The organism is Amycolatopsis heterodermiae, assembly GCF_034929455.1.
GTDB lineage: Bacteria > Actinomycetota > Actinomycetes > Mycobacteriales > Pseudonocardiaceae > Amycolatopsis > Amycolatopsis heterodermiae.
In genome coordinates, this window is record NZ_JAYFSI010000005.1 from 112164 (window position 1) to 342849 (window position 230686).

Annotated in this window: 198 protein-coding genes and 3 pseudogenes (2 of these 201 only partly in view); 94 read left to right on the forward strand and 107 right to left on the reverse strand. The window is 71.6% G+C overall.

The window, feature by feature from the left end:
* Positions 1-624: the 3' portion of an alpha/beta fold hydrolase gene (locus VA596_RS22785; protein WP_323329866.1), read on the forward strand. The gene continues 645 nt to the left of window position 1, outside the view; the window shows 624 of its 1269 coding nt (coding positions 646-1269); its start codon lies off the left edge, out of view; it ends in the stop codon at positions 622-624.
* Positions 625-978: 354 nt separating this feature from the next.
* Here the strand turns inward: VA596_RS22785 and yjfF are convergent, their stop codons facing one another.
* The 5 genes from yjfF to VA596_RS22810 form a co-directional block, all read right to left on the reverse strand.
* Entirely contained in the window at positions 979-1962 is a 984-nt protein-coding gene (gene yjfF / locus VA596_RS22790) for a galactofuranose ABC transporter, permease protein YjfF (RefSeq protein WP_323329867.1), read from the reverse strand.
* Entirely contained in the window at positions 1959-3005 is a 1047-nt protein-coding gene (locus tag VA596_RS22795) for an ABC transporter permease (RefSeq protein WP_323329868.1), read from the reverse strand. The genes yjfF and VA596_RS22795 overlap by 4 nt, the downstream gene beginning before the upstream one ends.
* On the reverse strand, positions 3002-4516 hold the full coding sequence (locus tag VA596_RS22800) for a sugar ABC transporter ATP-binding protein (RefSeq protein ID WP_323329869.1): 1515 nt from the start codon (positions 4514-4516) through the stop codon (positions 3002-3004). Before VA596_RS22800 ends, VA596_RS22795 begins: the two co-directional genes overlap by 4 nt.
* Before the next feature lie 10 nt (positions 4517-4526).
* Entirely contained in the window at positions 4527-5507 is a 981-nt protein-coding gene (locus tag VA596_RS22805) for an ABC transporter substrate-binding protein (protein WP_323329870.1), read from the reverse strand.
* Positions 5508-5584: 77 nt separating this feature from the next.
* Entirely contained in the window at positions 5585-6628 is a 1044-nt protein-coding gene (locus VA596_RS22810; RefSeq protein ID WP_323329871.1) for a LacI family DNA-binding transcriptional regulator, read from the reverse strand.
* Positions 6629-7100: 472 nt separating this feature from the next.
* On the opposite strand from VA596_RS22810, the gene VA596_RS22815 reads away from it, so the two are divergent.
* The gene (locus VA596_RS22815; RefSeq protein ID WP_323329872.1) at positions 7101-8555 is read left to right on the forward strand and encodes a non-reducing end alpha-L-arabinofuranosidase family hydrolase; all 1455 of its coding nucleotides are present in this window, start codon (positions 7101-7103) and stop codon (positions 8553-8555) included.
* A 219-nt stretch (positions 8556-8774) separates the two neighbouring features.
* Positions 8775-8945 carry a hypothetical protein gene (locus tag VA596_RS22820; RefSeq protein WP_323329873.1) on the forward strand — a complete coding sequence of 57 codons (171 nt, stop codon included), beginning with the start codon at positions 8775-8777 and terminating at the stop codon, positions 8943-8945.
* A gap of 181 nt (positions 8946-9126) precedes the next feature.
* On the opposite strand, the gene VA596_RS22825 is transcribed toward VA596_RS22820, so the two are convergent.
* Positions 9127-10146, reverse strand: a complete 1020-nt coding sequence (locus VA596_RS22825; protein WP_323329874.1) for a LacI family DNA-binding transcriptional regulator — start codon at positions 10144-10146, stop codon at positions 9127-9129.
* Positions 10147-10461: 315 nt separating this feature from the next.
* Between VA596_RS22825 and VA596_RS22830 the strand changes: the two genes are divergently transcribed.
* Positions 10462-11886, forward strand: a complete 1425-nt coding sequence (locus VA596_RS22830; protein WP_323329875.1) for a glycoside hydrolase family 6 protein — start codon at positions 10462-10464, stop codon at positions 11884-11886.
* 218 nt (positions 11887-12104) lie between these two features.
* Here VA596_RS22830 and VA596_RS22835 read toward each other — a convergent pair whose 3' ends face one another.
* Positions 12105-13475, reverse strand: a complete 1371-nt coding sequence (locus VA596_RS22835; protein WP_323329876.1) for a DUF6351 family protein — start codon at positions 13473-13475, stop codon at positions 12105-12107.
* A 25-nt stretch (positions 13476-13500) separates the two neighbouring features.
* Positions 13501-14334 (reverse strand): transporter substrate-binding domain-containing protein, encoded by an 834-nt coding sequence (locus VA596_RS22840; protein ID WP_323329877.1) that lies wholly within the window; start codon positions 14332-14334, stop codon positions 13501-13503.
* 477 nt (positions 14335-14811) lie between these two features.
* Here VA596_RS22840 and VA596_RS22845 point away from each other — a divergent pair, with 477 nt between their 5' ends.
* From VA596_RS22845 to VA596_RS22865, 5 genes are all read left to right on the forward strand, one after another.
* On the forward strand, positions 14812-15384 hold the full coding sequence (locus VA596_RS22845) for a Clp protease N-terminal domain-containing protein (protein ID WP_323329878.1): 573 nt from the start codon (positions 14812-14814) through the stop codon (positions 15382-15384).
* Positions 15381-16316 carry a serine hydrolase domain-containing protein gene (locus VA596_RS22850; protein ID WP_323329879.1) on the forward strand — a complete coding sequence of 312 codons (936 nt, stop codon included), beginning with the start codon at positions 15381-15383 and terminating at the stop codon, positions 16314-16316. The genes VA596_RS22845 and VA596_RS22850 overlap by 4 nt, the downstream gene beginning before the upstream one ends.
* Before the next feature lie 85 nt (positions 16317-16401).
* Positions 16402-16692 carry a hypothetical protein gene (locus VA596_RS22855; RefSeq protein ID WP_323329880.1) on the forward strand — a complete coding sequence of 97 codons (291 nt, stop codon included), beginning with the start codon at positions 16402-16404 and terminating at the stop codon, positions 16690-16692.
* A 155-nt stretch (positions 16693-16847) separates the two neighbouring features.
* On the forward strand, positions 16848-17288 hold the full coding sequence (locus VA596_RS22860) for a hypothetical protein (RefSeq protein WP_323329881.1): 441 nt from the start codon (positions 16848-16850) through the stop codon (positions 17286-17288).
* Between the two features lie 69 nt (positions 17289-17357).
* A complete protein-coding gene (locus tag VA596_RS22865) occupies positions 17358-18335 on the forward strand; it encodes a GlxA family transcriptional regulator (protein ID WP_410171916.1) in 978 nt (325 codons plus the stop codon).
* Positions 18336-18453: 118 nt separating this feature from the next.
* On the opposite strand, the gene VA596_RS22870 is transcribed toward VA596_RS22865, so the two are convergent.
* Positions 18454-19527: a pentapeptide repeat-containing protein gene (locus tag VA596_RS22870; protein WP_323329882.1), complete on the reverse strand. Its 1074-nt coding sequence runs from the start codon at positions 19525-19527 to the stop codon at positions 18454-18456.
* 312 nt (positions 19528-19839) lie between these two features.
* Here VA596_RS22870 and fabG point away from each other — a divergent pair, with 312 nt between their 5' ends.
* The 7 genes from fabG to VA596_RS22905 all read left to right on the forward strand — a co-directional run bounded on the left by fabG (position 19840) and on the right by VA596_RS22905 (position 26766).
* The gene (fabG, locus tag VA596_RS22875; RefSeq protein ID WP_323329883.1) at positions 19840-20601 is read left to right on the forward strand and encodes a 3-oxoacyl-ACP reductase FabG; all 762 of its coding nucleotides are present in this window, start codon (positions 19840-19842) and stop codon (positions 20599-20601) included.
* Position 20602: 1 nt separating this feature from the next.
* Complete coding sequence (locus VA596_RS22880) at positions 20603-21055, forward strand: MaoC family dehydratase (RefSeq protein WP_323329884.1); 453 nt, start codon at positions 20603-20605, stop codon at positions 21053-21055.
* An 89-nt stretch (positions 21056-21144) separates the two neighbouring features.
* A complete protein-coding gene (locus VA596_RS22885) occupies positions 21145-22167 on the forward strand; it encodes a phosphotransferase family protein (protein ID WP_323329885.1) in 1023 nt (340 codons plus the stop codon).
* Entirely contained in the window at positions 22167-23390 is a 1224-nt protein-coding gene (locus VA596_RS22890; RefSeq protein ID WP_323329886.1) for an acyl-CoA dehydrogenase family protein, read from the forward strand. Before VA596_RS22885 ends, VA596_RS22890 begins: the two co-directional genes overlap by 1 nt.
* Entirely contained in the window at positions 23387-24571 is a 1185-nt protein-coding gene (locus VA596_RS22895) for an acyl-CoA dehydrogenase family protein (RefSeq protein ID WP_323329887.1), read from the forward strand. The genes VA596_RS22890 and VA596_RS22895 overlap by 4 nt, the downstream gene beginning before the upstream one ends.
* Positions 24568-25659: an acyl-CoA dehydrogenase family protein gene (locus VA596_RS22900; RefSeq protein ID WP_323329888.1), complete on the forward strand. Its 1092-nt coding sequence runs from the start codon at positions 24568-24570 to the stop codon at positions 25657-25659. Before VA596_RS22895 ends, VA596_RS22900 begins: the two co-directional genes overlap by 4 nt.
* A gap of 219 nt (positions 25660-25878) precedes the next feature.
* On the forward strand, positions 25879-26766 hold the full coding sequence (locus VA596_RS22905; RefSeq protein WP_323329889.1) for an alpha/beta fold hydrolase: 888 nt from the start codon (positions 25879-25881) through the stop codon (positions 26764-26766).
* 294 nt (positions 26767-27060) lie between these two features.
* Here the strand turns inward: VA596_RS22905 and VA596_RS22910 are convergent, their stop codons facing one another.
* The 3 genes from VA596_RS22910 to VA596_RS22920 are packed head-to-tail and all read right to left on the reverse strand — an operon-like array spanning position 27061 to position 30327.
* A complete protein-coding gene (locus VA596_RS22910; protein WP_323329890.1) occupies positions 27061-27684 on the reverse strand; it encodes a TetR/AcrR family transcriptional regulator in 624 nt (207 codons plus the stop codon).
* 43 nt (positions 27685-27727) lie between these two features.
* Positions 27728-28687, reverse strand: coding sequence for a phosphotriesterase family protein (locus VA596_RS22915; protein ID WP_323329891.1), 960 nt, complete (start codon positions 28685-28687; stop codon positions 27728-27730).
* Positions 28687-30327 carry an AMP-binding protein gene (locus VA596_RS22920; RefSeq protein ID WP_323329892.1) on the reverse strand — a complete coding sequence of 547 codons (1641 nt, stop codon included), beginning with the start codon at positions 30325-30327 and terminating at the stop codon, positions 28687-28689. The genes VA596_RS22915 and VA596_RS22920 overlap by 1 nt, the downstream gene beginning before the upstream one ends.
* Before the next feature lie 263 nt (positions 30328-30590).
* On the opposite strand from VA596_RS22920, the gene VA596_RS22925 reads away from it, so the two are divergent.
* Positions 30591-31373, forward strand: a complete 783-nt coding sequence (locus VA596_RS22925; protein WP_323329893.1) for a hypothetical protein — start codon at positions 30591-30593, stop codon at positions 31371-31373.
* Positions 31374-31417: 44 nt separating this feature from the next.
* Here the strand turns inward: VA596_RS22925 and VA596_RS22930 are convergent, their stop codons facing one another.
* Positions 31418-34474, reverse strand: coding sequence for a glycoside hydrolase family 2 TIM barrel-domain containing protein (locus VA596_RS22930; RefSeq protein ID WP_323329894.1), 3057 nt, complete (start codon positions 34472-34474; stop codon positions 31418-31420).
* Positions 34475-34621: 147 nt separating this feature from the next.
* Between VA596_RS22930 and VA596_RS22935 the strand changes: the two genes are divergently transcribed.
* The gene (locus VA596_RS22935; RefSeq protein WP_323329895.1) at positions 34622-35425 is read left to right on the forward strand and encodes an enoyl-CoA hydratase-related protein; all 804 of its coding nucleotides are present in this window, start codon (positions 34622-34624) and stop codon (positions 35423-35425) included.
* A 71-nt stretch (positions 35426-35496) separates the two neighbouring features.
* Here the strand turns inward: VA596_RS22935 and VA596_RS22940 are convergent, their stop codons facing one another.
* Positions 35497-38142: a lectin gene (locus VA596_RS22940; protein WP_323329896.1), complete on the reverse strand. Its 2646-nt coding sequence runs from the start codon at positions 38140-38142 to the stop codon at positions 35497-35499.
* Positions 38143-38351: 209 nt separating this feature from the next.
* Between VA596_RS22940 and VA596_RS22945 the strand changes: the two genes are divergently transcribed.
* Positions 38352-38870 carry a dihydrofolate reductase family protein gene (locus VA596_RS22945; protein WP_323329897.1) on the forward strand — a complete coding sequence of 173 codons (519 nt, stop codon included), beginning with the start codon at positions 38352-38354 and terminating at the stop codon, positions 38868-38870.
* Here VA596_RS22945 and VA596_RS22950 read toward each other — a convergent pair.
* From VA596_RS22950 to VA596_RS22970, 5 genes are all read right to left on the reverse strand, one after another.
* On the reverse strand, positions 38867-40414 hold the full coding sequence (locus tag VA596_RS22950) for an acyl-CoA carboxylase subunit beta (protein ID WP_323329898.1): 1548 nt from the start codon (positions 40412-40414) through the stop codon (positions 38867-38869). The genes VA596_RS22945 and VA596_RS22950 overlap by 4 nt on opposite strands.
* Entirely contained in the window at positions 40411-41181 is a 771-nt protein-coding gene (locus VA596_RS22955) for an SDR family oxidoreductase (protein WP_323329899.1), read from the reverse strand. The genes VA596_RS22950 and VA596_RS22955 overlap by 4 nt, the downstream gene beginning before the upstream one ends.
* Positions 41178-41930, reverse strand: coding sequence for an SDR family oxidoreductase (locus tag VA596_RS22960; protein WP_323329900.1), 753 nt, complete (start codon positions 41928-41930; stop codon positions 41178-41180). The genes VA596_RS22955 and VA596_RS22960 overlap by 4 nt, the downstream gene beginning before the upstream one ends.
* Before the next feature lie 110 nt (positions 41931-42040).
* Positions 42041-42340, reverse strand: a complete 300-nt coding sequence (locus VA596_RS22965; protein ID WP_323329901.1) for an EthD family reductase — start codon at positions 42338-42340, stop codon at positions 42041-42043.
* 73 nt (positions 42341-42413) lie between these two features.
* A complete protein-coding gene (locus VA596_RS22970; protein WP_323329902.1) occupies positions 42414-42962 on the reverse strand; it encodes a helix-turn-helix domain-containing protein in 549 nt (182 codons plus the stop codon).
* A 91-nt stretch (positions 42963-43053) separates the two neighbouring features.
* Here VA596_RS22970 and VA596_RS22975 point away from each other — a divergent pair, with 91 nt between their 5' ends.
* Both VA596_RS22975 and VA596_RS22980 read left to right on the forward strand, forming a co-directional pair.
* A complete protein-coding gene (locus VA596_RS22975) occupies positions 43054-43938 on the forward strand; it encodes an alpha/beta hydrolase family protein (RefSeq protein WP_323329903.1) in 885 nt (294 codons plus the stop codon).
* 47 nt (positions 43939-43985) lie between these two features.
* Positions 43986-44819, forward strand: coding sequence for a CPBP family intramembrane glutamic endopeptidase (locus VA596_RS22980; protein ID WP_323329904.1), 834 nt, complete (start codon positions 43986-43988; stop codon positions 44817-44819).
* Here the strand turns inward: VA596_RS22980 and VA596_RS22985 are convergent.
* From VA596_RS22985 to VA596_RS23005, 5 genes are all read right to left on the reverse strand, one after another.
* Entirely contained in the window at positions 44797-44970 is a 174-nt protein-coding gene (locus VA596_RS22985) for a hypothetical protein (RefSeq protein WP_323329905.1), read from the reverse strand. The genes VA596_RS22980 and VA596_RS22985 overlap by 23 nt on opposite strands.
* On the reverse strand, positions 44967-45734 hold the full coding sequence (locus VA596_RS22990; RefSeq protein WP_323329906.1) for a DUF899 domain-containing protein: 768 nt from the start codon (positions 45732-45734) through the stop codon (positions 44967-44969). Before VA596_RS22990 ends, VA596_RS22985 begins: the two co-directional genes overlap by 4 nt.
* A gap of 14 nt (positions 45735-45748) precedes the next feature.
* On the reverse strand, positions 45749-46501 hold the full coding sequence (locus tag VA596_RS22995; protein WP_323329907.1) for an isocitrate lyase/PEP mutase family protein: 753 nt from the start codon (positions 46499-46501) through the stop codon (positions 45749-45751).
* 22 nt (positions 46502-46523) lie between these two features.
* Positions 46524-47537: an RNA polymerase subunit sigma-70 gene (locus tag VA596_RS23000; RefSeq protein WP_323329908.1), complete on the reverse strand. Its 1014-nt coding sequence runs from the start codon at positions 47535-47537 to the stop codon at positions 46524-46526.
* 73 nt (positions 47538-47610) lie between these two features.
* Positions 47611-48594, reverse strand: a complete 984-nt coding sequence (locus VA596_RS23005; RefSeq protein WP_323329909.1) for a sigma-70 family RNA polymerase sigma factor — start codon at positions 48592-48594, stop codon at positions 47611-47613.
* Positions 48595-48716: 122 nt separating this feature from the next.
* On the opposite strand from VA596_RS23005, the gene VA596_RS23010 reads away from it, so the two are divergent.
* From VA596_RS23010 to VA596_RS23035, 6 genes are all read left to right on the forward strand, one after another.
* Positions 48717-49814: a ferredoxin reductase gene (locus tag VA596_RS23010; RefSeq protein ID WP_323329910.1), complete on the forward strand. Its 1098-nt coding sequence runs from the start codon at positions 48717-48719 to the stop codon at positions 49812-49814.
* 16 nt (positions 49815-49830) lie between these two features.
* A complete protein-coding gene (locus VA596_RS23015) occupies positions 49831-51114 on the forward strand; it encodes a fatty acid desaturase family protein (protein ID WP_323329911.1) in 1284 nt (427 codons plus the stop codon).
* A 152-nt stretch (positions 51115-51266) separates the two neighbouring features.
* Entirely contained in the window at positions 51267-54023 is a 2757-nt protein-coding gene (locus tag VA596_RS23020; protein WP_323329912.1) for a ricin-type beta-trefoil lectin domain protein, read from the forward strand.
* A gap of 252 nt (positions 54024-54275) precedes the next feature.
* Positions 54276-55880 (forward strand): beta-1,3-glucanase family protein, encoded by a 1605-nt coding sequence (locus VA596_RS23025; RefSeq protein WP_323329913.1) that lies wholly within the window; start codon positions 54276-54278, stop codon positions 55878-55880.
* 76 nt (positions 55881-55956) lie between these two features.
* Positions 55957-57183, forward strand: coding sequence for a pentapeptide repeat-containing protein (locus VA596_RS23030; RefSeq protein WP_323329914.1), 1227 nt, complete (start codon positions 55957-55959; stop codon positions 57181-57183).
* 63 nt (positions 57184-57246) lie between these two features.
* A complete protein-coding gene (locus VA596_RS23035; RefSeq protein ID WP_323329915.1) occupies positions 57247-58461 on the forward strand; it encodes a cytochrome P450 in 1215 nt (404 codons plus the stop codon).
* Between the two features lie 12 nt (positions 58462-58473).
* Here the strand turns inward: VA596_RS23035 and VA596_RS23040 are convergent, their stop codons facing one another.
* The 7 genes from VA596_RS23040 to VA596_RS23070 all read right to left on the reverse strand — a co-directional run bounded on the left by VA596_RS23040 (position 58474) and on the right by VA596_RS23070 (position 63749).
* Positions 58474-59733 (reverse strand): cytochrome P450, encoded by a 1260-nt coding sequence (locus VA596_RS23040; RefSeq protein ID WP_323329916.1) that lies wholly within the window; start codon positions 59731-59733, stop codon positions 58474-58476.
* Complete coding sequence (locus VA596_RS23045) at positions 59730-60341, reverse strand: GTP-binding protein (RefSeq protein ID WP_410171917.1); 612 nt, start codon at positions 60339-60341, stop codon at positions 59730-59732. The genes VA596_RS23040 and VA596_RS23045 overlap by 4 nt, the downstream gene beginning before the upstream one ends.
* The gene (locus VA596_RS23050; RefSeq protein ID WP_323329917.1) at positions 60322-60681 is read right to left on the reverse strand and encodes a DUF742 domain-containing protein; all 360 of its coding nucleotides are present in this window, start codon (positions 60679-60681) and stop codon (positions 60322-60324) included. Before VA596_RS23050 ends, VA596_RS23045 begins: the two co-directional genes overlap by 20 nt.
* Positions 60678-61097 (reverse strand): roadblock/LC7 domain-containing protein, encoded by a 420-nt coding sequence (locus VA596_RS23055; protein ID WP_323329918.1) that lies wholly within the window; start codon positions 61095-61097, stop codon positions 60678-60680. The genes VA596_RS23050 and VA596_RS23055 overlap by 4 nt, the downstream gene beginning before the upstream one ends.
* 75 nt (positions 61098-61172) lie before the next feature.
* Positions 61173-62498, reverse strand: coding sequence for a sensor histidine kinase (locus VA596_RS23060; protein ID WP_410171918.1), 1326 nt, complete (start codon positions 62496-62498; stop codon positions 61173-61175).
* A gap of 293 nt (positions 62499-62791) precedes the next feature.
* On the reverse strand, positions 62792-63529 hold the full coding sequence (locus VA596_RS23065) for an NAD(+)/NADH kinase (RefSeq protein ID WP_323329920.1): 738 nt from the start codon (positions 63527-63529) through the stop codon (positions 62792-62794).
* A 31-nt stretch (positions 63530-63560) separates the two neighbouring features.
* Entirely contained in the window at positions 63561-63749 is a 189-nt protein-coding gene (locus tag VA596_RS23070; protein WP_323329921.1) for a hypothetical protein, read from the reverse strand.
* A gap of 234 nt (positions 63750-63983) precedes the next feature.
* Between VA596_RS23070 and VA596_RS23075 the strand changes: the two genes are divergently transcribed.
* The 6 genes from VA596_RS23075 to VA596_RS23100 all read left to right on the forward strand — a co-directional run bounded on the left by VA596_RS23075 (position 63984) and on the right by VA596_RS23100 (position 77754).
* Entirely contained in the window at positions 63984-66707 is a 2724-nt protein-coding gene (locus VA596_RS23075; protein ID WP_323329922.1) for a glycosyl hydrolase family 95 catalytic domain-containing protein, read from the forward strand.
* 52 nt (positions 66708-66759) lie between these two features.
* On the forward strand, positions 66760-67833 hold the full coding sequence (locus VA596_RS23080; protein WP_323329923.1) for a LacI family DNA-binding transcriptional regulator: 1074 nt from the start codon (positions 66760-66762) through the stop codon (positions 67831-67833).
* A gap of 975 nt (positions 67834-68808) precedes the next feature.
* Positions 68809-72570, forward strand: coding sequence for a GH92 family glycosyl hydrolase (locus VA596_RS23085; RefSeq protein ID WP_323329924.1), 3762 nt, complete (start codon positions 68809-68811; stop codon positions 72568-72570).
* 17 nt (positions 72571-72587) lie between these two features.
* On the forward strand, positions 72588-73691 hold the full coding sequence (locus VA596_RS23090; protein WP_323329925.1) for a DUF5005 domain-containing protein: 1104 nt from the start codon (positions 72588-72590) through the stop codon (positions 73689-73691).
* 11 nt (positions 73692-73702) lie between these two features.
* Positions 73703-77296: a discoidin domain-containing protein gene (locus VA596_RS23095; RefSeq protein ID WP_323329926.1), complete on the forward strand. Its 3594-nt coding sequence runs from the start codon at positions 73703-73705 to the stop codon at positions 77294-77296.
* A gap of 17 nt (positions 77297-77313) precedes the next feature.
* Positions 77314-77754 (forward strand): hypothetical protein, encoded by a 441-nt coding sequence (locus tag VA596_RS23100; RefSeq protein ID WP_323329927.1) that lies wholly within the window; start codon positions 77314-77316, stop codon positions 77752-77754.
* Positions 77755-78127: 373 nt separating this feature from the next.
* On the opposite strand, the gene VA596_RS23105 is transcribed toward VA596_RS23100, so the two are convergent.
* Positions 78128-79018 carry a phosphotransferase gene (locus VA596_RS23105; protein ID WP_323329928.1) on the reverse strand — a complete coding sequence of 297 codons (891 nt, stop codon included), beginning with the start codon at positions 79016-79018 and terminating at the stop codon, positions 78128-78130.
* A gap of 107 nt (positions 79019-79125) precedes the next feature.
* On the opposite strand from VA596_RS23105, the gene VA596_RS23110 reads away from it, so the two are divergent.
* Positions 79126-80220 carry a glycoside hydrolase family 3 N-terminal domain-containing protein gene (locus VA596_RS23110; protein WP_323329929.1) on the forward strand — a complete coding sequence of 365 codons (1095 nt, stop codon included), beginning with the start codon at positions 79126-79128 and terminating at the stop codon, positions 80218-80220.
* Between the two features lie 18 nt (positions 80221-80238).
* On the opposite strand, the gene VA596_RS23115 is transcribed toward VA596_RS23110, so the two are convergent.
* Together VA596_RS23115 and VA596_RS23120 are read right to left on the reverse strand one after the other, a co-directional pair.
* Positions 80239-80733, reverse strand: a complete 495-nt coding sequence (locus VA596_RS23115; RefSeq protein WP_323329930.1) for a hypothetical protein — start codon at positions 80731-80733, stop codon at positions 80239-80241.
* Positions 80734-80847: 114 nt separating this feature from the next.
* A complete protein-coding gene (locus VA596_RS23120) occupies positions 80848-81327 on the reverse strand; it encodes a GNAT family N-acetyltransferase (RefSeq protein WP_323329931.1) in 480 nt (159 codons plus the stop codon).
* Between the two features lie 29 nt (positions 81328-81356).
* On the opposite strand from VA596_RS23120, the gene VA596_RS23125 reads away from it, so the two are divergent.
* The gene (locus VA596_RS23125; protein ID WP_323329932.1) at positions 81357-82004 is read left to right on the forward strand and encodes a phosphate signaling complex PhoU family protein; all 648 of its coding nucleotides are present in this window, start codon (positions 81357-81359) and stop codon (positions 82002-82004) included.
* A gap of 128 nt (positions 82005-82132) precedes the next feature.
* Here VA596_RS23125 and VA596_RS23130 read toward each other — a convergent pair whose 3' ends face one another.
* Positions 82133-83275, reverse strand: coding sequence for an acyl-CoA dehydrogenase family protein (locus VA596_RS23130; RefSeq protein ID WP_323329933.1), 1143 nt, complete (start codon positions 83273-83275; stop codon positions 82133-82135).
* 163 nt (positions 83276-83438) lie between these two features.
* Between VA596_RS23130 and VA596_RS23135 the strand changes: the two genes are divergently transcribed.
* The 13 genes from VA596_RS23135 to VA596_RS23195 all read left to right on the forward strand — a co-directional run bounded on the left by VA596_RS23135 (position 83439) and on the right by VA596_RS23195 (position 95661).
* Positions 83439-84548 (forward strand): LLM class flavin-dependent oxidoreductase, encoded by a 1110-nt coding sequence (locus tag VA596_RS23135; RefSeq protein ID WP_323329934.1) that lies wholly within the window; start codon positions 83439-83441, stop codon positions 84546-84548.
* Positions 84545-85195 carry an alpha/beta hydrolase gene (locus VA596_RS23140; RefSeq protein ID WP_323329935.1) on the forward strand — a complete coding sequence of 217 codons (651 nt, stop codon included), beginning with the start codon at positions 84545-84547 and terminating at the stop codon, positions 85193-85195. The genes VA596_RS23135 and VA596_RS23140 overlap by 4 nt, the downstream gene beginning before the upstream one ends.
* 8 nt (positions 85196-85203) lie before the next feature.
* Positions 85204-85626 carry an RrF2 family transcriptional regulator gene (locus tag VA596_RS23145; RefSeq protein WP_323329936.1) on the forward strand — a complete coding sequence of 141 codons (423 nt, stop codon included), beginning with the start codon at positions 85204-85206 and terminating at the stop codon, positions 85624-85626.
* Positions 85627-85636: 10 nt separating this feature from the next.
* Entirely contained in the window at positions 85637-86065 is a 429-nt protein-coding gene (locus VA596_RS23150) for a cupin domain-containing protein (RefSeq protein ID WP_323329937.1), read from the forward strand.
* A 3-nt stretch (positions 86066-86068) separates the two neighbouring features.
* Positions 86069-86770: a DsbA family oxidoreductase gene (locus VA596_RS23155; protein ID WP_323329938.1), complete on the forward strand. Its 702-nt coding sequence runs from the start codon at positions 86069-86071 to the stop codon at positions 86768-86770.
* 137 nt (positions 86771-86907) lie between these two features.
* Positions 86908-87879, forward strand: coding sequence for an ABC transporter substrate-binding protein (locus VA596_RS23160; RefSeq protein ID WP_323329939.1), 972 nt, complete (start codon positions 86908-86910; stop codon positions 87877-87879).
* Positions 87876-88706, forward strand: coding sequence for an ABC transporter permease subunit (locus VA596_RS23165; RefSeq protein WP_323329940.1), 831 nt, complete (start codon positions 87876-87878; stop codon positions 88704-88706). Before VA596_RS23160 ends, VA596_RS23165 begins: the two co-directional genes overlap by 4 nt.
* Before the next feature lie 9 nt (positions 88707-88715).
* Positions 88716-89684, forward strand: coding sequence for an aliphatic sulfonate ABC transporter substrate-binding protein (locus tag VA596_RS23170; protein WP_323329941.1), 969 nt, complete (start codon positions 88716-88718; stop codon positions 89682-89684).
* Positions 89681-90400 (forward strand): ABC transporter ATP-binding protein, encoded by a 720-nt coding sequence (locus tag VA596_RS23175; protein WP_323329942.1) that lies wholly within the window; start codon positions 89681-89683, stop codon positions 90398-90400. The genes VA596_RS23170 and VA596_RS23175 overlap by 4 nt, the downstream gene beginning before the upstream one ends.
* Positions 90397-91887: an FAD-binding protein gene (locus VA596_RS23180; protein WP_323329943.1), complete on the forward strand. Its 1491-nt coding sequence runs from the start codon at positions 90397-90399 to the stop codon at positions 91885-91887. The genes VA596_RS23175 and VA596_RS23180 overlap by 4 nt, the downstream gene beginning before the upstream one ends.
* Positions 91884-92381 (forward strand): ferredoxin family protein, encoded by a 498-nt coding sequence (locus VA596_RS23185; protein ID WP_323329944.1) that lies wholly within the window; start codon positions 91884-91886, stop codon positions 92379-92381. The genes VA596_RS23180 and VA596_RS23185 overlap by 4 nt, the downstream gene beginning before the upstream one ends.
* Entirely contained in the window at positions 92378-93439 is a 1062-nt protein-coding gene (locus tag VA596_RS23190; RefSeq protein WP_323329945.1) for an LLM class flavin-dependent oxidoreductase, read from the forward strand. The genes VA596_RS23185 and VA596_RS23190 overlap by 4 nt, the downstream gene beginning before the upstream one ends.
* Entirely contained in the window at positions 93436-95661 is a 2226-nt protein-coding gene (locus VA596_RS23195; protein WP_323329946.1) for a molybdopterin-dependent oxidoreductase, read from the forward strand. Before VA596_RS23190 ends, VA596_RS23195 begins: the two co-directional genes overlap by 4 nt.
* Positions 95662-95734: 73 nt before the next feature.
* On the opposite strand, the gene VA596_RS23200 is transcribed toward VA596_RS23195, so the two are convergent.
* Genes VA596_RS23200 through VA596_RS23230 form a run of 7 tightly spaced genes read right to left on the reverse strand, consistent with a single transcriptional unit; the run spans position 95735 to position 102868 of the window.
* On the reverse strand, positions 95735-96961 hold the full coding sequence (locus VA596_RS23200; protein WP_323329947.1) for a 2-hydroxyacyl-CoA dehydratase family protein: 1227 nt from the start codon (positions 96959-96961) through the stop codon (positions 95735-95737).
* Positions 96958-97971: a 2-hydroxyacyl-CoA dehydratase family protein gene (locus VA596_RS23205; protein ID WP_323329948.1), complete on the reverse strand. Its 1014-nt coding sequence runs from the start codon at positions 97969-97971 to the stop codon at positions 96958-96960. Before VA596_RS23205 ends, VA596_RS23200 begins: the two co-directional genes overlap by 4 nt.
* The gene (locus VA596_RS23210; protein WP_323329949.1) at positions 97968-99206 is read right to left on the reverse strand and encodes a CaiB/BaiF CoA transferase family protein; all 1239 of its coding nucleotides are present in this window, start codon (positions 99204-99206) and stop codon (positions 97968-97970) included. Before VA596_RS23210 ends, VA596_RS23205 begins: the two co-directional genes overlap by 4 nt.
* Positions 99203-100342, reverse strand: coding sequence for a CapA family protein (locus VA596_RS23215; protein ID WP_323329950.1), 1140 nt, complete (start codon positions 100340-100342; stop codon positions 99203-99205). Before VA596_RS23215 ends, VA596_RS23210 begins: the two co-directional genes overlap by 4 nt.
* Entirely contained in the window at positions 100339-101124 is a 786-nt protein-coding gene (locus VA596_RS23220; protein WP_323329951.1) for an amino acid ABC transporter ATP-binding protein, read from the reverse strand. The genes VA596_RS23215 and VA596_RS23220 overlap by 4 nt, the downstream gene beginning before the upstream one ends.
* Entirely contained in the window at positions 101121-101996 is an 876-nt protein-coding gene (locus tag VA596_RS23225; protein ID WP_323329952.1) for an amino acid ABC transporter permease, read from the reverse strand. The genes VA596_RS23220 and VA596_RS23225 overlap by 4 nt, the downstream gene beginning before the upstream one ends.
* A complete protein-coding gene (locus VA596_RS23230; protein ID WP_323329953.1) occupies positions 101993-102868 on the reverse strand; it encodes a transporter substrate-binding domain-containing protein in 876 nt (291 codons plus the stop codon). The genes VA596_RS23225 and VA596_RS23230 overlap by 4 nt, the downstream gene beginning before the upstream one ends.
* Before the next feature lie 250 nt (positions 102869-103118).
* On the opposite strand from VA596_RS23230, the gene VA596_RS23235 reads away from it, so the two are divergent.
* The 3 genes and pseudogenes from VA596_RS23235 to VA596_RS23245 form a co-directional block, all read left to right on the forward strand.
* Positions 103119-104111 carry a PaaX family transcriptional regulator gene (locus VA596_RS23235; protein WP_323329954.1) on the forward strand — a complete coding sequence of 331 codons (993 nt, stop codon included), beginning with the start codon at positions 103119-103121 and terminating at the stop codon, positions 104109-104111.
* Positions 104112-104187: 76 nt separating this feature from the next.
* Positions 104188-104325, forward strand: a complete 138-nt coding sequence (locus VA596_RS23240; RefSeq protein ID WP_323329955.1) for a hypothetical protein — start codon at positions 104188-104190, stop codon at positions 104323-104325.
* A 59-nt stretch (positions 104326-104384) separates the two neighbouring features.
* A pseudogene (locus tag VA596_RS23245) lies at positions 104385-105113 on the forward strand (aminoglycoside phosphotransferase family protein); the annotation flags it as partial.
* Positions 105114-105334: 221 nt separating this feature from the next.
* Here VA596_RS23245 and VA596_RS23250 read toward each other — a convergent pair.
* On the reverse strand, positions 105335-106210 hold the full coding sequence (locus tag VA596_RS23250; RefSeq protein ID WP_323329957.1) for an aldo/keto reductase family oxidoreductase: 876 nt from the start codon (positions 106208-106210) through the stop codon (positions 105335-105337).
* Positions 106211-106304: 94 nt separating this feature from the next.
* Here VA596_RS23250 and VA596_RS23255 point away from each other — a divergent pair.
* Positions 106305-107158 (forward strand): annotated as a pseudogene (locus VA596_RS23255) (LysR family transcriptional regulator).
* A 16-nt stretch (positions 107159-107174) separates the two neighbouring features.
* Here the strand turns inward: VA596_RS23255 and VA596_RS23260 are convergent.
* Complete coding sequence (locus VA596_RS23260) at positions 107175-107798, reverse strand: SGNH/GDSL hydrolase family protein (protein ID WP_323329959.1); 624 nt, start codon at positions 107796-107798, stop codon at positions 107175-107177.
* Positions 107799-107953: 155 nt separating this feature from the next.
* On the opposite strand from VA596_RS23260, the gene VA596_RS23265 reads away from it, so the two are divergent.
* Together VA596_RS23265 and VA596_RS23270 are read left to right on the forward strand one after the other, a co-directional pair.
* On the forward strand, positions 107954-108388 hold the full coding sequence (locus tag VA596_RS23265) for an ATP-binding protein (RefSeq protein ID WP_323329961.1): 435 nt from the start codon (positions 107954-107956) through the stop codon (positions 108386-108388).
* A 55-nt stretch (positions 108389-108443) separates the two neighbouring features.
* Entirely contained in the window at positions 108444-108929 is a 486-nt protein-coding gene (locus tag VA596_RS23270; protein ID WP_323329963.1) for a hypothetical protein, read from the forward strand.
* A gap of 18 nt (positions 108930-108947) precedes the next feature.
* Here the strand turns inward: VA596_RS23270 and VA596_RS23275 are convergent, their stop codons facing one another.
* Positions 108948-109637 (reverse strand): M15 family metallopeptidase, encoded by a 690-nt coding sequence (locus tag VA596_RS23275; protein ID WP_323329965.1) that lies wholly within the window; start codon positions 109635-109637, stop codon positions 108948-108950.
* 426 nt (positions 109638-110063) lie between these two features.
* Here VA596_RS23275 and VA596_RS23280 point away from each other — a divergent pair, with 426 nt between their 5' ends.
* A complete protein-coding gene (locus VA596_RS23280; protein ID WP_323329967.1) occupies positions 110064-111524 on the forward strand; it encodes an alpha/beta hydrolase in 1461 nt (486 codons plus the stop codon).
* Positions 111525-111569: 45 nt separating this feature from the next.
* On the opposite strand, the gene VA596_RS23285 is transcribed toward VA596_RS23280, so the two are convergent.
* Entirely contained in the window at positions 111570-112409 is an 840-nt protein-coding gene (locus tag VA596_RS23285) for an SCO6745 family protein (RefSeq protein WP_323329969.1), read from the reverse strand.
* Entirely contained in the window at positions 112406-112921 is a 516-nt protein-coding gene (locus VA596_RS23290; RefSeq protein ID WP_323329971.1) for a YbhB/YbcL family Raf kinase inhibitor-like protein, read from the reverse strand. Before VA596_RS23290 ends, VA596_RS23285 begins: the two co-directional genes overlap by 4 nt.
* A gap of 86 nt (positions 112922-113007) precedes the next feature.
* Between VA596_RS23290 and VA596_RS23295 the strand changes: the two genes are divergently transcribed.
* Positions 113008-113694 (forward strand): GntR family transcriptional regulator, encoded by a 687-nt coding sequence (locus VA596_RS23295; protein ID WP_323329973.1) that lies wholly within the window; start codon positions 113008-113010, stop codon positions 113692-113694.
* 22 nt (positions 113695-113716) lie between these two features.
* Here VA596_RS23295 and VA596_RS23300 read toward each other — a convergent pair whose 3' ends face one another.
* The gene (locus VA596_RS23300) at positions 113717-114136 is read right to left on the reverse strand and encodes a MarR family winged helix-turn-helix transcriptional regulator (protein WP_323329975.1); all 420 of its coding nucleotides are present in this window, start codon (positions 114134-114136) and stop codon (positions 113717-113719) included.
* A 56-nt stretch (positions 114137-114192) separates the two neighbouring features.
* On the opposite strand from VA596_RS23300, the gene VA596_RS23305 reads away from it, so the two are divergent.
* From VA596_RS23305 to VA596_RS23320, 4 genes are all read left to right on the forward strand, one after another.
* A complete protein-coding gene (locus VA596_RS23305) occupies positions 114193-114705 on the forward strand; it encodes a DUF6790 family protein (RefSeq protein WP_323329977.1) in 513 nt (170 codons plus the stop codon).
* An 11-nt stretch (positions 114706-114716) separates the two neighbouring features.
* Positions 114717-115337 (forward strand): TMEM175 family protein, encoded by a 621-nt coding sequence (locus tag VA596_RS23310; protein WP_323329980.1) that lies wholly within the window; start codon positions 114717-114719, stop codon positions 115335-115337.
* Positions 115338-115786: 449 nt separating this feature from the next.
* Complete coding sequence (locus VA596_RS23315) at positions 115787-116386, forward strand: TetR/AcrR family transcriptional regulator (RefSeq protein ID WP_323329982.1); 600 nt, start codon at positions 115787-115789, stop codon at positions 116384-116386.
* Positions 116387-116424: 38 nt separating this feature from the next.
* Entirely contained in the window at positions 116425-117324 is a 900-nt protein-coding gene (locus VA596_RS23320; RefSeq protein ID WP_323329984.1) for an NADP-dependent oxidoreductase, read from the forward strand.
* A gap of 49 nt (positions 117325-117373) precedes the next feature.
* Here the strand turns inward: VA596_RS23320 and VA596_RS23325 are convergent, their stop codons facing one another.
* Positions 117374-117730, reverse strand: coding sequence for a hypothetical protein (locus VA596_RS23325; protein WP_323329986.1), 357 nt, complete (start codon positions 117728-117730; stop codon positions 117374-117376).
* Between the two features lie 272 nt (positions 117731-118002).
* Here VA596_RS23325 and VA596_RS23330 point away from each other — a divergent pair, with 272 nt between their 5' ends.
* Positions 118003-118776 (forward strand): maleylpyruvate isomerase N-terminal domain-containing protein, encoded by a 774-nt coding sequence (locus VA596_RS23330; protein ID WP_323329988.1) that lies wholly within the window; start codon positions 118003-118005, stop codon positions 118774-118776.
* A gap of 172 nt (positions 118777-118948) precedes the next feature.
* Here the strand turns inward: VA596_RS23330 and VA596_RS23335 are convergent, their stop codons facing one another.
* From VA596_RS23335 to VA596_RS23350, 3 genes are read right to left on the reverse strand one after another with little or no spacing between them, the layout of a single operon-like run.
* A complete protein-coding gene (locus VA596_RS23335) occupies positions 118949-119812 on the reverse strand; it encodes a tetratricopeptide repeat protein (protein ID WP_458364015.1) in 864 nt (287 codons plus the stop codon).
* 13 nt (positions 119813-119825) lie between these two features.
* Positions 119826-121199 (reverse strand): AAA family ATPase, encoded by a 1374-nt coding sequence (locus VA596_RS23345; protein WP_323329992.1) that lies wholly within the window; start codon positions 121197-121199, stop codon positions 119826-119828.
* 11 nt (positions 121200-121210) lie between these two features.
* Complete coding sequence (locus VA596_RS23350) at positions 121211-121615, reverse strand: hypothetical protein (RefSeq protein ID WP_323329995.1); 405 nt, start codon at positions 121613-121615, stop codon at positions 121211-121213.
* A gap of 615 nt (positions 121616-122230) precedes the next feature.
* Between VA596_RS23350 and VA596_RS23355 the strand changes: the two genes are divergently transcribed.
* Together VA596_RS23355 and VA596_RS23360 are read left to right on the forward strand one after the other, a co-directional pair.
* Positions 122231-122803 carry a TetR/AcrR family transcriptional regulator gene (locus tag VA596_RS23355; protein ID WP_323329997.1) on the forward strand — a complete coding sequence of 191 codons (573 nt, stop codon included), beginning with the start codon at positions 122231-122233 and terminating at the stop codon, positions 122801-122803.
* A 77-nt stretch (positions 122804-122880) separates the two neighbouring features.
* Positions 122881-123657 carry an SDR family NAD(P)-dependent oxidoreductase gene (locus VA596_RS23360; RefSeq protein ID WP_323329999.1) on the forward strand — a complete coding sequence of 259 codons (777 nt, stop codon included), beginning with the start codon at positions 122881-122883 and terminating at the stop codon, positions 123655-123657.
* Between the two features lie 78 nt (positions 123658-123735).
* Here the strand turns inward: VA596_RS23360 and VA596_RS23365 are convergent, their stop codons facing one another.
* A complete protein-coding gene (locus VA596_RS23365) occupies positions 123736-124251 on the reverse strand; it encodes a hypothetical protein (protein WP_323330001.1) in 516 nt (171 codons plus the stop codon).
* Between the two features lie 356 nt (positions 124252-124607).
* Here VA596_RS23365 and VA596_RS23370 point away from each other — a divergent pair, with 356 nt between their 5' ends.
* The 3 genes from VA596_RS23370 (at position 124608) to VA596_RS23380 (ending at position 127728) form a co-directional block, all read left to right on the forward strand.
* Positions 124608-125537: an FAD/NAD(P)-binding protein gene (locus tag VA596_RS23370; protein WP_323330003.1), complete on the forward strand. Its 930-nt coding sequence runs from the start codon at positions 124608-124610 to the stop codon at positions 125535-125537.
* A 648-nt stretch (positions 125538-126185) separates the two neighbouring features.
* A complete protein-coding gene (locus VA596_RS23375) occupies positions 126186-126425 on the forward strand; it encodes a hypothetical protein (RefSeq protein ID WP_323330005.1) in 240 nt (79 codons plus the stop codon).
* Positions 126426-126480: 55 nt separating this feature from the next.
* Positions 126481-127728: a putative PEP-binding protein gene (locus VA596_RS23380; protein WP_323330007.1), complete on the forward strand. Its 1248-nt coding sequence runs from the start codon at positions 126481-126483 to the stop codon at positions 127726-127728.
* Between the two features lie 6 nt (positions 127729-127734).
* On the opposite strand, the gene VA596_RS23385 is transcribed toward VA596_RS23380, so the two are convergent.
* Genes VA596_RS23385 through VA596_RS23400 form a run of 4 tightly spaced genes read right to left on the reverse strand, consistent with a single transcriptional unit; the run spans position 127735 to position 131061 of the window.
* Positions 127735-128220, reverse strand: coding sequence for a hypothetical protein (locus VA596_RS23385; RefSeq protein WP_323330009.1), 486 nt, complete (start codon positions 128218-128220; stop codon positions 127735-127737).
* Positions 128217-129770: an FAD-dependent monooxygenase gene (locus tag VA596_RS23390; RefSeq protein WP_323330011.1), complete on the reverse strand. Its 1554-nt coding sequence runs from the start codon at positions 129768-129770 to the stop codon at positions 128217-128219. The genes VA596_RS23385 and VA596_RS23390 overlap by 4 nt, the downstream gene beginning before the upstream one ends.
* Entirely contained in the window at positions 129767-130201 is a 435-nt protein-coding gene (locus VA596_RS23395) for a DUF6640 family protein (protein WP_323330013.1), read from the reverse strand. Before VA596_RS23395 ends, VA596_RS23390 begins: the two co-directional genes overlap by 4 nt.
* Positions 130202-130224: 23 nt before the next feature.
* Positions 130225-131061 carry an NAD(P)H-binding protein gene (locus VA596_RS23400; protein ID WP_323330015.1) on the reverse strand — a complete coding sequence of 279 codons (837 nt, stop codon included), beginning with the start codon at positions 131059-131061 and terminating at the stop codon, positions 130225-130227.
* Positions 131062-131183: 122 nt separating this feature from the next.
* Between VA596_RS23400 and VA596_RS23405 the strand changes: the two genes are divergently transcribed.
* Positions 131184-132170 (forward strand): Lrp/AsnC family transcriptional regulator, encoded by a 987-nt coding sequence (locus VA596_RS23405; RefSeq protein ID WP_323330017.1) that lies wholly within the window; start codon positions 131184-131186, stop codon positions 132168-132170.
* Between the two features lie 142 nt (positions 132171-132312).
* Here VA596_RS23405 and VA596_RS23410 read toward each other — a convergent pair whose 3' ends face one another.
* Entirely contained in the window at positions 132313-134979 is a 2667-nt protein-coding gene (locus VA596_RS23410; RefSeq protein WP_323330019.1) for an ATP-binding protein, read from the reverse strand.
* A 326-nt stretch (positions 134980-135305) separates the two neighbouring features.
* On the opposite strand from VA596_RS23410, the gene VA596_RS23415 reads away from it, so the two are divergent.
* From VA596_RS23415 to VA596_RS23430, 4 genes are read left to right on the forward strand one after another with little or no spacing between them, the layout of a single operon-like run.
* Positions 135306-135821 (forward strand): YbaB/EbfC family nucleoid-associated protein, encoded by a 516-nt coding sequence (locus VA596_RS23415; RefSeq protein ID WP_323330021.1) that lies wholly within the window; start codon positions 135306-135308, stop codon positions 135819-135821.
* A 16-nt stretch (positions 135822-135837) separates the two neighbouring features.
* Positions 135838-136164, forward strand: coding sequence for a type VII secretion target (locus VA596_RS23420; protein WP_323330023.1), 327 nt, complete (start codon positions 135838-135840; stop codon positions 136162-136164).
* Positions 136161-140732: an RHS repeat-associated core domain-containing protein gene (locus VA596_RS23425; protein WP_323330025.1), complete on the forward strand. Its 4572-nt coding sequence runs from the start codon at positions 136161-136163 to the stop codon at positions 140730-140732. The genes VA596_RS23420 and VA596_RS23425 overlap by 4 nt, the downstream gene beginning before the upstream one ends.
* Positions 140733-140757: 25 nt before the next feature.
* Positions 140758-141507 (forward strand): hypothetical protein, encoded by a 750-nt coding sequence (locus VA596_RS23430; RefSeq protein ID WP_323330027.1) that lies wholly within the window; start codon positions 140758-140760, stop codon positions 141505-141507.
* Between the two features lie 85 nt (positions 141508-141592).
* Here VA596_RS23430 and VA596_RS23435 read toward each other — a convergent pair whose 3' ends face one another.
* Positions 141593-142267 carry a nitroreductase gene (locus tag VA596_RS23435; RefSeq protein ID WP_323330029.1) on the reverse strand — a complete coding sequence of 225 codons (675 nt, stop codon included), beginning with the start codon at positions 142265-142267 and terminating at the stop codon, positions 141593-141595.
* Positions 142268-142355: 88 nt separating this feature from the next.
* Here VA596_RS23435 and VA596_RS23440 point away from each other — a divergent pair, with 88 nt between their 5' ends.
* The 5 genes from VA596_RS23440 (at position 142356) to VA596_RS23460 (ending at position 148376) form a co-directional block, all read left to right on the forward strand.
* Entirely contained in the window at positions 142356-142946 is a 591-nt protein-coding gene (locus VA596_RS23440) for a TetR/AcrR family transcriptional regulator (protein WP_323330031.1), read from the forward strand.
* Positions 142947-143044: 98 nt separating this feature from the next.
* Positions 143045-143476, forward strand: coding sequence for a hypothetical protein (locus tag VA596_RS23445; RefSeq protein ID WP_323330033.1), 432 nt, complete (start codon positions 143045-143047; stop codon positions 143474-143476).
* Positions 143477-143524: 48 nt separating this feature from the next.
* Positions 143525-143704, forward strand: a complete 180-nt coding sequence (locus tag VA596_RS23450; RefSeq protein ID WP_323330035.1) for a hypothetical protein — start codon at positions 143525-143527, stop codon at positions 143702-143704.
* Positions 143704-144483 (forward strand): hypothetical protein, encoded by a 780-nt coding sequence (locus VA596_RS23455; protein WP_323330037.1) that lies wholly within the window; start codon positions 143704-143706, stop codon positions 144481-144483. The genes VA596_RS23450 and VA596_RS23455 overlap by 1 nt, the downstream gene beginning before the upstream one ends.
* A gap of 665 nt (positions 144484-145148) precedes the next feature.
* Positions 145149-148376, forward strand: a complete 3228-nt coding sequence (locus tag VA596_RS23460) for a S8 family serine peptidase (RefSeq protein ID WP_323330039.1) — start codon at positions 145149-145151, stop codon at positions 148374-148376.
* 43 nt (positions 148377-148419) lie between these two features.
* Here VA596_RS23460 and VA596_RS23465 read toward each other — a convergent pair whose 3' ends face one another.
* Positions 148420-148878: a MarR family winged helix-turn-helix transcriptional regulator gene (locus VA596_RS23465; protein ID WP_323330041.1), complete on the reverse strand. Its 459-nt coding sequence runs from the start codon at positions 148876-148878 to the stop codon at positions 148420-148422.
* 57 nt (positions 148879-148935) lie between these two features.
* Here VA596_RS23465 and VA596_RS23470 point away from each other — a divergent pair, with 57 nt between their 5' ends.
* Positions 148936-149868: an amidohydrolase family protein gene (locus tag VA596_RS23470; RefSeq protein ID WP_323330043.1), complete on the forward strand. Its 933-nt coding sequence runs from the start codon at positions 148936-148938 to the stop codon at positions 149866-149868.
* A 29-nt stretch (positions 149869-149897) separates the two neighbouring features.
* Positions 149898-150329 carry a nitroreductase family deazaflavin-dependent oxidoreductase gene (locus VA596_RS23475; RefSeq protein ID WP_323330045.1) on the forward strand — a complete coding sequence of 144 codons (432 nt, stop codon included), beginning with the start codon at positions 149898-149900 and terminating at the stop codon, positions 150327-150329.
* Positions 150330-150336: 7 nt separating this feature from the next.
* On the opposite strand, the gene VA596_RS23480 is transcribed toward VA596_RS23475, so the two are convergent.
* Positions 150337-150957: a TetR/AcrR family transcriptional regulator gene (locus VA596_RS23480; protein ID WP_323330047.1), complete on the reverse strand. Its 621-nt coding sequence runs from the start codon at positions 150955-150957 to the stop codon at positions 150337-150339.
* Positions 150958-151018: 61 nt separating this feature from the next.
* Here VA596_RS23480 and VA596_RS23485 point away from each other — a divergent pair, with 61 nt between their 5' ends.
* The 8 genes and pseudogenes from VA596_RS23485 to VA596_RS23520 all read left to right on the forward strand — a co-directional run.
* A complete protein-coding gene (locus VA596_RS23485; protein WP_323330049.1) occupies positions 151019-151291 on the forward strand; it encodes a hypothetical protein in 273 nt (90 codons plus the stop codon).
* A gap of 173 nt (positions 151292-151464) precedes the next feature.
* Complete coding sequence (locus tag VA596_RS23490) at positions 151465-155241, forward strand: non-ribosomal peptide synthetase (protein WP_323330051.1); 3777 nt, start codon at positions 151465-151467, stop codon at positions 155239-155241.
* On the forward strand, positions 155238-163922 hold the full coding sequence (locus VA596_RS23495; protein WP_323330052.1) for a non-ribosomal peptide synthetase: 8685 nt from the start codon (positions 155238-155240) through the stop codon (positions 163920-163922). Before VA596_RS23490 ends, VA596_RS23495 begins: the two co-directional genes overlap by 4 nt.
* Before the next feature lie 23 nt (positions 163923-163945).
* Positions 163946-164818 (forward strand): TauD/TfdA dioxygenase family protein, encoded by an 873-nt coding sequence (locus tag VA596_RS23500; RefSeq protein ID WP_323330054.1) that lies wholly within the window; start codon positions 163946-163948, stop codon positions 164816-164818.
* Between the two features lie 13 nt (positions 164819-164831).
* Positions 164832-166043, forward strand: coding sequence for a cytochrome P450 family protein (locus VA596_RS23505; protein WP_323330055.1), 1212 nt, complete (start codon positions 164832-164834; stop codon positions 166041-166043).
* The gene (locus tag VA596_RS23510; protein WP_323330057.1) at positions 166040-166726 is read left to right on the forward strand and encodes a glycosyltransferase family protein; all 687 of its coding nucleotides are present in this window, start codon (positions 166040-166042) and stop codon (positions 166724-166726) included. Before VA596_RS23505 ends, VA596_RS23510 begins: the two co-directional genes overlap by 4 nt.
* On the forward strand, positions 166723-168210 hold the full coding sequence (locus tag VA596_RS23515) for a serine hydrolase domain-containing protein (protein WP_323330059.1): 1488 nt from the start codon (positions 166723-166725) through the stop codon (positions 168208-168210). The genes VA596_RS23510 and VA596_RS23515 overlap by 4 nt, the downstream gene beginning before the upstream one ends.
* 14 nt (positions 168211-168224) lie before the next feature.
* Positions 168225-169421: pseudogene (locus VA596_RS23520) on the forward strand (glycosyltransferase); the annotation flags it as partial.
* A 348-nt stretch (positions 169422-169769) separates the two neighbouring features.
* Here the strand turns inward: VA596_RS23520 and VA596_RS23525 are convergent.
* Positions 169770-170822 carry a UbiA family prenyltransferase gene (locus tag VA596_RS23525; protein WP_323330061.1) on the reverse strand — a complete coding sequence of 351 codons (1053 nt, stop codon included), beginning with the start codon at positions 170820-170822 and terminating at the stop codon, positions 169770-169772.
* A 233-nt stretch (positions 170823-171055) separates the two neighbouring features.
* On the opposite strand from VA596_RS23525, the gene VA596_RS23530 reads away from it, so the two are divergent.
* The 3 genes from VA596_RS23530 to VA596_RS23540 are packed head-to-tail and all read left to right on the forward strand — an operon-like array spanning position 171056 to position 174454.
* Positions 171056-172234, forward strand: coding sequence for a cytochrome P450 (locus VA596_RS23530; RefSeq protein ID WP_323330063.1), 1179 nt, complete (start codon positions 171056-171058; stop codon positions 172232-172234).
* A gap of 17 nt (positions 172235-172251) precedes the next feature.
* A complete protein-coding gene (locus tag VA596_RS23535) occupies positions 172252-173607 on the forward strand; it encodes a cytochrome P450 (protein ID WP_323330065.1) in 1356 nt (451 codons plus the stop codon).
* 4 nt (positions 173608-173611) lie between these two features.
* Positions 173612-174454: a class I SAM-dependent methyltransferase gene (locus tag VA596_RS23540; RefSeq protein WP_323330067.1), complete on the forward strand. Its 843-nt coding sequence runs from the start codon at positions 173612-173614 to the stop codon at positions 174452-174454.
* Positions 174455-174484: 30 nt separating this feature from the next.
* Here the strand turns inward: VA596_RS23540 and VA596_RS23545 are convergent, their stop codons facing one another.
* Positions 174485-175390 carry an NAD-dependent epimerase/dehydratase family protein gene (locus tag VA596_RS23545; protein WP_323330069.1) on the reverse strand — a complete coding sequence of 302 codons (906 nt, stop codon included), beginning with the start codon at positions 175388-175390 and terminating at the stop codon, positions 174485-174487.
* Positions 175391-175640: 250 nt separating this feature from the next.
* Here VA596_RS23545 and VA596_RS23550 point away from each other — a divergent pair, with 250 nt between their 5' ends.
* Both VA596_RS23550 and VA596_RS23555 read left to right on the forward strand, forming a co-directional pair.
* Positions 175641-177002, forward strand: coding sequence for a class I SAM-dependent methyltransferase (locus VA596_RS23550; RefSeq protein WP_323330071.1), 1362 nt, complete (start codon positions 175641-175643; stop codon positions 177000-177002).
* A 52-nt stretch (positions 177003-177054) separates the two neighbouring features.
* Positions 177055-177990 carry an SAM-dependent methyltransferase gene (locus VA596_RS23555; RefSeq protein WP_323330073.1) on the forward strand — a complete coding sequence of 312 codons (936 nt, stop codon included), beginning with the start codon at positions 177055-177057 and terminating at the stop codon, positions 177988-177990.
* On the opposite strand, the gene VA596_RS23560 is transcribed toward VA596_RS23555, so the two are convergent.
* From VA596_RS23560 to VA596_RS23615, 12 genes are all read right to left on the reverse strand, one after another.
* Entirely contained in the window at positions 177978-179105 is a 1128-nt protein-coding gene (locus tag VA596_RS23560; RefSeq protein WP_323330075.1) for a polysaccharide pyruvyl transferase family protein, read from the reverse strand. The genes VA596_RS23555 and VA596_RS23560 overlap by 13 nt on opposite strands.
* Positions 179102-180409 (reverse strand): glycosyltransferase, encoded by a 1308-nt coding sequence (locus VA596_RS23565; protein ID WP_323330077.1) that lies wholly within the window; start codon positions 180407-180409, stop codon positions 179102-179104. Before VA596_RS23565 ends, VA596_RS23560 begins: the two co-directional genes overlap by 4 nt.
* A 3-nt stretch (positions 180410-180412) precedes the next feature.
* On the reverse strand, positions 180413-182320 hold the full coding sequence (locus VA596_RS23570) for a B12-binding domain-containing radical SAM protein (RefSeq protein ID WP_323330079.1): 1908 nt from the start codon (positions 182318-182320) through the stop codon (positions 180413-180415).
* Positions 182317-183453, reverse strand: a complete 1137-nt coding sequence (ispG, locus tag VA596_RS23575; protein ID WP_323330081.1) for a flavodoxin-dependent (E)-4-hydroxy-3-methylbut-2-enyl-diphosphate synthase — start codon at positions 183451-183453, stop codon at positions 182317-182319. The genes VA596_RS23570 and ispG overlap by 4 nt, the downstream gene beginning before the upstream one ends.
* Positions 183450-185684, reverse strand: coding sequence for a 1-deoxy-D-xylulose-5-phosphate synthase (locus VA596_RS23580; protein WP_323330083.1), 2235 nt, complete (start codon positions 185682-185684; stop codon positions 183450-183452). Before VA596_RS23580 ends, ispG begins: the two co-directional genes overlap by 4 nt.
* Before the next feature lie 5 nt (positions 185685-185689).
* Positions 185690-186730 (reverse strand): polyprenyl synthetase family protein, encoded by a 1041-nt coding sequence (locus VA596_RS23585; RefSeq protein WP_323330085.1) that lies wholly within the window; start codon positions 186728-186730, stop codon positions 185690-185692.
* A 38-nt stretch (positions 186731-186768) separates the two neighbouring features.
* Positions 186769-188706, reverse strand: coding sequence for a KedN5 family methylcobalamin-dependent radical SAM C-methyltransferase (locus tag VA596_RS23590; protein ID WP_323330087.1), 1938 nt, complete (start codon positions 188704-188706; stop codon positions 186769-186771).
* A 47-nt stretch (positions 188707-188753) separates the two neighbouring features.
* Positions 188754-189917 carry a cytochrome P450 gene (locus tag VA596_RS23595; RefSeq protein ID WP_323330089.1) on the reverse strand — a complete coding sequence of 388 codons (1164 nt, stop codon included), beginning with the start codon at positions 189915-189917 and terminating at the stop codon, positions 188754-188756.
* 10 nt (positions 189918-189927) lie between these two features.
* Positions 189928-190737, reverse strand: coding sequence for an alpha/beta fold hydrolase (locus VA596_RS23600; RefSeq protein WP_323330091.1), 810 nt, complete (start codon positions 190735-190737; stop codon positions 189928-189930).
* On the reverse strand, positions 190734-191768 hold the full coding sequence (locus VA596_RS23605) for an acyl-CoA dehydrogenase family protein (RefSeq protein ID WP_323330093.1): 1035 nt from the start codon (positions 191766-191768) through the stop codon (positions 190734-190736). Before VA596_RS23605 ends, VA596_RS23600 begins: the two co-directional genes overlap by 4 nt.
* A 38-nt stretch (positions 191769-191806) precedes the next feature.
* Positions 191807-192568: a methyltransferase gene (locus tag VA596_RS23610; RefSeq protein ID WP_323330095.1), complete on the reverse strand. Its 762-nt coding sequence runs from the start codon at positions 192566-192568 to the stop codon at positions 191807-191809.
* 147 nt (positions 192569-192715) lie between these two features.
* Entirely contained in the window at positions 192716-193909 is a 1194-nt protein-coding gene (locus tag VA596_RS23615; RefSeq protein WP_323330097.1) for an FAD-dependent oxidoreductase, read from the reverse strand.
* Between the two features lie 64 nt (positions 193910-193973).
* Between VA596_RS23615 and VA596_RS23620 the strand changes: the two genes are divergently transcribed.
* The gene (locus VA596_RS23620; protein ID WP_323330098.1) at positions 193974-194948 is read left to right on the forward strand and encodes a UbiA family prenyltransferase; all 975 of its coding nucleotides are present in this window, start codon (positions 193974-193976) and stop codon (positions 194946-194948) included.
* A gap of 7 nt (positions 194949-194955) precedes the next feature.
* On the opposite strand, the gene VA596_RS23625 is transcribed toward VA596_RS23620, so the two are convergent.
* The 10 genes from VA596_RS23625 to VA596_RS23670 are packed head-to-tail and all read right to left on the reverse strand — an operon-like array spanning position 194956 to position 206779.
* Positions 194956-195786: a phytanoyl-CoA dioxygenase family protein gene (locus VA596_RS23625; RefSeq protein WP_323330099.1), complete on the reverse strand. Its 831-nt coding sequence runs from the start codon at positions 195784-195786 to the stop codon at positions 194956-194958.
* A gap of 44 nt (positions 195787-195830) precedes the next feature.
* Positions 195831-197018: a cytochrome P450 gene (locus tag VA596_RS23630; RefSeq protein WP_323330101.1), complete on the reverse strand. Its 1188-nt coding sequence runs from the start codon at positions 197016-197018 to the stop codon at positions 195831-195833.
* A gap of 27 nt (positions 197019-197045) precedes the next feature.
* On the reverse strand, positions 197046-198206 hold the full coding sequence (locus VA596_RS23635) for a macrolide family glycosyltransferase (protein ID WP_323330103.1): 1161 nt from the start codon (positions 198204-198206) through the stop codon (positions 197046-197048).
* Positions 198206-199456 carry a cytochrome P450 gene (locus VA596_RS23640; protein WP_323330105.1) on the reverse strand — a complete coding sequence of 417 codons (1251 nt, stop codon included), beginning with the start codon at positions 199454-199456 and terminating at the stop codon, positions 198206-198208. The genes VA596_RS23635 and VA596_RS23640 overlap by 1 nt, the downstream gene beginning before the upstream one ends.
* The gene (locus VA596_RS23645; RefSeq protein WP_323330107.1) at positions 199453-200652 is read right to left on the reverse strand and encodes a cytochrome P450; all 1200 of its coding nucleotides are present in this window, start codon (positions 200650-200652) and stop codon (positions 199453-199455) included. The genes VA596_RS23640 and VA596_RS23645 overlap by 4 nt, the downstream gene beginning before the upstream one ends.
* An 8-nt stretch (positions 200653-200660) precedes the next feature.
* Positions 200661-201989 carry a cytochrome P450 gene (locus VA596_RS23650; protein ID WP_323330108.1) on the reverse strand — a complete coding sequence of 443 codons (1329 nt, stop codon included), beginning with the start codon at positions 201987-201989 and terminating at the stop codon, positions 200661-200663.
* On the reverse strand, positions 201986-203689 hold the full coding sequence (locus tag VA596_RS23655) for a prenyltransferase/squalene oxidase repeat-containing protein (RefSeq protein ID WP_323330109.1): 1704 nt from the start codon (positions 203687-203689) through the stop codon (positions 201986-201988). The genes VA596_RS23650 and VA596_RS23655 overlap by 4 nt, the downstream gene beginning before the upstream one ends.
* A gap of 50 nt (positions 203690-203739) precedes the next feature.
* A complete protein-coding gene (locus VA596_RS23660; protein ID WP_323330111.1) occupies positions 203740-204810 on the reverse strand; it encodes a class I SAM-dependent methyltransferase in 1071 nt (356 codons plus the stop codon).
* A gap of 54 nt (positions 204811-204864) precedes the next feature.
* Positions 204865-205905 (reverse strand): NAD-dependent epimerase/dehydratase family protein, encoded by a 1041-nt coding sequence (locus VA596_RS23665; protein ID WP_323330112.1) that lies wholly within the window; start codon positions 205903-205905, stop codon positions 204865-204867.
* Between the two features lie 4 nt (positions 205906-205909).
* Positions 205910-206779 (reverse strand): ParB/RepB/Spo0J family partition protein, encoded by an 870-nt coding sequence (locus tag VA596_RS23670; protein WP_323330114.1) that lies wholly within the window; start codon positions 206777-206779, stop codon positions 205910-205912.
* A gap of 306 nt (positions 206780-207085) precedes the next feature.
* Between VA596_RS23670 and VA596_RS23675 the strand changes: the two genes are divergently transcribed.
* A complete protein-coding gene (locus VA596_RS23675; RefSeq protein ID WP_323330115.1) occupies positions 207086-209944 on the forward strand; it encodes an AfsR/SARP family transcriptional regulator in 2859 nt (952 codons plus the stop codon).
* A gap of 10 nt (positions 209945-209954) precedes the next feature.
* Here the strand turns inward: VA596_RS23675 and VA596_RS23680 are convergent, their stop codons facing one another.
* From VA596_RS23680 to VA596_RS23695, 4 genes are all read right to left on the reverse strand, one after another.
* Positions 209955-210812, reverse strand: coding sequence for a thioesterase II family protein (locus VA596_RS23680; protein ID WP_323330117.1), 858 nt, complete (start codon positions 210810-210812; stop codon positions 209955-209957).
* Between the two features lie 109 nt (positions 210813-210921).
* Positions 210922-211737 (reverse strand): winged helix-turn-helix domain-containing protein, encoded by an 816-nt coding sequence (locus VA596_RS23685; protein ID WP_323330118.1) that lies wholly within the window; start codon positions 211735-211737, stop codon positions 210922-210924.
* Between the two features lie 395 nt (positions 211738-212132).
* Positions 212133-212321, reverse strand: a complete 189-nt coding sequence (locus tag VA596_RS23690) for a hypothetical protein (RefSeq protein ID WP_323330119.1) — start codon at positions 212319-212321, stop codon at positions 212133-212135.
* A gap of 57 nt (positions 212322-212378) precedes the next feature.
* Entirely contained in the window at positions 212379-213815 is a 1437-nt protein-coding gene (locus VA596_RS23695) for a DNA-binding protein (protein ID WP_323330121.1), read from the reverse strand.
* Between the two features lie 317 nt (positions 213816-214132).
* On the opposite strand from VA596_RS23695, the gene VA596_RS23700 reads away from it, so the two are divergent.
* Entirely contained in the window at positions 214133-215527 is a 1395-nt protein-coding gene (locus VA596_RS23700) for a DNA-binding protein (RefSeq protein ID WP_323330122.1), read from the forward strand.
* A 12-nt stretch (positions 215528-215539) separates the two neighbouring features.
* Here VA596_RS23700 and VA596_RS23705 read toward each other — a convergent pair whose 3' ends face one another.
* From VA596_RS23705 to VA596_RS23785, 18 genes are all read right to left on the reverse strand, one after another.
* Entirely contained in the window at positions 215540-215713 is a 174-nt protein-coding gene (locus VA596_RS23705; RefSeq protein WP_323330123.1) for a recombination activating protein 1, read from the reverse strand.
* 72 nt (positions 215714-215785) lie between these two features.
* On the reverse strand, positions 215786-217468 hold the full coding sequence (locus tag VA596_RS23710; RefSeq protein ID WP_323330124.1) for a PQQ-dependent dehydrogenase, methanol/ethanol family: 1683 nt from the start codon (positions 217466-217468) through the stop codon (positions 215786-215788).
* 15 nt (positions 217469-217483) lie between these two features.
* A complete protein-coding gene (locus VA596_RS23715) occupies positions 217484-217939 on the reverse strand; it encodes an MSMEG_3727 family PQQ-associated protein (protein WP_284740020.1) in 456 nt (151 codons plus the stop codon).
* Positions 217940-218076: 137 nt separating this feature from the next.
* Positions 218077-220293: a catalase/peroxidase HPI gene (gene katG / locus VA596_RS23720; RefSeq protein WP_323330126.1), complete on the reverse strand. Its 2217-nt coding sequence runs from the start codon at positions 220291-220293 to the stop codon at positions 218077-218079.
* Between the two features lie 17 nt (positions 220294-220310).
* Positions 220311-220859: a manganese efflux pump MntP gene (locus VA596_RS23725; protein WP_323330127.1), complete on the reverse strand. Its 549-nt coding sequence runs from the start codon at positions 220857-220859 to the stop codon at positions 220311-220313.
* An 89-nt stretch (positions 220860-220948) separates the two neighbouring features.
* A complete protein-coding gene (pqqA, locus tag VA596_RS50675; protein ID WP_395928041.1) occupies positions 220949-221023 on the reverse strand; it encodes a pyrroloquinoline quinone precursor peptide PqqA in 75 nt (24 codons plus the stop codon).
* A 121-nt stretch (positions 221024-221144) separates the two neighbouring features.
* Complete coding sequence (pqqE, locus tag VA596_RS23730; RefSeq protein ID WP_323330128.1) at positions 221145-222248, reverse strand: pyrroloquinoline quinone biosynthesis protein PqqE; 1104 nt, start codon at positions 222246-222248, stop codon at positions 221145-221147.
* Positions 222245-222520, reverse strand: a complete 276-nt coding sequence (gene pqqD, locus VA596_RS23735; protein WP_323330129.1) for a pyrroloquinoline quinone biosynthesis peptide chaperone PqqD — start codon at positions 222518-222520, stop codon at positions 222245-222247. The genes pqqE and pqqD overlap by 4 nt, the downstream gene beginning before the upstream one ends.
* The gene (pqqC, locus tag VA596_RS23740; protein ID WP_323330131.1) at positions 222520-223215 is read right to left on the reverse strand and encodes a pyrroloquinoline-quinone synthase PqqC; all 696 of its coding nucleotides are present in this window, start codon (positions 223213-223215) and stop codon (positions 222520-222522) included. The genes pqqD and pqqC overlap by 1 nt, the downstream gene beginning before the upstream one ends.
* The gene (gene pqqB, locus VA596_RS23745) at positions 223212-224105 is read right to left on the reverse strand and encodes a pyrroloquinoline quinone biosynthesis protein PqqB (protein WP_323330132.1); all 894 of its coding nucleotides are present in this window, start codon (positions 224103-224105) and stop codon (positions 223212-223214) included. Before pqqB ends, pqqC begins: the two co-directional genes overlap by 4 nt.
* A 101-nt stretch (positions 224106-224206) precedes the next feature.
* Positions 224207-224629: a YkvA family protein gene (locus tag VA596_RS23750; protein ID WP_323330134.1), complete on the reverse strand. Its 423-nt coding sequence runs from the start codon at positions 224627-224629 to the stop codon at positions 224207-224209.
* Positions 224626-225870, reverse strand: coding sequence for a Chromate resistance protein ChrB (locus tag VA596_RS23755; protein WP_323330136.1), 1245 nt, complete (start codon positions 225868-225870; stop codon positions 224626-224628). The genes VA596_RS23750 and VA596_RS23755 overlap by 4 nt, the downstream gene beginning before the upstream one ends.
* Positions 225871-225923: 53 nt before the next feature.
* Entirely contained in the window at positions 225924-227150 is a 1227-nt protein-coding gene (locus VA596_RS23760; protein WP_323330137.1) for an alpha/beta fold hydrolase, read from the reverse strand.
* The gene (locus VA596_RS23765; RefSeq protein WP_323330139.1) at positions 227147-227395 is read right to left on the reverse strand and encodes a hypothetical protein; all 249 of its coding nucleotides are present in this window, start codon (positions 227393-227395) and stop codon (positions 227147-227149) included. The genes VA596_RS23760 and VA596_RS23765 overlap by 4 nt, the downstream gene beginning before the upstream one ends.
* On the reverse strand, positions 227392-228021 hold the full coding sequence (locus VA596_RS23770) for a VOC family protein (protein WP_323330140.1): 630 nt from the start codon (positions 228019-228021) through the stop codon (positions 227392-227394). Before VA596_RS23770 ends, VA596_RS23765 begins: the two co-directional genes overlap by 4 nt.
* Positions 228022-228107: 86 nt before the next feature.
* Entirely contained in the window at positions 228108-228824 is a 717-nt protein-coding gene (locus VA596_RS23775; protein ID WP_323330142.1) for a TetR/AcrR family transcriptional regulator, read from the reverse strand.
* Positions 228821-229570, reverse strand: a complete 750-nt coding sequence (locus VA596_RS23780) for a maleate cis-trans isomerase family protein (RefSeq protein ID WP_323330143.1) — start codon at positions 229568-229570, stop codon at positions 228821-228823. The genes VA596_RS23775 and VA596_RS23780 overlap by 4 nt, the downstream gene beginning before the upstream one ends.
* Positions 229567-230686: the 3' portion of a (2,3-dihydroxybenzoyl)adenylate synthase gene (locus VA596_RS23785; RefSeq protein ID WP_323330144.1), read on the reverse strand. 539 nt of this gene lie beyond the right edge of the window; the window shows 1120 of its 1659 coding nt (coding positions 540-1659); its start codon lies off the right edge, out of view; it ends in the stop codon at positions 229567-229569. The genes VA596_RS23780 and VA596_RS23785 overlap by 4 nt, the downstream gene beginning before the upstream one ends.

The window sequence follows — 230686 nt, forward strand, 5'->3', positions numbered from 1 at the left end:
GGATCCCTGCTCACCGTCGAGGCCTTCCAGTCGCTCGGCATGGTGCTCGGCACGAGCGACGGCGCGGACGTGCTGCACTACCTGCTCGAAGACACCTGGGCCGGAACGGAGCTGTCCGACGGCTTCCTCGCCCGCACCGCGGCTTTCCTCAGCTACGCCCAGATGCCGTTGAAATCGCTCATGCTCGAACTCACCTACGCCCAGGGCAGCACCGGCGCGCCCAACTGGGCGGCACAGCGGGTGCGCGGCGAGTTTCCCCAGTTCGACGCGCGCAGGGCGGTGGCCGGGGACGACCCGGTGCTGTTCACCGGCGAGACGACCTACCCGTCCCTGTTCGACCAACCCTGTCTCACGCCCCTGCGCGAGACCGCCGAGGTGCTGTTCGCTCGCGTGGACTGGCCCGACCTCTACGACCCCCAGCGATTGGCCGCGAACGAGGTCCCCGTGGCCGCCGCCGTCTACCTCGACGACATGTACGTCGATGCCACCTACTCGCTGCAGACCGCCGAGACCATCAGGGGCCTGCGGCTGTGGGCGACCAACGAGCACGAGCACGACGGGCTTCGCGTCAGTGGCGGACGCGTCCTCGACCACCTGCTGCGAATGCTGCACGGCCAGATCTGAAGCGGAGCGCCAACCGGCTGAGAACCACCACCGGCCGGGATCCGCTGACGACATGTGGGGCAGCCTCCGCTCGTCGCTCACGATGACGCAGTCGGTCACGCTGGGGTAGCCGCTATCCGCGACTCGGGTGAGACCGAAAGATCTTGGCTGCATCCGAATCGCCGAGGCTGTTGAGAGCCAAGGCTTGGCGGTAGGCCGCGAGGCGGCCCAGCGCCTCGGACAGGTCCGGTTCCCCCAATGCACGGGAATGCCGTCGGGGGTGAACCAGGTCCGTTGCCGCAGTACCGTTCCTCGGCGGTGTTGTCCAGCTGGGCGGCCATCGCGCCCACCGCTGCCCGGGTTCTTCGGCAGCGCCTACCGGGTTCTGCGGGTGACGAGGCGTTGCAGGACGATGAAGACGAACAGGAGGGCTCCGGTGATGATCGAGGTCCACCACGAGTTGAGGGTGCCGTCGAAGGTGATCAGGGTCTGGATGATGCCCAGGACCATGATGCCGAGCACGGTGCCCAGCACGTAGCCGGAGCCGCCGGTCAGGATGGTGCCGCCGATGACCACCGCGGCGATGGCCGTCAGCTCCAGGCCGACCCCGTTGAGCGGGTCGCCGGACGACTTGTACAGCACCAGCAGCAGCCCGCCGAGCGCCGAGCAGAAACCGCTGATCGTGTACACCGCGATCTTCGTGCGGCCGGTCTTGAGACCCATCAGCATCGCGGACTGCGCGTTGCCGCCGATCGCGTAGACCGTGCGCCCGAACCGCGTGAACGCCAGCACGTACGCGGCGACGGCGACCACGACCAGGGCGGCGACGACGCTGATCGAGATGTGCAGTTCGCCGCCGAGGGGGATCTGTGTCTGGGCGAGCGTCGCGATCGTCGGGTTGTCGATCGAATACGCCTCCGTGCTGATCGTGTAACAGAGCCCCCGGGCGAAGAACATCCCGATCAGCGTCGCGATGAACGGCTGGATCTCGAAGAAGTGGACGAGCGTGCCCATCCCGGCGCCGAGCAGCGCGCCGAGCACCAGCACCACCGCGATCGCCGCGTACGCGGGCCAGCCGTGCCTCTGCATCAGGTCGCCGGAGACCACTGTGGACAGTGCGACCACGGACCCGACGGACAGGTCGATGCCGCCGGTGAGGATCACGAACGTCATCCCGACCGCGACCACGAGCAGGAAGGCGTTGTTGATGAACAGGTCGAGCACGACCTGCCCCGACCCGAACGCCTCGTAGCTCGACGCGCCGAAGACGTAGGCCCCGACGAGCAGCGCCATCGTGGCGAGGATCGGCAGGTGCCGTTGCTTCGGCCGGTAAGCGCGGACGCGGTCCAGGGTGGTCATGCCGTGACCTCCACCTTCTCCGGAGCGGACGCGGGGGCCGGGTGCCCGGCCGCGGGCGTCCGGCGCCGCCGCAGCTTGCGGCGGAACGCGGGTGACTGCAGCAGGCACACCGCGAGCACGACCACGGCCTTGAACAGCATGATCGCTTCAGGCGGGATGCCGAGGGCGTAGACGGTGGTGGTGAGCGTCTGGATGAGCAGCGCGCCGATCACCGCGCCACCCACGGAGAACCGGCCACCGGTCAGCTGCGTGCCGCCGACGACGACGGCGAGGATCGCGTCGAGCTCGATGAACAGCCCGGCGTGGTTGGCGTCGGCACTGTGCACGTTCGCGCTGATCATCAGCCCGGCGATGCCCGCGCACAGCGCGCAGAAGACGTAGACGAGCCAGATCAGCCGGGCCGAGCGGAGGCCGGCCAGGCGGCTGGCCTCCGGGTTGCCGCCGACGGCCTCGACGAGCAGGCCGAGCGCGGAGCGGCGGACCAGCAGCGACGCGAGCACGAACACGGCCAGCGCGACGAGGATCGCGCTCGGCAGGGTCAGCACGAAGCCGCTGCCGATCCATTCGTAGGGGCCGGAGTTGATCGTGATGATCTGCCCGCCGGAGATCAGCTGCGCGATCCCGCGCCCGGCGACCATCAGGATGAGCGTGGCGATGATCGGCTGGATGCCCAGCGCGGCGACGAGCCAGCCGTTCCACACCCCGAGCACCAGCGACAGGCCCAGCGCCAGCCCGACCGCCACGAGCGTCGCGCCCACACCGCCGGGGTGGCCGGCGATCCACAGGCAGGCCAGCGATCCGCTGATCGCGACGACCGCACCCACCGAGAGGTCGATGCCGCGGGTGGCGATGACGAGCGTCATGCCGATCGCGATGAGGATCAGCGGGGCGCCGTTCTTCAGGATGTCGACGAGGTTCCCGTAGAGGTGACCGTCGCGCAGTTCGATCGAGAAGAACGCCGGGCTCGCGACGAGGTCGCCCGCCAGCAGCGCCAGCAACGCCACCACGGGCCAGAAGAGCCGGTGTTTCGCCAAGCCGGTCATGCCTGCACCCCTTCGGCCATCGTGGCCATGACGTCGTCGGCGGTGAGCCCTCGGTTTTCCCGCTGTGCCACCACTTTCCGGTCGCGCAGCACCACGACGCGGTGGCTCAGCCGGAGCACCTCCTCCAATTCGGCGGAGATGTACACGACGGCCATCCCCTCGGCCGAGAGCTGGGTGACCAGCCGCTGGATCTCCGTCTTGGCGCCGATGTCGATGCCGCGGGTCGGCTCGTCGAGGACGAGCAACCGCGGCTCGAGGATGAGCCAGCGGGCCAGGAGCACCTTCTGCTGGTTGCCGCCGGAGAGGTTGCCGGCCAGGGCCTCGGGATCGGCGGGGCGGATGTCGAGCGTTTCGATGTACTTGCGCGCGATCTCGTCCTGGCGGCGGCGGGACAGCGGCCGCGCCCAGCCGCGCGAGGCCTGGAGCGCGAGGACGATGTTCTCCCGGACGGTCAGTTCCTCGACCAGGCCTTCGGTCTTGCGGTTCTCCGAGAGGAACGCGATCCGGTGGTCGAGCCCGGCTCGCGGGGTGCGCAGCGACGTGCCGTCACCGTCGATCTTCACGGCGCCGCTGTCGGCGTGGTCGGCGCCGAAGAGCAGCCGGGCGAGCTCGGTGCGCCCGGAGCCGAGCAGGCCGGCCAGCCCGACGACCTCCCCCACGTGGATGTCGAGCGTGAACGGCTCGATGCCGCCCTTGCGGCCGAGGCCTTCGGCGGACAGGAGCACCGGCGCGTCCGCGACCTCGGCCCGGGTGGGACCGGCCTCCTCCAGCGTTTCGAGGACGCGCAGCTCCTTGCCGATCATCTTGGTGACCAGTTCGACGGGCGTGATGTCCGTCGTGCGGTACTCACCGATCAGCTTTCCGTTGCGCAGCACGGTCATCCGGTCGGCGACGGCGAAGACCTGGTCGATGAAGTGGGACACGAACAGGATCGCCAGCCCCTGCGCGCGCAGGGACCGGACCACCGCCATCAGCTGCTCGACCTCGCCGGTGTCCAAACTGGACGTCGGCTCGTCGAGCACCAGGACCCGCGCCTCGACGTCGAGGGCGCGGGCGATCGCCACCAGCTGCTGGACGGCGATCGAACACGTGCTCAGCTCGGCCGAGACGTCCACGTGGACGTCCAGCCGCGCGAGGAGCTCCTCGGCACGCCGCCGCATCGGGCCCCACTGGATGCGGCCGAAGCGGCGGGGTTCCCGGCCGAGGCAGACGTTCTCCGCCACGGACAGGTTCGGGCAGAGGTTGACCTCCTGGTAGACCGTGCTGACGCCGGCCCGCTGGGCCTCGCCGGGGCCGCCGAACGCGACGGCGGCCCCGGCCAGGGTGATCGTGCCCGCGTCCACCCCGTACACCCCGGTCAGCACCTTGATCAGGGTGGACTTGCCGGCGCCGTTCTCGCCCATCAGCGCGTGGACTTCACCCGGGAAGAGCCGGAAGCCGACGTCGTCGAGCGCGGTGACACCGGGGAACACCTTGCGGATCCCGGTCATGGTGAGGATTTCGGCGGACATGCGGGACCCCTCAGTACTGGCGCTGCGGCAAAGCGGCCTTGGCCGACGCCTGGTCGAACTCGGTCTCCTGGGTCTCGATCCGCTCGGGCACCTGCTCCCCCGCGTTGACCTTCTTGACCAGGTCCATCAGCTGCGGGCCGAGCAGCGGGTTGCACTCGACGACGTGGTTGATCCTGCCGTCGGCCAGCGCCTGGAGGGCGTCCCGCACGCCGTCGACCGAGACGATCTTGATGTCCTTGCCCGGCACCTTGCCCGCCGCTTGGATCGCCTCGATGGCACCGAGGGCCATGTCGTCGTTGTGCGCGTAGAGCACGTCGATCTTCGGCTGGGACTTGAGGAACGCCTCCATGACCTCCTTGCCCTTCGCGCGGGTGAACTCTCCGGTCTGCGAGGCGACGATCTTGTACTTCGGGTCGGCGGCGATGACGTCCCCGAACCCCTTCTTGCGATCGTTGGCCGGGGCCGAGCCGGTGGTGCCCTGCAGCTCGACGATGTTCACCTGGCCGGTGGCGCTGCCGAACTCCTTGGTCAGCCACTCCCCCGCCTTCTTGCCCTCGGCGATGAAGTCCGAGCCGAGGAAGGTCTTGTAGAGCGTCTTGTCCGGTGAGTCGATCGCCCGGTCGGTGAGAATGACCGGGATCTTCGCCGTCTTCGCCTCCTTGAGCACGGTTTCCCAGCCCGACTCGACCACCGGCGAGAAGGCGATGACCTTGACCTTCTGCTGGATGTACGAGCGGATCGCGGCGATCTGGTTCTCCTGCTTCTGCTGCGCGTCGGAGAACTTGAGCTCGATTCCGGCGGTCTTGGCCGACTCCTGGATGGACTTGGTGTTCGCGGTCCGCCAGCCGCTCTCGGCGCCCACCTGGGCGAAGCCCAGCGTGATGGCCCCGCCGGTGGTTCCCGTGCCGCTGCCACCACCGCAGGCGGTGAGCAGGACCAGTCCGGCCGCCGCGGCCGCCGCGGCGGCCCATCGCTTCTTCAGCACGTTCACTCCTCGATCGACGGTGATCAACACTGTTAGCGCTAACTGTCCGGTCCTGGTTTCGGCCGGGTTCGCCGGTGGCGGTGCTACCGCGGCCCGGTGCTCTCGCGGACGATCAGTTCGGGCACGACCAAGGCGCGCGCACGCCGGTCGCCCCCCTCCATGTGCCCGGCCAGCAGGCCGAACGTGCGCCGGCCGACCTCGATGAAGTCTTGGCGCACCGTGGTGAGCGGCGGTGTGAAGTACGCGGACTCGGGCACGTCGTCGAAGCCCGCGACCCGGACGTCGCGCGGCACCGCGATGCCGGCTTCGGCGAACGCGCGCAGTACGCCGAGGGCCATCTGGTCGTTGCCGGCGAAGACCGCGTCCAGGTCTCGTTCCCCGGCGAGGGATCGCCCCGCTTCGTACCCGGAGCGCGAACTCCAGTCGCCGCGGACCACCCGCGGCACCGGAGCGCCGTGGCGTTCCAGGGTTTCCCGCCAGCCGAGCTCGCGGTCGCGGGCCTCCAACCAGTCCTCCGGCCCTGCGACGTGCCAGACGGTGCGGCGTCCCAGCGCCAGGAGGTGTTCGGTGGCGCGCCGGGCGCCGTCGCGCTGGTCGACGGCGATCACCGGGACGGTCGCGGCCTCCCCGCCGCCGACGGCGACGACCGGGAAATCCGCGGGCACGGCGTCCAGGGCCCGGGCCGCGGACACGTGCGGCGCGATGACGATGATGCCCTCGACGGCTTGGCGGCGGAGGCTCTCCACCGCGTCGGCGACCGACGACCGGCCGGGACGGCTGACGCTCGAGATCGTGATCACGTAACCGGCTTCACGGGCGGCGTTCTCGATGCCGAAAAGCGTGCTCGCCGGACCGTAGAGGTTGGATTCGAGCGCGACGACGCCGAGGGTGCCGGTCCGTCCGGTGACCAGCGCGCGGGCGGCGGAGTTCGGGCGGTAGCCCAGTTCCCCGATGGCGGCGAGGACGCGGGCGCGGGTCTCGGGGCGAACCGGGCCGGTCTCGTTGATCACCCGGGAAACGGTCATGTGGGAAACGCCTGCGACCTCGGCGACATCGGTCAGGCTGGGCTGCCGCGCGTCGGCGGCAGACGTCCGGACCGGGCCACCGGAGCGGGATCGTTCGGCCACCGGCGTCCCCTTCCTCGCGGGCCGATGTGGTCTCCGTCACTTTTCGGCGACGACGAGCAGCAAGTGTTAGCGGTAACACTTGCGTGGTCAAGCCCGGCTGGCATAACGGTCTCGTCACGCACCTCGCACCAGCTCTCCATCGATGAATTCGACGTCAACGGGCCCGGACTCCGGCGCGAATGCCGCGACAGCAGCCGACTGCACCCTGTTCCGTCCCCGAAAATGTAACTTTCACAAACCAGCTCTCCTCCGCGGACCGACGGCGGTGGCCTTGAGGTGGCACGACCACTCCAGCGGGCGTCCGGATCACCGGGGCGCCCGGACGCGTTGATTGACAACGCTTCTCTCGGAAGTTCACGCTGTCGCGGCGCGTGTTAGCGATAACAGTCTTGTCGCTCAGGAAACGCCGATCCGGACGCGCAACGGCGGGCGCATCCGGAACGGCCCGGGACCGGCTGGGAGAAAGGTCGTCATGAACAGAGGGAACATCAGTCGCAGGAGCAGATCCCGGATCGCCGCGCTCGCCGCCGTGGCGACGGTCGCGGCCACGGTCGTGGTCGCGGTGACCCTGGGAGCCGACGCGGCCTTGGCCGACGTCACCGGCGCCCTGCAGGGTGCCGGCTCGGGCCGGTGCCTGGACGTCTCGAACGCCAGCCAGGCCGACGGTGCCGCCCTGCAGATCTACGACTGCTCGGGCGGCGCGAACCAGCAGTGGACGTCGACGTCCGGCGGCCAGTTGACGGTGTACGGCAGCAAGTGCCTGGACGTGCCCGGCAGCGCGACCACCGCCGGTACCCGGGTGCAGACCTGGACCTGTCACGGCGGGGCCAACCAGCAGTGGCGGGTGAACTCCGACGGCACGATCGTCGCGGTGCAGTCCGGACTCTGCCTGGACGTCACCGGTGCCGGCACGGCCAACGCCACCGCCGTGCAGCTCTGGACGTGCACCGGCGGCGGCAACCAGAAGTGGACGGGCCTGTCGACCACGCCGACCACCACGACCACGACCGGCGGCGGCAGCAGCTGCTCCCTGCCCTCGACGTACCGCTGGACGTCCACGGGTGTCCTGGCGACGCCGCGGAACGGATGGGTCTCGCTCAAGGACTTCACCAACGTCGTCTACAACGGCAAGCACCTCGTCTACGCGTCGAACGTCTCGGGATCGACCTACGGCTCGATGGCCTTCAGTCCCTTCACGAACTGGTCCGACATGGCCTCGGCCGGCCAGAACGGGATGAACCAGGCCGCGGTGGCGCCCACGCTGTTCTACTTCGCGCCGAAGAACATCTGGGTGCTGGCGTACCAGTGGGGCGCTTGGCCCTTCATCTACCGCACGTCGAGCGACCCCACCAACCCCAACGGCTGGTCTTCGCCGCAACCGCTGTTCACCGGCAGCATCTCCGGCTCCGGCACCGGCCCGATCGACCAGACGCTGATCGCCGACGGGGCGAACATGTACCTGTTCTTCGCCGGTGACAACGGAAAGATCTACCGGGCGAGCATGCCGATCGGGAACTTCCCGGGCAGCTTCGGCTCGTCGTACACGACGGTCCTGAGCGACTCGACGAACAACCTGTTCGAGGCGGTCCAGGTCTACAAGGTCCAGGGCCAGAACCAGTACCTCATGATCGTCGAGGCGATCGGCGCGAACGGCCGCTACTTCCGCTCGTTCACGGCAAGCAGCCTGAGCGGCTCGTGGACCCCGCAAGCCACCAGCGAAAGCACCCCCTTCGCGGGCAAGGCCAACAGCGGCGCCGGCTGGACCAACGACATCAGCCACGGTGACCTGGTGCGCACCAACCCGGACCAGACCATGACCGTCGACCCCTGCAACCTGCAGCTCCTCTACCAGGGCAAGTCCCCCGGTGCCGGCGGCCCCTACGACCAGCTGCCGTGGCGGCCGGGTGTCCTGACGCTGCAGCGCTAGGCGATTCCTCCTGTCCGGCACCGTCTCCAGGAGGGTTTCGCCTTTGCTTGCGAAAGACTCCGAAGCACCATGCTCTCCTGGGCGGGAGCCCGGAAGGAGACCACGAATGACCTACGCGGCGCTGACCCAGGCGTGCGTGAACGTCGCGCGCTGCGTCGGCATCACCGTGTGGGGCAGCGGCAGTTGCGCCGCAATGCTTTCGGTTCGTGGACGGTCACCATGACCGTGCCGAGCCCTGCGAAGATCAGCGCCACCTGGCCCAGCAGCCAGGTCCTCGTGGCGAAACCCAACGGCAGCGGCTACAACTGGGGCGTCACCATCCAGCACAACGGAAACCGGAACTGGCCCGCCGTCAGCTGCAGCGCCTCCCGAGGCGCGGCCCCGGGGTGACTCGTTCGCGAAGCGCAGGTTCGCGAACGAGTCACCCCGGCGCGATGCTTTGGCACGATCAGGTCGCCGGTCCGGTCCCCTGCTGAGGCACAGCGTGCACCGGCCTGACTCCAGTCGTCACGAATCCTCCTTCGCGCACTACGGATCGCTCCGCAATGGACTGTTAGCGCTAACACACAAGTCACGCCGTCGCGCGCAGGACGAGCTTGGTGTCCAGCACGGCGCAGCGGGGTGCGGCCGAGCCGCCGAGCATGGCGAGCAGCTCGCCCGTCATCCGGGCACCCATTTCTTCGATCGGCTGGCGCACGGTGGTGAGCGGCGGATCGGTCCGGCGGCCGATCGGCAGGTCGTCGAACCCGATGACGGCCACGTCATCGGGCACCCGCCGGCCCGCACGGTGCAAGGCTCGCAGCGCGCCGACCGCCATCATGTCGGAGGCGGCGAAGATGGCGTCGACCTTCGGCCTGCGGTCCAGCAGGCGGGTGGTGGCGTGCTCGCCGGAGGCCTGGCCGAAGTCGCCGAACACCACCAGTCCGCGGTCACCGCGGCCCGCGCCCGTCACCGCCTGCCGGTAGCCGAGCAGCCGGTCCACGCCGGCGGTCATGTCCTGGGGTCCGGCGATGGTCGCCACGGTGCGCCGGCCCGCGTCGACGAGGCGCTGGGTGGCCCGCTGCGCACCACCCCGGTTGTCCACGTCGACGTACGACGAGCAGTCCCCTTCACGGACCGGGCGTCCGCCGAACACCACGGGGATGCCGAGCCAGTCCAGGTCGAGCGGGCGACGGCCGTGCATACCGACGACGAGGGCGCCGTCGACGTGGCCGCCGTCGAGGTACCGCACCACCGGGGCCTGGTAGTTCTCGGTCGCGGGCACGGTGAGCAGGACGAGTTGCAGGCCCGCCTCGGTCAGCTCCTTCCCGGCGCCGGCGGAAACGCGGGCGAAGTAGGGATCGGCGAACAGCCGCATCACCTCCTCGCACACGACCAGTGCGACCGAACCGGTGCGCCCCGCCGTCGCCCGGGCGGCTCTCTGCCGGGCGTAGCCCAGGGCCGACATCGCCGACTCCACCTGCTTGCGCGTTTTCGGCCGGACCCGGGGAAAGCCGTTGAGCACGCGGGACGCGGTGGCGGTGGACACCCCGGCCGCCCGGGCGACGTCGGCCAGGGTCGGACGGAGCTGGGGCAACTCGACGGACGGCACGTTCGCTCTCCCAAGACGTCGTTGTCTCTGCGGGGCTCGCTCGAGTCACCGACCGAACGGACAACTGCCAAGATAGGAGGCGATGGCGGCAAAGGCAATGCGCGGTGAAAATTACGCACCGGCAACGGATCCCTTTCACCACCGAAGCACGAGAATCCACAAAGGACCGCACCCGGCCGATCGCCAAGAGGATCTTGGACGCTGCACCGAAGGACTCCGGGGAACGAAAGGCTCTATCCCGCAGCCCGTCCGCCGGTTACAGTGCGTCTATGGGAGCGCTCCCAGTCGCCATCGCCGACGACGTTGTGAGGATTCATGAGAGCGACGAAACAGGTACGCGTTCCCCACGGACGCACCGCCCATCCGGCCACGCGAGACGACCGGCCGGCCGTGATGCCCGGCGGCCCCGGGAAGAGAAGCACGAGGTTCGCCGTCGCGGCCCTCGGCGCGACGCTCGTCGCCGGCGCCACCGCTCTCACGGTGGGTGGCAGCGCGCAGGCCGCGTCCTCGCCGTTCTACGTCGACCCGGGCACGAACGCGGCCCAGTGGGTCGCCGCCAACCCCGGCGACGCACGGACACCGATGATCCGGGACCGCATCGCCGCCACCCCGCAGGGAAGGTGGTTCACCACCACCAACACCTCGACCGTGCGCGCCGAGGTCGACGCCTACGTCGGCACCGCCGCGGCGGCGGGCAAGGTCCCGATCATGGTCGTCTACGACATCCCGAACCGTGACTGCGGTGGCGCCAGCGGTGGCGGCGCACCGTCCCACGACGCCTACCGGGCGTGGATCGACCAGGTGGCCGCCGGCATCGCGGGCCGGCCCGCGGCGATCGTGCTGGAGCCCGACGTGCTCGCGCTGATGTCGAACTGCCAGTCGGCCGACCAGCAGAACCAGACCACCGCCTCGGTGGCCTACGCGGGCAAGAAGCTCAAGTCCGGTTCGGCGCAGACGAAGGTTTACTTCGACATCGGCCACTCCGCGTGGCTGTCGCCCGCCGACGCCGCGTCGCGGGTGCGGGCCGCGGACATCTCGAACAGTGCCGACGGCGTCGCCACCAACGTCTCCAACTACCGGTCGACCGGTGACGAGGCGGGCTTCGCCAAAGCGGTGCTGAACGCGGTGGGCGACGCGCGGCTGCGCGCGGTGATCGACACGAGCCGCAACGGCAACGGGCCGCTGGGCAGCGAGTGGTGCGACCCCGCGGGACGGGCCATCGGCACGCCCAGCACCGACGCCACGGGTGACGCGCAGATCGCCGCGTACCTCTGGGTCAAGCCGCCGGGCGAAGCCGACGGCTGCCTGGCCGCGGCCGGGCAGTTCGTCCCGCAGCGGGCGTACGACCTGGCGGCCGCCGGTGCGCCGCCGGCCAGCACCACGACGGCGACCTCGACCACCCCGACGACTCCGACGACCCCGCCGGGCAACGGCTCTTGCCGGGTGACGCACCGGGTCGTCAGCTCGTGGCAGAACGGTTACACCGGCGAGGTGGTGATCGAGAACCGGGGGACGGCGGTCGACGGCTGGACGCTCACCTTCTCCGCGCCGGGAGTGACCGTCGGCCAGGGATGGAACGGGACCTGGACCGACACCGGTGACACCGTGCGAGTCGTGAACGCCTCGTGGAACGGCAAGCTCGGCACCGGTGGCACCGCGACCGTCGGCTACAACGCGGACTACAGCGGCGGCACCCCGCCCTTCCTGTCCCCCGCCCTGAACGGAGTGTCCTGCTCCTGAGCCCACTTTTGCCGGACGACCACGGCCCAGGCCAGGCCGTGGTCGTCCGGCGGCGAGCGGGATCGACCCGGCGCCGGGGACGGCGGTGCTCACCCGAAAACGCGCCGCTGGATCTCGCGGCGGTGGTCCTCCAGGGTGTTGTCCGGGTGGACCGCGGCGGCTTGCGCGCGGCGGCCAGGAGGAACTGGTTGTGGGACGCGGCCGCCTCGATGGCCGGATCAACGGCCGGCGGGGTACCGCCGGTTGAAGTACGGAGGCACATAGCTCAGGTAGCGCCCCGGGGTACCGTCCGCGGCGGCCGACAACTGGTTCATCGTCCGGGGTGTGGTGTCCGGCCAGTGCCCGGTCCGCAGCCGGGTGAGCATCCGGTCGACGGCCACTTGCTGTTCGCCGACGGTGTAGGTGCAGTGCCCGGCGGTCCGTACGTAGGTCTGCCGGAGCAGGGATTCGTTGCCCTCGCGGCGAACCAGAGCGCCGTACGACTGCTGCTGGGCCACGGTCGAGATCTGGTCGCCGGTGCCGTTGACCGTGAGCACCGGGATCCGCAGGTCGCCGGTGAACACGATGCCCCGCTCCAGGTAGCGGACGGCGGCGGGGTCGGCGGACACCCGGGGTGCGGCGGCGAGCCGGCCCAGGTCGGCGCGCAGGTCGAGCCCCGCGCGCTCGTACAGCCGCCGGACCGCGTTCTGCTGGCTCGGTTCGGCCGTCGTGAGCTGGCGTGCGTAGTCGACTCCCGTGTTCCACGACGGGTTCCCGCCCGCCAGCTGCTCGATCGCCCGGCGGCTGCTGACCGCCTGCCCGAGGTACGGCAGCGGCCCACCGGCGAGGGCCAGGAACATCCCTTGCTCGACGCCGTCGGCGTCGTGGCCGTCCGGGACCGGGGTCGTCGTGCCGTCGGCGGCCAGGCCCCAGCCCGGCAGCTGGCCGATCGCCGCCGCCAGGGCGATCCGCGCCCGGCCCGCCGCGGTCGCCTGAGCCGACGTCATCGCCGAAACCCACTGCTGCTGGAGGCCGGGGACGTCGGCGGGGATGCCGGTCACCGGGAGCGCGGTATCGCGGAACAGCAGGGTCTTCAGCGTGAAGACGGTGTCGAGCTTCTGGTTCCACTGCCCCACCGCGCCGCCGAGCCCGCCGCACATCGGGATCGCCGCGTCGAAGCGGCCGGGGTGCACCTGGGCCACGCCGGCGGCGACCATCCCGCCCATCGAACGGCCTTCGGCGATCGCGTACCGGGCGCGGCCGAACGCGGCTTCGAAGCGGCCGAGCGCGGCCGCCTGGTTGTCGATCGCCTGCGCGATGTTCCAGCCGGTGACCGTGCGCGTGGTGCCGCCCACCGCATAGCCGCGTCGCAGGAGGCTCGCGGTGAGCGCGCTCGAGAGCCCGCCCGCGGCGAAGTCGAGGTCCACCAGCACGGCGCCGTTCCACCGGTCCGGCTTGGCGAAGGCGTACGGCGTGCCGTCGGTCAGCTGCCCGTCGACGCACCTCGCCGCGTCCAGGCAGGGTGATCCGGGCTCCGCCGCCTGGGCGGTGGCGGGGAAGGCGGCGCCCACGACCACAGCCGCGGCCACCAAGGCGATTCTGGTACCCATGAACCACTCCTGTCGGTAGTTCGGTTTACTGCGGCGTGGCCGCGTTGAAGACCGGCTTCGCGACCGAGACCTGGTTGAGCCCCCAGCGGGACATGATCCCGACGTACGTGCCGTCCTCGAAAAGCTCTTCGAAGACCTTCTGCATGACCGGGCCCAGTTTCGAGGACTTCGGGACGTACAACGCCAGGTCGTCCTTGGACGCCCCCTGCGCTTCGGTCTGGGTGACGTACCTGGTCCCGCCCTGCTTCTGCGTCACGTCGATCGCCGCGGCTTCGGTCATGCCCGCGGCATCGGCGCGGCCCGAGCGGGTGGCCAGCAGCGTGGCGTCGGTGTCGTCGAGGCCGACGGTCTGGGTGGCCTGGTGCCTGCTCTGCGTGCAGAAGCGGGACAGCTTGTCCAGCTGCTCCTCCACGACGCTGGCGGTCACCACCGCGATGCGCTTGCCGCAGAGGTCTTCGACCCGCGAGATCCCCGCCGTCGAGTCGGTGGGGAACACGTAGGCCGTGCGAGTGGTCATCCAGGTGATCGTGTCGAACTGCTTCTCACGCTCGGCGGTGGCCTTGACCGGGCCGTTGAACGCGTCGTACCGGTTGCCCAGCATGCCCTGCAGCGCGGCCGGCAGCCCGGCGACGATCACGGTCTGCGTCCGGACGCCGAGCACCTGCCCGATCGCGGCCTGGAAGTCGGCGTCGATCCCGGTGACCGTCCCGTCCGGCGCGACCGTGCGGTAGGGCGGATGGGAGTCGCCGGCGAACCGGATCACCCCGGCGTCCTTGATCGCCTGCGGCAGCGCGTCGTGCAGGGACTGCACCACCGCGAGGTTCGTCGCGGTCGCCAGGCTCGGGGAACTGCTCCCCACCGTGCACCCGGTGGTGGCCAGCCCGAGGGCGGCGATCGCGAGGACCGTTCTTCGGCTTCTTCGGCTTCGTCGGCGAAGGGGTGATCGCATAGGGCGGCGTCCTCGGCGGTGATCGACTGTCGACTCGCATCCGGGGGCGAGACCCCGGACACAATAGGTTGCTGATGCGGCGGCGATCGTTGCATAATCTGTCGCCTTGTTCAACCCGCCGTCTCTCTGGCAAGGACATCAGCGAGAGCAATCCGGGCTCCGCTCTTCGCTTCGAGCGTGGAATGACTGCTGCTTTGGCAGCGATCGTGCACGGAACTGGACCAGACGAGGCCGTCGACATCGAAATGGCCGCCGGAACTCGTCGGCCTGGTCCTGCTCGACGGCATCGCCGAGCCCCGCGACCCCCTCCGGCACATCGCCACCGCGGAACGGATCGCCGGTGAACTCGACGTCCTCAGTGACGGCCTGGTCGGGTTCTTCGTGGAGATGGCACGCGCCGAGGGATGTTCGTGGGCCGACATCGGCGAGCCTCGCGGCCTCAGCCGCCAGGGTGCCCAACAGCGCTACGCGCCCCTCCTCGCGCGGCTGACCCTCGACGACCTCATCCGCACCGGCGTCCTGCAGCACTTCGACGACGCGGCCCTCGGCTGCCTCCGCCACGCCCAGACGCGCGCCGCGCAGCTCGGCCACGACACACTCGACAGCGGCGACCTCCTCCTCGCGGTCCTCGACGACCCGGCCGGGCTCGCCGGTACCGTCATCCGCGCGCTCGGCGCCGACCCGTCGGCCGTGCGTGCCGCCCTCGACCAGGAACCCGACGACGACCAGCCGACCGGCCGCAGCCGACCGGGGATCAGCCCGGACGCCCGCCGGGCGATCGACGGCGCGATCGCCGAGGCACACGGACAGGGCGTCGCGGTGGCCCACCTGTTCCTCGCGCTCCTGCGCGCGCCCGGCAGCCCCGGCGGCCAGGCCCTCACCGCGCACGGCGTCACCCGCCCAGCCGCGCTCGCCCACATCCTCGGCCTCGCCGGCCGCCCGGCACAGGACCCGGCATGATCGCCCTCCACCAGGTCGTCGACGCGCTCGAAGCCCTGCCGACCACGGCCTTCCTCGTGCTCGACCAGGGCCGCACCGTACTCGACCACGGCACGACGACCACGCCCGGTTTCCTGGCCTCGGCCCGCAAAAGCGTCCTGTCCGTCCTCTATGGACCCGCGGTCGCCGACGGCACCATCCGGCTCGACGCCACCCTCGACGAGCTCGGCATCGACGACATCGGCGGTCTCCTGCCGCAAGAACGCCGCGCCACCGTACGCGACCTGCTGACCTCGAGCTCCGGCGTCTACCACCCGGCGACGGCCGCCGCCGGGCCCGAGGACGACGCGCCGGCCCGGGGCACGCAACCGCCGGGCGCGCTGTTCCTCTACAACAACTGGGACTTCAACACCCTCGGCACGATCTTCGAGCGCTGCACCGGGAGGCCCGTCTTCGCCGCGCTGGCCGAAGACCTGGCGGCACCGCTCGGTTTCGAGGACTTCGACCCGGCTCGCCAACGGCTGCTAGGCCGCCCCGACGTCTCCGAGCACCTCGCGCACCACCTCTTCCTCTCCGCCCGCGACCTCGGCCGGCTCGGCACGATGCTGCTGCAGAACGGCCGGTGGAACGACCGGCAGGTCGTCCCCGCATCCTGGGTGGCCGAGAGCACCTCGGTCCAGGTCGACCGCGGCCCCGGCGTCCAGCTCGACTACGGCTACCTCTGGTGGCTCCCGCGAATCCTGGGCCGCGGCTCGTTCCTGGCGATCGGCAACTTCGGCCAGTACCTGCTCTGCGTCCCGCCCGGGCTGGTCATCGTGCACCAGCGGGCCGTCCCCGACGACACCGTCCTCGCCCGCACCCAGGGCACACCGGCACCGAACCCGATCGACTCCGTCAGCCCCGTGCAGTTCATGAAGCTGGTCCGGGCGGTGCAGGCAGCGCTGCGGTCCTGACCGCCCCCCTTACGACGTCCGCAACTGACGGATCGCGGGCACTGTCCGGCTGTTGTTCGTCTGAACGCATGGCACGCTGAGCAGTGTGAAAAGAGTCGATGAACTGGCCGCCTTGGTGGGGTGGACCGGAACGGCGTCAGCCGAGCTGAGCTGGCAACACGTCGCGGAACACCTGGGACTGCAGTTCCCAGCGGCCTATCGCGAATTGCTCGAAGTGTTCCCGGCCGGCGAACTCGTCGATGGCATCCGCGTGATCTCCCCGGTACAAGTCACTTCACCTCCGCCCGGAACATCGCCCCTCCAGCACGACGCCTTGTACTCGGATTGGGAAGAGGCTCCGAAAACCTTCCACCCAACCAGGTTCATGAGTGCCTAGCCGGCATAAGTCGACGTGGCGTCAACGTCGCGGGAAAGGGCTTTCACGGGCCCAGGACAGAATTCGCAGGATCGCGGACATCCGGTCACCGCCGGAGCCGTGACCGCGCGAAGGTTCCAGGTACGGCACTCAGCCACCGACCACGAGGAGTTCCCGTGAACCTGTCCTTCCGCGCCCTGCCCGCCGTCCTCGCCGCGGTGTTCCTGGCCGGCGTCTCCCAAGTCCCCGCGTCGGCCGCTCAGGCGACCTGCACGCCGTGCAACGGTTACCGCTACCAGGAACCCGGTACGACGGCCGTCTACCTGGTGATCGACGGTGTCCGGCACCACGTCCCCGACGAGGCGACCTACTTCCACCTGTGGCGGACCTGGGACGAAATCCTGCCCGGTGGCGCGAACATCACCCTCGGGGAGCCCCTGCTGTCCAACTCCTACCTCGGCCAGGACGGCTTTGCGCCCTACCGGGTGTACCTCGTCGGCCGCAGCAAGCGCTGGATCCCGGACCAGAAGACCTTCGACCAGTACTCCTTCGACGCGAACAAGATCCAGCGCCCGGCGAACATGCCCGGGCCGGGCCCGGACATCCCCGGACGGTGAACCACCACCCCTTCACCGCCGCACCGCGTAGTCTGGTCATGCGGCAGCGGCGGTGAGGGGGTCTCCGACGTGATCGAGGCACGGCGGGTGCTGGTGGTCGCCTACGACAACGCACAGATCCTGGACGTCGCCAATCCTTGTGCGGCCTTCGAGATCGCGAACCGGCACGGCGCGGGCCCGCCGTACCGGCTCGAACTCGCCACGCCGAAGGGCGATCAGGTGCGCAGCTCGGCCGGGATCGCGCTGTCGGGTGCCCGCCGGCTCGCCTCGCTCACCGGCCGCATCGACACCATGGTGGTCGTGGGCGGCTACGGGACCCGGGCCGCCATGACCGACGAGGGACTGCTGACGCAGCTGCAGCGGCTGGCTCCGCGCAGCAGGCGGATCGCCTCGGTGTGCACCGGCGCGTTCGTGCTCGCCGCGGCGGGGCTGCTCGACGGCCGCCGGGCCACCACGCACTGGAACTGGGGACAGCTGATGGCTTCGGTGTTCCCGGCCGTCACGGTGGACGTCGCGCCGCTCTACGTCCGCGACGGCAACGTCTACACATCCGCGGGCGTCACCAGCGCCCTGGACCTCTCCCTGGCGCTGATCGAGGAGGACCACGGGCCCACCCTGGCCCGCGACGTCGCCCGGGAGATGGTTGCCTACCTGCACCGGCCCGCCGACCAGGCGCAGATCAGCACGTTCCTGGCGCCACCGCCGGGCGACCGCGTCGTGCGCGACCTGACCGCCTACATCACCGCCCACCTCGCCGAGGATCTCAGCCCGCCGGCGCTCGCAGCCCGCGCCGGGATCACCACCCGGCACCTCACCCGGCTGTTCACCGGCCAACTGGGCGCCACCCCGGCTCGTGCCGTGCGGGCGACGCGAGCGGAGGCCGCCGCCCACCTGGTGCGCGGGAGCGAGCTGTCACTCGCGGCAGTGGCGCGGCGCTGCGGATTCCGCTCGGCCGAAACACTTCGCCAGGCGTTCCTCGGCCATTACGGCATGACCGGCGACCAGATTCGCCGGAGCACGGAGCTGCCCGAGGCGCTGGACCGGTAATCACGCCGAACCCCGCGCCGCGAAGGGCACGGCCGGTGCCCGATGCTCCGCGCCGAGTTCCGCTGCAGCCCGGAAGCTTGCCTGAAACCACCGGGGCCGTTGACCTCCGGTGGTCGCCTCACCACCATGCGCCCTTGGTCGAGGCATCGTGGCTGGCGCCGGTCGTGTTGGTGTACGAGTCGTGCTTGGCGCCGGTCAGGTCCACGCCGGTGAGCGTCACATCGCGCAGGTCGGCGCCGGTGAGGTCGGCATCGACCAGTTTCACCCTGGTGAGCTCGTTAGGACTGATCTTCGCGTCGGCCAGTCGCGCGCCGGTCAGGTCCGCGTCGACGAACCCGGCGAGGTATCCGGACAGGTCGGCTCCGTACAGGTTTGCGTTGGTCAGTACGACCTTGCTGAGCCCGATCAGGTTGCCATGGGCCTTCGGCAGGTCGGCATCGTGCATGTCCGATCCGAGGAAGGAGATGCCGCTCAGGTCCGCGCCGGCGGCTCGGATACCCGAGAGGCAGGTGTCACGCAGGTCGATCACGACCCGATCGGCCGAGTCCCTGATTTCACGCCTGGTGACCACGACGAAGGCGGCTTCAACGTCTGCTGGCGCCTTGGGGCACGGTGTCCCGGGATCGAGTCGAGGGCTGGTCGTGTGCATGAACGCGCTCAACACTTCGACGATGGAGCGTTGATCACGCGGTGAGTCGAGTGCGATGCGTTCGAGTGCGAAGATGCCTCCGACACGCACCCACAGGTGGTCCGGTCCAGGTGTGCCGAGCTGGTCGATGGCCTTGGTGTAGCGATCCGCGACCTGGCCTTGTTCGGTGACGTCGATTTGGTCGCGGGTGGCCCGCAGCGACTGCGCGGTGAACACCAGGGCCGCCAGAGCGGTGAACGCAGTGACCAGGGCGGTGACTCGCGTCCAGCGACCTTCGCCGTGTTGCGCCGGCTCGGCAGAGATCCGTTGTCGCCCACGCCGCAGGAGTACCAGGACGGCCACGAGAAGAGCCGCGCTCACGGCCGCGGGCCACCACCGGCCCAGCCAGCTCCAGGTGTCGGACCACGGAGGCAGCACCCCCGTCCGGGCAAGCGCCCAGAACAGCAAGGCCGCTGCTGCGACGGAAAGACCACTGGTCAGCGGACTCCACTTCGCCGCGCTCAACCATCGCCGACCTGGCCGATCGCCATCGGTGTCCGCCATGGTCGATACGTCGCGATTCGACCTCGGAACGCTACGGAGGTTGCATGCTCACGTTGCAGAGCGGGCTCCAGCCTCTGCACCGACGCCGACAGCGGCAGATCCCCCGGCAATGCCGACGCGGACAGGGCATCCGCGCTCACCACGCGAGTGGGTGTGACGTAGGCCACCGGGTGGGTTCGACCAGGCGGGAGGCCGGAAACCTGCGTACCTTGGCAGCGAAATAGCGGCCGCTGTCCGTAGCCGCCGTGACCGACCGCTTAGTAGGCTCGCGGGCGGTAAGCAACCCGCTTCTCAACGACGAGGAGGTCCCCCGTGACCGATTCCCCTTCCCGTGTTGCCGTGGTCACCGGTGCCGGCCGTGGCATCGGGGCCGCTGTCGCCGCCCGGCTGGCCGATGACGGCTTCGCCGTCGGGCTGCTCGACCTCGACGAGGCCGGGGTCAAGCAGGGCGCCGACGCCATCGTCGCCAAGGGTGGCAAGGCCGTCGGCGTGACGCTGGACGTCAGTGACGCCGACCAGGTCGACGCCGCCGTCGCGCGGGTGGCCGAGGAGCTCGGGGCGCCGACCGTGCTGATCAACAACGCCGGCATCACCCGCGACAACCTCATCTTCAAGATGACCGAGCAGGACTGGGACTCCGTGCTCGGCGTCCACCTCAAGGGCTCGTTCCTGATGACCCGCGCGGTGCAGAAGCACATGACCGCCGAGAAGTGGGGCCGGATCGTCAACCTGTCCAGCACCTCGGCGCTCGGCAACCGCGGCCAGGTCAACTACTCCGCGGCCAAGGCCGGCATGCAGGGCTTCACCAAGACCCTCGCGATCGAGCTGGGCAAGTTCAACGTCACGGCGAACGCCATCGCCCCCGGCTTCATCGCCACCGACATGACCGCGGCCACCGCCGAGCGGATCGGCATGTCGTTCGACGACTTCAAGGCGGCCGCCGCGTCGCAGATCCCGGTGCAGCGCGTCGGCACCCCGGACGACATCGCCAACCTGGCGTCGTTCCTGGTGAGCGACGGTGCCGGGTTCATCTCGGGCCAGGTCATCTACGTCGCCGGCGGACCGAAGGACTGACATGCGCGAATTCGAGAACCTCGACGCCTTCGCCGCCGCGGTCGGCGAGCACCTCGGGTACAGCGACTGGCACACGATCACCCAGGACCGGGTGAACAAGTTCGCCGACGCCACCGACGACCACCAGTGGATCCACGTCGACGAGGCGATGGCGGCCGCGGGCCCGTTCGGCACCACCATCGCCCACGGCTTCCTGACGCTCTCGCTGCTCTCGGCGTTCGGGCCGAAGATCTACAAGGTCAACGGCATCACGATGGGCATCAACTACGGCCTCAACAAGGTCCGCTTCCCGCAGCCGGTGAAGGTCGGCTCGAAGGTGCGCGCCGGGGCCGAGCTGGTGGAGATCACCGACATCGAGGGCGGCAAGCAGGCGGTGTCGCGGTGGACGGTCGAGATCGAGGGGGCGGCGAAGCCCGCGTGCGTCGCCGAATGGGTGACGCGCTTCCTCGCGTGACGCGCCCGGCCGAGCACCACTCGGCCGGGGCCGCTGTACCACATACCGACTGGTCGGTACCATCGCTGGAACCTGCTTGAGGAGGTTGCATGAGCACCGACCCACCGGGTCTCGACCTGGGCAAACTGCGCGCCCACCTGGACACGCGGCTCCCCGGGCTGGTCGCCGGGGAGCTGACCGCGGACGTCGTCGAGGGCGGCCGGTCGAACCTCACCTACGTGGTGGGCGACGGCCGGTCGCGCTGGGTGGTGCGCCGCCCGCCGCTCGGGCACGTGCTGCCCACCGCGCACGACATGACCCGCGAGTTCCGGGTGATCTCCGGCCTGCGCGACACCGCCGTGCCGGTGCCGGAGGCGCTGCTCCTCTGTGAAGACCCCGACGTCGTCGGCGCGAACTTCTACGTCATGAGCTTCGTCGAGGGCACCCCCTACCGGACCGCGGACGAGCTGGCCGCCCTCGGCGAGACCCGCACCCGGGCCATCGCCGACGCGCTGGTCGACACGCTCGTCGACCTGCACGCGGTCGACCCGGCCGCGGCCGGGCTGGGCGACTTCGGGCGCCCCGAAGGCTTCCTCGAGCGGCAGCTGCGGCGGTGGAAGAAGCAGCTCGACGCGTCCCTCAGCCGCGACCTGCCGGGCATCGAGGAATTGCACGACAGGCTGGCCGAAGCGGTGCCGACGTCCGGGAAGCCGTCGATCATCCACGGCGACTACCGGCTGGACAACGTCCTCGTGGACGGCGACGACAAGATCTCGGCGGTGCTCGACTGGGAGATGTCGACGCTGGGCGACCCGCTGACCGACCTCGCGCTGCTGGTGGCCTACGCCGAGCGGGACAAGGTGTCGCTGCAGTTCGTGTCGAACGCCAGCTCGGCACCGGGCTACCCGAGTACGGACGAGGTCGTCGCCCGCTACGCCGAACGCTCGGGCCGGGACGTCTCGCAGCTCAACTGGTACGTCAGCTTCGCCTTCTTCAAGCTGGCCGTGATCCTGGAAGGCATCTACTACCGCTACCAAAAGGGCCAGACGGTCGGGGCGGGCTTCGAAGGCGTCGGAGCCGGCGTCCCGCTGCTCATCTCGCACGGCAACGAGATTCTCAACGAGGAGAAGTAATGGACTTCGCGTTCGACGCCAAGACCGAGGAGCTGCGCGCGAAGCTCCTCGAGTTCATGGATTCCCACGTCTACCCGGCCGAGGCCGTGTTCGAGCAGCAACTGGCCGAGCGCGACGACCCGTGGGCGATGCCGCCGGTCGTCGAGGAGCTCAAGGCCGAGGCGCGCAAGCGCGGCCTGTGGAACTTCTTCCTCCCCGGTGACCACGGCGCGGGCCTGACGAACCTGCAGTACGCGCCGCTCGCCGAGATCACCGGCCGCAGCATCCGGCTGGCGCCGACCGCGGTCAACTGCGCGGCGCCCGACACCGGGAACATGGAAGTCCTGGCCATGTTCGGCAACGACGACCAGAAGAAGCAGTGGCTGGAACCGTTGCTGAACGGCGAGATCCGCTCCGCGTTCGCGATGACCGAGCCGGACGTCGCCTCCTCCGACGCCCGCAACATCGAGACGAGCATCCGCCGCGACGGCGACGAGTACGTGATCAACGGCCGCAAGTGGTACATCTCCGGCGCGATGAACCCCGCCTGCAGGATCTTCATCGTGATGGGCAAGACCGACACCGAAGCCGCGCCGCACAAGCAGCAGAGCATGATCCTGGTCCCCCGCGACGCGCCGGGCCTGACGGTCAAGCGCGGCATGCACGTCTTCGGCTACGACGACAGCGACCACGGCGGCCACGCCGAGGTGCTGTTCGAGGACGTCCGCGTGCCGGCCGAGAACCTCATCGCCGGTGAAGGCGACGGGTTCGCCATCGCCCAGGCGCGGCTCGGGCCGGGCCGGATCCACCACTGCATGCGCGCCATCGGGATGGCCGAGCGCGCGCTGGAGCTCATGTGCCGCCGCGCGATCTCGCGCGAGGCGTTCGGCAAGCCGATCGCCCAGCAGGGCGTGGTGCAGGACTGGATCGCCGAGTCCCGCGTGCGCATCGAGCAGCAGCGGCTGCTGGTGCTCAAGACGGCGTGGCTGATGGACACCGTCGGCAACCAGGGCGCGCACACCGAGATCCAGGCGATCAAGATCTCGACGCCGTCCGCGGTCGAGTGGATCCTGGACAAGGCCGTGCAGGTGCACGGCGCCGGGGGCGTCAGCCAGGACTTCCCGCTGGCCGCGATGTGGGCGGGCAACCGCACGCTGCGCCTGGCCGACGGGCCGGACGAGGTCCACAAGCGGTCCCTGGCCCGCCGTGAGCTGAAGAAGTACCTGTCGGAGGGCGCGAAGTGACTGTCACCGCCGAAGAACTGAAGGGCCAGGTCGCCGAGTTCCTGGCCGCGCACGACCCCAAGACCACCGACCGCATGGAGTTCCTGCGGGCCCGGTACGACGCCGGTCTCGCCTGGATCCACTTCCCCGCCGGGCTCGGCGGGCAGGACGCGCCGCGCGCGCTGCAGTCCGTTGTGGACGGTCTCTTCGCCGACGCGGGCGCACCGGACAACAACCCGCGCCGGATCGGCATCGGCCTCGGCATGGCCGCGCCGACGATCCTCGCGTTCGGCACGCCGGAGCAGCGCGAGCGCTTCCTGCGTCCACTGTGGACCGGTGACGAGGTGTGGTGCCAGCTGTTCAGCGAGCCGGGCGCCGGCTCCGACCTGGCCGCGCTGGGCACGCGCGCGGTGCGCGACGGCGACGACTGGATCGTCACCGGCCAGAAGGTGTGGACGTCGGGCGCGCACGAGTCGCAGTGGGCGATCCTGGTCACCCGCACCGACCCGGACGTGCCGAAGCACCAGGGCATGACGTACTTCATGTGCGACATGACCGCGCCGGGCGTCGAGGTCCGGCCGCTGCGGCAGATCACCGGCGAGGCCGAGTTCAACGAGGTGTTCCTGACCGAGGTCCGGATCCCGGACACGCAGCGCCTCGGCGCCGTCGGCGAGGGCTGGAAGGTCGCGCAGACGACGCTGATGAACGAGCGCGTCGCGATCGGCGGGCATGTCCAGCCGCGCGAGGGCGGGCTGGTCGGGATCGTCGCCAAGACCTGGCGTGAACGTCCTGAGCTGCGCACGCCGGAGCTGCGTGACCGCCTCGTGCAGCGCTGGGTAGAGGCGGAGTCGCTGCGGCTGGCCGGCACGCGGCTGCGTCAGCAGCTGACCGCGGGCGCACCCGGCCCGGAGGGCTCGGCCATGAAGGTCGCGTTCTCGGAGCTCAACCAGGCGCTCACCGGCCTGGAGGTCGAGCTGCTCGGCGAAGAGGGCCTGGCCTACGACGACTGGTCGTTCCGGCGACCGGCGATCGTCGACTTCACCGGCCGCGAGGCGGGGTACCGCTACCTGCGCGCCAAGGGGAACTCCATCGAGGGCGGCACCTCGGAGGTCCTGCGCAACATCATCGCCGAGCGCGTGCTGGGGCTCCCGTCGGAGCCGCGCGTCGACAAGGACGTCGCCTGGAAGGACCTCCCCCGATGACCGACCTGCTGTATTCCGACGTCGAGGAGGACCTGCGGGCTTCCGTCCGGGACCTGCTCAAGGACAAGGCCGACGCGGCTTCCCTGCTCGCGCGGATCGAGACGGCCGAGGGCTACGACCTGAAGCTGTGGCGCACCCTGGCCGCCGACCTCGGCGTCGCCGGGCTGGCGGTGCCGGAGGAGCGCGGCGGGCACGGCGCGTCGGCCCGGGAGGTCGCCGTCGTGGCCGAGGAGCTGGGCCGCAGCGTCGCGCCGGTGCCGTTCCTCGGCAGTGTGGTGCTGGCGACGACGGCGTTGCTGAACACCGACGACCGCGAGTACGTGGGCCGGCTGGCCGCGGGTTCGTCGATCGGGGCGCTGGCGGTTCCGCTGTCGACGACGCCGGGAGCGGGTTTCCCGTCGTCGGTGACCGCTTCCGGTGGGACGTTGACCGGGCGCGTGGGCACCGTCGCCGACGCGTCGGTGGCCGACCTGCTGGTCGTCCCGGCCGCCGGACCGGACGGGCCCGCGCTGTACGTCGTCGAGGCGTCGGCGGCGACGGTCACGGAACTGGTCTCCTTCGACCTGACGCGGCGCGTGGCCGACGTCGTGCTGGACGGCGCGGCGGCGGTGCTGGTGGCCTCGGGTGAGCAGGCCGCGGCCGCGCTGGAGCAGGCGCTGCTCACCGGGGCGGGAATCCTGGCCTCGGAGCAGACCGGGATCGCCGAGTGGGCGCTCACCGAGACCGTGCGCTACCTCAAGGGCCGGTACCAGTTCGGCCGGCCGGTCGGCGGGTTCCAGTCGCTCAAGCACCGGCTGGCGAACCTCTACACCGACCTCGTGCTGGCCCGCGCGACCGCGCGCAACGCGGCCGACGCGCTGGCGTCCGGCCTCGACGTGCCGATCGCGGTGTCGGTCGCCCAGGCCCGCAACGCGCCGATCGCGGTCAAGGCCACCGAGGAGGCCATCCAGCTGCACGGCGGCATCGGGATGACCTGGGAACACCCGGCGCACCTCTACCTGAAGCGCGCCAAGGCGGACGAGCTCGCCCTCGGCACCCCGGGACGGCACCGCGCCCGCCTGGCCGACCTGGTCGACCTGCCCGCCTGAGCACGCCCTTGGTCCGTGAAGGCCACCTTGAGGGACTCAGAGTCCCTCAAGGTGGCCTTCACGGACCTGCGGATTTCGTGAATAGGATTCATAATCCTTTCGTGTTTTCGCTCAGATGAGCGAAGATTTTGTGAGCCAGGCCACTACACGGGTAAAAGGGTGGCAAATGTGCCCTTCTTCCCATGGTTGTAACCCCTTTCACGTTCTAGCCTGGGCGCCATGGAATTCGCCGTCGCGCCGACGGAAGCCGGGATGCCCGGCACGCTGGAGGAAGTGACCGTCGCCGTCGGCGGCCACCACCACAGTGCGCTCGCGGCCGGGCCCGTGACCGGCGAATTCGTCCTGTTGCTGCACGGCTGGCCCGAGTTCGCCGACGCCTGGACCGAGCAGCTGCACGCCCTCGGCGAGGCCGGTTACCGCGCGCTGGCCGTCGACCAGCGCGGCTACGCCCGGGGGGCGCGCCCCGAGCGGGTCGAGGACTACGCCATCGACCTGCTGGTCGAGGACGCGCTCGCCTTCGCCGACAGCCAGGGCGCCGACCGGTTCCACCTGGTCGCGCGCGACTGGGGCAGCATGGTCGCCTGGACCCTGGCCACGACGCACCCGCACCGGCTGCGCTCGCTGACCGTGCTCGGCACGCCCCACCCGGCGGCGCTGCAGCAGGCCATCGCGATCGACGACGGGCAGGCCCACGACCTCGGTTACGTCCGTTTCTTCCGCCACGACGCCGGAAAAGCGGAGAAATTCCTGCTACGCGACGAGGCCGCACAACTACGCGCGGTTTACGACCGCCGAATACCGGTCGAAATCCTCGAACGCACCGTGGCACGCCTTTCGGAGCCGGGCGCGCTGACCGCCACGTTGAATTGGTACCGCGGCGCGACGAACGACGTTTACGACATCCCGGCCGGCCGCATTACGGTGCCGACGCTGTACCTCTGGGGCCGCGAGGACCCGTACCTCGGGCAGAGCGCCGCCGAGCTGACCGTCCACCACATCGACGCGGAGTACCGCTTCCAGATCATCGAGGGCGCGAGCCAGTGGATGGCGATGGAGACCCCGGACGAGGTCATCGCCCTGCTGCTGGACCACGTCCGCCGCCACTAGCCGGTCCGCGGACCAGCTCCGGAGCACGAGCGCGCGGGCAACCGACCTTCGCGGTGCGTTCGGCGCGATGAACACCTGGTCCGAGGTGGTTCCGGTGGTGAGGTCACCCCGCCCGCCCTCCCTCGGGTGACAGCGGGCACCCTCGATCCAGCCCACGCCGACGAGCCACGGGTGTGCCGGCGTGCCGACCTTCGTGGTGAGGCGCGCCGTGCGCTCGGCGGCGCGGTGGCCGTTGCCGCGCGCTCGGCTTCCACCGGATCGCCGGCGATAGGCCCCGGTCGGCAGCCAGGCGAGCTAGGCGGGCGGGCGCAGGGCGTCCAGCAGCAGGTCCGCGTAGTGGTCGCCGATCTGGCGGGCCGAGAGCGAGCCGCTGCGGTGGTACCAGGAGCCCAGGTGGTGCACCGAGCCGAAGTAGAAGTCGACGACGACGTCGGCCGGTTTGTCCATGCGGAACTCCCCCGATGCCTGGCCCTCCTCGACCAGGCCGCGGAAGCGCTCGTGGTACTTGCGGCGCTCGGCGCGGACCGCCTTCTGCTTGTCCGGGGACAGCTGGTGCATCGACTGCAGGAAGATCGTGTTGTCGTCCAGGTTGTCGATGCTGGAGACGACGACGTCCGACGCGGCCGCGGCCAGGCGTTCGCGCAGCGGCGCGCCCGAGGAGGCGACGCTCTCCAGCTGCCGGGTCTGCTCGCGCAGCACGCGGGCGTAGATCTCGTAGAGCAGGTCGTCCTTCGAGCCGAAGTAGTGGTACATCGCGCCCTTGGTGACGCCCGCGGCCTCGACGATCTCCTGGACGGACGTGCGGTCGAAGCCCTTCTTGGCGAAGAGCTTCGTGGCCTGCTCCAGCAGGCGCCGCGGCACGGCGGCCTGCTCGTCGCCGGCCGCCTCGCCCGGCTTGCGGGTGCTTGCGCGCGTCATGGCAAGGTCCCCCATCGTCGAGTTCGGACGCACAGGATATCGCTCACCCGAGGAACCGCCTCGGCACGTCGACCAGCATGGTCGTGATGTCCGTTTCGCTGACGCCCCGCTCGCGCAGGGCGGGCAGCACGTCCCGGGTGATGTGCAGGTAGTGCCAGTTCGGCGTGAGCACCGGCAGCTGGTCCGCGGGCAGCCAGTCGATGTAGCAGGACGCGTCGTGCGAGAGCACCATGCTGCCCGCGTAGCCGCGTTCGCACAGCGCCGCGACCGTGTTCACGCGCTCCTCGAACGGCAGCAGCAGGTCGAGCCCGAAGCGGTCCATGCCGAGGATCGAGCCGCGGTCGGCCAGCTCGGTGAGGTACCCGAGGTCGGTGGAGTCGCCGGAGTGCCCGATCAGCACGCGGCTCAGGTCGACGCCCTCCTCCGCGAAGATCGCCTGCTGCTCCAGCCCGCGCCGGCTGACGGCGTGGGTGTGCGTCATGATCGGCGTCCCGGTCGCGAGGTGCGCCTTCGCCACCGCGCGCAGCACGCGTTCGACCCCGGGGGTCACGCCCGGCTCGTCGGTGGCGCACTTGAGCAGCCCGGCCTTGACGCCGGTGCCGGCGATGCCGTCGCGGATGTCCCCGACGAACATCCCGACCAGCGGGTCCTCGCCCTGCAGCAGCGTGCCGGGGCCGCGGAAGTGCAGGTAGTGCGGCACGTCGTTGTAGGTGTAGAGCCCGGTGGCGACGACGACGTTGACGTCGACCTCGGCGGCGACGCGCTGCACCCGCGGGATGTAGCGGCCCAGCCCGATCACCGTCGGGTCGACGATCGTGTCGATCCCGGCGTCCTTCAGCTCCTTGAGCCGCCGGATCGCCTCGGGGACGTGCTCCTCCTCCCGGAACCCTTCGTGCTCCGGATAGTTCTCGGCGAACTCGGGGCTCAGCACGAAGAGGTGCTCGTGCATCAGCACCCGGCCCAGCGCTTCCGGCGCGATCGCGCCGCGGACCGTCTCGACCATCAGCCCCTCGCCCGCAGCTCGCGGCGCAGGATCTTGCCGCTGGTGGTCTTCGGCAGCTCGTCGAGCACCTCGATGGTGCGCGGGTACTTGTAGGCGGCCAGCCGTTCCTTGCACCAGGCCACCAGCTCCGCCGGATCGGCGGTCACGCCGGGCGCCGGGCTGACGTACGCCTTGACCGTCTCGCCGCGGTAGTCGTCGGCGATGCCGACCACGGCGGCCTCGCGGACCGCCGGGTGCGTGTAGAGGACGTCTTCGACCTCGCGCGGCCAGACCTTGAAGCCGGAGGCGTTGATCATGTCCTTCTTGCGGTCGACGACGTAGACCCAGCCGCGGTCGTCCATGAACCCGATGTCGCCGGTGAGCAGCCGCCCGCCGGGAATCGACTCGGCCGTCGCGTCCGGGCGGTTCCAGTAGCCGGACACGACCATCGGGCCTTCGACGGCGATCTCGCCCGCCTGGCCGAAGGGCAGCTCCTCGCCGTTCTCGCCGAGGATGCGGACGATCGTGTCGGGCACCGGCAGGCCGATCGAGATGGTGCCGGACTCCGGGTCGATCGGCGCTTCGAGGTCACCGGGGACGACCACGCAGCCGGCCGTGGTCTCGGTGAGGCCGTAGCCGTTGTGGATGTAGTGCCCGGTCTTCGCGCGGAAGGCCTCGACGACGGCGGGCGGCAGCGCGGCCCCGCCGGAGTAGAGCAGCGCGAACGACGCGAAGTGCTCGCGGCTGAAGGACGGGTGGGCCATCAGCGCCATGTAGGCCGTCGACGGCCCGACCGTGTACGACGGCTCGTGTTCGAGGAAGGCGTCGAGCACGACACCGGCCTCGAAGCGGTAGGCCAGCGCGAGCGTGCCCCCGATGTCGATCGCGGAGCCGACTTCGCAGACCATGCCGGTGATGTGGAACAGCGGCGCGAGCCCGAACAGCGTCGAGCCGGCGGGGAGACCGCTGAACGAGCCGAGCCCGGCGGCGTTGGTGCCGACGTTGCCGTGGGTGTTGGTGGCGCCCTTCGGGGTCCCGCTGGTGCCGGAGGTGTAACTGATGAGGGCGACGTCGTCGAGCGCGAACGCGGGCTCCGGCGGCTTCGGCCCGGGCGTCTCGGCGGCTTCGAGGAGTTCGGTGGCGCCCGGGGTGTCTTCCCGCGTGACCTTGCCGAGGACGCGCTCGTCGTTGCGGGTCTGGAACTCGAGTTCGCTGGTGGTGAGGGCGATGGGCAGTTCTTTGGCGGTCTCGCCGATGTAGGCGTTCCAGCCGCGCTGCGAGCAGACGATCGCCTTGACACCGGCGTCGGTGAGCACGTGGGTCAGCTCGCGCTCGCGGTACATCGGGTTGACCGGCACGACGATCCCGCCGGCCTTCCACGCGCCCAGCAGCGCGATGACGAACTGCGGGATGTTCTGCAGCACCAGGGCGAGCCGGTCGCCGCGCTCGAAGCCGTTCTGCGTGAGGTAACGGGCGACGCCGTCGGAGAGCTCGTCGAGCCGCCGGTAGGTGAGCCGGCCGTCGAAGTAGGCGATGGCGTCCCGGTCGGGCGCGTCGCCGACGGCCCGGCGGAACGTCTCGGGCAGCGTCGTCGCCTCGACCGGTGCCACGGGCCGTTCGCCGTAGCTCGCCAGCCACGGTTTCTCGTCGTACCAGCTCATCCAGTGACCTCCCTTGGACACCGACCGGTCGGTATGGCGACGCTAGGAGGCGGTGCCGGTCCCCGTCAAGACCCGGCTCGGCGCCGACGATTCCGGAATACGCAGAACTGCTGCGTCACCGAAGAACACGGACCACGGTTCGGCGTGGTTCAGATTTTCTTTTCCCCTCACTCCGCACTGGACAATCCCCTGGTCCAGAGGCCAAGATAGCGCCTGGCCGCGCATATGTTCACGCTAACGAATACGGAACATGGGAGCCATTCATGCCTGACAACGGTGGACGACACCGCATTTCCCGGCGCACGAAACTCGCGACGGCCGCACTGGGCCTCGCGCTCGCCGCCGGCGCCCTGGTGATCGCGACGACGGCCGGCCAGACCGGCCAGGCCAGCGCGGCGACCGCCCAGCAGATCAGCTGCCCCGACGTCGCCGGGCAGCTGCCCGCGATCCCCGCCCGGGCCCAGGCCGAGGTCCAGCGCAACCTCGCCCTGCTCGACACGCAGATCGCCGAGGCGAACAACCGGCTCGTCACCAGCGCCGGCCAGGGCGGCGCCAACTTCGTCCAGAACGCCATCCTCGGCCCGCTGAAGGACAAGCGGGCCAGCACGATCGACCGCATCGCGATCGCCATCGGCCGCGTCGCCGAGAAGCCCCAGGGCCTCGACGGGCTCGCGGCCTGCACCCTCGGCGGCCAGCCCGCCGCCACGACGACCGCGGCCGCACCGGCCTCCACGGAACCGAGCGCCGCGGAACCGGCGTCGGGCCGGATCACCTGCCCGGACGTCGAGAGTCGGCTCCCGGCGATCCCCGCCCAGGCCCAGGCCGAGGTCCAGCGCAACCTCGCCCTGCTGGACACCCAGATCGCCGAAGCCGACAACCGCCTGGTGACCAGCGCGGGCGAGGGTGGCGCGAACTTCGTCCAGAACGCCATCCTCGGGCCGCTGGAGGACAAGCGGATCGCCACGATCAACCGGATCGCGACGGCGATCGGCCGCAACGCCGACAAGCCCCAGGGCCTCGACGCGCTCGCACCCTGCAGCCTCTGACGCACCTCGTGAGTGGGAAACAGTGTTCTAACACTGTTTCCCACTCACGAGGCCTCGAGCGCGCTGATCCGCAGGAACCCCTGCGCCGTACCGGGTGTGTGGCTGGTCATCGTGAGCCGGACCTCGCCGGTGACGACGGCCGCGAACGTGACCGTCGCCTGGTCACCCGCCCACGTGAGCCGCGGGTCCCGCACCGGCTCGAGGCCCCGTGACGTCCGGCAGGCGACCTCGATGGTCGCCGGCCGCGCCAGGACGTCGGACACCACGAACCGCGCCGTGACCGTGCCGATCCGCCGGGGCGCGGGCCAGGTGAGCGACACCCAGTCCCCGGCCCGCGACCGGCTCACCGCGTTCAACGTCGCCGTCGCCTGCTTCAGGTAGTGGTTCGACCAGCCGGTGGCCGGGTCGCCGTCGAGCATCGCCGTGGGCAGCGTGTCCGGCGCGCCCGCGTAACTCGCGTCGGCCGATGGCCCAGCGGCGAGGCCATCGGCCGACTCCCGGGCCCGCGCACCCGGACCGTTGCGCTGCCCGGAACTCGTCCCCGGCAGCGCGATCTTCGCGGTCTTCAACCCCGGTGCGGACGCGGTGACGGTGACCGTCCCGCGCCCGGTCGCCGCGATCACGGCGACGGCCTGGCCGTGGAACGCCGGGATCGACGGACGCTGGTAGCTCTGGGCCAGCTCTTGCCGGCCGTTGTCCACCCCGGCGACGCGGCCCGGCCCGCGGACGGCGAACCGGAGCACCGGTTCGGCGCCGGGCACGACGGTTCCGCGTGCGTCCACGACGCTCGCCGTCACGAACGACATAGCGCCTTCGCCCCTGGGTTCGGCGGTCAGCGTGAGCGCGTGCGGCGGTCCGGCCGTGACGAGCTGGTCGCGGGCCACCTCCTGTCCGCCCGCGGTGGCGATCGCGGTCAGGGTGCCCGGCGCGAAGGGCACGGTCCAGGTCAGGTGCAGCTTGCCGGTGCTCCCGTTCGGGCTGGTGTAGCTGCCGGACGGGTCGTGCTTGTCGTCACCGGAGGGCTCGCTCGTCTCGAGGTACGGCCGTCCGTCCACAGTGGCCTTGTGGTCGAACTTCTTGACGCCCAGCGACTTCCCGTTGAGCACCAGCTCGACGGTGTCCACAGTGGAGTAGACCCAGACGGTGACCGGCTCGCCCGGGCGGTGGTTCGTCCAGTCCATCGGGAGCAGGTGGACCATCGGCCCGGTGGTCCACTGGCTGCGGAAGAGGTGGAAGGCGTCCTTCGGCAGGCCCGCGCTGTCGACCGCGCCGAAGAAGGACGTCTTGACCGGGAAGACGTCGTACGGCGTCGGCTCGCCGAGGTAGTCCTGCCCGGCCCAGAGGAACTGGCCCTGGCAGAACTTCCGGTCGCGGTCCTTCTTCAGCGAGTACTCCCCGCTGAAGGTCCACGAGGCCAGGTTGTTGTCGTAGGACGACGTCGACCGCTTGCCCGGTGTGTGGTTCTCCCCCGTGTTCAGGAGATCCGGGTCCTGGTACGCCCCGCGCGCCGAGGTCTCCGACGACGATTCGGACTCGAAGAAGAACTTGTCCGGATAGGTCGTGTGCAGGCCGTCGATCGACTGGGCGGTGTTGTAGTTGACGCCGAGGCCGTCGAGCTGCCGCAGGATGAGGTCCTGGGGCGAGCCGGGCGCGGGCACGCTGCGGTAGCGGTCGGAGCCCATGACGACCGGCCGGGTGGGGTCGATCGCCCGGACCGCGGCGATCAGCCCGGCGGCGATCTCCGGGCCGCCGGCCATCGAGGCGTCCGGGACCTCGTTGCCGATCGACCACAGCACGACCGCGGGCGAGTTCTTGGCCGCGTGAACCATCTCGGCGATGTCGCGCGCGCTCCACTCGTCGAAGTCGAGGTGGTAGTCGTAGGCGACCTTCCCGGTGCGCCAGCAGTCGAACGCCTCGACCATCAGGAGGATCCCGAGCCGTTCGCAGACGGTGACCAGCCCCGGCGCGGGCGGGTTGTGCGCGGTCCGCAGCGCGTTGACGCCCATCGCCCGCATCAGCCGCATCTGGCGCTCCAGCGCGGCGGGGTCGATCACCGCGCCGAGCGCACCCTGGCTCGCGTGGAGGTTGACGCCGCGCAGCTTCGTCGGGACGCCGTTGAGCGAGAACCCGTGGTCCGGGTGGAAGGCGAAGGAGCGGATGCCGAAGTCCGTCGTGGTCGTGTCGAGCACGCGCCCGGCCACGACGACGTCCGTGCGCAGGTGGTACAACGACGGCCGCTCGGTCGACCACAGCTGCGGGTCGCGGACCGGCAGCTCGGTGACGGCCCGGTGCGTCTGCCCGGCGGGCAGCGGGATGGTCGCCGAGCCGCGCGCGACCACGTGGCCCGCCGGGTCGGTGACCGTCGTGCGCACCTCCGCGGCCACCGCCCCGGCGGAGTCGTTGGCGACGTCGGTGGTGACCTGCACCGTGGAGACGTCCGGGGTCGTGACGAAGGTGCCGTGCCGGGCGACGTGCACCGGGTCGGTGACGACCAGGCGGACGTTGCGGTAGATGCCGCTGCCCGAGTACCAGCGGCTGCTCGGCAGGCGGTTGGTCGCGCGCACCGCGAGCACGTTCGGGGTGCGGCCGTCGGTGTGCAGCCGGCCGGTGAGGTCGAAGCTCCAGCCGGTGTAGGCGTACGGGTGCCGGCCGAGCAGCTCGCCGTTGAGGCGGACGTGCGCGTCCGAGTAGACGCCGTCGAACTCGACCGAGACGCGCCGGCCGGCGAGCGCGGGCGGCAGCGTGAACGTCTTCCGGTACCAGCCGAGGCCGCCGCGGAAGAAGCCGGACGCGCTGCTGGTGCCGCCGTGGTCGACGGGCGGAAGCTCGATGCTCCAGTCGTGCGGGACGTCGACGGCCTGCCAGGCCGAGTCGTCGAAGGCCGGGTCCGCGAAGTGGTCTTCGGGGCCGGTGACGTCGTCGGCGTTCACGAGGACGAACCGCCAGCCGGTGCCCAGGTCCGTGGCGCGGCCGGTGAGCGTCAGGCCCGGCCGGGAGAGCGCCTCGGCGGCCTGCGCGACGGGCGCGAGCGCCGTCGTCAGCGCGGCCACGCCGACCCCGCCGAGCACCTGCCGCCTGCTGGGACCCGGATCGTTCGGCATGGGCGTTCCTTCCCGGCGACGGTGCTCGGAGGCGCGGAAGCACTATGGCACAGGATTTTCCCGCCAGACAAAGGCTTCGATCATTTCGAACCGTGACAGCGGGCCAAGCGACCGCTTAGTATGGGTCCCGACCCCGAGGAGGCGGTTATGACCGAGTCCATTGTGGACGGCGTACGGTACGGACGGGACGGCGCGGTCGCCACCGTGACGTTCGACAAGCCCGAGCGCAGCAACGCGATGGACGTCCCGATGCAGGCCCGCTACGGCGCGGCGCTGCGGGAGGCGGACGCGGACCCCGAGGTGCGCGCGGTGGTCGTCACCGGCGCCGGACGGGCGTTCTGCCCCGGCGCCGACCTGGGGTTGCTCGACGGCATCGCCGCCGCCCCGCCCGCGGCGGGCGGCGGCCACGAGAACTTCCGCGACGTCCTGGCGGCGGCAACGGTGGGCGTCCCGGTGGTGGCGGCGATCAACGGCGGCTGCGCCGGCCTGGGTTTCGTGATCGCGTGCGCGGCGGACGTCCGCTTCGCGGCGGCGGGCGCCAAGTTCACCACGGCGTTCGCCCGGCGCGGCCTGATCGCCGAGTACGGCATCGCGAAGCTTCTGCCGGAGCTGGTCGGGCAGGGCCGGGCCCGCGACCTGCTGCTGTCCGGCCGCACGTTCACGGCGGAGCAGGCGCTGGACTACGGCCTGGTCCAGGAGATCGTCCCGCCTGGTGAGCTGTCGTTGCGGGCCCAGGCGTACGCGACGGAGCTGGCGACGTACAGCGCGCCGCGTTCGATGGCGGTGATGAAGCAGCAGTTCGCCCGGGAAGCGGCGCTGTCCTTGCAGGACTCGGCCCGCGAGGCAACGGCGCTGATGATCGACTCCTTCGGCCGCCCCGAGCTGGCCGAGGGGCTGGCCAGCTGGAACGAACGCCGTATCCCGAAGTTCCCGCCCCACCCGGCGGACTGAACGGTCCGTGAAGGCCACCTTGAGGGACTCTATGTCCCTCAAGGTGGCCTTCACGGACTTGGGCTACCGCGTCAGCCGCGGGTCCAGCTCTGGGCCGCGCTCTGGTTGCAGTCGTAGATCTGCAGCTGGGTCCCGTCCACCGTGGTGCTGTTCGGGTCGTCCAGGCACTTGCCCGACTGCGGGTTCACCAGCGCTCCCGCCGTGCCCGCCTGCCACTTCTGGGCGCCTGAACTGTTGCACTGCCACAGCTGGACCTTCGTGCCGTTGGCCGTGCCGCTGTTGCTGACGTCCAGGCAGCCGCCCTGGGCCTGCAGGGAACCGTCGGCTGCGGAGAACCACTTCTGCGCGCCGCTCGAGTTGCACGTGTACAGCTGGGCGTGCGTCCCGTTCGCCGTGCCGCTCGTGGCGACGTCCAGGCACTTGCCCGCGACGCCCGAAGACACCGGGCCGAGGTGCGGAAGCGTGCCGTCGTACGACGGCGGCGGGCTCGACGCCGCCCACCCGGTGTTCGCCGACGTCCCGAGCGTGAACGCGAGCGTGCCGCCCGCGGTGATGGCCGACGTCGGGGCGTATGCGTTGTTCCACGCCCCGCCGTTCCAGGTCGCGCTCTGGACGTACGGCGCGTTGTCCGCCGCCGCCGGGGCGTTGACCGTCAGGGTGTTGCCGCTCGGCAGGCTGACCACCGCCTGGGTGAACAGCGGGCTGCCCAGCGCGAGGTCGGCCGTCCCCGGGGTCATCGGGTAGAAGCCCAGCGCGGAGAAGACGTACCACGCGCTCATCGCGCCCAGGTCGTCGTTGCCGGCCAGGCCGCCGGGGGCGTCCGTCCAGATCTGGTCCTGCACCTGGCGCACGACCTTCTGCGTCTTGTACGGCTGCCCGACGTAGTCGTACTCCCACGGCAGCTCGAGGCTCGGCTCGTTGCCGAGGTCGGCCTGGCTGCCGCCGCTGCCGTGGAACCCGGCCAGCACGCTGTCGAGGTAGCTGATCAGCGACGCGTTGCCACCCCGCGCCGACGCGAGCCCGGCGACGTTGAACGGCACCATGCCGGTGTACTGCCACGACGTGCCCTCGACGAAGTTCGACCCGCTCGCCGGGTTGAACCCGCCGGTCCAGCCGCCGCCCGCGTCGCGCGGCTGCATGAACCCGCTGGCGGTGTTGAAGGTGTTCTTCCAGTTCTGCGCGCGGCCGGCGTAGAACTGCTGGTTCGCGGTGTCCCCCAGCGCCCCGGCGAACGCCGAGAGCGCGAAGTCCGCCGTGTCGTACTCCAGCTGCGTCGAGACCGGGCCGTAGAAGTTGCAGCACTGGTAGGTGCCGTTGGCCGGCAGGTAGCCCGGCGCGTTCGTGGCGTTGAGCCCCGGCCGGATGTTGTTGGCCGCGCTCGCCTCGTGCAGCATCGCCTGCAACGCCGCCGAGGTGTCGAAGTTCTTGGCACCGAAGGCGTAGTAGCTCGCGAGGATCGCCGTGCCGGGATCACCGACCATCACGTACGTCTCGCCGTTGTTCTGCGCCCACTTGGGCAGCCCGCCGCCCTGGGCGTAGTCGGCGATCATCGACTGCGCGATGTCACTGGTCTGCGTTGGCGCCACCAAGGCCGTCAACTGCGCTTGGGTTCGGTAGATGTCCCAGCCGGAGAAGTTGGCGTACTGCGCCGAGTGTCCACTCGCGACGGTGTGCACCTGGTTGTCGAACCCGATGTACTGGCCGTTGCTGTCGGAGAAGACGTTGGGGTGCAACAGGGAGTGGTACAGCGCGGTGTAGAAGACGCGCTGCTGCGCCGTCGTTCCGCCGGCCACCTGGATCTTGCCGAGCATCGCGTTCCACGCGTTGTGCGCGGCGGTGTGGGTGGCGTTGAAGTCGAACCCGGGGATGTCCGCGGCCCGGTTCGCGACGGCGTTGGCCACCGAGACGTACGAGACGCCGACCTTGGCCTGCACGGTCCGGTTGGTCGTCGTGTCGAAGCGGACGTACGAGCTGCCCGGGCCCGCGGCCGGGGCCGCCGGAGCCGCGGCGGCCTTCGAGGTGCCGTGCAGCTTGTCCGGCGAGGCCTTGGGCGTCACGGCCGGGGCCGCCGCCGTGCCGCTGGTGCTGAACGGCCGGTCGAAGACCAGGTCGAAGTAGAGCGTGTAGGTGAACCCGGCGCCGCAGAAGTGCCCGGACGTGACCGAACCGGACACCTCGGTCGGGCTGACCACGGTCCACGTCTGGTTCGACGTGCCGTTCTGGCTGCCGTTGAGCTTGAAGAGCAGGTTCGCCTGGGACGTCGACGGGAACGTGAACCGGCTGATCCCGGACCGCAGCGCGGTGGTCAGCTCGGTCTTGACACCGTTGTCGAGGCCCACGGAGTAGTAGCCCGCGTCGGCGGTTTCGTTCGCGTGGGAAAAGGAGTCCGTCGCGCCGGTGTTGACCGTGCCGACCGTCGGCAGAATGGGGACGTCACCGTCGGCACCACAGCCCGGACCGGACAAATGCGTCAAACTGAAACCGGTGATCGAGGAGTCCTTGTATTCGTACCCGCCGCCGTCCGGGCGGCTGGGCGTGTCGGGACTCCACTGCACCATGCCGAAGGGCACGTCGGCGCCGGGGAAGTCATCGGCGGCGTTGGACGTGCCGATGAAGGGGTTCACCACGGACGCGGGATCGGCGACCAGCGTCGCCGCGGAAGCGGAAAGGGGAATCAAGCCGGCCATGGCCAGCACGGAAGCGGCGGATAACCGCATGAGGGAACGCAAGACCATGTCACTTGTCCTTCGCCGTTGAGCACAAGTACTTGAGCTATGCGATTCGAAACGGTCCTCGCGGGCTGACACCGTTGTCAACGGTCCGTGGTGATCCTGTCGCGTTCCGGACACGACCGGGTGAAGCCGATGACTTTTCCGGCCGCCGCCGTCAGTACTGAAGTCCGCGAAACACCGCAAGGAGACACCCCATGGCGAAACTGCTCTACGGCTTCAGCATGTCCCTCGACGGCTTCCTCGCCGGCCCCGGCGGCGACATGTCGTGGCTGACCCCGTACCTGCGCCCCGACCCGGCCGTTGACGACCTGATCCCGCGGATCGGCGCGCTGCTGGTCGGGCGCCGCACGTTCGGCGGCGACGACCCCCACCGCGGCGACCCCGAGCGCGAGGGCAAGGCCTTCGGCGGCGGCTGGGAGGGCCCGCAGTTCGTGCTGACCCACCGCCCGGCGGCGCCGGTCCCGGACGTCACCTTCGTCGGCGACCTGCGAGAAGCCGTCGACGCGGCGAAGGCGGCCGCGGGTGACAAGTATGTCAACGTCCTCGGCGCCGACGTCGCCCGCCAGTGCCTCGAAGCCGGCCTGCTCGACGAGATCCTGGCGATGCCGGTCCCGGTCCTGCTCGGCGACGGGATCCGCATCTTCGACCACCCCGGCGGCAAGACCGTCCCGCTGGAACCCCTGGCGCCGAACTGGTTCCGGGTGGTCCGCTAGGGCCGCATGCCGAAGGAGGGGCGGCCCACCAGCTTCGGCAGCACGGCGTAGGCGTCGCCGACCCAGTCGCAGAGCCGGGCGCGGGTCTCGCGGGGGTCGATGACGTCCTCCACCGCGAAGCGCTCGGCCGTGCGGAACGGTGAGCGGACGGCGTCGAGGCGGGTGCGGATCTCCTCGATCCGCGCCTCGCGGTCGTCGGCCGCGTCGAGTTCGGCTCGGTAGGCCGCTTCGATGCCGCCTTCGACCGGCAGGGAACCCCAGTCGCCCGAAGGCCAGGCCCAGCGGCGGACCAGGCGGTGGCGGTTGGTCTGGCCCGCGCCGCCGACGCCGAACACGCGCCGGACGATCACCTCGGCCATCGGCACCCGCGCCTGGTAGACCGCGGTCACCGCGCGGGCGCCGTGGCGGATCGCGCCCGCGCGCTCGGCCGCCGCGCCGATCACCATGCCGGCCTGGTCCGTCAGCGACACCAGCGGCAGGTGGAACGTCTCGCAGAGGTCGACGAGCCGGGTCATGACGTCGGCGCCCTCGGGCGTCAGCGTCGCGCCGCGGTACGGGTCGGTGGCGAGCACGCCCACCGGATGTCCGTTGAGCCGTGCCAATCCCGCGTACGCCGAGCCGCCCGACACGGCGTAGTCGAACACCGAGCCCTCGTCGAAGACGCCCTCCAGCAGCGGCCGCAGCCGGTAGGGGTGCCGCCGGTTGCGCGGGACGAGCGAAAGCAGCGCCTCCTCACGCCGGTCCACCGGGTCCGAAGTGGACCCGACCGGCGGCAGTGAGTCCACAGAGGACGGCAGGTACGACAGGAACTGCTTCAGCACGGCGAAAGCTTCGGCCTCGGACGCCACGATCCGGTCCACCGCGCCGCTGCGCCGGTGCACCTCGGCACCGCCCAGTTCCTCCTTGGTGAGGTCCTCCCCCGTCGCGTGCTTCACGACCGGCGGCCCGGCGACGAACAGCTGCGCGACGTCCTCGACGAGCACGCACAGGTGCGACATGACCGCCCGCGCGGCACCCAGCCCGGCGACCGGGCCGAGGCACGCCGCGACGACCGGCACCGTGGACAGGTTGTCCACCACCAGGTCCCAGCCGGGGTTCACCGGGACGTAGGTGAACCCGTGCTGCTCCAGCATCTTGACGCTGCCGCCACCGCCGGTGCCCTCGATCAGCCGCACCATCGGCAGGCCCAGCTCGTTGGCCAGCCGCTCGGCGTAGACCTGCTTCTCCATGATCGCCGCGTCGGCCGCGCCGCCGCGCACGGTGAAGTCGTCGCCGCCGATCGCGACGCGGCGGCCGTCGAGCCGGGCGGTGCCGATGACGAAGTTGGCCGGGGTGAACGACTCCAGCTCGCCGTCCACATAGGACGCCGTCCCGGCCAGCGCGCCGATCTCGTCGAAGGTGCCGGGGTCGGCGAGCGCCGCGATGCGTTCGCGGACCGTCGAGCGCCCGGCCGCGTGCTGGCGGGCCACCTTCTCCGGCCCGCCCATCCGCTCGGCCAGCTCGCGCCGCCGCGCGATCTCGCCGACCTCCGGCTCCCAGCTCATGCGTCCCCGAGGGCCTGCTCGACCTTGCGCTGCAGCTTGTTCATGCCGCCGAGCCACCGGTCGGTGTCGGTGGCGCGCGCGGCGTAGTACCCGGCGACCTCTTCGTGCGGCAGCACCAGGAACCGCTTCTCCTCGATCGCCTTGAACAGCGCGTCCGCGACCTGCTCCGGCTCGATCGCCGACGCGCCCATCAGCAGCTGCCCGGCGGTGCCGGTGCTCTCCAGCATCGCCGTGCGCACGCCCTGCGGGCAGATCGCCTGGACGGTGAGGCCGCGGTGGCGATAGGTCGCCGACAGGTACTCGGCGAAGGCCAGCGCGCCGTGCTTGGTCACCGAGTACGGCGCCGAGCCGAGGCTGGTGAGCAGCCCGGCGGCGGAGACCGTCGCGATGAAGTGACCCTTGCCGCGTTCGAGCCACGCGGGCAGCAGCAGGTTGGCCGCGCGGACGTGCGCCATGACGTTGACGTCCCAGGTGCGCGCCCAGACCTCCTCGGGGCTTTCCGGGCCGCCGAAGGGCGCGATCCCGGCGTTGGCGCAGAAGACGTCGATCTCGCCGAGGGTCTCGCGGGCGCTCTCGACCAGCTTCGCGACGCCGTCGACGCTCGCGACGTCGCCGACGAACGCCGTCGCGCCGATCTCGGCCGCGACCTCGCCGACCTTGTCGCCGTCGAGGTCCGCCACGACGATCCGGGCGCCGTCCGCGGCGAAGCGGCGGGCCAGCGCGGCACCGATGCCGCCGCCCCCGCCGGTGATGACGACGCCGGTCACAGGCCACCGCCCAGGGTCACGCCGCCGTCGAGGACCATCGTCTGACCGGTGATCCAGCTCGCGTCGTCGGACAGCAGGAAGGCGACCGCGCCGGCGATGTCGGACGGCAGACCGAGGCGCTTCATCGGGTACGCCGAGGCGACCTCCTCCTCGCGGCCTTCGTACAGGGCGGTCGCGAACTTCGTCTTGACCACAGCCGGGGCGACGGCGTTGACCCGGATCTTCGGGCCCAGCTCGGCGCCGAGCTCGACGGTCAGCCGGATCAGCGCGGCCTTGCTCACGCCGTACATCCCGATGCCGGGCGAGGCACCGAGGCCGGCGACGGAGGCGACGTTGACGACGGCGCCGCCGTGCTCGCCCATCCACGCGTCGCGGGCGCGCTTGGTCCAGCCGAGCGGTGCGAGCACGTTGACCCCGAGGATCTTGGCCGCGGCACCCGGGTCGATGTCGAGCGTCGAGCCGTAGACGGGGTTGATGCCGGTGTTGTTGACCAGGTAGTCGAGCCGGCCGAAGGTCTCGATCGTCTTCGCGACGGCCTCGTCCTGGTGGTCGGTGTCGTCGGACTTGCCGGGGACGAACATCGCGACGTCCGGGCCGCCGAGGGAGTTGACGGCCTCTTCCAGGGCTTCGGGCTTGCGCGCGGTGATGCACACCTTGGCGCCGCGTTCGACGAGCGTCTTCGCGATGCCGAGGCCGATGCCCCGGCTGGCCCCGGTGACGATCGCGACGCGATCCTTGAACGAGTTCACGGCAGTGTGTCTCCTTCGGCGGTTGCCCGGAACATACTAAGCGGTCGGTTGTCGGTGCCATTATGCGCGATCCGCCCGCGTCCTCAAGACCGCGCGCGTCACACGCGGCGTCAGCTCAGCTCGTAGTGCACCAGCTGCGCGCCGCCGGTCGCGTAGTTGGCCACGTCCGCGGAGACCGCCTTGCCCTCCTCCGACCCCAGCGCGGCGGCCATGGCCTCGGCCGACTCGAAGTCGCCGTGGAAGACCGCGAAGTACGGGCTGGCGTCGCGCAGGCCCTCGACGTCGAAGGCGTGCTGCATCCGCACGAGGCCGGGGAGCTTCGCCGCCAGCGGCAGGTGGACGCGGGTGTAGTGGTCCTTGAAGTGCTCGGGGTCGGCGGGCGGCGGGTAGAGGACGGTGAGCCGGTGCACGGGCGGTCCTTTCGTCGAGGGAAGGCGGTCGCGACCGCCTCCAGGACAGTAGCGAGGGGCCCGGCCGCCGCGCTCAGTCAGCGGGCCCGGTACCCGCCTTCGGTTCGTCCGGCACGACGACGAGGCTGACGACCCGCCGGATGCGGCCCTCCCGGGCGTGGCCCATCCGCGAGACGACCGCCCGCTCGATCTCCTCGACCATCACGTCGAACTCGTCTTCGGTCAGCCACACCGCCGCCTGGCGGTAGACCACGCCGTCGGCGACCGGATCGGCGTCGTCGTGGGCGAGGTAGCGGTCGAAGTCCCCCATCAGCGACGCCGCGAACGTCGTGTACGCCCGCAGGTGCTGCTCCTTCGACATCGCCGCGCGCGCCGCGGGGTCGACCACGGCCTCCTCCTTGCGCACCCGGTAGCTGCGCTCGATCGTGCCGCGCACGCGCCGCTCCTCCGCCACCTCCAGCACGCCCGCCTCGGCCAGCACCGCGATCTGCCGGTACATCGTGGCCGGCGCGATGTCGGGGATGCGCTCCCGCAGCTGCGCGGTGGTCAGCGGGTCGGCGTCGAACAGCGCTTGCAGGATGCGCATCCGGACGGGGTGCAGGAGAAGTTCCGCGGTGGCCATGGACGAATGTTCTCACATGCGATACCTTTCTCGCCGTTGAGAATGTTTTCACGATCGAGAATGTTGGGGGAAGCCCGTGCGGGAAGTCGACATGACGGTGACCGGGGACGACGGCCTGCGGCTGGCCGGCACCCTGGCCCTGCCCGGCGGCCCCGGACCGCACCCGGCCGCCGTACTGCTGCACGGGTCCGGGCGGCTGGACCGCGACGGCAACACCGCCCGGCTCCGCGTGGACACCGGACCGGCACTGGCCGCCGCGCTCGCGGACGCCGGGATCGCCACGCTGCGCTACGACCGGCGCGGTGTCGGCGCCACCCCCGGCGACTGGCGCGCGACCGGGTTCACCGACAACCGCCGCGACGGCGCCGCCGCCGTGCGCGCCCTGGCCGGGCGTCCCGAGATCCGCGCGGACGCCGTCGCCGTGGTCGGGCACAGCGAAGGCGCCGTCCACGCCATGACTCTGGGCGCACGGCCGGACGTCGCCGCGGTGGTGTTGCTGGCCGGGTTCGCCCGTCCCGGCGAAGACGCCTTGCGCTGGCAGGCCGGGAACATCGTGCGCGAGCTACCGGGATTCGCACGGCCGGTCGTGCGGGCCGTCGCGAGGCGGCAGCTGGCCCGGATCAAGGCCGGGAGCACGCGCGTGGCCGGGCGGCGGCTGAACGCCCGATGGATGCGGGAGCTGCTCGCCCACGACCCGCGCGCGGACCTGGCGGCCGTCCGGGTCCCCGTCCTCGCCATCACCGGCGGCAAGGACCTCCAGACCGACGCCGCGGACCTGGCCGAGATCCGCCGGCTCGTGCCCGGCCAGGCCGAGATCCACCGGATCGACGACCTCACCCACCTGCTGCGCCGCGACCCCGGCGCCGCGTCGGTGCGCTCCTACCCGAAGCTGCTGCGCCGGCCGGTCGACCCCGGCCTGCTCACCCAGGTGTCCGGCTGGCTGGCTCACCAGCTGAAAGCCGCCGAACTGTCCTGACAAATTTCGCCTTGCCTCCACCCAATCTTCGAAAGAGAAGGAACCCAGTGACCACCACCTCCCCCGTCCGGCGGAAAACCGGCCTGCCGCTCTTCTGGGCCGTCACGTTCACGACGAGCTGGGCCTGCTGGCTCGTCGCGATCCTGCTCGGCGGATCGCCGCTGAGCTCGCCCACGGCGATCCCCTACCTGATCGGCGGGTTCGGCCCGGTCGTCGGCGCGATCGTGCTCCGCGTGCGCCGGGCCCGCCGCCACGAAGACGCCCCCGCGCACGCGGTGAGCTCCCGGCCGGGCGTGCGGTGGCTCTGGGTGGTGCCCCTGCTGGCGCTGGCCTCGGCCACCGTGGTGGCCGCCGCGTACCTCGCGGGCGCCCTCGGCGGGCCCGCGCCGAGCCTGACCGCGGGAAAGGACCTGATCGCGACCCTCGGCGGACCCGTGCCGTTCGTCGTCAGCATGCTGATCGGCGGCCCGCTGGCCGAGGAGCCCGGCTGGCGCGGCACGGCGTACCCGCGCCTGCGCGCGTCGATGGGCCGCCTCCAGGCCGGGCTGCTGCTGGGTGTCGTGTGGGCCGTCTGGCACCTGCCGCTGTTCTTCATCACCGGCACCGTCCAGTCGTCGTTCGGGCTGGTCAGCTGGAGCGGGCTGCTGTTCTGCCTCAGCGTCGTCCCGATGGCCCTGCTGACCTGCTACGCCTACGAACGAGCGGGCGTCGTGGCGTCGATCGCGGTCCACTTCGGCGTCAACACGACCGTCGCCCTGCTGACCGCCACCGCACCCATGACGCAGGCGCTCGTGCTGGCGGTGCAACTGGTCGTCGTGCTCGCGCTGCTCGGCCGCAGCCCGCGACCGGCCGCGGCGGTCACCCGGCCGGCCAGAGCATGACGACCATCGCCGCGGCCATGACCACGTGCGCCAGGTGGGAAACCCGTTCGGCGGCACGGGTTCCGGGGCGCAGGCCGCGGATCGCGAACCACGCCCCGGCGGCCGCCAGCGCGAGAACGAACACCCAGCCCAGCGAGGTCGACGCGATCATGCCGGCTCGCAGTGGCAGGAACTGCTCGTTTCCCGGCCGTAGGTGTCGTGGTACGGCCATTCGTTGACGTAACGCGGGCGGGGCATCGGGGTCAGGTCGAGGAGCTGGTAGGTGCTCATCAGGAACTCGGTGCCGCGCCCGTAGGTCGTGTACGTGTGGAAGACGGTGTCGCCGTCGCGGACGAAGACGCTGATCGCCTGTCCGTCCCCCTTGGTCACGAACGCGGTCTTCGGGCTGCGCGCCAACGTCTCCTCGTTCTTGTAGTTGAACTCGACGGGCGCGACGGATTCGTCGTTGGTGACGTGGAAGTCGAAGTTGAAGTCGCTGCCCGCCGAGGAGTACCACGGGATCGTCCAGCCCATCCGGGCCCGGAACGGCTCGATCTCGGCCAGGGGCGCGCGGGAGACGAGGGCGAACGTCGTGCCGGTGGCGTGCAGGTGGTCCAGCCGGCCGACGCTGTCGATGGTGAACGAACAGCTCGCGCACCCCTCGTCCGAGGCCTGGGCACCGCGGGCTCTGGCCGCCGCGTTGTTCCACATGAAGTGGTAGACGATCAGCTGGCTGCGGCCCTCGAAGAGGTCGACGAGCCGCACGGCGCCGGCCGGGCCGTCGAAGGTGTACTCCTCGTCGATCCGGACCATCGGCAGCGCGCGGCGCGACTCGGTCACCGCGTCCTGCGTGCGCATGGCCGCCTTCTCCCGCTCGAGCAGCTCCAGCCGGGCGGCCAGCCACTCGTCGCGGGAGACGATTTCGGGAAGGGTCATGGTCTTTCTCGCTTTCAGCGCAGTTCCTCGACGGCGGACTTCAGGCCGGCCAGCGCCGCGCGGTAGAACCGGGGCCCGTAGGACACCCGGGCCACGCCCAGCTCCCGGAGCGCGGCCAGGTCGAGCCGGTCGCCGGTGTTGCCGTTGACCGGGCCGGGCAGTTCCGCGACGAGGGTGGCGAGGTCGCGGCGCTCGCGGACACCGATCGGGTAGACGCAGTCGGCGCCGGCCTCCAGGTACAGGCGGCCCCGGCGGACCGTCTCCGCGACGCGGTCCGGCTCGGGGATCCCGCTGGCAGGCAGGAAAGCGTCGACGCGGGCGTTGACGACGAGCGGGACGCCGCGTTCCGTCGCGGCGGCGCGGACCTCCGCGAGCCACTCGGCGTGCGCGTCGGCGTCGGCGAGGCCGCTGGCGCGATGGTCGGTGTCCTCCAGGTTGCAGCCGGCCGCGCCGATCTCCAGCAACCGGTCCACCAGCTCCCCCGGCGCCAGGCCGTAACCGGCCTCGGCGTCCACCGTGACCGGGACCGGGACGGCCCGGGCGATCCGCCCGGCCGCCGCGAACATCTCCTGCCAGGGCGCGCCTTCGCCGTCGGGGTGGCCGAGCATCGCCGAGATGGCGGCGCTGGCCGTGGCGACCACGGGGAACCCCGCTTCGGCGACGATCACCGCGCTGGCGGCGTCCCACGCGTTGGGCAGCACCAGCATCGGGCCGCTGTGCAGCCCGCGGAGCTTTTCGGCGTGGGCCTTCAGGTCCGTCTCACTCATCGTTGGTCCTTTCGTCGGATGTTCAAGCGCGCAACGACCGTGGCAGGCCGAACGCGGGCAGCAGCGAGTTGTCGTGGAACCGGGTCAGCGCGGTGATCCGGGCCCCGGTCAGGGTCAGCACGAGCAGGCCGTGCGCGTGCAGGATCGGCGACGCCGGATCGCGGACGTAGTAGCCGAACGCCGGCTGGCCGTTGGCCCGGGTCGGGACCAGCACCCGCCGGCCGCCCTCGCGCAGCGCGACGGTCGCCAGGAAGTGCCCGACGGCCTCGGCGCCCCGGTACTCCAGCGGCAGCGGCGGCATGGTCAGCCACGCGTCGCCGGTCAGCATGGCCACGATCGCCGCGACGTCACCGGCTTCGAACGCGCGGGTGAACTCGGCCACGACCCGGCGCTCCTCCGGCGAGTCCGGCAGCGGGGTGCCCGCCCAGCCGGGATCCGGGGCCAGCGCGGCGCGGGCTCGTTTCAGCGCGCTGGTCACCGCGTTCTCCGTCGCGGCGAGGATGTCCGCGACCTCGGCGGCCCGGAAGCCCAGCACGTCCCGCAGGACGAGGACGGCCCGCTGCCGCGGCGGCAGGCGCTGCAGCGCGGCCAGGAACGCCAGGGACACCGACTCCCGGGCCTCGTACCGCGCCTCCGGCCCGGGTGCGTGGTCGGCGAGCCCGTCGAGCAGCACGTCGGGGTAGGGCTCCAGCCAGCTCGGCTCCGCCCGGCGGTGGGTCGGTTCGGGCAACGGGACCTCCGATCGGCGGGCCGCGTCGCCGTGCGGCCGGCGCTCGGCGTCGCGCAGCGCGTTGAGACAGCGATTGGTCGCGATCCGGTAGAGCCACGTCCGCACCGACGCGCCTTCCCGGTAGCCGCCGATCCCGCGCCACGCGGCGAGCAGCGTCTCCTGCAGCAGGTCCTCGGCGTCCTGCACCGAGCCGAGGATGCGATAGCAGTGCACCTGCAGCTCGCGGCGGTACGGCTCGACGAGCTCGCGGAACGCCTCCCCGTCCCCCGCCCGCGCCGACGCCAGCAGCTCCCCGGCCCCTCGCATGGTGTCCCCTTCCGTCGCTCTCGGAGATCTCTCGGAGATACAGACACCGCCCACGCCGGAAAGTGGTCGGCGGTCAGCCCGGAAGGACGCGGGGCAGCCCGAACGACGGGAGGACGTCGTTGTCGAAGCGGGTCAGGGCGCTGATCCGGTCGCCGGCGAGGGTGAGCACGAGCAGGCCCGCGCCGTGCCGTCGGCCGCTGTCCGGATCGCGCAGGTAGGTCCCGAACGCCGGCTGGCCGTTCGCCCGCGCCGGCACCAGGTCGTAGGCCCGGTGCCGGAGGATCCCGGCGTAGAAGCGGGCCACGTCGTCGCGGCCGTGGTACTCGAGCGGGATCGGCGGCATGGAGACGCGGACGTCGGCGGTGAGCAGCGCGACCAGCGCGTCGACGTCCCCGGCGGAGTAGGCCCGGACGAACTTCGCCACGAGGGCCTGCTCGGCCGGTGTGCCGGGCGCGGGTGGCGGTTCCTGCGGGCGGCGCCGCACGCCCGCCCGAGCGCGTCTGAGGGCGCTGGTGACCGATTCGACCGTCGAGCCGAGCATCTCGGCCACCTCGTCCGCGTGGTAGCCGAGCACCTCACGCAGGATGAGCACGGCGCGCTGCCGCGCGGGCAGGACCTGCAACGCCGTCACGAACGCCAGCGAGACGGCTTCGGCCTGCTCGTAGTGGGCCTCGGGGCCGACTTCGAGGCCGGCTTCGAGGAGGTGCTGGGGGTAGGGCTCCAGCCAGACGACCTCGCCGAGCCGGGATGGCGCGGGCGGCTCGAACCGCGGGACGTCCCACTCCTTGGCCGGGCGCCGGCTGGTCGAGCGGAGCACGTTGAGGCACCGGTTCGTGGCGATCCGGTAGAGCCAGGTGCGGACCGACGCGCGGCCCTCGAACCCGGCGAGGCCCTGCCACGCGGCCAGCAGCGTGTCCTGCACCGCGTCCTCGGCGTCCTGGAAGGACCCGAGCATGCGGTAGCAGTGCACGTGCAGCTCCCGCCGGTAGGGCTCGGTCAGCTCGCGGAACGCGCCGCCGTCCCCCGCCCGCGCCCTGGTGATCAGTTCGGTCGACACCCCTGCACCCTTCCACCCGACTCGTGTTCCGACGCCCGTACGGACACCGGCCGGGCCGGGAACTGGGCGCCGGGGCGTGGTTCAGGCTGCGAGTTGAGTGCACGCCTGTACACTCAACTGCCATGGCGGAAGTAGGGATGCGTCCTCCCGCGTCGCCGTTGCGGCGGCGGGCGTTGCGTGCGGTGCGGTGGCTGTTCACGCCGCTGCGGCCGGACGACTACCTCGAACTGATCAACCCCCTGTGGTCGACGCGGGAGCTGCGCGGCCGGGTCGAGCGCGTCGAGCCCGAACGGGGTGAGGCGGCCACCGTGCTGATCCGGCCGGGGTTCGACTGGGTCGGGCACCGGCCCGGCCAGTACGTGCGGCTCGGGGTGGTCATCAACGGCGTCCACCACTGGCGCGCGTACTCGCTGACCTCGAGCCCCGACCGCGCGGACGGGCTCATCTCGGTCACCCCCAAGAAGGTCGACGGCGGTGTCGTCTCGCCGTACCTGGTCGAGCGGGCGCGGCCCGGTGAGGTCGTGCGGCTCGGCGAGGTCGAAGGGGCCTTCACCCTGCCGGACCGGCTCGAGCGCGGCCTGCTGTTCGTCACCGCGGGCAGCGGGATCACGCCGGTGATGAGCATGCTGCGCCACCTGGATCCCGGGCCTGGCCTGCGTGACGTCGTCCACGTGCACTCGGCGCGGGAGGAGGACGGCGTCACCTTCGGCGACGAACTGGCCGCGCTCGAGAAGCGGCACGAGGGTTTCCGCCTCGAGCTGCGCATCACCGGCCGCGACGGCCGGCTCACCCCGGCCGACCTGGACACCCTGTGCCCGGACTGGCGCGACCGGGACACCTACGCCTGCGGCCCCGGCGAGCTGCTCGACGCGCTGCAGGCGCACTGGAAGCGCCACGGCGACGTCGATCGGCTGCACCACGAGCGGTTCCAGCCGATCGTCGGCGGGGACGCCGCCGAAGGGTCCGGGGGCACCGTGCGGTTCGCGCACCGCAACGTCGAGGCGGACTGCCCGCCCGGCACGCCGATCCTGGCCGCCGGCGAAAAGGCGGGGGTCGACATGCCCTTCGGATGCCGGGTCGGGGTCTGCCACACGTGCGTGCTGCCGATCCGGGACGGCCGGATCCGCGACCTGCGCACCAACGTCGTCACACAGATGAACAACGAGATCGTGCGCACATGTGTGCACGGGGCCGAAGGCCCGGTCACGGTCGAACTCTGAGCGAGGAAAGGAACTCATGCCCACGCAGAACACCCTGTCCCCGGAAGCCGCCCACCCGTTCGCGCACCTGAGCGCGGACCAGCTCGACGAGCTCGCCCGCGAGTTCGACGCCATCCACGACCAGGTCCGCGCCGACCTGGGCGAGCGCGACCGCAGCTACATCAAGGGCGTCATCAAGCTGCACCGCCAGATCGCGGTGGCCGGCCGCGCGCTGCTGCTCGGCTCCCGGTCCAAGCCGGCGTGGCTGGCGGGCACCGGCTGCCTGGCGTTCGCGAAGATCCTGGAGAACATGGAGATCGGGCACAACGTGCTGCACGGTCAGTGGGACTGGATGAACGACCCGTACATCCATTCGTCCACATGGGACTGGGACACCGCTTCGACGGCGGCCGCGTGGAAGCACTCCCACAACTTCATCCACCACACGTACACGAACATCCGGGGCAAGGACAAGGACCTCGGGTACGAGATCATGCGCATCGACCCGCACCAGAAGTGGCACCCGGCGTACCTCGCGCAGCCGTTGTACAACCTGCTGCTGATGGCCTTCTTCGAATGGGGCGTCGCCGTCCACGACCTCGACGTCGAGGCCATCCGCGCGGGCGAGAAGCCGATGAAGGACGTGTGGCACGACATCAAGGGGATCTCGGGCAAGGCGCGCGACCAGATCCTGAAGGACTACGTCGGCTGGCCGCTCGTGAGCGCGCTCGCCGCCACGGCCGTGGGGCGGCTCGTGAAGCCCGAACCCCGGTCGCGGCTGCGGGTCCTGGCGGACCGGGCCGGCGGCCGGCGCCGGAAGGGCGCGGTGCGCGCCCAGCTCGAGGCGATCCGCGAGGAGGGCGGCGGCACGTTCGCCGCGACGTTCTGGGCGAACTTCACCGCGAACATCATCCGCAACCTCTGGGCGCACTCGATCATCTTCTGCGGCCACTTCCCCGACCAGACCTACACGTTCGGCCAGGAGGAGGTGCGGGACGAGACCCGCGGCGGCTGGTACGTCCGGCAGCTCGTCGGCGCGGCGAACATCACCGGCTCCCCGTTCTTCCACCTGATGAGCGGGAACCTCGGTTACCAGGTCGAGCACCACCTCTTCCCGGACATGCCCAGCAGCCGCTACGCCGAGATCGCGCCGCAGGTCCGGGAGATCTGCCGCCGCTACGGCCTGCCGTACAACACCGGGCCGCTGTCCCGGCAGCTCGGCACCGTGCACCGCACGATCCTGCGGCTCGCCTTCCCCGGCGGGAAGGCCCGCCCGAAGCCCGGCCCGTACCAGGGCGACGCGGTGGAGCGCGCCGCCTGAGGACGGCGCCGATCGGCGCAAACCGTTGCGCCCGAGGACAAGACCGATAACCGGACAGCTTCGCCGGCGTTCCTTGACTTCCCGCCCGTTCGGGACTTCGCTGGAACGAAGGCGATCGACAACGTTGTCACCTTGTCCGAAGGAGCACCCCCATGTTCCGCCGGTTCCTCCTCTTGGCCCTGTCCGCCTTGCTGACCACGACGACCCTGGTGGTGACCGCGACGCCCGCCGGCGCGGCCACCACCATCGCCGTCAACGGCGGCAGCACCGGGCGCACCTTCGACGGTGTCGGCGCGATCAGCGGCGGTGGCGGCAACTCCCGCCTGCTGATCGACTACCCGCCCACCCAGCGGGCGCAGATCCTCGACTACCTGTTCAAGCCCGGTTACGGCGCCGCCGTGCAGCTGCTGAAGCTGGAGATCGGCGGCGACGCGAACTCCACCGACGGCGCCGAACCGAGCCACCAGCACGTGCGCGGCGAGATCAACTGCAACGCCGGGTACGAGTTCTGGCTCGGTGAACAGGCCGTCGCCCGCAACCCGGGGATCAAGCTCGTCGCGCTGCCCTGGGCCGCGCCCGGCTGGATCGGCGGCGGGAACTTCTGGTCCCAGGACATGATCGACTACGACATCTCCTGGCTGGACTGCGCGAAGCAGCACGGCCTGACGATCTCCTACCTCGGCGGCTGGAACGAACGCGGCCACGACAAGACCTGGTACAAGAACCTGCGCGCGGCGCTGAACTCCCGCGGCTACGGCGCCATCCAGATCGTCGGCGACGACAGCAGCTGGAACACCGCCGACGACATGCTGTCCGACAGCGGGTTCAACGCCGCCGTCGGCGTCGTCGGCTCGCACTACCCGTGCGGCTACCTCTCGGACGCGACGACGTGCGGGTCGTCCGCCAACGCCGTCGCGACCGGGAAACCCTTGTGGGCCAGCGAATTCGGCTCGCAGGACTTCAACACCGGTTCGGCCGCCTACATCCGCACCATCACCCGGGGCTACCTCGACGGGCAGATGACCGGGTTCATGAACTGGCCGCTGGTGGCCGCGCTGTACTCGAACCTGCCCTACAGCACGGTGGCGCTGGCGACCGCGAACACCCCGTGGTCCGGCACGTACGCGCTCGGGAAGAACCTGTGGGCCAACGCGCAGGTCGCCCAGTTCACCCAGCCCGGCTGGAAGTTCCTCACCGGCTCGGCCAGCGGCTACCTGGGCGGCAACCGCGCGAACGGCAGCTACATCTCCCTGAAACCCGCCACCGGCACCGACTACTCGACGATCTACGAGACCACCGGCGCGACGGCCGCCCAGACCGTGAACGTCACGGCGTCCGGCGGGCTGAACACCGGCACCGTGCATGTCTGGTCCACCGACCTGGGCTCGTCGAACCCCGCCGACTACTTCGTGAAGCAGGCCGACGTCACCCCGGCGTCCGGGACGTATTCCCTGACCCTGCAACCGAACCGGATCTACACGGTCACCACGACCACCGGCCAGGGCAAGGGCACCGCGACCAGTCCCCCGGCCGGGAACCTGGGCCTGCCCTACTCCGACAACTTCGACGGCTACAGCACGCACAGCGCGGCGAAGTACTTCTCCGACATGCAGGGCTCGTTCGAGGTACGACCGTGCACCGCCGGCCGCGGCGGGCAGTGCCTGCAGCAGGTCGCGCCCGTCCGGCCGATCAACTGGCAGGACGACAGCGACGCCTTCACCCTCGCCGGCGATCCACAGTGGAGCAACTACACCGTCGGCACCGACGTCGACATGCAGCAGGCCGGTACCGTGACCCTGCTCGGCCGGGCCAACACCCAGAACCGCCCGCAGAGCCACCAGGCCGCCTACCAGCTGCGGATCGCCGACACCGGTGCGTGGTCCATAGCGAAGAACAGCAGCGGCGGCGTGCTCACCACCCTCGCGTCCGGCTCCCACACGGCGCTGGGCCTGAACACCTGGCACAACGTCAAGCTCGGCTTCAGCGGCAACCAGATCACCGCGACCCTCGACGGCGCCACGCTCGGCAGCGTCACCGACACATCGTTCACCACCGGCCTCGCCGGCGTCGGTGTCGTGGGGTACCAGACGAACCTCTTCGACAACTTCTCCGTCACCCCGAACGCGGACGGCAACTACGGCGGCATCCTCAAGGGCCAGGAGTCCGGGCTGTGCGCCGACGTCCCGGCCGCGAGCCAGGCGAACAGCACCGCCGTCGCGCTGTGGGACTGCACCGGCGGCGCCAACCAGAGCTGGACCGCGACCCCGGCGCACCAGCTGACGGTCTACGGCACCAAGTGCCTGGACGCCCGCAACAGCGGCACGGCCGACGGAACCGTCGTCCAGATCTACGACTGCAACGGCAGCGGCGCCCAGCAGTGGACCGTCAACGCCGACGGCTCGGTCGTCAACACCGGGTCGGGCAAGTGCCTCGACGCGACCGGGCACGGCACGGCCCCCGGCACCGCGCTGGTGCTGTGGGGCTGCAACGGCGGTGCGAACCAGAAGTGGGCGCGCGCCGAGACCGCCGGCATCCTGAAGGCCCAGGAGTCGGGCAAGTGCGCCGACGTCCCGGCGGCGAACCAGGCCAACGGCACCGTCCCGGCGCTGTGGGACTGCAACAACGGCACCAACCAGACCTGGACGTCCACCACGAGCAACCAGCTCAAGGTCTTCGACACCAAGTGCCTCGAGACCGCCGGCGGCGGCACGGCCGACGGCACCGCGGTCCAGATCTACGACTGCACCGGCGCCCCCACCCAGCAGTGGCGGGTGCAGAGCGGCGGCGCGGTCGTCAACGCGGGGTCCGGCAAGTGCCTCGACGTGACCGGCCACGGCACCACCAACGGCACCCCGTTCGTCATCTGGACCTGCACCGGAGCCGCGAACCAGCGGTGGTCGCGGGGCTGAGGGCGGTCGCCGGGGCAACGCGGCTGCACGACTGACTCTCATATACGTCTAGACCATTGACCCACTGAGCGGCACAGGCTTACCGTCGGCTTCTGCTCCCTCGACGATCTTCGGCCCGTGAAACCCCGTTCGGCCCGCTCCAGAGTTCCGAGGTGTCCGCGCCCCTCGTGATGGTTGCGCGCTGACGACGTTGTCACGTCCAGCCTTCGGGATTCGAACCGGAGCCACCCACCCTGGACAAAGGAGTCGCCGGTGCGCACTCGAAGAAAACTGACCGCGATCATCGCCGCCCTCGCGGCGGTCGCGGCGCTGGCCGTGTCCGGCGGGGCCTCGCCCGCCGCCGCGTCCGGCCCCGCGCTGCTGCCCCTGTCCGTCACCAACAACACGGGCCGCGCGGACGCCGTCTACCTGTACGTGCTCGGGGTCAACCTGAACACCGGCCGGCTCGGCTACGTCAACGCCGGCGGCACCTTCACCCCGTGGAGCGGCGGCGGCAACCCCCCGACCCCGGCGCCCGACGTCTCCATCGCCGGCCCCGGCAACGGCGGCAGCACGACGATCCAGATCCCCCGCTACATCTCCGGGCGCGTCTACTTCTCCCTCGGGCAGCGCCTGAACTTCTACCTCACGCCGGACGGCCTCGTCCAGCCCGCGCCGTGGGCCGGGGGTGACTCGAACCGCGACATCCTCTTCGACTGGAGCGAGTTCACCTACAACGACGCCGGCCTGTGGCTGAACAGCTCGCAGGTGGACATGTTCGCCGTCCCGCACACGGTGAGCGTCACGACGAGCTCCGGTGCCGTGAACTCGACCGGCACCCTGGTGGCCAACGGGCGTGACAACGTCATCAACGGCATCAAGGGCCAGTCCGGCTGGGGCGGTTCCGTCTACACCCGCTCGGACGGCACCGTGCTGCGCGTGCTGGCGCCGGGCAAGGCGGCCGACGCAGGCCAGCTCAGCACCACCTACCTCGACCCGTACATCAACTCCGCCTGGAACGCCTACACCGGCAAGACGCTGACCGTCGTCCCGTTCGGCGACCAGCCGAACACCAAGTACTTCGGCCGGACGTCGGGCAACGTCATGAACTTCACCAACACCGCCGGCCAGCAGGTAGCTTCCTTCACCAAGCCGTCCTCGGCCAACGTCTGGGGCTGTGACGGCGCGCTGGCCGCCCCGAACGACCAGGTCGTCGGCCCGATCTCCCGCACGCTGTGCGCCGCGCTCAACCGCGGCACGCTGGGCACGATCGACACCCAGCCGAGCACCAACGCCGGCGACTTCTACAAGAGCAACCCCACCAACCAGTACGCGCGGCTGATCCACGCGAACATGGCCGACGGCAAGGCCTACGCGTTCGCCTTCGACGACGTCGGCAACTTCGAGTCGCTGGTGAACGACGGCAGCCCCCGCTCCGCGGGCATCACGCTGAACAGCTTCACCGGCGGTGGCGGCACGACCCCGCCGCCGACGTCGGGCAACCGCGTCATCAGCGACTGGAACGGCAAGTGCATCGACGTGCCGTCCCAGAACTTCGCCGACGGCGTGCCCCTGCAGACCTACGGCTGCAACAACACCATCGCCCAGGACTGGACGTTCACCGGCGGCACGCTGCGCACGCAGAACAACATGTGCATGGACGTCGCCTGGGGCTCCACGGCGAACGGGGCGGTCATCCAGATCGCCACGTGCAGCGGCAACGCGGCCCAGCAGTTCGTCCTGTCCGGAGCGGGCGACCTGGTCAACCCGCAGGCGAACAAGTGCGTCGACATCTCGGGCTGGAACGGCAACGACAAGGCACCCCTGGTCCTGTGGGACTGCACCGGCGGCGCGAACCAGAAGTGGCACCGCGGCTGATCCACCGGGCTTGGTGAAGAGGGGACCGCGAGTGCGGTCCCCTCTTCGCTGTCTTCCGCTGTGACAGAGTCGTGTTGTGCGCACACACGATGAGAACGAGCACCCCGAACGGCTGGACAGGGTCCTCACCACCCGCGCGATCGTGATCGCCGGGCTGGTCGTGGTGGTCCTCTCGATCAGCACGCTCTGGCTGCTGCTGGTGCTGTTCGGCACCGGCACCCCGGCCGACCAGGCGCGGCTGGACGTGTTCCGGGCGACCGGCAACGTGGTGCTCGGTGCCGGCGGGGCCGTGGCGCTGCTCCTGGCCGCCCGCCGGCAACGGCTGGGCGAGCTGGACCTCCGCCGCAAGGAAGCCGAACTGGCGCAGCGGGACCACGCGCAGGACCACGTCGAGCAGGTGGCCGCGGACAACCGGGCACACCAGCTGCGCCTCGCGGACGACGCGGCCGTCGACGCGGTGGAACGCCGGATCACCGAGCTGTACACCAAGGCGGCCGACCAGTTGGGGTCGGAGAAGGCGCCGATCCGGCTCGCCGGTCTCTACGCGCTCGAACGGCTCGCGCAGAACACCCCCGGCCAGCGGCAGACGATCGTCAATCTCCTGTGCGCGTACTTGCGTCTGCCGTACACCCTCCCGGACGGCGCTCACCGGCCACCGTGGTCATCGCTTCGGTCGCCCGAACCAGGTCAAAGCACTGCAAGCGAGGCCGGGGATCCCGCGAACGAACAAGAACTCGAAGTCCGCCAAACCGCGCAACGCGTCTTGGCCGACCACCTCTTCCCCGGCGACGATCCCCGGGTCGAGCGCGCCGAGTACTGGCCGGGCATCACCCTCAACCTCACCGGCGCGCTGCTGTGCCACTTCGACTTCCGGGGCTGCCGGATGGGCAACGCCCGGTTCGGCGGGGCGAGGTTCGCCGGCTGGACCCGCTTCCAGGACGTCCGGTTCGACGGCTACGCCGTCTTCGGCGGCGCGATCTTCGACAGGACCGCGAACTTCACCAGGACGCGGTTCCACGGCTCGGCCCTGTTCCGTGGCGCGCGGTTCCGCAACGGCGCGATGTTCGACGGTGCCGAGTTCAGCGGCGACGCGCTGTTCGGCGGGGTTCGCACCGTCGACGGCGCGGCCAGTCCTGATGGCGCCGTCTTCGGCGGCCTCGTGTCCTTCGCTGGAGCGACCTTCGGACAGGGTGTCGTGCTCGAGCACGCCCAGGTGACGAGTGACACCGACGGGCACGTGTGGCCGCCGGGCCGGAAATTGTCCGCCGAGGGGTCACCGCGGACCGTTGTCGCCGATTCGTAGGTCTTTCGCCATGGCAACTATCCCCGATAGCCTGTCTGCTCGACCGCCGAGCAAAGGAGTCTCGTGACTTCAGCAGGGCACGCACCGGACATTCTGTCTCCGGAGTTCGCCGCCGATCCGTACACCGCTTACGACGTCATGCTCGAGCATTCTCCGGTGATCTGGCACGAAGGAATGCAGAGCTACATCATCTCGCGTTACGACGATGTCTCCCGCGCCTTCAAGGAAAGCGCCTTCACCACCGAAAACTACGGCTGGCAACTGGAACCGGTGCACGGCCGGACCATCCTGCAGATGAGCGGCCGCGAGCACTCGATCCGCCGCGCGCTGGTGGCGCCCGCGTTCCGGGGCAACGAGCTGGAGCAGAAGTTCCGCCCGGTGATCGAACGGAACTCACGACAGCTCATCGACGTCTTCCGCGGGCGCGGGTCGGCGGATCTCGTCACGGACTACGCGCGGCATTTCCCGATCAACGTCATCGTCGACATGCTGGGCCTGGACCAGAGCGACCACGCCCGGTTCCAGCGCTGGTACAGCGCGATCATCGCCTTCCTCGGCAACCTCAGCCAGGACGAAGCCGTCACCGCGGCCGGCTTGCAGACTCACGACGAGCTTGCCGCGTACATGATCCCGGTCATCCGCGAACGCCGCGAAAACCCGGGCGACGACCTGCTTTCCGCGCTCTGCGCCACCGAGGTCGACGGCACCACGATGAGCGACGAGGACATCAAGGCCTTCGTCAGCCTGCTGCTGGCCGCCGGCGGCGAGACCACCGACAAGGCGATCGCCAGCCTGTTCCGGAACCTCCTGGAGAACCCCGAGCAGCTCGACGCCGTGCGCGCGGACCGCAGCCTGATCCCGAAGGCGTTCGCGGAAACCCTGCGTCACACCCCGCCGGTGCACATGATCATGCGCCAGCCCTCGGAAGCCGTCGAAATCGCCGGCGAGACGATTCCCGCCGGCAGCACGGTCACCTGCCTGATCGGGGCCGCGAACCGCGATCCGCGCCGTTTCGCGAACCCGGGTGCGTTCGACATCTTCCGCACGGATCTCCCTACGGAGACGGCGTTTTCGGCGGCGGCGAGCCACCTTTCCTTCGCGCTGGGCCGCCACTTCTGCGTCGGCGCGCTGCTGGCGAAGACGGAGATCGAGGTCGGCGTCAACCAGCTGCTCGACGCCATGCCGGACCTGCGCCTGGCCGAGGGCGCGGTCCCGGGCGAACAAGGGGTGTTCACCCGGGGACCGGCGTCCCTGCCGGTGACGTTCACCCCGGCGTAGCCACCCGAGCGGTCACCACGGCCCCGGTCCCGCGACGTGGACCGGGGTGAAGACCACCGGCAGGCTCTCCAGCCCGCGCATCCACACCGACGGCCGCCACACCAGGTTTTCCGCCGGGACGGCCAGTTCCAGGTCCGGGAGCCGGTCCAGCAGCACCTCGACGGTGGTGCGGGCGATGACCTCGGCCACCTCCGGCGCCGGGTACGGGCAGCCGTGCTCGCCGTGGCCGAACGACATGTGCGCGTGGTTGCCCAGGGCACCGGCCGCCGCGTCGGGACGGGCGTGCGGGTCGGCGTTCCCGGCCGCCAGGCCGAGCACCACCAGGTCACCCTGCCGCACGCGGACGCCGCTGAGCACGGTGTCGCGGGTCGCGAAGCGGCCGATGAAGTTCTGGGTGGGCGTGTCGTGCCACAGCACCTCGTTGAGGGCCTGGCCGACACTCCCCCGGCCGCCCGACAGCGTCATCGCGAACCGGCTGTCGGTCAGCATCAGCCGGATGGTGTTGCCGATCCAGCTCGCCGTCGGCTGCTGGGCCGCGGCCGTCACCACGAGCAGGTCCTGGACGACCTCGTCGTCGGTCAGGTTCGCCGGGTGCTGCATCATCGCGGTGGGCACGTCCGCGCCCGGCTGTTCGCGCTTGGCCGCCACCAGCCGCGCCATGGCCTCCTGCACCCGGACGTAGGCCGGCAGCGCCTCGGGGCCGACGTCCAGGGACAGCGCGACGTCCCGCACCAGCGCGGGCGCCTCCGAGTCGGGCATGCCGTACATCTTCGCGAGCGCGAGCAGCGGCGCCTGCTGGGAGAACTGCGCGATCAAGTCGGCTTCGCCGCTGCCCGCGAACTCGTCGACCAGCCGGTCCGCGATGCGCTCGCAGTGCGCGCTGAGGTCGAACTGGTCGACCGCCGACAGCGCGTCCCCGATCGCGCCGGCCCGCCGCCGGTGCTCCGCGGCCTCGGTGAACATCACCGACGGGTTGTGCATGACGTACGGCAGCAGGGGCCAGTCCTCCGGGACGTTGCCCCACTGGTTCCAGCGGCGGGTGTCGCGGGCGAACAGCTGCGAGTCCTGGCACACCTGGTGGATCTCGCGGTAGCCGGTCAGCAGCCAGGCGGGGATGTCGCCGTCGAGCAGGACGGGGACCACGCCGCCGTACTGCCGCCGGATCCGGGCGTAGAGCGCGGCGGGATCCTTCTGGAACTCGGGTCCGTACAACCGGACCCGGTCCGCGGCGGGGATCGTCTCCGCCGGGGTGCTGGTCTGGAAACCGGTCACGATGATGCGCCCTCCCGGACTGTGGACAGGGTGTAGAGGTGGTCGACGAGCGAGATCAGCACCTGCTTGGACGAGTCCCGGTCGCGGGCGTCGCAGTCGACGAGCGGCACCTCGTCGGACAGGTCGAGCGCGGCGCGGACGTCGTCGAGGCTGTGCTTCGGCGGGCCGAAGTTGTTGCGGGCCACGATGAACGGCGTCCCGTGGTGCTCGAGCCGGTCGATCGCGTACCAGGACTCGGCCAGCCGCCGGGCGTCCACCAGGACGACGGCGCCGAGGGTGCCGGCGAAGAGGCTGTCCCAGAGGAACCAGAACCGCTCCTGGCCGGGGGCGCCGAACAGGTAGAGCACCAGCTGCTCGTCGAGGCTGATCCGGCCGAAGTCGAACGCCACCGTGGTGGTCGTCTTGCCCTGCACGCCCCGGGTGCTGTCGACGCCGACCCCGGCCTGGGTCATCGTCTCTTCGGTGCTCAGGGGCCGGATTTCGCTGACCGACCGGACCATCGTCGTCTTCCCGACGCCGAAGCCGCCGACGATGACGATTTTCAGGCCGTCGGTCGCCGTCTCGGCGAGAGGGAGCCGTTCGTCGTGTTCAGAGATTGCGGAGTCCAACGAGCACCTTCTTGAGGAATTCCGAGTCGGAGGTCCGTCCCGCGGCCTGCGCCGAAGACGGGTGTCGGGCGGACACCTTGCCCGTGGCCAGCAGGTCCGCGAGCAGGATCTTGATCACGCTCACCGGCAGGGCCAGGTACGACGACAGCTCTACGACGGACGTCGGCCGCGCGGCGATTTCGAGGATCCGGACGTGCTCGGACTGCATGCCCGCCGACGGCAGCGACTCCCGGACGATCAGCGTCACGAGATCGAGGTCGATGTCGTCGGCACTGCTGCGCCCGCCCGTGACCGTGTAGAGCCGGTCCGGGTCCTCCCCGTCGAGCGCCGAGCGGGTCACGAAGCCGGGTTGTCGGCCGCCATGAAGCGCGGCGGGGCGGTGAAGACCGAGCCGATCTGCTCCACCAGCTCGTCCATGTTGTGCCCGATCAGGCCGACGTCGGCGTCCTCGGTGGCGATGACCGCCAAGTGCGAACCGACCCCGGCTTCCACGATGAAGAGGATCCCGCCGTGGAACTCGGTCATCGAGTTGCGCACGCCGCCGGTGCCATCACCGAACTCGACCGACGCGCCGTGCGCCAGCGCCTGGACGCCGGCGGCGATCGCGGCCAGCTGGTCGGCGCGGTCGACGGTGAGCCCCTGGGTGTGGCAGAGCTTCAGGCCGTCGCGGGACAGCACGAGGGCGTGACAGGCGCCGGCCGTGTTGGCCACGAGGTTTTCGAGGAGCCATTCGAGGCTCTTGTCCGAATCAGTCATCGAATCCGGGGACCGGGCTGGCGGGTCCCCTCGCTCCAATCTGGCGGGGTGCGGGTGTACGGGCGGGGCGGCGGGTCACGCGTCTTCGCCGGTCTCCGCCGGCGAAGCGGCGTGACGGGACGGCGTGGCACCGCCGCTGCGCCGTTGCTGGAAGGCGCCGAACCGGGAACCGGAGTCACGCTCGGCCCGCGCGGGGCTCGGCGTGGGCGACGGCGGCCGGCGCGACGCGGCGGTCAGCGTCTGCCCGCGCGAGCGTTTCGGCAGTTCGGACGGCTCGGTCAGGTCGCCGGCGATCTCGTGGCTCGTGTCGGGTCCGGGCCACGCGACGGCCGCACTCGCGGCCGGCTGCGGCTCCGCGTCCGGCAGCGCTTCCGGCCGGGGCTGGGTGATCAGCTGCGTCGGGATGCGCATGACGACCCCGATCCCGCCGCGCGAGGACGGCCGGAAGAAGACGTGCAGCTGGTGCTTGCGCGCCAGGCTGCCCACGACCGCGAGCCCGAGCCGGGTCCCCGACATCGAGGTCAGGTCGAGCGGCCGGTCGAGCGCCACCGCCCGCTCGGCGCGGACGAGGGCCTGCGCCTTCATCCCGAGGCCGCCGTCCTCGATCGTGATGACTGCCCCATTGTGCAGATCCTCGACATAAACGTGCACTTCTTCCGACGGTGCCGAGAACTTCGTGGCATTGTCCATCAGTTCGGCGAGTGCGTGCATGACGTCTTCCGCGGCATAACCGACAACGGCCACCCCGCTCGCGGAATGCACCCTGACCCGCTGATAGGCGCCGATCCGGCCGAGCGCACCGCGCAGAATGCTCTCCATCCGGATCGGTTTCGTCCAGCGGCGGCCCGATCGCGCGCCGGTGAGCACCGCGATGCTGTCGGCCAGCCGGCCCGCCTGCGCGGTGCTGTGGTCCACCTTCAGCAGATCCCCGAGCATCGCGTCGGACGACCGGTTCTCCATTTCGCGCAGGTCGCCGAGGGTGCTGGTCGCCAGCGCCTGCAGCCGGCCCGCGGCGTTCGCGCAGGCGGCCGTCGCGGCGGCGCGGCGGCGTTCCCCGACGGCGATTTCGTCCACCAGGAGCCGCAAAACGCGCTGGTGGAGCTCGTCCGCGGGGCGCGGGACCTCGGCCAGCACGCTGTCCGCGGGCGCGCCACCGCGCAGCCGCCGGACCGCGTCGGGCACCGTCTGGTCGAGCAGCCGGGCCAGTTCACCGTCGCTGAACCGGACGAATTCCCGTGCCTGCCTGGCTTCGTCGAGCGCGGCCTGCGTCTGCCCGGCCGCCTGCGCGACCTGGTCGGTGCGGCGCAGCGCGAAGAACACGGCGACGCACGCGACGATCCCGGTGAACCCGCCCGCGATCGCGACGACAACCCCCTGACCACCGGAAACCGACAAGGACACCCAAGTCCAGATCGCGGCGGCGACGACAGCGGTGACCAGTACCCCGATAACGGCCCGGCCGACTGACTGGCGTTCTTCCCGATGCTGTGCGGGCGGTCGTTCCGACATCCGCTCCACTTCCTCGAGTCCGATTGGTGCCCGAACACTACTCGGTTTGCCGACGGAGATCACGAACAGGTTTCACTTCGTTCCCGGGCGCGTTCGGCCGTGATCCACATCGACGTCTTCGACGGCGTGGCGGATTTGCCCTTGCGCGGATTCGAATACCCGGGTTACCGCATTCCGCGTCCGGTTCAGTGCTCCGGCAGCTGACGGCGTTCGCGGAGACGGGCCAGATCCTCGCGCATGTCCGTGGGCAGCAGTTCGGCCATCTGCTCGGGCCGCAGCGGCAGATCGAGCAGGCTGAGCTTGACCCGGCTGCGCCGGGCGTGCCGGCCGGGATCCAGGCGGACGACCTGGGCCGCGTCCGGGCGCAGGGTCGCCGTCAGCGGGGTGGCGGGATCCAGCGGCCGCCACGCGTTCCCGTCGACGCGCAGCACCGGCGGGGCGCTGCGGGCCGCGCCACGCAACGTGACGACGTCGCGGGCGGGCAGCACGATCGAGCGGCTGACGCCCGACATCGACGCGACCGGCGTCACCGCGAGCACCTCCGCCGCCGGCGAGATCACCGGCCCGCCGGCCGCGTAGTTGTAGGCGGTGGAGCCGGTCGGGGTGCTCAGGATCAGCGCGTCACAGCGGTAGTAGCCGAACTGCGCGCCGTCGACCAGCAGGTCGACCTCGACCGTCGCCCCGGGCTCGGCCCCGCCGACGACGACGTCGTTGAACGCGACCGCGCTCGCGTCGCCCTCCTCCAGCGCAATTTCCAGAGCGACGCAGCTGTGCGGCTCGATTTCGAAGTCCCCGGCGTGCACCCGTTCGAGCGCGGCGGCGAGCTCGGGCGGCGCGATCTCGACCAGGAACCCGACGTTGCCGTAGTTCACCCCGAGCACCGGCACCGGCCGGTCGACGGCCAGCCGCATCGCGCCCAGCATCGTCCCGTCCCCGCCGAGGCTGGGCGCGGTGTCATCGGGCCGCGAACTCGGCGTCGGACACCACCGCCACCCCGGCCCCGACCTGCGCGGCATCGGTCTCGCGCACCACCAGCTCGACCCCGCGCCGCTCGGCGAACGAGACCAGCACGTCCACCGAGTCGCGCACCGGCTTCCGCGGGTGCGCCACTACGCCGACACGGGTGATCTCGGAAGCCGTCATGCCGATCATTCTGGCCGTCCGGCGGCGGAGCCGCTTCCCGGTCTGCGCGTCAAAGGTCCAGACATCGGTTCTTTACGTGGTGTCACGAGTCTGCTACAACTGCTTAACAGGGCTCTAGCAGGGATCCACGCCAGCCATCTCGCAGCCTTCACTCAAGATCTGATCTATTCATCAGATCTATGGTGGGCTAGTGAGGTGTCGTCCATCCGCCATCGAGGTCGGGGAGTGCCGCCCGTGCTGACGACGACCGTTCGACGCCTGTCCACCACCTTCGCCGTCGCCGCGCTGGCCGGGGCCGTGCTCACCGCGCCCGTGGCCGTCGCCGCGCCGGGCGACGCCGCGTTCTCCTCCTCGGCCGGCCGCCTCGACGTGGACTACGCCGGTTACCTGGCCAAACACGACATCGTCTACAACCGGCCGAACACCAACCCGGCCTACGGCCTGACCGTCGGCAACGGCCGCACCGGGGCAATGGCGTGGCAGCAGAACGGCCTGACCATGCAGGTGTCGAACGTCGACGCCTCGCAGCAGACCGCCTTCGGCGCCGGCCTGGTCAACCTGGCCACCACCCCGGCGATGGACTCCGGCTACAGCACCTACCAGCAGCGGCTGTCCCTCTACGACGGGACGCTGACCACGAAGTACGACAGCAACCGCACGGTGACCGTCATGGGCCAGCCCGGCTCCGAGGTCATGGGCATCCACGTCGACGACACCCGCGGCGGCGTGAGCGCCGTGACGCTGGAGCTGTCACTGTGGGACGTCGCGAATCTCGGCAACAGCGGCGACGTGCCGGACATCACCACCTGGCGCCAGGTGTCCAGCTACGCCGACGCGTCCGGCGCCGGGTTCAGCCGTGGCCAGACCGACGCGCAGAAGTTCGGCTACACCCTCGCGGCCACCGTCGAGGGCGCGAACTACAGCGCGTCAGTCGTCAACAACAGCCGCGTGCGCCTCACCATCACGCCCACCTCGAGCTACACCGTGTGGTTCACCGCCAGCACCCGGCTCAACGCACCCGGCAACAACTCCGTCACCCAGGCGAAGAACGCGCTCAGCGCGGTCAAGTCCGCCGGTTACCAGAGCACGTACACGGCGTACCGCAACTGGTGGCACAACTTCTGGAGCAAGTCCTTCGTCCAGTACGGCGGGCTCGGCGGCGACGCCGACTACCTCGAGAACGTCTACTACCTCTCGACGTACCTGATCGCCGCCGGCGGCTACGGCAACTACCCGTACCACTTCATCAACGGCGTCTTCCGCGCGACCGGCGACCAGACGAAGTGGAGCAACGCCTACTGGTACTGGAACCAGCGCGACGTCTACAACTCGTTCCTCGCCTCGAACCACGTCGACCTGATGAACACCTTCAACAACCTCTACAGCCGCAATTACGCCGCGCTGAAGTCGTATACGCAGACACGGTATGGCGTCGACGGGTTGTGGGTGCCGGAAACCATGGGCTGGGACGGCAACGCGCGCGGCACGGTGAACAGCGACTACACCAAGAACATCCTTTCCACCGGGTACGAAGCCGCGTACAACATGTACCTGCAGTACCGTTACACCAACGACGACAGCTATCTGCGCAACGTCGCCTACCCGTTCATCCGGGAGACGGCCAAGTTCTATTCGCGCATGCTTTCGGTCGACAGCAACGGCAAGTACTACATGGCCAACTCCAACGCGCACGAAACCTATTGGAACGTCCCGAACGCGATCACCGATCTCGCCGCCGTGCGCAGCATCTTCCCCATCGCGATCCAGGTTTCGCAACAGCTCGGCGCCGACGCGAGCCTGCGCCCCGAATGGCAGCGCGTCCTCGACAACCTCGTCGCCTACCCGCAGCAGAACGGCGCGTACCAGCCGCACCAGCTGCCGCTGTCCCAGACGCGCAACGGCGAGAACGTCGCGTCGGAGCTGATCTGGCCCTACAACGTGACCGGCATCGGGGCCGGCGACTACCAGACCGCGCTGAACACGTGGAACAGCCGGCCGTTCCCCTACGGCAACGTCTGGGCCAACGACGCCGTGCAGGCCGCGCGGCTCGGCCTCGGCGACCAGGCCTTCACCGGCATGAAGCGGATGCTGCAGCAGTACCAGAACTACCCGAACGGTTTCACCAGCAACACCAACGGTGTCTTCGAATACCACGGCGTCAACCTCTCCGCGATGAACGAGGCGCTGCTGCAGTCGTACAACGACAAGATCCGCGTCTTCCCGGCCGCGCCCGCGAACTCGTCGTTCGTCGGCAAGTTCACGCTGCTGGCGAAGAACGGCTTCCTCGTCAGCTCCGAGCGCGAGGCGAACGAGACGAAGTACGTCGGCCTGCGCAGCCAGTGGGGCGCCACCGCCCGCGTCGTCAACCCGTGGAGCGGGCAGCAGGTCCGGGTGCGGCGCACGTCGGACAACACGACCGTCCTGACCACCACGGCCGCGGAGTTCGAGTTCCCGACCGCCTCGGGCGCCACCTACGTCGTCGAACGCACCGCGAAGCCGCTGACGTCGTACGCGACGACGCGGCTGACCGGCAGCCCGAACCAGGGCGCGAAGGCGTTGAGCGGCACGGCGTCCACCCTCGGCCTCAACGCGAGCGGCGGTGGCCTCGTCAACGACACGGACGTCAGCTACGACGGCAACTGGTTCCCCACCACCAACCGCGGTTACGGCGACTACAACGACGACACCCACCACTCGACCGTCGTGGGCGCGACGGCGACCTACTCCTTCACCGGAACGGGTATCCAGTACCTCTCCGAACGCAACGGCGACATGGGCACGGTCGACGTCTACCTGGACAACGCGCTGCAGGCGACGGTCGACCTGCACGCCGACGGCGCCCGGCAGGTGCAGCAGGTGGTCTGGCAGAAGAGCGGCCTCGCCTCGGGGCAGCACACCTTCCGGATCGTCAACCGCAGCACGTCCGTCGGGATGATCGACGCCCTGCGCGTGACGTAGCGGGTGAATCCTGTTGCCGGGCAACGGTCCGGGCCTGAGGTAGGGTCCGGCCGTGACCCGAGCCCCGGATGCCGAGCGGCCGGCGGGCGGCCGGCGTGGACCGGCGCCCACCGGGCGGCCCACCATGCGCGACGTCGCGTCGGCCGCGTCGGTGAGCGTCAAGACGGTGTCGCGGGTGGTGCACAACTACCCGTTCATCAGCGACGACGTGCGTGGCCGCGTCCAGGCCGAGATCCGCAGGCTCGGGTTCCGGCCCAACAGCAACGCCGTCGGGCTGCGGCGGACCGACCGGCCCGCCGGCGGCATCGGCGTGCTCGCCGCGGACCTGGCCGACCCGTTCTACGCCGGGATGCTCAGCGCGATCGAACAGGTCGCCACGGCGCGGTCGTTCACCACCCTCGTCGCCAGCTCCGACGAGGATCCCGCGCGCGAACGCGGGCTGCTCGGTACGTTCGTCGAGCGCCGCCTCGACGGGCTGATCGTGGTGTCGGCCGACCGCCGTCACGACCACCTGCGCCCGGAACTGGACGTCGGCACGCGGATGGTGTTCGCCGACCGCCCGCCGCAGCGGCTGCCGGTGGACTGCGTGCTGGCCGCGCACGCCGAGGGCGCCGGGCAGGCCGTGACGCACCTGCTCGGGCAGGGCCACCGGGCGATCGCTTACGTGGGCCACTCCCCCGTGATCCACACGGCCCGCGAGCGACTGCGCGGCTTCCAGGCCGCGCTGGCCGAGGCGGGCCTGGAACCGCACGCGGTCCGCACGGACGCCGTCGACGCGGCGGCGGCCCACCGAGCCGCCGCCGAACTGCTGGCCACACCCGACGCCCCGACGGCGCTGTTCGCCGACAACCCCCGCCTGGTCGGCGGCGTGGCCCGGGCGATCGCCGAGTCCGCAGCGCCACGGACGGCACTGGTCGTGTTCGACGACTCGGAGCTGGCCCAGGTGCTGGGCGTGACGGTGGTGGCACAGGACCCCCGCGAGCTGGGAAGAAGGGCGGCGGAGCTGCTGTTCACCCGCCTCGACGGCGACCGGTCCCGCCCGCGGCGGGTGGTGCTGCCGACCACCCTGGTACCGCGCGGCTCCGGCGAGGGTTTCGGGGTCGCACTGCGCTCAGCCGGGCGCTGAGCCTGCCGCACTCATCCCGCGAGCCGCTCGGCGCCGCGCCCCGAGCTGCTGTTCGCCCGCCTCGACGGCGACCGCGCAGGTCCGGCGAAGGCCTCGGGGTCGCGCTTCGCTCGGCCGGGTGCTGAGCCCGCCCACCACACCCATCCCGCGAGCAGCTCGGCGCCGCGCCCCGAGCTGCTGTTCGCCCACCTCGACGGCGACCGCGCGGGGTCCGGCGAGGGCCTCGGGGTCGCGCTGCGCTCGGCCGGGTGCTGAGCCGCCCCGCCCACCACACTCATCACGCGCGGATCCGGCAAAGCCAAAGAGCTGCGCAACGCCCCACCTGGCACTGAGCTGCGGTTTGATACCCGCCACGATCACGGCAACCGCACTCGTCCCGCCGGATCCAGGCGAGGGCAGAGGAGCCGCATGGCGACCGCGCCCGAGCTGCCGCCGGCCCATGACCGCGGCGGTCGCCTGCGGGGCGCCTTCGACCCGTGGCCCCGCGCCGAACCGCGTCGCAACTGGTCACCAAGGCGCTGAGCCGCAGCTCGGCACCCGCCCCGCCCACCACACTCATCCTGCGAATCCCCAGAGCCACGCGGCGCCGCGCCTCGAGATGCCGCCCGCCCATGATCGCTGCGGGGCGCCTCCGGCCCGTGAACCCGCGCCGCAACTTGTCACCAAGGCGCTGAGCCGCGGCTCGGAATCCGCCCCCCACCACACTCATCCCGCGAACCCCCAGAGCCACGCGGCGCCGCACCCCGAGCTGCCGACGGCCCACGACCGCGGCGGTGCGGTGCCGGCGGGGGCGCCTCCCGCACCGAACCGCGTCATAACTGGTCACCCAGGCGCTCAGCCGGGCGGCAAAAGCCGCACCGGACCTTGGTTCTGTCCAGTTCTGGCCATTGACAACGCTGACAATGCCGTCCGAGACTGGGCCGCGTTGCCAACGTTGTCAATCTGCACGTCGGCCCGATCTCGAGGGAGCCCTCCGTGGCCGTCTTTCGTCGCCGTCTGGTTCCGTTCGCCGCCGTTCTCGCGATGGGCGCCGCGATGACGGCCGCGATGCCCGCCGGAGCGGCGCCGTCGTCTTTTCGGACCTCCTTCGAGGCCAACGACCCGGCGCCCACCTGGCAGAACACGGCCGAGACCGCGACCGGGGTGGTCCCGGGTGACGCGCTGCCGGGGGCCGTCACCCCCACCAACGTCACGGGGACCGGGAGCGCCGACCACGACCCCGCCAAGGCCGTCGACCACAACCCCGCCACCACCTGGCAGGTCCCCGCGAACCACGGCACCCTCACCGCGGACCTGACGGGCACCATCACCACCTACACCCTCACCGCGGCCGGCGACAGCCCCGCCCGTGACCCGCGCGCCTGGACCCTGCAGGGCTCCACCGACGGGACGCGCTGGCAGACCGTCGACGACCGGCGCGACCAGGACTTCACCCAGCGCGGCCAGACCCGTGTCTTCGCCGTCACCCACCCCGGCGCGTACCTGCATTACCGCCTCGACATCACCGCCAACCACGGCGACGGCACCCTCCAGCTCGCCGAGATCGCACTCGGAACGAAAACCGCGCCGGGCATGACGGCCGAGGTGGGTGACGGCCCCGCCGCCGGGCCGACCGTCAAGCCCCACCTCGGTTTCACCGGCACCCACTCGCTGCACTACGAGGGCTGGCAGCCCGGCGCCCGCGGCACCGCGACCGACAAGCTCTACGACGTCGACGTGCCCGTCCGCCGGAACACGCAACTGTCCTATGTGGTCTTCCCCGAGTTCACCGGCAACGACACCGCCTATCCGAGCACCTACGTCGCTCTCGACCTCGCGTTCACCGACGGGTCGCGGCTGAGCGGGCTGCCCGTCACCGACCAGAACGGCGTCCGCCTCACCGCCGGCGAACAGGGCACGGCGAAGACGCTCCACACCGGACAGTGGAACCAGGTCACCGCCGACCTCGGCGCGGTCGCGGCCGGCAAGACCGTCGACCGCGTGCTCTTGACCTGGGCCGGACCGGGCGTGCCCGCGCACTTCGCCGGCTGGGTCGACGACGTCGCGATCGCCGACGCTCCCGCCGGCTCGTGCGCCGACCGGCACCTGACCGACTGCGCCGTGACCACCCGCGGCACCAACTCCTCCGGCGACTACTCGCGCGGCGCCACCATCCCCGCCACCGCGCTGCCGCACGGCTTCAACTTCTGGTCGCCGGTCACCGACGCCTCCTCCACCGGCACGATCTACCAGTACCTGCGCGACAACACCCCCGCCGGGCGCCCCGCGATCCAGGCGTTCTCGGTCAGCCACGAGCCGAGCCCGTGGGTCGGCGACCACCAGACGTTCCAGGTCATGCCGTCCACTTCGGACAATCCCGCCACCGCGGACCGGGCCCAGCGCGCCCTGACCTTCAGTCACGACAAGGAATCCGCGCGGCCGGACCGCTACGGCGTCACCTTCGACAACGGCCTGAGCACCGAAATGACACCCACCGACCACGCCGCCGTCCTCCGGTTCACGTTCCCCGCGGGCGGCGACAGCCTGATCTTCGACAACGTCGACAACCGCGCGGCCGTCACCGTCGATCCCAATACAGGGATCGTCACCGGCTACTCCGACGTCAGCGGCTTCTGGGGCGCACCGCGGATGTTCGTCTACGCCACCTTCGACCGCCCGATGACGGCGTCCGGCCCCCTCACCGGCGGCAGCGGCACCGGCGCGTTCGCGGGCTTCTCCCTCGGCCACGACCGGACGCTGACCATGCGCGTGGCGACGTCGTTCCTGAGCGTCGACCAGGCGAAACACAACCTGGAGCTGGAGGTCGGCCACCGCGGCTTCGACCAGGTCCGCGCCGACGCGCAGCGGACGTGGGACCGGCAGCTCGGTGTGATCACCGTGGACGGCGCCACGCAGGACCAGCTCACGTCGCTGTACTCAAGCCTCTACCGGCTCAATCTCTACCCGAACGAGCTGGCCGAGAACACCGGCAGCGCCGCCAAGCCGGACTACCGCTACGCCAGTCCCTACTCCCCCAGCGCCGGGCCGAACACGCCGACGACCACCGGTTCCACGATCAAGGCCGGCCAGCCGTACGCCAACGAGGGCTTCTGGGACACCTACCGCAGCGCGTGGTCACTCAATTCGCTGCTCTACCCGAGCCAGACCGGCAAGATGATCGACGGCTTCGTCCAGCAGTACCGCGACGGCGGCTGGCTCGGCCAGTGGACCGCGCCGGGTTACCTCGGTTTCAGCGGCACCAGTTCGGACGTCGCGATCGCCGACGCCTACCTGCGCGGCGTCACGAACTTCGACGTCGCCTCGGCCTACGAGGCCGCGGTGAAGGACGCGATGGTGCCCTCGTCCGGGCTGACCGGACGCCCCGACGTGCCGCACACGACGTTCCTCGGTTACACGCCGTCCGACACGGGGTCGAGCGCGTCAGCGTCCTTAGAGGACTGGATCGCCGACTACGGCATCGCGCAGATGTCGCAGAAGCTTTACCAGACCAGTAAGCCGAGCGACCCGAAGCGCGACGAATACCTGACCAACTACCACTACTTCGCCGACCGTTCCGGCAACTACGAGAAGCTGTTCGAGCCGCAGACCGGGTTCTTCCAGCCGAAGACCGCCACCGGCGACTGGGCGCACGCGGCCGGGACGTACAACCCGCTGGACTGGAACGCGGGCGACTACACCGAAGGCAACGGCTGGACGTACGCGTTCTCCGTGCCGCAGGACGGCGCCGGCCTCGCCGCGCTCTACGGCGGCCGCGCGGGGCTCGCGACCAAGCTCGACCAGTTCTTCGCGACGCCGGAAACCGCGCAGTACGGCGGTGGCTGGGGCGGGCCGTACCACGAGATGTTCGAGGGCCGCGACGACCAGTTCGGCCAGTGGGCGTTCAACGACCAGCCCGCGATGCACGTGCCCTACATGTACGACTACATCGGGCAGCCGTCGAAGACCGCGGCACTCACCCGGGCGGCGCTCGCGCGCTCGTTCACCGGCAGCGCCATCGGCCAGGGTTACCCCGGCGACGAGGACAACGGCTCGATGTCGGCCTTCTACGTGATGAACGCCCTCGGCTTTTACCCGCTGCAGAGCGGATCGCCGACGTTCGCGGTCGGCTCGCCGCTCTACGACCGCGCGACGCTCCACCTGGAGAACGGCCGCACGCTGGTGATCGACGCCCACGGCAACTCCGCGCGCAACGTCTACGTCCAGGCGATGAGCGTCAACGGGCGCCCGACCAGCCACACCTGGCTGAGCCACGACGACCTCGCGCGCGGCGGCCGGATCGACTTCGTGATGGGGCCGCGGCCGTCGGCCTGGGGCACCGGGCCGCAGGATGCGCCGCCGTCCTCCACCGGCGACCCGCAACAGGACTTCACCGGGCCAGGTACGTCCACAGTGGACGACCTGGTGGACAACACGTCCGCCACCGTCGCCGATCTGCCCGCCACCGGCAGCGTCACCTTCACCCTGCCCGCCGCGCACCGGGTCGAGCAGTACACGGTGACTGCGGGAACGGCGGCCGGGAACAACCCGGCGGCGTGGACGCTGTCCGGTTCGGCCGACGGCACCCACTGGACCACGCTCGACCGGCGGCAGGCCCAGACCTTCCAATGGCGCCAAGAAACCCGGGTCTTCACGCCCACCCAGACCGGAACCTACAAGTACTTCAAGCTCGACCTCGCCGCCGCGCCCGGCGCGGCCAAGACGTCCGTCGCCGAAGTCGAACTGCTCGGTCACCGCTGACCACTTAAGGAGCGACCATGAAGTTCCGCCGCACTCTGGCCTTCTCCGCCGCCGTCACCGCGTCCCTGGCCCTCGCCGGGCCCGCCGCCGCGACAAACCGTCCCCTGAGGATTCTCGGCGCCACCGCCGATACAGCGCTCACCCAGCGGTGGCAGGACTTCGGCCGCCGCCCCGGCGTCGGCTGGGCCGCGGCCGACGGCACCTACTCGACGCGGCTGCCGTCCGGTTTGGACGTCTGGCTGTACAACGACACGTTCTTCGGGCCCGTGCGCGCCGACGACAGCCTGCCGGAGTCGTCGCCGTTCACGCACAACTCGGCCGTACTGTCCACACCGGACGCGAAGCACATCCTCACCACGATCGCGCCCGGCCCGCCGGGACACCCGAAGTCACTCGTCGGCCCGACGCCGAACAGCCCGGGCGAGCCGAACGACTACTGGTACTGGAACGGCGACGGCATCGTCGACGGCGGGAAGCTGCGGGTCATCGAGTTCGAGCAGGCGCCGACCGACGACCCGCCGCCGTTCAACTTCGCCTGGACCAAGACGAAACTCGCGACGCTCGACCCGTACACGTTCCGGCTGGAGAAGCTCACCGACGTCGCCTCGGTCGGCAATGTCCAGTGGGGCACCGAGCTGACGCGCGACGGCGCGTGGACCTACATCTACGGCGTCGAGGGCGAAGGCTTCACGAAGTACCTGCACGTCGCGCGCGCCCCGATCGGCCGGCTCGACGGGCCGTGGCAGTTCCGCACGGCGAACGGCTGGACGGCCGACCCGGCGGCGTCGGCGCGGCTGCTCGGCAACGTCGGCAGCTCCTTCGGCGTCACGCCGGTGGGCGGCGAGTACCTGCTCACGACGTTCGGCTCAGGCCTGGAGAGCACCATCCACGCCTACCACGCGAGCAGCCCCGTCGGGCCGTTCACCGGCGGCGAGACGATCTACACCGCGCCGGAAGCCGGAAACGGGCGCTACACCTACAACGTCGCGGCGCACCCCGAGATCAGCAAGCCCGGGGAGCTCGTCATCTCCTACAACACCAACAGCGAGAAGCTGGCCGACCTGTACGCGAACATCGACAACAACCGCCCGCGGTTCGTCGATCTCAAGCTCTCCCGATAGGAGCCCCGACCGTGAGCGGTCTGTCCCGTCGTACGTTCCTGCAGTCCAACGCCGTCCTGCTCGCCGCACTCGGGGTGCCGGCCGCGCTCCCCGCCGCGGCCGAGGCCCAGCCGGCGACCGATCTGGCCCGCTACCGGCCGGTGACGGTGTCCTCCACGGCGTACGCGCCGACGCCGGCCTGGTTCGCCGTCGACGGCCTGGCCGAAACCGGCGTGAAGGGCTCGGGCTGGCGCGCGGGGGCGGGTGATCCCCAGTGGATCGCCGTGGACCTGCAGGCCGCGTGCCGGATCGAGTCGGTGGTGCTGGTGTTCGAGGCGACCGCCGCGGACCCGGTGTTCACCCCGGCGTCCGGGATCAACCCGTTCCTGAACACCACCGGCTGGGAGGTGCTGTCCAGCTCCGCGGTCGCGTTCACCCTCGACGTCTCGGCGGACGGCCGCACCTGGCAGACGGTCCACACCGCCACGGACTCCCCCGGCGGCCGCGTCGAGATCGCCCTGCAGAAACCCGTCACGGCCCGCTGGGTGCGGCTCACCGCGAAGCAGCAGGCGAACGCGAACCCGTTGGGTGTCAACGCCTTCGAGGTGTACGGCCGGTCCGACCGCCCGCGGCCGGACGCCACCGGCTGGACCGACTGGGGACGGCACACCGGCCGCCCGCCCGCACTGGCTACGGCTGCGGATGGGACCGTAGCTTTGGAAACGGGCTGGACGCTGACCATGGACTCGCGGCTGCCCTCCGCCGACGGCGCCGCGCTCGCCCGCGCCGGTGTCGACACGTCGACTTGGCTGCCGGCGACCGTGCCCGGCACCGTGCACACGTCGCTGGTGGAGCAGGGCAAGTTGCCGGAGCCGACGTCCGGGTTCGGCAACATGCGCGCCCCGGAAGCGCTTTCGCGGCACAGCTGGTGGTACCGCCGCGAGTTCGCGCTGCCGCACGGGTTCGACGCCGGCCGCCGCGTCTGGCTGGAGTTCGACGGGATCGACCACCACGCCGAGGTCTGGGTCGACGGGACCACCGTCGGCTCCCTCACCCACCCGGTCGCGCGGGCCGCCTTCGACGTCACGAGCGCGTTGCGCGGGAAGGACGCGCACGCGCTGGCCGTGCGGATCGACCCGATGCCGCACCCGGGCAACCCCGGCGACAAGGGCCCCGACGGCGTCTCGACGTTGAACTCCAACGCCGAGCAGCAGGACCTGCCGGGCTACATCTCGATCAGCGGCTGGGACTGGATGCCCGGCGTCCGCGACCGCGGCGCGGGCATCTGGAACCACGTCCGGCTGCGTTCGACCGGCGACGCCGTGCTCGGCGAACCGCGCGTCGACACCCGGCTGCCGAACCTGCCGGACACCTCGGTCGCCGAGGTGACGCTGGTCGTGCCCGTGCGCAACGCCTCCTCGGTGGCCCGGACCGTGACGGTCGGCGCCGAGCTGGCGGGCGCCCGGGTGAGCCGTCGGGTGAACCTCGCGGCGGGCGCGTCTCTCGACGTCACGTTCGGCCCGGCCACCGATCCGGCGTTGCGGCTGCGGCGGCCGGAACTGTGGTGGCCCAACGGGTACGGCGACCCGAAACTGCACCCGCTGACCACCACGGTGAGCGTCGGCAACCAGGTCAGCGACCGCCGGACCGTCCAAGTGGGACTGCGGCAGTTCGGCTACACCGCGACCCAGCCGATCGTGATCGACCCGGCCACGAACCACTCCGCGCCCCAGACGGTGGAGTTCGACCGGACGACCGCGCGGTACCTGCGGATCCAGGGCGGGAAGCGCGCTACCGGCTACGGGATTTCCCTGTGGACACTGTCCGTTGTGGATGGTTCCGGGCCGGACCTGGCCCAGGGCAAGACCGCGACGGCGTCCTCTGAGGACAACGCGAACGACCAGGCCGGCAACGCCGTGGACGGCCGCGACGACACGCGCTGGTCGTCGGGTTACTCCGACAACCAGTGGATCCAGGTGGACCTGGGCGCGGCGGCTGCGTTCGACCACGTGGTGCTCACCTGGGAGACCGCGTACGCGCTGACGTTCACCGTGCAGGTCTCCGACGACGGCGCGACCTGGACCGACGTCAAGAAGGTCAGCAATTCCGGCACGCCGCTCCAGATCAGCGTCAACGGCGTGCGGGTGCTGGCCAAGGGCGGCAACTGGGGTTTCGACGAGCTGCTGCGCCGGGTGCTGCCCCACCGGATGGCCGACGCCGTCGCGCTGCACCGCGACATGAACTTCACGATGATCCGCAACTGGGTCGGGTCCAGCAACCGCGAGGAGTTCTTCGCCGCGTGTGACGAGAACGGCATCCTGGTGTGGAACGACTTCTGGGCCGGGGACGCGATCTTCCCGCCGGACAACGACGTCTTCCTCATCATCGCGACCGACACCGTCGTGCGGTACCGGCACCATCCGTCCATTGTGGTCTGGTGCGCCACGAACGAGAGCGACCCGCCCGCCGCGATGGACGCCGGGCTGCGGAAGATGCTCGCGGTGCAGCAACCGGAGCTGTGGTACCAGGGCAACTCGGCGGGTGGCGTCGTCACCGGGCACGGGCCGTACTCGTGGATCGACCCCGCGCGTTACTTCGACGGTGACACGTATTCCATCGGCAGCTACGGCTTCCACAGCGAGATCGGCCTGCCGACCGTGCCGGTCGCGGAGAGCATGCGGCGCCTCGCCGCCGACCAGCCGTCGTGGCCGATCGGCGACGTCTGGTTCCACCACGACTGGTGCACCCGCGGCGGCCAGAACCCGGACACCTACCGCGGCGCGATCGAGGACCGCTTCGGGCCGGGGACCTCGCTCGACGACTTCTGCGCGAAGGCCCAGCTCGTCAACTACGAGAGCATGCGGGCGATCTTCGAGGCCTACAACGCGGCGTTGTGGGACGACGCGTCGGGGGTGCTGCTGTGGATGTCGCACCCGGCGCACCACAGCACGGTCTGGCAGACCTACGACTACGACCTCGACACGAACGGCAGCTTCCACGGCGCGCGCAAGGGCTGTGAGCCGCTGCACGTGCAGGCGCGGCTGTCGGACTGGCAGGTGCACGCGGTCAACCAGACCGCGCGGAACCTCGACGGCGCCACGGTGCACGCCGAGCTGCTCGACCTGCGCGGACGCTCCCTCGGTACGCCGGTTTCCGCGCCGGTGTCGGTACCCGCGTCGTCGGTCAAGGCGGCTTTCGCCGTGCCGTTCACCGACGCGCTGCCCGCCCTGCACCTGCTGCGCCTGCGCTTGGTCGGGCGGGACGGCGCCGAGCTGTCCCGCAACGTCTACTGGCGCTACCGCACCCCCGCGGACGCCCGCGAGCTGACTCGCACTCCGGCCGACGTCTCCCTGCGGGTCGGCCCGATCCGGCGCGACGGCGACCGCAGCGAAGCCGTGGTGACGCTGCGCAACACCGGCCGCGTCGTCACCGCGGGCTCCCGCGTCTCGGCCCGAGACGCCCGCACCGACGAGCGGATACTTCCGTTGCGCTGCAGCGAGAACTACCTCTGGCTGCTCCCCGGCGAGACGGCCACGGTGACGGTTTCGTGGCCGTCCCACGCCCTCCCGTCGGGCCGCCCGCGATTCGTGGTGGAGGGGCTGAACGTGCCGCGCCGCACCAGCTGACCGCGGTACGGTGCCGTGTGCGCAGAAACCCGGTGGTGTTCGCGTTGTCGGTTTCGGTGCTGGTGAGCGGCTGCGGGGGCGAAACCCCGGCGCCGTCACCACCACCTGTGGCGACCACGACCGCGGTCACGTCGGCGGCACCGGCCACCACGAGCACCCCGAGCATGCCGGGCAAGTGCGGCTTCACGCTCAACCTGGGCACCGGCGCGGCCACCACCACCGGCGACCAGCCGCAGATCACCCACACCCAGGGCGGGCTGTTCGTCGCCTGCGCCGGCGGGCCGCTGCTGCAGCTGCGGGGCGACCGGGACACACCGGCGCTGGCCGTCGGCTTCGACGGCAAGCAGACCCGGCTGACCCAGGGCAACGCGGCGGTCGTCGGGCCCTACCGGTTCACCCTGCTGGAGCAGTCCGGCAACGGCGGCCGGCAGCTCGGATTCGAGCTGGCGAAGAGCTGATCAACCCCGCAGGACACGATCAAGTGCCGCGGGTCTTCAGTGCGGCTTGCCACCGGAAAACCCCGGTCCCCGTTCCGCCCCATCAGCACCAGGAACAAGCCCTTCAACACGGCCAAGCCGATCAGCCCCGCAAGACACGATCAAGAGCCACCCGGCCCACGAGTCCCCAAAGCGGCACCGCGAAGACCCCGATCCCCGTTCTCCCCCATCAGCATCAAGAACAAGCCCTTCAACACGGCCAAGCCGATCAGCCCCGCAAGACACGATCAAGAGCCACCCGGCCCACGAGTCCCCAAAGCGGCACCGCGAAGACCCCGATCCCCGTTCTCCCCCATGAACATCAGGAACAAGCCCTTCAACACGGCCAAGCCGATCAGCCCCGCAAGACACGATCAAGAACCACCCGGCCCACAGGTCCCCAATGCGGCTTACCACCAGGAAAACCCCGATCCCCGTTCTGCCCCATCAGCATCAAGAACAAGCTCTTCAACGCGGCCAGCCCGCGGGCGCGCCGGATCGTCGCCTCCTCCGCACGCGCGTACCTCGCGAAGAACCGCGCGGCCATGCCTTCGGGGAGCAGCACCCAGGCGGCGGCGAGGTCCCACGCCGGATCGCCGGCGAACAGGTCGCCGAAGTCGACGATGCCCGAGAGCGTTCCGTCCGAGACGACGACGTTCGCGGGGTGGAGGTCGCCGTGCACCCACACCGGCGGGCCCTCCCATGCCGGGGCCGCGACGGCGTCGTCCCAGACGGCCTGGACGTCGGCGGCGTCGCCGGGGGCGACGGCCTGGAGGAAGTTCTCGAAGCCGCCCGTGCAGTCCCGGGGATGGGCGCCGCGGTCCGTGGCGGCCGGCGCGTCGGCGGGCGCCGGCACGTGGAGCGCCCGGAGGAAGTCCGCCAGGGTGTCGGCCGCGTGGGTGCCGCGGCTGATCGAGCCGTGGTCGAGCGGCTCGCCGGGCACCCACGTCATCACGGTCCACAGCTTGGGGAACCGCTCGGACGGCGCGCCGGACCGCACCGGGGTCGGCACCGGGAGCGGCAGGAGCGGGGCCAGCACCGGCAGCCATCGCCGCTCCTTGAGCTGGAGCACCGGAGTGGGGTCCATGCGCTGCATCCGCACGGACAGCTCGTCGCCGAGCCGCCACATCTGGTTGCCCCAGCCGCCCGCCACCTCGCGGATGGCCAGCCCCGCGAGGTCCGGGTGCTGGTCCCGCAGCAGGTCGCGGACCAGATCCGCGGTGATCTCGAGCTCGGTGCCGGTCATGCCGAGACACAGTACCGAGGGCGGCTCCCACTCCCGGAATCGTCGGAAACTTTCCCTCCGTCACTCGAAAGAGTTACCGTGAGGGCCTCTGGAGGGAGCTTCACCCCATGACCCGTGTGACGCGCAGGAGTACTTTGCTGGCCCTGGTCGCCGTGACGGCGCTGGCGGGGTCCGCGGCCGCCGCCCCCGAGGCCGGCCTGACGCCCCGGCAGCTCGCCGGGCAGCGGGTGATCTACTCCTACCCCGGCCTCACCCCACCGGCCGCGCTCCTGCAGCGCATCCGCGCCGGTGAAGCGGCCGGCGTCATCTTCTTCGGCGAGAACATCCAGAGCAGCCAGCAGATCGCCGGGGTCGTGCAGCAGCTGCGCGCCGCGTCGGCGCAGAGCCCGGTGCCCTACCCGCTGCTCCTGATGACCGACCAGGAGGGCGGCCAGGTGCGCCGGCTGCCGGGTGAGCCCGCCCTGTCGGAGAAGCAGGTCGGGCAGGCGGCCGATCCGGTGGCCGCCGCGACCACCGCCGGCCGCGGCGCGGGCTACACGCTCGCCGCGGCCGGGATGAACGTCAACCTGGCGCCGGTGCTCGACGTCTACCGCCAGCCGGGCGACTTCATCGACCAGTACGGCCGGTCCTACAGCAACGACCCGGCCGTCGCCGGCCGCCTGGGCGCCGCGGACGTCACCGCGCAGCAGGCCACCGGCGTCGCGGCGACCGCCAAGCACTTCCCCGGCCTGGGCTCGGCCCCGGCGGGCGCGAACACCGACACGGCGCCGGTGACGCTGAACGTGCCCCTGGCCGAGCTGCGCGCGACGGACGAAGGACCGTACTCGTCGGCGATCCGGGCGCGGGTGAACCTCGTGATGCTGTCCTGGGCCGTCTACCCGGCGCTCGACGCCGCTCGCCCGGCCGGGCTCTCCCCCACCGTCATCCAGCAGGAACTGCGGCAGCGCAACGGTTTCGGCGGCATCACCATCACCGACGCGCTCGAGGCCCGCGCGCTGGCCTCCTACGGGAGCACCGGCAACCGCGCGGTGCTGGCGGCCGGCGCGGGATCGGACCTCGTCCTGGCCTCGGCCCGCGACGTCACCCAAGGCGACAACGCCGCCGACGCCCTCGCCACCGCACTGGGCAACGGCACCCTGTCCGCCGCGGACTTCACCGCCGCGGTCGACCGGGTCTCCGACCTGCGGAGCCAGCTGCACTGACCACCGACGTACAGGGCGTTATTCCGCGCTCCGGGCGCGCCAGGCCGCCTGCATCGACGCTTCGCGCCGGGCGAACTGGGCGTCGCGCCGCGCCTGCCACACCGACTGGGACACCATCCGGGTCACCAGGAGCTGGTCGGGCGCGTAGTCGGTCGCGGCGTCGGCCACCTCAAGCCCCGCCGCCGTCAGGATCTTCCGCATCGCCGCGGCCATCGCCTCGCCGATCGCGGACGTCAGCTGCCCGAACGCCGCACACTCCGCACCCTCCTGGTGCGGGTCTTCGGACCAGGCCTCCTCCAGCGCGTCGAGCAGGACCACGTGCTCGCACCAGCCGACCACGACACCCCGCAGATCCGGCACGTCGACCTTCACGACCGCGCCGGCGGCACCGATCGGCTCTTCCCCGGGCAACACGGGCAACCCCGCGGCGGCCAGCTCGGCCTGGACGACGTCGCGCAGGACCTCCAGCTGGAGCCGCAGATCCGGCTCCGGCCCGGCAGGTGTCTCCGTCATACCCGCCATCCTCACAGACATCCGGGGGTGACGGGCTCCGCGAGCACGTCCGGGGCGACCGCAGCCGGCCGACCAGCGCCGATGCCGATCAGCGGCAGGGCCCGGCAACGGTCTTCACGCGCCGAGGTCGATCCGGTACCGCAGCACGGTGCCCCGCTCGGTGAGGACTCCGCCGTGGTGCTCGATCGTCTTCCTCGACGCGGTGTTGCCGGGCGCGCAGACCAGCACCACCCGGTCCAGGCCGAGCGACCGCGCCTCGTCGAGCATCCGGCCCAGCGCCCACGTGCCGAGCCCGCGGCCGCGCGCGGCCGGCCTCAGGCCGTAGCCGATGTGGCCGGCCAGCCGCACGAGCTCGCCGGACCCGTGCCGGAGCGCGATTCCGCCGAGCACCACGTCGTCCTCGACGATCCACCGGTACCGCGTCCCGCCGTCGCCGGCCAGGCGCGCGACCCAGGCCGCGAAGCCGGCCGGCGAGCCGACGTCGTCCTCGGGCCGCAGCCCGAAGCCGTCCTCGTGGACGCCCGGCCCCCACTCCGCGTGCGCCTCGAGCCAGGCGTCACGCAGCCGCTCGGTGGGCGCAACCAGTTTCGGCATCCCCGGCCTCCTGCCGCTATTCTGCGCCGATGCGCGAAAGCTTTCACGGAGATCTGGCCCGGCTCGGCGAACAGCTGGGCGCGATGTGCGGTCTGGCCGCCGAGGCCATGAGGCGGGCGAACCGGGCGCTGCTGACCGCCGACCTGCAGCTGGCCGAGGAGGTCCTGACCGGCGACGACCAGCTCGACCGGGCCCGCGAGGCCTGTGAGGAGCAGGCCCAGTCGCTGCTCGCGCTGCAGGCGCCCGTCGCCGGGGACCTGCGCACCATCCTCGCCGCGGTCTACTGCGCGGAGAAGATCGAGCGCATGGGCGACCTCGCCGCGCACGTCGCCGACGCCGCCCGCTTCACCCACCCCGACCACGCCGTGCCCGCCGAGCTCGAAGGGGTGTTCACCGAACTGGGTGAGATCGGGGCGGGCATGGCCGACCGGGTGGGCGAGCTGATCCTCGGTGACGCCGAGGGCGGCCACGCCGAGCTCGACGAGACCGACCACGCCGTCGACGCCCTGCACGCCCGCGCGCTGGCCGCGATCACGAAGGACGACTGGGCGCACGGCGTCCAGGCGGCCAGCAACCTCGCCCTGCTCGCCCGCTTCCACGAGCGGTTCGCCGACCAGGCCGTCTCGGTGGCCAAACGGCTCGAATTCGCCGAAACCGGCCGGACGTCCACCACCTAGGAGTGGGGCGCGGGGCGAGGAACCACCGCCGCTCCTGGGCCGGCGGCAGGCGCTCCGGCCGAGAGGCCACGCGGTGACGGCCGCGCCGAACACCCGCGTCGCCGGGCTTTCCGCTCCACCCGCGCCGCTCAGCCCAGGATCGAGCGGCCCAGCCCGGTCAGCACCGCGTCGTCCTGCGGGGTGTGCACGCGGCTGCACAGCACGTCGCGGTAGTGCCGCTGCAGCGGGTTGCCGTGCGTCAGGCCGGGATTGCCCGCCAGCGCCACGGCCTGCTCGACCGCCTCGATGAGCAGCCGCGTGGCCAGCACCTTGGCCACCCCCGCGTGGGCGATCGCGTCCGCGTCGCCGTCGTCCACCCGGGCGGCGAGGCCGAAGAGGATCTCCTGGGCGCCGGTGATCCGCGCGGCGATCTCCCCCGCGCCGGTCTGGAACCGCGGCAGCGTCGACAGCGGCTTGCCCAGCCCGCTGGGGACGCGTTCGCGCAGGAACCCGGTCAGCCAGTCGAGGGCGTTGCGCGCGACGCCGAGGTACAACGCCGGGAGCGCCAAGGGAAACGTCAGCACCGGCGGTCGCTGGGTGTCCGGTGTGGACAGTCCGGCCGTGGCACCGGAAGGCACCGGGACGTCGGTGAAGATCACATCGTGGCTCGCGCTCGCCCGCAGGCCGAGGTGGTCCCACGTCGGCTCGATCGTGATGCCCGGGGCGTCCGCGCGGACCAGGAACCCGCCGACGCGCGGGTCGGGCTCGTCGGTGCGGGCCCAGACGACCATCCAGCGCAGGCCCACCGAGCCGGTCGAGTAGATCTTGCGGCCGGTCAGGCGCCAGCCGTCCGCGGTCCGGCGGGCGATCGTCGCGGGCAGGCCACCGCGGGTCGGTGAGCCGAGTTCGGGCTCCACGCGCAGCGCGTTGATCAGCACGGGCCGCTCGGCCGACTCCGCCAGCACCTCGCGGTAGACGTCGTCGGGCCACGACGGCGTGCTCGCCTGGCCGGCGTGGACGAACAGCGTCATCGCCGTGACCAGCGCGACCGACGGGTCGCCGCGGCCGAGTTCGGCGAGCAGGCGGGCCGTGTCGAGCACGCCCGCGCCCGGCCCGCCGTAACGCGGGTGCACGGTCGTCGTCAGCAAACCCGCCGCGTGCACCGATTCGACGCCTTCGTGCGGGAACGTCCCCGCACGATCGTGCTCGCCGGCGCGCGCGGCCAGCCCGGCGACGATCGACGGCAACGCGGCCGGGACGGGCGCGGGCACGGTGGCGACGCTCGTGGTCACGGGGTCCTCCGGAGGGGTCGGCTGCGGCGAGACGATAAGCCGACCGGCGCGGCGGGGACCAGAGGCGTCCAGCAAATGGACACCCGGAGGTGCCCAATTGACAGCGCGGGTGCTCGTGCCGTTCCCTGGCGCCTGCGTTTGTCTTGCGGCGAAAGGAAAGCAGATGCCCGTCGAGTTCGTCGGCATGATCGGCACCCGGGACGCGAGCGAGACCCGGCCGGCCCGGGGCCCGGTCATCGACCCCGGTTACGTCCGGCGGTTCGCCCGCGCCCACGAGGACGGCGGCTTCGACCGCGTGCTGATCGGGTACGGCGCGGGCTGGCCGGAGGGCCAGCAGGTGGCGGCCTACGCGGCCGCCCACACCGAGCGCCTCGGCCTGCTCATCGCCCACCGCCCGGGGTTCGTCGCGCCGACGCTGGCGGCGCGCGCGTTCGCCACCCTCGACCACTTCAGCGGCGGCCGCGTCGCCGTGCACACCATCACCGGCGGCAGCGACGTCGAGCAGGCCCGCGACGGCGACTACCTCGGCAAGGACGAGCGCTACGAGCGCACCGACGAGTACCTGGAGATCCTCAAGCGCTCCTGGACGTCGGGCGACGCGTTTTCCCACCACGGCAAGCACTACCGGCTCGACGACTACACCCCGCAGGTGCGGCCGCTGCAGAACCCGCGGATCCCGGTGTACTTCGGCGGTTCCTCGGAGGCCGCCTACCGGGTCGGCGGCAAGCACGCCGACGTCTTCGCGCTCTGGGGCGAACCGCTGGCCGAAACGGCCGAGCAGATCGCCGCCGTCCGCGCCGCGGCCAAGGCCGCCGGACGGCTCACGCTCCCCGGGATCAGCGTGTCGTTCCGCCCGATCCTCGGCCCCACCGAGGACCTCGCCTGGGAACGCGCGCAGCGGATCCTCGACACCATCACCGCGTCCGGCGCGGCGAAGGCGGCCCGCGAGTGGCGCGACGGCGGCCAGCCGACCAACGTCGGCAGCGTCCGGCTGCTGGCCGCGGCCGCGAAGGCCGACCGCCACGACCGTGCACTGTGGACACCCACGGCCACCGCGACCGGTGCCGCGGGCAACTCGACCGCGCTCGTGGGCACCCCCGAGACGGTGGCGCAGGCCCTGCTGGACTACGTCGACATCGGCGTCACCACGCTGCTCATCCGCGGCTACGACCCCCTCGACGACGCGATCGACTACGGCAGGCACCTGCTGCCGCTGGTCCGTTCGGAGCTCGCCCGCCGCGGGCGGAAGCCGGCCGCGGCGGCCGCCGTATGACCCTGGCCGAAGCGATCCGCTGGGCACCGGCCGAGGGCGTCCCGGTCCGCGGCACGGTCGTGCTGCTGCCCGGCCGCGGCGAGCACCCCGCCCTCTACGCCCGGCTCGGCACGCGGCTCGCGTTCGACGGCTACCGCGTCACCGTGCCGGAGGCCGATCTGCCGGTGAAGGTCTCGGCGGGCCCGGGTCCCGTGGTGCTGCTCGGCCACGACACGGGCGCCGTCCGGGCCCTGGCCCTCGCCGCGCACCTGCCGGTCGACGCGGTGATCGCCAGCGGGCTCCCGCTCGGCGGTTCCACCGGCTGGGACGACGAGCTGGACGCGCGGACCGCCTGCCCGGTCCACCGCGCCCTGCTCGACGCCGACGACCGGTTCGCCCGCGGCGAGCTGCACACACCCGTCACCGGTCCGCTCGCCGAGCCCGAGGTGCCCGTCCTGGTCCTGCACGGTGAGGCGGACAAGGTCGCCGGCCCGGACGCCGCCCGGGCGTACGCGGCGAAGCTGCCGAAAAGCCGGTTCGTGCTCGTCGGCGGCGGCCGGCACGACGTGCTCAACGACGTCGACCACCGCAGCGTCGCGGCCGAGATCGTCCAGTTCCTGGAATGGCGCCGCGCCGGAACGGGCACCCCGGCGCTGGTCCGGGGATGATGGCGGGCATGCGCATCTCGGCCAGGGCGGACTACGCGATCAGGGTCCTGCTGGAGCTCGCCGCGGACACCACGCGGCCGATCACCTGCGAGGCCGTCGCGTCCACCCAGGACATCCCGGCGCGGTTCATCAAGGCCGTGCTGCGCGACCTGCGCCAGGCCGGGCTGGTCCGCAGCCAGCGCGGCTGCGAGGGCGGCTACTGGCTGGCCAGGGACGCGGCGGAGATCACCGTGCGGGACGCCGTCGCCGCGGTCGACGGCGAGTTCCTGAGCGTCCGCGGCGAGCCCCGCCCGGCCCTGGCCTACCACGGCACGGCCGCCGGGCTCACGCCGTTCTGGTCCGGGCTCGAGTCCGGCCTAGCCGCCATCCTGCGCGCGACGACCATCGCCGACCTGCTCACCGACGCGGCCGCCGACCGCGTAGCCACCTGAAAGGACAGCCATGACCGACCTCTGGCACCAGCCGCTGCGCCACATCCGCGGCGCGGACCTCACCGGCGACACCAACCAGACCACCGGGATGACCCGCCTGGAAGCGGTCTCCGGCAAGACCGTCGGGTCACAGAAGGTCTGGATGGGCGAAACGCACGTCGCGCCGGAGACCAACTCCGGCGACCACCACCACGGCGAGGCCGAGACCGCCATCTACGTCAAGTCCGGCCACCCGGTGTTCGTCTTCGCCGACGGTGACGAGGAAATCCGGCTGGAGACCAGCCCCGGCGACTACATCTTCGTGCCGCCGTACGTGCCGCACCGCGAGGAGAACCCGACCGGCGAAGAGGCCGTCGTGATCATCGCGCGCAGCAGCCAGGAAGGCATCGTGGTCAACCTGCCGAGTCTCTGGTCCCCGGTCGACGTCCCCGCGGAGTGACCCGTGGTGCTCGAAGTCGTCGAGTACACCGACCCCGCCTGCCCGTGGGCGTGGGGTTCGGAGCCGAAGTTCCGCTGGCTGCGCGGAAAACTGCCCGGTGCCGAATGGCGCCGGGTGTTCGGCATCCTCTTCGACGACGACGAGGACCCGGCACCGGACCCGGCCGCCGAGGCGGCCTGGTACGCGAAGTTCATCGACGGCGTCACCGAGCACACCGGCGCCCCGAAGCCACCCCGTCTCGAGTGGGTCGCGCGGACGAGCTGGCCGGCTTCTCTGGCCGCGAAAGCCGCTGAGGCGCAAGGGGAAACCGTCGCCGACCTCGTCCTGAGCCGGCTGCGCGAGACGACGTTCGTGCACGGCACCCCGGCCGACGACACCGGCCGGGTGCTCGCCGCCGTCGAGGACGTCCCCGGCCTCGACCTCGCGGCGTTGCACACGGCCATGCTGAGCGACGAAGTCCGCCAGGCCGTCCGCGAAGACTGGCGGGAAACCCGGAACCCGTGCCCGGAGGTCCTCGACATCACCGCGCCCGGGCCGCACAGCGGCCGCGCGAAGCACCTCGAGCACCACGTCCGCTACGCCCTGCCGACGCTGACCTTCACCGGCCCCGGCGGCCGGTTCGTCGTGCCCGGCTGGCGTCCGCTGCGGGAGTACGCCGACGCCGTGCGCGCGGCCACCGGCGTCACACTCGACTGTCCACAGTAGATCCTTCCCGGTTCGTGGGAACCCGCCGGGGAGCGTTGACTCTCCCGGGCCGCTGGGCAGAATAGACACATACCGGTGACCATTTGGTCCGCGTCACCGGGTCTTCCTCCGGCGACACCGTTTTGGGGAGTTCCCGCATGCCTTCGAAACCCCGGCTCGCGCTGCTACTGCTGGCCGCCCTGCTCGGCCTCACCACGCTCACCGCGTGCGGATCGTCCACTTCGGACGCTTCGGGTGAGGTCGTGCTGCGCGTCGGCGACCAGACCGGCGCCACGCAGTCCCGGCTGAAGGCCGCCGGGCTGCTCGACAACCTGCCGTACAAGATCGAGTGGTCGCAGTTCGCCGCGGCCGTCAACCTGCACGAGGCCCTGCGCGCCGACGCGATCGACATCGGCGGCGCCAACGACTCCCCCACGGTCACCGCGATCGCCGGCGGCTCGAAGATCAAGGTGGCCGCGGCCTGGAGCAACGGCGGCAAGGGCACCTACATCCTGGTGCCCAAGGACAGCCCGATCCGCACACTCGCCGACCTCAAGGGCAAGCGGGTCTCGCCGACCACCCGCGGCAGCGTCGCGCACTACCTCGTCATCGGCGCGCTGAAGCAGGCCGGGCTGAGCGACAAGGACGTCACGCTCAACTTCCTCGCCCCGACCGAGGCGAACTCCGCCTTCGCGACCGGCAGCATCGACGCCTGGGCCACCTGGAGCGTCTACGCCGCCCGCGCCCGCGGCGAACTCGGCGCGCGCGTGCTGTCCGACGGCGCGGGCATCAACAGCGGGCTGAACGTCCTGTCCGCCACCGACACCGCGCTGGCCGATCCCCGCAAGCGGACCGCGATCCAGGACTTCGCGAGCCGCGTCGACAAGGGGTACGCCTGGTCGAAGGACAACCCCGGCGCGTTCGACAAGTGGTACGCGGGCTTCGCGCACCAGCCGATCGAGGTCGCCACCCAGGTCCGGCCGGACGAGACGACCTACCAGCGCATCCCGGTCGACGCCGCGCTCGCCGGCCAGCTGCAGAAGACGTACGACACCTGGGTCCAGCAGGGGCTTTTTCCCGGCGGCAAGGACTTGAGCAAGTACATCGACTCCGGGATCGATCCGCGGTGACGCGCGCCGTGGTCGTCCCGTCGACGTCGCTCCCGGCGAGCGCGCGGGCCCGGAGCCGGGGGTTCCCGTACCGCGCGGTGTCGTGGCTGACACCGGTTGCCGTGCTCGCGCTCTGGGAACTGCTGGCCCGCCTGGGGATTCTGCCCAAGCAGGTGCTCCCGGCGCCGAGCGGCGTCCTGGCCAAGGCCGGCGACCTGCTCGCCGACGGCGAACTGGTGACGAACCTGCTGGCCAGCCTGCAGCGCTCGGCCACCGGGTTCGCCATCGGGGCGAGCCTCGGCGTCGCGCTCGGGCTGCTCGTCGGACTGTCCAAAGTGGCCGAAGCGCTGCTCGACCGCAGCATCCAGATGGTGCGTGCGGTCCCGTTCCTGGCGATCCTGCCGCTGGTGATCGTCTGGTTCGGGATCGGCGAGGCCGGGAAGATCTTCCTGATCTCCCTGGGTTCCGCCGTGCCGTTGTACTTGACGACGGTGCTCGGCATCCGCCAGATCGACCCGAAGCTGCTGGAGATGACCGACGTCGTCGGCCTCGGCCGCGCGGCGCAGATCCGGTGGGTGGTCCTGCCGGGCGCGCTGCCCTCGATCCTGGGCGGGCTGCGGCTTTCGCTCACCGCGGCCTGGCTCGCGCTGGTCATCGCGGAGACCCTCGGCGCCGACGCCGGGCTCGGGTTCATGGCCACCAACGCCCGGGAGTTCCTGCAGACCGACGTGATCGTGCTCGTCGTGATCATCTACGCCGTGATCGGGATCCTCTGCGACCTCGTGACCCGGCTGCTCGAACGCCGCCTGCTGCGCTGGCACCCCACCTACGCCCGCCTGACCGCCTGAGGAACCGCCATGACACTCTCGCGACGCACCTTCCTGACCGCTGCCGGACTGGCCGCCGTGGCCGCTCCGCTCGCCGCGTGCGCCACCGGCTCGGCCGGCGGCGCCACCCAGGGCAAGGTCCGGCTGACCTACAGCACGATTTCGCTGCCCAAGGCCCGGGGCGTGCTGGAGAAGACGCTCAAGGACCAGGGCCTCACGGTCGAGTGGGTCGGGCCGTTCCCCAACCACGCGCCGACGCTGCAGGCCGTCGTCGGCGGCACCGCGGACTTCAGCTTCGGCGGCAGCACCACCCCGGCCGACCAGGCGATCCTCTCCGGCGCCGACCTCGTGTACGTCGCCTGGGCCGCGTCCACCCCGCGCACCACCGCGATCGTCGCCGGGGCCAACACCGGGATCCAGAAGGTGACGGACCTGGTCGGCAAGACCGTCGCGGTCAACAAGGCGGGCCTCGGCGAGTTCCTTCTCGTAGCGGCGCTGGAGAAGTACAAGGTGCCGCGCGAGTCCGTCAAGGTCACCTACCTCAACCCGCCCGAGGCGTCCGCCGCGTTCGGTGCCGGCAAGATCGACGCCTGGGCCATCTGGCAGGGCTTCCGCGAGATCGCCGAGGTGCAGTACGGCGCCAAGCCGATCTTCGTCGACGGCGACGAGCTGGACTTCCAGATCGACTTCACCAGCTACCTCGTCCGCCGCGAGTACGCCGAGCAGAACGCCGACACGATCCGCAAGGTGATCACGGCGTTCCAGGCCGACCAGGACTGGCAGAACCAGCACTACAAGGAGTCCCTCGACATCGGCAACGCCGTCTCGCACTACCCGCAGGCGGTGCTGGACAAGATGGCCGCGAAGAACGTCCAGACGAAACTGGCGCTCATCAACGACGACGGGATCGCGCAGCTGCAGCGCGGCGCCGACTGGCTGAGCCGGCGGAAGATCCTGAGCGGGCCGATCACCGTCGCCGACCACGCCGTCAAGCTGTGAGTACCGCCGTGCGCGTCCGCGCACTGACCAAGAGCTTCGGCGACCGGACCGTCCTCAAGGGACTCGATCTGGACATCGCGCCCGGTGAGTTCGTCGCGCTGATCGGCGAAAGCGGTTGCGGCAAGACGACGCTGCTGCGCTTGCTGGCCGGGCTCGACGAGCCCGACGGCGGCGACCTGGCCGCGCCGCCCGAGCGGATGGTGGTGTTCCAGGAGCACCGGCTGCTGCCGTGGCGGCCGGTGTGGCAGAACGTCGCGGTCGGCCTCCCCCGCGCCGGGGCGCGCGAGGCCGCGACCCGGGCGCTGGCCGAGGTCGGCCTGACCGGGCACGCCGACGCCTGGCCCGCGACGCTGTCCGGCGGCGAGGCCCAGCGCGTCGCGCTCGCCCGGGCGCTGGTCCGCGAGCCGCGCCTGCTGCTGCTCGACGAGCCGTTCGCCGCCCTCGACGCGCTCACCCGGATCAAGATGCACGCCCTGGTCCGGCGGCTGGTCGGCGTGCACCGCCCGGCCGTCCTGCTGGTCACCCACGACGTCGACGAGGCGATCCTGCTCGCCGACCGGGTCGTCGCGCTGCGCGAAGGCCGGCTCGCGGCCGAGCACCGGGTCGACTTCGACGGCGAACGCAACCGCCGCAACCCCGAGTTCGAGGAGCTGCGCTACCGGCTGCTCGCCGAACTCGGGGTCGCGGCCGACGCCGAGCTGGCGGAGTCGCGATGACCGCCGACCTCGAACTCGCCGCCGACGTGCTCGTCGTCGGCGGGGGTCTCGCCGCGACCTGGACCGCCTTGGCCGCGGCCCAGGCCGGCGGGACCGTCGTCCTGGCCGACAAGGGCTACTGCGGCACCAGCGGCGTCACCGCCACGGCCGGGGTGACGCACTGGTTCGTGCCCCCGGAGCGGCACGAAGAGGCGATCGCCGAACGGCATGCGCACGCCGGCGGGCTCGCGGATCCCGAACAGGCGCTGCGCGTCCTGCGCACCACGTGGGAGCGACTGCCCACATTGGACAGGTACTACCCGTTCCCGGTCCGCGACGGGCAGCCCGACCGGACCAACAACGTCCGCGGCCCGGAGTACCTGCGCGCGATGCGCGGGCTGATCCACCGGGCGGGCGTCCGGATCCTCGACCACCACCCGGCGCTGGAACTGCTGCTGCGCCCGGACGGCTCAGCGGGCGGCGCGGCCGGGGTGCGCCGTCAAGCCGGGGGCTCCTGGCGCGTCCGGGCGGGCGCGGTGGTGCTGGCGACGGGCGGGACGGCGTTCCGCTCGAACCTGCTCGGCTCACGCGGCAACACCGGCGACGGGCACCTGATGGCCGTCGAGGCCGGCGCGCGCCTGTCGGGCATGGAGTTCTCGAACTACTACACGCTCGCCCCGGCGTACTCGACGATGGCGCGCTCGATGTCGTACCTCTTCGGGACGTACACCGACGCCGACGGTGTCGAGATCGAGCTGCCGCCGGGCCCGGACCGCAACCGCGTCCTCGGCGCAGCGATGCTGCGCGGGCCCGTCTTCACCACGCTGGACCGGACGCCGTCCTGGGTGCGGGAGCGGATCCACCTGGTGCAGCCCAACTTCCTGCTGCCGTTCGCCCGGCGCGGCATCGACCCGTTCACCGAGCGGTTCGAGGTCACGCTGCTCGGCGAGGGCACGATCCGCGGCGTCGGCGGACTGGTCGTCACCGGCCCGGACTGCACCACCGACGTCCCCGGCCTGTTCGCCGCGGGCGACGTCGCGAGCCGGGTGCCGGTGGTCGGCGCGATCTCCGGCGGCGGCTCGCCGAACTCCGCGTGGGCGGTGTCCTCGGGCACCTGGGCCGGGCGCGCCGCGGTCCGGCACGCCCGTGCGGCGGGTCCGGCACCGCTGCGCGCGGCAGGCCGCGCGGGGATCCGCCCGAGCGGCCGGGCGTCCACCGTGGACACCGCCGGTGTCGTCGACGTCGTGCGCGAGGAGCTGAACGCGTACGGCAAGAACATGTTCCGCGACGAGCCCGGTCTCCAAGCCTCTTTGTCTACATTGGATTCCCTGTGGACGGTCGTCGACGGCGGCCTGACCGGGACCGGCCGCGATGCCGTCACGGCCCGCGAAACCGCGTCGCTGGTGGCCATGGGCCGCTGGGTCAAGGCGGCGGCCCTGCGCCGGCACGAGACCCGGGGCATGCACTGGCGCACCGACGACCCCGCCTGGAAGGAGGCCGTCGCGTGATCGAACTCGTGCTCGCCGACCGCTGCATCGCGTGTGACAAGTGCGTGCGGGTCTGCCCGACCGACGTCTTCGACGCCGTCCCGGACGCCCCGCCCGTCATCGCCCGCCAGGCCGACTGCCAGACGTGCTTCCTGTGCGAGCTGTACTGCCCGGTCGACGCGCTGTTCGTCGACCCCGACTGCCGCACCCCGGTGGCGGCCGACGAATCCGCGATCCGCGGCACCGACTGGCCCGCCCAGTACCGGCGTGACTCCGGCTGGGGCCGGGCGCGCCGCACCCACCCGAACGAGAGCTGGCGGATGGGCGACATCTTCGCCCTCGCCCGCACCCTGCTGACCGAGGACACCCCCGTGAGCGGGCCCACCGCCCAGCCCATGCGCCCCAATGTGGCGTTGGGTGCGTCCAACGCACCGAACGCCACATTGGGTGCGTCCAGCGCACCCAACGCCACATTGGGTGCGTCCACCACTCCGCCCAGCAAGGAGACCCCGTGAGCGTCGAATTCATCGGCTACGCCGCCGCCCGCCAGGCCAGTGAGATCGTCGCGCCGGAGGGGCCGGTCATCCAGCCCGGCTACCTGCGCGAGGTCGCCCGCGCCCACGAGGAAGCCGGGTTCGACCGCGTGCTGATCGCCCAGTCGGCGAGCAGCCCGGACGGCTTCGTGCTCGCCGACCAGGTGCTGGCCGCCACCGAGCGGCTCGGCGTGCTGCTCGCCCACCGGCCCGGGTTCGTCGCGCCCACCCAGGCGGCGCGCAAGTTCGCCACGCTCGACGCGTTCCACCCCGGCCGGGTCGCGCTGCACGTGATCACCGGCGGCGACGACGCCGATCAGGCCCGCGACGGCGACCTCACCGACAAGGCCACCCGCTACCGGCGCACGGACGACTTCCTGAGCGTCGTGCGCAAGACGTGGGACGCGGCCGAGCCGTTCGACCACGACGGCGAGTTCTACCAGGTCCGCGGCGCCCGCTCGGACGTCCGGCCGGACCGGATCCCGGTCTACTTCGGCGGCGCGTCGGCCGACGCCATCCGGGTCGGCGCGAAGCACGCCGACGTCTACGCCTTCTGGGGCGAGCCGCTCGCCGGGATCGCCCAGCGCATCGAGGAGGTCCGGGCCGCCGCCGCGCCGCACGGGCGCACCCCGGCCTTCAGCGTCAGCCTCCGCCCGATCCCGGCGGCGACCGAAGCCGAGGCCTGGGACCGGGCGCGCGACATCCTGCGGCTCACCCAGGACCGCGTGGGCGAGTTCAAGGGCGTCCGCGACTCCAGCGCCGCCGTCGGCTCGCAGCGGCTGCTGGAAGCCGCGGCGACCGGCGAGGTCCACGACGAGCGGCTGTGGACAGCAGTGGCGAAGACGACCGGCGCGGCCGGGAACTCCACCGCGCTGGTCGGCAGCTACGAGCAGGTCGCGGACTCGCTGCTGGACTACCTCCGGCTCGGCGTCGGCACGCTGCTGATCCGCGGGTTCTCGCCGCTGGCCGACGCCCGGGACTACGGCGCGCTCGTCCGGCTGGTCCGCGAGCGCGCCGGCGCGGCTACCGTCGGAGCATGAGGCCGAGCACGTCGCACTGGGGTGCGTTCTCCGCCGACGTCACCGGCGGCCGGCTGCGGGTGGTCCCGCACCCGGCCGACCCGGCGCCGTCGCCGCTGCTCGGGAACCTGGCCGCGGCGCTGGACCACCCGAGCCGCGTCGCCCGGCCAGCCGTCCGCCGCGGCTGGCTCGAGGACGGTCCCGGACCCGACGAACGGCGCGGCCGGGACGAGTTCGTCGAGGTGCCGTGGGACGAGGTCCTCGACCGGGTCGCCGCCGAGCTCGGGCGCGTCCGGGAGGAGCACGGCAACCAGGCGATCTTCGGCGGCTCGTACGGCTGGGCCAGCGCCGGGCGGTTCCACCACGCGCAGAGCCAGCTGCACCGGTTCCTCAACACGATCGGCGGCTACACCGGCTCCCGCAACAGCTACAGCAACGGGACGTCGTCGGTGCTGCTGCCGCACGTCGTGGGCGACGCGCACGCGGTGCTGCGGCAGGCGTCGACCTGGCCGACGATCGCCGAGCACACCGAGCTGATCGTGGCCTTCGGCGGCGTGCCGGAGAAGAACGTGTTCGTCACGCCCGGCGGCGTCACCGAGCACGGCACCCCCGGGCACCTCGCCCGGCTGCGGGCCCGGGTCGCGCTGGTGAGCCCGCTGCGCGACGACCTGCCGTCCACAGTGGACGCCCGGTGGTACCCGATCAGGCCCGCCACCGACACGGCGCTGATGATGGGGCTCGCGCACACGCTCGTCGCCGAAGGGCTGCACGATCGCGACTTCCTGGCCCGGTACTGCGCCGGGTACGCCGAGTTCGAGCGGTACCTGCTCGGCACCGGCAAGGACGCGCACTGGGCGAGCGGGATCACCGGCATCCCCGCCGCCGACATCGTCGCGCTGGCCCGGGAAATGGCCGCCCACCGAACCCTGGTCACGGTGACCTGGTCGTTACAGCGCACCGAACACGGCGAGCAGCCGGTGTGGGCGGGCATCACGCTGGCCGCGATGCTGGGCCAGATCGGCCTGCCCGGCGGCGGGTTCGGGCACGGTTACGGCTCGATGGGCGACGTCGGCGACACCGGCCCGGAGGTCCGGACGCCGTACCTGCCCCAGGGCGTCAACCCGGTCCGCGAGTTCATCCCGGTCGCCCGGATCGCCGACCTGCTGCTGCACCCCGGCGCGTCCTACGACTACGACGGCGAAGTCCGGCGGTACCCGGACATCCGGCTCGTCCACTGGGCGGGCGGCAACCCGTTCCACCACCACCAGGACCTCAACCGGCTGCGCCGCGCGTTCACCCGGCCGGACACGGTGGTGGTGCACGAGCCGTTCTGGACCGCGACGGCCCGGCACGCCGACGTCGTCCTGCCGGTCACGACGACGCTCGAACGCGAGGACCTCGGCTCCGGCCGCCGCGACACCCACCTGATCGCGATGCACCGGATCACCGAGCCGCGCGGCGAGAGCCGCGACGACCACACGATCTTCGCGGCTCTCGCCGAGCGGCTCGGCGTCGAAAAGGCGTTCACGGAAGGACGTTCGCCGCGGGAATGGCTGGAGCACCTCTACGAAGAGTGGCGCGTTTCCTCCGGTGCCCCGCCGTTCGCCGAGTTCTGGGCGGCGGGTGAGCTACGACTCCCACCGGGACCGACGCACCACACGCTGCTGGCGGACTTCCGCGCCGACCCGGACGTCCACCCGCTGAAGACCCCCAGCGGGCGGATCGAGATCACGTCGGCGGTCGTCGCCGGGTTCGGGTACGACGACTGTCCGGGCCACCCGGTCTGGTTGCCACCCAAGGAAACCGGCCCGTTGCGGCTGATCGCGAACCAGCCGCGCACCCGGCTGCACAGCCAGCTCGACGGCGGCGCCGTCAGCCGCGCGGGCAAGGTGGCGGGCCGCGAGGCGATCCGCCTCAACCCGGCCGACGCGGCGGCCCGGGGCATCGGCCCCGGCGACGTCGTCCGGGTGTTCAACGCGCGCGGCGCGTGCCTGGCGGGCGCGGTCCTCGACGACGCCGTGCGCCCCGGCGTCGCCCAGCTCCCGACCGGCGCCTGGTTCGATCCGGTCGACGACCACCCGGCGAGCCCGTTGTGCGCCCACGGCAACCCGAACGTGCTGACCGCGGACGTGCCGTCGTCGCGGCTGTCCCAGGGCTGCGCAGGCCAGCACGCAGCCGTGGACGTCGAGCGCTTCGACGGCCCGCTCCCCGAGGTCACCGCGCTGCGGCCGCCCCCGCTCTGACCCGGCGGAGGTTCAAGCGCCATCCCGGGTGCTCGGCGGCGACGACGCGTTCGCCGGGACCGCGGCCTCCTGGTCACCGCGTCAGGTCGTCGAGCCACGCGCTCATCCGCGTGGTCAGGTCGTCGCCGGTGCGGGCGTCGACGTTGTCCGCGTGCAGTTCCAGCACCGGGATGCCCGCGGCGCGCAGGGCACGGGTGGTGAAGTAGCTGCCGCGGGCGTCGTCGGAGACGAGGTGCACGACGCCGTCGACGCCGTGGTGCCGCGCTTCCTTGACGTACCACTCCGCCGACCACGGCGGGGTGTAGAGCTGGTCGCTGAACGCGGCGAAGCGGGCGGCGAGCGCGCGCAGCGGGTCGTCGCCGTAGCGCAGGTAGCCGTCGGCGGCGATGGCGAGGTACATCGACCAGACGAAGACCGCGCCGTGCGAGCGCTGGAACCGCTGGTAGAACTCGAGGTCGAACCACAGCCCGCGGCCGACCCACATCAGCCGCAGCCGCTCGTCCGGGCACACCGCGACGCCGGCGTCGACCCGGTCGCGGACCTCGTCGTGGAACGCCCGCGCCGCGTCGCGCGCCCACTCGGTGCCGCGGTGCCACTGGGGCACCATGACGCTCGGGATGCCGTCGGTGACGGCGATCGGGCACGGCCGGGCGGCGGCGATCAGGTCGCGGGTGCGGCGGTTCCACTCCTGCTGCTCGTTGACCAGGTCCAGCACCTCGCGGAACCGGGTCTCGGAGAACACCCGGCCGGTGGTCTGCTCCAGGAACCGGATCAGCCCGGTCAGCTCGCCGGTCAGCAGGTCCAGGCGATCGCTGCCGATCGCCTCCTCCCAGCGGTGCGGCATCAGCTCCCACCACCGCTCGGGCACGGCGTTCTCCGCCGCGCTCTCCAGCGGGTAGTACGTGACACCGGGCCGGGCGTCCCAGACGTCGAAGATCTTGCGGGAGGCGTCTCCGGTGGTCTCGCCGAGCACGATCGACGGCGTCGGCAGCCCGCCCCACGGCGCCTGAGCGGGGTCGTCCTCGAACGCGGACGCCAGCGAAGTGGCGCTGTACTGCTCGATGTAGTCGGGGTACCCGCGTTCGCGCAGCAGGCCGAGGTAGCGCTGGGTCTGGCGTTTCGCCGCGACGATCGAGGCCCACCACTGGTTGACGACGTAAGGGATCCCCATCGTGCGGAAGATCTCCTGCGGCGCGTCCGCGTTGACCAGCGCCAACGGCCCCTCCACCTCCCGCACCCGCGCGAACCACTCGCGCTGGTACGCCGTCGCGGTCGTCGCCGACGCCAGCCGGGCGGTCACGCCACCGCTCCCGCCGGGGCCAGGGCCGCCAGCGCTTCCGGCGTCAGCTCGCCGTACGGCTGGCGGTCCGCCAGCACCGCCCGCAGCCCGGTCGCGGCCCGCTGCTCCGGGAAGTCCCACGGCGGCGCGTCGTCGTGGACGCGGGCGTAGGACAACAGGACCTCCGCGTCACACGCCCGGGCGGCCGCGGCGGTGTGCGCCGCGCGCTGCCGGATGGACGCGCGCGGCGCGGCCGGGCCGTTGTGCTGGTACCGCTCGGCCAGCGCGAGTTCCGTCGGCGCCGCGCAGGTGCGGGCGAAGAGCAGCTCACCCCAGTCGTGGTCCTCTCCTACGACCAGGAAACCATTGCGCTCCAACGTTTCGTAGACCGACGGGTCGTCGTGGGAGCTGCCGGTGAGGAACAGCCTCGTCCCCTGGACCTCGGGTGAGTCGGCCGGCACCCGGTCGACGAGGGCGATGGCCTCGGTGACCGGCAGCCTGGTGGTCGCGGCGACCAGGCCGAGGAACTCGGTGCCGCTCAGCCGGTTCGCCCGGCGCAAAACAGCGCAGCGGCCGAGCGACCGCCGCAGCGTGTCGTGCGCGGTGATGGCCGCGGCGAGGTCGTCGTCGCCGATGGGCCGCCAGCGTCCGAGCCACTCGCGCAGCTGGGCGATCTTCGCGTGGACGTACCGGGTGGTCGTGTGGTGCGGCAGGTGCAGGACGTCCACCAGGCGCACCGGCGGCAGCCGCAGCTCCGGCTCGACCCGGTGCAGCTCCCGCAGCGCGTAGAACAGGCGCAGGGACGCTTCGCAGTCGCGGGAGACGACGATCGCTTCGAGCGGCCCGTAGTCCGCGGTGAGGATCCGCGTCAGGATCGACCGGGCGACCGGGTCGACGCCGCGGCCGAGGTAGCGGTCGCCCAGGGTGCTGTCCTCGCCCGGCTTCCCGGTCAGCCGCAGCGGCAGCAGGCCCGCCGCGGTGATCAGCTCGACCGGGACGTCGGCGCCGACGTACCCCACGGCCGCGCTCAAATCACGGCCTCGGCGACCAGCTCCGCCAGCTGCTGTTCGGTGTAGCCGAGCAGCTCGCGGTAGACGTGCTCGTTGTGCTCCCCCAGTCCCGGCGCAGGCCGGTCGAGGGAGACGCGGGCGCCGGAGAACCGGATCGGCACGCCGGTCCCGGCCAGGTCGGCCACCGCGCCGTGGCGCGGGTGCGTCAGCGGCACGACCTCCTCGCGGGCCAGGACCAACGGGTCGCGCACGGCGTCGCGCGGCTCGCGGACCTCGGCCGCGGGGACGCCCTCGGCGGTGAACGCCGCGAGGACGTCGGCCAGCGGCCGCACCCGGCACCACTCGCGGATGAGGTCGTGCAGCTCGTCGGCGGCCCGGACCCGCTGGTCGCGCGTCCGGTAGCGGTCGTCCTCGGCCAGGTCCGGGCGGCCGATCGCGCGGAGCACCCCGTGGGCGAACGCGTCGGTCGGCGCGCAGAGCGCGAGGTACCCATCCAAAGCCGGCAGGATCCCGAACGGCGCCAGCCGCGGCACCATCGACCCGGTGCGCTGCGGCAGGCCGACCGCGTCGAAGGCGTCGAACGGTTCGCACGCGACGAGCGAGGTCAGCGCACCGAGCATCGACACGTCCACCCGCTGCCCCTCGCCGGTGTGCTCGGCCTGCAGCAACGCCGAGACCGTGCCGACCACGGCGAACAGCGGCGCGAGCAGGTCGCCGATCGGCAGGCCGAACCGGACCGGGCCCTCGTCGGGCTCGCCGGCGGTCATCATCACGCCGCTCAGCGCCTGGATGATCGAGTCCATCGCCTTGCCCGACCCCGGACCGCCCTGGGCGCCGAACCCGCTGATGGAGGTGTAGACGAGCCGGGGGTTGATCTCCCGGACGCGCTCGTAGGAGATGCCGAGCCGCTCGGTGACGCCCGGGCTGTAGTTCTCCACCAGCACGTCGGCGTCGCGGACGAGGTCGGTGAACACCGCGCGGGAGCGCGGGTTCTTCAGATCGAGGGTGACGCTGAGCTTGTTGCGGCCGCGCAGCAGCATCGACACCGACAGGTCGTCGTCGTGGCGGCGGGCGAGGTTCAGCCCGTCGCGGCCGACGTAGGGCGCGTTGTTGCGCGACGAATCCCCGCCCGTGGCCGGGTTTTCGACCTTGATCACGGTCGCCCCGAGCCCGGCGAGCAGCAGCGTCGCGTACGGCCCGGCGAGCGCGGTCGTCAGGTCGACGACGGTGCGGCCGGCCAGCGGCTGGTCGGTCATGCGGAACCCCCTTCGGAAAGATCGACGAGCACTTCGCCGCCGCGGCTGGTGAACCGGCCGTTGAGACGCGCCCCGTGGGTGATGTCCTCGACGTACTTCGCCACGGCCTCGCCCTCCGGGGTGCCGCCGACCGGCACCGGACGGCCGTGGTCGTCGATCCGGCAAGGCACGAAGCCGGCTTCGTGCAGGCCCGTCTCGTCGAAGCGGCAGAAGGCGATGGCGGTGTTGCGGCTTTCCGGGTGGAACGGGAAGAACGGCATGTCCGGGTCGGGGGTGAAGCCGTAGAGCCGGGTCCGCCGTTCGGCCCACGCGCGGAGTTCGTCGGCCCCCGTGTCCGCGCCCGGGGTCAGCGCGTGGGTGACGGTGACGAAGTTGCCCAGCCCGTGGAAGATCGGCCGTCCTTTGTAGACCTCGATGCCGCGCATGATGTGCGGGTGGTGGGAGAACACGGCGTCGGCCCCGGCGTCGACGGCGGCCCGGGCGACCGGACTCTCGTACATCGCGACGACGACCGGGGTGTGCCCGACGCCCTTGTGCAGCGAGACGAGCACGACGTCGGCCTCCGCCCGCAGCCGGCGCACGTCGGCGGCCATCGCCTCCAGGCTGTCGGGATCGGCGAAGGTGTAGACCTTCGGCGGGCCGCCCGGGCTCGCGTGGTCGAGTTCGTAGTGGGTGAGCACGTGCACGTACGCGCACCCGGGCTTGCGGGACGTCGCCCAGGAGTCGCGCGGGCCGACGCAGTTGTAGGACAGGACACCGATCCGCAGGCCGCCCCGCTGCACGATCGCCGGGCGCCGGGCGCGCGCGAGGTCCGGCCCGGCACCGGCCGTCCGCAGGCCCGCCGCGCGGGAGTAGGCGATCGTGTCGGCCAGTCCCCCGTCACCGGCGTCGCAGATGTGGTTGCCCGCCAGGGTGACCACCGCGAAGCCCGCCTCGGCCACGGCCTTCAGCGCCGCGGGGTCCGCGGGCGGCGCGGGGACGTCGGTGCTGTGCTGGACCGCCGTGGTCGAATGCGGCACCTCGACGTGCCCGATCGCCAGGTCCATCCCCCGCAGCACCGGCGCGGCCGGGGCGAGGAAGAACTCCGGGTCCGGCTCGTCCAGGATGAGGTCGCCGACGGCGCCGACAGTGATCACGAAACACCCTCCCTTTCGGACAGATGGCGGGACAGGAAGGCCCGCAGCCGCTCGGTCCGCGGCCGGGTGAACAGCTCACCCGGCGGGCCCTCCTCGACGATCCGGCCCGCCTCCATGAACACGCACCGGTCGGCTGCCTCGCGGGCGAAGGCCATCTCGTGGGTGACCACCACCATCGTGGTGCCCGCCGCGGCGAGGGTCCGCAGCACGGCCAGGACCTCGTCGACCAGCTCCGGGTCGAGGGCGCTGGTCGGCTCGTCGAACAGCATGATCCGCGGCCGGACCAGCACGGCCCTGGCGATCGCGACCCGCTGCTGCTGCCCGCCCGAGAGCTGCCGCGGGTAGTGGTCCTCGCGGCCGGCCAGGCCGATGCGCTCCAGCAGTTCGCGCGCCTCACGCTCCACAGTGGACCGATCGCGCCCGTGCACGCGGATCGCCGCGTCGGTCACGTTGCGCAGCACGGTGAACTGCGGGAACAGGTTGAACTGCTGGAAGACCATGCTCATCCGGCGCCGCTGGGCGGCGATCCGCCGCTCGGTCAGCGGGCGCAGGCCGGCCGGCGAGCGCCGGTGACCCAGCAGCTCGCCGTCGAGGTACATCGCGCCGCCGTCGATCGGCTCCAGCTGGTGGGCGCAGCGGACGAGCGTCGACTTGCCCGAGCCCGACGGCCCGATGACCACGACGGTCTCGCCTTCGTGCACGTCGAGGCTGACCCCCGCCAGCGCGGTCACCGGCCCGAACCGCTTGCGGACGTCAGCGAGGTGCAGCACCGGCGCGGTCACCGGACGCTCCGGTGGCCGCGGGAGAACCGGCGCTCCAGCCGGCGTTGCCCGGCCGTCAGGACGGTGACCACGACCAGGTACCAGAAGCAGGCGACCAGCAGCATCGGCACGATCTCGTAGGTGCGGTTGTAGATCACCTGCACCGAGTGCAGCAGGTCCGACATCGCGATGACCGACACCAGCGCGGTGCCCTTGAGCACGTTGATGAACTGGCTGCCCGCGGGCGGGATGATGACGCGCATCGCCTGCGGCAGCACGATCCTCAGCAACGTCTGCGCCGGGGTGTAGCCCATCGCGCGGGCCGCGTCGCGCTGGCCGGAGTCGACCGAGTTCACACCGGCGCGGAAGATCTCCGCCAGGTAGGCCGACTCCACGAGCGACAGGCCGATGACCGCGGCGGTCAGCGGGGTGATGACGGAGTTGGCGTCCCACGTCCCGAAGACCGGCCCGAACGGGATGCCGAGCGACAGCTTCGGCAGCAGGTAGGCGAGGTTGAACCAGAAGATCAGCTGCACCAGCGGCGGGATGCCGCGGAACAGGCCCACCCACAGCGTCGCCACCCAGCGGGCGGGCCCGAACCCGCTCAGCTGCATGGCCGCGACCACGCCGCCCGCCAGCGAGCCGAGCACCATCGCCGCGACCGCGAGCAGCACGGTGGTGCCCAGGCCCGCCATGACGCTCTTCTCGAAGAGGTACTTCGCCACGACGTCCCACTGGAACCGGTCGTTGCGGACCAGGAAGACGACCAGCTGCGCGAGCAGCACCACCAGCACGAGCACGAACAGCCAGCGCAGCGGGCGGAAGCGGCCGCGCGCCGACGCGACGTCGTCGCGCGAAGCCGTCGTCTCCTCCACAGTGGACATCGCGGTCATTTCGCGGACGCCACGTCGAACAGCGGCTGCGGGACCGTGACGTCCTCGAGGCCCCACTGCTTCATGATCCGGGCGTAGGTGCCGTTGCGGAACAGCTCCTCGAAGGCCTTCTGCAGCACCGGGCCGAGCTTGCCGGCCTTCGGGGTGTAGAGCGCGAGGTTGTCCTTGGTGGCGCCCTGTTCCTCGGTCTGCGTGACGTACTCGTACTGCCCCTTCTGCTGGCTGGTGACGTCGATCGCGGCGGCCTGGGTCATCCCGGCGGCGTCGGCTCGGCCGGACTTGGCGGCCAGCAGGGTGGCGTTCGTGTCGTCGAGCCCCACGACCTGCACGACCGGGCGCTGCTTGCCCTGGCAGAAGGCGGACAGCTTGGCGAGCTGGTCCTCCACGACGCTGGCGGTGACCACCGCGACGCGCTTGCCGCACAGGTCGGCGGCCTGCTTGATCCCGGCGGCGGAGCCCTCGGGCACCACGTAGGCGGTGCGGGTGGTCATCCAGGTGACGGTGTCGAACTGCTTCTCACGCTCGGCCGTGGCCTTGACCGGCCCGTTGAAGGCCTCGTACCGGCCGCTGAGCATGCCCTGCAAGGCCGCCGGGAGGCCGCTGACGATGGTGGTTTCCGTGCGCACGCCCAGGAGCTGGCCGAGCGCCTGCTGGAAGTCGTGGTCGATGCCGGTGACGGTCTTGCCGTCCGGTCCGACCGTGCGGTACGGCGGGTGGGAGTCCCCGGCGAACCGGAGGACGCCGGAGTCCTTGACCGCCTGCGGCAGCTGGTCGTGCAGCGCCTGGTCGGCCGTCAGGGCGGCGGCCGTGGGCGCCGTGGCCGCGCCGTCGTCGACGGTGCACCCGGCCAGGACGAGTCCGGCGGCGGCCACGGCGAGCGAGCTTCGGCGCCATTGACGAAGTGAGGAACCCATGTCGTTGTCTTCCTGCGGAAGGGCCGTCCGGGGTGGGCGGCGCGGGAACCTGGAGCAAGATTGGTTGCTATTCGAGCGCCGATCGTCGCATGATGTGTCGCGTGATTCAACCCCTCGGCGCGCCCACCCGATCGGCACTGCCACCATGGACAGCGGCGGCGGACACCGGACGGCCGCCCGAACCGACCCCGGAAGAGGCAGGCGCGCGATGACAGCGACGTCCTCAGGGCCGCTGCCCCGCTCACAGCAGGGTGCCGAACCGCAGCTCCTGCTGACCTCCCTGCTCGGCGACTTCTGGTACTGGCGCGACGAGCACATCCCCTCGGCCGCGCTGGTGGAGCTGCTCGGCGAGTTCGACATCAGCCCGGCCAGCGCGCGGGCCGCGATCCGCCGCCTCGCCGCGCGCGGGCTGCTCACCGTGTCGCGCAGCGGGCGGACGACGGCGTACGGCATCCCCGCCCGTACGTCCGAGGTGATCATCGAGCGCACGCACCGGATGCTCACCTTCGGCACGACGGCGCCCGACTGGGACGGGCAGTGGACCGTCGTGACCTTCTCCGTGCCCGAACAGGACCGCGGCGTGCGCACGGCGCTGCGGTCACGGCTGCGGGTCCTGCGGTTCGCCGCCCTCTACGACGGCGTCTGGGTCAGCCCGCACGACCTGACCGGCCCCGCGCTCACCGCGCTGAGCGAACTCGACCTCCGCAGCGCGACGGTGTTCCGCGCCACCGAGGTCCCCGGCGACACGGGCAGCCCCGTCGCGGCCTTCGACCTCGAGCCGCTCGCGCGGGAGTACGAGGAGTTCGCCGACCGCTACGAACAGGTGCTCACCGGCCTCGACGCCGGCCTGATCAGCCCGGCGCAGGCGCTGCGCACCCGCACCGAGCTGCGCGTCGACTGGCGCCGGTTCCCGGAGACCGACCCCGACCTGCCCGCCGAGCTCCTCCCGGCCGGCTGGGCCCGCGACCGGGCCCAGAAGGTGTTCCTGCAGATCTACGACCGGCTCGGCCCGCTCGCCGAACTCCGGTTCCGGCAGGTGCTGGCCGCCACGGATCCCGCGCTGGCCGAGTTCGCCGCCCACCACGACTCGGCGAAGGTGGCGGCCTTGTTCGCCACCATGGGCGACCACCACCCGGCGGGCGACACCCCGTTCGAGCAGGCCGCCGAGGCCCGCAGGCTGGACGAGGCAAGACGTCAGTGATCCCCGTTGCGCGGGGGGGGTGTGAGCGCTCCGCCTGGAGCCGGCGGTAGGTCGTGCGGGTGCTATACCCGTTCGCGTGCGCGATGCCACCGTCCGAAGTGGCCGGTGCGGCCGCGACCCGGCGCTGCCCGCCCTCTACGTCCTGGCCGCCGTCGTGCTCCGGACCGGGTTCCCGCGAGAGCGGCCGACGACCGTGCTTGCCCGGGCGCGTTAGCCTGTGTCACTTGGGTTCGAGTCGGTGCTCACCGGGGGAAAGCGCGGGATGTGATGGCGATGTCCGAGCTGTCCGACGAGGTCCTGCGCTGGGTGGTCGGCGCGGTCGGAGGCGGCGTCCGGGTGGCCGCCGTCACCGGTTTGCGGGAGGGCGCGAACCCGTGGCTGGTGCGGTTCGACCCGGCCGGCCGGGTCGAGGCGGCCGTGCTGCGGCTCGGTGACCCGGCCGACCCCGACCACCGTCAGCGGTTCGCCACCGAGGTGGCGGCACTGCAGGTGGCCGGTGCGCACCGGCTGCCCGCCGCACGGCTGATCGCCACCGATCTCGACGGTGCCGCGACAGGCACCCTGGCCGTGCTGACCACGGTCCTGCCCGGGAACAGCCGGATCCCGCCGGTCGCCTCCGCCGGGCGGCTGCGCGGTCTGGGGGCTCTGGCCGCGGCTTTGCAAGCGGTGCCGTTGACACCGCGGGACGCGCTGCCGCTGCGGACCCGGTCGATAGCGGACATCGACTTCGCGGCCCAGCGTCGCGCGAAGGGCACCACCGCGCTGCTGGCGGCCGCCGACGACCACCTCGACCGGCTTCCCGTGCCCGCCGGCCGGAGCGTGTTCGTGCACGGCGACCTGTGGCACGGGAACACCCTCTGGTCGGGCGATCGCTGCACGGGCCTGGTCGACTGGGACTGCGCCGGTGCCGGAGCACCGGGCATCGACCTGAGCGGGGCACGCTTCGACGCGGCCCTGATGTTCGGGCTCCCCGCCGCCGACGAGGTGCTGCGGGGCTGGCAGCAGGCGACCGGGCACCGGCCGGACCAGCTCGCCTACTGGGACGTCGTGGCGACGTCCTGCACCCTGGCCGACATGGCGTTCTGCGTCCCGGTCATGCACGACCAGGGCCGGCCGGACCTCGACGCCGACGTTCTCGGGGAACGCCGGGACGCGTTCCTCCACGACGCGCTGGCCCGGCTCGACGACCACAAGCAACAGCCCGCCCGTCACCGGACAACGGCCTACCTCGAAGCGATCCCGTCCAGCTCGGCCAGGTCGTCACCGGACAGCCGGATTCCCGCGCCCGCGACGTTCTCGGCCAGGTGCGCCACCGACGAGGTGCCGGGGATGAGCAGGATGTTCGGCGATCGCTGCAGCAGCCAGGCCAACGCGACCGACATCGATGTCGTGCCCAGCCGCGACGCGACCGCCGACAGCGCCGAGGACTGCAGCGGGCTGAACCCGCCGAGCGGGAAGAACGGGACGTAGGCGACGCCCTGGCCGGCGAGTTCGTCGATCAGCTCGTCGTCGTGGCGGTGGGCGAGGTTGTACATGTTCTGCACGCACACGATCGGCGCGATCGCCCAGGCTTCTGCCACCTGCTCGGCCGTGGCGTTGGAGACGCCGAGGTGCCGGATCAGGCCCTGCTCCTGCAGCGCGACCAGCGTCTCGAACGCTTCGGCGAGCGACCCGGGCTGGGGACCCAGGGCGTTGCCGAGCCGGAGGTTGACCAGGTCGAGCCGGTCGAGGCCGAGGGTTTCCAGGTTCTCGTGGACGGCGCCGCGCAGGTCCTCGGGCCGCCGGGCCGGGGGCCAGCCACCCTGCTCGTCGCGGCGCGCGCCGACCTTGGTCACGACGTGCAGCGCCTCGGGGTAGGGGTGCAGCGCCTCGCGGATCAGCTCGTTGGTGACGCGCGGGCCGTAGGCGCCGGAGGTGTCGATGTGGGTGATGCCGAGGCCGGCGGCTTCGCGCAGGACGGCGAGCGCGCCGTCGCGGTCGGCGGGCGGGCCCATGACCCCGGGGCCGGCCAGCTGCATGGCGCCGTAGCCGAACCGGGTGACGGTCAGCTCGCCCAGGGACCAGGTGCCGCCGGGCAGTGCGGTCGAGGATGCGTTCATGCCGTGATGATCACCCGTGGCCCGAGGAGTCCGCCAACACCGATCCGGTGCTCTGTGATACTTGAGCGGTATCACCGGGAGCTACACTGGCGGCATGGACACCGTGGAGACCCGCGAGCTGCGGTACTTCGTCGCGGTCGCCGACGAGCTGCACTTCGGCCGGGCCGCCGAGCGCCTCGGCATCGCCCAGCCCCCGCTGTCCCGGGCGATCCAGCAGCTCGAGCGCCGCCTCGGCGTCACCCTGCTGGAACGCAACCGCCGCGGTGTCGCCCTGACCGGCGCGGGCGAGGTCCTGCTGCAGGAGGGCCGCGCGGCCCTCGACGCGACCGCCGCCGCCGTCCGCCGCACCCGCCGGGCCGGCGGTCGCGACGGGCCGCGCGACCGGGTGGTGCTGGCGGTGAAGGCCGGCGCGTTCCACGAGCTGCTCAACAAGCTCCTCGACGCCTACGCCGCCGAACCGGGCGCCGCCGCGATCGAAGTCCTGCCGAGCGGCATGTGCGAACAGGAGGGGATGTTGCGTGACGGCCGCGCCGACGTGGCGCTCATGCACACGCCGTTCAACTCCCTCGCCGGGTTCGACAGCGTCGAGATGATGACGGAGGGGCAGGTGGCGATCCTGCCCGCGAGCCACCCCCTGGCCCGGCGCAAAACGTTGTCCCTGGCCGACATCGCCGACGTCCCCGACCTTCCGCTCGCCCGCTGGCCCCGTGACGACGCCTACCCGCCGGCCCGGGTCCCGAGGTCAGCGACCAGACCCAGCTGGCCCAGCTGATCGCCCTCGGCCGCACCCTGGCGGTCTTCCCCGAGTCCGCCCGCACCTGGCTGTGGGACGAGCACGCCGCCGTCCCCGTGCGCGACGCTCCCCCGGTGACCACCCACATCGTCTGGCCGGCGCACAGCCGCTCCCGCGCCCTGGCCGGGCTGGTCCGGACGGCCTCGCGGCTCTGACCGTCGCTGGGGGGACTCATGCGGCGGGGCTGGCCACCATCGCGAGCACGTGCGGTGCAAGGGCGTCGGCGATCACGGCGTACCCGGCGGACGACGGGTGGAACCGATCAGGCGAGAACAGGGCGGGATCGGCGGCGAACCGGGCGGCGATCTCCGGGCCGGCGGCGGCCACGGAACCGCCGGCGCGGACGGCGGCTTCGGTCTGGGCGCGGGCGTACTGCCCGCTCGCCGCCGACACCAGCGCGCGGTACGGCGCGGGCACGCGCGAGACGATGCCGAGGTCCGGCGCCGGCACGACGAGGACCCGCACCCCGGCGCGGACCAGCCGGGCCACCGCGTCGTGCAGCTGCCGGGCGCCGATCGCGGGCGGTACGAACGAGGCCAGGTCGTTCGCGCCGATCACGATCAGCGCCAGCTCCGCCCCTTCGCGCAGCACGGCCCCGACCTGGCGTTCCAGGTCCGTCGAGCGGGCGCCGGGCACCGCGAAGCCGCGCAGGTGCACGACGTGGCCCGCGGTGAGCAGGTGCCGGGCGAGCCGCTCGCCGAGGCCGTCGGCCGGCCGGGACGCACCGACGCCGGCGGCCAGGGAGTCGCCGAGGAGGCAGAACCGGAGGGCGGGAGAAGAGCGTGGCGCGGTCATCACCCCGTACAACGCAGCTCCGGCGTCGTTGTTTCCGCCACCCGACAACCGCCCCGTTTCGGCCGTTTCGGGTTCAGGCTGCCCCGCGAAGGGTAGCCCGCGGCAGCACAGGCTCCCCGCACCCGACGTGGAGTTGTCGACCCAGGAGGCGTTCCATGTCGGCCGAACCCCGAACGGCACCGGACGACGGCCAGGTGCGCGTGGTCGCCCTGGAGGTCGCCGACGACCTCGACGAGCTGGCCTCGGTGCGGGCCTGGGCCTCCGGGGTGCTCCGGGACCTGCCCGGCGACCAGCGGCTCGACGTGCTCATGGTGGTCGAGGAACTGACGTCGAACGCCCTCCGGCACGGCGAACCGCCCCGGCAGATCCGGTTGCTGCGCAAACGCGGCTGGCTGTGCGTCGAGGTCGACGACACCTGCCTCGACCCCGCCTGCCCGCGTCCCCCGTCGGCCACCGGCGGGCACGGCCTCAAGCTGGTCACCGCGGTCACCACCGCGTGGGGACAACGGCAGCGCACCACCGGCAAGACGGTGTGGGCCGAAATCGACCTCACCCGGGCGCCCGGGACGAGCCCTCCCCCGATGCGGTGAACCATCCCGTCACGCCGCCGTTCCCGGGTACCCCACCCGAAACGAGGAGGCGATCATGACCGGCAACGAACTCACCGGGTTCCTGATCATCGGACTGATCATCGTGGTGGCGGACGGCCAGGTCCTCTACCGCAGCGGCCGCCGCTACCTGCGCGGCCCGGACGGCGACGAGGGCTCCGGGTCGATGGCGCGGATGGTGGTGACGGTCTTCCACCTCGTCGCCTTGGGCCTGCTGGCCCTGCTCTCGGTCATCGGTCCCGGCTGGTCGGGCTCGGCAGCCGCGCTCGTCGGCCGGATCGGCGTGTTCCTGCTCCTGCTGGCCGTGGCGCACGCCGCCACCCTTTCGGTGCTGGCCCGCCGCCGGCAGGACACCGTCGTGGAAACGCACCTCCACGACCGCGACCAGGCCGAGCTCCCCGCTCCGCGGCGGGCGGCGGCCGACGCCTCGTGGCAGCCGGCCGTCACCCCCGTCCCCGGACAGGGCGGACCGCACCCGCAGGTCAGCCCGGACCTCGGCGACCACGGCCCGTACCGGGCCTGACCGGCTCCGGCCGGATCGTCAGGGCTTCTCGAAGTGCTGGTAGTCGATCGGGGTGTCCCAGGAACCGCCCCAGGTCCAGCCGCGCGTGGTGAACGCCCGCTCGGTGGCGTCACCAGCGTGGATCATGCCCGGCACGGTCTGCGTGCGGTCCACGTACGGCGCGCCGTTGGGCGGATACACCGCGCCGCTACCGGAGATGTAGGGGTTCTGCACCGTGTTGATGTCGATGGCTCGCCCGTAGGAGTGGTTCGACCACGCGGTACCGCCGGTGATCGCCCGGCAGTTGAACGCCGAGCTGTTGTTCGCCGCCATCGACGCGTCGTCGTCGGAGTTGTACTTCTCCACGGTTTCCATCCGCTCGATGGGGAACCGTCCGAAGTAGAGGTCGGCGAAGGTCCGGGCGACCTCGACGGCGCGATCGGCGTTGACGACCAGCTCGCCCCGGTGCACCGCCCCGTCGAAGCCGAAGAAGTTCAGGCTCACCAAGCGCAACTGGTCGGGCCCGACCGGGCAGCCCTCGTGCCAGCTGGACCCGAGCCGCTCCGCGGTGACCGGTTTGATGACGGCGAGATAGGGCGGGAGGCCGTTGGCCGCGGGTGCGGAGATCTCCACGGGCGGGGCCGTGGTGGCCGACGCCGGCAGGGCACCGGCGAAGACCACGGACAACACCAAGGTGATGACGGCAAGGACTTTGGTTCTCGGATTCATGGTTTCTCCCATAGGTTGGGCTGGACGTCCGAAATGGACAGTCCGGCGCCCGCGTTCCCCAGTAAGCGGGCCCCTGCACCGAGAGCCGGGTAAACGCTCTCTCGATGAGCGAAAGGTGCCAGCGGCGGGAGAACGCCGTCAACGGCGCCGGCAAGGTTTCGCACCCGGCCGAAACGTCGGGATCACGGCAACCTTTTCGGCGCAGGGCTCAGGCCAGCGCATACCGGCGCGCGGATCGGAATCACCGAACGACTTCGACGACTCGAGCTACGTCAACGGTATGGAGCTGGTCGCCGACGGCGGCGCCACCAGTGACGTCACGTCACGCGTGCCGGTGATGCGGTCGCACTGTCCGGGACGCGCCGTCCGCGATGGGATCGGTGGACCACCTGGCGCCGAGGGGGCGCCACGGGGAAGGGGACACCGATGAAGAAGTTGTTGCTGGCCGCGGCGATCGCCGCGGTCGCCGCGACGGCCCTGGCGCCGAGCGCGTCCGCCGCGCCGTCGCCGCCGGACCCGCTGAAGTGGGGGTCCTGTCCGGCCGCCGCGTACCCCACACCGGACCTGCAGTGCACGACGCTGAAGGTGCCGCTGGACTACCGGGACCCGGACGGCCGCAAGATCGACATCCTCGTCTCGAGGATGCCGAGCAAGCACCCGGAAAAGCGGCGCGGCGTGCTGCTCACGAACCCGGGCGGGCCGGGGGTCGCGGGCTGGGACTTCCCCCAGTACCTGACGCTCCCGGGGCTGCCCGCTCCCCTGCCGCAGAGCGTGCGCGACGCGTACGACGTGATCGGGTTCGACCCGCGCGGGGTCGGACACAGCACGCCGGTGACCTGCGACCTGACCCCGGAGCAGCAGGCGATCGGCAACCTGCCGTATCCGAAGGACGCGGCGGACGTCGTGAAGCAGGCGAAAGTCGCGAAGGCGGAAGCCGAGCAGTGCGCGAATGCGAAGACCGGGTGGATGCTGCCCCACGTGACCACGGCGAACACCGCACGGGACATGGACAGGATCCGCGAAGCGCTGGGTGAGTCCAAGCTGTCCTACTCGGGCGCGTCCTACGGCACGTACCTGGGCGCGGTGTACACGACGCTGTTCCCGCGGCGCAGCGACCGGATCGTGCTCGACAGCAACCTCGGACCGGACGGCTACGACGTCGAAGCCATGCGCGGGTTCGGCCGGGGCCTGGAAGACCGGTTCCCGGACTTCGCGAAGTTCGCCGCGGCCCACCAGGAGTACGGGCTGGGCACCACGCCGGCCCAGGTGACCGCGAAGTTCTTCGAGCTGGCCGCCCGCTTGGACAGGACGCCGGTCGGCGCGTTCGACGGCGGGACGTTCCGCGGGTTGAACTTCGGCTACTCCTACGGGGACAGCTCGTTCGAAGCCCTGGCGGCCGCGTGGCAGTCGCTGGACAAGGGCGAGGTGCCGAAGCTGTACGACGAGCACGTCGCGGAGAACGGCTTCGCCGCCCGGTTCGCCGTCGTCTGCGGCGACTCGGTCTGGCCGAAGTCGGTGGCGACCTACCAGCGGAACGTGGCGGTCGACCGGATCCGGCACCCGATGGTCGGCGCGGGCGCGGCGAACATCTCGGCGTGCGCGTACTGGCAGGCCCCGGCGGCGGAGCCGAAGGTGCGGATCACCGGGAACGGGCCGTCGAACGTCCTGATGGTGCAGAACCAGCGCGACCCGGGCACCCCGCTGGTGAACGCCCGCAAGCTGCGTGCGGCGTTCGGTGACCGGGCCCGGATGGTCACCGTCGACCAGGGCGGCCACGGCTCTTTCGTGGTCGCGCCGAACCAGTGCGGCAACAACGCGGTGACCGCCTTCCTGGTCTCGGGTGAGCGTCCGGCGCACGATGCGTTCTGCGCCGCGGAAACCCCCTGATCGACAGGTTGTGGGCCCAGCCGGCGGCAAAGGCCGGCTGGGCCCTCATCCCTTCCCGAAGACCCCTTCGGGGAACGCGCCCGCGGCCCGGAGCGCGCCGGTGAACCCGCCGGCGAGGGCGGTCAGCCGCGCCGTGCCGGCCGGGCCGAGGTGGTCGTACGGCGCGGCGTCGAGCCGGTCGGTGAGCGCCTCGGCCTCCCCGCGCAGGGTCGTGCCCGCCTCCGTGATCTCCCCCGCTTCGTCCAGCAGGCCGCGCTCGCGCAACCGGTCGCGGGCGGCGGCCCACTGCGCGTCGGACCAGCCGCGGGTCCGCTTGAGCAGGGCCGACTTCGCCGCCGTGCCGGTGGCGTTGTGCAGGACGACGGCCTCGATCCCGGACAGGCCCGCGACGGCCAGCGCGGCGACGTGCCCGTCACCCCGGTGCTCCCGCAGCAGCGTCGCGGCGTGCCACAACGCCAGGTGCGGCTCGCCGGGCACGGGCAGGTCGGCGTTGGCGGCGTACAGCGGCCGCGCCTCACGATGACCACCCTCGGCGGCGCGCACCGCCAGCTCGGCCGCTTCGGCCATCTCCTTCGACCGCAAGGCTTCCGGCCCGAGCAGCCGGTGCAGCATCCCGTCCACCCCGCGGAGCCGGGCGTCGAGCACCGCTTCCGGCGTCGTGACACCCCAGGCGGCGGGCAAGGATCGCGCCACGTGCTCGTGGTTGAAGTTGGAGAACGTCGCCGTGACGGCGCCCGCGCCGACCGCCCCGAGCGGGGCCGCGCGGCCCGCGAAGTACGCCGTGGACCCGTGGCCCAGCCCGAGCTTCGCGAGTTCGGCCGCCCACTCCGGCGCGAAGTACACGGCCTGGTGCACCGGGCTGACGGCGGCGTGACAGTGGCTCATTCCCCGGCCCACGGCACGAGGAGCGCCCGCGCGAGGGTGTGCCCGAGGGTGAGGAAGCTCAGCGCGGCCGGCGTCGACTCCGGCGTGACGCCGAGCGCGGCCACGGACGGCACGTCGAGCGCGGTGACGGCGATGTAGTAGCGGTGCTTGCCGGTTCCCGGCGGCGGCGCGGCACCGGTGTAGCCCGGTTCGCGCAGGTCGTTGGCGATGGCGAAGGCGCCGCCCGGGAGTTCGCCGGCGGCGAGGGACGTCACGCCGGCCGCGATGTCGGCCACCGCCCAGTGCCAGAACCCGGACGGCGTCGGGGCGTCCGGGTCGTACATCGTGACGACGAAGCTGCACGTGGCGGCCGGGAAGCCGCTCCACGACAGCTGCGGGGAACGGTCTTCGGCGCCGGCGACGCCGCTCATGGCGGCGAAGTGCGCGACGGGCAGCGGTTCCCCGTCGGTGACGTCCGCGCTCATGACGGCGAACTCGGGAACGGCGGGCAGGGAGTCGTACGGGCTGGTCATCAGGTTTCTCCTTCTCGGCCTACTTTCAACAGTAAAGCACACTTTTAAAAGTTTGCCCATCTGTCGAATGTTGTAAGCTTCGCCTCATGGCACGAGGAGCCGGACAGCAAACCCGCAGCGAGGCGGTGCACGACCGCATCCGGGCCGACATCCTGGGCGGCCGGCTGCGGCCCGGCGAGCGGCTGAAGTTCCCCGAGCTCAGCGAGCGTTACGGGGTGAGCACTGGTGCTGTGCGCGAAGCCCTGCTCAGACTGGCCGCCAAGAACCTGGTCAGTTCCGAGCCCCACCACGGCTTCCAGGTCACCGACCTGACCCCACGCGGGCTGGCCGAGCTGACCGACGCCCGCTCCGAGATCGAGTCACTGGCCCTGACCCGCGCGATCAGCGACGGCGACCTGGCATGGGAAGGCCAGGTCCTGGCCGCCCACCACACATTCGAACAGACCCCCCTCGCCGACGACAACGGCGACGAGCCCGGCGAGGCGTGGCTCGTCGCCCACGCCGACTTCCACACCGCACTGCTGGCCGGCTGCGCCAACCGCCGGCTGCGCGACCTGGCGGCGTCCCTGCGGGAGGAGGCCGAGCTCTACCGGCGCTGGCTCCGGCCCGCGGCCCCGGACGCGCACGCCTTTGCCGATCCGGCGGGCCACGAAGAACACCGCGCCCTGCTCGACGCGGTCATGGCCCGTGACAGCGAGCAGGCCGCCGCCGTGCTGCGCGGACTGATCGCCCTCACCGCGGAACTGGTCCTGGACACCGAACCTCCCGCCTGACCCGGCCCCGGGTCTCGCGGCCTCAGTCGGATTCGAGGATCTCGGCCAGCCGCAGGGTGTCTTCGAGGTAGCGCTCATAAGGGAACCCGGCGGCGACGAGCCCCGCGCGGAACTCGTCGTAGAGGGGTTTCCCGTTGACATGGAAGGCTTTCCGCCCGGTTTCGGTGAGCGTGACCAGGCGCCGCCGCGCGTGGGCGGGGTCGACGACGACCTGCACCAGGCCGTCCGCCTCGAGGGACCGCAGCGCCCGGCTGATCGCCGGGTCCGACACCGACAACGCCTGCGCCAGCCGGTGCTGCGTCGCCGGTTCGATGTCCTCCAGCGTGCCGAGCAGCCGGATCTGGCTGTAGGTCAGGCCGTCCTGGCCGTCGGTGCGCCGCCGGGCCGCGTCGCCCAGCAGCATGACCACGCGGTGCAGCAAGTCTGCGAGTCCTTCGTCCACGACGTCAGCCTAGCAGAGTGTTGACTAGTTAATGTTAACCATGCAAGACTCAGGCCATGGACAACTTCGGTTACATCGCCCAGTCAGCCTTTCCCCTGGTCTGGATCGTGGTCCCGGCCATCGGCGCCTACGTGCGAGGCCGCCACGCCACCTCGGCCCGGGAGCGGCTGGAGATCTGGCAGCGCTGGTGGGCCATCGGCGCCTTCGGCATCGGCAGCCTGTGGATGACGGTGGCGTTCCTCGCCTTCCCGGACGTGATGGCCACCGCGATCGGCTTTCCCCGCACGCCGTTCCTGTTCGAGATCGCCTTCGCCAACCTCGGGCTGGCCGTCATGGGCTTCCGCGCCGCTTCGGCGTCGGCACGCGAGCGCATCACCATCGGCCTCGGCGGCGGCATGTTCCTGTGGGGCGCGCTGGTCGGCCACGTCTACCAGTGGTTCGCCGGCGGCGACCACGCCCCCGGCAACACCGGCGGCGTCCTGGTCAACGACCTGCTGATCCCGGCGGTCATGATCGTCCTGGCCGTACGGTCCCGGCGCCTGGCCACCGCGCCGGCCGTCGCCGTCTGACCCCGACCATCGTGGAAACCCGACCCGAAGCGGGCACGGCCGCGGCCGACCGGCTCACCACGTTCGCCGACGCGGTGATCGCGATCGCCCTCACCCTGCTCGCCCTGGAACTCCCCGTCCCGGCCGGCGACACCACCGACGCCGTGCTGAGCTCGGCTTTGGCCCACGGCAAGGAGTATTCGGCCTTCGCGCTCAGCTTCACGGTGATCGCCGCCCACTGGCGCGCCCACCACGAGATCTTCCGCTACGTCGACGCGCTGAGCGGCCGCCTGACCAGCCTCACCCTGGCGTGGCTGTTCATGCAGGTCCTGATGCCGTTCGCCACCCGAGTCCTCACCACCGACGGCGCCTTCCCGCCCCGCTTCAGCTTCTACGCACTAGTCCAGGTCCTGGCGTCGGCAACATTCGCCCTGATCATCCGCGAGATCCGGCGCGAGCACCTGTACCGCACGGACGTCACGCCCCCGGAATTGGCCCAGAGCCTCGTACGCAGCATCTGCCTGGCCACCGTCTTCGGGGCGTCGATTCCCCTTTCGTTCGTGATCACCGGAACGGGCGCGTACGCGTGCTGGCTCGCGGCGCCGATCGTGCTGGCGGCCGCCCGCCGCATCCAGAGTCGCGCCGTCGGGTGACCACTCGCAACAACGCGGGTCCTACCTCGATGACCCTGCAGACCATCCGCCCCGGCACGATGACCGAGGTCCGACGAGCCCTCGCCGGGCGAATCAGGCCGCTGGCTTCGACCATCGGTTCGTCAGCATCACGTCGAGACGCGCTCATGCCGATGAGCGCGGTGACGCGGGAACCCTGACACCTCCCGTCGAGGCGTGAGTTCCCCGGACCCGGCCCGGCTCGAACGGGCAGCCACCCCCACCGTGCGACGGGCAGGACGCACCCTTACCGGGTAGATGCGCCTTGGGCGGGCTCGTCGCGATGGTAGGTCGGGGGCACGTGCCGCAGCGACCGGATTTCGCCACTGGTAGTCCACGACGCCAACCGCGATGCCGGACCGTTCCCCCGGCAGCTTGCAGACCGGGATCGAACCGGAGTACTTTCGATACGAAACGGTAGCGTAGCGGAAGTGAGGTGCGAGGTGAGCGCGTCGGAGTCCAGCGGCACGACTCGGCCCTCGGTGATGGGACGGCCCCGGGATTCCCACCGTGACCTGGTCATTCTCGACGCGACACTGGCCCTGCTGACCGAGGTCGGATACGAGCAGCTCTCGATCGAGGCGGTGGCCGGGCGTTCCGGGGCGGCCAAGACGACGATCTACCGCCGGTACCCCGACAAGGCCGCGCTGGTCGCCGCCGCGGTCGAGCACCGGGCGCCCGCGGAGCCCCCACAGCTCGCGGGAGAGGACCTCCGGGAGGACATCCGTTCCCTGGCGGCATGGCTCGCGCGGAGCATCTCCGAACAGGACGTGGGCCTGCTCGGGGCCGTGTTCACCGGCATGCGCAACGACGCGCGGCTCGCCCAGGCGATGCGGCGGATCCTGCAGCGGGACCAGACCGCGATGACGGACCGACTCGAGCGACTGGCACCCGGGCTGGCAACGCTCTTCGCCGAGGTCGCTCCGGCGCTGATCGTGCACCGCGTCGTGGTCGTGGGCGAGCCGTGCGACGCCACGTTCGTCGAGCATCTCGTCGACGACATCCTCCTACCGCTGCTGCGCCGCACCTGAGCGTCCTCTCCGAACCACTCGCAAAACCGGGAGACACGATGAAAGCCGTACGCTACGACCGTTTTTCGGGCATCGACGGGATCTACCTCGCGGACGTCCCCGAGCCCGTGGCCGGCCCGGGCGAAGTCGTGGTGCGCGTCGAGGCCGGCGCGCTCAACCCCGGGGCACTACCGGCGCTGCACGGCAGCTCGTACACGCCGGGCCGCGACCTCGCCGGGGACGTCGTAGCGGTCGGCGCCGACGTGCCCGGTTTCACCGTCGGCGACGCGGTGCTGGGCAGGCTCCAAAGCTGGGACGCCCACGCCCAGTTCGTCGCCATCCCCGCAGACCAGCTGGTCGGCAAGCCGCAAGCCCTCCCCTGGGACGTCGCGGGCTCGCTCTACACCACACCGATGGCCGGCCTCGGCGCCATCCGGGCGGTCGAACCCCGGCCGGGCGAGACCATCGTGATCTCGGGCGCATCGGGCGGCGTCGGATTCACCGCCGCCCAGCTCGCACTCCGCGCCGGAGCGAAGGTGATCGGCCTGACCAGCGGCGCCCATTTCGACCTGCTCCGGCACCACGGCATCGAGCCGGTCCAGTACGGCGACGGCGAACAGGAACGGATCCTCGCTGCCACCGACCGAGCCGATGCCTTCATCGACACCGTCGGCGGGGGCTACCTCGACCTCGCTCTCGGCCTCGGCGTTGCGGCAGACCGCATCAACACCGTCGTCGATTACCGCGGGGCGAAAGAGAAGGGCGTCAAGTCCCTCGGGACGACCGATGCCGGCGGCCTCCCAGCGCTGGCCGAGCTGGCCGCCCTCGCCGCGACCGGCGACCTGCACATCCCCATCGCCGCAACGTTTCCACTCACCGCCGTGCGCGACGCCTATCAAGCCTTGGCCGACCGCAAAACCCACGGGCGCATCGTGCTGCACCCCCAAGATCTCGCCTGAATCGCCCTCATGCCCAGGCCGCGCTGCCGGCGCGGTCAGGTCGTGTTGCTCATCGAGTTGGCGGCACGACCTCCACAACGTCGGCACGACCGACGATTCGGGCTCCCTCGTACATCGACAACCGCAAACCCGAAGTGACCGGCGGCCAGAGATCGGGCACGAGCGGGTGAAGCCGCACCATCGCCTGTTCACCGGGCGAGAGCGTCTTGACCACCTCCAGCGTCAAAGGTGCGTCGTGGCTGTCCGGATGGAGGTCCGGCGGGAAACCCCAGTGCGACCGATATCCGGAGCGGATCGGGTTCTGGCGACCACCTTGCCCCGCGGTCAGGAGCCGCAATCGTGCGCGGATGTACCCGCGCTCGGGTTCAGCCGCTGTCCACCGACTGTGCTCACTCTCAGCACTCATGCCAAGACCATGTCATCCGTACCAGTGGAACTTCGAGTCCCTGGAACAATTCTCCACTGATCAGGGCTGCGGCTCGACCTCGAAAACGAGTACGGCGTACCTCGATTTCGTTCTGGTCGTAGAAACTGATCTTAGCTGTCTCGCCGGTCAGCCCGGGTACCGACGCCGGTCATGCCGAAGAGCGGATGACCTCACTTCGTGGCGCCGGGCCTCGTGCGTTCGTCCGGCAAACTCGCTACCCCGCGGCCGGAGCGCCGTGATACACCACCGACGTGCACAACACTGTGGAGTTCCCCGAGGTTCTGCGGCTGATCGAGGATCGCTCGGCCGCGTTCCGCGCCGCGATCGCGTCTGCCGCCGACCTCGGCCTCCGGGTCCCGGCCTGCCCGGACTGGACGCTGCGCGAACTGGCACAGCACCTCGGCGACGGCCGCCGGCGCCAAGCCGCCATCGTCGCGGCAGGACCGGGCGCCGAGCCCCCGGCGAAGACGGACCCGAAGGGCGCCCCGAGCGCGCCCCGCGACCCCGAAGCCCTGGACGCCTGGCTCACCGAGTCGACCGAACTCATGCTGGACGCGCTGCGCGCCGCCGGCCCGGACCGCGGCTGCTGGACCTGGTGGGCCCGCTCGCAAGCGCCGCAGACCAGTGGAGCCGTGGCCCGGCACCAGCTCCAGGAGATCGCCGTCCACACCTACGACGCCCAGCTCACCCAACGGGCCGCGCAGCCGCTGCCGGCCGGCGTCGCGGTCGAGGGCGTCGACGAGTTCCTGACCACCGTCTCGGCGACGACCGTCCCCTGGCCGTTCACGCCGGCGACCATCGACCTGCACGCCACCGAGGGCCGTTCCTGGCGCCTGACCCTCGATACCGACGGCGTCCGCTGCGACGACCTCGCCGCCGACGCGGAACCGGGCGACGCGGCGATGCGAGGGCCGGCCAGCGAACTGGTCCTCTGCTTCTACGATCGCGTCTCGCTCGACGGCCTGGAGATCACCGGCGACATCGAGCCGGTGGAGCGGCTCGCAGCCTGGGACCCGGACGCGTAACCAGCCCCGGGATTGCGGACATCGCGGCTGTTGGGCAGGCGCCACGGCGCGATCATGCCCCGCCCGGTCGACGCTCGTCGTCCTGCCACTGGCCGATATGCCCGCTCATGCCGACGAGCGGATGTTCGGCGCCACTGTCGGCCGGCTCCGTAACGACCTTACGGTGACGGCTTCAAGCCCCCTGCGCCCCGCCGAGATTCGAGCGAATGATCCTAGTTGTGGGGTGGTCGGGTCCCAGCACCCGCACACTGACGGCGAGGGTGGCCTCGTACAGCGGGATCGCCCGCCCCAGATCACCTACCGACTCGTAGGCGCCTGCCAGGTTGTTCCGCGACATCAGCGTGTCAGGATGGTCGGGTCCCAGCACCCGCTCCCGATCGGCAAGAGCGGACTCAAACAGCGAGATCGCCCGCCCCAGGTCACCCGCTGCCTGACAGGCGCAAGCCACGTTGTTCCGCGAGGTCAGCGTGCTCGGGTGGTCGGGTCCCAGCACCCGCTCACTGACGGCGAGGGTGGCCTCGTATAGCGGGATCGTCCGCCCCAGGTCACCCGCTGCCTGGTAGGCGTAAGCCAGGTTGTTCCGCGAGATCAGCGTGTCGGGATGGTCGGGTCCCAGCACCCGCTCACTGACGGCAAGAGTGTCCTCGAACAGCGGGATCGCCCGTCCCAAATCACCTACCGACTCGTAGACGCCTGCCAGGTTGTTCCGCGACATCAGCGTGTCAGGATGGTCGGGTCCCAGCACCCGCTCCCGATCGGCAAGAGCGGACTCAAACAGCGGAAGCGCCCGCCCCAAATCACCCACCAACTCGTAGGCGCGGGCCAGGTTGTTCCGCGAGATCAGCGTGTCAGGATGATCCGGTCCCAGCACCCGCTCCCGATCGGCGAGAGTGGCCTCGTACAGCGAGATCGCCCGCTTCAAATCACCCACTGCTCGGTAGGCGTAGGCCAGGTTGTTTCGCGACAGCAGCGTGCTCGGGTGGTCAGGGCCGCTGAGGCGTCTATAGCTGTCGCAGGCGCGGGCGAGGTAGCCAATGGCGGTGCTGACGTCACCCCTGCCCTTCGAGGTAGAGGCTCAGATCGTTGAGCAGTCGACTGGTCTGCGTGGTGTCGGTGTCCGGCCTGGCGTGTTCCAGCAGAGCCCGCGCATGGGGCAAGACCATCCGATAGGCAGGCCAGTCCGCGGGAGTGTGAGGAACCAGATCGGAAAGGGTGGCAGCCAGAACGGTCGCGGTGCTGTCGCGGGCGGCGGCGATGTCGGCGGGCTGACGGTGCGGGTCGGTCGGGTCGGGAGTGCGAGTGACCGCCTGCACAAGACGATGCACGGACACAGTGTTCCCGGTCAGGGTGACCATACTGTAGGCCGCCAGGCGGCCCAGCGCTTCGGACAGCTCCGGCTCCTCCACCTCTCCGGCCAGCAGATCCCGGGGGATGCCGTCCGGGGCGAACCAGGCCAGCTGCCGCAGCACCCGTCCCGCAGCTGCGGTGTCGGCCAAGCGGTCGAGGGTGACATGCCAGCCCCTCGCCATTGTCCGCTGCGCGTTACCACCCTCCGCAGTCGCGGTAAACATCCGCGCCGGAAACCGCGCTAGCAAGTCCAGATAGGCGTCAGGGCTGATACGAGTCTGGGCCAGGTAGGCGCCCGCCTGCTCGACCGCCAGCGGCAACCACCCCAGCTCGGCGCACAACCGGTCCGCGCCGGCCAGATCCGCTTCCGGCCACTCCGACCCCACAATCCGGGCCAGCAACTGCAACGCCTCGTCTGCGGCGAGTACGTCCAGCGATACCGTCCCCCCAGCCGCCAGCCAACCCGAGCGCTGACGACTGGTGACCACAATCGTGCCTGTCCGCACCCGGCTCAATAAGGCGGCCACCTCCTGCGGACTAGTGGCGTTGTCCAGCACCAGCAACCAGTCCTCATGGGTGGCCAGCCACCGCACCCCCAGCGCTGTGCGCTGCTCCACCGGCAGATCCGCGGCAGCGGGCAGGATGGCCTCGGCGAGGTCGCCCAGGCCGGTGTCGAGAGCGGCCGGGGAGTCCGCGGTGATCCACCATTGGAACCCGAACCGGCCGGCGTGCCGGTGAGCGAACCGGGCCGCAAGCGTGCTCTTGCCCACCCCACCCAGACCATGCACCGCGACCACCACCGCTCGCCCGGACCCGTCCAGCACCGCATCAAGCTGATCCAGCTCATCGGTACGGCCTACGAACAGCGCCGTGTCGAGCGGGATCCGGGACAGACCCGGCACCGCCGGCACCGACTCGATCGCAGGCAACGGGGTCTGCGTAACGGTGTTGTACTGGGTGTTGTTATTCCCGGCCTGAACACCCCGGCTGCCGCTTACCGCGTACACCGGCGGCGCCGAGCCGACGGGCTCAGGCGAGTCCGGGTGCGGGTGCGGGTGCGGCGGGGTGGTCGGCATCGTGGGCCAGGTCAGTGGAAGGTGTTGCTCTGGGTGTTGTAATCCCCCACCTGCACACCCTTGTTGCCGTGCAACACGACCTGGTACTTGCCCGCCTGGGTCCCGTCGAGGTCGGTCAGCTCCAGCACCTTCAGCGCTGCCGCCACCAGTTCCTCATCGGCACCGGCACCGGCGGCGGTCAGCGCAGCGGTGAGCTCAAGCCGCTCAGTGGCACCACTCTCGTCCGCAGTGACCGCGTCGGCCTCCACCGCCTCCACGACCTCGGCCGGCACCGGCACCGCTCGGCGCAACGTCCGCACAGCCAGCGACTTCACCTCTGCGTAAGCGTCCTTTACCGCCGTGGACGCCGTCTCACGAGCGCCTGCCGCAGCACCGGCCGCCAGAGCGGTCACCACCAGCTCCACCGACTCGATCACACCAAACCCCTCGCCTGGACGCCGGACCCTCAGCTACCAGTATCGGCTGAACCGAGCATGCCGCTACACGCCACACCGAATCACCCGCTTCGACCTCCGCTCATGCCACTAGTCGAGCGTCCGGTCATGCCGACGAACGGACGTTGGGCGCTACCGTCGGCCTTTCGTACCGACCGCACCGCGACAGCTTCAGGTCAATCGCGCCTCGTCGAGGGTGGAGCGGATGGTCTTGGTTGTGAAGTGGTCGGGTCCCAGCACCCTGCCCAAATCACCCGCCGCCCGGTAGGCAGCCGCCGTGGTGTGTTCCAGCAGAGCCCGTGCATGAGGCAGGACCATCCGACAGATATGCCGTCCGCGGGAGTGTGTGCATTCTCTGCCCTGAAGCGGGCTGTGGCGATATCGGCGGGCTGCCGATGAGGGTGGGTGTGTGAGTGACCGCCCGAACCAGACGGTGCAAGGCGACAGTGTCCCGGTCAGAATGATCATGCTGTAGGCGGCCATGTACCCGGCGACCTGCTCAACGTCCTGCGGGCTGGTCTCCTCGTAGCCGCGGCTCGGAGATTCATCAAGGACACCCCCTTGACTGCCTACCAACTAGAAGGTAGAAATTACCGCGTGACCACGACAGCGGATCGGATCCTGGACAGCGCTCAGACGCTGGTACAGGTTCGGGGGTACAACGGCTTCTCCTACGCCGACATCAGTGCCGAGCTGTCCATCACGAAGCCGAGCATCCACCACCACTTCCCCACCAAAGCCGCGCTGGCCGAGGCGCTGATCGCGCGCTATCGGGAACGCTTCGCCGTGGCGCGGAAGGAAGTCGACGACGATGCGGCGGGCGCGCGGCAGCGCCTGGTGGGTTATGCCGGACTGTACGCCGAGACCTTTGCCCAAGGCGGCCGCATCTGCCTCTGCGGTGTCTTCGCCGTGGATGCGGAGAGCCTGCCCGTTCAGGTCCGGCAGGCGACGGACGCGTTCTTCGCCGATCAGCGGCACTGGGTGGCCGGCGTGCTGGCCGAGGCGGGCGTGCCCGCCACCCGGACCGGTCCGGCGGCCGAGGCCTACCTGGCGTCCCTGGAGGGAGCGCTGCTCCTGGCCCGCGCCCACGGGCAGCCGGACGGCGCTGCCGGACCGGATCGGGATGTGGTCCGGTCGGTGGCGGCGACCTTGGTCGACGCTCTGCTCTGAAAACGCCGCCACGCGCGGCATTTTTTCATGACCGTTCAACCTTCCAACTAGTAGGTAGTCAGATGAGGAGAACCACCATGGGACAGGACTTCACCGGCCGCAAGCTCGTCGTCGTCGGCGGCAGCAGTGGCATGGGCCGTCAGATCGCCGACGACGTCGTCAGCCGTGGCGGCAGCGCGGTCGTCATCGGTTCCCGCCCCGAGCGGGTCGAAAAGACCGTGGCCGACCTGACCTCCCGCGGACAGGCGTGGGGCATCACCGCCGACCTGCGCGATCCCGCCGAAGTGACGCGGGTGCGCGAGGAACTGGCCGGCCAGCACGCCGACACGACGTTGCTGGTCAACGCGGCCGGTGTGTTCAAGCCGCTGCCGTTCCTCGAACACACCCCCGCCGACTACGACGCGTACCTGGACCTGAACAAGGCCACTTTCCTGATCACCCAGACCGTGGCACAGAACATGGTGAACAGCGGCCACGGTGGCGCCATCGTCACCATCGGCAGCATGTGGGCGAAGCAGGCCATCGCCGCGACCCCGTCGTCGGCGTACTCGATGGCCAAGGCCGGCCTGCACGCCCTGACCCAGCACCTCGCCCTGGAGCTGGCCACCCACAGGATCCGGGTCAACGCCGTCTCCCCGGCCGTGGTGGCCACCCCCATCTACGAGGGCTTCATCCCGCCGGCCGAGGTCGACACCGTCCTGGCGGGATTCAACGACTTCCACCCGATCGGCCGGATCGGCACCACCGAGGACGTCTCCGCCGTGGCCACCTTCCTCCTCTCCGACCAGGCCGGCTGGGTCACCGGCGCGATCTGGGACGTCGACGGCGGCGTCACGGCGGGCCGGAACCAGTAACCACCGAGGCGATGCCAGGCCTGTACGGGTTCGACGGTTCGGAGCCCGTACAGGCCGGCCCGCGCACGACGAGTGGCGTCAGGCCTGCCCGGCCTGTGCCCACGCGATCAGGTCCCGGACACGGCCGGCCTCCGGCACGGCGACCAGTCCCGTCAACAACAGGGGCCCCGACGAAGGAAGGAACGTCAAAGGGCCGCGCGAGGACGCGCTGAAGAAGATGGTTCCGCTGCCGTCCCGCCGGATCCGGGCGACCGGTGGCGGCAGCGTGCCGAGATACGCCGACGCGCGCGTCCTTCCCGAGAAGCGATCGGCCAGCACGATCCGCCGGTCGGTCACGACGTACTCGACAGCGCGCCGCCCTCGCACCCTCGCGGCGACCGGCACCCAGACGAACGCGACACCACCCACCCCGAAGGCCCATGAGAAGAACGACAGCGGTTCATGCCGGGCCACCGGGATCACCAACGACGTGATCCCCCAGAGCAGGCCGAATGCGAACTGGTACCAGTCGAACCGGGCAAGGACGAGACGCTGTGGCCGCCCTGACCACAGCAGCCGCTCGCCCGGCAGCAGAACATTCGTCGGCACATCCACGGCGACCTCCCGGCGTTCTTTGCCGGACGGACGCCCGGGAGGGCCCTCCGGGTTGCCCGGACGGCCGAACTGCCCGGTTCCGGCTGAGCCGGAGTGCGCCGAGGCGCTGACCGGAACCGAGCCCGGTGCGGACTGACGTCCGTGATCACCATCCTCGGTCGGCCCACCGGAAGGCGGTCCTGGACGCCCATAACGGCGTGGCGTGGCCGAACTTACCCGGTCGGGTGATGCGGCAGACACGATCGGCCGCCGCGTATCCTGGGCGGCGCAAGGTAATCTCATCGCTCGCTGTCCGAGGGCGGGCACCCCGCGCTGTTCGTGACGACCTGCGAAGCCGACAGGACAGGAGTGGCGCGATGCGGCTCTCGGACCGGCTTCGCCGGGTGGTCGTCGTCGGCGCCGGCCTGGGTGGCACCGCCACCGCCGTCCGGCTCCTCCAGTTCGCGCGGGAACCCTTGCAGGTCATGCTGATCGAGCGGCGCCCCGAGTACCGCAGCGCCGGCGTGGCCTACCACCCGGCCGGCAACCACTGGCACCACGTCTTCAACATCCAGGCCGGCCGGATGTCGATGTTCCGCGAGGACGTCGACGATTTCGTGGCCTGGGCGAACGACGAAGCCGACCGCACCGGCTGGCCCCCGGAGTGGAGCGGCTTCACCTTCACCGAGTCCGGGCCCGCGCCGCGCCGGATCTACGCCGCCTACCTCGCGGACCGCCTCGCCCGGGCCGCGCGCGAAGCGGCCGACGGCGTGACCCTCGTCGAAGCCGACGGCGAAGTGGTCGACGTGGCCGTCGGCGCCGGCCACGCCCACGTCGTCGTCGAGCGGTTCTCCTTGTCCCCCAACGAAACAAGCCGCGTCACGCTTCGCGCCGACCACGTCGTCGTCGCGACGGGCCTGGAAGAACGCGACCTCCCCTTCGCCGCCGGCGTCGCCGACCACCCGTCCTTCGTGCGCCATCCCTACTCCGAAGCGGGAATCGCGCGCATTCTCGGCACCGGGAAGGACGCCACCGTCGCGATCATCGGCACGTTGCTCACCGCGTACGACTCGGCCACGCTGCTGCTGCGGCGTGGCCACACCGGGAAGATCGCCATGATCTCCCGGTCCGGCCGGATGCTCCGGACTACCCGCCGGACCACCGGCACCGCGTGCTCGCCCTGCCGGCGCCGCGCCTGCACGGCGAGAGCTACGAAGGCCGGGAAAGCCTGCTTCGCCGCGTCACGGCCGAATGGGAACGGGCGTGCGCGATCGTCGCCCGCGAACATCCGGAAGTGGCGCCGGTGACCGTGCCGGAACGGGTCGCGAAATCGTGGGAGCCCCACCTGCCCGAGGTGCTCGCCCGGATCCCCTCGGCCGACCTGCGGGCCCTGCTCGACCAGTACGGGACGCTGCTGGCCACCCTGCGGGTCGGCGCGGTCGCGTACACGACCGGGATCATCGACGCGGCGATCGACGGCGGCGGCCCGATCACCCTCGTCACCGGAAGGGTCGACCGGATCGCCGGCACCGAGGCCGGGACGCTGAGGGTGTCGGTGGCCGGACCGTCGGCGCAAACCCTCGAAGCGGACCTCGTGATCTCGAACTTCGGGCGGGAGCCGGATTACGGACGGGCCGGCTCGGCGCTCTGGGCGGCGCTCCTGCGGAAGGAGATCGCCGTCCGGCACCGGCGGACCGGGCGCGGTGTGGAGGTCGACGCCGCCGGTGCCCTCCTCGGGCCGTCCGGGGTCGCGTCCGGCCCGATCTCCGTGGTCGGCGGCCCGCGGGAGGGCGACGAGATCGTCCGGTACGGCCGGATCGGCGCGTTCACCTTCAACCTCGCCGCGATCAAGAACCATTCGGTCGGCGTGGGCTGCGACCGTCCTGCGCCGGCTCGAATCCTGTTACGACGAGCCCGGCGCGACGGTGATCGGAGATGCCTTCGGCCACTCTGTCATGCTCGACGTGCGCCGGATGACCGCGCGGCTCGGGCGCGACCGGGAAGCCTTCGCGACCCGGCTCGAGGTGAGCCTCGGGCGGATGCGCGACGCCTCCGGTGGCGAGGTCCGGTGGACCGATCGCGCTCTGCGCGCCGCCGTGAACACGGCCGCCACGAAGAAGCTCAACGACCTTTCCGTCACCCCGCGCGAACTCCGCGGCCTGCTCGGGCTCGACGATCCGTCCACAGTGGAGTGACGGCCCCGCAACGGGGAAGACGCGGCGGTGGCGGGAAGTCGGCCAGCCTGGTGTCATGCCTCGACCGGGCTTGCGTGAGATACCGGGTTCCCTGCTCGTCGGCTCGTCGCGCGCGAGCGTCCGCGGTCTCTGCAACCGCACCGGGAAACCGGTCGAGGGCACGGTTCTGGTGACCGAGACGCTCGGCCCCGACCTCTACGACGCGATCGTCGTCTCGTCCGCGGTGATCTGCGCCCGCGGCGGCCGGACCGGGCACATGCAGTCGCTGTGCCGTTCGCGGGGGATTCCCGTGCTGCGCGTCGACGCGTTCGAGCCGGACGCGTTCGTCGGCGAAGTCACCATCCGGGTCGATCGCGAGTCCGTCGTCCTCGGCGGGGTCGACGCCGAGCCGCAGCGGGCGCGGCCCCCGGGGGTCGGCCTCGACGAGCTCGAGTCGATCTGCGTGGTCGTCTCCGACGCCACCGACATCCGCTCCACCAACGACATCGCGCCGCCGGCCGAGCAGGTGAACTGCTTCTTCGTCCGCGAGGAGTTCGTCTGCTTCGCCGCCGGCCTGAGCCCGGTCGACGCGCTCCGGGCCGGAGACCGCGAGGCCGAGCGTTACGGCGAAGCCGTCGCCTCGGAGCTGTGCACGATGGTGAAGGAGCTCCTCCCCCGCCAGCGCCTGGTCATGCGGCTGCTCGACCTCCGTTCGGACGACGCCGCCCGGATCACGACAGGCGCGGCGGTGCCGGCCGAACCCAACCCGGAACTCGGCCTCCACGGCGCCCGGTGGCTGCTGGCGGAGGGCCGCTACCCGCGCGCGTTCCGGGCGCTGCGCGCGTACCTGCGGGACCGCCTGGGCTGGGACGCGGAGCGAGTCGGCTTCGCCGTGCCGTTCATCAACGACGAGGACGAGTTCCTGCGGCTGCGGCGGCACCTCGGCCTGCCCGGTGACACACCGCTCGGCGTGTTCCTGGAGACCCCGGCCGCCGTGCACTCGACGGCCGGGTTCTCGCGCGCGGGAGCGAGCGAACTGTTCGTCGGGACCAAGGATCTGATCCAGTTCTACCTGGCCGCGGATCGTGGCAACCACCTGGTCGCTTCGTCGTACGAAACCCGGCACCCGGCGGTGCTGGCCGCGCTTCGCCAGGCCGTCGAATCGTGCCGGGAAACCGGGGTGACGCTGCACGTGTTCGTGCTGGGCGCGGACGTGGACCACTACCTCCGGCAGGTACCGACGCGCACGCTGATGATGTGCACCGCCGAACTGGCGCAACTCGCCTCGAGACGAGCCGGACCGGCTGCGGCGGACTCGGCATGAGCGACGTCACCGCCAGCGGGACAGCCACCACCACGACAACGCCCACCACTTCGCGATCCGCGCCCGGCTCTTCTCCAGCCGCACGCCGTGATGCCACAGGAACACCAGGACGGTGGCGCCCGCGCCGAGCAGGGTCAGCAGGGCGCCGACCACGATCGGCCCGGTGTGCTTGTCGCCTTCGTCGAGTTCGGCGCGCCGTTCGTCCGGCCACACCCGGATCTGCACCCGGCGTCCCGGGACCATTCCCCGCCTTTCGTGGTACTCGAAGGTCTCCGTCTTCGTCACGCCCTCGGGGCCGGTGTACTCGACGGCCGCGGTCGGGTGTTCCCAGCTCCCGGTCGTGACGACCCACCCCGGGAAGAGCCCCGCCGACCGGTTCACCTCGGCGGCCAGGGAAGCTCCGGACCACACCACCGCGAGCCCGCCGACCAGCACGACCAGGGGAAGCCACAGCAGGGCCGCCTCGGGCAGCCAGGACCTCGACGACGTCATGCCTCCAGCACGCCGGGAGAACCGTCGCGGTTGCCCGGCGGCGCCGAACGGCATTGCGTCGTCGCCGTGGTCCAGTGAGCGACCCCGGCGGCGATGTCCGCTGTGGAGCACTCCGCGGGCCACCCGCGGGCGAGGTGGCCGTCGGGGCGGACGAGGCCGAAGGCGAGGCCGCACCACTGCCCGGGAGTCGTCGCCGGCTCGACGAGCGTCCGGTCGATGCCCGCCAGGGCGGCGTCGCCGACGTCCCGGCCACCGAACCCGACCAGCAGGAACCGGTGCACGCGCAGCGCGTCGTGCAGCGATCCTCGCGCGAGGGGCAACGGCGGCAGCCGGCGGCCTTCCGGTGGCGGCCCGGCCGGGTAGTGGACGTCGAGGCCGGACAGCCAGCCCGTGAGCTCCGCGGCCGTATCTCCCTGGTGGGCAATGAATTCACCCAGCATGCGCCGCAACTCGGCGTTCGCCGGGGAGAAGGTCATCGCGACGGCGGACTGGGCCAGGGTGTTCGCCGCGAGCCGGCGTGCGACGGGAAGCCGTTCGGCTTCGTAGGAAGCGGTGCCGGAGCGGAGGTGCGCCGGCGCCCACCCGCGGACCTCCGCGGCGAGCTTCCACGCCAAGTTGGCCGCGTCCTGCACCCCGACGTTGAGCCCCTGGCCGCCCGCCGGGAGGTGGATGTGCGCCGCGTCCCCGGCCAGGAACACCCGCCCGGCCCGCACCCGCTCGGCGTGCCGGGTGGTGTCGGTGTTGCGCGAACCCCAGAACACGGTGCCCAGCCCGTAATCGGTGCCGGCGATCCGGGTCATCGACGCGCGCAGCCCGGCGCGGTCCACCGGGACGTCCCGGCGGGCCCGGACCTGGGCCGGGGTCAAGCCGGTGTCGGCGGCTTCGACGCCGAAGACGCGGTAACGCCCGCCCGGCAGCGGCAGCACGTTCAGGGTGCCGCGGGCCGCGTCCCAGAAGTGCGGTTCACCCGGCGGCCGGCGGAGTTCGACGTCCCCGACGAACCCGCACAGCGTCGGCTCGGTACCGGGGAAACCGACGCCGAGCTCACGGCGGACCGTGCTGCGGGCGCCGTCCGCCCCGACCACGAACCGCGACACCACGGTTTCCTCCCGGCCGGCGCTACGGAGGTGCAGCCGGACGCGGTCGGCGTCCTGCTCGAGGCGGCACAGCTCTGCCCCGCGCCGGACGGCGATCCCCTGGGCGGCCAGGTGCCCGGCCAGGATTCCCTCGGTGACGGCCTGCGGGATCATCAGCACGTACGGGAACTCCGTGTCGAGCCCGCGGTAGTCCAGCAGCTGGGGCAGCAGGCCGAAGTGCGTCGCGGGCAGTTTCCTGCCGGCGGCCACCATGAGGTCGGCGACGCTGCCGCCCGGCGCACGCACGGCCTGGAGCACCTCGAGCGTCCGCGGGTGCACCGTCGTGGCCTTCGAATACCGGCTGGGTTCGCTGCCGCGATCGACGATCCGCACGTCGATCCCGGCGGCGTGCAGCAGCGCGGCGGTCGCCAGGCCGATCGGCCCGGCGCCGACCACGACCACCTCGGCGGTCACGAGCCGAGCCGGCGGCGTTCCAGCGCGTACGCGAGCGCGTTGACGACCAGGGCGGTGCCCGCCACGACCGTCTGCGGCCCCCGCCAGCGCGGCGGCACGGCACCTTCGGCGGCACCCGGGCGCGCGCGGTCGAACAGCGCGGTCCCCGGGTACAGGGTGGCCGACAGCTGCGTCACCCAGTACACCGACGCGGCCGCCGTGGTCACCTGCAGACGCTCCTTCGTCCACGCGCCGCGGCGTCCCCACAGCAGGTAGGTCGCCGCCGCGCCCAGCACGGCTCCGGTGCTCATCGTCTGCGCGTTGTGGAACTTGGCGTGCGGCGGCCACTCGGGGTTGTGGATGTGGGTTTCGTTCCAGTCGAAGCGGTAGGACCCGCACGCCGACCACACCGAGCTCAGGGTGAGCAAAACCTTGCCGGTACTGATGTTCATCATTTCTCCTCCGAGGTACGGGGTCAGGCGAACGAGGCGGCGTGATCGGCCGCCCACCGCGCGAACGACAGCGGTTCACGGCCCAGAACCCGGCGCGCGGTGCCGGTGTTCGGGGACTCGCCCCGGGCCGCGGCGGTGATGAAGTCGACGATCGACGTCGCGATCTCCGGCGGCTGAAACCGCTCGAAGTGCTGCTGGGCCTGGGAAGCCGACAGCTCCTCGACCCGGAGGGGCCGTCCGGCGGCTTCGGCGAGGAGCTGGACTTGACGTCGCTGGGAGATCAGCTCGCCGCCGGTCAGCAGCTCGGAGACGCCGCCGGTGCCGGGTTCGAGCAGGGCCGCGACGGCGACGGCCGCGATGTCGAGTTCGTGGACCGGCGCGGTGCGCGCTTCCGGACACAGCAGCCGGACCACGCCTTCCGCGCGGGCGGAGGCCGCCCAGCCGAGTGCGTTGTTCGCCAGCACCAGCGGCCGGATCGGCGTCCACCGCAGCCCGGACTCGCCGAGGGTCCGCTCCACGTCGCGGTGGTGCTCGGCCGTGGCGTTCCCGTGGGCGGAGGGCAGCAGCACGCTGCCCGAGGACAGGAGCACGACGTGCTCCACACCGGCGTCGCAGGCGGCCTTGGTGAACGCGGCGGTGCCGGCCGGCGTGGCGTAGAGGAACACCTGCCGCACGCCGGTCAGCGCGGCCGTCAGGGTTTCCGGTGCGGCGAGGTCGGCGGCGACCACCGGAACGCCCGGCGGCAGCCCGGCGGCCGCCGGGTCGCGCACCGAGGCGCGCACGGGCTCACCCGCCGTCCGCAGCCGGTCGAGGACGTGGCGGCCGACGCTGCCCCGGGCGCCGATCACAAGAGTGGTCACGAGGGTTTCTCCTGTTCAGTGGGTTGCCTACAGCATCTCCGGCCACCCGGGCGTGGAACCACTTGATGACTCGATGACGTGCTTTACCGCCATAGTGGTGCTCGATATGCGACCATTTCCTCATGTTCGACGTCGTGGACACGCAGGTCATCCACGCTCTGCAGTGCTCGCCGCGGGTCACGTTCCGCCGGGTCGCCGAGCTGATCGGGGTGTCCGAGCAGACGGTGGCCCGCCGGTACCAGGCCCTGCGGCGCGAGGGCGTGCTGCGGGTGCTCGGGCGGACCGCGCCGGCCGCCCACCGGCACGACGAGTGGGTGGCCCGGATCCGGTGCCGCCCGGACCGGGTCGACGCCGTCGCCGACGCGCTCGTGCGGCGCCCGGACGTCTCGTTCGCCCACATCACCTCGGGTGGCGCGGAGGTCATGTGCCTGCTCCGCGCCGGCGCCGGGGGCAACGACGTCCTGCTGCAGCAGCTGCCGAGGTCGGTGTCCGTGCTCGGGGTGCGCATCGACCTGCTGCTGCACCGGTTCGGGCCGCCGGGGACGTCGGACTGGACCGGGTACGAGGGCCGGTTGACGCCCGGCCAGGAGCGGGAGCTGCGCGCCGAGCTCCCGCCGGTCGCCGGGCCGCCGATCGAAACCACCGGCGAGGACGCCGCCCTGCTCGCGCTCCTGGCCCAGGACGGGCGGGCCGCGCATGTGCGGCTCGCCCGGGAAACCGGTTCGACGAAGGCCCGGGTGGCCCGCCGGCTGGCCGCCCTGGAGACCTCCGGCGCGCTCTACTACGACGTCGACCTCCTGCCCGAGCGGCTGGGGTACCACTCCCACGCCACCATCTGGATCCGGGTCGCGCCGCGGCACCTCGAAGAAGTCGGGGAGGAACTCGCCCGCCACGACGAGGTCGCGGTGACCCTCGCCGTCGGCGGCCCGGACAACCTCATGGCCGTCGTGATCTGCCGCGACCCCGAGGGGCTGTACCGGTACCTCACGACCCGCATCGCGAAGATCCGGGCCATCGACGGCTACGAGGTCAGCGTCCGCGTCCGGCCCTTGAAACAGGCCGATTCCCTGATCGCCGGCGGCCGGCTGCTCGCCGGCCACGGCAGCTGAGCCCGGCTGGGCAGGCCTGCTGCTGTTCGTCGCCGAGGAAGTCCTCGAGGATTGGTGAACCGCGCCGGCTGCTCCTCGGCCGCATCGTCTCGCCGGAACGCTCGCGCGAGTTCGCGCACTGACGGACCACACGACCGGTTCGTCAGGTTGCCGCGTGTTTCAGCCGGGCGTGGATTTCCGCGGTTTGCGGGGCACCGAGTTCCTCGCAGATCGCGAGGGCCTGGCGCCAGCATTCGACCGCTGTGTCGATGTGGCCGAGGATCTTCGCTATGTCGCCGATGGAGGTGAGGCTCCTCGCTTCGCTCCAGCGGTCGCCGACCTCACGCCACATCTCGAGCGCCTGCCGGTAGTGCTCTTCGGCCTTGTCCAGTTCGTCGAGGTCCCGGTAGGTGTCCCCGAGGCTCTTGAGGATCTGGGATTCACCGCCCGGGTCGCCGCTCCGGCGTCGCAAGTGCAGTGCCTGCTGGAGATAGTCGATCGCCTCGGCGTACCGTCCGAGGCCGCGGCAGGCGTCGCCGAAGCAGTGCAGGGCCACGCTCTCGCCGTAGGGGCTGTCCACCGCGCGAAACAGGGTGAGAGCCTCCTGGGAACAGGCCAAGGCATCGGTGAACCGCTCCAGCTCCCACAAGGTGATGCTCAGGCTTCCCAGGGTCCACGCCTCGGCGTAACGGTCGCCCAGTTCGCGCCAGATGTCGAGTGCGCGCTCAAAGCTGTCGATCGCATCGTCGTACCGGCGGAGGTTGCGGTAGGCGATTCCCAGACCCGCGAGCAGCCAGGCGTATCCACTCCGGTTGGCCTGCTGCTCGGCCGCGGCGAGCCCGATACGGTAGGCGATGATCCAGTCGACCCAGGGAGTCCGCAGGGTGAAGTAGCCCCATAACGCGGTCGGGAGCTGCCAGGCGATGTCCAGGTGCGACTCGGCCGAGGCCTGCCGAGTCGCGGCGACGAGGTTGAGGCGTTCCGCCTCGCACCACTGCCAAGCCCGCCCCTGGGTTTCGAAGGTCAGAGGACGGCAGCCGGCGGGTGGTTCGCCGAGCGGGGCATGCCGTCGACGTGGCGCGAGCTGACGGTCGGCGGCGTCGGCAGAATGCAGGTACCACGTCAGCAGGCGCAGTTTGGCGTCACCGCGGCCGGCTTCGGTTTCGTCCTCGCCGGCGCGTTCCGCGGCGTACAACCGAAGCAGGTCGTGGAGACGGTAGCGGTTGTGGTCGACCTCCTCCACGAGGTGCACGCTGGCGAGAGCGTCGAGGTTGCGCCGGGTGTGCTCGACGGTGAGGTTGGTCAGCGCCGCGGCGGCCGGGATCGAGAGGTCCGGGCCGGAGTGCAGGCCGAGCAAGCGGAACACGTGGGAAACGGCCGGCGGAAGCGCCCGGTAGGACCAGGAGAACACGACGCGCACGGCCGTGCTCTCGTCGTCGTCCGCGGCCAGCAGGTCGAGCCGGTCGCGTTCGCCGGACAGTTGGCGGGCGAGTTCGGCCAGGGTGAGCCTGGGGTGCGCGGCGACGCGTTCGGCGGCGATGCGCAGCGCGAGCGGAAGGTACGCGCATGCGCGCGTGATCTCGGCAGCCGCAGCACCCTCGGCCGCGACCCGGTCTTCACCGACGATCTGCTCGAGGAGGGAGTACGCCTCCGCCGGGTGAAGCGGGTCGAGGGTCAACCGGGCGGCGCCCTCTCGGGCGACCAGACCGGACATCCGGTGGCGACTGGTGATCAGCACCCGGCACGTGGCCGATCCGGGGAGCAACGGGCGGACCTGCTCCGGTGTGGCGGCGTTGTCGAGAACGATCAGGACACGCCGGTCGGCCAGCAGGGAGCGGTAGAGCGCCGTCTGTCCCTCGAGGTCCGCCGGCATGGACCGGGTGGCGACACCCAGCGCTCTGAGCACCCGTTCCAGGATCTGCTCGAGAGGTGTGGGCACGACCGGGTCGTAGCCGTGGAGATCGATGTAGATGTCACCGTCGGTGAACCGGCTTCTCACCGCGTGTGCCCAGTGAACGGCCAGCGCGGTCTTGCCCATCCCGGCAGCGCCGACGATCAGGAATATGGAGGTTTCTCCGGGCCCGCCCGCCCCGGGCTCGACGAGCAACGAGTCGAGCTTGGCGATGTCGGCGAGGCGGCCGGTGTAATGGGCGGTGCTCGCCGGAAGATGCCGGGGTACCGGGAGCACGCGGTGTTCGGCACCTGCGGCGGGACTGGGTTGTCCCACTGGGCCGGCGATATCGCTGTAGGGGTTGTCCGGCAGGGCGATCCACGCCGAAGTGACGGTTTCTTTGACCGAGACAGTCACATTTCGGTAGGTTTCCGGTCTGGCGGTGATGCTGTGCCGCACCACCTCGTCGAAGAACCAGTTCGACGTGATGAGTGCGAGGATGCCCCGCGAGCCTGCCAAAGCGGCCCGCAACTCGGAAGAATTCGCGAGGCGAAACGTCAGGTTCACCGACGCGGCGGTGACGCCGTGGTCGTCGTAGTTGATTTCTCCCGCGTGCACCGCGAGCCGCAACCTGATGCGGGCTTCGGGCCCGTGCAGGTGGTTGTGCTCCGCGAGGGCGTCCACCACCCGGGTGGGAAGTGACTCCACGAAGAGGCTTTTCGGCACTTCCGGCGGTGCGAGGACGAAGACGCCGTCACCGCGGTCTTCCGTTTCACAGGATTCCCAGGGGATGCCGGCTCTGTCGAAGGATGTCTGCAGGCAGCTGTAGAGCCCGCGCCGGACCGCGAGCTGATGGTGATTCGTCCGTTGCCATGCGCCGAACCCCTCGACGTCGACCACGACGATCGTACGGTGCACCGCTGCCGTCGATTTCGCCATCACCATGCCCCCGCCGGTTTCGCCGGTCCCCCGCAGATAGCCGTTCGGACATGATGGACGTGGTTCACACCCCGATGGGCTGTTCTCACTCGAATGGCCGCTTCCCGCTGGACAAGACAAGGACAGGCCCCCGGCGAGCGGCCTGAGACGGCGTCGGCGAGACGTGGATCAGCCAGGCCCGGGCGCGCGGCCTGCGACCGGAGCGAGTCGGCGGGTTCGTTCTCGCGCCCTGCGCCATTCGGTGTAATTCCGGTACGTCTCGCGCACGCCGATTCGAATTCGGTGGTTTCCTCGTACCGACTCGGCAATGGGGGGTGAACAACCGGATGAGTGACCCGATATCGGACAAAGCGGAAGCTCGTGTCGACCAATTGGTTGCGCAGGCGAAACAAAAAGCGCTGCGTTATCGCGCGATGCAGCAGGCCGTTGAGCAGGTGTCGGTTTCGGCGGCCAGCAAGGACGGGACCGCCACAGTCACCGTCGACTCCGCCGGCAACGTCACCGATCTGCGGATCACCGATCGCGTCCGGGAGATGTCCGGCGATCAGGTTGCGAAAGCGGTGCTGTCGGCGCTGCGCACCGCGCAGGCGAAACTGCCGGACCGGCTCGGCGAGGTCATGGCGGAGACCATCGGCGACGATCCGCGGACCCGGGACACCATCGTCGGCAGCTACCGGGCGAAGTTCCCCGAGCCGGAACCCGAACCCGGCGAAACCCCGCCCGTCCGGATCGGGCGGCTCGCCGACGAACCCGAGGCACCGCCGCCACCACCGGCGCGGCGCCCGGCCCCGCCCGACGAGGACGACGAGGGCTTCGGCGGCCCGGTCATGATCCGCGAATAGCGCGACGGGAGGCGACATGGCGAACGGCGACGGCTACGAAGTCCGCCCGGACGAGCTGCTCACGCACGCGAAAGCGGTCGAGCAGGTCGGGCAGACGCTGGGGCAGGCCCTGGCCGCGGCCGAGCAGGTCACCATGGGCGTGCAGGCGTACGGCCTGATCTGCGGCCCGCTCTTCGTGCCGATGGTGCTCGGGGTCAGCGCTCCGGGCCTGCTCACCCTCGGCGCCGCGCAGCAGGCCATGGGCACGCTGTCGCAGTCGATCCGGCAGGCGGCGAAGACCTACCAGGACGCCGAACAGGCGCACGCGCAGCGGATCACCGGCCTCGGCAAGGACCTGGCGTGAGCAACCCGCTGGTCGCCGCCAAGCAGGACTCGACGACCTGGCACACCGGCGTCAACGTCCTCGACGACGCGATCGGCGCCTACGACGGCATCAAGTCCGGCTCGTGGATCGAGGGCGGCATCGCCGCGCTCGGCACCGCGATGGACCTGCTGACCATCGCGATGAACCCGGTCGGCACGCTCATCTCCTACGGCCTCAACTGGCTGATCGAGCACGTCCAGCCGTTGCAGGACGCGCTGAACCAGCTGGCCGGCGACGCCGACCAGATCACCGCCTACTCGCAGACCTGGGGCAACATCGCCAAGGCCGTGGAGAAGGCGGCCAAGGACCTCGGTGACAGCGTGCAGCGGGACACCGCGCACTGGACCGGCAAGGCCGCGGACGCCTACCGCGCGAACGTCGAGAACAAGATCGACCACCTCAACGCGGCCGCGACCTGCGCGGGCGGGATCAGCACCGTGGTGGAGATCGTCGGGGTGCTCACCGCCGCGGTGCGCGCCATGGTCCGCGACATGATCACCCAGGCGGTCGGCGACTTCATCCAGGACGCGCTGGAGGAGGTCTGCTCGCTCGGGCTCGGCACGCCGGTCGTGGTGGCGCAGGTGGTCGAGCAGGTGTCGGCGTGGATCGAGAAGATCGGCGCGCTGGTCAAGAAGCTGATCAACTCGGTCGAGAAGCTGCGGCCGCTGATGTCGAAGCTCGAGGAGATCTTCGCCGCGGTCAAGAAGGTGATGTCCGAGCTGCACGGACGTCCCGGCGAAGGCGGCACGCACGTCTCCTCGGCCGAGCCCGGCCACGCCGCCCCGCACGAACCCGGCGCCCCGCACGAGGGCACCTCGCCGTCGTCCGCGCCGGAGCCGGACGGCGGCGGTGTCCCCGACGGCGCACCGCCCGGGGACCACGGCGCCGACCCGAGCGCGCCCGGCAGCCACGATCCGGAGGCGGCCGGCGGGCAGAAGTCCGAGGGAACCGGCGGCTGCGACGGCAAGGGCGGCGACCCGGTCGACGCGGTGTCCGGCCAGATGATCACCGCGGGCACCGACGTCGAGCTGCCCGGGCTGCTGCCGCTGGTGCTGAACCGCGCGTACGCCTCCGGCTACGCCGACGGCCGGTCCTTCGGCCCCGGCTGGGCGTCCACATTGGACGAACGCCTGGTGCTGACCGACGACTTCGTCCGGTACTACGGCACGGACGCGGAGGTGCTCAGCTACATCCACCCCGCCCGCGACGGCTCCCCGGTGCTGCCGAGCTTCGGCGCCCGCTGGCCGTTGAGCTGGGACGCCGCCGCGGAGACCTACCTGCTCGTCGACCGCGAGTCCGGCTGGACCCGCCGGTTCGCCGCGCACCCGGCCGTGCCGGGCGAGTGGCAGATCGCCTCCCTGTCGGACCGCGGCGGGCACCGCGTCGACTACCGGCGCGACGAAACCGGCCGCCCGCTCGCGGTCACGCATTCCGGCGGCTACCGGGTCGGCGTCGACACCGTCGACGGCGCGGCCGGCCTGCGCATCGCCGGGTACCGCCTGCTCGGCGGCGGTGAACACGGCGAAGACGTGCCGATCGTGGCGTTCCGCTACGACCGGCGCGGCCGGCTCTCCGGCATCGTGAACTCGACCGGCGCGCCGTACCAGTACGACTACGACGACGCGGACCGGATCGTCGCCTGGACCGACCGCACCGGCTACCGCTACGAGTACGCCTACGGCCCGGACGGTCGCGTCGTCCGCGGCGCCGGCCTCGACGGCTACCTCGACGCGACCTTCGACTACGACCTGGCCGGCCGCGTCACCACCGTCACCGACAGCCTCGGCGGGCGCACCGAGTACCACTACGACGAGCACAACCACATCACCGCGGTCGTCGACCCGAACGGCGGGGTCGAACGTCCCGAGTTCGACCGGTACCACCGGCTGCTGTCGTTCACGGACAAGAACGGGGCCGTCACCCGCTACGAACGCGACGAGAACGGCGACCCGACGCGGATCGCCTACCCCGACGGCACCGCGCTCACCATCGAGTACGACCCGCGCTGGCGGCTGCCGGTCACCGTGACCCAGCCGAACGGCGCGGTCTGGCGGCACACCTACGACGACGCCGGCCGCATCGTGTCCACAGTGGACCCGCTGGGCGCGGTCGCGACCAGCGAGCTGGACGAGCGGGGCCACCTGGCCGCCACCGTCGAACCGGACGGCGCCCGCTGGACCTACACCAGCAACGACGCCGGACGGCCGCTGTCGATCACGTCGCCGGAGGGCGAAACCACCACGTTCCGGCTCGACGGCTTCGGCCGGGCGATCGAAGCGACCGACCCGCGCGGCCGCAGCACCCGGTACGGCTGGACCCGCGAAGGCGCGCTGACCTGGCGCGTCGCGGCCAACGGCGACCGCGAGGAACGGTCCTACGACCTCGAAGGCAGCCTGGTCCGGGCCCGCTCGGCCACCGGCGCGACCACGGTCTTCGAACGCGGCCCGTTCGGGCTGCTCGCCGCGCGCACCGGCCAGGACGGCATCCGGCACACCTTCACCCACGACACCGAACTGCGGCTCACCGGCGTCCGCAACCCGGCCGGGCAGACCTGGTCCTACCGCTACGATCCGGCCGGGAACCTGATCGGCGAACGGGACTTCACCGGCCGCGCGCTCGCCTACCGGGTCGACGCGATGGGTGCGCTGATCTCCCGCACCGAAGCGGGCGGCGCGGTGACCGAACTGACCCGCGACGTCCGCGGCCGGGTGTCCCGGCAGACCTCCGGCGAAACGAGCATCGCCTTCGACTACGACGAAGGCGGCCGGTTGCGCCGGGTGGCCGACGACGCCGTCGAAGTGCGCTACGAACGCGACCTGCTCGGCCGCCCGGTCGCCGAGTCCGTCGACGGCCGGGTGCTGCGCAGCGAGTACGACCTGACCGGCCGCCGCGTCCGCCGGGTCACCCCGTCCGGCGTCGAGGCGCGGTGGCGGTACGACCGGCTGCGCCGGGAAACCGCGATGACCGGGACGGCCGGCACGATCGCCTTCGAGTACCGGGAAGGCCGGGAGGTGCTCCGCCGCCTCGGCGAAAACGCGACCCTCGCCCAGACGCACGACGAACTGGGCCGGCTCACCGGTCAAACGCTCTTTTCCGCCGGTGAACCGGATCGCGCACTCCAGGAACGCGGTTTCCGGTACCGCGCCGACGGCCAGGTGCTCGCGATCGACGACCGGGTGCACGGCCCGCGCACCTTCGCGCTCACCCCGGGCGGCCGGGTCACCGGCGTGCAGGCCGCCGGCTGGGCCGAGCACTACGCCTACGACGCGCTGGGAAACCTGGTCTCCGCCCAACCCGGTCCGTCCACTGAGGACACCTCGGACGTGGCCGGCCCCCGCGTGGTGGACGGGATGCTGCTGCGCAGCGCGGGCCGGACGTCCTACTCCTACGACGCTTCCGGCCGGGTCGTCCGGGAAGTGCGCCGCAGCCTGTCCGGCCGGCGCCGGGTCCGGGAGTACACCTGGGACGATCGCGGCCGGCTGACCGGGGTCACCGCGCCGGACGGCACCCGCTGGCGGTACCGCTACGACCCGTTCGGCCGCCGGATCGCCAAGCAGCGCCTCTCCCCCGACGGCGGTGTCGCCGAAGAGACCACGTTCTCCTGGGACGGCACCGTCCTGGCCGAAGCCGCCCGCACCGTCGACGGCCGGACCTCCGTCACGTCCTGGGACTACCGCGGCGGCTCGGCCGAACCCGTCGCGCAGACCACCCGTTCCTGGCTCGCGGACGCTCCCGCCGAGGTCGTCGACACCCGCTTCCACGCCATCGTCGCCGACCTGATCGGCGCCCCGACCGAACTGGTCGACGCGACCGGCCGGGTCGCCTGGTACCGGACGAGCGGCCTGTGGGGCAACACCATCACGATGTCCACTTCGGACGGAACCGGCTGCCCGCTCCGCTTCCCGGGCCAGTACCACGACGACGAGACCGGGCTGCACTACAACGTGCACCGCTACTACGACCCGCACACCGCGCGGTACCTGTCGCCGGACCCGCTCGGGCTGACCCCGTCCACGAACCACTACACCTACGTCCCGAACCCGCTGGCGGTGGCCGACCCGCTGGGCCTGGCCGGCTACCGGGACCCGGCGAGCCAGCAGTGGGCGCACGACCCGGCGCTGCCGCCCGCCGACCACGTCCACAACCGCGGTACCGAGTACCCCGGCGGCTACTGGCAGTCCACCCACGACGAGATGGCGACGAAGTGGACCACGCAGGGCCGGGCCCTCGGCGACGTCCCGCGGGACGCGAGCGGCGCGCGCATCCCGCACGACCAGCTGAGCTGGGTCGACGCGCAGGGCCGCCCGATTCCGTACTACGACGCGAACGGCAAGCGGAACCTGACCTACGAGCACGTCCCGCCGGTCGTCGAGCACTGGAACGCCGAAGGCCACAACATGACCGACGAGGAGCGCAAGGCCTGGTACAACAACACCGACGACATGGAAGCCATGGGCAAGTCGCAGAACTCGTCCGAAGGCGCGCAGCTCACCGAGCGCTACGCGGACACGGAGCCGGGGCCGCGGCATCCGTGTACCTTGCACTGACCAGGGCAAGATCGGGAGGCGACCAGTGGACCCACGCGCAACCTACGCGGCTATGCCCGGCGTCGCCGCGCTCGGCGACCTGCCCGAGGCCTGGCACTGGGCGACGGCGCCCGGCTTCGACTCCGCCGCCGCCCTGTACGCCGACGGCGAGCGCGCGTTCCAGGCGTACGCGCTGGATTCGTACGACGAAGGCCTGGCCGTCGCGCTGCTGTCCTTCGCCCGCGCGCACAGCGCCGAACTGACCACCGACGCCCCGCTGGCGGTGGCCGAAGGGTTCTCCCACCCGGGATACGCCTTCGACGCGGTGGCCGCGGCCGCCCCGCCCCTGCACCGCCTGTACCCGGACGACGCCGCGATGAACGACGCCGTCCGGGCGGTCATCCCGGTCTACCGCTGCGAAGTGGCCGGCGACGAGAGCCTTCAGGACGCCGAACACCGCTACAGCCGCGGCACCGGCATCCGCGGCACCCGCTGGGGCCGCCCGCCGTCCCCGTACCTGAAGTTCCGCTTCCGCGGTGACACCGGCGCGGTACAGCCGAAACGCGGCTTCGCCGGGACGAAGCTCCTGGTCACCAGGCTCTCGAAAGACCAGGACGACCTGTTCGTCGAGTTCGAGAACTACCGGCACGAGGTGTACACGGTCACCCGGGGCGACACCTTGACCCTCACCGGGCCGGACGGGGCCGCCACGCCGGCCGGCCTCGAGGAGCTGCTGGACGCGGTCAAGGCCGCACTGTACGGACCGAACGCCGGGGACGCGGACTTCCCCGGCTGAGGCCGGTGGTGCATGAACTATTTCGGTGTCACCCACCTCGATCTCGTCGAACCGGTGCGGTCGGCGTCGGGGAACTGCCGGCGTTTCAACGGTGGAAGCGGGTCGTCGTCTCCAGTGGCTCGCGGCCGACAGTGACGGAGTTGATCGCCGCCGCCGGGTCGGCGTAGCCGAACGCGATGCCGAACAACAGCTTGCCGCCGGTGACGCCGAGGGTCTCGCGCACCGTGTCGGCGTAGAAGCTCAGCAACGCCTGCGGGCAGCTGGCCACCCCGTGGGCGGCCATGGCCAGCAGCAGCGTCTGCGCGTACATGCCGACGTCGGCGGTCAGCCGCGCGTCGCCGGATTCCGGCGCGTACAGCAGGGCGACGTGGGGTGCGTCGTAGAAGCTGAGGCTCTTCGTGTCGTACGCGGCACGCAGCTCGCGGTCGTCCCGGCCGATGCCGAGCGCATCGTAGACCGCGGCGCCGAACGCCGCGCGCCGCTGTTGGTGCACCGGCGAGTAAATGCCGTCGCTGTACGGGAAATCGACGGTCTGCCGGCCGGCCCGGCCCGCGGCCACGAGTGCTCCGGCGAGGGTGTCCCGTGCGGCTCCGCTGACCACCTCGACCTGCCAGGGCTGCGCGTTGGAGTTCGACGGCGCGGCGCCGGCCAGGCGGAAGACGGCCTCGATCGTCTCGTCCGGGACGGGGTCGGGCAGGAACGCCCTGGTCGCGCGGCGATCCCGGATGAGCCGCTCCGCCACCGTCGTCACCGTCGTCACGCTTCCTCCTGAAGTACACGCTGTCGTTTACTTGGGTGACCGTAGCGGACGTCCCGCGCCGTGTAAACGCTGACGTATACTTGAGGGCATGAGCGACGAACCGGCACGCCGGGCCGGCCGGGGCGGGCGGGAACGCGTGGTGACCGCCGCGATCAGCCTGTTCGCGGCGCGCGGCATCACCGCGACCACGATGGAAGACATCGCCGCCCACGCCCCGGTGTCCAAGCGCACCCTGTACGCCCACTTCCCCACCAAGGAGGACCTCGTCCTGGCCCAGCTGGACCACCTCCTGCGGTCCGGCTACTCGCTGCTCGAAACCCTCCGGCGCGACGACCTGCCTCCACGCGAGCGGCTCCTCGCGATGTTCGCGGTGCAGCCATGGCCGGACGGGACCGTCCACGGCTGCCCGTTCATCCACGCCGCCGTCGAGCACCCCGACCCCGCCGGCCGCGTGCACGCCTTCGCGCGCGAGCAGAAGCTCCTCATGCTCGCGCTGGTGACCGGCCTGCTGGACGACCTCGGCATCGCCGAGCCGGAACCGCTGGCCGAGCAGCTCGTCACCCTCTCCGACGGCGCCGCGAGCCGCGCGATGGTGCTCAACGACCCGGACTACGGCCGCCACGCCCGCAAGGCCGCCGAAACCCTGCTCGACCACGCGCCGCGCCGCCCCGGAAAGTAGACCGCGCTCCGAGGCGGCGGAATTTCTCTTGCGCCACAAGCACTGCCGGGTCCGTTCTGGTGGGATACTTCGCCGATGCCGCGGGAGGGACGTCGAGGATGCGTGACGAGGAGATCGGCCTGCTGGTGTTCCTGGGGCTCGGCGTGATCATGATGATCATCAGGTTCCGGTGGCGGGAGAAGTTCGAAGGTTTCGGCCGGGTTCCGCCGCCGGACCCGGCCTACGCAAGCCAATTCGCTGTGCTGCGGGACGAAGACTACGACCTCGTCCTGCGCGGCGCGGCCACGGTGAACCACCTCAAGGCGAGCGGGCCGGTCTTCCGGCTGCTGGTCAGCCGCGGCCAGGCCGAGCTGCGCGTCTCCGGCGCCGAACCGGTCCGGATCGTCCGCGCCGAGGTGACCGGCCTGGAGTGGGTGGGCCCGTTCGGCCGCGGCTTCCGGTTCCACACCGCGTCGGGCCGGTTGGACAAGGTCACCGTCTGGCCCCAGGGCACAGCCGGGGAACAGCTGGCCGAGCTCGGCTGGCGCTGAAGACCGTACGCCTCAAGGACTCGCCGTGAGGCGGTCTCGCAGCCGGGCGTGGCGGAACTGGTGGACCGCGCCGGTGGGCGTCGGCGAGGAGGCACCAGCGAAGCCGAGTCCGTGCGGTACTTCCTGATCCACAAGGGCTACAGCCCCGGCGGGGTCGCCGGTTCGGACACCCGGGCCGCGTTCGAGTATGTCGCCGATTGCCTTGTGGGCGAGGGTAAAATGGAGTGATGGTGCTGTCCGGGGAACAGTGGCTGGCGCAGGTCTTCCGACCGGCCGTGGCCGGAATGAGCCGTGCCCGACGCTCGGCCGGCCCGGTTTCCGTGGATCCGTTGCGCCTGCTGGGAAGTCGGCTCGCGGCGCAGGTCGAGGCGCTCGGTGACACCGGCGTGCTCACCGACGAGCAGGAGATCGCCGCGCTCGACGCCCTCGAGGAGGCCGGGATCCGGTCGTCGTCGGCGTCGTCCGTGTCGTCCTCGGCGTCCGTGGGTGCCGCTCCCGTGGCGGTACGGACGGGTTCGGCGCCGGTCGTGCCCCGCGAGCCGCTCGGTCCGCCGGTACTGCGCGGTGTGCTGGCGGGGCCCCGGCACCTCGGGCAGCTCCACGGACGGCCGGTGACGCTGATCTCGGCAGAGCTGTGGACCGACCGGTTCCTGGTCGACCTCTGCACCGACCCCGGCCCGGAGCACCGCGACCGGCGGGCGCGGACCGCGCGTGAGCAGTTGGAGTGGATGAAGCGCCTCCGCCGCGGGCAAGCCACCGAGCGCCCGAACCGGGCGATCACCGGCTCTGCACTGGGCGACCTCACCTGGGAACCCCGCGACGAGCAGGGCACCGGATACCGCCGAATCGGCGGCTCGGGCGAGTCCGGGGACCACCTCGACCGGCAGCGGATGCAGTGGTCCCCGGCACCTCCTGCGGATTCCGGGCGCCTGACCTTGCTCGCCAGGGACACCACCGGTGCGATCGTGCTGGACGCCGAAATCCCGCTCCCCCGGCCAACCACGTAAGACACCGTCACGGCGCCCGCCTATGCCGGTGGGCGGCGGTTGCCGAAGGCACCAGCCACAACGACCCGACCGAATCCCGCGACCACCGCGCCGCGGTCGACACCATCACAGCACACGCCCATACCGGTGGGCGGTGCGGTGGTTGCCGAAGGCACCGGCCACAGCAACCCAACCGGACCCCATGCAGCACATCACAAGCATCACGGCGCACGCCTATCCCGGTGAGCGGTGCGGTGATTGCCGAAGGCACTGGCCACAGCGACCCGACCGAATCCCACGCGACACATCACAAGCACTACGCCGCGGTTGACACCGTCACAGCACACGCCCATACCGGTCAGCGGTGCAGCGGTTACCGAAGGAACCGGCGGGATCCCGGGCAGCAAATCGCAAGCACCACGCCGCCGTTGACACCATCACGGCGCACGCCTGTGCCGGTGAGCGGTGCAGTGGTTGCCAGATGCGCCGAAGGCTCCGGGCGGATCCCGCGCGGCACATCACGATCGACCGGGCGCGCGCCCCGGGCGGATCCGAGCGTGTCTTGGGCCAAGTGGATCAGACCACTTCGGTCTCCCGTGCCCGCGGGGTAGGCCGCTCGGCGGTACCCGGTGCGCAATCCTCGTGTCTGCAAAGAGAAACCCTGGCGCGCGCGGCGGAAAGTGGATTTGATCACTCCTGTCGACCTCGACCAGCAGGAGGAACAGATGATCCTCGAGCCGAGACGAGTACTCGCGGTCGCCGTCGTGCTTGCGGCCGGTCTCACCGGGCCCGGGCCTCAGGCGGGCGCCGCGCAGCCGTTTGCCGGTCCCGGTGTGCAGCGGACCGTCACCCTGGTGACCGGTGATCACGTCGTCCTCGACGTGTCCGGGGCCGCGCGCGTCCGGGCCGCGGCCGGCCGGGAGAAAGTCGGGTTCCTCACGCAGAAGGACGTCGACGGCGACGTGCACGTCACGCCGTTCGATGCGCTTGCCGACGTTCGCGCCGGGCGGCTCGACCCGCGCCTGTTCGATGTCACGCGGCTGCTGGCCGGCGGTTACGGCGACGACGCGCGTCCGGACATCCCGCTCATCGTGACCCACCCGGCGGGACTGCGCGCCGTGGCGGCTGCGCAGGTCGTGCGCGAGCTGCCCAGTGTGCGGGCCACCGCCGTGAAAACCGCGAAGGGCCCGGCTTTCTGGGCCGGGCGCGACCCCTCGGCGGGCAAGATCTGGCTGGACGGCCCGGTGCACGCCGCGCTGGACCGCAGCGTCCCGCAGATCGGCGCCCCGGCGGCGTGGCAGGCCGGCTACACCGGGAAGGGCACGACCGTCGCCATCCTCGACACCGGGATCGACGCCACCCACCCGGATCTGGCGGACGCCGTCGCCCAGGCGCGCGACTTCACGGCCAGCGCGTCCGGCACGACCGACCGCTACGGGCACGGCACGCACGTCGCGTCCATCGTGACCGGCAACAACGCCAAGTACACGGGCGTCGCGCCGGACACGAAGCTGATGATCGGCAAGGTGCTCGACGACACCGGCAGCGGTGAGGAGTCCGAGATCCTCGCCGGCATGGAGTGGGCCGCGACCGGCGGCGCGCAGGTGATCAACATGAGCCTGGGCGACTACACCCCCAGCGACGGCACGGATCTGCTCTCGCAGGCGCTCGACTCGCTCACCGAACAGACCGGTGCGCTGTTCGTCGTCGCCGCGGGCAACAACGGCAAGACCCCGGGTTCGCCCGCGGCGGCGCGGGACGCGCTGACCGTCGGCGCGGTCGACCACGACGACCACCTCGCGGACTTCTCCAGCCGCGGCCCGCGCAAGGGCGACAACGGGATCAAGCCGGAGATCACCGCGCCGGGCGTCGACATCGCCGCGGCGATGGCCAAGGACAGCGCGCTGGCCAAGACGTTGCCGCACGCCGACGACACGCACCTGATCATGTCCGGCACGTCGATGGCCACCCCGCACGTCACCGGGGCGGCGGCGATCCTGGCCGGCGAGCACCCGGACTGGAAGGCCCCGCAGCTCAAGGCCGCGCTCGTGGAGTCGGCCAAGCCCGACCCGGCGCGGACGGTGTTCGAGCAGGGTGGCGGCCGCGTGGACGTCGCGAAGGCCGTCACGGACACGCTGATCGCCACCCCGGCCACGCTGAACGACGGTGTCCAGCAGTGGCCGCACGCCGACGACCAGCCGGTGCGCAACGTCGTCACCTACCACAACTACGGCACCACACCGGTGACCGTGAACGTGACCGCTGATCTCAAGGATCCGGCCGGAAAGCCCGCACCCGCCGGGATGTTCACGCTGTCCGCGCCGGCGCTGACCGTCGCCCCGGGCGCCGACGCGCCGATCACGCTCACCGCCGACACGAAGGTCGACGGCCCGGACGGGATCTACACCGGCGTGCTCACCGCGGGCCCGGTCCGCGTCCCGGTCTCGCTCACCCGCGAGCCGGAAAGCTACGACGTCCGGTTCGGTTTCCTCGGCACGGACGGAAAGCCGACGGCGGACTACGCCTACCGACTGGTCGACACGCAGCAGGCCGTCCAGTACGTGCCCTACGACGCGTCCGGTTCGGTGGGCTTCCGGGTGCCGAAGGGGCACTACTACTTCGAATCCCAGGTCGCCACGGGCACCGGGCTCGCGGTGACCATCGAACCCGACCTCGACGTGAGCAAGCCGGTCACGCTCACCGTCGACCCGCGGACGGCCAAGCCGGCGGGGCTCGTCCTGGACAACCCGAAGCTGACGGCGTTCGAGAAGAGCGTGGACTTCGCCCGCACCACCGTGTGGGGCGGCACGGACGCGCTGGCCACCGAGATCCAGCCGGGCGCCTTCGGGGACGTCCTGGTCAACCGCTCGGCGACGACGGCGCCCGGGCAGTTCCGGTACTCCGTCGGCGGCCGGTTCGCCGTCCCGGACGCCCAGGGCCGGTTCGACGCCACGCCGTCGCTCTACAACGTGCGCGCCGACACCGACGGCCGGCTGCCCGCCGACCCCGTGCTGCGGGTGCGCGACCGGGACCTGGTGCACGTCCACAGCGTGCAGGCGGCCGCCGAGCCGGGCACGGTCGGCACCCGGGAGGGCGTCATCACCAAGCCGCTGCCGTACACGCTGGAGGAGTACTACTCGCCGGAGACGCCGTGGCTGAACTTCTTCCAGGTCACCAAGGCCGACGGGACGTACGTCAACCAGCTGTTCTCCAGCGCCCCCAAGGTGTACCCGCGGGTGCGGGAGACGACGGACTCCTACGGCCGCGCGGTGTTCGGCCCGGACTTCCCGGCCAACCCGGGCAACCCGGCGCGGTACGCGAGCCGGCGGGGTGACACGCTCGTCTTCCAGATCCCGCAGCTGAGCGACGCGACCCGGGACATGGAGGGCTTCGGCGTGCACACCGGCACGGCGGTGCTCTACCGCGACGGCGTCCAGGTGGGGACCGGCCCGGACTCCAGCGGCGGGCTGTTCGCGGTGCCGCCGGGCCCGGGCAGGTTCCGGCTGCACACGGAGATGACCCGTCCGTCGCCGCTGTCGAGCAAGGTGGTCGCCGACTACACGTTCGCGTCCGACACGGTCACGGGGACCGCTGCGCAACGGCTGCCGCTGATGGCGATCAAGTTCGCGCCGGCGTTGAACGCGCGCAACGAGGCGTCGGCCTTCCTGCCGACACTGGTCCCGATCGGCTTCTCGCACAACGCGGGCGGCACGGTCACCCCGACGGCGATCCAGGTGTCCCACGACCACGGTGCTTCCTGGACCCCGGCTCCCCTGGCCCAGCTGGGTGGCCGGTGGTACACCGTGCTGCCCCACCCGTGGGGCGCGAAGTCCGTGTCCCTGCGGGGAACCGCGACGGACGGCGCGGGCAACTCGGTGACGGAGACCATTGTGGACGCCTTCGTCCTGCGCTGATCCGGCCGGAGGCGGCTCCGCGAACGCGGGGCCGCCTCCGCCGTCATCCGATGCTGTCGATCACCGGAACGAGCCTCCGCAGCAGGGCGACGAGTTGCCGGCGTTCGGCGGGCGAGAACGCCTCGAACGCTTCCGCCTGACGGGCCCGCCGGCCGGCCAGCAGCCGCGCCAGCCGCTCGTGCCCGTCCGGGGTCAACGCCACGAGGACCTTGCGCTCGTCCTCAGGTGACCGCCGGCGCGCGACCACGCCGGCGCCTTCCAGCTGCTGGAGCATCCGGGTGGCCGTGGGGATGGACACGTCGGCGGCCGCGGCGAGCCGGCCGACCGGGAGCTCCGGCTCGGCCGCCAGCGGCTCGAGCATCGTGACCTGCGGCAGCGACAGGCCGGCGTCCCGGTCCGCGCCCGCCGACCGGGCCTTGCGCATGGCGAAGAACACGGCGTCGGCCGCCTGCACCAGCTCGTCGACCTCGGCGGGGTTCGGTGACTTGTTCCCGGGCGTCATGCGAGCTAGCCTAGCAAAGCAATAGTTAGCAACCTAGCTATTAGGAGGCTAGACATCATGAACGGCCGCATCGACGTGCATCAGCACCTGATCCCGTCGCACTACCAGGAAGCACTGGAGAACAGTGGCCAGACGGCCGGCGGGTGGCCGATGCCCTCGTGGAGCCCCGGCGCCGCGCTCGCGATGATGGACGAAGCCGGGATCGCCACCGGGGTGCTGTCCATCAGCGCGCCGGGCGTGCACTTCGGTGACGACGCCGCGGCCCGCGACCTGGCGCGCGCGACCAACGACTTCCAAGCGGAGCTCGTCAAGGACGCTCCCGGCCGCTTCGGGCACTTCGCCGTGCTTCCGCTGCCGGACTTCGACGGCGCGGTCGCCGAGGCGGTGCGAGCGCTGGACGAGCTGCACGCCGACGGCGTCGTCCTGCTGTCCAACGCCCGCGGCCACTACCTGGGCCACCCGGCGTACGAGCCACTGTGGACGGAACTGGCCGCCCGCGACGCCGTGGTGTTCGTGCACCCGGCCGAACCGCCGATCGCGCGCCTCGACGGCCTGCCCAGCCCGCTGCTGGACTTCCCGTTCGACACCACGCGCACCGCGCTCGACCTGGTGGCCCACGGCGTGTTCGACCGGCACCCGGGCCTGCGGATCATCCTGTCCCACGCCGGCGGCTTCCTGCCCTTCGCCGCGCACCGCTTCACCGGCGCGGCGATGTTCAACCCCGGCACCACCCCGGACGGCATCATGGCCGGGCTGCGAAAGTTCTACTTCGACACGGCGCTGTCCGCCTCGCCGACCGCGCTCCCGTCGCTGTTCGCCTTCGCGGCACCCGGCCACGTCCTCTACGGCAGCGATTTCCCGTTCGCGCCGAAGGAGTGGCGGACGGAGTTCGACCGGTACCTCACCGCCTACGACGGACCCGGTGCCGAGCGCTTCCCCGACGTCGGCCGCGCGGCCGCGGAGGCACTGTTCCCCCGGTTCCGGGAATGAAATCCGGACCCGAAGTGTTGATCATCGGCATGTCCGACGAGACCGCAGAATTCAGTCCCACGGAGTGGGTGCAGGACCAGACCAAGACGATCCTCGAGACCGGGACCACCGAGGGGATCGAGGTGCTCGGGTCGCCGATCGTGCTGCTGACGCTGCGCGGCGCGAAGTCCGGCAAGCTGCGCTACACCCCGGTCATGCGGGTGGAGCACGCCGGGAGCTACGCGGTGGTGGCGTCCAAGGGCGGCGCCCCGGAGCACCCCGTCTGGTACCACAACATCAAGGCGCACCCGGAGTTCGCGCTGCAGGACGGGACCGTGACGAAGACCTACGTGGCACGTGAGGTCGAGGGCGCCGAGCGGGCCGAGTGGTGGGAACGCTCGGTCGCGGCCTACCCGTCGTACGCCGAGTACCAGACGAAGACCGACCGGCAGATCCCGGTGTTCGTGCTCGACCCGAAGTAGCGTTCGCTCACCCCTGACCGGCCGACGGCGCCGGGCCCAGTGCCCGGCGCCAATAGCCGGTGACGCTGCGGCGCACCTGCTCGACGTCGACCCCCCGGGGGTCCAGCAGCCGCTGCAGCGCGATCCCGCGCAGCTGCCCGACGACGGCGATCGCGACGTCGTCCGGCCGGACGCCGGGGTCGATCGCGCCGGCCTCGATGCCGGCTTCGACGTCTTCGCGCAGGTCGGCGCGGAAGGCGGCGTCCCGCTCGCGGAAGATCGGGGCCAGGTCCGGTTGCGTGGCAGCCTCGGCCCACAACACCAGGAAAGCCTGGTTGGAGACGCCGAGCCGGCCGAGCTCGCCGAGGTAGCCGTCGATCAGCCGCAGCAGGCGGTCGCGCCCGGGCGGCAGCTCGGCCAGGCCCGGCACGAACCCGGCCTGGGTGGTCCGCGCCAGCCGCTCGACCAGCGCCTGCTTGGCCCCGAAGTGGTGCGTGACGATGCCGCGGCTGTACCCGGCGCGCTCCCCGACCCGCGCCAGCGTCAGCGAGCGGACGCCCTGTTCGACGACGAGTTCGGCGGCCGCGGCGAGCAACGCGGCTTCCGCCTGGTCCCGGCGTTCCTGCTGAGTGCGGCGGAGGGTGACCATGCAGCTGAGCCTACCAAACTAACTTGCGTGTTGCCCAACAAGTATGTGTAGGGTGAGCGGCGTGGAAAGTACCCGTTCGATCGGCACCGAAGACGCGGCCCAGGGCGGCTACTGGAGCCACTTCGCCCAGGGCGACCGGGTCCTGGTGTTCGGCGCTCCGGACCCGGCGACCGGCCGCCGCCGGGTCCGGCGGGGAACCGTGCTCTCCCCGCCCTCGCCCGGCGTCATCACGATCGACTTCGGGAACGGCGAGCACGGAGAGCTTTCCGCGGCCGACGGGGTCCAGGTCAGCCACGCGGCCGGCGCCTGCCGGTGCGTGGTGGCGCTCTCCTGAGCGTCCGTCACCCGCGACCCGAAGGGACTTCCGGGCAAACTTTTCCCGCCTCTCGTCATCACCCGATGGTGTGGTGTTAACTGTCGAGACTGACAGAGAGCGTTTCCCGACCTCGGCTGCGACGGCACAAAGCAGTACCGGTTCGCCCGCCCCGCCCGGAAAGGCCGTCTTCGATGCGAGTGTCCGCACCCCTGTCGTCCGGTCAACAGCGCCTGTGGACCGTCTCCCAGCTGGACGGGGCCGGCCCGGCCTACAACGAGACCATGGCCTTCACCCTGCAGGGGCCGCTCGACCGCGAAGCACTGCAAAGGGCCTTCGCCGCCCTGGCCGACCGCCACGAAGCCCTGCGCACGCGGATCGTCGTCGAAGACGGCAGGCCCGGACAAGTCGTCGAACCCGCCGGTCACGGATTTCCCTGCCCTGTCACCGATGTCACCGGACGGCCGGGCGAAGCGGCCGAGCTACAACGGATTGAACCGTTCGAGCCGTTCGACTTGACGCGGGCTCCGCTGGCCCGGGCCCGGCTGCTCGCCGTCGGCGACGAGCAGCACGTCCTGCTCGTCACCGTCCACCACGTCGTCTTCGACGGCTGGTCGCGCACCCTGCTGCTGCGCGAGCTGGGCATCCTCTACTCCGCTCAATTGAGCGGGGATCCGGTTTCCCTGCCGGAGACGCGTCCCTACCGCGAGCACGCCCGGGCGCAGCAGGACTGGCTGACCGGGCCGGGCCCGGCACCGCACGAGGCGTACTGGCAGGACCGGCTCGACGGCGTGCCGCCGGTGCTCGAGCTGCCCGCCGACCGGCCGCGCCCCGCCCGGCAGGACTACAGCGGCGCGCGGGTGCCCGTCACCCTCTCCCCGGAGCTCACGACCCGCCTGAAGGCGGTGGCGCGAGAGCACGGCGTCACGCTCTACTCGACCATCCTGACCTGCTGGTTCATCGTGCTTTCGCGGCTTTCCGCCCAGACTGACATCGTTGTCGGCGTGCCGACCGCCAACCGCGGCGGCGGGGGTGAGTACCCCGAGACGATCGGCTTCTTCGTCAACACGCTCGCCGTGCGCGCCGAGCTGGGCGGCTCCCCCACCGGCGCCGCCCTGCTCAAGCAGGTCCGCGCGTCGCTGCGGGGCGCGATCGACCACGTCGGGCTGCCGTTCGAACGGGTCGTCGAGCTGGTCAACCCGCCGCGCAGCCCGGCGCACACCCCGCTGTTCCAGACGATGTTCGCCTGGGTGCCGACCCTGCACGACGTGCTGGAGCTGCCCGGCGTAGCCGTCGAATCCCTCGAGGTCGAATACGCCCCCGCGAAGTTCGACCTCGCGCTCAACCTCGCCGAGGAGAACGGCTACGTGGCCGGTCACCTCGACTACGCGAGCGCCCTCTTCGACCAGGCCACCGCCGAGCGGTACGCGCGGTACCTCGTCCGGTTGCTCGACCAGCTCGCCGCCCGTCCCGAGGCCGACGTCACGAGCTACGAGCTGCTGGACGACGCCGAGCGCGACGAAATCCTCACCACCTGGAGCACCGGTCCGCGCCGCAACCGGCGCCCCGGCGGGCTGGTCGACCGGTTCACCAGCCACGCCGGCACCACCCCGGACGCCCCGGCGCTCGTCTGCGACGACCGGACCCTCACCTACGGCGAGCTGGACCGCCGCAGCACGAGGCTGGCGAACGCCCTGCGCCGGCGCCGGGCCGGGCCGGGACAGGTCGTGGCCATCCGCGGCGGACGGTCGGCGGAGCTGGTGGTCGCGGTGCTGGGCGTGCTGAAGACCGGGGCCGCCTACCTCCCGCTCGACCCGGCCCAGCCGGCGGCCCGGCAGGCCGCGATGATCGAGGACGCGCGCCCGGTGCTGGTGCTGGACGACGACGTCACGACCCTCGAAGCCGACGGCGACGAGACCCGGAGACCGGTCGTGACCGATCCCGGCGAAACGGCCTACATCATCTACACCTCCGGGTCGACCGGGCGACCGAAGGGCGTCGCCGTGACCCACCACAGCGTCCTCGCCCTGTTCGACCAGTGGCTCGACCGCTTCGGCGCGACACCCGGCGAAGCGACGTCAGCGTGGTCGAGCATCGGCTTCGACGCCTCGGTGCACGAACTACTGCTCCCCCTGACGACCGGCGCGGTGCTGCACGTCGTGCCCGAGGACGTCCGGGCCGACCCCGCGGCGCTGATGGCGTGGCTACGGGAACACCGTGTCGTCCAGGCGTTCCTGCCACCCGCGTACGTCCGGTGGATCGACGAAGACCCCGGCCGGGTGGCCGGGCTCGCGCTGCGTCAGGTCCTCACCGGCGTCGAGCCGCTGCCCGACGCCGCGCTCGCCCGGTTCGAAGCGGCCCTGCCCGGCCTGCGGATCTGCTTCGGCTACGGACCGACCGAAGCCACGCTGTACGCCACCGCGCACTTCGACCCCCAGCCCCTGGACCGCCCGGCGCCGATCGGGCGGCCGTTGCCCGGTTCACGGCTGTACCTGCTGGACGAGCGGCTGCGCCCGGTGCCGCCGGGCGTCGCGGGCGAGGTCTTCCTGGCCGGCGACTGCCTGGCCCGCGGCTACCTGCACCGGCCGGGGCTGACCGCCGAACGGTTCGTGCCGGACCCGTTCGTCCCGGGCGAGCGCATGTACCGCACCGGCGACCTGGCCCGCTGGCTGCCCGGCGGCGAAGCCGAGTACGCCGGCCGCCGCGACGACCAGATCAAGCTGCGCGGGTTCCGCATCGAGCCCGGCGAGGTGACGGCCGCGCTGCTGGCCGTCCCCGGGGTCGTGGAGGCCGCCGTGCTGGTCGACCGCGAGGGTGAGCCGCGGCTCGTCGCCGGCATCGCGGGCGGCGGCGGGCGGACCCCGCACGAGTGGCGCGCGGCGCTGGCCGACCGGCTGCCGGACTACATGATCCCGTCCGTGTTCGCCGAGTTCGACCGGCTGCCCCTGAGCCGCAGCGGCAAGCTCGACCGCGACGCCGTCCTGGCGCACGCCCGGGCGAGCGCCCCCGCCGCGGTCAACACCACCACCCCGCGCGACCGCGTCGAGCTCGCGCTGCTCTGGATCTGGCGGACCCTGTTGCTGCACCCCGCGATCGGCATCTCGGACGACTTCTTCGACGTCGGCGGCACGTCGATCTCGGCGATCAAGCTGGCCCACGCGATCGGCGCCGAGTTCGGCACCGAGCCGGCCATCCGCGACGTCATCCTGCACCCGACCGTCGAGGCGCAGGCCGCGCTGCTGCGCGCGGGCAGCCCGCCGGAGCGCGGCAGCCTGATCGAGTTCCGCCGCGGTACCGGCGATGCCCGCGTGGTCTGCGTGCACCCGGCCGGCGGGACGGCGTTCTGCTACCTGCCGCTCAGCGCCGCGCTGCCCGAGGACGCCGGGGTGCTCGGGATCCAGTCCCCCGGGCTGAACCCCGGCGAAGAGCCGCTGCCGAGCGTCGAGGCGATGGCCGAGGAGTACCTGCGGCTCGTCGACCCGCGTCCCGACGAGACGTTGGTCCTTTGTGGACTCTCGTACGGCGGCCTGGTCGCCTACGAGATGGGACGGCGGCTGGCCGAGCACCACCCGCGCGTCAGCGTCGTCCTCCTCGACACCACCGCCACCGACGACCCGGCCGAGAAGGCGGCGATCGGACCGGTGCCGGCGGCCGAGTTCCGCGAGAAGCTGGTGCGGTTCAACGGGATGTACCCGGGCATCGAGGACGCGCAGATCGAGCGCTACCACCGCACGTACAACCACAACCGGCTGACCGCGCGCGAGCACGACCCCGGCGGGACGGCGGCGCGGGTGGTGTTCGTACAGGCCGTCGGCGAGGACACGATCCCGGGCACGGCCGAGTTCTGGCGGCGTCGCGTCCGCGGCGATTTCGACGTCGTCCCCGCCGGCTGCGGGCACTGGGACATGCTCGAAAGCGACGCGCTGCCGCTGGTCGCCAAGGTCATCACGGCCGAGCTGGCGGCCCGATGACCTCGATCGCCCGCCGCGTCCACGACCGGGCGCTGCGGCACCCCGACGCGGTCGCCGTGTCCGACGGCGACCGCCTGCTCACCTACGCCGAGCTGGACGCGGGTGCCGCGGCCGTCGCGGAATCCCTGTCCCGCAAGGGAGTTCGGCCCGGTGACGCGGTCGCCGTCGGCCTGCCGCGCTCCCTCGAGCTGGTGCAGGTCATGCTGGGGGTGCTGCGCCTGGGCGGCCAGGTCGTGCCGCTCGACCGGCAGAGCCCGCCCGCGCGCCGCGACGTCGTCCTCGCCGACGCGGGCGCGGCCGCCGTCGTCCACGACGGGCTCCCGGGCCTGCCGCCACTGACCCCGGCCGACCTCCTGGCCGGAACCGCCGAGGCCGGTGCGCCCGCCGAGCCCGCACCGGCGTCGTTCCTCTTCTACACCTCCGGCACGACCGGCCGGCCCAAGGGCGTCGAGGTGCGCGACGCGGGGGTCCTGCGGCTCGCCGAACCCGGCTGGCTCGACCGCGGCACGCGGTTCGCGTGCCTGGCCAACCCCGCGTTCGACGCGATCAGCTTCGAGGTGTGGGTGCCGCTGCTGACCGGCGGCACGTGCGTCGTCCTCGGCGACGACACCGTCCGGGACCCGCGGGCGTTCGCCGACGCCCTGGTGCGGGAGCGCATCGACACGATGTTCGTGACCGCGACGCTGTTCAACGCGGTCGCCGAGACCGTGCCGGACAGCTTCTCGACCGTGCGCCGGGTCGTCATCGGCGGCGAGCAGCTCAACGCCCCGCTGATCCGCCGCTGGTACCGGGCCAACCCGGACGCGCCGACCCGCCTGCAGAACGGCTACGGCCCGACCGAGACGACGACGTTCGCGCTCAGCTACGCCATCCCGCGCGGCTTCGACGGCGACGTCGTGCCGATCGGCCGCCCGCTGCCGGGCACCGGCGTGGTCGCGGTGACGGCGGACCAGCGCGTGGCCGCCGAAGGAGAGCTGGCGGAGCTGTACGTCTCGGGGGCGGGGGTGGCCCTCGGCTACCGCGGCCTGCCCGTGGAGACCGGGCAGCGGTTCGTCCGGCTGCCGTGGCTCGACGACGGCCGCGCCCGGTTCTACCGCACCGGCGACCTGGTCCGCGTGCTGCCGGGCGGGCGCTTCGCCTACGCCGGGCGCACCGACCGGCAGGTGAAGGTCCGCGGCTACCGGATCGAGCCCGGCGAGCTGGAGCAGCGGCTGCTCGCGCACCCCGGGATCCGGCAGGCCCACGTGGCCGTGCGCCGGGCGGCCACGGCCGAGCTGCTCGCGTTCGTCGTGGCCGGCGAGCTGTCCTTCGACGCCTTCGATGCTCATCTGAGCGCGACCGTGCCGGCCTACATGCGGCCGCACCACGTGTTCCGCGTCGGCGAGCTGCCCCGCAACGCGAACGGGAAGGTCGACGAGACCGCGTTGCTGGCGGGCGGGTTCGCGCCGTGGCGGCCGGACGCCGGCGGCGAAGCGACGGCGTGGGAACGCGAAGTCCTGGACGTCGTGTCGGACGTCCTCGACGTCCCGGACCTCCACCCGGGCGACACGTGGCTGCGGTCCGGCGGCGACTCGCTCAAGGCACTGCGCCTGCGGTTCGCCCTCCGCGAGCGCTGGGGCGCGGACCTGGCGCCTTCGGTGGTGCAGCGCGGAACCTACGCCGATCTCGCGGCCGCCGTCGCCGGTGCCGGGCGCGCGGACTACCCCGACCCGGGTGCCCCGGCCACGGTGACGTCCGCGCCGGCCACCAGCGAGCAGCAGCGGCTTTGGCTGCTGCAGCAACGGAATCCCGCGTCCACGGCGTACCACGTGCCGCTGGCCTTCGAGGTCACCGGCGCTCCCGATGTCGAGGCGCTGCGCCGCGACGTGCGTGGCCTGGTCGAGCGGCACCCGGCGCTGCGAACCGCGTTCGAGGCGACCTCCGACGGCCTGCGCCAGGTGACCAAAGCGCCGTACGACCCGTGGACCGAACCCGGCGACGACTTCTTCACCGCGCCCTTCGACCTCGCGTCGGGCGCGCTCATGCGAGCGGCCTGGCGGCCGGACGGCACGTTCCTGCTGTGCCTGCACCACATCGCGGTCGACGGCTGGTCGCTGAACATCCTGTTCCGCGAGCTGTCCGGCGTTACGCCGAAGCCGGACGCGCACACACCGCTCGACTTCGCCGGGTGGCAGTCCCGGTGGTTCGCTTCCCCGGCCTACCGCGCTCAGCTCGGCGAACGCGTCGACGACGCCGAGCCGCTCGGCGAAGCGTCACTGGCCGGGCGGCTGCACACGACCCGGATCGACCGCGAGCGCGTCGACGCGTGGGCCGGCGAGCTGGGCTTGACCCGGTTCCAGCTCCTGCTCGGCGTGTTCGCCTGGAGCCTCTACGCCGTGACCGGGCGGACCCGGCCGCGGATCGCCGCGCCGGTGGCGAACCGGCCGGTGCGGGCGTTCGAAGACAGCGTCGGGATGTTCGCCAACACCGTCCGGCTGCCGCTGTCGGTGGATCCGGACGAGGAGCTGGACGCCCAGCTGCGCCGGCTCGGCGAAGCGGCCGGTGCGGCCCTCGACGGCCAGGACATCGCCTTCGCCGACCTCGATCCCGGATACGCGGCGTTCGACTACCTGTTCGTCCTGGAGAACACCGACTTCGGCGCGCTGCGGCTGCCGGGGTGCTCGGTCAGTCCACAGTGGATCGAAGCCGCCGAGGCCAAGTGCGCGCTCACACTGTCGGTCGTGGAACGGCCGGACGGCTTCGACTGCCTCTGGGAATACAGCAAAGGCCACTTCACCGAAGCCGAGGCCGCGGCCCTCGGCGACGTCTTCGACCGCGCCCTGCACGGCGACGCCCGGACACCGGACCGCCGTGACCACGGCCGTGGTCCCACTGCGGAGCTGACGTGGGAGACCGTCGCCGAGGGCTTCGCGCGTCAGGTCGCGCTGACGCCCGACGCCCCGGCGTTGACCGGCGACACGACGCTGACCTACGCCGAGCTGGACGCGCACGCGGCCCGGCTCGCCGCGACCCTGCCCGAAGACGCGACCGACATCGCGCTGCACCTGCGGCCGTCGGCCGAGCACGTCGTCGCGCTGCTGGCGCTGGCGCGGCTGAACATCACCGCCGTGCCGCTGGATCCCGCGTACCCGCCCGCGTTGCTGCGGGAGGTGCTCGATCAGGTCAAGCCGCACTGCGTCCTGCTCGCCCCGGGTGAGGAGTTCGAGACCGACGTCGAACGGCGGTTCGTCACGCTCACCGGCGGGCCGGTGCCGGACGTGCCGGCCCGGCACGCCGGACGGCCGCTCTACACGTTGTTCACCTCGGGCTCGACCGGCGTGCCCAAGGGCGTGCGCGTCCCGGACCGCACCTTGGCCAACCTGCTGCAGTGGCAGGACATGCCGCCCGCGACCACGCAGCAGTTCTCGATGCTGTCGTTCGACGTGTCGTTCCAGGAGATCTTCACGACCCTCTGCGGCGGCGGCCGGCTGCACCTGGTCCGGCCGGAGTGGCGCCGCGACGTCCCGGCGCTGCTGGAGCGGCTGGAGACCGCCGGGATCGAGCGCATCTTCCTGCCGTACGTGGCGTTGCAGCTGCTGGCCGAGCACGGGGTGCGGCTGGAGCGGTACCCGTCGCGGCTGCGGGACGTGGTCACCGCCGGCGAGCAGCTGGTGTGCACGCCGGCGATCCGCCGGTGGTTCGCCGGGCTGCCCGGCGCGCGCCTGCACAACCACTACGGCCCGACCGAGACCCACGTCGTGAGCGCACTGACCCTCGACGGCGACCCGGCGGCGTGGCCCGAGCGTCCCGCGATCGGCCGTCCGGTGGCGAACGCGGTGCTGCGGGTCGCCGACGCGTCGGGCGCGCCGCTGCCGCCCGGCCAGGCCGGCGAGCTGCTCATCGGCGGTCTCGCGGCGAACCGGTGCTACCTCGGCGAAACGGCTTCGGAGAAGTTCGCGGAGCTGCCCGAGCTGTACTACCGCAGCGGCGACCTCGCGCACTTCGACCGCGCCGGGCTGCTGCACTTCGACGGCCGGGCCGACCGGCAGGTCAAGCTCAGCGGGTACCGCCTGGAGCTGGGGCAGGTCGAAGCGGCGCTGCTGCGACACCCCGACGTCGTCAACGCCGTGGTCGTGCCCGAGAACGGCCGGCTGACCGCGGTCCTGGAGTGCCGCCGGACGCCGTCCGCGCCGGAGCTGACGGAGCACCTGGTGCCGTTGCTGCCGCCGCACGCGCGGGTCGACCGCTTCCGCGTTGTCGACGCCCTGCCGCGCACGCCCAGCGGGAAGCTCGACCGGGACGCGGCTCCCCTGGTGCCGGGCACGGATCTCCAGCGGACGCCGTCGGCTCCGTCGAGCGAGCTGGCGACGCTGTTCGAGGAGGTGACGGGCTCGCCGATCGGGCCGGACGAGACGTTCTTCGCCGCGGGGGCCACCAGTCTTTCGCTGATGCGGTTCCACCTGCGCTGCGCCGAAGCCGGGTACCGGTTCACCGCGGCCGACCTCTTCGAGCACGTCACGCTCCGGGACCTGACACGGCACCTCGAAAGCGGCCCGGCCCCCGCCCGGGCCGTGGAGTCCGGTGGGGTCGACGAGCCCGTGGCCGTCGTCGGCATGGCGGTGCGGCTGCCGGGCGCGGCGGACCTGGCCGCGTTCTGGGACCTGGTCGTCACCGGCCGCCGGGGCATCGAGGAGTTCCCGGCCGCCGAGGGCCTGGTCGGCGCGCGCAGCCTCCTCGACGGGCCGCTGGCGTTCGACCCGGAGCACTTCGGGATCAGCCACCGCGACGCGGCGCTGATGGACCCGCAGCAGCGGCAGCTGCTGATGGCCTGCGCCGAAGCCCTTGCCCACGCGGGAATCCCCGGTTCGGACCGGGTCGGGCTCATCGCCGGCTGCGGCGAGAACACGTACTTCCAGCAGATGCTGCGCGAGGCCGACCCGGCCGCGCTGCCGGACGGCTTCCAGCTCGCCCTGCACCACGAGAAGGACTTCCTGGCGACGAAGGTGGCCTTTCACCTGGACCTTCGCGGGCCGGCGCTGACGACGCAGACGGCGTGTTCGAGCTCGCTGGTGGCCGTCCACCAGGCCGCGGCGATGCTGCGCGGCGGCGAGGCGGACGTGATGCTGGCGGGCGGGGTGCTCGTCGACGTCACCCTGGCCGAGGGGTACCGGTACCGGCCGCAGCACATCTTCTCGGCGGACGGGCACTGCCGCCCGTTCAGCGACGACGCGGACGGCACGGTGGGCGCGAGCGGCGTCGGTGTGGTGGTGCTGAAGCCGCTTTCGGCCGCCCGCCGCGACGGCGACACGGTGTATTCGGTGCTCACGGGCTCGGCCCTGACCAACGACGGCGCGGTGAAGCAGGGTTACAGCGCACCGTCCCCGGCCGGGCAGCGGGAGGCGATCCGGGCGGCGCTGCGCCGAGCCGGGCGCACGGGTGCCGAGGTCGGGTACGTGGAGACGCACGGAACGGGCACGCGTCTCGGCGACCCGATCGAGGTGGCGGCCCTGCGCGAGGCGATGCCCGATGCGGCGGGTTGCGCGTTGTCCTCGGTGAAGAGCCAACTGGGCCACCTCGGCGCGGCGGCGGGCGTGGTGGGCCTGATCCGCGCGACCCTGGCCATCCACCACGGCGTCCTCCCCCCGACGGTCGACTTCCGCGCGCCCAACCCCGCCCTGGAGCTAGGGCCGTTCCGGGTGCCGACCCGGGCGGAGCCGTGGCCCGCGGGCCCGAGGGTGGCCGGGGTGAGCAGCTTCGGCATCGGCGGGACGAACGCCCACGCGGTCCTGGAGGCGATCCGTCCGGTGCCGGTTTCGCGCCCGGAACCCGTGCGGTGCTTGGTGCTTTCCGCGCGCAGCGCCGCGGCGTTACGCCTCGAGGCGGCTCGGGTGGCTGATTACCTGGCGGCGCACCCAGAGTCCTTTGTGGACGTACTGCGGCACCTGCAGTCGGGCCGGCGCGCGGAGCGCTGGCGCCTGGCCGGACCATGCGACGACGCCACGGCGGCGATCGAACTGCTGCGCACGGCCGAGCCTCAGGAGGTGCCAGCCTTGTCACTTTCACGTGAAAGTGACGGCCCGGCGGCAGTCTCTCGCGAAACCGACACTCGCTCCACGGCCGACCGACCGCTCTCCCAAGAAAGTGGCGGGTCCCCCGAAGCCTCTGCGTCACTTTCACGTGAAAGTGACACTCGCTCCGCCGCCGGGTGGCCGCTTTCCCAAGAAAGTGGCGGGTCGCCCGAAGGCACTGCGTCACTTTCACGTGAAAGTGACGGGTCGGCGGCGGTCACTCGCGAAAGCGCCGCGGCCGCCGAGCTGGCCGCCGAATGGCTGGCTGGGGTGCATCTCGACTGGGGACTCCCCTCCGCCCCCGCGCCGTGGGACTTTCCGCCTCCTGCCTTTGTCTCTCGAGACTTCGACTTTCCGCGGCGGGCCGCGGTTGCCCGGCTGCCCGAAAGCGCGTGGCTGCACCAGCCTGTCTGGGTCCGTCTCCGCCGGGTGGCGCCCGCCACCCGGGCCGATCGGGTCCTTGTCATCTCCGGTGAAGGTCCGTTGGTCGCGCCCGCCCTTGAGGCCGCGTACGCCCGTGTCGTCCGGGTCCATGCCGCCCGGCATTTCGCGCGGCTCGGGCCCGACAGCTTCGAGGCCGATCCCGCCGACTCCGCGGCTCTCCGGCAGATCCTCGATGCCTTGTCCGGCAACGAAATCGACTGGCTGCACACCCTTCCGCTCGGCATCACCGGGCCCCTCGGCGCGACGTCCGTGGACCACGCGGCCTGGGCCTGTCTCGACACCCCCGCCGCGCTCCTGCGTGCTGCCCATGACCGTCCTATCAGGACTTGGTGGGTCTCCGCCGGGGCCGCGCCCGCGAACGGCGCCGTCACCCGGCCCGAAGCCGGGCTGCTTGCCGGGGTGAGTGCCGTCGGGCCGCAGGAAAGCGGTGTTCCGGGCCACTGGGTCGATCTCCCCACCCCGGATCTGGCCCCGCTCGCCGACCTCCTCACCGGGCCGACGCCGCCGGAGCGTGTCGCGCTGCGGGGCGGGTTCTGGTGGGCCCAGGACACCGCGCCCGTCGACGCGGGCCCGCTCGCCGTGGCCGACGGGACCCATCTCGTGCTCGGCGGCACCGGCGGGATCGGCACCGCCGTCGCCGAGGAGCTGCTGACCCGCACCTCCGGCCGCGTCATCCTGCTGGCGCGCAACCCCTTCCTGCCCGAGGCCCTCAAACCGTGGGCGGATCGCGTCGACCTGATCGCCGCCGACCTCACCACCGTCACCGCCGACGAGATCGGCACGCCGCTCGCCGGGATCGTGCACGCGGCCGGCAACCCCGGTGGCGGTCTCATCGCCACCCGCGGCGAAGGCACGCAGTCGGTCAAGCTCGCCGGTGCCCTGCTCACCGAGCAGCTCGTCGAACGCGACCAGCCCGCCTACGTCGTCTACTGCTCGTCCCTGTCCGCGCAGTTCGGCGGCACCGGCCAGCTCGACTACGCCGCCGCCAACGGCTTCCTCGACGCGCTCGCCCACCGCGACGGCCCGACCGCGCGCCTCTCGATCGGCTGGGACGTCTGGCGCGACACCGGCATGGCCGTCACGGCCCTGGAGACCGACACCCGCCACCAGGCCCACCTGGCGGTCGGCCTGAACGTCGAGGAAGGCCGCCGCACCTTCGCCCGCGCGCTGGGATCGGGCCTGCCCCAGCTCCTCGTCGCGACGACCGGCCTGGAGACCGCGCGCGCGTTCCACGAACGCGACCGCACGCCGGCCGGGCCGAAACCGGCCGGCGACGCCGGGGCCGAGCTGACCGAAGAAGTACGCGCTCTCCTGGGTGTCGCCGAGCTGGACCCGGACGTCCCGCTCTACGACCTGGGCGCCGACTCCCTGACCCTGCTGGACGTCGTCGACTCGGCGAAACGCCTCTTCGGCGTCGACCTCGACCTCGCCTGGCTCGGCCCGGAGGTGACGATGGCCGGCTTGCTGGCGAAGCTCACCGCGGCGGGCGACACCGGCGAAGTCACCGTGCAGGTCTGGCGGGAGGGGACGGGCCGCGAAGCCGTGTGCCTGGTGCACCCGGTCGGCGGGGACGTCCACGCGTACCGCCCGCTCGTCGAGGCCCTGGACCCCCGCCTCGGCGTCTGCGTGATCGCCGACCCGGCGCTCAGCCGGCCGGAACCACCGGGTTGGTCCGTTTCGGACCGGGCCCACCGGTATCACCTTGCGCTGCAGGGAAAACTGCCCGGACGCACCTGGCAGCTGGCCGGGTGGTCGTTCGGTGCCTGGGTCGCGGCCGGCATGGCCGCCGAGGCCGAGACGGCCGGGCGGCCGGTGCGGGCGCTGCACCTCGTCGACCCGCCGCCGCCCGGCGCGAGCGCCGCGGACTACAGCGACGCGGAGCTGGAAGCGGTGTTCGCCCGCGAGCTGGGCACCTCCGGGGGCACCGCGGGCGAGCACGCCCGGCGGCTGGCGAGCGCGTGCCGGGCCAACCTCGCCAGCATGACCGGCCACCGGCTGCCCCGGCTGACCACGACGCCCAGCCACGTCTGGCTCGCGGCCGAACCCGAGCCCGGCCTGCCGGTGGCCGACCGCGCCGGCTGGCGCGCCCTGCTGCCCGAACCGAGCCGCTGGCACGAGCTGCCCGCCACCCACTACGGCATCGTGCGCGCCCCGCACGTCACCGCGATCGCCGCGGCCATCGGACTGTGAGACCCACAGGAGGAAAGGAAACCATGGAGCAGTACGAACTCGACGCGGTCAAGCGGATCACGACGCGGCCCGCGCGCGACTACCGGACGCTGGCGGTGCGGGGCCTGACCCCGGTCATCGGGGCCGAGGTCACCGGCCTCGACCTGACCACGGAGCTGTCCGAGCAGCAGCTGACCGAGCTGAAGACGGCGTTCCTGGACCACCACGTGCTGGTGTTCCGCGACCAGGACATCTCGGTGGCCGACCACAAGCGCCTCGCCGCGAGCTTCGGCGAGCTGCGCCCGGTGAACCCGCCGCCCGAGCACGGCGACCCGTACATCCTCGAGGTCGCGACCGCGCCGGAGTCGGCGAACGTGTTCGGCAACGGCTGGCACGCCGACGGCACCGCCGACGCCGAGCCGTCGCTGGGCTCGATGCTCCACATCACGCAGATGCCCGAGGTGGGCAGTGGCGGCGACACGCTCTTCGCGAACATGCACCTCGCCTACGACATGCTGTCGCCGAAGCTGAAGGAGCTGCTGGCCGGGCTCACCGCGATCCACGACGGCGCGCACGCCTTCCGCGGCCACAAGATCCCCGAGGGCTACGAGCCCCCGGCCAGCGAGCACCCCGTCGTCGTCCGGCACCCGGAGACCGACCAGCCGCTGCTGTACGTCAACCCGGCCTACACGTCGCGCATCCCACAGCTGTCGGCCGACGAAAGCCAGGCTGTGCTCGACCTGCTGTTCTCGGTCGTGCCGAACCGGCCGATGCTGGCCTGCCGGGTCCGGTGGGAGCCGAACACGCTGGTGTTCTGGGACAACCGCTGCGTCCAGCACCACGCCGTCTACGACTACTACCCGCACGTCCGATTCGGTCACCGCGTCGCGATCAACGGCGGCCCGCTCAAAGGCTGACAGGAGCACCACCATGTCGTCCGAACCCGTGGTGGACGTCCGCGATCCGGCCGTCCTCGACGACCCGATGCGCGGGTACGACCGCGTCCTCGCCGCGTCGCCGGTCTGCTGGGCCCGGCTGCCCGGCGGGGCCGAGGGCTGGCTCGTCACCGGCAGTGCCGAGGTCCGCGCGGTCCTGTCCGATCCGGCCGTGCGCAACGATCCCACCGGCCTGCCCGGCCAGGGCGCGCAGACGCAGGAGGAGGCGTTCCTCGCGCTGGGCACGCCCCCGGAGCACCTGCCGTACCTGCGGGCGAGCCTGCTGAGCCTCGACGGTGCCGAGCACACGAGGCTGCGCCGCAGCATCAGCCACGCCTTCAGCGCGTCCCGCGTCGAAACGCTGCGCCCGCGGGTGCAGCAGATCGTCGACGAGCTGCTCGACGGCCTCGGTTCCGAGCCCGTGGACCTGCTCGAGGAGTACGCCTACCCCTTGGCCATGGCCGTCGTCTGTGAGCTGGTCGGGGTGCCCGAGCAGGACTGGGAGGACTGGTACCGCTGGGGCAAGGTGCTGGTCGGCGGCGACCCGGCGCGGATCACCCCGACGCTGGGCGAGATGTTCGCCTACTGCCACGCCCTCGTCGACCAGCGCCGGGCCGAGCCGCGCGCGGACCTGCTCAGCGAGGTCGTCGGCCAGGACGGCCTCTCCGACGTCGACGCCGTGGCGCTCGTGGTGTTCCTGGTGCTCGCCGGGCACGAAACCATGGCGCACATGCTGTCCAACGCGGCGCTCGCGCTGATGCGCGACCCTGCCCAGCGGGAGCTGCTGCGCGCCGAGCCGGAGCTGTGGCCGGCCGCGGTGCGCGAGCTGGTCCGCACCGACGGCCCGGTGCAGCTGGCGCGGCTGCGGTACGCCGCGGCCGACCTCGAGGTGGGTGGCGTGCGGATCAAGGCGGGCGACGCGGTGCAGGCGGTGCTGGGTGCCGCCAACCGCGACCCGGCCCAGTTCGCCTGCCCGCGCCACGCCGACGTGCGCCGGCAGGCCGAGCACGGCGGCCGGGAAGGCAGCGTCGGATTCGGCTGGGGGCCGCACTTCTGCCTCGGGGTCGCGCTGGCGAAGGTCGAGGCCGAGGTCGCGCTGCGGAGCCTGTTCGACCGGTTCCCCGCGGTGCACCCGGCGGGTGAGCCGGAGTGGGTGCCGTTGCCCCGCGGCCGCCACCGGGTCGCCCTGGAGGTGCGGCTGCGATGAGCGCACCCACTCCCGACGTCTCGGTCATCCTGCCCTGCGCCGGGCTCGCGACCCGTTTCGGAGCGCCGTACGCGAAGGAACTGCACTGCCTGGCCCCCGGGGTCACGATCCTCGACCGCAGCCTGGAGACCGTCGTCGAGCTGGTGAAGAGCGGGCTCACCGTGCGCGTGGTCGTCGTGTTCGGGCCGCACAAGCTGGACACGGTGAAGTACCTGGCGCGCTACGCCGGGACCTTCCAGCTGGTCTTCGTCTACCAGGACGACGCGGCCGAGCCCGGACTGGACGGCGCGATCCGGTGCGCCCTGCCGATGACGCACGGGCCGGTCGCCCTCGTCCTGCCGGACATCGTCGTCAGCAGCGTGGGCAGCCTGCGCGACGCCCTGCGGCAGACGGACGCGGCGGGCTGGAGCGTGGTGGCCGCGAAAGAGCGGGACCCCGCCGTCCTGCGGCTGATGGGCGCCCTCACCGTGGCCGGCCGGGACGGCGCCGTGGTCGTCGAGGCCGCCGCGGAAAAGCCGGCGGACCCGGCGGGGTTCAACGCGCTCTGGGGCATCGTCGCGGTCGCCGAGGCGCAGGCCCACCGGCTGCCGGAGGTGGCGAGACGGGACGCGGACAGCCCGCTGGCCGGGGCGCGCGCTCTCATGGTCGAGCGGATCGTCAACTACAACACCACCGAAGGATGAGCGTGCTCGACGACGTGATGACGGCGCTCGGCACCGTCCTGCCCCGGCTGGCCGCGGTCACCGGCACCCCCGGGGTCGCCGTCGTGGTGGCGACGAGCGACGAGCTGCGGACGGCCTCGACCGGGTTCGCGGATCTGGCGGCGGGCGTGCCGATGACCGCCGGGACCGTCGCGCCGGCGGGCTCGCTCACCAAACCCGTCACGGGGCTGGCCTTCATGCAGCTGGCCGAGGCGGGCGCGGTCGGCTTGGACACGCCGGTCGACGAGGTGCTGCCGGCGGGACTGCGCGGTCCCGGCGCGGTGTCCGTCACCACGTCCATGCTGGCCGCGCACCAGGGTGGTTACTACAGCGACATCGTCACCGCCACCGCGCCCACGGCGCCGGCCGAGTCGATCCTCGAGCACGTCCGGCGCCGGCACGGGATCGGCCGCGCCGTCGAGTACGGCGGGGTGCTGCCGCTGGTGACGCCGCCGGGGGCCTATTCGTACTCGAGCTTCGGTGTCGGGGTGCTCGGCGGCGTGGTCGAGCACCTGGCCGGCGAGCCGTACGGTGCCCGCGTCCAGCGGGACGTGTTCGCACCGGCCGGGATGGCGGACACGAGCATCGACGACGGGACGCGGAGCCCGTGGGCGCCGGACCGGAGCACCGCCGCGACCGGGTACATGGCCTTCGGCGACTGGTGCCTGCCGAGCCCGCCCCTGCGGACGTCGGCCTACCCGGGGGTCGGGATGTACACCAGCGCCGCGGACTTCGGGCGGCTGCTGCAGTCCCTGCTGCGCACCGCCCGCGGCGACCGCGGCCTGATCGGGCCGGACTCGCTCGCGGCGATGGTGACCCCGCGGGCCGAGCGCCCGAGCCCGCACGGCGTCCGGTCGTTTTCCGGCCTGACGCTCGAGCTCGCCGACCCGGAGCTGGGCGAGGACTGGTGGTGGGGGCACACCGCGGCGTTCCCGTGGGGGTTCTGGTGGGAGGCGCGGGTCTGGCCGCACCGCGACCTGGCCGCGGTCGCGGTCGGCAACCGGTGGGACATGGCCCGGTTCCACAACCCCGCCACCCGCAGCGCGCCGGGCCTGGCCGTGGAGTGGGCCGGCCGCTGGGCGCGCTCCGGCGCCCCGGCGAAGCTCCCGGACATGGACGGGCGGCCCCGGTGGACCGGACCCCGGCCCACCCCGGAAAGCTCGCACTGGATGGGGGTTCTGGTGGGTGAACGCACCCACGGCCTGCTCGGCGTACCCGACCCGCTGCCGCTCCCGGCCCTGACCGCCGGCGCCCGCTCCCTCGGCGACGGCGACACCGGCGGTTGGGACCCGGACGCGTTCGGCCGCGGGGTGGAACAGGCCCGCGCGGTGGCACCGGACCCGGACGCGCTCGGGGTGCTGGGCCGGGAACTCGGCCCGGCGGCGGCGCTGTGGATGCTGGAATGCGGCGCTTCGAGCGCGGACGTCACGATGCCAGTCGGGTTCTACGCCCGCGCACCACGATGAAGAAAGGGACACGCATGCGGGTGCTGCTCACGACCTACGGGACACGGGGCGACGTCGAACCCCTGGTGGCCCTCGCGCTGCAGCTCCGGGCGCTCGGTGCCGAAGTGCGGATGTGCACGCCGCCGGACGAGGAGTTCGCGGAACGGCTGGCCGGCCTTGGGATCCCCGCTGTGCCGGTCGGGCTGCCGATCCGGAAGCTGATGGGCGGCGGCCCGCCGTCGGCGGCGGAGCTGGCCCGGTACCGCTCCGAGCTGCTCGACGCGCAGTTCGACGTCCTCCCCTCGGCGGCCGACGGGTGCGACGCGCTGGTGGCCGCCGGGTTGGCGCAGGTCGCCGCGCGGTCGGTGGCCGAGGCCGCGGGCATCCCCTACGTGTACGTGACGTACTCGGCGGTGAACCTGCCCTCGCCGCACCACGCGCCACCCCCGCGATCGGGCTGGGCGGAGCCGGTGGACGCCGACAACGAGACCCGGTGGGAACACGACGCCCGCTTGGTCGACGCGCAGTTCCGAGAGCCGCTCAACGCCCGTCGCGCCGCGCTCGGCCTGCCGCCGGTGGCGGGCGTGCGCGACCACGTCTACTCGGACCGGCCGTGGCTCGCGGCGGATCCGGCCCTGGGCCCCTGGCCGGACGGAACCGGCCTGCCCGTGGTCCAGACCGGTGTGTGGACCACAGTGGACGAACGTCCGCTGCCGGCCGATCTGGTGGCGTTCCTGGCCGCGGGCCCGCCGCCGGTCTACGTCGGCTTCGGCAGCATCAGCCCGGCACCCGGCATCGCCCGCTGGGCCGTGGAAATCAGCCGCGCCCGGGGATACCGCGTCCTCGTCTCCCGCGGCTGGGCGGACCTGGACCTGATCGACGGCCGGGACGACTGCTTCGGCATCGGCGACGTCAACCACCAGCGCCTGTTCCGCGCACTGGCCGCGGTGATCCACCACGGCGGCGCGGGGACCGCGCAGACCGCGGCCCGGGCTGGCATTCCGCAGGTGGTGGTCCCGAGCCCGGTGGCGGACACCCCGTACTGGGCCGGCCGGGTGGCCGCCAGCCAGGTCGGCGCCGCCCTCGACGGCCCGACGGCGACCCTCGAGTCCCTGACCGCCGCGTTCGAGACGGCTTTGGCCCCCGAGACCCGGGAACGGGCGAAGGCGCTGGGAGCCGAGATCCGCGACGACGGCGCGGCGGTGGCCGCCCGCCTGCTGCTCGACAGCCTCGGCTGTGCCGGACGCCGGGTGAGACCGCCGCCCACCGGCGGCGGCTCACCGACCTCCTCGGCACCACGAACCGGCCGGGACCGAGCCGCCGGGCGTGGTCATTCCGCAGGTTCGACAGCGGGTTCCACGGCGGCCTCCGGCACGCTCCCGGGTACGGCCGCCGGAACCGCGGGCAGCGCAAGGAACGTGACCACCAACGAACCGGCCAGGACCGAGCCGCCGGGCGTGGTCACACAGCCGGTTCGACGGCCGCCTCCGGTACACCCTGAGGTACGGCCGCCGGCACCGCGGGCAGCGCGAGGAACGTGACCACCAACGCCCCGGCCAGGACCGAGCCGCCGGACCCAGTCACTCCGCAGGTTCGACAGCCGGTTCGACCACGGGTTCCACAGCGGCCTCCGGCACACCCTGAGGTACGGCCGCCGGCACCGCGGGCAGCGCGAGGAACGTGACCACCAGCGACCCGGCCAGCAGGACGAGCCCGAGGACGAGATCGCCCGCCGCGGCCACGAAACCTGCCGCGACGCACAGGCGCGCCAGCGCCAGGAGGCCGTAGGCGCGGAGCACCGGACGGCCCGCGAGCGGCCGGGGTGCCCGGAACAGCACCACCAGGGCCGCGATCGCCAGTACGGTCCCCACTGCGGCGAACGGGGTGTAGGCGAGCGCGTCGAACGGGCGGCTCTGGATCGTCGCCGGCTGGAAGGCGGCCGAGCTGAACCAGAACACGAACGTGACGACCAGCAGCACCAGCGCGGCCTTGTGCCCGTAGCGGGAGGGCAGCGTCTGCACCCCTGCGCGCCGGTCCACCTCCGTGTCCTCGACGGCCAGGACCTGGTGGAGCATCGAGTCCTGCTGCCAGAAGATCAGCGCGGCGAAGACGAGGTCCCACAGCGGCGACCCGTTCGCCAGCGAGAGGACGAACCCGAACGCCACCATGGTGGCGATCCCCCGGGTGAAGATGCGGAGCGGCCGCCGCAGCCTGGCGAACCGGCCGTACAGCGCCAGTGCCCCGGCCGACACCACGACGAGCCCGAGCACGACGGCGGGCGAGCCGAGCACCGGCGCGAGCGCGAGACCCGCGACGGTGCAGACGACCATGGCGATCAAGGCCGACCGGGCGCTCACCCTTCCCGACGGCACCGGCTTGCCCGGTTTGGCGACGGCGTCGAGGTTCCGGTCGAAGTAGGCGCCCGCGTAGTAGGCACCCGTCGACAGGAGCGCGGGAACCAGGAAGGCCGCGACCAGGTACCAGGCGGACCGGCCGGAAACGAGCGCGACGCCCGCCAGTCCGACCAGCCCGACATAACAGCCGACGTCGGGCCGGCCGCATTCCATGTGCGCGGCCAGCGCCGTCCTGATTCGATTCCCGCCGTCGGCCGGAATGGTGGCCGCACCAGACAATTTCACAGTTTCCTCCGGGAGACGTCGGAGCAAGGCTGATTCCAGCCGACCTGAAAGAGAGCCGACGATGTCTCGCGGCTTGATCACGGGACACGCTACCGCCGGACCCGGTGACCGCGAGGTGTTCGAGAAGAGCAGCACCCCAGCCAGGCCTGTTCGCCCCGCATTCTTGATCGTCCGGAATCCCTGGGATAGCTTTCCGGCGCGCAGGCTCGTCAACCATGGGGACTGATATGGAAACCGTTGTTTCGCTCCCGTTCGAATCCACGCACCCGTTGCAGATTCCGGCCCTGGTGCGCGAGTTGCAGGCGTCGGGTCCGATCCACCTGATCCACACCTCGGTGGGCGACCCGGGCTGGCTGGTCACCGACTACGCCGAAGTGAAGCGCCTGCTCGCCAGCGACAAGCTGGGCCGCTCCCACCGGGATCCGGAGAACGCCTCCCGCATCGGCGAGTCCGCACTCGTCAGCGGTCCCCTCGGCGACTACGACACCGAGCCGGCCGACAGCGCGCGCACCCGGGCGTTGCTGCAGCCGCACTTCTCCCCCGCCCGGATGCGGGTGCTGCGCGAGCGCGTGGACGAGCTCACCACGGGGCTGATGGACGACCTCGCCGCGAGCGAGCGCCCGGCCGACCTGATCGAGGCGCTGGCCCTGCCGCTGCCGATCCTGGTGGTCTGCGAGCTGCTCGGCGTGCCCTACGAGGACCGTGAGGAGTTCCGCGGCTGGATCCACGCGGTCGCCGACGTGACCGACCGGGCGGGCTCCGAGCAGGCCCTGGGCGCGCTGTTCCAGTACGGCCAGGAGCTCGTGACCCGCAAGCGCCGGGACCCCGGCGAGGACATCACGTCACGGCTGTGCCAGACCGAAGGCGTCGACGACGCCGAAATCGCGTTGCTGTCGATGGCGCTCCTGTTCGCCGGGTTCGAGACCACGTCCGTCCACATCGGACTGGGCGCACTGCTGTTCCTGGTCAACCAGGACCAGTGGCAGGCCGTGGTCGACGACCCGGCGCTGATCCCGGCGGCCATCGACGAGATGATCCGGGCGACGCCGGGCCCGGCGGGCGGCGACATCCCCCGGTACGCCCGGGAGGACATCGAGATCGGTTCCGTCACCATCCGCGCCGGCGACCTCGTGCTGCTGGACAACAGCGCGGCCAACCACGACCCGGCGGTGTTCCCCGACCCCGGCCGGTTCGAGGTGACCCGCAAGGCGAACGCGCACCTGTCCTTCGGCCACGGCCCGCACTACTGCATCGGCGCCCCACTGGCCAAGGTGGAGCTGGCGGCCGTCCTGGGCCAGCTGGCGCGACGGTTCCCGAAGCTCCGCCTCGCCGTGGACGTGTCCGAGCTGCGCGTGCGTGGCAACACGCAGACCGGCGGCCTGATCGCATTGCCCGTCACGTGGTGACGACGGGAGGGCGGCCGGTGGCGTCCGCGTCCGTTCCGCTGGCTCCGGGCGCGCTGCCGGTGGTGGGGCACACCTTCTCCCTGCTGCGCGACTCGCACGCGTTCCTGACCTCGCTGCCCGCCCACGGCGACGTGGTCCGGGTCCGCTTCGGCCGCAGCGACACGGTCGTGGTGTGCACGCCCGAGCTGACCCAGCGGGTGCTGCGCGAGGACAAGGTCTTCGACAAGGGCGGCACGCTGTTCGACCGGATCCGGGACTGGCTCGGCGACGGCCTCGGCACCTGCCCCCACAGCCGGCACCGCCGGCAGCGGCGGCTGATCCAGCCCGCGTTCCACCACAGCCGGATGCCCGCCTACGGCGAGATCATGTCCCGCCAGATCGACGCCGTCACCGGCGGCTGGCACGACGGCGACGTCCTCGACCTCCCGAGCGAGATGGGCACGCTGAGCGCCCGGATCGTGGTGGAGGCCATGTTCCGCGACGCCCTGCCCGAGCACCTGCTGAAGCAGGCCGTCGACGACGTGGGCGTGGTCGTGCGCGGGTTGTACCTGCGGGCGTCGATGCCCGCGTTCCTGACCAGGCTGCCGCTGCCCGGCAACCGGCGGCAGATCGCGGCCCGCGCCCGGCTGCACCGGATCGTCACGGACATCGTGACCGAGCGCCGGGCCTCCGGGGCCGACCAGGGTGATCTGCTGTCGGCCCTGCTGGCCGCCCGCGACACCGGGGAGCAGGGCGACACCACGGGACTGTCGGACGCCGAGATCAGCGACCAGGTGATGACGTTCTTCGCCTCGGGCCTGGAGACGACCGCGCTGGCCCTCGTGTGGGCGTTGCGCCTGCTCGCCTTCCACCCCGAGGTGGAGCAGCGGGTGCTGGCCGAGGCCGGTGCCGTGCTGGGCGGCGGTCCCGCGCGGTTCGACGCGATGCGCGACCTGCCCCTGACCGGCCGGGTCGTCACGGAGGTCCTGCGGCTGTTCCCGCCCGCGGGCGAGATGTTCACCCGGACCGTCACCGGCGACACCACTCTCGGCGGGTACCCGGTCGCGGCGGGCACCACCGTCATGTACAGCTCCTGCCTCATCCACCACCGGAGCGACCTCTACGACGACCCTGCGCGCTTCGACCCCGACAGGTGGGACGGGGAGAGCCGGGCCCAGCCGCCGCGGGAGGCGTTCATCCCCTTCGGCGGTGGGGCCCGCAAGTGCATCGGCGAGCAGTTCGCGGTCGCGGAGGTGGTCCTCGGCCTGGCCACGATCGTGTCCCGCTGGCGGGTGCGCCCGGTGACCGCCCGGCAGACCCCGCCCCGGACCGTCGCCGAGTGGCGGCGGCTGGGCAAGCGGATGCGCGTGACGTCCCGGCAAACCAAGGAGTGACCCGATGCCCCACGGACAGAGTGCCCCGTTCAGCGACGTAGCGGACGTCTACGACCAGCTGAGCGAGTTCTTCACCACCATCCTCGGTGGCAGCATCCACCTCGGCTACTGGGCCGAGGGCGACACGCTCGGCGACAACGCCATGGTCGCCGCGTCCGAGCGGCTGACGGCGATGATGATCGACAAGATCGCCGTCGGCCCCGGGCAGCGCGTGCTGGACGTCGGGTGCGGCACCGGGCAGCCCGCCCTCGAGCTGGTGCGCGCCACGGGCGCCGACGTCCTCGGCATCACGATCAGCGGGGAACAGGTGGCCACGGCGACCGAGCTCGCCCGCGGCAGCGGGCTGGCGGACCGGATGTCGTTCCGGCTCACCGACGTGATGGAGCTGCCCTTCGAGCCCGGCAGCTTCGACGCGGCGTGGCTCTTCGAGTCCCTGCCGCACATCCGCGACCGGCGGCGGGCGCTCGAGCAGGTCGCGAAGGTGGTGCGGAAGGGCGGCTTGATCGCGCTCACCGACTTCGTCCAGATCGCGCCGATGAGCCCCCAGGAAACCGAAGCCGCGACGACGTTGATGGAGTCCTTCCACCTGGGCGGTTTCTGCTCCCTGGAGCGGTACCCGGAGGTGATCCGCGAAGCCGGCCTGGAAGTGGTGGAGGTGAACGACATCTCCGCGAACACGATCCGGTCCGACGACGCGTTCCTCGACTCCTTCCTCACCGACCTCCGCGAGAAGGCCGCGAAGTTCGGGGCGGTGGCGGCCGAGGCGATCGACTCCATCGAGACGGTGAGCCGCAGTCTCAACGACCTGCACCAGATCGGGTACGCGCTGCTCGTGGCGCGGGCCTGAGCCCACTGCCACTGCCACTGCCACTGCCGGTCAGGGCACCAGGCGCGCGGCGCCGCACAGCTCGGCCAGGCCCGTCTCCAGGTCGACCTCGGCGGTGAAGCCCTTGTCCTCGATCTTCCGGTACGAAACGGCGTAGTCACGCTGGTCCGGATCCGTGGCGAACTCGGCGAAGTGGACGTAGCACTCGGTGCGCCGGGCGATCGCGCCGGCGATGGCGGCCTTCGACAGGTTCAGCTCGGCGTTGCCGACGTTGTACACGTCGTCGGCCAGCCCGTGCCAGTTGCCCAGCGCGAAGACGATCGAGCGGGCCATGTCCCGCACGTGCACCAGGGTGCGGCGGAAGCCGGGCTGGTAGACCACCAGGTAGCCCTGGCGCACCGCCTTGTACACGAAGTCGTTCACGAGCAGGTCGGTGCGCAGGCGCTGGCTCACGCCGAACGCCGTCGCGAAGCGGTACACGACGGCGTTGCCCGCGTCCAGGACCATCTGCTCCCCCAGCGCCTTCGCCTTCGCGTACCGGGTGTTCGGGTCGACGCTCGTGGCCTCGGTGCACACCGCGTCGGTGACCTTCCCGTAGACGCTGCCGGTGGAGGCGAACAGCAGCGACTGGCCGGCCTGGCGCAGCTTGACGAGGGTGCTCGTGCCCTCGACGTTCGTCATCCAGGCCTGCGCCGGTTCGCCGGCGCAGGCCGGCTCGCCGACCACGGCGGCGAGGTGGACGATGGCGTCCACGCCGCGCAGCGCCTCGGCGACCGCCCGCTCGTCGCAGACGTCACCGACGACCATCTCGAAACCGGCGTGCCCGCAGCAGCTCAGCAGTCCCTCGCCACCGGCGCGGAGCCGGTCGAGCACGCGCACGTGATGCCCTTCGGCGAGTAACGCGGGCACCAACGTCGAGCCGACGTACCCGGCACCCCCGGTCACCAGAACTCGCATCGCCGTCACCACCAATTTCCGTGTCGAATGGGCAACAATGATCGGCCAATGGCCACGAAGGGACCCTCGGCCCAATTGTGGGGCCACCACGGCTCGGCGGGCAAGTCACGACCGGGCGCGCAATTCCGCGCGTCGCCCGACAATTGACGCGGCCGATCGATATCGCTACGGTCGGGCCATATCTCGGAATGACCTGTCTTTCGCCAGGAATGACAAAGTCCCGACCAGTGCAAATGAGGTGGATGGCGCGGTGGGAAGCAACGTCTTGACGCAATGCCGGGTCTGCGGCCGATCGTCGTTCCGGGACGTTCTCGACCTGGGTGAGCTGGCCGTGTCCGACTTCGGCCGGGACACCGAACCACACTACGCACCCCTGGCCCTGGTCCTGTGCGACCCGGGCACCGGCGGGTGCTCCTTCGTCCAGCTGAAGCACCGGGCCATCGACCGGGACCTGCTGTACCGGCAGTACTGGTACCGGTCCGGGACCAACGAGTCGATGCGGGTGGCCCTCGCGAGCATCGCGGCGTCCGGGCGGGACCTCGTCGGGCTCGGCCGCGGCGACGTCGTGGTGGACATCGGGGCCAACGACGGCACGCTCCTGCGCAGCTACCGCGACGACGGGGTGGTCCGGGTCGGCTTCGAGCCGGCCGCGAACCTGGTGGCCGAGGCGCGGGCCGGCACGGACGTCATCATCCCGGAGTACTTCACCGCCGGCTCCTTCTTCGACCACCTCGGGGCGAGCAGCCGGGCCGAGCTCATCACGTCGATCGCGATGTTCTACGACCTGGAGAACCCGCACGACTTCGTCCGTGACATCGCCCGCATCCTGGCGCCGGACGGCCTGTGGATCATCCAGATGGCCTACCTGCCGACGATGTACGCCAGCAACAACTTCGACAACATCTGCCACGAGCACGTCGGCTACTACTCGCTCGAGGTGATGAAGACGCTGCTGAGCCGGCACGGCCTGAGCGTCCGCGACGTCGAGCTGAACGACGTCAACGGCGGCAGTTTCCGGTTGTACGTCGGCCACCACGACACCCGCCCGCGGTGGGCGGACCGCGCCGGCGCCCGGCGCGTCGAAGAGCTGTCCAGGCAGGAAACCGCGCTGGGGCTGCACCTGCCCGGCACCCACCGGGAATTCCGCCAGCGCATCGCCGCGCTGAAAACCGACATACCGGAATTCGTCCGGCGGGAGATGGCGGCCGGAAAGGTCTTCCACGTCTACGGCGCGTCCACGAAGGGCAACACCATCCTGCAGTACCTCGGGCTGGATCACCGGCATTTCGCCATGGCCGCCGAACGCAGCCCGCACAAATGGGGACTGCGCACCGCGGCCACCGATATCCCCATCGTTTCCGAGGACGAGTCGCGCCAGGCCGGGCCGGACTACTACTTCGTGCTCCCGTGGCATTTCCGGGACAGCTTCGTCACCCGCGAGGCGGCCTTCCTCCGCGACGGCGGCCAGATGATCTTCCCGCTGCCGGAGCCCACCGTGGTCCGGCTGGTGAACGGCGCACCCCACGCGCTGCCGTTGCGCGATGCCCTCGATGCCCTTGATGCCCTCGCCGACCGGCAGGACGACGTGGCGGCCTCGCCGGCCGCGTCGTGAGCCGCGCCCGCGGGATCCCGTACCGACGACCACGCCCACGATCGGGGAAAGCATGACGACGGAAATGGACTCGGCGCGCACGGACCACCGGCGCGCCTGGGTACGGCTCAAGGAGTACTCGATGCTCGCCGCCCTGCTGGTGGTCCCGGAACGGTGGCGGGCGGGGGCGTTCTTCGAGCTGCGCGGCGACCGGAGCCGGCTGACGGAGCAGAGCTCGTACCGCAACATGGGGTACTGGAAGGACGACCCGGGCAGCCTCGACGATGCCAGCGAGGCGCTGGCCGACCTGCTCGGCGAGGCCGCCGGCCTGGGCCCCGAGGGCACCGTGCTGGACGTCGGGTGCGGCTTCGCCGAACAGGACGTGCGGTGGGTCGAACGCTTCGCCCCGCGCAAGATCGTCGGCCTCGACCTGATGCCCAGCCAGGTCGCGGCCGGGCGGCGGCGCATGGCCCGGCTCGGCCTGGCCGACCGGGTAGATCTCCGGGTCGGCTCGGCCACGTCCCTGCCCTTCGAGGCCGGCTCGTTCGACCAGGTCGTCGCGCTCGAGTGCGCCCTGCACTTCGTCACCCGCGAAGACTTCTTCCGCGAGGCCCGCCGGGTGCTCCGTCCACACGGGACACTGGCGCTGGTCGACCCGGTGACCACCGGCGGGAACTCGGGGATCCACGGCTACCTGGAACGCGCGCTCGGCGCCATCCCCCGGGCCAACGCCTACTCCACCGAGGTCTACGCCGACAAACTGCGTCAGTGCGGCTTCGAGAACGTGCAGGTGCGGTCGTTGCGTGACGAGGTGTACGGCGGGTTCGCCAGGTACCTCGCGCGCCGGCTCGACGATCCCGAGGTCACCGGCCGGATGAACGCGGCACTGCTGATGATCTGGCGCCAGTGGGTGCAGGCGTGGCAGGCCACGACGACGGACCAGGCGGCCTACGCGGGCAACCAGGACTACATCCTCGTCGTGGCCACGGCGCCGGGTCAGAACCCGTAGAGGTCCCGCGCGACGGCGATCTTCTGCAGGCGCTTCTCCTCGACCCGGGCCGAGGAGAAGCCGCCGGCAACCGGCCGTTCGGGCACCTCGTCCAGCGCGGCGAAGACCCACCCGGAGCCCTGCTCGATCAGCGACTGGTGCTTCACGTCGTAGTAGTCCGGCCGCACGCTCAGCGCGACGCCCCCGAGGCCCGCCGCCGCGGCCATCAGGTGCGGGTGGAACCGCGTGGAGATCCAGGTCTGTCCCGGGCGCACCGGCAGGCCGTGGTCCAGGACGTCCATGAGCGGGTAGAACCGGACGCCGGGCAGGTCATTCTTGACGATGTCGCAGACCTCGTTGTCGATGCCGGGGAAGCATTCGAGGAACCCGACGTCCTCGCCGGCGACGTCCCAGGAGCGCAGGGTGCGGAGCACGGACGCCGCGACGGTCGCGGCGTCGGTGGCGCCGTTGAACATCGGCGCGATGTCGGACTGGGCGCACACCATCACGTCCGGCGCGTCGTCGGTCCAGCGGTAGTGGGAGGCGTCCAGGCTGAGGAAGGCGTCGTCGGCCGTGACGCGCAGGGCGTCCAGCCCGAGCAGCTGCCGGCTCGGCTCGTCGCGTGCGTCGGCCACGGTCAGCTGTTCGGCCATGCCGCGCAGCCGCGGCACGAACGCCGGATCCTGCGGGCACAGGCCCTGCCCGGTCATGCCGCCGCGGCCGCCGGACTCCCGCGTCGCGGCGACGACCCCCGCCAGCAGGCCGGCCGTCCACGGGTACAGGTAGTTCAGGATTCCCCCGCCGACCAGGTGGACCACGTCGGAGCCGACCAGCTCCGCCACCCCGGCGGGCCGGTCGGCGGCGCCGACCCTGGCGGTGACCGCGTCGGCGATTTCGGCGCTGCTCTTGCCCATGTGCTCGACGCACAGCATCCAGAGCGTGTCGGTGAACCGCAGGCCGGGGTGCAGGCCCTGCAGCGCCGGCCACGCGTAGTCCGGGCGCACGCATTCCACGAGCACCTCGGCGTCGGGAGCGTGCTTGGCCAGGTAGCGCAACCACCCCGCCGTGATCAGTTCGTCGCCGTAACTGGGCCCGCCGACGCAGGTGACCAGGTAGTAACGGGGCCGGCTGCTCATGACTTCCTCCATCGGACGTCGCGTCCACTCGTCAGGACGCGATCAAGGACCTTGACCATGTGATCGACACCGCGTTCGGCGCCGATGCGCGTGCCGAGCTCGGCCGCCGCGCGGACCATCTCCGGCTCGCGGGTCGCGGTGAGCGCGCCGGCCAGCCTCATCGGGGTCAGCTCCTTGCGCCCCAGGGGACGGGGGCCGACGCCCAGCTCCGCGATCCGGTTGCCCCAGTCGAACTGGTCGAACACCGTCGGCACCAGCACCGTGGGCCGGCCCGCCCGCAGCCCCTCCGCGGTGACCATCATGCCGCCGTGGTGCACCACGGCACGGACGTGCGGGAACACCAGGTCCAGCGGCAGTTCCTCGACGCACAGCACCGAATCGGTGTCGGGGGTCGGGCCGATCCCGCCCCACGCGGTGGCGATGATCGCCCGGTCCCCGGTGACGGCCAGCGCCGCGTTGATCACGTGCGTCAGCCGCTCGGGGTGCGAGGTCGCCAGGCTGCCGAAGGTGAAGTAGACCGGCGGCGGCCCCGCCGCGAGGAAGTCCCGCACGTGCGCGGGCAGCGAGGTGCCCAGAGCGCTGTCCAGGAACCAGTACCCCGCGACGTGCCGGTCGCCCCCCACCGCGTCCGGTTCGGGCAGCACCGAAGGGCTGAGCCCGTAGACGATCGGCAGCCGTTCCTCGTGCCACCGGGGGAACGGGCCGAGGAACGGCGCGGTCCGCTGCCCGGTCTGGCGCTGCCACCGCGTGATGGACTCGCGGAAGATCTGCCAGATGATCTGCTGGCCGAGGAAGCGCCGTCCCGGCACGCTGTGGTCGAGCGGGTGGCCGGTCTGCAGGAACGCCGCCACACCGGGAACGCCCAGGGCGCGTGCCGCGTAGTAGCCGTGGTAGGCCAGCGGAGCACCGTAGATCACCGCTTCGGCGCCCTCGCAGGCCGACCACACGTCGTTCATCAGGGCCTCGTCGTACCAGCGGGCGAGCTGGATCACGGCCCGGAGGCCGGTGTTCGACTGCCACTCGACCCGGCGGGCCAGGCTCCGGACGGCCGACACCGCCGCCGCGGCCAGCCGATCCGGCCGCCGCTCGGCTTCGAGCACCCTCAAGAACGACTCGTCGGTGACCACCGCGCGGGGGTCGCCGGCGAGCTCGGCGTAGTCGAGGCCGGTCTGCGTGGCCACGGACCGCCAGTGCCGGTGGGTGGCGAAGCGGACGGTGTGGCCCGCGTCGCGAAGACCGCGGGCCAGCGCCGCCAGGGGGTGGACGTCACCGGCAAGGCCGGCGGCCAGAACTGTGACGAGCATGGCTCAGACGCCGACCGACGCGCCGTGGGGCCGGAACACCGGCAGGTAGTCGCGCAGGCACACGAACATGCCCTGGCAGTACAGCGCGTTCTGCGACAGGCCGAGCTCGTCGACGTACGGGATCTTCCGCAGCACGTTCTGGTCCAGCAGCACCTCGGCCGGCACCGGCCCTTCGTGGTCGTTCATGTCCAGGTCGGCGAGCAGCTCGCCGATGGCCGGTGGCAGCGTCAGCGAGGCGTGGTGGTCGTCGATGATCTCGTACCGGACGTGGGTGAATTCGTAGTCGGGGGCGCGCATCGGCTCGGCGTAGATGTACGGGCGGGCCAGCAGGTCCAGCTCGAACGCGGCCTGGGCCCCCTCGTCCGCCCACCACCCCTGCGTGCGGACGAAGCCGGTCAGCAGCTCGTCGAACTCCGCGCGGCAGGCGTGCAGCACCATGTGCGCGACCATGCCGCTGTCGCGGAAGTCGTAGTTGCCGAGGTTCTTCACCGAGTCCGCGAAGTACTGGGTGACCGCCGCGTCCGGCCGGTTCTTGAAGTACCCGACCGCGTTCGCGTACACCTCGGCGAAGGTGGCCAGGCCGGTGCGGTCGAGGTAGTTCGCCAGGTAGTAGAGGCTCCGGACGTTGTACAGGGCGTGCACGACGTAGGCGAACCACACCCCGTCCTCGTACTCGGAGTTGGTGACCCAGTTGGTGGACGTGACGATGTCCGCCTCGGCGATCTCGCTCGGCACCCGGGCCGTCTGCACGCCGAGGACGTCACGCTGCTTGTGGATCGGCGTGTTGTAGAGCAGCAGCTGCGGGTAGGTGACGATGACGTCGCCGCGCAGGCGGCAGAGCTCGCCGATGCCCCGCTGGTACGAGTCCAGGGTCTCGCCCGGCAGCGGCCAGATCAGCTCGATGTTGGAGTTGATCCCCCGCTCCCGCAGCGTCGACTGGAGGGTGGTGTACGCGGACAGCCGGATGTTGCTGCGCTGCACCATGTCGAGCGTGTGGGGGTCCATGGACTGCAGGGAGATCGTCTGGCTGGTCACCAGGCCGCCCCGCACGAGCGTGTCGGTGATCGTGGTGATCCGGTCGGGCCGGTTCTTGGCCGCCGCCATGTCCACCCGGTACGGGAACCCGTGCTTGTCCTTCTGCTCCACGATGAACTTCGTGAGCTCGACGTCGCGAGGCGCGATCCCCCAGTTCGCGTCCGCGATGAACACCGACGCGAACTGGTGCTCGCTGATCCAGGTGATGTCCTCCCGGACCCGGTCGTCGTCGAACTTGTAGACCTTGTCGTTCGTCGCCGCGCCCCAGGCGCAGAACCCGCAGTTGTAGGGGCAGCCCCGGTTCGTCTCCAGGATCGCCGACGAGTACAGCCCGTCGGCGAACACGCCGGTGGTGAACGGCGACGGGATCTCGTTGAGGTCCTTGATGCGCTCCGACTTCGGGGTGGTGACCAGCTCGCCGTCCCGCCAGAAGCTCAGGCCCGGCACGGCGTGGAAGTCCCGTTCCCCGCTGATGATCTGCTTGAGGTAGGCGAGGAAGGTGCGCTCCCCCTCACCGTTGCAGACGACCATGTTCTCGCGATCGGCGGCGACGTAGTCCTGCATGTGGTTCATCACCTGCGGGCCGCCGAGGATGAACTGGGCGTTCGGCTTCCGCTCGTGCAGGCGGTCGAGCACCCACCGGGTGATGCCCATGTTCCAGAGGTAGCAGCTGACCGCGTAGACGTCACTGTCCTTTGCGGACAGTTCGTCGGCCACGGCCACCCGGTCGCCGGTCGCCTGCTGCGAGAAGATCTCGAACGAGCACTCGGCGACGATGTCCTCGTCCTGCGACGCGTACGCCTGGAGGTACCCGGTGGCGAGCGGCAGAACGCCCTCGTAGGCGGTTAGTTCGACGAACGTGACTTTGGTGCTCATGTCCTTGCCCTCGTCTCCGGCTCTGCTTTTTCAGACTGCTCCGCGATGCGCACAGCCTCTTCGATCAGGGTTTCGACGATCGCGTGCTCCGGCACGGTCTTGACGACCTCGCCCTTCACGAAGATCTGACCCTTGCCATTACCCGACGCCACACCGAGGTCGGCCTCCCGCGCCTCACCCGGGCCGTTCACCACACAACCCATCACCGCGACCCTCAGCGGGATCTCCATGCCCTCGAGCCCGGCGGTGACCTGCTCGGCGAGGGTGTAGACGTCGACCTGCGCGCGCCCGCACGACGGGCACGACACGATCTCCAGCTTCCGCTGCTTCAGGTTCAGCGACTGCAGGATCTGGATGCCGACCTTGACCTCTTCGACCGGCGGCGCGGACAGCGACACGCGGATCGTGTCGCCGATCCCCTGCCGCAGTAGCGCACCGAACGCCACCGCCGACTTGATCGTGCCCTGGAACGCCGGGCCGGCCTCGGTGACACCCAGGTGCAGCGGGTAGTCGCACTGCTCGGCCAGCAGCTCGTAGGCACGGACCATGACGACCGGGTCGTTGTGCTTGACCGAGATCTTGATGTCGTGGAAGTCGTGCTCGGCGAACAGTGACGCCTCCCACAACGCCGATTCGGCCAGCGCTTCCGGGGTCGCCTTGCCGTACTTGTCCATGATCCGCTTGTCCAGCGAACCGGCGTTGACGCCGATCCGGATCGGCGTGCCGTGGTCCTTCGCGGCCTGCGCGATCTCCTTGACCTGGTCGTCGAACTTGCGGATGTTGCCCGGGTTGACCCGGACCGCGGCGCAGCCGGCCTCGATCGCGGCGAAGACGTACTTCGGCTGGAAGTGGATGTCGGCGATCACCGGGATCTGCGACTTGCGCGCGATCGCGGGCAGCGCCTCGGCGTCATCGGCCGACGGGCAGGCGACACGGACGATGTCGCAGCCCGCGGCGGTCAGCTCGGCGATCTGCTGCAGGGTCGCGTTGACGTCGGAGGTGAGCGTCGTCGTCATCGACTGGACGGAGATCGGGAAGTCACTGCCGACACCGACCGGGCCCACCTGCAGCTGGCGGGTCCGCCGCCGCCGGGCGAGGGTGGCGGGGGCCGGGATGCCGAGTCGCACCGTCATCGGACCGCTCCCCTCGGCTCGGCGCCGCCCGGGACGAGTGCCGGCACCGGAGCGTTCAGCCGCGCGGCGAGATCGCCGGCGATCTCGGCGGCGGTCAGCCCGCATCCGGCGAGCACCTCCGAGCGGGTGCCGTGGGCCAGGAACCGTTGCGGGATACCGAAGTCCGCCAGCGGGGTCCCGATGCCGGCCGCGCGCATCTCCTGCGCGAGCAGCGCACCGAACCCGCCGACACGCAGGTTGTCCTCGACCGTGGCGACCAGCCGGAACCGGGGGGCCACGGTCAGCAGCAGGGGGTTGACCGGCCGGATCCACTGGGGATCCATCACGGTCACGCCGATGCCCCGCGCGTGCAGCAGCTCGGCCACCTCGAGGCACATCCCGGCCATCGCGCCGACCGAGACGAGCAGGAGGTCGTCGCGGGGATCGGGCCGCAGCACGTCCAGCCCGCCGTAGGAGAAGGCGGCGGGGAGGTCCGCGCCGGCCCGCCCCTTGGGGAAGCGGATCGCCGCCGGGCCGTCCACGGTGTTCAACGCCGTTCGCAGCGCGCTGCGCAGGGTCGCCGCGTCCCGGGGCGCCGCGATGCGCATCCGGGGCACGATGTTGAGCAGCGAAAGGTCCCACATGCCGTTGTGGGACGCGCCGTCGTCGCCGGTGACCCCGGCGCGGTCGAGCACGAAGACCACCGGGGCCGAGTGCAGCGCCACGTCCATCAGCACCTGGTCGAAGGCCCGGTTGAGGAACGTGGAGTAGATCGCCACCACCGGGCGCAGGCCGGCCATGGCCAGCCCGGCGGCCGCGGTCACCGCGTGCGGTTCGGCGATGCCGACGTCGAGGACCCGGTCCGGGAACCGGTCGGCGAACGCGGTGAGCCCGGTCGGGTCCCGCATCGCCGCCGTGAGCGCGACGACGTCCTCACGCTGCTCGCCGAGCCGGGCGAGTTCCGCCCCGAAGACCGACGTCCACGAACGCCCGCCGGCCGCGAGCGGCACGCCGGTCGCCGGGTCCATCGGCCGGACCGCGTGGAACCGGTCCACCTCGTCGTCCTCCGCGGGCCGGTAGCCGCGCCCCTTGCTGGTCAGGCAGTGGACGACCACCGGGCCGTCCTCGTCTCCGGCGCGGCGCAGCGCCTCCTCTACCGCGGCGACGTCGTGGCCGTCGACCGGTCCGACGTAGCGCAGGCCGAGCGCGGTGAAGAACCCGCCGGGGTCACTCCCCCGCAGGTGCCGGGCGAGCCCGCCCACGGTCGGGGCGTACGACCGGCCGTTGTCGTTCAGGACCACGACGACCCGGCGGCGCTCGCCCGCGATGGAGTTCAGCGCCTCCCAGGCCATGCCGCCGGTCAGCGCGCCGTCGCCGACCACGACGACCACCCGGCGGCCGGTGTCGCCGCGGAGCCGGTTCGCCGTGGCCAGCCCGTAGGCGTAGGACAGCCCGGTGGAGGCGTGCGAGTTCTCGATGACGTCGTGCGGCGACTCGGCCCGCGACGGGTACCCGGACAGCCCGCCGCGCCGGCGCAGCGTGGCGAAGTCGCGCCAGCGCCCGGTCAGCATCTTGTGGACGTAGGCCTGGTGGCCGGTGTCCCACAGGATCCGGTCGCCGGGTGACTCGAACACCCGGTGCAGGGCGAGCGTCAGCTCGACGACGCCCAGGCTCGGCCCGAGGTGACCACCGGTGCGGGACACGAGATCGACCAGCGACCGCCGGATCTCGGCCGCCAGCTCGGCCAGCTCGGGCTCGGCCAGCCGCCGGACGTCCGCGGGCTCCCGGATCGAGGGCAGCAGCCGCATCCCCGGGCCTTCCGGTGCCGCGTGTCCGAGCCCGGCTGGGGTGACGTCCACGGCGACATCGCGGAAACCGAGCTCGGCCAGCCGCTCGAGCACCTGCTCCACCAGGCTCTCCGGGGTGCCCGCGCCGGAGCCCAGGCCCACCGTGCGCACACCGTCGAACCACGTCGCCCGCAGGTGCGCGGCGTCCGGCACCAGGTGGCTCCGCGCCCCCTCCTGCCGCGCGACCTCGACCATCCGGCACGCGGTGCCGGAGTCCGCCGAGCCGGCCACCAGCACCAGCTCGCACCGCCGCGCCAGGGACCGGACACCGAGCTGCCGGGTCCGGTCGGTGAGCACGGTCCGGGCGGGCACGGTCTCCTCGTGCCCGGCGGCGGCACGGACCGCGGGCGGATCGGCGAGCACGACCTTTCCCTGGCGTGCCGCGGAGTTCCGGTCGGGGGCCACCGGCGTCACCGGTCCCGCTTGATCGCCGCTTCGGCGAACCCGCGCAGCCGGTCGAGGCTCGCCGAGGGCGGCAGCACCCGCAGCGCGTCGATCGCCTGCCGCGAGTAGTCCCGCGCCCGCTCGGCCGCCCCGGCGATGGCGCCCGTCTTGTCCAGCAGGCCGAGCAGCGTGTCCCGCCGGGCGACCGGATCGCCCTTGCTGACGAGCACCTCGGTGATCGCCGCGCGGTCCTCCGGCGGCGACGCGTGGTAGGCCAGGAGCACCGGCAGCGTGAGCCGGCCGTTGCGGATGTCGCTCGTCGCCGGCTTGCCCATCACCGCGGTGTCGTTCGTGTAGGACATCACGTCGTCGTGGATCTGGAAGGCACAGCCGAGGTTTTCGGCGTAGACCCCGAGCGCCCGCACCAGGTTCTCGTCACCGCCGGCCAGCAGCGCGCCGCACTCGCAGACCCCGCGGAACAGGGCCGCGGTCTTCAGCCGCACCATCGTGAGGTAGCCGTCGAGGTCGAAGTCCATCCGCTCGCACAGCTCCGCCTCGAGGCTCTGGCCCCGGCACAGGTCGATCCCGCACCGGGCGACCACGTCGAGGGCCGCCACGATCCGGTCGGGCCGCGCCCCGGTGGACCGGCACTCGGCCAGCGCCGCGAAGAGGTCGAAGATCAGCGCGTCACCCGCGATGATCGCGTTGTCGGCGCCGAACTTGTGCTGGACCGACGGCCGGCCCCGGCGCAGCTCGTCGTCGTCGATGATGTCGTCGTGGACCAGGCTGGCGACGTGCCCGCACTCCGCGCCGATCGCCGCGGGCAGCACCACCTTCGCGTCACCGCCGACCGCCAGCGCGGACTCGAGCAGCAGGATCGGCCGGAGCAGCTTCCCGTTCGGCACCAGGGCGTGCGTGCACATGGTGGCGAGCAGGCTCGTCTCCGTCTGCCAGCGTTCCGCGAGCCGGTCGCCGACTTCGTCGATGAGCGCGGTGGACCCGAGGCCCCGGCCGGGTTCCGGCAGCCGACCGCCTGCCACCTGCTCCGTCGTCACCGGACGAGTCATGGTTTCCTCCCGGAGTACCGGCGAACCTTCCGGCCGCGTCACGATCCCGCCACCTGCCGTTCGAGACGACCCATGTAGTAGAGGATCTCCTCGTGGTTCGTGGAGGGAAGGAAGTTGTTGGCGCCGATCTTGTAGTAGATGGAGCTGACCGTTTCGGTGAGCGCTTGCTCGTACGGCTCGTCCCGCCGCAGCGCCAACGTGAGCGCGGGCACGTCGTAGCCCTTCCACACGTCCCGCCAGACGTAGTACCCGGCGCCGTCGATCTCGACCGTCGGCAGGGTTTCGTTGGCGTAGCGGGACGACGGGTCGTGTCCCGGCATGGTGTAGGCGGGCAGGGTCAGCAGGTCGTACTCGAAGGCGGTGTCCACAAGGGACCGCACCTTCGGCGGCACGAGCGGCATCACCGTCTCGTGCCACCAGCGCCGCAGCATGTCCTTGGCCTCGTCGTCGCCGTACAGCCGGGTGAGCACCGGGGCCAGCACGTCCGAGTCGGTGAACGAGTTGATCATGCCGTGGCGGAAGGGTTCGGTGCCCGGGTGCGGATCGTGCTCGAACCAGTCCATCAGGGACCGGATCAGCGCCGACTGGGTGATCCCGGCGAGCGTGCGGAGCGGACCCCAGATGTGGCGGAAGACCGGGTTCTCGGCGACCAGCCGGGACACGAAGATGAACCGGTGCATGTACTGGTTGTCCTGTGAGGACATCGTGTCGTGGGACAGCAGGTACTCGAAGTCGTCCGTGTTGCCCCGGACCGTGATCAGGCCGAAGCGCTCCCGGTCCGTGTGGTAGGTGGTGTTCGGCAGGATCAGCATCGGGTAGACCGCGACCCGGGAGACGTGGTTGGCCAGCCGGTCGTAGCCCTTCATGAACGACTCGGTCGTCTCGCCGGGCGCGCCCCAGATCAGCTCGGCGTAGCAGTCGAGCCCTTCCTTGCCCAGCCACTCCGCCAGGCTCTCCCAGTCGTTGACCTTCATGTTCCGCCGGTTCATCAGGTCCAGCGTGGTGTCGTCCAGGGTCTGCAGCGCGAGGGTGAACGAGCTGTGCAGGCCGGCGTCCTTCATGGACTTGACGATCTTGTAGAAGACCGCGGACTTGTTCTTCGCCCACGAAGTCTCGATGCTCCGGGGATAGCCGTACTTTTCCTTGATCTCGATGACGTCCGCCACGAACTCGAGGTCGATCGGCATCATCCCGAAGTTGGCGTCGCACAGCACGAGCGTGTGCACCTTGTGCTGGGCGAAGAGCTCGAGCTCCTGGCGCAGCCGTTCACGGGAGAACGCCCGGACCCGCTGGCCGACGGCGCCGCCCCAGTAGCAGAACGAGCACTTGTACGGGCACCCGCGGTTGGTCTCCAGGAGGGCGACGTCGTAGCGGAACTCGCCGTCCGCCCCGGTCAGCGGGATCGCGCCGGTGAGGAACGGCGAGGGGATCTCGTCGAGGTCCTCGATCCTCGGGCGGTCCTTCGTGGTCACGACCTGACCGCTCTCGTCCCGGTAGGAGATCCCGTCGATGTCGCCGAGCGCCCGCGGCGACACGCCGTCCAGCCGGGCCCGCAGCAGGTCGCGGAAGGTGAACTCACCCTCGCCGTTGACCACGACGTCCACGTAGGGGTGCATGGCGAACACCCGGGAAGCCTGCTGCGACACGTGGTTTCCGCCGAAGATCGCCCAGCCGTCCGGGTTGAGCTGCTTGAACGTCTCGGCCAGCGCGGCGAACTCCTGGTAGTTCCAGCCGAGCACGGAGAACGCCAGCACGTCCGGCGCGCCGTCGCGGCCGTCGCGGAACAGCTGGTTCGCCATCCCGAACAACGTGATGCCGCCGTCGAAGTTGTGGATCTGGACGTCCGTTTCGGCCGCGATGCGCTCGTCCGCGAGCGCGGTCGCCTTCAGATAGCCGGCGGCCAGCGGCATCGACTCGAGCGACATCGCCCAGATGCCCTGCTGCACCAGCCAGGTCTTCAGTGGCCGAGCTACCATCGTGAGTTCCCCTTGCGCCGGATCTGTTGGATGGACCGGGTCAGCCGTCACCAGGTGACGATCACCTCGGCGGGACCCCGGTCCAGCGGCCCGGCCGTCCACGGGATCTCGGCGGCCGGGAGGGTCAGGGCGAGGCCGGGCACCTGGCCGGCCAGCGCGCGGAGCCCGGCCGCCAGCGTCATCCGGGCGACGCTGGCGCCGAGGCACCGGTGCGGGCCGTGCCCGAACCGCAGGTGGCTCCTCGGTGTCCTGGCCGGATCGAACCGGTCGGGGTCCGGGAACGCCCGCGGGTCCCGGTTGGCCCCTTCCAGCCGGACGATCACCATGTCCCCCGCCGCGATGACCTGACCGGCGAGCTCGACGTCCGCACGGGCCCAGCGGGGGAAGGCCTCACCGCTGATCCCGGCCTGGTGCCGCAGGATCTCCTCGACGGCCTGGTCGATCAGCTGCTCGTCGCCGAGCCGGCCCAGCCCGCCACCGAGCTCGAGCAGCTTGACGACCCCGATGGCCAGCGAGTTCACCGTGGTCACCTGGCCGCCCGCGAGCACGGCGGCGGCCGCCTGCACCAGCTCGCGGTCGTTGAACCGGCCGTCGTCCGCGTCGTGCACCGTGATCAGGGCGCTGAGCAGGTCGTCCCCCGGCACCGCCCGTTTGGTCTCGACCAGCTCGGTGAGGAACCCGAACAGCTCGCCCAGCTCCCGCACGACGTCTTCGGCGCCGTCGACGACGACCACCGACATCAGGTCGGCCCACCGGTAGAACCGCTCCCGGTCGTCCACCGGCACCCCGAGCAGCGTCGTGATCACCGCCAGGGTCAGCGGCCGGCACAGCATCGAGACCAGGTCGGCGGGCGGCCCGGCCCGGCGCATCGCGGCGACGAGCTCGCCGGCCAGCGCGTCGACGGCCGGGCGCAGGTTCGCGGTCTCCCGCTGTCCGAGGCCGCGTCCGATGATCCGGCGCAGCCGCGCGTGGTGCTCACCGTCGCACATCAGCGACTCGGTGTTCACCGCCTCGTCCTCCCGGGTGATCGCGAAGCGGCGGTCGGACAGCACCCGCTGGGCCTCCGCCGCGCCGATCACGACCCACGCCGGGGTGCCCGCCGCGGTGGTGGTGCGGAAGACCGGCGACCCGCGGCGCAGGTCCGCGTACGCCGGTGGTGGTGCCAGCTCCGAAACTCGTTCGAACGGCAGCGTGAACGACTGGACATCCATGGTTTCCCCGTCACCCCCGGCCCGACAGGCCGTCGAGAAATGTGCGCACCGTCTCGGTGAACCGGTCCGGTTCCTCCATGTTGACCATGTGCCCGGTCCCGGGGAACACCTCCAGCTTCGCGTTCGGCACGGCGGACACGACCCGCTCGATCATCTGCAGGACGTCGGCGCAGTCGAGCTCGCCGGCGATGCCGAGCAGCGGAGTGTCCACATCGGACAACCGGTTCCAGGTGTCTTCGGCCTTGCCGGGCAGCACCGGGTCCGGCCGTGCGTGGTGGGTGGCGGTGTACTCCGCCATCTCGCGGCACCGCTCCCGAATGGCCGGATCGACCTGGTGCGGCTCCCGCGTGGGGCCGTCCACCCAGAGGCGCAGGAACATCTCGATGTACCCCTCGGTGTCCTGCCGGAACGCGTGATCCATCTGGCGCTTCAGCAGGTCGACCACGAACGGGCTCTGCCAGTACTGCTCCGAGGTGCCGCAGCCGCTGATCACCAGCCCGTCGACCCGGTCCGGGTGGTCCAGGGCGGTGTCGAGCGCGCTCGTGCCGCCCATCGCCTGTCCCACCAGGAAAGCCGACGGCAGGCCGAGGTGGTCGAGCAGCGCGGTGACGTCGTCGCCGCGCCGGTACGGGGTCATCGGGGTGGACGACTCGCCGTGGCCACGCGCGTCGAGGGAGAGCACGCGGTACCCGTCGAACGCGTTCAGCTGGCCTTCCCAGACCCGGCGGTCGAGGGTCCCGTCGTGCAGGAACAGGACCGGCGGGCCGGCACCGACGTCGTCGTAGGCGAGGTACCCGCCGGGGTACGCGGCGCGGTTCACGCCGCCCCTCCCGGTGTGCCCAGCAGCCCGAGCAGGGCCGTGCGCACCTCGGGCCTGCTGGCCACGACCATGGTGAACAGGGACTCCCTGGCGAGCCGCTGCGCGTCGTGCGTGAGCAGGAGGGCCCGCCCGCCCTCGGCGGCCACGAAGGTGGTGCACGCCCGGACCGCCATCGCGGAGCAGGCGGCCCGCATCGCGGGCATGGCGGCCGGATCGCCCAGCGCCGCGTCGAACCGGGCGCGCAGGTCCGCCGCCTCGGCCCGGAACTCCCCGGCCAGGTCCGCCCGGCCGGCCGCGTCCAGCCCCGCCGCGGCGCGGTGGACCAGTCCCAGCGCGAGCGAGCTGTCGACCCGGAGCCCGATCGCCAAGCCGCCCAGGTACTCCTCGCGGTTGGCCCGGGTGGTCACCCTCTCGTCGGCCAGCCACAGGTCCTCGAACACGAGCCGCACGGTGTTGCTCGCCTGTGCGGCAACGAGGTTGAGCGGGTGGACCTCCGTGATGCCGTCACCCGGGCGCGCGTCGATGAGCCCGCTGACGACGTCGCCGCTCTCCTCGTGGAACGCCGAGACGTGCAGCACGTCGACGATGCCCCAGCCGCTGACGAACGCCACGTCGCCGGAGATCCGCCAGCCGTCACCGTCCCGGGTCGCCCGCACCCGCGGCGGGACGGGGATGACGCCGGAGAACGCGCCGCCGCCGCGCACCTGCCCGCGCACCGCGCGGTCCAGGTACTTCTCGCGCAGGGCCGCGTTCTGGGTCATCGCCAGGCCCATCACCACACCGTGGTGCTGGAGCCAGGTGAACGCGGTGGTGAGGCAGGCGCTCGCCAGCGTCTCCACGACCTGGAGGAAGACCGGGAAGTCGACGCCGGCGCCGCCGAACTCGGCCGGTGCGATGAGGCCGTAGAAGCCGTCCTCGGCGAGCCGCGCGAAGTGGCCGTCCGGGATCTTCCCGGTGCGGTCGACCTCGCTCGCGGCGGGCGAGAGCACCTCGTCGGCGATCCTGAGTGCTTTCTGGAGCATGTCGGTCATGCGGAACGGCTCCCTTTCGTCGTGACCGCCAACCTCGGTCACCGCGATCGCAGCGGCGTCAGCTCGAGCAGGTGCAGGTGCCATTCGGCGTCCGGGTCGTCCGCGCCCGCCACCAGGTCACCGGGAAACGCGTCGGCGAGGGCCTCGGGGATCTCGGTCAGCTCGATCCTCTTGAGCACGCGCAGCTCGTACCCGATGTCGTCGGCCAGGTCCCGCACCAGCGTGGGATTCCCCAGCGCCTCGCCGAACCAGAGGTAGACGCGGCCCTCGGGGGTGAGCAGGCCGAGCGCGTCGTGGAAGAAGCGCCGCAGCTTCGCGTACGCCGGGTCGAACATCGTCTCGTGCCAGATCGACGAGTCGACGACGTCCTCGGGTGCGTTGAGGAACGGCGGGTTCCAGTAGATCCCGTCGAACCGCTCGTCCGGGGTCACCGCCGAGTAGAGGTCGCTCACCCGCGCGGTCACCCGGTCCGCCACACCGTGGCGTCCGGCGTTCAGCTCCGTGTTCCGCACCGCGGCGGGGTTGATGTCGAGGCCGACCACCCGCTCCACGCCGGAGAGCGCCGCGAGCACCGACATGATGCCGGTGCCGCACCCCATCTCCAGGAACGACGACATCTCCGTGAACGGGATGAGGTCGGCGAACAGCTCGCCACCGGGAGAATAGGCCGGCGGCCACACGTCGTCCAGCAGATCCCACTCACGCCCGAGCAACTCGAACACGGCCGGCCTGGTCTCGTCCGAATGATATCTGTCGATGATGTTCTGTCCGATGAGCAGCTCGAAATCTCGCGCTTCCATGCCACTCCGTTCCGCACGCCGACACTTTTCACACCGCACCGGAAAGCAATTGACGGGCGGGAAGACATCCGCATTTCGTGAATGCATTCAAACAGCGCTCACAGACCGGCGCAACATCGTCCGCCGAACGCCCGGCCGCGGTGACCGTCACCGGACCTCGGACGCGTGGAACCAGCCGGGCCGGGGTGGTGACCACTCGACCATCGTGTCCATCGAGCGGCGGGAGACCGCCTCCGGCAGGAAGCCGCCGAGCCAGGTACCGCCGTCGCGGGCCGCCACCGCCACCGGTGAGGACGACTCGGCGAAGCGGCCCATCCAGCGCGACAGGACGCTCAACCGGGACGTGCGCGAGCGCCGGCTTGCGTCGTAGGCGGCCAGGCCCGAGCGCAGTGCGGGCCAGGAACGGGCGTCCGCCAGGGCGTGCGCGAGCTCGACGGCGTCCTCCAGCGCCAGGTTGGCGGACCCGACGTTCGGCGTCATCGCGTGGGCCGCGTCCCCCACGAGGACCACCCGGCCCGCGAAGAACCGGTCCAGGGGACGGACGAGCTCCTCGATCCTGTCGAAGTACAGCTCCTGCGCCGACATCCGCCGCATCAGCTGGGGAACCGGGTCGTGCCACCGGCCGAACAGCGGTTCCGGGCCGCCGCCGGTCCCGGTCCGCCGCCGCGGCCCGGTCAGCTTGGCCAGCGCGGAGAAGTGCACCCGGTCACCGGGCAGCGGCAGGATGGACAGGCGCAGCCCGGCACCCCAGGTCTCGGCCGCGGACAGCGCCAGCCCGCCGGCCGGCACCACGCACCGCCAGCTCACCGAGCCGGTGTCGCGCAACCCCGGGTGCCCGGGGTGCATCGCGGAGCGGAAGGCGGACCGGATGCCGTCGGCGGCGACGACCACGTCCGACTCCAGGACCTCGCCGCCCAGCCGGACCAGCGCCGAGGACCGGCCGTCCTGGGCGGCGACCGGCAGGGCGGCCTCGTCGTAATGGACCGTCCCGGCAGGGAGGGCGGCGTTCAGCAGGTCGACGAGGTCGAGCCGCAGCAACGCGCGGATCGGCTCGCCGTACCGCTCCTCGACGAACCGCAGGCCGCTGCGGGCGATCCACCGCCCGCTCGGTGCCCGCACCCCGCCTTCGCGCTGAACCACCGAGCGGGCGCGCACCGCGTCACCGACGCCGATCGCGTCCAGCGCCCGCATGCCGTTCGGGGTGAGGCCGATGCCGCCGCCGGTCGTGCGCAGCCCGGGGCTGCGTTCGAACACCCGCACCGACCAGCCCGCGCCCGCCAGCGCGACGGCCGTCGCCAGACCCGCGATCCCGCCGCCCACGATGTGTGCGGTGCGTGTCATGAGACCCTCCGTTCATTCGCGCGGAATTCCCCGACAATATCCACCATTGCTATCGTCCGGAATCATGCACGGGACCTCCCGAATCAAGGCCACATTCCTGACCCACCTCGAGGCGTGCCGTCCGGACACCGTGTTCTACGCGGGACTGGTCGGCTTGAGCGGCGCGATTCTCACCAGGCCGGACGCCGATTCCGGACGGCTCTTCCTGGCCTGGCTCGTGCCCACGCTCGCCTGGATCGCCTCCCTTTACGGCGGCGACTATTTCGACCGGGAATTGGACGCGCTGGCGAAACCGCACCGGCCGGTCCCCTCCGGGCGGATGAAGGCCGGCACGGCGCGGAACCTGATGGTGCTCCTCATCGGCGCCGGCACGGTGCTCGCCGTCCTGCTCAACCCGCTGACCGTGCTGCTCGCGATCCCCGCGGCGGTGTTCGGCATCGCCTACGCCAGCCGGCTCAAGGGAAAGGGGCTCTGGGGAAACGTCGCCCGGGGCCTGCCGACCGCGATGACCGTCCTCTTCGGCTCGATGGCCGTGCAGACCCTGCCCGCCCTCGAGCTGGTGCCCCTGGCCGCGATGTTCTGGATCCACGACTCCGGCTCGAACCTCCTCGGCGCGCTGTGCGACCGGGACAGCGACCGCCGGGGCGGGTACCTCACCTACCCGGTCGTGCGCGGCGACGACGCCACCGTCCGCGGGCTGGCCGGTTTCTACGCCGGCTGGCTTCTCCTCGCGGCGACGTGGCCGCTGTACGCCGGCCCCGTCGACCGCCTGACCTACTACACCGCGCTGCTCGTGATCGGCACCCTCGGCGGGGTGGCGGTGCTCGACGTCGCGCGCGCACCGCGCCCCATCGCCCGGGAGGTGGGCCTGCGCGCCCACGAGCTGGTGGTCGTGGAACGGATCGTCCTGGGGTGCTTCCTCGTCGCCGCGGCCGGGCGGGTGGAACTCGCCCTGGCCGTCGGCGCTCCCTCGGTGACCCTCACCATCCTGGCCCGCCGCCTGATGCGCCGCCGGTACGAGCCGTCCACGCAGCGGTGAACGGCGCCTAGACGTTCTTCAAGGCGTTGCGCGGGTGGCCGCCCTTGTAGAGGCCGAGGACCAGCTCGTTCGAGTACCCGAGCAGCTCCTGCAGCTCGGGCTGCAGCGCCGCGGCCTGCGCGGGCGGAACGCTGAGGGTGCCGTTCTCCACCTGACGCAGCCACGCGACCTGGAAGCCCATCGAGAAGATCTGCCGGACGTCGGACTCGGTGGTGTTCTCGCCGCCGGCGTGGAACAGGTCCGCGCGGAACAGCAGCGCGTCACCCTTGCTCATCTCGGCCTGCACCGCCTCGCTCCAGTCCGGCGCCGGCGCGGTCGGCGGCCCGCCGTGGCTGTCGAGCACCACCCACGTCGCGCCGTTGGCCGCCGTGAAGTCGCCCATCGCCGCCATCACCGTCAGCGCGACAGGGTTCTCCCCCGCCGGGACGTGCCGCCACGAGAAGGTGTCGCAGTGCAGTTCCTGGCGGAACGCGCCCGGCTCGCGGGCCATGTACTCGGCGATGGTGAGCAGGATCGTGTCCGACAACGGGCTCAGCACCCGGCGCGCGCAGCCCACGAGATCCTTCTGCAGCACCATGTCCGGCGCAGCGGGGATGACCCCGACCAGTCCGTGCAGCGTCGAGGTGGTGTCGCCCTGGAAGCCGCCGAGCACCGAGTTCGCCGCGTACTCCGCCTCCTCCGGGTTCTCCGCCAGGTGGGCCCGGACCTGGGACAGGAACGTGTCGCACTGCTCGGGCGAGTAGGCCGCGGACAGGACCGCGGCGCCGCGGTCGCGGACCGCGGCGTCCAGCGCCGCCTCGTCGTACGGCCGGGTGAAACGGGGAACGGTCTTTTCCATGCTCAGGAACCTTTCCGGGGTTGATCTGTTCTCGTGTCCGCTGGTCACCACTCGACGGGCAGCCGCTCGATGCTGACGTCCATGGCGTCCGCCCGCCACACCACCTCGTGCGGCGGGCCGGCCGGCCGCAGGCCCGGTATCCGGTCCAGCAGGGTGCCGAGGCCGACGGCCAGCTCCATCCGGGCGAGCGCGGCGCCGAGGCAGTGGTGGATGCCGTGCCCGAAGGCCAGGTGCGGACTGCGCGCGCCCGACGCCATCCCGTCGGGGTCCGCGAACTCCGCGGGATCCCGGTTGGCGCCGGCCCGGGACGCGATCACCGTCTCGCCCGTCCGGATCCGCACGCCACAGATGTCCACATCGGACTGCGCGATCCGCTGGATGCCCACCTCTTCGTCCTGCAGGCGCAGCAGTTCCTCCACCACCGCTTCGATCTCCAGCTCACCGGCACGCAGGCCGTCCAGCACCGGCGGGTGCGCGAACAGCCGCAGCAGGCCGTGCGAGAGCGCGGCGGCGGTCGTGATGTAGCCGGCCATCAGCAGGCCCATCGCCATCGACGCGAGCTCCAGCCGGTCCAGCTCGTCCGGCTCGCCGGACCGGCGCGCCAGGTCGCTGAGCAGGTCGTCGCCGTCGGGCTTCGACGCCACGAGCCGGACGACGAACTGCTGCAGGTCGGTGAACGCCGTGGCGACGTCGCCACCCGAAGCCACACCCGCGCCCAGCACGATGTCCGCCCAGCCGCGGAAGCGGTCCCGGTCGACGGCGGGAACGCCCAGCAGTTCCGAGATGATCGCGATCGGCAGCGGGTAGGCGAACACCTCCTGGAGGTCGGCGACCGGCCCGTTCGCCAGCATCGTCTCGACCAGCTCGTCGGAGATCTCCTGCGCGCGCTCCCGCAGCCCGGCGATCCGGCGCGCGGTGAACGCCTTGGCCACGCTGCGGCGCAGCCTGGTGTGGTCCGGCGGGTCCTTCAGGAACATGAAGCCGGCCGCGAGGTTGTTCTCGTCCACCGTCGGCATGACGCCCGGGTACTGGGTGCCGAACGCCGGGTGCCCCAGCAGCGTCCGCACGTCCTGGTACCGGGTCACGAGCCACGCCTCGCCACCCCCGGCCGTGGTCACCTTGTGGATCGGGGCCGCGGCGCGCAGCCGCGCCAGCTCGGGCGAGGGCTCGATGACCGAGTCACGCGCGAACGGGTAGCCGGTCAGCGGCGTCGTCAGTTGGTCCTGCGACACGACGGTTCCCTTCCTGTGGTCGGGCTTTCAGGGACAGGCGGCTTCGACGGCGTCGGCGAACTCCCCGCCGCCGCGGCCGCCCCGCAGCTTCCGCCGGAACTCCGCGAGCCGTTCCGCCATCGCCGTGTCGTGGGCGACCTGCTTGATCAGGTCGGCCACCTCGGCCGCGGTGAACGGCTCACGCAGCCGCACGCCGAGCCCGAGGGCCTCGACCCGGTCCGCGACGGCGTGCTGCTCGCCGATCTGCGGCGCGACGAGCACCGGGACGCCCTGCGCGAGCGCCTCGATCGTGCTCGTCAGGCCGCCGTGGGAGATCGCGACCGACGCGTGGCGCAGGCTGTCGATCATCGGCAGGCTGCGGCGCAGCAGCACCCGGTCCGAGACCGGCCCGACGTCCGCCGGCGTGACCTTGTCCCCCAGCGCCGCCGCGGCGTGCCAGCCGAGCCGGTCGATCCCCTCGAGGCAGGTCCGGAAGAAGCCGATCTTCTCGTTGAAGACCGTGCCGAGCGAAACCACCGCCAAGGGCTGGGAAGCACGCAGCCAGCCGAGCTCCGCCGACTCCTCGGCCGGGCGGATGCACGGGGTGATGAACGTGAACCGGGAGTCGAACGTCTCCCCGCGCGGCTGCATTTCGCGAGGGAACAGCGCGATGTTGCGGTCGGCCTCGTTGTCGAAGAACTGCTCCGGCCGCACGTCCGGTACCCCGGTCTCGGCCAGGAACCCCGCCACCGCACCGAAGAAATCCGCCATCGACTCCTCGGTGTCCGGCCGTGACTCGTAGTCCTGGTGCAGCGAGAACTCGGAGTTCGACGCGAACACCGGCCAGGTGCGGACCAGCGGGATGCCGAAGGCCTGGCCGAGCAGCCAGCCCGACGTGGCCAGCACGTCGGAGACGATGACGTCGGGCCGCTCCTCGCGCACCAGCTTTTCGAGCACCGCGTAGGACGTCCGCGTCTCCTCGAGCATGAGCGACAGCACGTTGCCCATGTCGGCGAGCTCGGCCCGCGCGGAGTCCATCGGGGACTCGTACGGCACGACGTCCACGGACCGGCCGACCTCTTGGGCGAACCCGGTCGCCGCCACGCAGCGCACCCGGTGCCCGCGCGCGGCCAGCTCGGTGAGCCCCGCCATCACGGGGTAGATGTGCCCCCAGGCCGGAATCGACGCGAACAGCACGTACTTCCCCATCACACCCGCCCGTTCCTCGTGGCCACGCCGACCGTCATCCGTTCCGGGAACCGGTCGCCGAGCATGTTCACCTTCCACGGCACGGCCTTCCAGTCCTCCAGCATGCGGAAGTCCCGGTCGCACTCGACCAGTGCGTCGAGGGCGACCTGCAGTTCCAGCCGCGCCAGGTTCGCGCCGACGCAGCGGTGGATCCCGAACCCGAACGCGAGGTGGCGGGCCGGTCCCGGCCGCCGCGGGTCGAACGTGTCGGGACGCTCGAACAGCTCGTCGTCCCGGTTGGCCGCCAACAGCGGCGCGACCACCGTGTCGCCCTTGCGGATCGTGCGGTCGCCGAGCCGGACGTCGGTGGTGGCGAACCGCGGCATCGACTCGCCGTTGTCCCCGGACTGGATCCGCAGGACCTCCTCGACGAAACCCTTGCGCAGCGCCGGATCGCCGGGCGGCTCGGCGCGTAGCCGGCCGAGCCACCCGAACTCCAGCAGGTAGCGCACGGCGACGGCGATCGCGTTGGCCGTGCTGACGTACCCGGCCACGGGCAGGCCGAGCACCATCGTGGCCAGCTCGACGTCGTCGACCGTGCCGTCGTCCTCCTGCGCCCGGATCATGTGCGCGAGCAGGTCGCCGCCGTCCCGGCGGCCCGTGCGGCGCCGCTCGGCGATCAGGTCCCGCACGTAGTCGTTCAGCTGTTTCCAGCCCTCGAGCGCCACCACGCCCTGGGCCTCCGACAGCGGCACGAGCAGCTGGTCGGACAGCCGCTGGAACATTCCGCGGTCCGGCTCGGGCACCCCGACGACCTCGGCGATGACGTTCATCGTCAGCGGTTTCGCGAAGTCCGCCATGACGTCCGCCCGCCCGCTCATGACCTCGAGCAGGGCGTCGGCCTTGCGCCGGATCGCGTCGCGGTACCGCCCGACGTACCCGACCGCGAACGGGCCGGCGACCAGGCCGCGCAGCCGGGTGTGCTCCGGCGGGTCCTGGAAGATCGACTCGTTCGCCTCGGCCGTGCCGCTGCCCCGGCCGGGGTCGATCGGCGACACGCTGAAGTCCAGGCCGCCCAGCACCCGGCGGATGTCGGCGTAACGGCTGACCAGCCAGACGCCGGCGCCGTCCGCCGTCGTGGCCCGCGAGACCGGACAGGTCGCGCGCAGCTCCCGCCAGTCCAGCCCGTCGATGTCCGTCGGCCGGAACCGTTCCACCGGCGGCGGTTCCCGCGAGGTGACCACGGCACCGGGACCTTCTGGTGATGTCACGGCTTCTTCCCTCCCTCTTCGGTCAGCATCAGCCGGGCCGGGCCACGCATGAGCGTGCCGGCCTTCCAGGTGATCGCGGACTCGTCCGGGACGAGCCGCAGCCCGGGCGCGGCGGTGGTCAGGACCTCCAGCGCCACCTGCAGTTCCAGCCGCGCGAGCGGGGCGCCGAGGCAGAAGTGCGCACCGAGCCCGAACCCGAGGTGGGGGTTGGGGGCGCGGCCGAGGTCCACCCGGTCCGGATCGGTGAAGACGCGCGGGTCGCGGTTGGCGATCACGGACGCGGCGACCACGGGCGACCCGGCCTCGACGAGGACGCCGCTCAGCTCGACGTCCTCCAGCGCGTACCGCGGCGTCGTGCCGTTCGCCTCCAGCGGCACGTACCGCATCAGCTCCTCGACCGCCGTCGGGACGAGCGCCGGATCGGCCACCAGGGCACGGAACCGCGAGGGGACCGCCAGCAGCACGTACACGAAGTTCGGCAGCTGGGTGGACGTGGTCTCGTAGCCCGCGACGAGGATGGTCATCACGACGATCACCAGCTCGTCGTCGGTCACCGTGCCGGACTCCCCCTGGACGGCCAGCATGGCCGAGATCAGGTCGTCCCGCGGCCGCCCGCGCCGGTCGGCCACCAGTCCCGCGACGTAGTCCCACATCTGCCCGGTCGCGGCCCAGCGCTCGTCCTCGGAGATGGATGTCGTCGCGAGGCCGGCCTCGGCCCAGTGCCGGAACTGCTCGCGTTCTTCGTAGGGCACGCCCAGCAGGTCGCAGATCACCTTGAGGGTGAACGGCAGCGCGAAGTCCTCGACCCCGTCGAACGCCTCCTCCGCGAGCGCGTCCTTGACCAGCTCCGTGGCGATCGCGGTGGCGCGTTCCCGCAGCCGGGCCACGGTCCGGGCGGTGAACGCGTGCCGGCACACCGAACGGACCCTCGTGTGCTCCGGCGGGTCCATCGCGACGATCCCGCCGCTGAAGTTCTCCTCGGTGACGCGGGGGACGTCCCGCTCGAGCGAGGCGGCGCGGGAGAACCGCGGGTCCGTGAGGACCGTGCGGACGTCGGCGTACCGGGAGACCAGCCACGCCTCTTCGCCGTAGGGGAACCGGACCCGGCTCACCGGTTCCTGCTGCTGCAGAAGGGAATACTCCGGTTCCAGGTCCAGACGGGGCGTCCGCGGGAACGGGAACGACCGGACCGCCATGGTCCACCTCACCTTCGCCCCGGTGACGGGGCCGTCAGCTGGTTGTGCACCACGACCACCTCCGCGCCGCGCCGGGGAACCAGCATCGGTCCCTTCGGGACCACGCGTTCCGGCGCCGCCCGGCGCACGCCCAGCCGGACGTGGCGCAGGATCGTGCTGATGACGGTGCGCATCTCGACGATCGCCAGCGACGCGCCGAGGCACCGGTGGTTCCCGCCACCGAACGGCAGGAAGTGCGCACTCGGCGGTTCGACGGGGTGGAACCGCTCGATCGAGTAGGTCTCCGGGTCCTCGTGCAGGTCCTCGGACAGGTGCAGCAGGCCCAGCGAGACCGCGAACATGGTCCCCGCCGGGAAGACGTAGCCGTCCGACTCCCACGGGCCGAGGGCGATCCGGCCGATGTCCAGGGTCGTCGGCCGGACGCGGATCGACTCGTGGATCGCGGCGTCGAGCACCTTCCAGTCCTCGTCCCGGACGGCGTCCCGCACCTGCGCGAGGGCGCCCGGCGTGCGCAGCACCCGTTCGAAGAACCAGGCCAGCTGCGTGGCCGCCGTCTCCTGCCCGACCGCCAGCAGCGTGACCAGGTGGTCGCGCACCTCCCGGTCGGTGGCCGGGACCCGGTCCTGCCCGGCCAGCAGGTGCGACAGCACGTCGGGACCGCGGCGGCCCGGGTCGGCGGCCAGGGCGGCCCGGCGTTCCCGGATCTCCGCGAAGATGATTTCGTCGACCTCGCGCAGGATCCGCTGGAACGCCGTCCACGGACCGAACCCGCCGAACGACCGGCGCATCACCGGCAGCAGGATGATCAGCGGGTTGAGGTCCAGCAGCCGCGGCACCAGCACCCGCAGCCGGTCCAGCCGGGCGGAGTCGGTGATCCCGAACACCGCTCGGATCATCACCTCGATGGTCACCCGCTGGAAGCAGTCGAGCAGCCGGACCGTCGCGCCTTCCTGCCAGCGCCGGACCTCCTGCTCCACAATGGACACCATCACCTCGACGTAGGCCGCGACGTTCTCACCGTGCAGCGGCCGCATCAGCGCCCGGCGCCGGTCGGTGTGCGCCGGGCCGTCCGACATCAGCAGCGAGTGCTCGCCGACCACGAACCGGATCGACTCGTTGGCGGCCGCCGCGTCGAAGTTGTCCGCGTCGTCCCGCAGGATGCGGCGGATGCCGTCCGGCGTGCTGATGTAGACGACGGTGCCGAAACCCAGGATCCGCGTGGTGAACAGCGGCCCGTACCGCCGCAGGCAGACCTTGCCGAACCGCGCGGGGGCCGCGGCCCACAGCACGGTCTGGAGCAGCGCCGGCAGCCGCGGACCGGGCGGCAGGCCCGTCACCGGTTCTCACCGCTGCCGGCCAGCAGCTTCAGCCACCGGCCGAGGGCACGCAGCGCGAAGGTGTGGGCGATCAGGTCGTCGGTGTAGCACAGGTCGTCGAAGTACAGCCCGACGTTGCTCGGGCGCCACGTACCCCGGTCGTCCTGACGGTCCACCAGCCATTCCACGGCTCGCAGGATGGCCCCGGCGCGGGGGTCTGCACCACCCTTGAGCAACGCGAACAGCGCCCACGCCGTCTCCTCCGCCGTGCTGCCCTCCGGCGGGAGCTCGTGGCGCAGCGGCCAGCCGCCGTCCGCCGCCTGGTTGGCCAGCAACCACTTCCGGGCCGCCCCGGCCTCCGGCGTGCCGCCCCGCCCGCAGTCGGTCAGCACTTCGAGCAGGCGGGAGGTGCCGTGGGTGTTGTCCCGGAACCACACCGACTCGATGGCACCGTCGGCTTCCTGGTGCTCGGTCAGGTAGGCCAGTCCCCTGGCGATCGCGCCCGCCGAGCTCGGCACGCCGAACTGCCGCAACGCCATGATGACGTGAGCCGTCACGCCGGGACACGGCCGGTCGTTCATGATGCTGGTGTTGCGCACCCATTCCGACCACGAACCGTCCTTGTTCTGCATGGTCAGCAGCCAGTGGATGCCGAGCTGGACGGCCGGGTGGGAGCGCGGCAGGCCGAGGTCGGCGAGCACGCCGAGCACCACGGCCGTGTCTTCGGACTCCGGCCAGCCGGACGGGTTGGCCCACCCCCAGCCCCCGGCCGGGATGTCGAACTGGCCGAACGGCTTGTTCCACTGGTTGCGCAGCAGCCATTCCCGGGTGCCCCGCAGCAGCGGTTCGCTCGCCACCTCCTGGAACTCGCCCAGCGCCATGACCGAGTACGCGGTGACGGAGATCTCCAGGTCCCGGTCGATGGCCCACGACCCGTCCGCCCGCTGGGTTTCCAGCAGATAGCGCAGGGACGCGAGCTGCAGGTCCGTCCCGACCCCGGCCTCCCGCAGCCCGAGGTAGACGAACCCGGCGATCATCGGGCACTCCTCGATGCCGCCGTTGGTGCCGGAGATCTCCCGCAGCCAGTCCAGGGCCAGGGGCTCGGCGATCCGGCCGAGGACCCGGCGCGCCAGGCCGCGGTTGATCGTCCGGCTCTGCATGACGCCGAGCGCGAGGATGGCGGGCAGCGCGATCGACACCTTGTTGCGCCACCGCCGCGGCACCAGGATCGCCTCCACGGGCATGTCGGGCTGCTGGTCGAAGTCCCGCAGGCCGGTGAGCGCCCAGATCGTCGGCAGGGCCGCCGGCCACGTCTTCGGTGCCTCGCCGGTCAGGCCGGGGATGACGTTCATCCCGTCGTTCTCGTCGATGAACGTCCGGGCCCGTTCGATGGCGTCGTGGGAGCGCTCGCGATCCGTCTCGTGCAACGCGGCGAGCCCGAACGCGGTCATCCCCGGGCTGCTGGGCCATTCGGCGTCCGCCATGGCCCAGCCCCCGTCGTCGCGCTGGTTCGCCCGCAGCCACCGCACCGCGGACTCGACGCGTTCCCGGTGGGCCTGGGGATCGGCGCGGTTGAGGGAGAGCAGGCCGAGCGCGGTGGCAATCGTCGACGACGAGAGCCGGTCCACCCAGGACCCGTCCTCCCGCTGCCGGTCGTACAGGTGGGTGATCGCGCGTTCGGCGGCCTTCTCCGCCCGCGTCCGAAGCTGGTCGAGGTTCACTGCCCCGCCTTCCCGTGTCGACAGAATGCGCTGCTGCGAAAGGCTTTCGTTCACCCGGCGACGGCGACGATCCGATAGGTGTTGCCGCCGCGTCCGCGCCTGATCACCAGGTGCAGGAGCAGGTCCAGCACGAAGGCGAGACCGAGGAACGGGCCGGCGAGGAGCATCGCGCCCGCCCGGAGCACCCGGCCGGCCGGTCCGCCCCCGCGGCTCAGCCACGGCCACGGTCTCGCCGGTGGCAGGTGGTGGTTGAGCGCGGTCAGCAGCGCGGCCAGGTTGTCGAACGGCTTGTTCGCCGCGCCCAGCTCCACGTGCGACACGGCGAAACCGTGTTCCTCCAGCAGTTCGCGCACGTTGTGCCGGGGCATCAGGTGCAGGTTCTGCGGTGCCATCCAGCAGTACCAGAACCGGCCGTGCAGCCGCGCGTACCGGCTGTGCGGGTTGACCAGCTCGATCAGCACGACCCCGCCGGGGCGCAGCACCTTGCGCACGGCGCTCAGCTCCTCGCGAGGCGAGGTCGTGCGTTCCAGGTAGTGGATCAGGCTGACGACGTCGAACTCGGCGACGTGGTCCTCGGCGAACTCGAGCAGGGGTGTGCACTCCCCGGCGTCCACCCAGCCCCGGTCCTGCGCACGCAGGATCTCCTCGCTGGGATCCAGCGCGTGGAACGTGGTGCCCGGCAGCGAAACGCGGGCCTCACGGCAGAAGTGACCTTGCCGCGCCCCGACGTCGAGCCAGCGTCCGGACCGCGGGTGGTCATCGAGCAGCTGCACGCGCTTGCGGTACGCCGGCCGGCTGCGCTCGGCGATCGAGGCGTAGTGCTCGCGGCCCAGCCCGTCGTAGACGTCGCGGTAGTAGTACGCCAGCCCGGCGTCCGTCAGGCGGGGGTTCTGGAAGACGTGGCCGCACGAACGGCATTCGTCCATGCCGAACGTCCCGGGCTTGCCCTGCCGGGTGTCCGCCAGCCGGATGCGCGGCCCGATCTCCCGGGCCCCGCACCACGGGCACGACTCCGCCCTCGGGTGGAAGAAGTTCCCGCGCTCGCGCTCGTCCGCGTACTCCGCCCGGCGGCGTCGGAGCTCGGCGTCGCCGGATGCCTGTTTCCGGCCAGTCGACACCATTTCCCAACCTTCCGACGGGTGGACCACGGTTTGCTGGACTCGCGCCGGTACCGGTCACGAAGGTAACCGGCCGCCTTCCGGCCGGGCAAATGTTCGCCCGCCGATGCCGCGATCACGCAGGAACGAGCCGATGGTGCGCTGCAGACCGTCCGAAAGGGACACCCGGTTGCGGAACCCGAGGGCGGCCAGCTTGGGGGCGGCACAGTGCTGCCGGCGCAGGACACTGGGCGAGCCGGCGCCGCCGACCACCTCGTAACCGTTGGCCCGGATGGCGTTCGCACGGTCCCAGTCGGACGGTGCGCAGGCTCGCCAGGCCAGGTCGATCATCTCCTCGACCAGCTCCAGCGTCGTCCGGTGCGCGGCGGGCGCCATGTTGAACACCTCACCGCGCGCGGCGGTCTCGAAGGCGATCGTCTCCAGCGCCCGGACGACGTCGGAAACGTAGACGTAGTCCCGGCCGTGCCCCAGCGAGTCCTCGTAGATCACCGGCGGCCGCGCCCCGGCCGGGGCGAACAGCCGGTCCAGTGTCCGCGGCACGATCCGGGAGCCGGTGTTCGGATCGCCGGGCCCGAAGACGTTGCACAGCCGGATGGTCGTCACCGGCAGGCCGAACTCGTAGCCGTACAGCCGCACCAGGTTGTCGGCGGACAGCTTGCCGACGTCGTAGGCCCCGCGGGCCTCCAGCGCCGAGGTCTCGACGTACGCGTCCCCGGTCAGCTCCCCGTAGACCTTGTCCGTGGACGCCAGCACGAACCGCCGCAGGTCCGTGCAGCTCGTCCTGGCGGCCTCGAGCATGTTCATCGTGCCGCCGATGTTGTCGGCCAGTGACCCGCGCGGGTCGCGGAAGGCCGAGTCGATGGTCGAGGACGCGGCCAGGTGGAAGATGATGCCGGGGTCCACCGTGCTGACGACCTTGACGCAGTCGTCGAAGTCGGTCACGTCGATCCGCACGGAGTCGACCAGGTCGTCCGGCCACCGTTCCCGGTCGACGACGGTGACCGGGAACCCCTGCCCCGCCAGGCTCCTGGCCAGGTGCGAGCCGATGAAGCCGCAGCCGCCGGTGATCATCACCGCGGGGCGCGCGCCGTGGTCCATGCGGTTACCCGGCCCCCTCGGTCGGCAGCGGGTCCGCGTCGAGGGTGCCGACGCGCTCGCTGAGCTCGGTCCAGTACTTCGCGTTGTGCTGGGCCAGCGCGGCGATCGTGCTCAGGCAGTGCATCGGGACGTCCCCCAGCGGCGGCAGCGCCTGGCCGGCGACGTTGTGCTTGTCCAGCCAGCGAAGCAGGGCCCGGCCCGCCTCGTTGAACCGCAGCGACGGGTCCTGCCGCAGGGTCCGCATGATGGCGTCGGGCGGCAGGTCGGGCGCGGCGCGGGAGCTGCCCTGACGCCGTGGTGCCCCCGGGTCCCGTCCCGCTCCGCCCGTCTTCGCCGGGTTCTCCCGGCGGGTGGGCACGGCGTCCGCGCCGCGGCTGAGCCGGTTGCGCACGTCCAGCACGGTGGACGGGGCGATGCCCACGGCGCGCGCTATGTCCCGGAGTGACCGGTTCGGGTTGGAGCGCATCAGTTCGCCGGCCAGCCTGCGCCCCTCGGAGCTGTCGAGCGGACGCGTCCGGCCGTCCAGGCCGACCCGCGTGTTCGACTGCGTGTCGCTGACACTCGAACACCTGCGCAGCGCACCCACCGTGGTCGCGGCGAGCCCGGCGACCGAGGCGATCCACCGGTCCGAGCGCGCCGGGTGGGTGACGATGATCCGCGCGGCCGCCGCCTTGCGTTCCTCGACCGACAGCGCCAGGCCGTTGGCCGTGTTCGCCTCGACCGCGAGCACGAAGGCGTCGTCCTCGTCACCGTCGAAGAACCGCACCTCGATGTCCCGCCGGGAACGCAGCTCCGCGGCCCGCAGCCGGTGCGCGCCGTCGATCACGCGCATGGTGGGCCGGTGCACGATGATCGGCGGCAGCTCCTCATCCACTGTGGCCAGTGTGTGGACGTGCTCCCGGCTCATTCCCCCGGTACGCGGGGACGTGCCGGGCCGGAGGAGGTCGATCGGAACAGTTTCCGGTGGTGTTCCAGCCGACTGGTGCGCCCGCAGCAACGACGGTGCGTCACCGTCACCATCCGGCGGGAGGGGCGATGCTTCGCCACGGCCCTGACGGTCCATTGAGCCACCCTTCGGTCCGTCGATGGTGATCATTCTCCGGTGGCCCGTGCACACGGAGCCGCACATTGCGTGCATACAGCCGAAGCCGTACGGTGGGCCTCACTGGGAGGTTCGGGGATGCTGTCGAATCATGGGCTCGATTTCCAGCTGCTGGGGCCGGTCGCCGTCGACCTCCAAGGACAGGCGCTTCCCTTGGGCGGACCGAAGCAGCGAGCCGTTCTGGTGGCACTTCTGTTGCGTGCCAACAACGTCGTGCCGACGAGCCAGCTGCTGCAGCTGGTCTGGTCGGACGTCCCGAACTCGGCCGAGTCCAATTTGCGCACTTACCTGACCCGGTTGCGGCGGCTCCTGCGGGTGCCGGGCGAGGAACAGTCCCGGCTGCTGACCCAGCAGGGCGGGCACCTGGTGGTCGTCCACGACGGCGAACTGGACGTGACCGGTTTCGAAGAGCTGGCCAGGAAGGGCGAGAAGGCCGGCGACGATTCCGTTGCCCGCCAGCACTTCGAGCGCGCGCTGGGCGTGTGGCGGGGAAAGGCGCTGGACAACGTGCCCTTGGGCCCGCCGCTGGCCGCCGAGGCGGCCCGGCTGGAGGCGCGGCGCGAGCACGTCCACGAGCAGTACCTGCAGGCCCGGCTGGCGCTGGGGGAACACGGCGAACTGCTGCCCGAGCTCCGCGCGCTGGTGTTGTGCCACCCGTTGCGGGAGCGGCTGACCTGCATGCTGATGGTGGCCCTGCACCGCTCCGGCCAGCGGGCGGAAGCCCTGAACGTGTTCCGCCAGGCCAGAACCCGCCTCGTCGAGGAGCTCGGCGTGGAGCCCGGCGCCGAGCTGCGCGACCTGCACCAGAGCCTGCTCGCGGACGAAGATCCCGACCAGGGCGTTCCCGCACCGGCCAAAGGACTCGTCGCGCACGCGGAGCCGGGTCAGTCCGATCCGGCACGCTCCGGCGGTGTGCCCGGCCCGGGCGGACACGGCCGGCCACACCGGTTCCGGCTGCCGCGCCCGGCCAGGAAGGCCGTGCTCATCCGGCCGGGCGTGCCCCTCCCCCGGCGCGGCCTCGACCGGCCCGCCCAGGTGCCGGTCGACCTGGCGACGTTCACCGGGCGGACGGCCGAGCTGGCCCAGCTCGTCGGACCGCAGCCGGCTCCCGCACCCCACCAGTACCTGATCACCGCCGTCGACGGCATGGCCGGCGTGGGCAAGACCACGCTGGTGGTCCACGCCGCGCACCAGCTCATGGCGAGCTATCCCGACGGGCACCTCTACCTCGACCTGCACGGCTTCACCAGCGGCGTCGAGCCGCTCACCCCCCACGAAGCCCTCGACCGGATGCTGCGCGCCCTGGACGTCCCGGCCGGCGAGGTCCCGGCCGGCACCGAGGAGCGCGCCAGCCTGTACCGGTCCCTCCTCGCCTCCCGCCGGATGCTCGTGGTCCTCGACAACGCGCACGACGAGGCCCAGGTCGGCCCGCTGCTGCCCGGGGCCGGCGACCACCGGACGCTGATCACCAGCCGGAAGCGGCTGACCGGGCTGCCGCAGGTGCAGTCGCTGTCGCTCGAGGTCCCGCCGCTCACCGAGGCGATCGCCCTGTTCCTGCGGCTCAGCACGGCGAACCGGCTGCCGGGCGAACCGCCGGAGCTGATCGAGGAGATCGTCGAGCTGTGCGGCCGGCTGCCGCTGGCCCTCCGGATCGCCGCGGCACGCCTGTCCCACCGTCCCTCGTGGAACCTCCGCTACCTGCGGGAACGCCTGGCCGACGAGAGGCTGCGGCTGGGGGAGCTGCGCACGGGCGACCACGGCGTGCTCACCGCGTTCGCCCGGTCGATCACCGATCTCGGCCCGGAAGACCAGCGGATGCTCACTGTCCTGGGGCTCCTGCCGGGAAGCGGCATCGAGCTCCACGCCGCCGCGGCGCTGGCCGGGCTGAGCGTCTCGGCCGCGGACCGCCGGCTCGAGGAGCTCGTCGACGCCCACGTGCTCCGGCACACGGCTCCCGGCCGGTACGAGTTCCACCCGCTGATGCACACGCTGGTGGCCGAACGCGCCCGCACCGCGGAGCCGTCCGGAGTACGCGGTGCGCTGCGCCGCGTACTCGACTACTACCTCCACACGGCGGATGCGGCAGGCCGGCTGATCCACTGGGAACGTCCCCACAAGGAGCTCGGCCCGCCGGATCCGCCGGTGACCCCGCTGGCCTTCGGCGACGCCGACGAGGCGCTCGCGTGGTTCGACGGCGCGGAGCCCACCCTGCTGCACCTGATCCGCCTCGCCGAGGAGAACGACCTGCTGACCCACGCGTGGCAGATTTCGGTGCGGCTGCAGGGATTTTTCGACACCAGGCAGCGCTGGGCCGACGGCATCGCCGCCTACGAGGTCGCACTCCGGGCGGTGCGCAGGCTCGGCGACCGCTTCACCGAGTGCGAGCTGCTCCTGGGCGTCGCGTTCGGCTGGACCCAGCTCGGGCAGCACCGGAAGGCCATCGCCCACTACGCGTCGGCCCTGTCGCTCTGCCGGAAGATCGGCCACCACTGCGCCGAGGCGTTCTCGGCGATGGGGCTGGCCGAGGTCTACGGCCGTCAGCACCGGCCCGACGAGGCGATCCGGTACCACCAAAGCGCTCTGGACGTGTACCACCGGGTCGAGGACATCCACGGGTTCCTGGTCGCCCTGGACTACCTGGGCAGCGCCTACCGCGAACACGGGGTGCACGTCACGGCGATCGAGCGCTACCGGCAGGCGGCCGAGGACAGCGAACGGGCCGGCAACGACCCGGACGTCCTGCGTTACCTGATCCACCTCGGCGAGACCCACCGGATCCTCGGCCGGCACGACGAAGCCGTCGAAATCATCATGCGGGCGCTGGATCTGCACACCACGACCGGCGACCGCCGTGTCCTGTCCTACGCCCGGGCCGTGCTGGGCATGCCGAAGACCATCGGCGACGCGGTACTGGCCGGGCCCCTCGGCGCACGGTGACCCGGCGCGGTCACGAGGCGACGTGCGCCCGGACGGCCGCGGCCACCTCCTGCAGGCGGTCCGGCGGGGAGAAGCGGCTACCAGGGAACACCGTCAGCTGGAAGGGGCCCGTCGTGTGGGCCTCCCAGTCCTTGGCCTCGGCGACCGTGACCACGGGGTCGGCGTCGGCGATCAGGACGGTCACCGGGCAGCGCAACGGCTCGCCGGAGGTGTGCCGGTAGGTCTCCGCCGCGTGGTGACCGGCGCGCAGCGCGGGGAGCACCGCGCGCGCGATGCCGTCGTCGAGAAGGGCGTCGCCCAGTTCCGACAGGCAGCGTGCCTCGGCGAGCAGCTGGTCGTCGTCGAGCTGGTGCATCCGCTCGTCCCGGAACGTCGTGGGGCCGCGCCGGCCGGACACGATCAGCGCGGCCACCGCGACACCGGCGGCCTCCAGCCGGCGAGCGGTCTCGTAGGCGATCGTGGCCCCCAGGCCGTGCCCGAAGAGGATCAGGCGCACACCGGTCCAGGGCTCCAGCGCCGTCGCGATCTCGTCGGCGAACGCCGCCACCGTGTCCAGGGGCGGTTCGCCACTGCGGTCCTGCCGCCCCGGGTACTGCAGGCACACCACGTCGACCTCGGGCCCCATGACCCGGGACACCGGGTAGAAGTGGCTCGCGGAACCGCCGGCGGGCGGGAAGCAGACCAGCCGCGCGGCCGGCTGCGAGGCGGGGTGGAACCGCCGCACCCACACGCCGGTCTCCCGGACGACCACCATCGCTGTCCCCTCGGCGAGGACGAGCCCCCAGGCCCGCCGTCCGTCCCCGGCAGCACCACCCGGGCACCACCCGACCACCATCCCGCCCGCCGCGGCGGGCGGGATGGTGGGCAAGCGGTTGCGGTGCTGGAACCCAGGACAGCGGAACGCCGCGCGGGCGGCAACGCTTTTCCCGTCGGCGCCACCCTGGGGACGACCTTTTCCCGCAGGGGAAATCGACTCGTCAGTAGCCTGACGGCCGTCCGGCGAACAACGCGACCCCGAGGCTCGTCGCCTGGTGCACCACGGACTTGCCGCGGCGGGCGCTCGTGACGAGCCCCGAGGTGGACAGCACACCGGCCTGCTTGCTGGCCGCGCCGAGGGAGACGCCCAGCCGTTCGGCCAGTTCCGTCGTGCTGAGCGGGACGAGCAGCAGCCGCAGGCACTCGGCGCGGGTGCGGCCGAGCAGCGGGACCAGGTGCGCGGGGAGCTTCGGCCCGTCCGGCCGGACGGCCCGATCGCCGGGCGCCTGGTACACCAGCACGGGCGGGAGACCCGGGTCGATCCAGGTCACCGGGCTGCCCCAGCAGAAGTGCGACGGCAGGAGCACCAGCCCCCGGCCGGCGAGGTGGACGGTCTTCTCCACCGGGTAGCTGGTGCGCAGCACCCGGCCGTCCCAGCTCAGCACCCCCGGCAGGCTGCCGAGCACCCCGCCGACGCCCTGTTCCGCCAGGTTCCGCGTCTGCCGCGACCACTCGTGCGTGAACACCTCGGTGACCTGCGGCCAGTAGGGGCCGATCAGCGCGTCGTACATCGTGGTGATCGCGCCGGCGGTGGCGTGGACGTGCTCACGCTCGCCGCGGGCCAGCCCCTTCACCCACGACGACGGGGTCCGGTCGGCGAACGTCACGGCCAGGTCGCTCGACAGCCGGTCCGGCGACGTGGCCAGGAAGGCGTCACATCCCTCGGCTATGCTCGACACCCGCTGGAACGGCGTGAGGAAGTCGGGGAAGCCCCCCGTGGCGCGGACCATGGTCTGCAGCAGCCGCAGGGATTCCACGCTCCGCCCGCTGACCCGGCCGGCGATTTCCTGCCGCCAACCGGCAAAGGGTGCAGGCAATTCGTCCTTTTGCGCCTTTTGCAGACCGAGTATCAGTTCCCACATCGGATCGGCTTTGCCGGCCAGCCGAACGCGCTGCACATCTTCGCGCTCGAATACCACTTTCAACATGTGAGTCCCCAGGAATCATGTTCCCCCCACGCGCCGAAGCGTACCGATCTTCGACCCGGCAGGCAAACCTGCCCTCCGGGCCCCGGACACGGTACGAAAACCGCAGGTCGCCGCCGACGTGTGACAACTCGACTCAGGTTGTCCCGCCGGATTCGGCAAAAGCGCCCGCGTGGATTGCAATTGCGGAGGCCTGACGCGCAAGAAGCATTACCGAGCCCCAGGATTCACCAGTACCGCACGGAACAGATCCAGCACGGCGGCGACTGCTCGTCGTGCTCGCACAGCGCGTCGCAGGCGGCTCTCGAACGCCGGTGGTCCGCCAGCCGTCCGCGCAGCCAGGCGCGCACGCTCAGCCGCCGGAGCCGGGGCACCTCCACGTCGTGCTCCCGCGGGAACCATCCTCGAACGGCCATGGCAACGACACCTCGTCGTCTCGTCGGTGACGCCGGCTGGAAGCGCTTTCCCGCTGCTCACACGCCGAGCATGCGCCGCAGGTCCGGGGCGTGGCGCCGGGAAACGGGCACCAGCTCATGGGTCCGGGAGTCCATGATCAGGAACAGCTCGCCCTTGATGCCCCGCTCGATCTCCGCCACCCGGCGCAGGTTCACCAGGAACCGCCGGTGCGCCCGGCGGAACCCGTAGGACGTCAGGGATCGCTCGACGTTGTCCAGGCCGCGGGTCGCGGCCTGGATCCGGCCCCGTTCGGTGACCAGCCAGACGATGTTCCGCTCGGCCTCCGCGTAGCGGATCTCCGATGGGGCCAAAAGGACCAGCCGGTCGTTGCGCATGCCGACGACGCACCGGGGCAGCGGCCCGACCCCGTCGTCGGCGCCGCCTTCGTAGGCTTCGCCTTCCTGCACCCCGAACGCGCACAGCATGCCGACGACGTGGTTCGCGTCGACCACCGACCGCATGGTCACCGGCGTGGGCTCGTCACCGGGGCGCACCGGCAGCCGGGCGTGGCCGCTCCACTCGGCGCTCCCCCGGGCCCGGTCCTTCGCCCACCGCAGCACCTCCGGCAGCCCCGCGATGTCCGGGGTCCACCGCCGCGCCGGTTCGGTCACGCCCGTGACGATGCGGGTTTCGCCGGTCAGCCCGAGCATCGCGACGGCCGATTCGGTGGCGGCGAGCACGTTTCCCCCACGATCCATCGCCAGGAACGAACCGCCGGTGTGCCCGCACTTCCTGGTGAACTCGGCGACGACCTTGTCGGCTTCGTAGACGGCGCGCCGGTAGCTCTCCTGTTCCACGAACGCGGCCGCCTGCGTCAACCACGACGGCACGCGCTCGGACAGCGACGCGTTCCACCGCGAAATGTTGATCGACGCGACCGGCGCGCCCGTCACCACGTCGCGGATGGAGGTGCCCGCGCACGCCCACTGGTGGAACGCTTCGCACCAGTGTTCCGGCCCCGTCACCGTCACCGGGCCGGACACCTCGAGCGACGTGCCCATCCCGTTGGTGCCGGTGCACTCCTCCGACCACGACGACCACGGCGCGAGGTTGTGCAGTTCGGCGCGCCGCTGCGCGGTGGGATCGCCCCAGGCACCGAGGACGCGCCCGTCCCCGTCCGTGACGGTGACGACGGCGCCGTCCCGCTCGACCTCCTGGCCGGCCAGCGCACCGAGGCCGCCGAGCGCGGTGAAGATCACGCCGGTGTCGCTCCGCCGTCCCTCGTCGCCCCGGGCCTCCGGCGCGGCGTCCAGCGTGCGGTCCACGTCGTAGCGATCCCGGCACCGGTACCACGAGGCGAGGATCTCGGGCCGCACGCCCGTTTCGATGTCCTCGCCCCCGGCGAAGCTCTCCCACGCGCGGGCCACTTCCTTCGCCGACGAGGTGGCCGTCAGGGAACCGCCGGACCCGGTCCGGCTCGGTGCGATCACCAGCGGTGGCACTCGTCCCGTCATCGCGACCTCCTTCTCTGCGGCGAAGCGTCTCGAGACAGGTTCGCGCCGTTCGGCCACACCGCTGTGGAACTACCCGATCGGACGGGTGCCCGGGCGAAGAAATCCGGGCAGACTCCGAGGATATGCCGGGCCGGCAGCGAAACGCCGTCCCGACCGCTGGTGGGTGAATGGCCGCCGCCCGTCATCGCCGCACGACCGTTCGTGGGAGGTTCGCCCGCGGTCGTCACGCACCGCTTGCCCTCGCTCCGAAGGCCGGTTTAGCTTGCTACGAAGGCCAAACGTCACGCCCGGGCCCGACAGACCAAAGGCGGTCTACCATGGCACAGGTACGCCAGCTCGATCCGGGCTCCCGCGGCCGTGGTGGCGCAACGGTGTTCCAGGCGTGGGAACGGTTCGCGCGCGGCGGCGACGATCTGAGCGGGGTGCGGCCCGAGATAGCGATTTCCTGGCACCGGTGCCGGGACCAGTACCGGGTCGACCCGGGCCTGACCGAGGCCCCGGCGGCCGTCGCGGACGTCGGCCACGCGCTGGAGCACGACGTCGTGTTCGCCGAACTCGGTTTCCGCGCGGCCTCGCTGGCCCACGAGGTCGGCACCCTCGGCGGCATGGTGACCATCACCGACGGCACGGGCCGGGTGCTGGCCCAGTGGGGTGACCAGGCCACGCAGGACGTCGCCGCCGAAGCCAACCTGGCCCGGTGGTTCTGCTGGTCCGAAGGCGCCACCGGGACGAACGGCATGGGCACCGCGCTCATGTCCTACGCCCCGGTGCTGATCCGCGGCGCCGAGCACTGGTGCCGGGCGTTCCACGACTGGACCTGCGCCGGGGTGGCGGTGCGGGACGTCGTGACCCGGGAACCGGTGGCGGTGCTCAACATCTCGTGCTGGCGCGGCGACCTCCCCGGCACGGTGGGGGCCTGGCTCGGCAACGCCGCGACGATGACCCAGCGCATCCTGCGCCGGCGCGCCAAGGACGACGGCGCCGAGCTGATGGCCGCCTTCAGCCACGTCCGGTCGGGCTCGAGCGCGGCGCTCGCGGCGGTGGACGCCGCGGGCCGGGTCGTGCTCGCCGACGACACGGCGGGCGTGCTCCTCGGCATCCCGGGCTCCACACCGGCGCCCGATCCCGCGGTGCGGTGGAAACCGGAGTTACCGGAGTTCATCCGTGCCGCCAAGTACGCCGCCGAGCAGGCGGCGCGCAACCCCGGCTGGGCCGGCTCGACGCAGATCTCCACCCGGCTCGCCAGCGAACCGACGTCGATCAGCTTCCAGCCGGTGTTCCTGTCCGGGCACCTGGTCGGCAACGTCGTTTCGTTCGGCGTGGCCGAAGGGGATCCGCTGCCCCGGGCGAAGGAGGACGTGCCACCGCACGTGCAGCCGCACCGGATGGTCGCGACGCGCGAGAACCGCATGGTCCTGCTGTGGCTGCCCGAAGTCTCCTTCGCGCAGTCGGACGGCAACGACGTCTGGCTGTCCACCGACCAGGGACTGCTGCGCTCCGCCTCGCCGGGCCTCGACCGGCTCGAAGCCGAGCTGACCGATTCCGGGTTCCTCCGGGTGCACCGCCAGTACGTGGTGAACCTCAGCCGGATCCGGGAGGTCGAGCGCCGGCACAAGGGTGAGCTGTTCCTGGTCATGGACGACGACGCCCAGACCATGGTCCCGGTCTCCCGGCGCAACGCCCCGACCGTGCGCCGGGCGCTGGAGATCTGACCCGGCAACCGGTCAGCCGCGGTACCGGTGCACGTCGCAGACGCAGTACATCAGGCGGCAGTCGTAGCACGCGGGCTTGCCGGCGCACGTGATGCAGCGCTCGCAGTGCACCGGCTCGGTGTGCCGCGCGACGTCGTCGGGGCCGTAGCGCTCCCCGCAGTACAGGCACGGCGGCGGCCGGTCCATCCCATCACCTTCGTTCCCGTGGCCGAGCCGCCGCACCGGCGGCGGCTCGGCCACGTCAGCGGCGGTTTCCCGTCACAGTGAGAAAACGATCAACGCGGCACCGTGTCCCTGCCCGGACAGGCCGGGGACGATGCCCTCGAGCCAGCCACCCCAGCCGACCGGCACCGCGACGTACTGCTTGCCGTCGACGGTGTAGGTGCTCGGGCTGCTGTGGTGCCCGCTGCCGCACTGGAAGCTCCAGAGCTTCTCCCCCGTTTCCGCGTGCAGCGCCAGGAAGTCGCCGGCGGGCGTGCCGGCGAACACGACGTTCCCCGCGGTGCTGAGGGTCGACGCGGCCATCGGCATGCCGTCGAGCCGGTGGCGCCACTTCTCCTCGCCGTGGGAGTCGAACGCGCTGACCGAGCCGGCCATGTCGTCGATGTCGACCTCGACGGCGGCACCCCAGTAGGGCATGCCCTCCTTGAACTCGCGGCGGCGCCGCGTCGCGGTCGCGCCCACGTCGGCCACCGGGACGTAGAACAGGTCGTGGTCCGGGTTGTACGACACGTGCGTCCATTCCTTCGCCCCGGCGGGGCCGGGGAAGAAGTGGCAGGGCTCGCCCTCCTTGTCCGGGTACTTCCGGGCGGTCACCTTGCCGTCGCGGGTGATGACGCCCCAGTCGATCCGGTCGACGAACGGCGTGACGTGCTGCAGCTCGCCGTTGGTGCGGTCGAGGACGAACATGTACCCGTTCTTGTCGAAGTGGGCCAGCAGCTTCTTGCCGTCCCGCTCGAACAGGGTCATCTCCATCGTGGAGTCGTAGTCCCACAGGTCGTGCGGGGTGAACTGGTAGTGCCACTGGATCTCGCCCGTGTCGACGTCCAGCGCGACCACGCTGTCGGTGTAGAGGTTGTCCCCTTCGCGGACCTCGCCGTCGAAGTCGGGCGCCGGGTTCCCGGTACCCGCGTAGTAGAGGTTCAGCTCCGGGTCGAAGCTCCCGGTGACCCAGTGGTTCGCGCCGCCGCGCTGCCACGCTTCGCCGTCGGCGGGCCAGGTTTCCGAGCCGGGCTCACCCGGCTTCGGCACGGTGTAGGTGCGCCAGCGCCGCTCGCCGGTCTCGAGGTCCCAGCAGTCGATGTGGCCGCGGACGCCGTACTCGCCCCCGGAGGACCCGGTGATGAGGGTGTCCTTGACGACCAGGGGGGCGATCGTGGCGCTCTCCCCGGCCCGTACGTCGCCGATGGGCTTCTGCCAGATCTTCTTCCCGGTGGTGGCGTCGAGCGCGAGCAGCTGGGCGTTCTGGGTCACCATGTAGACCTTGCCCTTGGCCACCGCGCAGCCCCGGTTGACGTTGGCGCAGCACAGGGTCACGTCGATCGGGATCGCGTGCTTGTAGCGCCACAGCTGCTCGCCGCTCTTCGCGTCGAGCGCCCAGAGCCAGCCGTCCCAGCCGGTGACGAACATGACGCCGTCGACGACCAGCGGGCACGCCTCGAACGCATACGTCGAGGTGGAGGCGATCATCCCGCTCGCGCCCGCCTGGAAGATCCAGGCGACCTTCAGGTCCTTGGCGTTCCCGGCGTTGATCTCCTCGAGCAGGCTGTGCCGCTTGCCGTCGTAGTCGCCGTAGTAGGTGATCCAGTTGTGGGATTCGGCGCGCGCCTGGAGGATGCGCTCGTAGTCCACGCCGCGCGTCACGTCCGGCGCCTGGTGCGGCAGGTTGGACAGCTTGCTGTGGTCGAACGCCTTGCCGGCGTCCAGGTACTCCAGTGTCATGGGTTTCCTGCCTTTCTACGGCCGCGGCTGGGCGGGTCGGTCGAGCTTGGCCTCCGGCGGCACTTCGCCGGTCACGACGATGGCGGCGGTCAGGCCCCGGCCCTCGTCGTTGCCGGCCGGGGAGCCGTACCAGTAGCAGCCGGGACCGTCCAGCTCGATGGTCGCGCTGCCCTTCGAGTGGTTCAGCAGGCCGATGAACTGCTTGTCCCCGTTGCTGGGCAGCAGGCAGGCGTGGGTGTTCTTGTCGTCGTTGATGATCGTCAGTTCGAGGACGCCGGAATGCGGCATGATCAGCACCCCCGGCTCCCACGCCATCGCGTCCTCCCGGATCCGGATGGTCGCTTCCATCGTCCCGTCGGCCCGCTCGTCCGCCCTGGCGATCGTGCCGGACCCGAGCACGGCACCGATGGTCGCCTTGTTCTGTCCGCGCAGTTCGGCCAGGAGGTCTTCTCGTTCCTGGGTGGTCGTCATCGGACCTCACTTCCCAGTGCTGGTGCGCACTTGCGTTGTCCTGCAACGAGTTCGGACTCTACCGCCGAGACCACCGGCACGACATCCGTTGCCACAGAACAGCCGTGGCCCACCGTTCGCCCGGCGAGAGGTACCGTTCAGCGCAGGTCGAACCGGTCGAGTTCCATCACCTTCACCCACGCCGCGACGAAGTCCCGGACGAACCTCCCACCCGCGTCGTCACTCGCGTAAACCTCCGAAAGCGCTCTCAGCTCGGAGTGCGAGCCGAAGAGGAGGTCGACCCGGCTCGCGGTCCACCGCACCTCGCCGGTGTCCCGGTCGCGGCCCTCGTGGACCGCCGTCCAGCTGCCTCCGTCCCGCCTCGGCACCCATTTCGTTCCCATGTCCAGCAAATTGACGAAGAAGTCGTTCGTCAACGTCCCCGGCGCCGGAGTCAGCACGCCCACCGGGGACCGCCGGTGGGTGGCCCCGAGCACCCGCAGCCCGCCGAGCAGCACCGTCATCTCGGGGGCGCTCAAGGTGAGCAGGTTCGCCCGGTCGACCAGCAGGTGCTCCGGCGGCAGCCGGAAGCCGTCGCGCAGGTAGTTCCGGAAGCCGTCCGCCCAGGGCTGCAACGCGCCGAACGACTCGACGTCCGTCCATTCCTGGGTCGCGTCGGTGCGCCCGGGCCGGAACGGGACGGCGGTCTCGTGGCCACCGGCCGCGGCGGCGCGCTCCACCGCCGCGCACCCGCCGAGCACGATCAGGTCGGCCATCGAGATCCGCTTGTCCCCCGGCTGGGCGGCGTTGAACCGCTCCTGGATCCCTTCCAGTGCCGGGAGGACGACGTCGAGCTGCCCGGGTTCGTTGACCGGCCAGCCGCGCTGCGGCGCGAGCCGGATCCGCGCACCGTTCGCCCCGCCGCGCTTGTCGCTGTCGCGGTAGGTGGAAGCCGACGCCCACGCCGTCGCCACGAGCTGCGCCACCGTCAGGCCGGAGCCGAGGATCTCGCGTTTGAGGGCGGCGACGTCGACGGCGTCCACCAGTGCGTGGTCCACCTCCGGCACCGGGTCCTGCCAGAGCAGCCGTTCGGCCGGGACGAGCGCGCCCAGGTACCGCCGCCTCGGGCCCAGGTCGAGGTGGGTCAGCTTGAACCAGGCCCGCGCGAACGCGTCCTCGAACCGGTCCGGGTGCTCGAGGAACCGCCGCGAAATCGCCGCGTAGACCGGATCCTCCTGCAACGAGAGGTCCGTGGTGAGCATGACCGGGTGGTGTCTTTCGTCCGGGTCGAAGGGATCCGGAACGGTGCCCTCGCCCTCGCCGCCGGCCGGGATCCACTGCCACAGCCCCGCCGGGCTGAGCTCAACGTCCCACTGGTACTCGAAGAGCGTCTCGAAGAACGTGTGGTCCCACGTGACGGGAGTGCGCGTCCACATCCCCTCCAGCCCGCTGGTGACCGTGTCCGCGGCGATGCCGCTGCCGTGCCGGCCGGTCCAGCCCAGGCCCTGCGCGGTGAGCGTTGCGGCCTCGGGTTCGGGCCCGCAGGTGACCGGGTCCGCCGGGCCGTGGGTCTTGCCGAAGGTGTGCCCGCCGGCGATGAGCGCCACCGTTTCCTCGTCGCCCAACCCCATCCGCCGGAAGGTCTCCCGGATGTCGCGGGCGGCGAGCCGCGGGTCGGGGTTGGTGGCCGGCCCCTGCGGGTCGACGTAGATCAGCCCCATCGCGGTGGCGGCCAGCGGCTCGTCGAGCTCGCGCAGGCCGCTGTAGCGGTCTTCGGCCAGCCACTTGCGTTCCGGGCCCCAGTACGTCTCGTCGGGCGCCCACACCTCGGCGCGGCCACCGCCGAACCCGAAGGTCTTGAAGCCCATGGATTCCAGGGCCCGGTTGCCGGCGAAGACCATCAGGTCCGCCCAGGAGATCCGGCGCCCGTACTTCTTCTTGACCGGCCACAGCAACCGGCGCGCCTTGTCCAGGTTGCGGTTGTCCGGCCAGCTGTTCAACGGCGCGAAGCGCTGCATCCCGGCGCTGGCACCGCCTCGGCCGTCGCTGACGCGGTAGGTCCCCGCGGCGTGCCAGGCCATGCGCAGCACGAGCGGGCCGTAGTGCCCGAACTCGGCGGGCCACCAGTCCTGGGACGTCGTCAGCACTTCGTCGACGTCGCGCGCCAGTTCGCCGAGATCGAGCGTCGCGAATTCCGCGGCGTAGTCGAAGTCCTCGGGCGGGCGCCGGCGCAGGGCCGTCAGGTCGACGCGGTGCGGCCACCAGTCGTTGGGGTCACCGCTCGCCACCGGCGGGTTCCGCCGCCGGGCCGCCCGGGTCGTGCCCAGGACCTCGTCGTAGGTGCGGTAGACGTGGGTGTCGGGGTTCTCGGGCATCCGGCGTCACCGGCGGTTCAGCCGAAGGCCAGTGGCAGCAGGATCGCCGCGCCGAGCAGCGCGATCCCGCTGAACAGGTCGGACCGGACCCGGACGACCTTGGCGGCCAGCCGCCCCACGTACAGGCCGGCGAACGACATCACCACGGTCATGCCGCCGAAGGCCAGCATCGGGACCACCAGGGAGAACCCGGCGATGCCCAGGCTCGTGCCGGCGACGAAGTTGTCGATGCTCAGCGAAAGCGGCATCCCGAAGAGCGTCACCCAGGGGTGGTCCATGTCCTCCGGCTCCGGGTGCCGGATCGCCCCGACGATGAAGTACACGCCGTACAACCCGAGCGCGGCCGCGCCGACGTACTCCGCCCAGTCACCGAGGAAGTCACCCAGGAAGTGCCCGACGAATCCGCCCAGCAGCGGGCCCACCGCGTCCCACACCCCGAAGACGAGGGCCACCTGCAGAGCGCGCCGCCAGCCGAACGGGATGGTGCCGATGGCGATCGACGAACGGAAGTTGTCGAGACTGAGACCGAAGGCGAGGGCGATCAGCGGAAGAAATTCAAGCGTCACTCGAACCACCTCGAGAGAAGGACCAGGCCGGCGGAAGGCCCCGGTCGGATTCCAGGCCGGGGCCTCACGCCGACGCGGAGACCCGGCGATCAGCCCCGGTAGAAGTAGCCGGTGACCTCAGCGCACACCTCGACGATCGTGTACTCCGGAGTTTCCCATTCCATGTGTTCCTCCTCTTTCGCGGACGTCGAAGAGCATCTGGGATCCGGCGGAGGCGCTACAACCGATCTTGGACCAACGGTCGGCAACCGGTGCCGAACGGCGTCCCGGAACCCACGAGTGGGATCACCTCTCACGCACCGGAACCGTCGGCCTGCGGTGGACGAGCTGCCCGCCGGGTTCCTCCTGGTTGGCCCGGGACAGGGCGTCCAGCACCAGGTGGTGGTCCGGCGAGTGCCGGCAGACCGGGTCGGTGCGTGCCGCGTCGCCGGTCAGCGCGAAGGCCTGGCACCGGCAGCCGCCGAAGTCCAGCTCCTTGCGCGGGCAGCTCCGGCACGGGTCGGGCATCCAGTCCGTGCCCCGGAACGCCTGGAACGCGGCGGACTTCGCCCAGATCCCCGCGAGATCGTGGTCGTGCACCGAAGGAAACTCCATCGTCGTGATCTCGGCCGCCACCGGGCACGGGTAGACCACGCCGTCCGGGGCGACGGTCAGCGCCGTCCGCGCCCAGCCGCCCATGCACGGCTTGGGGTAGGTCTCGTAGTAGTCCGGGAGGATCCAGAGCAGCTCCAGCCGCTCGCCCAGCTCGGCCTTGCGGCGCTCGTAGACGACGACCGCCTCGTCCAGCTGGGCCTTGCTCGGCATCAGCAGTGCACGGTTGCGCAGCGCCCAGCCGTAGTACTGGGCGTTGGCGAGCTCCAGCCGTTCGGCGCCCCACTTCACGCAGACGTCGATGATCGCGTCCAGCCGGTCCAGGTTCAGCCGGTGCAGGACGACGTTCATGTTCAGCGGCAGCCCTGCGTCACGGACGACGCGCGCGGCCGCCTCCTTGCTGTCGAAGCGCTTGCTGGCCGCGATCAGGTCCGTCGCCTCGGCGGCGTCACCCTGGATGCTCAGCTGGGCGCTGTTGAGGCCCGCCGCGACGAGCGATTCCGCGCGGCGCTCGGTGAGCCCGAGGCCGCTGGTGATCAGGTTCGTGTACAGGCCGAGGCGGCGGCACTCGGCGACCAGCGTCTCCAGGTCGCCGCGGACGAGGGGTTCCCCGCCCGAAAAGTGGACCTGCAGGACACCGAGCGCGGCCGCCTCGCCGAGCACCCGCACCCAGTCCCCGGTGGTGAGCTCGTCCTGCTTGCCGAGCAGCGCCAAGGGGTTCGAGCAGTAGACGCAGTGCAACGGGCACCGGTGGGTGACCTCGGCCAGCAGGCCGTAGGGCGGCGGCGGGCCGGTCATGTGACCACCACCCAGCCGCGTCCGCTGGCGTCCTGGAGGAACGCCATGACGTCGCCGGTGAGGTCGGTCGCCTCGAAGTCGTGCTCGAGCCGCTCGACCAGCTGCCGCACGGTCCGGCTGCCGTCGCAGAGCCCCAGGATCGCCGCGCCGGACTTGTTCAGGAGCACGACTCTCTCGGGCAGCAGGAGCAACTCCACGTCCCGGACGCTGTCGTGCTTGAGCATCGCCTTCGTCGCCAGCCGGGGCGTGGCCGTCAGATCGTCGACGTCCATCACGAACTCTTGCCGTAGGCGAGCTGCACGGCGTCGAGCAGGCTCCAGAGCACGTCGCACTTGAACTCCAGCGCCCGCGCGCAGGCGTCCTGCTGCTCCCGGGACTTCGCGTGGCCGAGCACCAGGTCGAGCAGGTGCGCGATGTCCTTCGGCTGCTGGGTGAGCCGGGCCCGGAAGTAGTCCAGGCCTTCCGCTGCGACCCACGGGTAGTGCTGCCGGACGTCGGCGATCCGGCGGCTGAGCAGGTCCGGCGCGAACAGCTCGGTCAGCGCCGACGCCACGGATTCCAGCCACGGCTTCCGCCGGCAGAAGTCCACGTAGGCGTCCACGGCGAAGCGCACGCCGGGCAGCACCGTGTCGTCGTCGAACAGCTGCTCGCGGGTCAGCCCGACGGCTTCGCCCAGGCGTACCCACTTCTCGAGGCCGCCTTCGTCGCCCGTGCGCCCGTCGTGGTCGATGATGCGCTGGATCCAGCGGCGCCGGTCGTCGCGGCCGGGGAGCTTGGTCAGGATGAACGCGTCCTTCACCGGCAGGTTCACCTGGTAGTAGAAGCGGTTCCGCACCCACCCCCGGAACTCCTCCTCGGTCAGCGAGCCCGCGTGCATGCGTTCGTTGAACGGGTGCAGGTGGTGGTACCGCTTCTCCCCGATCGATCGCAGCCGCGCTTCGAACTCTTCTTCCGACCAGGCGTTCACACTTCCACCTCCAAGCCGGCTCGGCCGACCTCGATGCCCAGGTCGGTCAGCCGGCGCCGCTGCGGGGACTCTTCGTCGAGCATCGGGTTGGTGTTGTTGATGTGCGTGTAGATCTTCCGGGCCGCGGGCAGCGCGGCCAGCGCGCGGGCGGAGCCGTCGGCCCCGCCGACGGGCAGGTGCCCCATCGAGCGCCCGGTCCGGTTTCCCGCGCCCTGACCGGACATTTCGTCGTCCGTCCAAAATGTACCGTCCAGGAAGACGCAGTCGGCCGACGCCACCTGCGCGGCGAACGCGGCGTCCCACCGGGGCAACGTCGGCGCGTACACCACGGTTCCGCCCGTCACCCGGTCTTCCAGGCGGAAGCCCACCTCCCACTCGGCCGAGTCGCGCGGACGCCCGACGTAGCGGGGCGCCTTGGACCCGGTCGGGAAGGCGGTCACGCGCAGGCGGTCGTCCAGGTCCAGGGGCCGGCCGGGTTCGAGCCGGGACCAGGAGAGGTCCGCGTAGTCGCTCAGCAGGTCCCGGACCGGGAAGGACGAGGTCAGCGCGTCCAGCACGGGAGAGGTCCCGTACACCGTCAGCGCCGATCCCTCGCGCAGCACGAGCAGGCCGATCGTGTGGTCGAACTCCGCGTCCGTCAGCAGCACCCCGGCCACCGGCGTCTCACGGGTTCCCGGTCCCGGGTGCAGCGCGGGATCCGCCGCGATCTGGTGGTGGAACTCCGGGGTGGCGTTCAGCAGGAACCACCGCTCACCGGTGCCGGAGACGGCGATCCCGGCGTGGGTCGTCGCGGCTTCGGGCTTGGCACGGGCCTTCCGGCAGCCGTCGCACGCGCAGTTCCACTGCGGATATCCGCCGCCGGCCGCGACTCCGAGACAGTGCACGAACATGACTGTTACCTTCGGCGCCCCGCGCCGCACCCGGCAACCGATCACGAACGACCGGCCCCGAATCCCGGACGAACGGCGGCCGTCCCACCACGAGCGGCCGCTCAGCCCGCCGTGGTCCGGATCCCGGCCAGACGGGCCGCCGCGGCAAAGCCGTCGTCGGTACCGGGCCAGTGGGCCCGCACGGCCTCGAGCCCCGCACGGCGGACGACACCCCGCAGGACGGCGGTGACGAGGATGGCATCGTCGGCGTGACCGAGCACCGGGATGAAGTCGGGAATCAGGTCGATCGGCATGGCGAGGTAGACCAGCAGAAGGCCGAGCCGAACCCGGACCCCGCGGGGCAGGGCCGGATCCGCGGCCAGCCGCCGGATGAGCCGCAGCACATCGGGCAGCAGCCGCAGGGCTTCGCGCAGCAGCCCACCCCGCGGCCGCACAAGAACGAGCGCAACAATCAACGCAAGCCAGGCCACCACAAGCGCAACGGCGATGCCGATCAGCAGGTCCCACCAGAACGAGCCGGTCATGACCGGTCAACGGCGCGAAGCCGGGGCGCCGGACGGCCGGGGGCTTCGGGGGCCTCCGCAAGCTCAGCCGCAGCCTCACCAACAGCGCTCCGGGCCACCGGACGATCGGGAGCCTCAGCCCGAAGGGCAGCTCCCTCGAAACCGGCAGCACCCTCGCCAACGCCACGAAGCCCCACTGCCGGACGATCGGAGGCCTCAGCCTGAAGAGCGGCCTCCTCAAATTCGACCAGCCCGGCAGCGGCCTCGCCAACAGCGCTCCGGGCTACCGGACGATCGGGAGCCTCAGCCCGAAGAGCGGCTCCCTCGAAATCGACCAGCCCAGCCGCGGCCTCGCCAACGCCGCGGAGCCCAGGTTCCGAACGATCGGAGGCCTTCGCCTGAAGAGCCGCTTCCTCAAAATCGGCCAGCCCGGCCGCGGCCTCGCCAACGCCACAGAGCCCGGACGCCGGACGATCGGCGGCCTCAGCCCGAAGAGCGGCCTCCTCGAAGTCCGCGAGCCCAGCAGCGGCCTCCTCAACGCCACGAAGCCCAGGTGCCGGACGGCCGGGGGCCTCAGCCCGAAGAGCGGCTCCCTCGAAATCGACCAGCCCAGCAGCGACCTCGCCAACGCCGCCGAGCCCAGGTGCCGGGCTGTCGGGAGCCTCCGCCTGAAGAGCGGCTCCCTCGAAGTCCGCCAGCCCAGCAGCGGCGTTCCGGCCAGGCGCCGCACGATCGGGAGCCTCAGCCTGAAGAGCGGCCTCCTCGAAATCCGCCAGCTCAGCAGCAGCCTCGTCAACAGCGTTCCGAGCCTCCCGGCCACCCGGCGCCCCGAAGTAGTCGCGGGCGGCGATCTTGTCCATCCAGCTCCGGAACCGCTGCAGGTCGGCCTCGGACTCCTCGACCTCGGCGTACGTGAGATTGCCGCGGGCTCGTTCGTCGGCGAGTTCGCGGCGCAGCGCGGGGATCCGTTCGAGGACTTCGCCGTACTCGATGTCGCGGGCGGCGTCCAGCTCGGCGATCACGGCCGCTTCCTCGGCCGGCTCGGTGAAGGTCATCGACAGCACCCGCGCGGTGCCGCCCTGGCGGCGGACCCGGTCGGCCAGCCGGTGGACCTCCCGCACCACCTCGGGGCGGGCCGGCAGCAGGCACACCGACTGCTGCAGGTAGAGCGCGCCGAGGGACCGGAGCTTGCGCCAGACCTGCACGCGCAGCGAGTCGGGCGCGCCGGCGGTCGACACGCTGATCACCAGCCAGGCACCCATCCGGCGCATGTTACGCCCGTAACATCGGCCTGGTCCAGCCGTAACAAGGGCGGTCAGGCGAGCGGGAACCGCTTGCCCAGCCAGGCGGTGATCTCCGCCGCCGCCAGCTCGTTGCCCGTGGGTTCGCCTTCGGCGAGGGCGCCGCCGAAGTGGAGGCCGCGCACCGACGTCGTCGTCAGGTCCGGCGCGCCCAGCGACGCGATCATCCGCCGGGAGTCCGCCGGGAACGCCGCCTGGTCGCCGGTCAGCTCGACGAACAGCGTCGGCACGGTGACACCCGGGCCGCACCGGACGAAGTCGGCGCGGGAGCTCAGGCCGGACCACGTCGACAGCCACGCCTCGGGCGTCGTGAGCCGGCCGAAGCCGACCAGGCCGTAGTCGATGAGGTCGGGGCGCTTGCCGAACAGCGAGCCGTACGGGCGCTCGCTGGGGTCCAGCGTCAGGTCGACCGTGCGCGGGTCGGCGTCGGTGCGGAACACCGTGATGATCCGCGGTGCCAGCGACCGCCGCCGGTCCTCGGCCCGCCCGCCGGCCTTGAACGCCTTGCGCGCCGACGTGGCTTGCGCCAGGTACTCCCGCGCGACGGCGTCGATCCGGGCGACACGGTCGTGTTGCGCCGCCCGGTAGGCGTCCAGGAATTCCGGGGCGTAGTGCGCACTCTCCGGTGGTTCGGCGAACCCGTTGGCCGGGGCGAACAGGTTGAGGTCGGGACGCACCGACATCGGGTCCGTCTCGTCGGCCACCGCCGGGTCGATGCAGGCGAGCAGCAGCTTGCCCTGGCCCGGGTGCGGCGCCAGGAACACGACGCCGTCCGGCACCGGCATTTCGGCTTCGGCCAGCTCGACCGGCCGGCCGCCGGGCGTGGTTTCGACGCGGTCCGCGCGGGCGGCCTGCTCGCAGTAGTACGCGAAGAGCGCGCCGCCGCCCGAATGCCCCAGCAGCACCCGCGCGTCGAACCCGCGCTCCCGCAGGAAGACCTGCCCGGCGGCGACGTCGAGCAGGGCCTGCTCGTGGACCAGGTTCAGGTCGTTGTTGACCGACCGGGTGTGCTGGGTCCACACCGCGACCCCGGCCGCCAGCAGCAGCGGGACGAGCGGGTGGTGCGTCAGGTCCTGCCGCGGGTGCATCAGCGACACGACGGTCCGCGCACCGGCCACAGTGGACAGTACGCCGCGCACGGTGGCACCGTCCACTGTGGTCAGTTCGTGGACCGACGTCGCGGTCGAGTCCGGCCGCTCCCCCGCGGCGAGGTAACGGCCGGCGCCCAGGCGTTCGCTCACACCGGCTCCACGCGCAGGGCGTTCTTGTCGTGCTGGGTGATCCGGCTGTCGCGGGCCACCCCGCCGACGCACGAGTACCAGACCGCGTGGCGGCAGCCGGTGGCGCGCCGGTCGACCACGATCGGGCCGGCCGCACTGATCTCGAAGTACGGCCCGATCCGCCCGACCGTGACGGCGGGGTCCTCGTCGGCGATCTTCGCGACGGCGGTGTTCTCCGGGATGTCGAGGACGTACAGCGTGGTCATCGCGCCGGTGCCCAGTCGGCCGCGCGCTCGACGATCAGCTCCGCCTTGCGCGCCAGCAGCTTCCCGAAACTCGGCTCCGGTTCGCCGACGACGTCGAGCAGCGCGTCGATCGTCAGGTTCGCGTCCAGGTCCTCCTGCGGGGTGACCGGCCGCATCGCGCGGGTGATCTCGAACATGTAGCCGTTCGGGTCGTGGGTGTAGATCGACTCGATCGTCTCGTGCTGGATCTGCATCTCGACCGGCCACGCGCTCGCGTCGAGCCGGCGGCGGTACTCGAGCAGGTCCGCCTCCTCGTCGACGTGGATCGCCAGGTGCCGCGACCGCACGAAGTACTCGGGCACGTCGGCGCCGAACCGCGCGTAGACGTCACCCTTCACCCCTTGCGCGCCACCCACTTCGGGCTTGGCGCCGAAGTAGTAGAAGAACGCGATCCGGTCGTCGTTGCCGATGTCGAAGAAGAAGTGGATGAAGTCGGGGTGGTCCTCCGGCCCCCAGCCCGCCGCGCAGATCGAGTGCACGACCGGGAACCCCAGCACGTCCCGGTAGAAGTGCACCGTGGCGGCGGGGTCGAAGGTCGGGAAGGCGACGTGGTCGACACCCCGCACCCGGTGGTCCAGCTCGGTCATGACAAACCTCCCGCGTCGGTCTTGTGCCTTCACCGTACGCGGGAGTCGACGAGTGAGTCAATATTCTGACGACTGTGCCGAATTGCTCACACGTCGAGGATGCGCTCCAGGTGCTCGAGGTCCTGGCGCAGCATCTTCAACGCCGCGGCCGGGCCTTCGCCGTCGAGGACGTGCTGGTCGGGGCGCTGCAGGGAGCCGACGGCCATGTCGGCGAGCTGCGTGACGACCGACTCCGCCGTGTCGCGGCCGCCCGGGTGGAACCACCAGGCCACCCAGTTGCACATGCCGAGCACCCCCAGCGCCGCGACGCGGGAGTCGACCGGCCGGAAGCGCCCGGCGCGGACGCCGTCGTCGACCACGCCGGCGATCGTCTTGAGCACGGCGCGGCGGCTCTGGTCGTAGGCCTCGGTCAGCTCCGCGGGCAGCTCGGCCTCCGACCGGATGAGCAGCCGGAACCGCTCGGGCTGCCGGACCCGGCGCCCGACGATGATCTCCACGATCCCGCGCAGCTTCCGCACCGGGTCGGCGTCGTCGCGGGCCGCGAGCGCGGCGAGCTCCTCCAGCGGCCCGTCGGTGACCTCGGTGACGAGCTTCGCGAGCAGCTCCTCCTTGCTCCGGACGTAGTAGTAGAGCGCCGGGCGCGTGATGCCGAGGGCATCGGCGATGTCCTGCAGGCTCGTGCCGGCGAACCCGCGCTCGGCGAACAGCCGGGTCGCGTGCTCGTAGAGCTCGTTCTCCACCAGCTCCCGCCGCGCGGTGGTGCCCTTTTCGCGGGACGAGCCCCGCGGTGTGCTGCCGCTCATCCTGGTGATGGTAGAGGTCCCGCGAGCAGCCGCCCGGCTCCCGGGAGGCGCGGCGAGAGGTTCAGGGCGCGCAACAGCGTGTACGCCCCGGCCGTCGCCGCCGACAGCACCGGCAGCCCGAACTCGGTCTCCGCGGGCTCGACGAGGTCCAGCGACGGCATCTGGACGCAGGCGGAGATCACGAGCGCGTCGGCGCCGGTGAGGTCGAGCCCGCGCGCCGCGGCCAGCACCCGCTCGCCCGGGATGCACCCCACCTCGGCGTTGTCCCCGACCTCCAGGGCGACCCAGTCGACGACGTCGAAGCCCTCCGCACGCAGGTAGGCGACGACCTCCTCGGCCAGCGGCCGCAGGTACGGCGTGACCAGGGCGATCCGCCGGGCGCCGAGCGCGCGCAGGCCCTCGACGAGGGCACCGGCGCTGGACAGCACGGCCGGGTGCGCGCCGCGGGCTGAGAGCTGCGCGGTGACGCCTTTCTCGGTGCGCTCGTGCTCGCCCGGCCCCTGCGCCATCACCGCGACGAGGCAGGCGTAGAGCAGCGCGTCGACGCCCGCGTCGGCCAGCTCGTCGACGCAGCGTTCGCGTTGCGCGTTCATCGCGCGCAGCTCCTCCGGCGACACCTGGTGCATCCGCATCCGGCTGGCGTGGAAGGAAAAGGCTTCGGGGTGCCGCGCGAGCAGCGCCGGGATCTCCGTCTCGACGGTGACGTTCGAGCTGGGCACGACGAGGCCGATGCGGTGCGGGGTCACGACGTTCCTCCTTGTTCGGTGGCGAGTTTCGCGGCGATCTCCGCCTGCAGGCGCTTCTTGTCGAGCTTGCCGACGAGGGTGCGCGGGATTTCGGGGACGAGCTCGACCCGTTCGGGCCACTTGAACTTCGCCACGCCCAGCTCGGCGAAGTGCCGCTGTACCTCGGGCAGGTCCAGCGGCCCGCCGACGACGAACGCGCACGAGCGCTCGCCCAGCCGCGGGTCCGGCATGGCCACCACCGCGGCGCCGGTGACGCGCGGGTGGCGCAGCAGGAGCAGTTCGACCTCTTCGGCGTTGATCTTCTCGCCGCCGCGGTTGATGACGTCCTTGATCCGGCCTTCGATCGAGACGTACCGCTCGCCGTCGATGACGCGCACCGCGGCGAGGTCACCGGTGCGGTAGAAGCCGTCGGTGGTGAACGCGCGCGCGTTGTGCTCGGCCGCGTCGAAGTAGCCACGCAGCGTGTACGGCCCGCGGCAGCACAGTTCGCCGACCTCGCCGTCCGGAACCTCGTCTTCGGTGCCCGGTTCCAGCACACGCACTTCGTCCAGTTCGGACAGTGGCGTGCCGACGGTCGTGGCGCGCGCGAGCCGCGACGCGCCCGGCCGGGTGGTGAGGAACAGGCCCTCCCCCATGCCGAACAGCTGGCCCGACCACAGCCCGCGGCGTTCGAGGTCGTCGAACAGCGCCGGCGGGATCTTGCTGCCGGACAGCACCACCTGCGTGAGCGCGGCCGCGGCGGCGGCGAACCCGGGGTGCCCGGCGGCCTGGAAGTGGCCGTGGCCGAGCAGGACGTGCGTGGGCGCTTCGCGGGCCAGCAGCGGCAACGCCGTGTCCAGGTCGGCCGGCGCGAGGACCAGGCACGCGCCGACGCTGTGCGCGGCGTGCAGGGCGCAGACGATCCCCGCGTTGTGCACGATCGGGATCAGGTGCGCGACCCGCGTTTCCGCGTCCCAGCCCCAGGAACGCGCGTAGGCGAGGGAGTTGTACCAGTACTCCGCGTGCAGCCGCGGGATCACCTTCGGCACGCCGGTGGTGCCGCCGGAGAGCTGGAACACCGCGACCTCGTCCGGGCCGATCCCGGCCTGGATCTCTTCGACGGTCTTGCGCGCGGCG

Bases quoted from the DNA above. Each gene is read 5' to 3' on its own strand.
- yjfF (WP_323329867.1), bottom strand. From the start codon at position 1,962: ATGACCACCCTGGACCGCGTCCGCGCTTACCGGCCGAAGCAACGGCAC.
- VA596_RS22795 (WP_323329868.1), bottom strand. From the start codon at position 3,005: ATGACCGGCTTGGCGAAACACCGGCTCTTCTGGCCCGTGGTGGCGTTG.
- VA596_RS22800 (WP_323329869.1), bottom strand. From the start codon at position 4,516: ATGTCCGCCGAAATCCTCACCATGACCGGGATCCGCAAGGTGTTCCCC.
- VA596_RS22815 (WP_323329872.1), top strand. From the start codon at position 7,101: ATGAACAGAGGGAACATCAGTCGCAGGAGCAGATCCCGGATCGCCGCG.
- VA596_RS22820 (WP_323329873.1), top strand. From the start codon at position 8,775: ATGACCGTGCCGAGCCCTGCGAAGATCAGCGCCACCTGGCCCAGCAGC.
- VA596_RS22830 (WP_323329875.1), top strand. From the start codon at position 10,462: ATGAGAGCGACGAAACAGGTACGCGTTCCCCACGGACGCACCGCCCAT.
- VA596_RS22835 (WP_323329876.1), bottom strand. From the start codon at position 13,475: ATGGGTACCAGAATCGCCTTGGTGGCCGCGGCTGTGGTCGTGGGCGCC.
- VA596_RS22845 (WP_323329878.1), top strand. From the start codon at position 14,812: ATGGCACGCGCCGAGGGATGTTCGTGGGCCGACATCGGCGAGCCTCGC.
- VA596_RS22850 (WP_323329879.1), top strand. From the start codon at position 15,381: ATGATCGCCCTCCACCAGGTCGTCGACGCGCTCGAAGCCCTGCCGACC.
- VA596_RS22870 (WP_323329882.1), bottom strand. From the start codon at position 19,527: ATGGCGGACACCGATGGCGATCGGCCAGGTCGGCGATGGTTGAGCGCG.
- VA596_RS22880 (WP_323329884.1), top strand. From the start codon at position 20,603: ATGCGCGAATTCGAGAACCTCGACGCCTTCGCCGCCGCGGTCGGCGAG.
- VA596_RS22885 (WP_323329885.1), top strand. From the start codon at position 21,145: ATGAGCACCGACCCACCGGGTCTCGACCTGGGCAAACTGCGCGCCCAC.
- VA596_RS22890 (WP_323329886.1), top strand. From the start codon at position 22,167: ATGGACTTCGCGTTCGACGCCAAGACCGAGGAGCTGCGCGCGAAGCTC.
- VA596_RS22900 (WP_323329888.1), top strand. From the start codon at position 24,568: ATGACCGACCTGCTGTATTCCGACGTCGAGGAGGACCTGCGGGCTTCC.
- VA596_RS22905 (WP_323329889.1), top strand. From the start codon at position 25,879: ATGGAATTCGCCGTCGCGCCGACGGAAGCCGGGATGCCCGGCACGCTG.
- VA596_RS22910 (WP_323329890.1), bottom strand. From the start codon at position 27,684: ATGACGCGCGCAAGCACCCGCAAGCCGGGCGAGGCGGCCGGCGACGAG.
- VA596_RS22915 (WP_323329891.1), bottom strand. From the start codon at position 28,687: ATGGTCGAGACGGTCCGCGGCGCGATCGCGCCGGAAGCGCTGGGCCGG.
- VA596_RS22920 (WP_323329892.1), bottom strand. From the start codon at position 30,327: ATGAGCTGGTACGACGAGAAACCGTGGCTGGCGAGCTACGGCGAACGG.
- VA596_RS22925 (WP_323329893.1), top strand. From the start codon at position 30,591: ATGCCTGACAACGGTGGACGACACCGCATTTCCCGGCGCACGAAACTC.
- VA596_RS22930 (WP_323329894.1), bottom strand. From the start codon at position 34,474: ATGCCGAACGATCCGGGTCCCAGCAGGCGGCAGGTGCTCGGCGGGGTC.
- VA596_RS22935 (WP_323329895.1), top strand. From the start codon at position 34,622: ATGACCGAGTCCATTGTGGACGGCGTACGGTACGGACGGGACGGCGCG.
- VA596_RS22940 (WP_323329896.1), bottom strand. From the start codon at position 38,142: ATGCGGTTATCCGCCGCTTCCGTGCTGGCCATGGCCGGCTTGATTCCC.
- VA596_RS22945 (WP_323329897.1), top strand. From the start codon at position 38,352: ATGGCGAAACTGCTCTACGGCTTCAGCATGTCCCTCGACGGCTTCCTC.
- VA596_RS22950 (WP_323329898.1), bottom strand. From the start codon at position 40,414: ATGAGCTGGGAGCCGGAGGTCGGCGAGATCGCGCGGCGGCGCGAGCTG.
- VA596_RS22970 (WP_323329902.1), bottom strand. From the start codon at position 42,962: ATGGCCACCGCGGAACTTCTCCTGCACCCCGTCCGGATGCGCATCCTG.
- VA596_RS22975 (WP_323329903.1), top strand. From the start codon at position 43,054: ATGACGGTGACCGGGGACGACGGCCTGCGGCTGGCCGGCACCCTGGCC.
- VA596_RS22985 (WP_323329905.1), bottom strand. From the start codon at position 44,970: ATGATCGCGTCGACCTCGCTGGGCTGGGTGTTCGTTCTCGCGCTGGCG.
- VA596_RS22990 (WP_323329906.1), bottom strand. From the start codon at position 45,734: ATGACCCTTCCCGAAATCGTCTCCCGCGACGAGTGGCTGGCCGCCCGG.
- VA596_RS22995 (WP_323329907.1), bottom strand. From the start codon at position 46,501: ATGAGTGAGACGGACCTGAAGGCCCACGCCGAAAAGCTCCGCGGGCTG.
- VA596_RS23000 (WP_323329908.1), bottom strand. From the start codon at position 47,537: ATGCGAGGGGCCGGGGAGCTGCTGGCGTCGGCGCGGGCGGGGGACGGG.
- VA596_RS23010 (WP_323329910.1), top strand. From the start codon at position 48,717: ATGGCGGAAGTAGGGATGCGTCCTCCCGCGTCGCCGTTGCGGCGGCGG.
- VA596_RS23015 (WP_323329911.1), top strand. From the start codon at position 49,831: ATGCCCACGCAGAACACCCTGTCCCCGGAAGCCGCCCACCCGTTCGCG.
- VA596_RS23020 (WP_323329912.1), top strand. From the start codon at position 51,267: ATGTTCCGCCGGTTCCTCCTCTTGGCCCTGTCCGCCTTGCTGACCACG.
- VA596_RS23055 (WP_323329918.1), bottom strand. From the start codon at position 61,097: ATGACTGATTCGGACAAGAGCCTCGAATGGCTCCTCGAAAACCTCGTG.
- VA596_RS23065 (WP_323329920.1), bottom strand. From the start codon at position 63,529: ATGCTGGGCGCGATGCGGCTGGCCGTCGACCGGCCGGTGCCGGTGCTC.
- VA596_RS23070 (WP_323329921.1), bottom strand. From the start codon at position 63,749: ATGACGGCTTCCGAGATCACCCGTGTCGGCGTAGTGGCGCACCCGCGG.
- VA596_RS23090 (WP_323329925.1), top strand. From the start codon at position 72,588: ATGAAGTTCCGCCGCACTCTGGCCTTCTCCGCCGCCGTCACCGCGTCC.
- VA596_RS23105 (WP_323329928.1), bottom strand. From the start codon at position 79,018: ATGACCGGCACCGAGCTCGAGATCACCGCGGATCTGGTCCGCGACCTG.
- VA596_RS23110 (WP_323329929.1), top strand. From the start codon at position 79,126: ATGACCCGTGTGACGCGCAGGAGTACTTTGCTGGCCCTGGTCGCCGTG.
- VA596_RS23115 (WP_323329930.1), bottom strand. From the start codon at position 80,733: ATGACGGAGACACCTGCCGGGCCGGAGCCGGATCTGCGGCTCCAGCTG.
- VA596_RS23120 (WP_323329931.1), bottom strand. From the start codon at position 81,327: ATGCCGAAACTGGTTGCGCCCACCGAGCGGCTGCGTGACGCCTGGCTC.
- VA596_RS23125 (WP_323329932.1), top strand. From the start codon at position 81,357: ATGCGCGAAAGCTTTCACGGAGATCTGGCCCGGCTCGGCGAACAGCTG.
- VA596_RS23135 (WP_323329934.1), top strand. From the start codon at position 83,439: ATGCCCGTCGAGTTCGTCGGCATGATCGGCACCCGGGACGCGAGCGAG.
- VA596_RS23140 (WP_323329935.1), top strand. From the start codon at position 84,545: ATGACCCTGGCCGAAGCGATCCGCTGGGCACCGGCCGAGGGCGTCCCG.
- VA596_RS23145 (WP_323329936.1), top strand. From the start codon at position 85,204: ATGCGCATCTCGGCCAGGGCGGACTACGCGATCAGGGTCCTGCTGGAG.
- VA596_RS23150 (WP_323329937.1), top strand. From the start codon at position 85,637: ATGACCGACCTCTGGCACCAGCCGCTGCGCCACATCCGCGGCGCGGAC.
- VA596_RS23160 (WP_323329939.1), top strand. From the start codon at position 86,908: ATGCCTTCGAAACCCCGGCTCGCGCTGCTACTGCTGGCCGCCCTGCTC.
- VA596_RS23170 (WP_323329941.1), top strand. From the start codon at position 88,716: ATGACACTCTCGCGACGCACCTTCCTGACCGCTGCCGGACTGGCCGCC.
- VA596_RS23180 (WP_323329943.1), top strand. From the start codon at position 90,397: ATGACCGCCGACCTCGAACTCGCCGCCGACGTGCTCGTCGTCGGCGGG.
- VA596_RS23195 (WP_323329946.1), top strand. From the start codon at position 93,436: ATGAGGCCGAGCACGTCGCACTGGGGTGCGTTCTCCGCCGACGTCACC.
- VA596_RS23210 (WP_323329949.1), bottom strand. From the start codon at position 99,206: ATGACCGACCAGCCGCTGGCCGGCCGCACCGTCGTCGACCTGACGACC.
- VA596_RS23225 (WP_323329952.1), bottom strand. From the start codon at position 101,996: ATGACCGCGATGTCCACTGTGGAGGAGACGACGGCTTCGCGCGACGAC.
- VA596_RS23235 (WP_323329954.1), top strand. From the start codon at position 103,119: ATGACAGCGACGTCCTCAGGGCCGCTGCCCCGCTCACAGCAGGGTGCC.
- VA596_RS23250 (WP_323329957.1), bottom strand. From the start codon at position 106,210: ATGAACGCATCCTCGACCGCACTGCCCGGCGGCACCTGGTCCCTGGGC.
- VA596_RS23260 (WP_323329959.1), bottom strand. From the start codon at position 107,798: ATGACCGCGCCACGCTCTTCTCCCGCCCTCCGGTTCTGCCTCCTCGGC.
- VA596_RS23265 (WP_323329961.1), top strand. From the start codon at position 107,954: ATGTCGGCCGAACCCCGAACGGCACCGGACGACGGCCAGGTGCGCGTG.
- VA596_RS23270 (WP_323329963.1), top strand. From the start codon at position 108,444: ATGACCGGCAACGAACTCACCGGGTTCCTGATCATCGGACTGATCATC.
- VA596_RS23275 (WP_323329965.1), bottom strand. From the start codon at position 109,637: ATGAATCCGAGAACCAAAGTCCTTGCCGTCATCACCTTGGTGTTGTCC.
- VA596_RS23280 (WP_323329967.1), top strand. From the start codon at position 110,064: ATGAAGAAGTTGTTGCTGGCCGCGGCGATCGCCGCGGTCGCCGCGACG.
- VA596_RS23285 (WP_323329969.1), bottom strand. From the start codon at position 112,409: ATGAGCCACTGTCACGCCGCCGTCAGCCCGGTGCACCAGGCCGTGTAC.
- VA596_RS23290 (WP_323329971.1), bottom strand. From the start codon at position 112,921: ATGACCAGCCCGTACGACTCCCTGCCCGCCGTTCCCGAGTTCGCCGTC.
- VA596_RS23295 (WP_323329973.1), top strand. From the start codon at position 113,008: ATGGCACGAGGAGCCGGACAGCAAACCCGCAGCGAGGCGGTGCACGAC.
- VA596_RS23305 (WP_323329977.1), top strand. From the start codon at position 114,193: ATGGACAACTTCGGTTACATCGCCCAGTCAGCCTTTCCCCTGGTCTGG.
- VA596_RS23320 (WP_323329984.1), top strand. From the start codon at position 116,425: ATGAAAGCCGTACGCTACGACCGTTTTTCGGGCATCGACGGGATCTAC.
- VA596_RS23325 (WP_323329986.1), bottom strand. From the start codon at position 117,730: ATGAGTGCTGAGAGTGAGCACAGTCGGTGGACAGCGGCTGAACCCGAG.
- VA596_RS23345 (WP_323329992.1), bottom strand. From the start codon at position 121,199: ATGCCGACCACCCCGCCGCACCCGCACCCGCACCCGGACTCGCCTGAG.
- VA596_RS23360 (WP_323329999.1), top strand. From the start codon at position 122,881: ATGGGACAGGACTTCACCGGCCGCAAGCTCGTCGTCGTCGGCGGCAGC.
- VA596_RS23370 (WP_323330003.1), top strand. From the start codon at position 124,608: ATGCGGCTCTCGGACCGGCTTCGCCGGGTGGTCGTCGTCGGCGCCGGC.
- VA596_RS23375 (WP_323330005.1), top strand. From the start codon at position 126,186: ATGCTCGACGTGCGCCGGATGACCGCGCGGCTCGGGCGCGACCGGGAA.
- VA596_RS23380 (WP_323330007.1), top strand. From the start codon at position 126,481: ATGCCTCGACCGGGCTTGCGTGAGATACCGGGTTCCCTGCTCGTCGGC.
- VA596_RS23385 (WP_323330009.1), bottom strand. From the start codon at position 128,220: ATGACGTCGTCGAGGTCCTGGCTGCCCGAGGCGGCCCTGCTGTGGCTT.
- VA596_RS23395 (WP_323330013.1), bottom strand. From the start codon at position 130,201: ATGAACATCAGTACCGGCAAGGTTTTGCTCACCCTGAGCTCGGTGTGG.
- VA596_RS23405 (WP_323330017.1), top strand. From the start codon at position 131,184: ATGTTCGACGTCGTGGACACGCAGGTCATCCACGCTCTGCAGTGCTCG.
- VA596_RS23410 (WP_323330019.1), bottom strand. From the start codon at position 134,979: ATGGCGAAATCGACGGCAGCGGTGCACCGTACGATCGTCGTGGTCGAC.
- VA596_RS23415 (WP_323330021.1), top strand. From the start codon at position 135,306: ATGAGTGACCCGATATCGGACAAAGCGGAAGCTCGTGTCGACCAATTG.
- VA596_RS23420 (WP_323330023.1), top strand. From the start codon at position 135,838: ATGGCGAACGGCGACGGCTACGAAGTCCGCCCGGACGAGCTGCTCACG.
- VA596_RS23440 (WP_323330031.1), top strand. From the start codon at position 142,356: ATGAGCGACGAACCGGCACGCCGGGCCGGCCGGGGCGGGCGGGAACGC.
- VA596_RS23445 (WP_323330033.1), top strand. From the start codon at position 143,045: ATGCGTGACGAGGAGATCGGCCTGCTGGTGTTCCTGGGGCTCGGCGTG.
- VA596_RS23455 (WP_323330037.1), top strand. From the start codon at position 143,704: ATGGTGCTGTCCGGGGAACAGTGGCTGGCGCAGGTCTTCCGACCGGCC.
- VA596_RS23465 (WP_323330041.1), bottom strand. From the start codon at position 148,878: ATGACGCCCGGGAACAAGTCACCGAACCCCGCCGAGGTCGACGAGCTG.
- VA596_RS23470 (WP_323330043.1), top strand. From the start codon at position 148,936: ATGAACGGCCGCATCGACGTGCATCAGCACCTGATCCCGTCGCACTAC.
- VA596_RS23475 (WP_323330045.1), top strand. From the start codon at position 149,898: ATGTCCGACGAGACCGCAGAATTCAGTCCCACGGAGTGGGTGCAGGAC.
- VA596_RS23480 (WP_323330047.1), bottom strand. From the start codon at position 150,957: ATGGTCACCCTCCGCCGCACTCAGCAGGAACGCCGGGACCAGGCGGAA.
- VA596_RS23490 (WP_323330051.1), top strand. From the start codon at position 151,465: ATGCGAGTGTCCGCACCCCTGTCGTCCGGTCAACAGCGCCTGTGGACC.
- VA596_RS23495 (WP_323330052.1), top strand. From the start codon at position 155,238: ATGACCTCGATCGCCCGCCGCGTCCACGACCGGGCGCTGCGGCACCCC.
- VA596_RS23500 (WP_323330054.1), top strand. From the start codon at position 163,946: ATGGAGCAGTACGAACTCGACGCGGTCAAGCGGATCACGACGCGGCCC.
- VA596_RS23505 (WP_323330055.1), top strand. From the start codon at position 164,832: ATGTCGTCCGAACCCGTGGTGGACGTCCGCGATCCGGCCGTCCTCGAC.
- VA596_RS23510 (WP_323330057.1), top strand. From the start codon at position 166,040: ATGAGCGCACCCACTCCCGACGTCTCGGTCATCCTGCCCTGCGCCGGG.
- VA596_RS23515 (WP_323330059.1), top strand. From the start codon at position 166,723: ATGAGCGTGCTCGACGACGTGATGACGGCGCTCGGCACCGTCCTGCCC.
- VA596_RS23530 (WP_323330063.1), top strand. From the start codon at position 171,056: ATGGAAACCGTTGTTTCGCTCCCGTTCGAATCCACGCACCCGTTGCAG.
- VA596_RS23540 (WP_323330067.1), top strand. From the start codon at position 173,612: ATGCCCCACGGACAGAGTGCCCCGTTCAGCGACGTAGCGGACGTCTAC.
- VA596_RS23545 (WP_323330069.1), bottom strand. From the start codon at position 175,390: ATGCGAGTTCTGGTGACCGGGGGTGCCGGGTACGTCGGCTCGACGTTG.
- VA596_RS23555 (WP_323330073.1), top strand. From the start codon at position 177,055: ATGACGACGGAAATGGACTCGGCGCGCACGGACCACCGGCGCGCCTGG.
- VA596_RS23560 (WP_323330075.1), bottom strand. From the start codon at position 179,105: ATGAGCAGCCGGCCCCGTTACTACCTGGTCACCTGCGTCGGCGGGCCC.
- VA596_RS23565 (WP_323330077.1), bottom strand. From the start codon at position 180,409: ATGCTCGTCACAGTTCTGGCCGCCGGCCTTGCCGGTGACGTCCACCCC.
- VA596_RS23570 (WP_323330079.1), bottom strand. From the start codon at position 182,320: ATGAGCACCAAAGTCACGTTCGTCGAACTAACCGCCTACGAGGGCGTT.
- ispG (WP_323330081.1), bottom strand. From the start codon at position 183,453: ATGACGGTGCGACTCGGCATCCCGGCCCCCGCCACCCTCGCCCGGCGG.
- VA596_RS23585 (WP_323330085.1), bottom strand. From the start codon at position 186,730: ATGACTCGTCCGGTGACGACGGAGCAGGTGGCAGGCGGTCGGCTGCCG.
- VA596_RS23590 (WP_323330087.1), bottom strand. From the start codon at position 188,706: ATGGTAGCTCGGCCACTGAAGACCTGGCTGGTGCAGCAGGGCATCTGG.
- VA596_RS23595 (WP_323330089.1), bottom strand. From the start codon at position 189,917: ATGGATGTCCAGTCGTTCACGCTGCCGTTCGAACGAGTTTCGGAGCTG.
- VA596_RS23605 (WP_323330093.1), bottom strand. From the start codon at position 191,768: ATGACCGACATGCTCCAGAAAGCACTCAGGATCGCCGACGAGGTGCTC.
- VA596_RS23610 (WP_323330095.1), bottom strand. From the start codon at position 192,568: ATGGAAGCGCGAGATTTCGAGCTGCTCATCGGACAGAACATCATCGAC.
- VA596_RS23615 (WP_323330097.1), bottom strand. From the start codon at position 193,909: ATGACACGCACCGCACACATCGTGGGCGGCGGGATCGCGGGTCTGGCG.
- VA596_RS23620 (WP_323330098.1), top strand. From the start codon at position 193,974: ATGCACGGGACCTCCCGAATCAAGGCCACATTCCTGACCCACCTCGAG.
- VA596_RS23625 (WP_323330099.1), bottom strand. From the start codon at position 195,786: ATGGAAAAGACCGTTCCCCGTTTCACCCGGCCGTACGACGAGGCGGCG.
- VA596_RS23635 (WP_323330103.1), bottom strand. From the start codon at position 198,206: ATGGGGAAGTACGTGCTGTTCGCGTCGATTCCGGCCTGGGGGCACATC.
- VA596_RS23645 (WP_323330107.1), bottom strand. From the start codon at position 200,652: ATGGCGGTCCGGTCGTTCCCGTTCCCGCGGACGCCCCGTCTGGACCTG.
- VA596_RS23660 (WP_323330111.1), bottom strand. From the start codon at position 204,810: ATGGTGTCGACTGGCCGGAAACAGGCATCCGGCGACGCCGAGCTCCGA.
- VA596_RS23665 (WP_323330112.1), bottom strand. From the start codon at position 205,905: ATGGACCACGGCGCGCGCCCCGCGGTGATGATCACCGGCGGCTGCGGC.
- VA596_RS23675 (WP_323330115.1), top strand. From the start codon at position 207,086: ATGCTGTCGAATCATGGGCTCGATTTCCAGCTGCTGGGGCCGGTCGCC.
- VA596_RS23690 (WP_323330119.1), bottom strand. From the start codon at position 212,321: ATGGCCGTTCGAGGATGGTTCCCGCGGGAGCACGACGTGGAGGTGCCC.
- VA596_RS23695 (WP_323330121.1), bottom strand. From the start codon at position 213,815: ATGACGGGACGAGTGCCACCGCTGGTGATCGCACCGAGCCGGACCGGG.
- VA596_RS23700 (WP_323330122.1), top strand. From the start codon at position 214,133: ATGGCACAGGTACGCCAGCTCGATCCGGGCTCCCGCGGCCGTGGTGGC.
- VA596_RS23705 (WP_323330123.1), bottom strand. From the start codon at position 215,713: ATGGACCGGCCGCCGCCGTGCCTGTACTGCGGGGAGCGCTACGGCCCC.
- VA596_RS23710 (WP_323330124.1), bottom strand. From the start codon at position 217,468: ATGACACTGGAGTACCTGGACGCCGGCAAGGCGTTCGACCACAGCAAG.
- VA596_RS23715 (WP_284740020.1), bottom strand. From the start codon at position 217,939: ATGACGACCACCCAGGAACGAGAAGACCTCCTGGCCGAACTGCGCGGA.
- katG (WP_323330126.1), bottom strand. From the start codon at position 220,293: ATGCCCGAGAACCCCGACACCCACGTCTACCGCACCTACGACGAGGTC.
- pqqE (WP_323330128.1), bottom strand. From the start codon at position 222,248: ATGACCGGCCCGCCGCCGCCCTACGGCCTGCTGGCCGAGGTCACCCAC.
- pqqD (WP_323330129.1), bottom strand. From the start codon at position 222,520: ATGGACGTCGACGATCTGACGGCCACGCCCCGGCTGGCGACGAAGGCG.
- pqqB (WP_323330132.1), bottom strand. From the start codon at position 224,105: ATGTTCGTGCACTGTCTCGGAGTCGCGGCCGGCGGCGGATATCCGCAG.
- VA596_RS23750 (WP_323330134.1), bottom strand. From the start codon at position 224,629: ATGACCGGCTCGTTCTGGTGGGACCTGCTGATCGGCATCGCCGTTGCG.
- VA596_RS23755 (WP_323330136.1), bottom strand. From the start codon at position 225,870: ATGGGTGCCTGGCTGGTGATCAGCGTGTCGACCGCCGGCGCGCCCGAC.
- VA596_RS23765 (WP_323330139.1), bottom strand. From the start codon at position 227,395: ATGACCACGCTGTACGTCCTCGACATCCCGGAGAACACCGCCGTCGCG.
- VA596_RS23770 (WP_323330140.1), bottom strand. From the start codon at position 228,021: ATGACCGAGCTGGACCACCGGGTGCGGGGTGTCGACCACGTCGCCTTC.
- VA596_RS23775 (WP_323330142.1), bottom strand. From the start codon at position 228,824: ATGAGCGGCAGCACACCGCGGGGCTCGTCCCGCGAAAAGGGCACCACC.